This is a genomic window from Aeromonas ichthyocola, from assembly GCF_046087985.1.
Lineage (GTDB): Bacteria > Pseudomonadota > Gammaproteobacteria > Enterobacterales > Aeromonadaceae > Aeromonas > Aeromonas rivipollensis.
Genome location: NZ_JBJSWH010000001.1, coordinates 685,878 through 913,899, shown reverse-complemented (window position 1 = coordinate 913,899; position 228,022 = coordinate 685,878). Strand labels below are relative to the sequence as shown.

The following is a 228,022-nucleotide window of genomic DNA, read 5'->3' as shown; positions in this document are numbered from 1 at the left end:
TCGCGCATCATCATGATGAGACCGGGGTCTGACATGATGAGCGCATCCGGCTTCATGTCCACCACGGGGCGCATGTCGCGGATGAAGGTCTTGAGCTTGGAGTTGTGGGGCTGGATGTTGGCCACCACATAGAACTGCTTGCCCAGGGCATGGGCCTCGTTGATGCCGAGCTGCAGATTCTCGTGATCGAATTCGTTGTTGCGCACCCGCAGGCTGTAGCGCGGCTGGCCCGCATAGACGGCGTCGGCGCCATAGGCATAGGCATAACGCATATTCTTGAGGGTCCCGGCGGGGGAGAGCAATTCTGGTCTGAACATGTTGGACTCTTTCTGTCTGATTGCAAATCAGGACGGCGCCACCTGATGGCGCCGTATAGGGTCATCGGCATGATGCGACCGTACTCGACGCACGGCCACCCGATGAGGTACACCCAGAGCACGAGATGACTCGATACTCCTGATAAAAGGGGTGCGAGATTGTACTCGTGACGGCGCCATCATGCAATTTGGGGCTAGGGTGGCGGGCCGGATGCATGTTCATTTTGCGCTCAGATTGGCGATGTTAGGCTGACAGGCACCCGATACGGTCGATTGTTGAGGGGAGAATGGATCTTTTCCGCGAAAAAGCCCCCTCTTCAAGTTGAAATTTTGTCCGACTCGGGAAAGAATGCGCGCTCGGTATTGGCCTCGGGCGAGCGCTACTCGCGACAAGGGACAGACCGAGGATGAACCGGCTTCAGGCCAACAGGTACAGGAAACCATACAGGAATTTTATGAATCCCCTTCGCATTGCCGCTTCGGCCCTTTTTTGCACTCTGACCCTGGTCAGCCAGCAGGCCGCCGCCGTTGAATACGCGCTGCCAGCCGCCAACAGCCGTCTGATCGGTGAGAACCAGGAATACGTGGTGCCCGCAGACAACCGTCCGCTGGAGCAGATCGCCGCCGACTTCCAGCTGGGCCTGACCAACATCATGGAAGCGAACCCGGGCGTCGACCCCTATCTGCCAACGCCGGGTAGCAAGCTGACCATTCCGCATCAGCTGATCCTGCCGAATGCACCGCGCGAGGGGATCGTCATCAACGTGGCCGAGATGCGTCTCTACTACTACCCGAAAGGCAAGAACGTGGTGCAGGTACTGCCCATCGGCATCGGCCAGCTGGGGGTCAACACCCCGGAGAACTGGATCACCAAGGTGGAGCGCAAGCGCGCCAACCCGACCTGGACCCCGACCGAGAACATCCGTCGCCGCTACGCCGCCCAGGGCAAGACTCTGCCTGCGGTCTGGCCGGCTGGTCCGGACAACCCCATGGGCCTGCACGCCCTCTATATCGGCAACCTCTATGCCATCCACGGCACCAACGCCACCTTCGGCATAGGTCTGCGGGTGAGCAGCGGTTGCGTGCGTCTGCGCGCCGATGACATCAAGTACCTGTTCGACAACGTGCCGGTCGGTACCCGCGTCCAGTTCGTCAACCAGCCGGTCAAGACCACGGTCGAGCCGGATGGCGGTCGTTACATGGAAGTGCACGAGCCGCTGTCGCGCACCGAGGAGGAGTTCAACTCCACCGCCTCTGTGCCGCTCCCCATGACCCCGGCCACCACCCGCTTCATCGCCCACATGGACAGCGACTCCAATGTGGTCAAGCAGGTGCTGGAACAGCGTACCGGCATGCCGACTCGCCTCAATCCTGAAGCCTGATCGCTTCTGATAGGTGTCAGGTAACAATAACGGCGACCCCAGGGTCGCCGTTATTGTTTATGCGGCTCAAGGGGCGGGCGGGGCATAGAGGGCCAGCCAGTTGCCTTCGGTATCCTCTATGATGACCCGGGAGCCGTGACCGCTGCCGATGGAGTGCAGGGGTTCGAGCACCCGCCCGCCGAGCCGGGGAACCAGCTGCTCCGCCTCCTGCAACCTGTCGCCCAGGGAGAGATAGATGAGGGGGCCGGCGCCACCGGGCTGGTGGTATTTGTCCATGGGGCCGAGACAGGCCGCCGCGTTGCTGCCATCGTAGCGCAGCATGGCAAAGCGCATCTCCTCCTCCTGTATGGGGGTGACCTGCACATCGAGCAGGGCCGAGTAGAAGTCCATGGCGCGATCCAGATCCCGTGTCGGAATGTCGGCCCAGACCAGGGTGTTGTCCATCTTCGTATTCTCCAGCAATATCCGGCCGATGCGGTCGGTGGCTCTTTGAGGGTAGGAGTGGCCGAACAGGGGCGCCATCAATGAAAAAACGGCGCCTGATGGCGCCGCTTTTGCTTGGGGAAGATAACCGCTTTTCCCACTAGATACAGTCACTTGCCTGCGACATTCAAGCCACCGAAACGGATCAGGGGGGCATAGAAGCCCTTGCCATCGTTGTGGTGCAGCACATTGCCGACAGCCTCCAGCTCGCCGAGCAGGCGGTAGAAGTTGCCCGCCACCGTGATGCCGCGCACCGGCTGGAGCCGCACCCCATCGCGGCAGAGGAAACCCGAGGCGCCAAAGGAGAAGTCACCGCTCACCGCATCGGCCCCGGAGTGCAGGCCGTCGAGCTTGACCAGCTCCAGATAGTCGCCGCTCTGCACCTCGCCCTCGCTGTGAGGACCTGTGCCGAACACCAGGTGGCGGGCGGTCACATCGAGGGCGCTGCGGGCGCTGCGGGCCGCCGAGCCATTGCTCACCCCCCCAAAATGGCGGGCGGTGGCGCTGTTGTGGAGCAGGGTCTTGAGCTCTCCCTCGCCAATCAGCAACAGATCCGAGGTGGGGGCCCCTTCGCCATCAAACGCCTTGATGTTCATGCCCCCCGGCATATAGGCCCGGCTCTCCAGGGTGAGCCAGCGGGAGGCCACAGACTGACCCACCTTGTCTCGCCAGGGGTTGATCCCCTGCTGGGCCCACTTGCCGGACAGCGCCCCCTGGAAGCAGCCAAACAGGCTGGCGAAGCAGTTGGTGCTGAAGAGGACGCTGTAGCGACCGCTTGGCACCGCTTCCCCCGGCAGCAGGTCATGGGCCACGGCATGGATCTGTTCGATAAGGGTCTGGCTATCCAGCTCATCGAAGCGGCGGCCATACTGCCCTTGCGAGTGCATCGACTGGCGGCCATCCCGCTCCACCAGCGCCGAGGTATAGCAGCCGACGCTGAATTCACTGTGCTGGCAGAGGCTGCCCAGGCTGTTGGCGAGCCAGAGGCGGCTCTCCCCCTCGAAGAAGCTGTTGTAGGGGGCGCCTGTCACATCAGGTTGCGCCAGCATACCCGCCTCGAGGCGCAGGGCCAGGGCTATCTTCTCCTCCACCGCCGTGGTATCGGGCTGGCTTATCTCGGCGCAGTCGGTGCTGATCCGGCTGCCCGCCACCGAGATGCGCTGATCCGGGTCCACCTTGGCAAAGCGGCTGGCATCGAGCGCATCCTGCAGCATGGCATCCAGCGCCAGCTCATCGAGGGACTCCGAGTAGGCGATGCCGACCCGACCCTCCTTGATCAGGCGAATGCCGAGCTGCTGGCTGCTGGTGACCTTGTATTCGCCGAGTTCCCCCTTGTCGGCCTTGAGGGAGAAGGCCTTGTCCTGATTGGCGATGATGTCCGCCTCGGCATCGAGGTCGGCGACCTTCTCCAGCAGGCGGCTGAGCAGTTGATTCATATCGAGTGCGCTCATCAGGCGTTCCCTCCTACCAGGATCTTGTCAACTTTCAAGGCGGGTTGGCCGACAGAGGTGGGCACCGAGCCGGAGACGGAGCCGCACATTCCGGCGGCCAGCGCCAGATTGCGCCCCACCATGGAGATCTCTTTGAGCACTTGCGGGCCTGTGCCGATCAGGGTCGCCGACTTGAGCGGCCGGGTTATCTTGCCGTGCTCGATGAGGTAGGCCTCCTGCACGTTGAAGTTGAACTCGCCTGTGCCCGGCTGCACCGAGCCGCCCCCCATCTTCTTGGCGTAGATGCCGTGCTCGACCGTGGCCAGCATATCGTCCAGACTGTGGCTGCCCGGCTCTATGTAGGTGTTGCGCATGCGGGAGGTGGGGGCGAACTTGTAGGACTCGCGCCTTCCTGAGCCGGTGCGGGCATGGCCGGTCTTGATGGCGCCCATTCTGTCCACCAGGAAGCCGGTCAGCACCCCATCCTTGATGAGCTGGGTGTGCTGGGTCGCCATCCCTTCGTCATCGACGTTGATGGAGCCCCAGGCGTTGCTCTGCAAGCCTTCATCCACGGCGCTGACCGCCGGATTGGCGATGAGCTGGCCCATCTTGTCGTGGAACACCGAGGCCTTCTTGGCCACCGAGGTGGTCTCCAGCAGGTGGCCGCAGGCCTCGTGGAAGATGACGCCGCCAAAGCCGCTCTCCATGATGACCGGCAGGGTGCCGCTCGGGCAGGGGGCGGCGCCCAGCTTCACCAGCGCCTGACGGGTGGCGGTGAGGGCCAGCTCCCGCGGGTCTATGCGCTCGGCATGTTCCCAGCCCATCAGGGCGCCGGGAGCCTCGTAGCCCACGCTCTGCTCGCTCCCTTCCACCGCTATGGTCTGGGCCATGATGCGGTTGTAGTGGCGGCGATCGCTCACCTGCAGCCCTTCGCTGTTGAAGATCTCCACCTCCTGCTCCCAGCCCAGCACGTTGCCGGAGAACTGGCTCACCTTGCCGCTCTCGGCGCGGGCCACCGCATCCATGGCGTGCAGGTAGGCAATCTTCTGCTCCAGCTGCTTGTCGGCCGAGAGCGGCAGAGCCACCGGATTGCGGTCTGTGATGGGGGTGAAATCGAAGGCGGTGGCGGTGACCACGGGGTCACGCCTGTCCTTGGCCGCCAGCAGGCTGACGATGCGCAGCAGCTCGTCGCGGCTGGCCAGGTTGGTGTAGCCGTAGAGCACCTTGTGGCCGTAGCACAGGCGAACGCCTATGCCAAAATCGAGGCCGCCGCTGATGTTTTCTATCTGGCTGGAGAGCAGGCTGAGCTGGCTGCGGCGCTTGCGCTCCACAAACAGCTCGGCGAAATCGGCACCCAGCCGCAGGGCGTGATCGAGCACGTCGCGGGCTATGGTGGGGGCCAACAGGGAGAATGAGGTCATAGAATTTCCTTTTCTGGTCTGTTTCCTGTTTGCTTCCGACACCCGTTCTGATTGTGTTATGGGGTGTCGGTTGCATTGTTGCAGACCAGCAGCAAAAAGTCGCTATAGCGTCAGGCGATGATACCGAACGAGAAAATCGGTGCGATAACTGCGCCCGGCAGCCATAACTGCGCCCGGGCGGCCATAGCACAGGGCAACTGTGGCCGCCTTGAGAGGGCCAACGAGGACGGCCATCGTCAGGATCAGAGCAGGGCGTGGATTTCGTCAGGATCTGCTCGACCCACTGTTCGATGCGCGGATCGGTCTGGTCATATTGATCGGCATCGTCCAGCGCCAGCCCGACAAAGTGATGACCGTCGTCGATCAGCGCCTTGGAGGCATCGAATTCGTACCCTTCGTTGGGCGGAGTTAACCCACCAGCTTGACCCCTTTGGGCACCAGCTGATCGTGCAGCAGGCCGAGGGCATCCTGGAACCATTCGCCATAACCCAGCTGATCACCGAGGCCAAACAGGGCGATGATGCGTCCCTCCAGATGGAGATCTGCGATATCTTCCCAGCGGGACTCCCAGTCCTCCTGCAGCTCGCCGAAATCCCAGGTGGAGATGCCAAGGATCAGGATCTCGTAATCCTCCATGCGGCGCAGGGGACATCCTTGATATTGTGGATATCCACCAGCTCGGGGCCGATGAGGGCGCGGATCTTCTCGGCGGCCATCTCGGTGTAACAGGTGGTGGAACCGTAAAACAGACCAATCTTCATCGCTCTTCTCTCTGTTGGCGCTTTCTCGCTTGCTTTTGGCGCCTTCTCGCATGCTCGTGTGGGCGCGCCATGTGGGCAACACGATGGGTAACGTAAGGGGAGGGCGCCAGTCTAGCAGATTGCCATTCGACCTTCACCGCCCGGCAAGGGGCGTGGCAAAGGCCCTTATCTTTCGCAATGAAAGTGCCTTGTCTTTCCAATGAGTTGGCGCGTTACAATGGGCCATCGATCCCCTGATTGCAGCGCACCATGAGCAAACCCGACCCCCATCCCCTGATCGAACCCTTTCTCGACGCCCTCTGGCTGGAGCGGGGATTGTCCGACAATACGGTCAGCTCCTATCGCACGGATCTGGAAAAGTTTGCCCTCTGGCTCGACGGCCAGGGTGGCTCCCTGCTGCTGGCGGGGATGGACGACATCCAGCACTACCTCGCCTGGCGGGTGGACAACCAGTTTGCGGCGAGCAGCACGGCCCGCTTCCTCTCGGCCCTGCGCCGCTTCTATCAGTATCTCAATCGGGAAAAATTGCGCGGCGACGATCCGACAGTGCTGCTGGAGGGCCCCAAGCTGCCCAAGAAGCTGCCCTCGGATCTCAGCGAGGCCGAGGTGGATGCGCTGCTGACGGCGCCCCTGGTGGACGACCCGCTGGAGCTGAGGGACAAGGCGATGCTCGAGCTGCTCTATGCCACCGGGCTGCGGGTCTCCGAGCTGGTGGGGCTCACCGCCGAGCATGTCAGCCTGCGCCAGGGGTTGGTGCGGGTGGTGGGCAAGGGCAACAAGGAGCGGCTGGTGCCCATGGGGGAGGAGGCTGTCCACTGGCTGGAGCGTTACTACCGGGAGGCCCGCACCTTGCTGCTGGGGGGCACCAGCTCGGATGTGGTCTTCCCCTCCAAGCAGGCCAGGATGATGACCCGTCAGACCTTCTGGCATCGCATCAAGCTCTATGCCCAGCGGGCGGGGATCCGGGGAGAGCTCTCCCCCCACACCCTGCGCCACGCCTTCGCCACCCATCTGCTCAACTACGGCGCCGATCTGCGGGTGGTGCAGATGCTGCTGGGGCACGCGGATCTCTCCACCACCCAGATCTACACCCACGTGGCTAACGAGCGTCTCAAGGCACTCCATGGGGAGCACCATCCCCGGGCCTGACCCGTGCCGCCGTCAATAAAAAACCGCCAAATGGCGGTTTTTTCATCACTGCACGACAGGAGATGGCGTCTATTTCCCCTGCTGGGATTTCAGCAAATCGCGGATTTCGGTCAGCAGCTCCTGATCCTTGGTGGGGCCGGCCGGGGCAGGGGCTTCCTCTGCCTGCTTCTTCTGCAGGGTGTTGACGGCCTTGAGCCCCATGAAGATGGCGAAGGCGATGATCAGAAAATCGATGATGGTCTGGATGAACTTGCCGTAGGCGATGACCACGGCAGGGATGTCACCTTCGGCGGCCTTCAGGGTGACGGCCAGATCGCTGAAGTCCACCCCCCCCAGGATGAGGCCGATGGGCGGCATGATGACGTCGCCCACGAAGGAGGAGACTATCTTGCCGAAGGCGGCACCTATGATGATACCGACCGCCATGTCGATGACGTTGCCTCTGGCCGCAAAGGCCTTGAACTCTTGAATCAGACTCATTTTTCCCCCTAAAAAATGGACAGGATGCGGTGCGACCACATCGCTGTTTGGACGATAAAACATCAATAAAACAGAGGGATGACCATGGTGTCTCCCGTCGTCCTGATTAGCTTGCTGGGCCTTAGCCCAATTGGCAACCTGTCAGATCGGGATTTTTTTGCGATCCACGCTATTAATCAATCGCTAATTAAGAGGTTGGGGCAAGGATGTGCACTGAGTTACCTTATGAATCCATTCAATCATGCCAGGTGAGTCATCAAGTGCGACATTTACTGCTGGGAATGATGCTGCTGTGCACCTTTGCTGCCAGCGCGGGGATGGATCCCCAGCTGTTGAAACAGACCATAGGGCAGCGCCTCGGGGTGCAGGTCTTCCTGGTGGACGAGACCCCGGTGCCCGGGCTCTATCTGCTGGGCACAGCCCAGGGGCTGCTCTATAGCGATGCCAGGGGAAACTATGTGCTGCAGGGCTCCATGCTGGATCTGGCCCACGACATGCAAAACCTCACCCGCCTGAGCCAGCAGCAACAACGTCGGCTGGCGCTGGCGCAGGTAGGCGAGGCGCGACTCTGGCTCAAGGCGCCGAACGAGCGCTACCGGGTTACCCTGTTTACCGATCTCGGCTGTCGCCGCTGTCACGCCGTGCTGGACGATCTGCCCCAGTTGCAGGCCAGGGGGGTGAGCGTGCAGTTGCTGCCCCTGGTGGCCCCCTTCGCCGAGCTGGCCGAAACGCAGGCGCTCTGGTGCGATCCCGCCCTGCTGGGTGAACTCAGTCTCAGTGATCGTTTGCCTGCGGCCGGATGTAATGAGATCCTTGCCCATCATATCGGCCTGAGCCAGTGGCTCGGGATCAAGGCGTCACCGAGCTGGGTCCTGCCAAACGGGGATCTGGTGCGGGGATATCAGAGCCCTGAACAACTGCTCAAGATACTGGATCACATCAATGCCCCTGCAAATCCGTCGTCGTCCGCGAGTTGATGATTCCCATCTGCCCGCCACCCTGCATCCCCTGCTACGTCAAATCTTCGCCAGCCGCGGCGTGGAGGATCCCGCCCTGCTGGAGCGCAGCGCCAGCCAGCTGTTGCCGCCCCAGCGGCTGTTTGGCATGGAGCAGGCGGTGCCCCTGCTGGCGGATGCCCTGACGGCGCAGCAGCGCATCCTCATCGTCGGCGACTTCGACTGCGACGGCGCCACCAGCTCAGCCCTGTGCGTGCTGGCCCTGCGGGCCATGGGGGGCCATCACGTCGATTTTCTGGTGCCCAACCGCTTCGAGTTCGGCTACGGCCTCACCCCCGAAATCGTCGAGCTGGCGGTGGCCCGGGGCGCCGAGTTTCTCATCACTGTGGATAACGGCATCTCCAGCATTGCCGGGGTGGCGGCGGCCAAGGCGGCCGGAATGCGGGTACTGGTTACCGATCACCACTTGCCGGGCCAGGAGCTGCCAGACGCCGATGCGATAGTGAACCCTAACCAGCGTGGCTGCGACTTCCCCTCCAAGTCCCTGGCCGGGGTCGGGGTGGCCTTCTATCTGATGGCGGCCCTCAACACCCATCTGCGCCAGAGCGGCTGGTATGAGCGCCAGGGCATTCGCGCCCCCAATGTGGCGGACTATCTCGATCTGGTGGCCCTCGGCACAGTCGCCGACGTGGTGGCGCTGGATGGCAACAACCGCATCCTGGTCCATCAGGGGCTGCAGCGGATCCGGGCCGGTCGCTGCCGCCCCGGCATCCAGGCGCTGGTGGACGTATCGGGCCGCGATGGCCGCCGCCTGTGCGCCGCCGATCTCGGCTTTGCCCTGGGGCCCCGTCTCAATGCGGTGGGCCGTCTCGATGACATGTCCCTCGGGGTCGCCTGTCTGCTGAGCGATGATCTCAACCTGGCGCGCCAGCTTGCGGCGGAGATGGACAGCCTTAACCAGGAGCGCAAGGAGATAGAGCAGGGGATGCAGCAGGAGGCCCTCGCCACCCTGGAGCAGATCCGGTTTCGCGACGGCGAGGTGCCAAGCGGCATAGTGCTGCACAGGGACGAGTGGCATCAGGGGGTGGTGGGCTTGGTGGCCTCCAAGATCAAGGAGAAGTACTACAGACCGGTGATTGCGTTTGCGCAGAGCAGCGACACCGAGCTCAAGGGCTCAGGGCGCTCCATCCCCGGCGTGCACCTGCGCGATGCCCTCGAACTGCTCGATACTCGTCATCCGGGCCTGATGGGCAAGTTCGGTGGCCATGCCATGGCGGCGGGGCTGACCCTGCCCAAGGCAAACATAGAGGCGTTCGGCCGGGCATTTGAAGCCGTCATCGCCGAGCTGGTGACCCCGGAGCTGCTGACCGGGGTGCTGCTCACCGACGGCGAGCTGCTGCCGGACGAGCTGAGTCTGGAGCTGGCGGAGCTCATCCGTGCCTCCGGCCCCTGGGGTCAGGCCTTCCCCGAGCCGCTGTTCGACGGCGAATTCGTGCTGGTGCAGCAGCGGCTGGTGGGGGAGAAGCACCTCAAGATGATGTTGACCACGGATTCGGGTCATGCGGTGGATGCCATCGCCTTCGGGGTGGATCTCAAGCGCTGGCCTGATGCCTCGGTGAAACGGGTGCGGCTGGTCTATCGGCTCGATGTCAACGAGTGGCGCGGCAACCGCAGCGTCCAGCTGCTGGTGGAGCATCTGGAGGCCGCCGGTCTCTAGTGGGCAGTAGCCATGCTAGGCAATGACAACGGCCACCCTGGGGTGGCCGTTTTTGTTGCAAGAGCGGTTATGCCCTCACTCAATGGGGCTCAAGGGGTGGGGATGGGAGTCGTTCTCCGCTGTTTTCATTGAGGGTGTTAAATGTCCCCTTTGTGGGGAAAACAGGTTGTTTGTATCGAATTTTTCCGGTTACTGGATGCCAAAATTCAATATAAGGAGGGATTGTGATATATTCGGCCCCGTTCAACCCCTTGCCTTTTCAAGGAGCCTGTCCCCTTGCCACCCCTTGGCCGACCATTGTGCTGGCCGATGGCGCTCGCCGTCGCCTGCCTGCTGTGGTTTGCCGCCTCTGTCGCGGCAGGGCTCGGTGCGTCCGCGCTGTCGGCCCAGGGGACATCGACATCCTCGATGCAGTTGCACGAGCCCCCCGCGCCTGGGTTGGCCGACAACCTCAGCCTGCCCCCGGCCTCCCAGTGGCGGCTCAGCTTCGAGCAGGGGCGGCGGCTGGAAGGGGCCAGGGACCCGGATCTCTACCAGATGCTGCTGGCCTGGTTTCAGCACGAGATCCTCGGTCTGCTCTGCGGCCTGCTGTTCTTCCTGCCCCTCATCTACCTCAGGCAGTGGCCAAACTGTCTCGGTCATCTGCACCAGCGGCAACTGCTCTGTCATCACCTGCAATTTCGCTTCTGCCAGGGCGACTAGTGTCGCTCACCTCGCCGGGCACACGCCGACGCCGTCTCTGCCGCTGATCCCTGTCTGTTGATCCGCCGACCCCTGTCGTCTGCGTTCGCGCCCGTGCTGACTGTCATCCCGTTCCTGCCGCTGGCCCCTGGCCAGGGGCGGACCCTCTCTTTGCACAATCAAGTGGTGAGCAGCCTTCATGGACTATTACGTCAATTTGTTTATTCAGTCGATCTTTGTGGAAAACCTGGCCCTGGCCTTCTTTCTCGGCATGTGTACCTTCCTCGCGGTGTCGAAGAACATCAACACCGCCTTCGGCCTTGGCATGACGGTGCTGGTGGTCATGGTGATCGCCATTCCCCTCAACAACCTGATCTACCGCCATATACTGCGCCCGGACAGCACCTTCCTTGGGGAATTTGACCTCAGCTTTCTCGATTTCATCATCTACATAGGCGTGCTGGCGGCCCTGGTGCAGGTGATGGAGATGGTGCTGGACAAGCATTTCCCGGCGCTCCACCAGGCTCTGGGGATCTACCTGCCGCTGTTGACTGTGCACTGCGCCATCTTCGGCGGCGTCATGTTCATGGCCCAGCGGGATTACGACTTCATCGAATCCGTGGTCTATGGGGCGGGCTCAGGACTCGGCTGGCTGCTGGCCATAGTCGCCATCGCCGGTCTGCGCCAGAAGATGAAGTATTCGGACGTGCCGGAAGGGCTGCGAGGCATCGGCATCACCTTCATAGTGGCGGGGCTGATGTCGCTCGGCTTTATGTCCTTCTCCGGCATCTCGCTCTGAGCGTCGGCTCGCCACGGCATGGCGGAAGAGGGTTGATGGCGGGAGCCATCAAGCCAGCGTCTTGGCCATGTTGTAGCCCGTGATGTGAAAGCCGATCTCTTCGTAGAGCGCCCTGGCCCTCGGATTGTCATAGGCGACTCTCAGCTTGATCTGGCTGACGCCAAGGCACTTCAAGTCGGCCTCCAGCACCGCCATGGCGGCCTTGCCATATCCCAGTCCGCGATGGGTCGGGAGTGTGTAGAAGTCATAGATAAAGGTGGTGTGGGCGGCGCTGTCGATGCTGTGCCAGAGATAGCCGGCAATGCCCGCCGTCGGTGCGACTGCGCTCCCGACATTGTCACTCACAGGGATGATGCAGAGCAGGCTCTGGCCCGGAGTGGCGGCTCCTTGAGGCAGGTGTTGCAGCAAGGAAGCCTCGGCTTGTTGGCGGGCATAGGCCAGGGTCAGCCCGTGATTGCCGGCGAGATCCTGGGCGTAGTCGTCGATGAAGTAGTCGCGATAGGCGGGGAAAGCCGCCTCATCCATGGGGATCAGACGAACGATAGGGGTTGGCATCGGAGCTTCACTCAAGGAAAGGGAGTCGCCACCTTAACCCCGGAACCGGGGATTAGCCAAGGGGTTGGCCGGGAGTGTCGAGTCCGACATGTTCAACAAGAAGAGCGCCCTTGGGCGCTCTTCTTTTAGCAGGAGAGGTTATTCGACCCCTCTTTCGGGCGAGGTTATTTGACCTCTTCGCCCTTGGCCTGCAGATCCGCATGGTAGGAGGAGCGCACGAAGGGGCCGCAGGCGGCGTGGGAGAAGCCCAGCCCCATGGCGACGTCTTTCAGCTCGTCAAACTCTGCGGGCGGCACGTAGCGCTTCACCGGCAGGTGGTGACGGCTCGGCTGCAGGTATTGACCCAGGGTCAGCATGTTGACGCCGTGCTCGCGCAGATCGGTGAGCACCTGGACTATCTCTTCGTTGGTCTCGCCAAGGCCCATCATGACGCCGGACTTGGTCGGCACATGGGGGTGCATTTCCTTGATGCGGCGCAGCAGCTCCAGGGACCACTTGTAGTCGGCACCCGGGCGAGCGACCCGGTACATGCGCGGTGCGGTTTCCAGGTTGTGGTTGAACACATCCGGCGGCGTCTCGCGGAACACCTCCAGCGCCTGCTCCATGCGGCCGCGGAAGTCCGGGGTCAGGATCTCGATGCGGGTCTGGGGGCTGTGCTCGCGGATCTGCTTGATGCAGTCGGCGAAGTGCTGGGCACCGCCGTCGCGCAGATCGTCGCGGTCCACCGAGGTGATGACCACGTATTTCAGCCCCATCTCCTTGATGGTGAGCGCCAGCTTCTTCGGCTCTTCGGGATCCAGTGCCAGCGGGCGGCCGTGGGCCACGTCGCAGAAGGGGCAACGGCGGGTGCAGATGGCGCCCATGATCATGAAGGTGGCCGTGCCGTGGTTGAAGCACTCCGCCAGGTTGGGGCAGGAGGCCTCTTCACAGACCGAGTGCAGCTTGTTCTTGCGCAGGGTGCTCTTGATGTGCTCGATCTTCTGGCTCGACGGCGGCAGCTTGATCCGCATCCAGTCCGGCTTGCGCAGCACTTCCTCGTTGGGATCCGGCATGAATTTCACCGGGATCAGGGCCATCTTGTCGCCATCGCGCAGCTTGACGCCCGGCTCCATACGAACGGGTTTGCTCATGATTCACTCTCGGTGTTTGTTATTGTCTGATTGATAGCCATCAGGGTCCTCTCGGGGCCCTCATGGCCACGCGGCATGGGCTTGCTCATGCTGCCTCTTCGGTATTCGTGATCTTTTCATAGCCAATCAGGCTGGCCAGCTCCATCACCAGGATGGATTGCGCCTCGGCCACGCTCTGCGGGCCGCCCAGGGCGCTGGTCTGGGTCATGGCCATGCCCGCATAACCGCACGGATTGATGCGCAGGAAGGGGGTCATGTCCATGTTGATATTGAGGGCGAGTCCGTGGAAGGAGCAGCCCTTGCGGATCCGCAGGCCCAGGGAGGCGAGCTTGGCCTCGATGCCGAGATCGTTCTTCACGTAGACGCCGGGGGCATCGGCCTTGGCATAGGCCTGGATGTCGCTTCTGGCCAGGGTGTTGATGATGGCTGTTTCCAGGCAGGTCACCAGCTCGCGCACCGAGAGCTTGCTGCGGCGCACGTCCACCAGCACATAGAGCACCAGCTGGCCGGGGCCGTGATAGGTCACCTGGCCTCCGCGATCGCTTTGCACCACAGGGATGTCACCGGGGGCGAGCAGATGCTCGGCCTTGCCGGCCTGGCCCTGGGTGTAGACGGGATCGTGCTCCACCACCCAGAACTCGTCAGGCGTCTCGCTGGTGCGGCTGTCGGTGAAGGCCTTCATGGCGTCCCATACCGGCTGGTAGGGGCGACGACCCAGGTGTCTGACGAGCAGTTGTGGCTGGGCGGGGATCTGGGGTGACATCTTTTCCTCACAGGCAGGCGCTTGCGTCGGCAAAACAGAATGGCAAATAATCGCTCGCCCCGATGGCGGGGCGAGAGAGAAATTACAGTACGTATTTCACCAGCTCGATCTTGCCAAGGGCGTGATACATCGCTTCGATGTGCTCTTTGCTCTGGGCAGTCACGGTTACGCGGACCGAGTGGTAGTTGCCCTTGGAGCTGGGCTGAACGGTCGGGCTGTAAGTACCTGGGGCATGTTGCTGCAGCACTTCAACCACTTGATCCGGCAGGGCGGGATCGGCCACCCCAAGCACCTTGAACGGGAACTTGCAGGGGAACTCCAGCAGCTCATCAAACTTGGTATTCATCTCACTCACCTTTAGCGTCGTCACGAAACGACTTCATCTTGCATCTTGTCTGGCCGAAGGACTCGGGCCGCCAGTCGCGTCAACCATGGGCACGGCTCCATCTTATATGGGCATTGCCCGGCACGGGATCAAGGCCCGCCAGGTCGACAGGACGTGGGAATGCTGCTTTTTACCACAAATGGAGCGTCGGCGGAACCTGCAGATTGCAGGGTTATTCACTGCCCCGGCGCGGCAAAGACAGCAGCGGCGCCTGTTGGCGCCGCTGCTTGCTCGGGATTGTGCGGTAGATTACTTGAACCAGCTGGCGACCAGCATCACCAGGTAATCCCACAGACGGCTCATCAGGCCACCTTCCTGCACCTCTTCCAGGGCGACCAGCGGAACCTGCTTGATCTCCTTGTCACCCTGCTTGAGGAACACGGTGCCGACGCGCTGACCCTTGGCCAGCGGGGCCTTCAGCTCGCTCTCGAGCTGGAAGTCCGCCTTCAGGTTGTTGCCCTGGCCACGGGTGACCAGCACGGAGACATCCTGATCGACCCCGAGCTTCACTTCAGACTTGTCGCCCATCCAGATCTTCTGGGTCACCAGCTCGGTACCCGCCTTGTAGGGGGTCAGGCTCTGGAAGAAGCGGAAACCGTAGGTGAGCAGCTTCTTGCTCTCGGCGGCGCGGGAGCCTTCGCTGCTGGCGCCCAGCACCACGGCGATCAGGCGCATGCCCTCGTTGTTGGTGGCGGAGGAGACCAGGTTGTAGCCGACCTGGCTGACGTGGCCTGTCTTGATGCCATCCACTTGCAGGGACTGATCCCACAGCAGGCGGTTGCGGTTGTGCTGGGTGATGCCGTTGAACACGAAGGATTTCTGGGAGTAGATCTTGTACTCCTCAGGCTGGTCGTGGATCAGGGCCTGACCCAGGCGGGCCATGTCGCGGGCGGTACTGTAGTGACCTTCCGCATCCAGACCGTGGGGGTTCTTGAACTGGGAGTCTTTCATGCCGAGCTTGGCGGCCCAGGCGTTCATCAGGCTGGCGAAGGAGTCGGTGCTGCCCGCCAGGTGTTCGGCCATGGCGACGCAGGCGTCGTTGCCGGACTGGATGATGATGCCCTTGTTGAGGTCATCGACGGAGACTTGCTTGCCCACCTCGATGAACATCTTGGAGGAGTCGGAGTAGTTCTTGGACCAGGCGTTCTGGCTGATGGTCACCATGTCGGTGCCCTTGATGTTCCCCTTGAGCAGCTCGTTGCCGACTATGTAGGAGGTCATCATCTTGGTCAGGCTGGCGGGGGGCAGGCGCTCGTCGGCGTTCTGCTCGGCCAGCACCTGACCGGAGAAGTAGTCGATCAGAATATGGGCCTTGGCGGAGATCTCCGGCGCGGCAGGCACCACCATGGGGGCGCTGTTCAGGGTGGGGACCGGCTGGGCAGTCGGCAGAGCCGAATCCGGCGTCGGTACCGGCTGGTTGGCCTGGGCGGTCGCGCTTAGCAGGGAGGCCAGAATAACGGAACGGGCAAATTTGGACATCTTGAAATTCCTGGTGCCTGGATGGGGATTACCCAAGTTGAAAAAAAGCGGGCTCCACTATACCAGATGTGCCGGTCGGTCATAGTCCGGCGTGCCATCTGGTCTGGTTTTTTATCCATCGGTTGTCGGCGTTACGCCGGGAAACGACGTGACGCCGGGGGAGAGTGACGATTCACTCTGTGAGCCCTGCCATCAGGGAACGATGAAGGCCTGCTCCAGCCCCCCCTGCCGGATCTGTTCCAGCAGGCTTGCCTGTTGATCGGCGGCGACCGGTCCCAGCAGCACCCGGAAGATGGCGTCATGGGCCACCACCTGGTAGGGCACGCCGTAGCGCTGGGTCATCACCTTGCCCATGGCCTCGGCCCGGGGTTGGGAGCCGCTGGCCAGCACCTGGATCATCTTGCCCTGGCCGCTGGCGGCCTTGGGGGTGGAGAGGGTGCTGGTCGCCGTGGCAGCCGCCGCGGGAGCGGCCTTGGCCGGGGTGACGGTGGCAGCCGCCGCAGGCTGGGCCTCACCCAGGAAGGTGGCCTCTTGGGCAGCCGGCTGCATGGGCGCCATCGGCGTCATGGGGACCATCTCGACCATCTGATCCGGCTGATCGGTGATGAGCTCAAGCCGCACCCTGGCCTCGCCCCCGTCGACCATCTCCAGCTGTTTGGCCGCGGCATGGGAGAGATCGATCAGGCGCTCGCTGCCGAAGGGGCCGCGATCGTTGATCCGCACTATGGTCTCAAGCCCGTTGTCCAGGTTGGTGACCCGCACATAGCTCGGCAGCGGCAGATTGCGGTGGGCGGCGCTGAACAGGGTGCTGTCCTGCACGTCGCCGTTGGCTGTCTTGTTGCCATCGAGATCCTGGGACAGCCAGCTGGCGGTGCCCTCCTCGCTGTAGTGCTTGATGTCGCGCCACACCTCGTACTTCTGTTTGCCGATCCAGTAGTCCCGGTTGCCGCTCTCGCTCATGGGCTCGGGGCGCGGTATGGCACCGGTCGCCTGCGGGATTTCGATCACCTGGGGTTTTTCCGGCTGCACCGGGACCGGCGGCGGGGGCGCCTGCTCAGGTTGGCTGCTACAGGCGGCCAGCAACAAGGTCAGCGTGAGGGGGAGAAGTTTGTGGCTGTAATGCATAAGCGTCCTGGATTGCTTGACTGAGTTGATGCACCGCCATCGCATAGAGAGGGCTGCGGTTGTAGCGGGTGATCACATAAAAATTGTGGCGCGCGACCCAGTATTCCGGTCCATCGGCCTGCTCCAATGCCAGCAGTTTCACCGGCGTGTCCGGTGCCAGCGGGGTGGCGAGTTCAATCCCGGCGGCGGCCAGTTCGGCCCAGCGCTGCTTGAGCTCGGGCTCGGGCCCCAGCAGGGTACCTACTGGCGCCAATCCGATCAAGGCGGGTTCCACCACAGACTCCCCCCAGCGCCAGCGGTGCTCGGCAAAGTAGTTGGCCACGCTGCCGATGGCGTCCGCCGGGTTGGCAAACAGATCCCGCTTGCCATCCCCGTCAAAATCGACGGCGTAGTGGCGATAGCTGGAGGGCATGAACTGGCCCATGCCCATGGCGCCGGCATAGGAGCCCTTGAGAGAGGTGAGTGGCCACTTCTCCTCCCGGGCAAGCAGCACCAGCTGGGCGAACTCCTTGGCGAAGAACTCCTCACGGGTGGGGTAGTGGAACCCCAGGGTGTAGAGGCTGTCGAGCACCGGATGGCGCCCCATCTGGCGGCCATAGAAGGTCTCTATGCCTATGATGGCGACGATGAGGGCGGCGGGCACCCGGTAGTGCTGCTCGGCTCTGGTCAGGGTGGTGGCGTGGCGTTGCCAGAAGCCGACCCCGTCCCGGATCCGCTCCGGGGTGACGAACAGCGGCCGGTAGCTGTGCCAGGGCTTGGCCTCCCAGGGACGGCTGATGGTGTCGAGCACCTCCTGACGTAGCCGCGCCTGGGCGGCGGCGGCCTGCAACTCGGCCAGCGGCACCGAGTGCTGCAGGGCGAGTTGCGCCAGTTGGGGTGGCTCCGGGGCCGCAACCGCCGTCAGCGACCAGGCAGCCAGCATCCCGCAGGCCAGCCTTTGCAACCCCCATCTCATCAGGCGAGCAGTCGTCTGCGAGTCTGGATGGACATCAGTATTCCGAAGCCTGCCATCAGGGTCACCATGGAGGTACCGCCATAGCTCACCAGCGGCAGGGGCACCCCAGCACCGGCAGAATATATCCACCTCATCATGCCAGCAGCCTTCTGTGGGTCTGAATGGACATCAGGATGCCGAAGCCTGCCATCAGGGTCACCATGGAGGTGCCGCCATAGCTCACCTGCAGCAGGGGTCCTCCACGACAGGCAGAATATATCCACCTCATCAGGCCAGTAGCCTTCTGTGGGTCTGAATGGACATCAGGATGCCGAAGCCCGCCATCAGGGTCACCATGGAGGTGCCGCCATAGCTCACCAGGGGCAGGGGTACCCCCACCACAGGCAATATGCCGCTCACCATGCCCATGTTGACGAACACATAGACGAAGAAGGTGAGGGTCAGGGCGCCGCCGAGCAGGCGCTCGAAGCTGTTCTGGGCCTGCATGGAGATAAACAGGCAGCGGCTGATGATGTAGAGATAGATGACCAGCAGCAGGGCCACGCCCACCAGACCGAACTCCTCGCTGAACACCGCGAAGATGAAGTCGGTGTGGCGCTCCGGCAGGAACTCCAGCTGGGACTGGGTGCCCTGCAGCCAACCCTTGCCAAAGACGCCACCGGAGCCGATGGCTATCTTGGACTGGATGATGTGGTAGCCGCGTCCGAGGGGATCCTTCTCAGGGTCGAGCAGCATCAGCACCCGCTGGCGCTGGTAGTCGTGCATCAGGAAGAACCAGAGCACCGGCATGAAGGCGCAGATCAGCAAGACCGCCAGTCCGATCAGCCACCAGCTGATCCCCGCCAGGAAGATGACGAAGAAGCCGGAGGCCGCCACCAGGATGGAGGTGCCGAGATCGGGCTGGGCGGCGATCAGCAGGGTGGGCAAGAGCACCATCACCAGGGCGATCAGCACATGGCTGAACTTGGGGGGCAGGGAGTGCCGACTGAGCCAGGCGGCCACCATGATGGGCATGGAGAGCTTCATCACCTCGGAGGGCTGGAACTTCATAAAGCCGAGGTCCAGCCAGCGCTGGGCCCCCTTGCCGATATGGCCGAACACGTCCACCGCGATGAGCAGCAGCACCACCAGGGTGAACAGGGGCACGGACCAGCGCGCATAGAGGGAGGGGGGCAGCTGGGCTAGGCCTATCATCAGGCCGAAGGCGAGGCCGCCACGCACCAGCTGGCGTACTATGGAGTCAAAGTCCTGGCCCGAGGCGGAGTAGAGCACCACCATGGAGAGGGTCATCAGCGCCAGCAGGCCGAGCAGCAGCGGCAGGTCGATGTGCAGCTTGTACCAGATACTCTGCTGACGGGCGGAGTTACTCATGAGAGAAGACCTCGTTCTGCATGGATGGCCTCGGGAGGAGAGGCAAGGTGCGCAGCAGGCGTGCGGCGTTATTCATTGGTCACGGCCTCGCGCTGATCCGGGCCTGGGGTGGACGGCTTGTCGGGCGCCGGCGGCAGCTGGGGCTCTGGCGGCAGCAGGTAGGCATCCAGCATGTGGCGGGCGACCGGCGCCCCCATGGCACTGCCGCCACCGGCGTTTTCCAGCACCAGGGCCACCACGGCCTTGGGGGCCTCGAAGGGGGCGAAGGCGACGAAGAGGGCGTTGTCGCGGTGCTCCACCTTGGTGGTGGCCGCATTGTAGACCTGGTTCTCCTTGAGACCCACTACTTGGGCGGTACCTGATTTGCCCGCTGCCTTGTAGGGAGTGCCCGCAAAGGCGCGGCGTCCCGTCCCCTCATGGCCGTTGATGACGCGCCACATGCCGTCCTTGGCCACCTGCCAGTAGGTGTCGCTCTTGGCGGCGATGGCCACGTTCGGGTTGATGGGGGCGTTGACCACGCCGTCCACCGAGGCGGTGCTCTTGAGCAGGTGCGGCGTCACGTCGTGACCGTTCTGGGTTAGTATGCTGATCGCCTTGGCGAGCTGGATGGGGGTGGAGCTCCAGTAGCCCTGGCCGATGCCGATGGAGATGGTGTCCCCCTGATACCAGGGCTGACGCCAGCGCGCCATTTCCAGTCGCGGGACGGCATGACCCCCTTGGTCTCTTCATAGAGATCGACGCCACTGTACTGACCGAAGCCGAACTTGGTCATGTAGGCGTGGATCTTGTCGATGCCGACCCGGTAGGCGAGATCGTAGAAGTAGGTGTCCGCCGACACCTCGATGGCGCGATAGACGTCGAGCCAGCCATGGCCCCAGCGGCGCCAGTCACGAAACTTCTTGGTGGTGCCCGGGATGGAGAAGCTGGGACCGCCGAAGTAGCGATAGTTGGGGGTGATGGCCCCCTCGTTCAGCCCCATCACCGCCATCATGGGCTTGACGGTGGAGGCGGGGGCATAGATGCCCTGGGTGGTGCGGTTCACCAGCGGGCGGGCCGGATCGTTGAGCAGCGCCGAGTAGTTGGTGTTGGAGATGCCGGTCACGAACAGGTTGGGGTCGTAGCTCGGGCTCGACTCCATGGCCAGGATGGCGCCGGTATTGGGATCCATCATGACGATGGCGCCCCGGCGGCCGGCCAGCAGCTCCTGCGCCTTCAACTGCAGGCGGATGTCGATGTTGAGATAGATATCCTTGCCCGGCTCCGGCGGCTGGAACTTGAGGGTGCGCACCACCCGGCCGCGGTTGTTGACCTCGACCTCCTGGTAGCCCGCCACGCCGTGCAGCTGATCCTCGTAGAACTTCTCCACCCCCTGCTTGCCGATGTCCTTGGTGGCGGCATAGTTGGCGAGCTTGTCCTCCTTGTCGAGGCGCTCCACATCACGGGTGTTGATCTTGGCCACATAGCCCAGCGCATGGGTCAGGGTGTCACCAAAGGGATAGTAGCGCTTGAGATAGGCCTCTATGCTGGCGCCCGGGTAGTTGTGCTGGTTGACCGAGAAGAGGGCGACCTGGTACTCGGTCAGCTTCTCGAACAGGGGCACCGGCTTGAAGCGGCGCTGGCGTTTCACCTCGGCCAGGAACCGCTCCTTGGTCCCTTCCGGCAGGGCCAGCAGGGTGATCAGCTCATCGGCGGTCTTCTCCAGATCCTCGGTCTCTTCCGGCACTATCTCCAGGCTGTAGACGGGGCGGTTCTCCGCCAGCAGCACGCCGTTGGCGTCATAGATGAGGCCCCGTGGCGGTGCCACCGGCACGACCCGGATCCGGTTGTCGTTGGAACGGGTCTGATAGGTTTCGTAAGACTCTACCTGCAGATAGTAGAGATTACCCAGCAGCACCAGCATGAGGACGACCATGCCGATGTAGGCTACCAGGGTGCGCCGGAAGAACAGACGTCCCTCGGCACTGTGATCGCGCATTTCGATGCGATTCTTCAGCATGCCGTTACCTTATGGCTGACGGGGAGCAAGGGCGGGTACCACATGGACTATTCCCTGTGGCACTGGGTGTATGAGGGAGTGATGTTCCAAGGGGTCATGGCTCATTCCCTGTGATACGGATGATTGGTGGTAATGCTCCAGGCGCGGTAGAGGCTCTCGGCCACCAGCACCCGCACCAGCGGATGGGGCAGGGTCAGGGGTGACAGGGACCAGCTCTGTTCGGCGGCGGCCTTGCACTCGGGGGACAAGCCTTCAGGCCCGCCCACCAGCAGCGCCACATCCCGGCCATCGAGCTTCCAGGCCTCCAGCGACACGGCGAGTTGCTCCGTGGTCCAGGGCTTGCCGGGAATGTCCAGGGTGACGATGCGCGAGCGGCCGGCGGCGGCCAGCATGGCTTCCCCCTCCTTTTGCAGGATGCGGGGAATGTCGGCATTCTTGCCCCGTTTGCCCGCGCCTATCTCGACGAGTTCGAACGGCATGTCTTTCGGGAAACGGCGACGGTACTCTTCGAAGCCATGCTCTACCCAGGCAGGCATCTTGGTGCCCACCGCAATCAACTGGATCTTCATCGTTCGTTACGCTTGCACCTGGGTGCCACCCCAGAGTTTCTCCAGTTGGTAGAAGTCGCGGTACTCATCCTGCATCACGTGGACGATGACGGAACCCATGTCCACCAGCACCCATTCACCTGTGAGCTGGCCTTCCACGCTGAGCAGGTCGAGCCCCGCATGGCGGGCCTCACTGGCCAGGTTGTGGGCAATGGCGCTGACGTGGCGATTGGAGTTGCCGGAGCAGATGATCATGGTGTCCGTGATGCTGGATTTGCCGCGTACATCCAGGGTGATGATGTCGCGGCCTTTCATGTCATCGATCTTGTCGACGATAAAGGCGAGCAGTTCTTGGCCTTGCAATGTCTTCTCCTATCTTCCGGCGCCAGAGGGCGGCGGATTATATCATGGTCACTCCCGTTTCCCAGTCTGGCAAAGGGGAATGGATCCGGGGCCGCCACCCATGGGCAAGGCAGGCCCCTGTTGATCACTATAGTGCGCAACCGGGCGGGACAATAGTCAAGCCCGTGCCGGGTGCGCCTCAGGGTGTCGGCTGACAAACCCGCGTGGCGCCGCTCACCGGCTTGGCGATGGCTGATAGAGCCGGTGCCGCCGGATGTAGTCGGCGACCGGGGCCGGCAGCAGGTATCTGGGATCCTGCCCCGCCGCCAGCAGGGCCCGCAGCCGGGTGGCCGACAGCTCTATGGGCAGGTTGTCGGCGATCCAGACATGACCCTGACGGTGTCGATGAAGATCCTGCACATCCCGGGTCTGGTGGCGGGCCAGCAGGTTGGCCACCTCGGCAGGGTAATCCGGTTGCCAGCCCGGGCGCTTGCTCACCACCAGGTGGGCATGTTCGAGCAGCTCCTGCCAGCGATGCCAGCCCGGCAGGCCGAGCAGGGAGTCCATGCCCATGAGGAAACAGACAGGGGTATCCGGCAGCTCCTGCTTGAGCTCGATGAGGGTGTCTATGGTCCAGGAGGGGGTGTCCCGTTGCAGCTCCCGCTCATCCACCACGAAGCCCGGGTTCTCCGCCGCCGCCAGCGCGACCATGGCGAGCCGCTGCTCGCTGGAGCAGAAGGGATTGGCGCGATGGGGCGGGATATGGTTCGGGAGCAGGCGCACCTCGGCCAGGCCCAGGGCATCCCGCGCCTCGATGGCGGGCCTCAGATGACCTATGTGGATGGGGTCGAAGGTGCCGCCCAGGATACCGATTGGGGCCTTCAGCATGAGGCTCTTCCTGTCAGATCATGGAGGGGGGCCAAGGGGCCGGCCTGGCATTCGATGGGGGCGCTCAGCATGGATCCGCCTCCAGCAGGGGCAGCGGCGTGCCATCGCGAAAACCCAGGGCTATGGTCTGCAACATCAGCCAGGCCTGCTCGGTGTCGAACCGGCGCTGGGCGTCATCCAGCCGGGCCATCAGCTGCCACAGCTGCTGTATCTTGCCAACGGGCAGCCGGGTCAGGGCCTGCTGGATCAGCTGCTGGCGGCTCTGCCAGATGCGCAACCGGCTGAAGTGTTCCACCAGAGGCTGACCGGCACGGGCGGCCAGGGCCAGCTCGGTGAGCTGCTCCAGCTCCCGGCACAGGGTCCAGGCCAGCATGCCGGGCTCGGTGCCCTCTGCCCGCAGCGCCAGCAGTATGCGCTGGGCCCGGTTCACCTTGCCCTCCAGCAGGGTATCGACGAGCTGGAAGGGGGTGAAGTGGGCGTGGCGTATGATGGTCTCTTGCAGATAGGCGACGCTGATGGGCTGGGGCGGGCCGAGCAGGGTCAGCTTCTCTATCTCCTGGCTCGCGGCCAGCAGGTTGCCCTCGAAGGCGTGACACATGAAGTTGACCGCATCCGGCAGCGCCTTGAGGCCAAAGCGTTGAAACCTCGCACTCATCCAGCGCGGGAAGAAGCGGGGCTCGGGGTGATTGACCGGCACATAGGTGCCGTTCTGGCTCAGCTTGTCGAACCAGGCTGCCTTCATCTGGGTCTGATTGAGACGCCCCCCCGAGAGCACCAGCAACAGGTCGGGATGAAGCTGCTTGCCGATTTCGGTGATGCGGGCGGCCAGATCCTTGTCCACTTTGGCGGGCAGCTCCAGCTCGATGATCTGGCGGGCGGAGAAGAGACTCATGGCCTGGCAGGCGTCATAGACCTGATTCCAGTCCAGCCCCTGCTCCACGACGAAAGTGTGGCGTTCATCGAACCCCTGTTTGCGGGCCACCTGACGCACGGCGTCTATGGCCTCGAGCTTGAGCAGCGGCTCGTCACCAAAAACGAGATAGCAGGGCTTGAGCCCTGCCTTGAGATGGTCCGCAAACTGCTCGGGATAGATCCGCATCAGCACTTGCCCTGGTTGAGTTGGTATTCCGCAGACTGTTTTGGGCAGACTCGCATCAGAACTTGACCTGGCTCAGGTTGATGGATCACCAGGTCGGCGACCTGCTCGGGGTAGATTCTCATCAGGATACCCGCATCAGAACTTGACCTGGCTCAGCTGGCGGATCACCAGGTTTGCGGCCTGCTCCTGCATCTCCTTGCCAAGCTGTTCCTGCTCGCGGGAGGAGGCCAGCGCCGCATCCGGCTTGTTCAGGAAGCTGCGGTTGAAGGTGATGGGGAAGACCTGGGTCGGCTTGCCCGGCATGGAGACGGTGAACTGGGTGCTGTAACCCAGCAGGTACTCGCGGTCCTGGCCGATGGAGTCGACGGAGGCAACCTGGCTGCTGCTGCTCACCCCGGACAGGGTCAGCACCGGAATGCCTTCCTTGTCAGCCAGGGTCACCCCCGAGGCCTTGAGGCGGGTGGTGACCAGACGATAGAAGTCGCTCTTGTTGTCACCGACCACCTTCATGGTCATCAGCTCGGGGGGAATGGCGGTTCCCCGCATCTGAAAACCGCAGGCCTGCAGCAGCAGGCCCGTCAGCATGATGGCAATCCAGCGAGTGAGGGACATGCCCATGTGAATTCCTCTTTGCATCAAGTGAAGAACGGCGGGCGCTTGCCCGCCGTCACATATAGATTCAGACCCTGCCGCCCTCCTCCCCCGACAGGGGGAGGAGGGCGGGAGTGCTGGTCATTCTCAGTTTGCGACTATGTTGAGCAGCTTGCCCGGTACATAGACCACCTTGCGCACTGTCAGGCCTTCGGTGAACTTCTGCACCGAGGCATCGGCCATGGCCAGCTTCTCGACGTCGGCCTGGCTGATCTCGGCCGGCACTGTCAGCTTGCCGCGCATCTTGCCGTTGATCTGTACCACCACCAGCTTCTCGGTCTCGACCATGGCCGCTTCATCCGCCACCGGCCAGGCCGCGACGTCTATGTCCCCTTCCTTGCCCAGCATCTTCCACAGCTCGAAGCCGATGTGCGGGGTGATGGGGTAGAGCATGACGACGACGGCTTCCAGCGCTTCCTGCATCAGGGCGCGGTCCTGCTCGTCAGAGCCCAGCTTGGCCAGGTTGTTCATCAGCTCCATGATGGCGGCGATGGCGGTGTTGAAGGTCTGACGGCGACCCACGTCATCGCTCACCTTGGCGATGGTCTTGTGCAGCTCGCGGCGCACTGCCTTCTGCTCGTTGGAGAGAGCCGCCACATCCAGCGCGGCAACGGCGCCACCGGAGACGTGCTCGAAGGTGGTGCGCCACAGGCGACGCAGGAAGCGCTGGGCGCCCTCCACGCCGGAGTCGGACCACTCCAGGGTCATGTCGGCCGGGGAGGCGAACATCATGAACAGGCGGACGGTATCGGCGCCGTAACGCTCCACCATCAGCTGCGGGTCTATGCCATTGTTCTTGGACTTGGACATCTTGGTCATGCCGGAGTGGATCACCTCGCGGCCCTCAAGATCCACGGCCTTGGTGATGCGACCCTTGTCGTCACGCTCCACCTTGACGTCGGTCGGGCTGACCCAGACGTTGCCGCCCTTCTCGTCCTTGTAGTAGAAGGCGTCGGCCAGCACCATGCCCTGGCAGAGCAGGCGCTTGAACGGCTCGTCGCTGTTGACCAGCCCTGCGTCACGCAGCAGCTTGTGGAAGAAGCGGGCGTAGAGCAGGTGCATACAGGCGTGCTCTATGCCGCCGATGTACTGATCTACCGGCAGCCAGTGGTTGGCAGCAGCCGGGTCCAGCATGCCCTTGTCGTAGTCCGGGGAGCAGTAGCGGGCGTAGTACCAGGAGGACTCCATGAAGGTGTCGAAGGTATCGGTCTCGCGGAAGGCTTCCTGGCCGTTGTAAGTGGTCTTGGCCCACTCGGGGTCGGCCTTGATCGGGCTCTGGATGCCGTCCATCACCACATCTTCCGGCAGCAGCACCGGCAGTTGATCTTCCGGGGTCGGCACCACAGTGCCGTCAGCCAGGGTCAACATGGGGATGGGGGCACCCCAGTAACGCTGACGGGAGACGCCCCAGTCACGCAGACGGAAGTTGACGGTACGCTTGCCGTGGCCGAGGGCTTCCAGCTTGTTGGCGATGGCGTCGAAGGCGCCCTGGAAGTCGAGACCGTCAAACTCGCCGGAGTTGAAGAGTACGCCCTTCTCGGTGTAGGCGGCGGCGCTCACGTCCACTTCACCATCGGCGGGCTTGATCACCGCCTTGATGTCGAGGCCATATTTGGTGGCGAATTCGAAGTCACGCTGATCGTGACCCGGCACCGCCATCACGGCGCCGGTGCCGTAGTTCATCAGCACGAAGTTGGCGACCCAGACCGGTACCTTGCGGCCATTGAGCGGGTGAATGGCGTAGAGGCCGGTGGCCATGCCCTTCTTCTCCATGGTCGCCATGTCAGCCTCGGCGACCTTGGTGTGCTTGCACTCCTCGATAAAGGCAGCCAGTTCCGGATTGCTGGCAGCAGCCTGTGCGGCCAGCGGGTGACCGGCGGCAATGCCCACATAGGTCACGCCCATGAAGGTATCAGGACGGGTGGTGTAGACCTCCAGCTGCTCATCCTGACCGTCGATATTGAAGCTGATGTTGACCCCTTCGGAGCGACCAATCCAGTTGCGCTGCATGGTCTTGACCATCTCCGGCCAGCCTTCCAGATTGTCGATGTCGTTGAGCAGCTCTTCGGCATAGTCGGTGATCTTGATGAACCACTGGGGGATCTCTTTCTGCTCCACCGGGGTGTCACAGCGCCAGCAGCAGTTGTCGATCACCTGCTCGTTGGCCAGCACCGTCATGTCGTTCGGGCACCAGTTGACGGAGGAGGTCTTCTTGTAGACCAGACCCTTCTCGTAGAGCTTGGTGAAGAACCACTGCTCCCAGCGGTAGTAGTCCGGCTTGCAGGTGGCCAGCTCTCTGTCCCAGTCATAACCCAGACCCAGCATCTTGAGCTGGTTCTTCATGTATTCGATGTTTTCGTAGGTCCAGGGCGCCGGTGCAGTGGCGTTCTTGATGGCGGCGTTTTCCGCCGGCAGACCGAAGGCATCCCAGCCGATGGGTTGCAGCACATTCTTGCCATTGAGCCGTTGATAACGGGAGATCACATCACCTATGGTGTAGTTACGCACGTGCCCCATGTGTAGACGACCAGACGGATAAGGGAACATGGAGAGGCAGTAGAACTTTTCCTTGTCTACTTTCTCCACGGCCTTGAAGGTTTTCTTGGCATCCCAGTGCTTTTGCACTGCTGGTTCTATGGATTGGGGAACGTATTGCTCTTGCATTGGTGACATCCGGATCTGTGAAATGAATAGATAAATCAGCTGGGAAATCCCGATAGAATACCCATATCCTGCGGCGGCAACAACCGCCAGCATCCGCCCAGTCTCAGGCCGACCCGGGCAGCATCGAGGTTTCGCGGAGCAGCAAGGGTGACAGAGGGCGGCAACCACCGCCAGCACGGCTCAGTCTCTGGCTCAGGCCGGGCACGATCAGGGTTCAGCAAAGGAGTAATGGCCATGGACAAACGTCGACAAGGGTATGAAGCCTTCATCGCCCAGCTCAAGAAGCAGTGGGAGGAGACCGAAGAGTTTCAGGGGGAGCGCCTCAACCGGATGATCGCCAAGGTACAGGCCTATCTGGAGGCGGCCGGCGATCTGACCCAGGACGAGCTGGCGCTGATCGCAGAATACGTGAAGCGGGATCTCGGCAACTACGACGAGAGCCGTGCCGAGGTGCCCGAGTCCGCCTTTATGCTGGCATTGAAAGACACAGTGTGGTCCTGGCTGGCGGACGTGACAGACCGCGCCCAGGTGGAGTGGAGCGAGCTGGCGGACGAGCTGGAACACAAGGGGGTCTATCGGGCCGGCGACTGGGTGGGGCTGGGGGTGCTGGTGTGCGATCACTGCGAGTGGCGCCACACTGTGCTGCACCCGCAGCAGCTTGGCACCTGCCCGGAGTGCGGGGCCGACGAGTATCACCGGGAGCCGCTCTCCCCTTGAGAACCTGCCCACGATCTTACTGCGAGGCCGTGATCAAGGCTCATGTGCTGCTCAGAATCCTCATGTATTCACATACACTCCGGTTCCTGCGCTGCTCTTTACCTTGCTGACGACCTCTCGTCACAGCTCGTGAACAGATTCGGAGAGAGTGTCAGATCGCTATATTGAGAAGAGGCGCCCCATGGGGCGGCTCTTTTATATGAGCCAGGCTGGCTTAACGCTGGCGAGCCCAGGGATGGGCGCGGGGCCGCAGCACCAGCGCCAGTCCGAGCAGCAGGGCGGCCAGCGCGTACATGGGCCAGCTGCCAAAACGCAGATAGGGGGTCGAGCCGTGGGCAGGGCGCACCTCGGCACGCAATACCCCGGCCTCGAACTGGGGGATCTGGCCTATGATGCTGCCGTCGATCTCTGTGACTATGGTGATGCCGGTGTTGGTGTCACGCAGCAGCGGGCGAGCCAGCTCCAGGGCGCGCATCCGGGCAATTTCCATGTGCTGCCAGGGGCCTATACTGGTGCCGAACCAGGCGTCGTTGGAGACCGTCAGCAGGAAGTCGGTGTCCGGCTGGACGTTGCGGCGCACCTCGTCCGGGAAGATGATCTCGTAGCAGATGGCGGCGGCAAACTTGAGCCCCTTGGCGATCAGATTCGGCTGCACCTCGTCGCCCCGGCTGAAGGAGGACATGGGCAGGTTGAAGAAGGGGGCTATGGGACGCAACAGATCTTCAAAGGGCACGAACTCGCCGATGGGCAGCAGGTGGTACTTGTAGTAGCGGTTCTTGTGCTCGTAGTGATAGGACTCCTTGCCGTCCAGATCCTGCACCCCCATGCCGAGCACTGTGTTGTAGAAGCGCTGCTGCTTCAGATCGTAATGGATGATCCCCGCCAGCAGGCCGGTGTCGTTCACCTTCATCGCCTTGTCCAGGCTCTCCAGATAGGTGCCCATCTCCTTCTCGATGGCCGGGATCGCCGATTCCGGCCAGATGATGATGTCGGCGTCCTGGTTCTCGCGGCTGAGATCCTGATAGGTACGCACCGTGGGGATCAGGGCCTCGGGATCCCACTTGAGGGACTGGGCTATGTTGCCCTGTACCAGGGCCACCTTGACCGGCTCGCCCCGGGTCACCCAGTTGAGCTGCATCAGCCCCTGGGCGGCGCCAACCAGCACGACCGGCAGCAGCAGCCAGGCCGGTTTGCGACTCTGCCAGGTGAGCCAGAGGGCGGAGGTGGTGAGCAGCAGGGCGAGGGTGATGCCCTGCACCCCGAGAATGGGAGCGAAGCCCTTGAGGGGGCCGTCTATCTGGGTGTAGCCAAACCAGAGCCAGGGATAACCGGTCATCACCCAGCCCCGCAGCCAGTCGGCCATCAGCCAGAGCGCCGGGAAGGCGAGCAGCCAGCGGCTCCAGTGGCGGCCGCCAAAGAAGCGGGCGAAGGCCCAGCAGGCCAGGGTCGGATAGAGGGAGAGATAGGCGCAGAGGCCGGCCAGCAGCACGAAGGCGGCGGGCAGCGGAATGCCGCCAAACTCCGTCATGCTGACATGGATCCACCACTGTCCCGGCAAAAACAGCCCCATGGCATAGCCGAAGCCGCGCCAGGCCGCCTGCTTGGGGTTGGCCTTGTCCAGCAGGGCATAGAGGCCGAGCAGGGAAAGGATCACCAGAGGCCAGTAGCCGAAAGGGGAGAAGGCCAGCACGGCGATGGCGCCAGAGGCCAGGGCGAACAGGCTTGTCAGAAGTTTCGATTTCACGGGGGATCGGGGCTCGAATTGGGCTGAATAAAAGTGGAATGGCCGACATCTTAACCGCAAACAGCGCTAACGGCGAGCCTCCCGGCCAGCCGGATGTCGAAGGGGGGCGCAGCAGGGGAATGGGAAGGGGCGGGGGCGGCAGAATGACAAACGCCCCTGAAAGCAGGGGCGTTGATTGACGGCGCGAGGAGCGCGGGATCAGGACTCCGGCTGGGCCGCCGCGTGATTCTCCGGGATCTTCACCTGCAGTTGCTGCAGGCGGCGACGGTCCGCGTGCATCACCTTGAACAGGTAGCCGTCCAGCTCTATCTCCTCGCCCTTCTTGGGCAGGTGGCTGAAGGCATGCATCACCAGGCCGCCCACGGTGTCCACCTCTTCATCGCTGAACTGGGTGCCGAAGAAGTCGTTGAAGTCCTCGATCTCGGTCAGCGCGCTGACGGAGAAGACCCGTTTGCTGATGCGGCGGATCTCTTCCGGCTCATCCTCGATGTCGTCAAACTCGTCGTCTATCTCGCCAACAATCAGTTCGAGTATGTCTTCTATGGTCACCAGACCGGAGACGCCGCCGAACTCGTCCACCACTATGGCCATGTGGTAGCGCTCTTCGCGGAACTCCTTGAGCAGGCGGTCGACCCGTTTGCTCTCCGGCACTATCACTGTGGGGCGCAGGATCTTCTCGAGCTGCAGCGGCTCGCTGGCGTGATGGCCGCCAAAGCCGAACGGCAGCAGATCCTTGGCGAGCAAGATGCCCTCCACGTGATCCTTGTCTTCGTTGATCACCGGGAAGCGGGAGTGTCCGGATTCGATGATGACGGGCAGGAAGTCGTCCACAGGCTGGGACTTCTCTATGGTCACCATCTGGGAGCGGGGGATCATGATGTCACGCACGCGCAGCTCGGCAATTTCGAGCACGCCCTCGATCATGTCCTTGGTGTCCTGATCGATGAGGTCGCGTTCTTCCGCATCGGCGATGACTTCCACCAGATCATTGCGGTCTTTTGGCTCGCCCTGGAAGAGTTGGCTGAGCTTGTCGAGCCAGGTTTTCTTCGGCGAGCCGGTACTAGGGTGATCGTCGGTCATTTTCTCTCTTGGTTACTCGTGTGAACATTCGGGATGTTGTCTTGCCGATATAAGGATGGCGGCTGTCTGTTTCAAGACGGTGACCCCCTTACCGGCCTGTCACTCTTCTACGTCGTCGAGGTAGGGATCCGCAAAGCCGAGCTCCTGCATGATGTCGCGCTCGAGCTGCTCCATCTCCTCGGCCTCCTCGTCATCGATATGGTCATAACCTAGCAGATGCAGACTGCCGTGCACAACCATGTGAGCCCAGTGGGCCTCGAGGGGTTTGTTCTGCTCGAGGGCCTCGGCCTCGACCACCTGGCGACAGATCACCAGATCCCCGAGCAGGGGGAGTTCCATGCCGGGAGGAGCCTCGAACGGGAAGGATAGCACGTTGGTGGGCTTGTCCTTGCCGCGGTAGGTGAGGTTGAGCTCGCGGCTCTCCGCCTCGTCCACCAGGCGTACCGTCACCTCGGCCTCCTCCTGGAAACCCAGAATGGTGCCATCGAGCCAGCCTTGCAGCTGGGCTTCGGTCGGCAGGCCGTCGGTGCTGGCGCAGGCCAGCTGCAGATCCAGGGTCACGCTCATTGGGCACTCTCTTTGCTGGTGTTCTCGTTGCGGGTATTGGGGGCGCTCTTCTCGGCCGCCTGCCGGGCGTCAAACGCCTCGTAGGCCTGCACTATGCGGGCTACCACGGGATGGCGCACCACGTCCTTGGATTCGAAGAAGTTGAACGACAGGCCATCGACCCCCTGCAGCACTTCAAGGGCGTGGCGCAGGCCGGATTTGGTGCTGCGCGGCAAGTCCACCTGGGTGATGTCGCCGGTGACCACCGCCTTGGAGTTGAAGCCGATGCGGGTCAGGAACATCTTCATCTGCTCCGTGGTGGTGTTCTGGGCCTCATCCAGGATGATAAAGGCATCATTCAAGGTTCTTCCGCGCATATAGGCGAGGGGCGCCACCTCGATGATGTTGCGCTCCATCAGCTTCTCGACGCGCTCGAAGCCCAGCATCTCGAACAGGGCGTCGTAGAGGGGGCGCAGGTAGGGATCCACCTTCTGGGAGAGATCCCCGGGCAGGAAGCCGAGCTTCTCACCGGCTTCCACCGCCGGGCGGGTCAGCAGGATGCGGCGGATCTCCTGGCGCTCCAGGGCATCCACGGCGGCGGCCACCGCCAGATAGGTCTTGCCGGTGCCAGCCGGGCCAATGCCGAAGCTGATGTCGTGGCGCACTATGTTGCTGATGTACTGGGCCTGGTTCGGGCTGCGGGGCTTGATGAGACCGCGCTTGGTCTTGACCGTCACCTCCTTGCCATAGGGCTGGCTCGGCGCCTCGTCATCGTCCTGCTCCAACACCCGGGACTCCTGCACCGTCAGGTGCACCATCTCGGGAGTAATGTCGGTCACCTTGCCCCCCTTGAGGGGCTGGGTCTCCACATAGAGGTGCTTGAGGATGACGGCCGCCGCATCTATCTGGGCCTGCTTGCCGAGCAACTGAAAGTGGTTGTCACGGTAGCTGATCTCGATGCCGAGACGGCGCTCCAGCTGCTTGAGGTTGTCGTCAAAGGGGCCGCACAGGCTGGCGAGACGCAGGTTGTCGGCGGGTTCCAGGTGCAGGTTCAGGGTCGAGATGTGTCGGCTCAAGGTGTCCTCGTATCGGCTGTTCCCCCCGCCCTCGGGAGGGGGGAGAAAATTAATGGGGTCTGAAGGCCGCCACCCCGAGATCATCGGGGACGTTGTCCGGACGGCGAGCCAGGATTTCGCTCGGCGCCGTGGCGATGCGCAGATTCATTTCGTCCTCGCCGCGGATGAAGCGACCACGCAGGGAGTAGGGGCGCACGTCGGTGATCTCCACGTCGGCGAAGCCGCCGATGAGGCGGTGCGGGCCTTCGAAGTTGACCACCCGGTTGTTCTCGGTGCGGCCACTGAGCTGCATGGGATCCATCTTGGAGGGCCCCTCCACCAGGATGCGCTGCACCGAGCCCAGCATGGCGCGGCCGATGAGCATGGACTGGTGATTGATCTGGTTCTGCAGGCGGGTGAGGCGGGCCTTCTTCACCTCCATGTCGACGTCGTCCGGCAGATCGGCGGCCGGGGTGCCGGGGCGCGGGCTGTAGATGAAGCTGAAACTCATGTCGAAGTTGATCTCCTCGATGAGCTTCATGGTGGCCTCGAAATCCTCGTCCGTCTCGTTCGGGAAGCCGACGATGAAGTCGGAACTCATGGTGATGTCGGGACGGGCGGCGCGCAGGCGGCGGATCTTGGACTTGTACTCCAGCACTGTGTGGGGGCGCTTCATCATGGTCAGGATGCGATCCGAGCCGCTCTGCACCGGCAGGTGCAGGAAGCTGACCACTTCCGGCGTGTCCTTGTAGACCTCGATGATGTCGTCGGTGAACTCGATGGGATGGCTGGTGGTGTAGCGAATGCGGTCGATGCCGTCGATGGCGGCCACCAGGCGCAGCAGCTCGGCGAAGGTGCAGTCATTGCCATCGAAGGTCGGGCCGCGGTAGGCGTTGACGTTCTGACCGAGCAGGTTCACCTCGCGGACCCCCTGCTGGGCGAGCTGGGCGATTTCGTAGAGCACGTCGTCGAGCGGGCGGCTCACCTCCTCGCCGCGGGTGTAGGGCACCACGCAGAAGGAGCAGTATTTGGAGCAGCCTTCCATGATGGAGACGAAGGCGGTGACCCCCTCGGCACGGGGTTCCGGCAGGTTGTCGAACTTCTCAATCTCGGGGAAGGCAATGTCCACCTGGGCACCGCGCCCCTCCTGGACCTGCTTGATCATGGCGGGTAGGCGGTGCAGGGTCTGGGGGCCGAAGACGATGTCCACATAGGGCGCACGTTGGCGCAGGGCTTCCCCTTCCTGGGAGGCGACGCAGCCACCCACCCCTATCACCAGTCCCGGTTTTTTCAGCTTGAGCTTCTTCCAGCGACCGAGCTGGTGGAACACCTTCTCCTGGGCCTTTTCACGGATGGAGCAGGTATTGAGCAGCAGGACGTCTGCCTCTTCGGGCTCTTCGGTCAGGGTGTAGCCGTTGCTGGCATCCAACAGATCCGCCATCTTGGACGAGTCGTACTCGTTCATCTGGCAGCCCCAGGTCTTGATATGAAGTTTCTTGCTCATCGCTACTCTTGACTATTTTTGCTATCGACAGGGTCAAAGGACCGGCCATTTTACTCTTCAATCCTGGTGCTGACCAGTCTGGGGCCGCGCCGCCGCCAGATGGCCTGGCCCGTCGCGGCAATTGCCCGTCTGACTCACTGTTTATCCGGTCTCCTTGCGTTATCATGCCCCATTCGGTTCGCCCCTCTCTCCTTGTTCGGGGCGACCCCTTGCAGGAATCAAGTTATGGAACAGTGTGATATCGCCATCGTCGGCGCCGGCATGGTGGGCGCCGCCACCGCCTGCCTGCTGGCGGCAGAGGGTCTCAACGTGCGGGTCATCGAGACCCGGTTGCCGGAACATTACGCCCCGGATCAGCCGCTGGATCTGCGGGTCTCCGCCATCAGCCAGGCCTCGGTGGCGCTGCTGGACAAGGCCGGCGCCTGGTCGCACCTGCAGCAGATGCGGCTGTGCCCCTACCGCCGGCTGGAGACCTGGGAGCTGGACGGCTTCGCCACCCGCTTCGACTCGGCGGATCTGGGGCTGCCCCAGCTTGGCTACATCATAGAGAACCGTCTGGTGCAGCTCGCCCTGCTGAGGCGAATGGAAGATTTTCCCAATATCCAGACCCACACCCCGGCGGCTGTGGTCCGGCTGCAGCAAAGTGCCGAGCACGCCAGTCTGCTGCTCGACGATGGTACCGAGCTGCAGGCGCGCTGGGTGCTGGCCTGCGATGGTGCCGAGTCGCTCACCCGCCGCCTCGCCGGGATAGGGGTGTCGCGCTTCGAGTACCGCCAGCACTGCATGCTGATCAACATAGATACCGAGTTCGAGCAGGAAGACATCACCTGGCAGCAGTTCACCCCGAGCGGCCCGCGCGCCTTCCTGCCCCTGCCGGGCCGGCACGGCTCCCTGGTGTGGTATGACAGCCCGGCCCGCATCCGGGCGCTGGCCGCCATGGGCAATGAGGCCCTGGCCGCCGAGGTGCGCCGTCACTTTCCGGCCCGGCTCGGTGGTTTCCAGGTGACCGGCAAGGGGAGCTTCCCCCTGGTGCGCCGCCACGCCAACCATTACCACGCCGGCCGGGTTGTGCTGCTCGGCGATGCCGCCCACACCATCAATCCGCTGGCGGGGCAGGGGGTCAACCTCGGCTTCAAGGACGTGGCCTGCTGGGCTGAGTTGCTCGGCAAGGCGGGGGCTGACTGGCACGACATCAGCCTGGCCAGCCGCTACGAGCGCCGTCGCCGCCCCGACAACCTGCTGATGCAGTCGGGGATGGATCTCTTCTACGGGGTGTTCAGCAACGACATAGGGCCGCTGCGCCTGACCCGCAACCTGGCCCTGACCCTGGCGGACAAGGCGGGCCCGCTCAAGGAGATGGCGCTGCGCTACGCTCTGGGGCTGGTGTAGGCAGCAGGACATTGACGACGAGGAGGCAGAAGCATGAACAAGGCATTGCTGGTGATCGACTTTATCAACGACATCGCCCACCCGGACGGGCGCATCGCCGCCTCGGCGGCCCATGTGCAGGAGCAGGATGCCATCCTCCATGCCAACCAGGCGCTGGCCCATGCCCGTGCCAGGGGCTGGCTGGTGGTGCTCATCAAGGTTGGCTTCGACGGCGGCTATCTGCTGCAACCCAAGGGCTCCCCCATGTTTGGCCGGGCTCACCAGCAGGGCACCCTCTCCCTGGCCGATAGCGGCACCGACTTCCACCCCGAGCTGGATGTGCAGCCCGGGGATCTGGTGCTGACCAAGCCCAGGGTCAGCCCCTTCTACGGCACGGCGCTGGAACCCGCACTGCGGGCCAATCGGATCGATCACCTCTATCTGTGCGGGGTGAGCACCGGCTGGGCCATTCAGGCCGCCGCCCGGGATGGCCACGATCGGGACTACGCCATCACCATACTGGAAGATGCCTGCGCCGCCGCCGATGCCAATGAGCACCATGCCTCCCTGCGCCAGCTCGGTCGCATCGCCGAGGTGATCAAGGTGGCCCAGCTGGCTTGATCCCCGCGGCAGGCGGAGCTTGTTCACTGTTTTGACATTTTGTCTGCAGCCCGCTGTCGGGCCGCAGCTTTATTATCTGCTGACTTAATTGTTAATAGATGGCGGTATGCCACTTTTGCCACAGGATGGCCATCATGGTGGATGATATACAGAGGCCGCGAAGTCACTTCTCCGAGCGGGCTCATTATCTGGCTGCGCTGCTGGATTCGCTGGAAGACCAGATATCGGTGATAGATCGGGGATGGCGTGATCCATTACACCAATCTCGCCGAGCTGTTTGCCGAGCAAAACGGCATGCCAAAGGGATATAACTGGATTGGGGTCAATCCTATATTGGCAGGCTTGTGACGCTGAATCCGAGCCCTCGGGATTGGCTGCCGTAGGGGGATCCTGGCAGGGTTATCCGTCATCAGCAGGAGAAGTTCTATCTGGAATACCCCTGCCACAGCCCCGACACCCAGCGCTGGTTTATGATGCAGCAATTGGCGCGGCAAGCTGATCCCGGGCTGGTGCTGGCCGGGATCTTCATTTCATTGCCCATATCAATATTACCGAGCGCCAAGCTCTTCTTTCAGAGCAGGAGGCGGACAGCCTCTCCCAACATGATCCCTTGACCGGGCTGGCCAATCGGCGGCTGTTCAACAGCTTTTTGCAGATGACCTCCTGGCGAGGACGCGTGAACATACCCCGCTCAGATGGGTGGATAAGTCCCTGCAATGACCATCTTGCAGTCCTGCTAGCTGCCAGCTGGTGGGCCATCTTTATCTTGCAGGCCGGGGGTGGGCCATGGCCGCCGATGCCCCTTCGTCATGGTGGTGACGAGTTTGCCCTGCGGTACGTCGTTGTTGGGTGAGGGCAATACCGATCACTGTTTCAGATGCGGTCCCAGCGGATTGGAGAGGATGGCGTCATCCGCCTGGAATAGGCCATCCCGAACGACTGGCTGGGCGTCACATCGAGGGTGTGCAAATAATATGGCGGCCGAGGGGATCAGCTTAGCGTCACAGCCCGGATACCCAGCGCTGGTTCATGATGCCTCCGCCACCTACACGGCACCGAGCAACTGCAGGAGCTGGACATGGCCTACCTCTCCCTGCACGACCCGCTGACCGGACTGGCCAACCGGCGGCTGTTCAACAGCTTTCTGCACAACGAGTGGCGGCGCAGCATTTATTGCGCCCATCTCCTTCATCATGCTGGATCTGGACAACTTCAAGCTGTGCAACGACCACTTCGGCCATCAGGTCACTGCGCAGGTGGGTCAGCTGCTGACACCTGAGCGGGCCACCGATCTGCCGTGCCGCTTCGGCGGCAGCGAGAAACTTGATCCTCGGCGACACCGCCCCCTTGGGGGAGGCCATTCGCGTCGGCACGAGAGAGCGTGCTTATCCCTTTGGCTGGCCATTTGTTAGTCACCAGCAAGGGTTGGTTTCAGCGTTCAGGCGTGGCCGACACCGGCAGGGGATGGCTATCGCATGCGACCTGCCTCATCGATGAAGTGATCCCGGATGGGATCGGCAAAGTCCGGATTCCATACCATGCTGACTTCCCACTCGGAGCAGGGGCCGGAGAGCGGATAGAGGGTGACATCGGGCCCGCGATAAAGCTGACGCTGCGTGGCAGGATGGCGTTGCCTATGCCCGCCGCGACCAGCGCCACCAGTGTCTGGATATCCTCGGCCTCCTGGATCATGCCGGTCAGCCGGTTGGCGCCGAGAAAGCCGGCGATCTGCTGGCTGAGGCCGGGGCAGCGGTGGCCCACCATCTGCAACAGGGGTTGACTGGTCAGTGCCTGCTGGACGTCGAATGCGGCCGGGTCTGGCCCGGTCATTCGTGGCTCGGCACCGCCAGCACCAGCCGGTCGATCAGCAGTCTGTGCTCCTGCAGCTGCGGCGCCTCTGGGCCTGCGCATAAAGCCAAGCTGCAGCTGGCCCGCCAGCAGCAGATCCTGCTGGATGGCGGAGGTCATATCCTGCAGATGGACCATCACGTCCGTGACCTGCTGCTTGAAGCTGGCCACCAGCGCAGGGGCCAGCGCGAAACTCGACAGGCCGAACCCAATCTTGAGGCGCCCGGCGGCGCCACTCGCCAGCGCCAGGGCGTGGTGCTCGAATCCCTTGCCGTGTTCCACCAGGGCGCGGGCCTGGGGCAGCAACTGGGTGCCGATGGCGGTCAGCTCTGCACCATGGCGGCCCCGGTTGAACAGGGTGCTGCCGAGCGCCAGCTCCAGCCCCTGGATCTGCTTGGTCAGCGCCGGTTGCGTGATGAAGAGCCGACTGGCGGCCTCCCGGTAGTTGGCGGCCTCGGCCAGCATGACGAAGGCCTGCAGTTGCCTTAAGTCGAATTTCATTCCATTTGGTTATCCAATGTGGCGATTTATTGATTATAAATTATCTAACTGCCTTGTTCTAATGGTCTCGAAACGGGCCTTTTGCCCTCTGACCAGCCACAAGGAGTCATGTCATGTCGAGCGAACGCTATCTGTTCTTGATCAAGGGAAGCCTGGTAATGGCCCAGCCACTGGCGGCGCCTGAGACGGGTGAGCTGTTGACCAGCCTGTTGCAGCAGGGATTTGCCGTCGGGCCCCTGTCGGTGTGGGCGAGCAATACCGAGCAGGCGCTCGCCTGCTATGAGCAGTCGGCCCAGCGGCAGGCCTTCGTCGACGTGCTGGCGGGGAGAACCGCATGACCATGCTCACCCTGAGGGCCGAGGCCCTGCTGTTGGACATGGACGGCACCCTGGTGCACTCCACCACCGAGGTGGAGACCGTCTGGCGGCTCTGGTGCCAGGGCCATCGGCTGGATCCCGCGCCTGTGCTGGCCATGTGTCACGGGGTGCGCTCGCGGGAGGTGATCCGCGCGCTGGCGCCACAGCTGGATCTGGCCCGGGAGGTGGCGCTGCTCGACGAGCTGGAGATCCAGCATGCGGAGGTGGCCGAGGCTGTCGCCGGGGCCCGCACCCTGCTGGCGGCCTTGGCGCCGGATCGCTGGGCGCTGGTGACCTCCGCCAGCCAGCGGGTGGCGCGGCACCGCCTGACCAGTGCCGGGTTGCCGTTGCCAAAACTATTGATTGGGGCAGAGGAGGTGGAGCGGGGCAAGCCGGATCCCGAGCCTTATCTGCTCGCCGCGCGCCGGCTGGGTCTTGCTCCCGCCGACTGCCTGGTGTTCGAGGATGCCCCGGCGGGGATACTCAGCGCCCTGCAGGCCGGTTGCCCCGTGGTGCAGATCGGGGGCGACAGGCGGCTCGACCCGGCGGTCGTGGCGGTGATCCCCGATTGGAGTCAGGTGACTGTGGTCGCGAAGGAAGCAGGCCCCTTGTTGGTGACGCTGCCGACCCGAGAGGCGGGCGACAAAAAGCCCCCGGCGAGCGAGGGCTTGAGCGGGCGAGACCCCGGGACTATTTGAAGACCCGGAAGCGGACCTCGTCGTCCATGAAAGTCTTGTCACCGGCCGGTTGCTCTATGCTGCCAAAGGGCATCTGGGCACGCAGCAGCCAGCTGGCGGGCAGATCCCACTCCTTGCGAACCGCTTCGTCGATCAGCGGGTTGTAGTGCTGCAAGGAGGCGCCTATGCCTTCCTGGGCCAGGGTGGTCCAGACCGCAAACTGGGCGATCCCGGTGGCATGTTCGGACCAGATGGGGAAGTTGTCGGCATAGAGGGCGAATTTCTGCTGCAGATCCTTGATGACGGCGGTGTCCTCGAAGAACAGCACAGTCCCGAAACCGGCGCGGAAGCTGCCGTTTACCTTGGCTTCGCTCTGGGGATAGGCCTCTGGCGGCACAATCTTTTTCAATTCAGCTTTGACGATGTCCCACAGCTTGTGGTGCTGCTCGCCAAACAGGATGACGGCACGGGAGCTCTGGGAGTTGAAGGAGGAGGGGCTGTGCTTGATGGCATCCTTGATGAGGGCCGTCAGCTGGGCCTCGGAATGGGTCACCTGGTCACCCAGGGCATAGATGGTACGACGTACTTTGATCTGTTCGATAAACGGACTGCTCATAACATCTCCTTGGTTGATGAATCGTTGCTGCCAGCGTTGCCGACAAAGGTCATCTGGCTCCGATTTCTCGAGTCATGGACTATAACACCTTCTGTGCAAGAAACCGTCAACGCTGGGTGATGACTGTTTCTACTTTTTATGGATATTCAGATGCCGAAACCGGGTATGGCCCCTTGATGTCTTTATTGTCATTAACCTTGGGTGTTAATGACTTCAATCAATATAACGGTGGTGTTTTCCACTATAAAATTCATGTTACGTGACATTTTATAGAGGGTGGCATGCCTGCAACTATCATCAAGGAACGCTACTACATACTGACGCCGCTGTCGTTCCTGCTCGGTGCCCTGGTGCTGATCGCCACCCTGTTGCTGGCGGCGGCCAGCTACCTGCGCAGCATAGACAAGACCCTGGCCGGCTATGACCACATGCTCACCTCCATAGACGCCACCCTGATCCACGAGATGGTGCTGGCCAATCGGCGCCAGCTCGGCGTGCTGGAGGCCTCCCTGGACAAGCAGGCCATCGCGAGGGGCGACTCGGCCATCAACGGGATCTGGGCCATAGCCCACCAGTTCAAGCACGACGCCCACTTCCTCTACTTCTACAACGCCCGCTTCGACCGTCTCGACAGCTATCCCGACTGGCCGGTACCGACCGACTATCAGGCGCAGAGGCGCCCCTGGTATCAGGCCCTGGCCAGCGACAGCGGCGAGCTCATCTGGTTTGGTCCCTACCAGGAGTTCGGCAGCGACGCAGAGGTCCTGACCCTGATCAAGCGGGTCAAGGATGACGAGGGGCAACTGCTGGGCCTGCTGATGGTCGACATGTCGTTCAACTCGCTGCAGGCGGCGCTGCAACGGGCGATGGGCAGCGACCAGGCCGCCCTCTACATCACAGAGCGCAAGGATGGGCGGCTGGTGGTGGGACACAACCTGTCACTGCTGCCGGCGGTCTCCGGTGCCTCTAGCCAGGGAGCCGGGCTGAGCGTGATCCGCAAAGGCTGTCACCTGAGGTTGCCGCTGTCGGATATCGCCTGGGATCTCAACATCTATCTGCCCCCCGCCCACTTTCGCGGCAACCTGCAAGATACCCTGCTGATGGTGGTGCTGCCCGCGCTGGCGCTGCTTGCCATCTGGCTGTGCAGCCTGCTGTTTCTGGTGCGCATCTTTCGCCAGGAGCAGACCCTGGTGCAGCGATCCCTCTGTGGCCTCGTTCAGGATGAGGCGCTGATGGAGATCCAGCTGCGCCAGCGCACCTGGTTCGTGCACGGCAGCCTGGGGGAGATCCATCAGGTGAGAAACAGCCTGCAGCAGGGGCAGGATGCCCTGCTGCACGATCCCCTCACCGGCATCATGAACCGGCGGGCCTTCGAGCAGGACAGGGCCAGGCTGGCGCAGGAGGAGAGGCCCCACTGGCTGGTGCTGTTTGATGTGGATAGCTTCAAGCGCGTCAATGACAGCTGGGGGCACGGGGTGGGGGATGGGGTGCTGTTCCGGGTGGCCACCATAATGGCAAGAACCCTGGGAGAGGCTCAGGTCTACCGCATCGGGGGGGATGAGTTTGCGGCCCTGCTGCCCTGGGAGCAGGAAGAGGTCGAGGATCGCCTGACCCATCTGCTGGCCCGGGTGCGGGCGCTGAAGTGGCGCGAGTTTGAGGAGAGCATCACCCTGAGTGCGGGGGGGGCTCGCTACCCGGATGACGCCGATGCCCTGCTCGATCGGGCGGATGAGTGTCTGTACCAGAGCAAGCGGCAGGGACGGGACTGCTGGCATCTGTCAGCCACTTCGCCTCCCTCCAAAGGGGCTGTAGTGACAGTATCTGTCTGACCGTCATCGGGAGAAAAAGGGCCTGAATGGCCGAGAAAGGGGTCACAGTGGGGATAATTTCCCATGTGACCTTTTTTTTTAATTCATTTTCAGTCGGTTAGCCCATGTGATTGAGCCATGTCGCGAAGCAGAGACAGTCAGCCTGTCGGCGAAGACGCCGTAATCCCGGTAGCGTAGTCCGGGACGCTTTGTATAGTGCAGGGAAAAATAATCAATCAGACATCAGGTTTGACAGGAGTACCCCATGGAGATGAACAAATACGGCATGAGCGCAGTGGCGCTGCTGGGCGCGCTGCTGTTGGGCAATGGTCAGGCGCAGGCGTCCGAGACCCTCAATACCATACTCGGTGGTGGCGTCGGCGGCGTCGCGGGCACCATGATAGGCAAGCAGCTGGGGGGCGACACCGGCGCCCTGGTGGGAGCCGCAGTCGGCGGTGCGGCAGGCGGTGCGGCCACGGCCGACAGGGGCAACAAGAATGAGGCTGCCCTGGGTGGCGCCGTCGGTGCCCTGGGTGGTGCAGCCATCGGCAAGAGCGTGGGTGGCGATACCGGTCGCCTGATCGGCGCCGGCATAGGCGGGGCCGGTGGCTCTGCCATCGGTGCCAGAACCGGCGATAGCCACGAGTCCAACAACGACTACCGGGGGGGGCACCGCTACCGGGGTGACAACGGCTATCACAATGGCCACCACAAGCATCACAAGAAGTACAAGAAGCGCAGATGGCACGACGATGACTGATGTCATCCCGAGCATAATGAAAAAGGGGCCAGGGGCCCCTTTTTCGTCTCCGTCGTTTAGACCAGGCGGTGCTGGCGCCTGCCGAGGGCGAAGGCGTTGATGTTGTCGATAAGCTGATCCGCGAGACGCTGCATCGACTCCTCGCTGGCCCAGGCCACATGGGGCGTCAGGATGAAGTTGGGGTAACGCAGCGCCTGCATCAGGGGGTGGTCGGGGGGCGGTGGCTCGACGCTTGCCACATCGAACCCGGCGCCGCCGAGGCGACCGTTGCCGAGCGCCTCCAGCAGGGCCTGCTCGTCCACCAGGCCGCCGCGGCCCACGTTGATCAGCAGGGCCCCCGGTTTCATCATGGCCAGCTCCCGCTCCCCGATGAGGTGGCGGGTGTAGGGGGTGAGCGGGCAGTGCAGGCTGATCACATCCGAACTCTGCAGCAGGGCCTCCAGGGGCAATCTGTCTTCATCCCCGGGGGCGCCGACCTGGCTCTGGGCATAGAAGACCTCCATGCCGATGGCGCCGGCTCTCTGCCCCAGGGCCTGACCCAGGGTGCCCTTGCCTATGATGCCGAGCCGCTTGCCGTGCAGATCCATGATGGGGTGATCGAAGAAACAGAACTGGCCGCTCTGCTGCCAGCGCCCCTCCTGCAGGGACTGGCGCCAGGCGAACAGGTTGCGTGACAGGGCCAGCATCAGAGCCATGGCGTGTTCGGGAACCGAGGGGCCCGAATAGTTGCGGATGTTGCACACGGCGACATTGGCGGCGCGGCACGCCTCCAGATCCAGGTTGTCGCTGCCGGTGGCCGCCAGGGCGATCAGGCGCAGGTCCGGCAGCCGGGCCAGCTCGGCGGCCCGATGCGTACCTTGTTGATGATGGCGATGCTGGCGTCTTTCAGTCGCTCCACCACCTGCTCGGGGGCCGTGCTCGGGTAGCTCTGCCAGTGATGGGGAAAGTCGGGGTGGCGCAGGGTGATGCCGGTATCCAGGGTATCGCTGTCGAGAAACACAATTTGCTGCATGGAGCCTCCTGCCGTTGAGGCGTTCATGATGCCAAACATCGGCGACCGAGGGCCAGTTTGCTGCGCATCAATGGCTTGGCAATCGCGCCGGATGTGAGGCAGGCGGCATTTTTCGGGTCAGAGCCAGCCCAGATGGGTCAGCCAGCCCTGGATGCGCCCCGGCGTTTCGTCCAGCTCCATCAGGGCGTAGGGGCGGTAGTTGAGCTTGTGGCTGCGGCGGCTCTCGCTCTTGCGCGCCTCGGCGGCCAGCAGGGGCCAGCGCCCCCCGTCTTCCTGATAGAGATCCAGGGTGGGAATGCTGGCCTGGGCCACCTGCTTGGCCAGGGTCTGGTTGCTCAGCTGGTTGGGAAAGAAACCGTCGAGCAGCACCAGGGCATCGGGGGCGGGCAACTGCTCGCTGGTGATGAGGTTGGCGGCCCAGGCCGCGCTGGTGCCTTGCGCCAGCAGCAGCTTGAAGCCGCCCTCCTGCAGCTTGGCGTCACCTAGCTTGACGATGCGCTCGGCAAATTGCTGGCGAAACGTCGATGGCCTGCTGCTTCTTCTCGGCGGCAGGGTCCAGTTCGGTCTGCTGGGGCGAGGGGAGCAGCAGCAAAGTATCGAAGCCGAGCCGGCCAAGGGCCCGGGTCAGCTGCCACAGCTGGCCGCTGCGCTGCCAGTCGGGCAAGAGGATGGCCAGCCCCACATAGCTGTCGCTGTCGTGCTTGGCGAACAGCACTGTCTGCTTGTCGATCTGGGTGCTGTTGGGCAGCCCCTGCCAGTCGTTGTTCTGCCAGTAGATCGAGCGGTGTCAGCGGTGTGCCCTCGCTGGCCTGCAAGGGGTTGCTCGCCAGCAGGGTCAGTAACAGCAGTGATAAGAACAATCTGGCCATATGCGCTCCCCCGGTTATTCGGGTTAGCGGCGGCGGCCGGATTTCTGAAGGGGGAAGTGGCAGCGCTAGGGTGATGGCCGGTCGGTGCTGGGCGAGCCTGGCCAGCTGGCGGTCGTGCAGGGGGGAGAGCAGCAGCAGGGCAGCTGACGGCGCCAATCAGGGCGAAGAACATGTCGGACTGGGTATCCCAGGGGTCGCCCTGGGTGCCGAGAAACTCGATCCGCCCCCTGACCGAGCGCGAGGGCGGCCCCCCACTCGATGAACTCGTAGGTGGCGCTGATGGCGAGCACCACGCAGACCACCAGAAACGCCAGCATGCGCTTGCCCTGCACATAACCTCCGCGCAGCAGTATCTCCCGGCAGGCCAGGGCGGGCACGAAGCCCTGGAAGAAGTGGCCAATCTTGTCATAGGGGTTGCGGCTGAGCTCGAGCCACTGCTGCAGCTCGAAAAACCAGCGGCACCCGGGCATAGGTGTAGGCGCCCCCCAGCATCAGCACCATGGCGTGCAGGGCGATGCACAGATAGAGCAGGCTGGTGAGGGGAAAACGGCGGTGTGTCAGGATAAGCAGCGGCATGGCGATGAGCACGGGGGCGACTTCCAGCAGCCAGGTCGCCCTGTCATAGGGTTGCCAGCCGGAGAGGACCAGCAGTACCAGGGTCAACAGAGCAGCAACAGCAGGAGTTTTTGATGTGCACCCATAAAAAAGGCTATGTCATTACGGGCATGGGGCGCCCCAGCGCCTCATGAGGGAGGAGGAACCTGACTTCATGGTGTAGCCCCCCATCTCCCGGCGCGAGACGCAAAGGGCACAGGACGGCAGGGGAATTCTCCCTCAATGCTCCAACTGGAAATCGGCCCTGCTGTCACTGACCGGGGCTGAATGATCGCAGGGCGGATCCCCATAAAGAAAAAGCGAGCCTGGGGCTCGCTTTTTTCAACACGGGCGTGAAGCCGTCAAATCAGTTGACGCGACGCTTGAACTCGCCGGTGCGGGTGTCGATTTCGATCTTGTCGCCGATCTCTACGAAGGCGGCAACGGCCAGCTCGTAGGTGGTGCCCTTCAGGCGGGCCGGCTTGGTCACTTTACCGGAGGTGTCGCCACGGGCGGCCGGCTCGGTGTACTCGACTTCGCGAACTATGGTGGTCGGCAGTTCTACGGAGATGGCTTTCTCGTTGTAGAAAGTCACTTCGCAGATGTCTTCCATGCCGTCAACCATGTAGTTCAGGGCGTCACCCAGGTTGTCTTTCTCGACGTCGTACTGGTTGTACTCGGTGTCCATGAAGACATACAGGGGGTCGGAGAAGTAAGAGTAGGTGCACTCTTTACGCTCCAGCTGAACGACTTCCAGCTTGTCGTCGGCCTTGAATACGGTCTCGGTGGCGCTGCCGTTCAGCAGGCCTTTCAGCTTCATCTTGACCACGGCGGAGTTACGGCCGGATTTGTTGAATTCGGCTTTCTGGACCACCATCGGCTCGGTACCGATCATGACGACGTTACCAGCGCGGATTTCCTGTGCGGTTTTCATGTAAAAATTCCTGTTCGTATACGGGCAGATAAAAACTGCCAGATTATATACGGCTTTCTAAAAATTTCACCAGCCGAGTGACGAGATCCCCTTCCCGCAGCAACTTCTGTGACCAGCTTCGCGCATGTTGTTGCCAAAGTGTGCCGTGGATCGGCCATTGGGCCCAGAGTTCGCTGCAATCTTCCCCTCTGTTGAGGGCCAGGTTGAGCTCGCGCAGCCACTGGCCGTCCTCGGCGGGCAAGGCCTCCAGATAGTGGTCGAGGAAGTGCGCCAGCTTGACGAGGTGGGCCTCCTCTTCCTGCTGATAGATGTGCCACAGGAAGGGCCTTGCCGCCCATTGGGCTCGCACGAAGGAGTCTTCGCCGCGCACCAGGTTGAGATCGCAGCTCCACAGCAGCCGATCGTAGCCCGCCTGGCTCGTCATCGGCAGCAGTTTGATGGCGAGCTTGCCCGCCTGCAGCAGATCCCCCGCCCGGGCCGTGCCGATGGCACTCTCAAGGCCGGGCGCCGCAGAGCACGTCGGGGAGGGCGCGCCCCATGGGCAGCAGCAGGGTGACCGGGGTGGCGCCCTGGCTCCAGCTCGCGACCAGGCTTTTCAGCGCCTCGCTCTCGTAGGTAAAGAGGCTGACCCGCAGCTCGTCTTGCGCCTTGGGCGGCAGCCCCAGGCTGGCCCAGTAGGCGGCAAGGCCAGCCTCGTCTTGCTGCCAGCGATCCCGCTCTGCCACCAGCCCCTGCTCGCACAGCAGGCCACCGGTTCTGGGGGTGAAGCCCGGGAAGAAGAAGTATTTATTGAGGCTCAGCTTGCCCACCCGCTGGGGGGAGGCGAGGCCGTGACAATCCTCGACCCAGGCTTCGGCCGAGAGGTACTCCAGATTGATCCAGCAGGGGGGGCTGGCTCGCCATCTGCTCGGCCATTCGTTCAATGAAGGGGGCGGGCAGCTGGCGCAGGCAAAGGCCTCGATCACCACGGTAGCCGGGATGGTGTCGGCCGGCAGGGTATCGTGCCAGTGCTGGATATGGATGCCATCGACCCACTGGCTATCCAGCGCGGGGTCGAGCCCCGGACAGATGCGGGCGAAGCTGGCCAGATCGTCCACCCAGAGCCGCACCTGCACCTCGTTGCCGTGGGTCGGGAGCGCGCCTTCCTGTTTCAGCTGGCGGGCCAGCCGCCAGGTGACGCCGATGTCGCCGAAGTTGTCCACTACGCAGCAGAAGATATCCCAGTCAAATTGGGGGAGGGGGCTGGTCATGGCAGGGCATCCAGATGCAAAAAAACCGGTGCGCAGGGTAGCACACCGGTTTCTAACTGGGGGCTGCCAACCCCCTCCCTGCCTCCCCCTTCGAACCGTCAACGCGTGACGGTTAAGGGGAGCGGCAGGTTACTCCTTGCCGTAGACGTTGTTCTCCTGCTCACGACCCGGATAAAGGTGGTGTGCGCTTTGTGCAGTTCTTTAAGCTGGCGGTAAAGCAGATGAACCAGGTTTACCTTGCCGTAGACGTTGTTCTCCTGCTCGCGCACCCGGATAAAGGTGGTGCGCTTGGTGAGCTCCTTGAGCTGGCTGGCGCCGACGTAGGTGCAGGTGGAGCGCACGCCGCCCAGGATGTCGCGCACTGCGTTCTCGACCGGGCCGCGGTAGGGCAGCAGCACCGTCTTGCCCTCGGAGGCACGGTACTCGGCGACACCGCCGGCGTGCTTGTCCATGGCGCTCGACGAGCTCATGCCGTAGAACTTCATGAAGGGGGCGCCATCGATATCCACCACCTCGCCGCCACACTCCTCGTGGGCCGCCAGCATGCCCCCCAGCATCACGAAGTCGGCGCCGCCGCCGAACGCCTTGGCCACGTCGCCCGGGCAGGTGCAGCCGCCGTCACCGACGATCTGGCCGCCGAGGCCGTGGGCCGCATCGGCGCACTCTATGATGGCGGAGAGCTGGGGATAGCCCACCCCTGTCTTGACCCTTGTGGTGCAGACCGAGCCCGGGCCTATGCCCACCTTGACGATGTCGGCGCCGGAGAGGATCAGCTCCTCCACCATCTCGCCAGTGACCACGTTGCCCGCCAGGATGACGTGGTTGGGGCAGGCTTCACGAGTCTTGCGCAGGAACTCGACGAAGTGTTGGGAGTAGCCGTTGGCCACGTCCACGCAGATGAAGCGCAGCGCCTCGGACATGGCGAGGATCTGGCGGGTCTTGATGAAGTCCTCTTCGGAGGTGCCGGTGGAGACCATCACATGGCCGAGCAGGGCCGGATCGGTTTTGCTGACGAAGGTTTGCCACTGGGCCAGGCTGTAGTGCTTGTGTACCGCCGTCATCATCTCGAAGCCCGCCAGGGTACGCGCCATGGCGAAGGTGCCGACGGTGTCCATGTTGGCGGCGATGACGGGCACCCCCTGCCACTGGGTCTGGGTGTGCTTGAAGGTGAACTGACGGGTCAGGCTGACTTGGGAGCGGCTCTTGAGGGTAGAGCGCTTGGGACGAAACAGTACATCCTTGAAACCGAGCTTCAAGTCTTCTTCGATACGCATTGCAAATTCCTTATTGAGCCTTGTGAAAGTCACTGTTGCAGTGGGCAAAATTTTCGGCAGGCACAAAAAAACCGCAGGTTTTCAAGGCCTCCGGTTTACAACAGTCTAGGCAAAAATCCCGCCAGAACAAGACTGATAATTCGCTCATCATTGTGTTAGCCTTTGGCGTCACAACCTGAGGTTGGCCACCAGCTTCATCCAGCACCTTCGCCACGGCCCCTCTCTTCCCTCTTTTTGCCCCTTGCATCACGGTCAACTGCTGTCGGATCCCCCATGCCGTGAACGCCATAGGCCGGGGTTTGGGGCCCCTGCGCCCCTTTTGCCAGTTGACAGTGGCCTGTGTGCTGCCCACTCTGGCGCAGAGGGCCAGCGTGGGCCCGCTTCGACGAGGAGAACACATTGTCCGTATCACACAAAGCAGGCTGGTTGTTGCTGGCCAGCCTCTGCCTCTCATCGGGCGCCTGGGCCGCCCCCACCGTCTATGGCTGGATCGAGAAGGGCGTGCTCATGCCGGGTGGGGTGGCGGTCAAGATGAAGCTGGATACCGGCGCCCTCACGTCCTCGCTCGATGCGCGAGAGCTGCACCACTTCAAGCGTGACGGCAAGCCCTGGGTGCGCTTCACCCTGGTGCTGACCGATGCCAACACCGACAAGGAGGTGCGCCAGACCCTGGAGCGCCCGGTGGAGCGCAGCGTGACGGTGCGCGGCGCCGGTGGCATGGAGGAGCGCCCCACTGTGACCATGTCTGTCTGTGTCGGTGACAAGCTCTACAAGGAGTGGTTCACCCTGCGGGATCGCAGCGACATGATCTATCCCGTGCTGCTCGGCCGTCGCCTGCTGGCGGAGCTGGGGCCGGTGGACTCTTCCCGCACCTTCACTGTGCAGCCGAGCTGTGGCTAGGAAGGCCTCTTTGGGATCACAAATGGTGCGCGGGGGCTTGGGCCCCCGCGCTTTTTTTCCCCTCAGGCTTGCACCGTCTATGCCGGGCGCGGCGGGGCGGGCAGCAGCACGCTCACCTCCAGGCCCCCCTCTGGCCTGTTGTGGATGTCGAGATCCGCGCCGTGCAGCTGCACTATGCGCTGCACTATGGCCATGCCAAGGCCCACCCCGTCCCCTTGCTGGGGATTGACCCGGAAGAAGCGCTCGCACAGGCGCGACAGGGCGGCGGTGGGGATGCCGGGGCCGTTGTCCCGCACATCCACCCTGACCCTGTTGCCCTCCTGGGTGATCACCACGGCGACCTCGCCGCCCACCTGGGTGTAGCGCAGCGCGTTGTCGATGAGGTTGCCAAACATCAGATCCAGCAACATGGCCTGCCCCATCACCTGCAGATGCTCGTCCCCCTCCAGGGAGAGCTGCAGATCCTTCCTCAGGGCTATGGGGGCCAGGGTAGCCAGGGTGCCCTGCAGCAGCAGGCTCAGATCCAGCTTGCCGAGCGCCGGGGCCTGCTGGTTGTCGATGCGGGCCTGGGTCAGCAGCTGGCGGATCAGCCGGTCGCTGCGATCGAGAGCCAGCAGCATCTTGCGCAGGGCCTGCTCGCGGCTGGCGTCATCCTCGGCGGCCAGGGCATTTTCACTGTGGATGCGCAGCACCGCCAGCGGGGTGCGCAGTTCGTGGGCTGCCTCGTTGGTGAACTGCTTCTCCCGCTCTATGGTGTCCGCCAGGGTGTGCATCAGGCGGTTGATCTCCGACACCAGCGGCGTCAGCTCCTCGGCCTTGATGGCCAGGTTGAGCGGGCTCAGGTTGGCGGGATGGCGCTCGCCGATGGCCTGGGTGAGTTGATTCAGTGGAGCCAGCCCCCGGGTGACCAGCCACCACAGCAGGCCGAGCAGGAAGGGCAGGGTGATGAAGAGCGGCAGCATGGTCAGGGTGGCCATCTTGCTGGCCAGCTCCCCCCGCTCGTCATCCCGCTCCGCGACTATGAGCCAGGTCTGCTCATCTTCGTTGTAGAGGGTGAAGGTGCGCCACTCGTGGTGATCCTTGGTCTCGCTGTTGAAGCCGCGCTCCAGGGTGGTCAGGGGCTGCTCCGGCGCATTGGGTGAGCGCAGCAGTATGGTGCCTTGCTCGTTGAGCAGCTGGAAGTAGAGGTTGTGCTCGAACTCGTGGCCATAGGGGGTGAACTCGTTGTCCCGCCCCAGCTGGCTGAAGCTGCGCTTCTCCTGATGGGGGTCGGCGGGCACGGCCTGCTCCCACTCCTGGTAGACGGCCCCGTTGCTGGGCAGTTCGCCGCGCTGCTTCAGATAACGGCTGAGCAGCTGGTTGGTGATGCGGGCGGACTGGGCGAGACGGGCATCGAACAGTTCTTCCATCTCGTGGTTGGCTTCCAGGTAGCCGATGAGGCCGCTGACGGCCAGGCTGAGGCTGACCAGGGCAAGGATGCCGGAGAGCAGGAAGCGGCGAATGGAGCGGACGCGACTCATCGGGCGGGCATCCCTCTGCTGCCCGGGGTATCTGGCTGCGGCACTATGTAGCCGACGCCGCGGATGTTGCGGATGAGCTCGGGGAAGAACTTCTTGCGCAGGTGGTGAATGTGCACCTCCACCGCATTGCTCTCGGCCCCCTCGTCCCAGCCGTAGAGGCTCTGCTGCAGCTGATCGCGGCTCAGCACCCGGCCGCTCTGGCTGATGAGCTCCTGCAGCAGCTTGTACTCGTGGGGGGTCAGCTTGACCGCCTCTCCCTGATAGGTGACCTGCTGGGACTCGGGGTAGATGAGGATGTCGCCATACTCCAGCACCGCCTGGGCCTGGCCCTTGCTGCGGCGCACCAGGGCGCGCAGGCGGGCGTTGAGCTCCTGCAGGGCGAAGGGCTTGACCATGTAGTCATCGGAGCCCGCATCCAGCCCCAGCACCCGATCGTCCAGGGCATCCCGGGCGGTGAGGATGAGCACCGGCAGCGTCTGTCCCTCCCGGCGCAGCTTGCGCAGCAGGCTGATGCCGTCGATGTCCGGCAGATTGAGATCCAGGATGAGGGCGGCGAACTCCTCGCTCTTGAGCGCCGACAGGGCGGGCAACCCCTGCTGCAGCCAGTCCACTGTGTAACCGCTGCTGCGCAGGGCATCCACCATGCCATCCCCCAGCATGATGTCATCTTCTACCAACAGGACTCGCATTGTTCTCTCCCTCAAATGACGCTGCCCACCAGTATGCAAGTTGGTGGGCAGAGTTTAAATAGCGCACTGATCTGCTTGTGTTTATAGCTTGGCGAGACGCTCGCGGATTTCCGTCCTGCGTCCTTCGTCCGCCGCCTCGCGGCCCGGTCTGGCCGGGGCGGCCAGGGCCTTGTCCAGATAGATCTTCGCCTGGGCCTTGTCCCCCTGATCCAGCAGGAAGTCGCCGTAGAAGAAATTGGGATCTATGCCGGTGGGGTTGATGGCGAGCGCCTGCTTGAGCAACTGCTCGGCCTTGTCGTCATCCCCGAAGCCGACCGGCCAGCCTGGCACCTGGTAGTAGAGGGAGCCCAGGCTGGTGTAGGCGGAGCCCTCCAGCGCCTTGGGATCCTGCTTGATGGCGATCTCCAGCTTGGCCTTGGCCTCCTTCACCAGGCTGAGGGCCCCGAGGCCGCCCTTGGCGCCGGCCCAGGTGCTCTTGACGATGGCGGACCAGATCAGCAGATCGGTGCGAAAGGCCTCCTTGGCACTGGCCTGCTCCGCCTGGGCGCTCAGGGTCTCAAGACAGCTCTCCTTGGCCTTGCCAGTCTCTTGATACTGGCAGTGGGCCCACTGCTGCTGAATGGTGGGCAGGGCATCGGCGGCCTGAACCAGGCTGCTTGTCAACGTGCCTCCTAGGGCGAGCAGCAGGAGACTGTGACCAAATCGGGGGCGGAAAGTGGCGTGTTTCATCTCAATGTTCCTTCTCGTGTGTGGCACAGGCGGGGTTGTCCCCGTGATCTGTGGCCAGGGGGACAGGGTGGCGGGCATGGCGTTCTATGATGGGCAGTTGTCTGGCCAGCGCCTTGTCGACCAGGGCGGGCAGCAGGGCATTGAGCCGCACGAACAGCTTCTCCGGCCAGCCGAGCCAGCTGCGGCGCGTCTCGTTGCACAGGGCGATGACGGCCTCCTCTGCCACGTCCTGGGGGCTGTCGGTCCGGGTCCCGAGCTCGGCATTCATGGCGTAGGCCGCCTGGGAGTTGAGGTGAGTGCGGGTGGCGCGGGGGGCAAAGTGCAGCACCTTGATGCCGGTGCCCTCCAGCTCTCGCCCCAGAGACTCGCTAAAGCCCCGCAGGGCGAACTTGCTGGCGCAATAGACGCTGTAACCGGCATAGCCGATGGCCCCGAGGCTGGAGCCTATGTTCATGATGACGGCGGGCTTGCGCAGCCGGGGCAGCAGGGCGCGGGTGAGCTGGATGGGCGCCTCTATGTTGAGCAGCAGCTGGCGCGTCACCTGCTCGCCGCTCTGATCCTCCAGCCAGGCAAACTGGTTGCAGCCCGCGCTGTTGATGAGCACATCCAGCCCCTGCTCCAGCGCCGGGTGCTGCAACAGCCTGGCCCGCTCCTGGGGCGAGCCCAGATCGGCGGTCACCGTCTGATGGCGTTCGGAATGAGGCAGCTCCTTGCGCAGGCGCTCCAGGGCGCTGGCCCGGCGTCCGTGCAGCAGCAGGTGCGCCCCCTGGGCCGCCAGCTCCATGGCCAGGGCTTCCCCTATGCCGCCGCTGGCGCCGGTGAGCAGTATGCGTTTCCCTTCAAGCTTCATTGGCAGGATCCCGTGAGCTGATGGAGCATGTCGCCATAGAGGCGGTAGACCACCTTGGCCGAGTGAACGATGGCGGCCTGATCCGCCGGGTCTTCCACCCGGTTCATCAGGGACTCGAAGAACTTGAGGTGCTCCTGATCCAGGGCGCCGTGGGAGCTCAGGTAGCTCATCGCCTGGGGCGGCAGGCCCAGACCGCTCTTGAGCTGGTCAGCCACCGTCAGGGCGATGGCGACGCTGGTGCCTTCCAGCACCTGCACCATGCCGAAGAAGCCCATGGGGTTGCCGCGCTGGATCTGGTCGTAGAGGAAGGCCACCATCAGCTCTATGGGCAGACCCGGCTGGCCGTGGCGCACCGCCTCGGCGTCACCGCCGCAGGCGCGGATGTCGCTTAAGATCCACTCCTGATGACCGTACTCCTCGTCTATGTACTCCCGGATGGCGCCGCGCACCCACTCATACTCCTGTCCCAGCTTGCCGCCGGTGGCCATCAGCAGCGGCACAGTGTGGCGCACGTGGTAGTAAGCCTCTGCCAGGAAGGCGAGGTAGGTCTCCCGGCTGATGTCGCCGCGGCGGCAGGCCTCGATGATGGGGGCATTGAACAGGTGCTCGCGCTCGGAGGCGGTGGCGTGTTGCAGGGTCTGGTAGAAGCTCATGAGGTCTCTCCTGTGAGGCCTTGGGTGATCTGCCGGGAAAAGTGGTGATAAATCTCGTTGCGACGGGGGCGGCCGTTGGCCGTCAGCAGGCCGGGGTGCTGATCCAGCGCCACCGGCAGCCAGTGATGGAGCCGGGCATAATCGGGCAGACGCTGGTTGAGCCTTCGATCTGCTGGGCAGTTCTGCCTCTGCCCGGCAGGGGCTGGATCAGCGCCACGTTGGCGGGCTGACCATCGCCAAAGACCACTATGCGGGCGATGGCCGGACAAAGCTGGGCCTGAGCTTCCACCCATTCCGGCGAAAAGTTGCGGCCAAAGGCGGTGATCTGGACGTTCTTCTTGCGCCCGGTGATATGCAGGTAGCCCTCATCATCCAGATGACCCAGATCGCCAGTGGCGATCTGTGTCAGAAGGCTCGCCAGTCGCTCTGTTCGGGAGTCTTCGCTGCCGAGATAGCCCAGCATGGCGCTGCCGCTCACCATAATTTCGCCATCGCTGGCGATGGTGACCTGACAGTGGGGCAGGGGGCGGCCCACGCTGCCCATCTTGTCGGCGTCCGGGCCGTTGAGCGCCACCACAGAGCCGCACTCCGAGAGGCCATACCCTTCATACACCGGCAGGCCGAGCTGGCGGGCATGAGCGATAAGGTCAGGAGCCACCTTGCCGCCACCGACGGCAATAAAGCGCAGGCTCTTGAGCTGCTGGGCCAGCGTCGGGGTGCTGGTGCAGAGCGCCAGCAGCAGGCGCAGCAGTTCGGGCACCAGCACCAGACTGTGGGTCGGCCAGCGCAGCAGGGCCTCCCCCAGCATGGCTGGATTGAGCGAGCTGGAGCCGGTGAAGCCGAGCTCGCCGAGGGACGGAATGCGGCTGCAGGCGCCGGTCAGCAGCGGCACATAGAGGCCGGTGATGTTCTCAAGCAGGGTGGCCAGCGGCAGCAGGGTCAGGTGTTTTTCCACCTTGGCTGGCGCGACCCGCTCGGCCAGCGCATGCTCACCGCCATCATCTGGGTCAGTGACAGGCAGACGCCCTTGGGCTGGCCCGTTGTGCCGGAGGTGTAGGTGATCTTGGCGGTGCCCTTGGGCGCGCCGAGATTGGCCGGGCAGGAGTGGCGCCAGAGCGGCAGCTCGCCGGTGATCAGTTGCAGCGGCTCGGCGGCATGCCACCCCTGATGATGGGGCCCGACCAGCGCATCGGCGCCGCTGCTCTCCAGCAACCACTCCTGCTGGGCCTGACTGAAGAAGTGGGGCACCGGGATCACCACGATACCGGCACGGGTGCAGGCGAGATCATAGCAGCGCCCAGGGCAGGCCGTTGTCGAGTTGCAGCGCCAGACGGCTGAATGCCCGCTTGCTGCAGCTTGCCGGCCAGATGCTGGATCTGCTGCCACAGGTTGTGGTAGTCGAGACGCTGCTGGCTGCTCAGCAGCGCAGGGGATTGCGGATTCTCGCGGGCATGTTTGGCGATGGCGTCGAACAGGCTCATAGGGCGCACCTTTTTTGATGGGGTTGGTTGTCACTGCTCTTGCTGGTCTCGTCAAACAGGGGCGGCATGGGGGCCAGCAGGTTGAGCAGCAGGCTGCTCTGGGCCAGCACCTCGCGCCCCTGATTGATGTCCCCGGCCATCACCTTGGGCTGGCAGCGGTAGTATTCCCCCCAGGCACTGGCGTCTTCCCCCACCTGATGGGCCTGGGCAGGGGCCAGCTCCACCGGGTTGAGGCGCAGCCGGGCAAAGCTGTTACGCAGCTTGGCGGTGCCGGTGAACACCACGTAGTCGAGGGCGTTGTCACACAGCAACCGGCACAGGGCGGCAAACATCAGGCGGGCATTGCCCGGCTCGCTGCAGGCGAGGTTGCCCACTTCGATGATGCGGCTGCGGGCCGGACGTACCCCGAGGCGGGTTTCGATGGCGGCCTCGATGGGCTGCTCCAGATACTGTTCCAGATAGAGAGGCCCTCACTGGCATGCTTGAGACCACAGGCTCCGACCAGCACCCCATCGGCTCGGTAGAGCCCGAGCAGGCAGGGCAGAAAATGGGGAATGCGGGCGTTGAATTCGAGGGTGTAGGCGGCCTGGATATAAGCTTGCAGCGCCATGACCTGCTGCGGGGACTGTGCCAGCAGCAATCTGTAGGGGGCTTGGATCTCTATGGTCATGGTTGGCTCCTTCTCTTGGGATGGCTTGAGAGTAAAAGGGCAAACTTAAGAAACCCTTAAGGAGTAAAAAAAGTTGTCAGCAAGGCGGCGGGCAGGCAATCTGCGCCGCTGTTAGCCGGACAGGAGGAGCCGCCAGACGGGCAGGCGAGCTCATGTCATCCACCGCCTGCTGCCCCCTTGCCCGTGCCAGCCGCAGCCTATCCCCTGCCGGTGGCGGGCAAGCGCTATCATCGCTGCCTCGCGTGCGAGCTGGTCTGGCTGGATGCGGCGGATCATCTGGATGAGGTGGCGGAGAAGGCGGTCTATGACGGGCACGACAACCAGGTGAACGATCCCCGCTACCGCGGTTTCCTGATGCGGGCCTTCGGCGAGGTGCTCTCCCGGGTGAGCCCTCCTGCCAGCGGCCTCGATTTTGGCTGCGGCCCCGGGCCTGCACTCATCGCCATGGGACGGGAGGCGGGCTTCGAGATGGCGGGTTACGACAAGTTCTACGCCGACCAGCCCGAGCTGCTCACCCGTCGCTACGATTTCATCACCAGCACCGAGGTGATAGAGCACCTGGTCGCTCCCCGCGCCGTGCTGGACATGCTCTGGGGCTGCCTCAACCCCGGCGGGGTGCTGGTGTTGCAGACCCAGCGGGTGCTGGGAGACGAGCGCTTCAAGACGTGGCGCTACCGCCACGATCCGACCCATATCGTCTTCTTCGCCGAGGCCTCGTTTCGCGCCCTGGCGACCCGCTGGCAGGCGGAGCTCTGCTTCCCCCACGCCGATGTAGCCGTGTTCACCAAACCCTGAACGGGGCGTTTTCATTTGGCGGCGGCTTGGGCATGCTGGTGGCCTGACACCCAGGAACGGATGCCCCTATCTTCATGTCGATCCCCCATTTGTCATTGCAAGACGCCCGCCACCTGCAACTCGCAGCCCAGGGGCTGCTGACCCCGCGCCGCGCCAAGGCTGCTCCCTCCGATCTGCTGGCCTGCATAAGGCGCATGGCGCTGCTGCAGATAGACACCATCTCTGTGGTGGCCCGCAGCCCCTATCTGGTGCTGTTCAGCCGGCTCGGCCACTACGATCCGCGCTGGCTGGAGCAGTTGCTGGCCGAGGGGGATCTCTTCGAATACTGGGCCCACGAGGCCTGCTTCGTCCCTCGCGAGGATTACCGGTTGCTGCGCCATCGGATGCTGGATCCCGCCGCCATGGGCTGGAAGTTCTCCGCCCAGTGGCTCAAGACCCACGGCGGCGAGATAGAGCAGATAGTCGAGCGGATTCGCCGGGATGGCCCGGTGCGGGCCGCCGACTTTGAACGCAAGGAGGGCAAGGGCAACGGCTGGTGGGACTGGAAGCCCGAGAAGCGCCACCTGGAGGTGCTGTTCACCGCAGGGCGCCTGATGGTGCGAGAGCGGCGCAACTTCCAGCGGGTCTACGATCTCGCCGAACGGGTCATGCCCGAGTGGAACGACGAGCGGGATCTGCCGAGCCCTGAGCTCGCCCAACGAGACATGGTGCGGGCCAGCTGCCGGGCGCTGGGGCTGGTCAAGACCGGCTGGGTGGCGGATTACTACCGCCTGCGGCGCGGCAAATACGACGCCCTGCTCCATCAGCTGGCGGACGAGGGGGAGCTGTTGCCGGTGCGGGTGGAGGGCTGGCAGCACGGCGCCTTCGTGCACGCATCGCTCTGCGATGAGCTGGCCCGGGCCCAGGCTGGCAGTCTCAAGGCGACCCACACAGCCGTGCTCTCGCCCTTCGATCCCCTGGTGTGGGATCGCAAGCGGGCCAGCGAGCTCTTTGGCTTTGACTACCGCATCGAGTGCTACACCCCGGCTCCCAAGCGCCAGTACGGCTACTTCGTGCTGCCGTTGCTGCGCCGGGGCCAGCTGGTGGGCAGGATGGACGCCAAGGCTCATCGCAAGGAGGGGGTGTTCGAGGTCAAGAGTCTCTATCTGGAGCAGGGGGTCAGGGTGAGCGCCAGCCTGGCGCAGGATCTGGAGAAGGCGCTGCAAAAACTGGCCGACTGGCACCAGACCCCGCTGCTTCGCCTCGGCGCCATGCCGGCGCCCCTGCGGGCCCTGTGGCCGGAGCCAGCGCTGCGTCCTTAGCCCGCCCGTTGCATATCAGCCAAACAAAAACCGGGCACTGGGCCCGGTTTTATTATCTGTTGCTGGCAACCTAAGAATTACTGGAGTACCAGCACCATCAGCAGACCGACCGTGATGGCGGACACCAGGAAGGCGAAGCCATAGAACACATAGTGGTGCAGCTTGGTGGTGTGGATCCCAAGGTCATGCAGGCCGTGATAGATGCGGTGCATGCCGTGCCAGATCGGCAGGGCTATGATGACCAGCAGTATGCAGGCACCCCACCAGGAGCTGGCGAAGGCGTGCACGCGCTCAAAGCTCATGGTCTCCACGTCCATGATGCCCATGGGCACCAGCAGACCGGTAATGAGGACAATCACCGGCAGCAGCATGGCAACCACCATGCCACCGGCACCAAAGAGTCCCCAGTAAATGGGTTCGTCAGAACGTCTCATCATTAATCTCCTCAAGCCACGATGATCAGGATCAGCAGGGATACCGCCGCCAGCGCCACATATTGAGCGATGACGATCGGCTTCTCCGGCACCAGGTCTTCGCCACGGAAGATGCGCATGGCCTTGGGGGCCAGGGCAAACCAGGTCTTGGCGTGGAACAGGCAGGCTGCCAGCGCGATGACGTGGAACAGGATGGCAACCGGGCTCTGCAGGGATTCCAGCCAGCCGTTGAACGCCTCCTGACCCTGCACCAGACGCAGCAGACCCCACATCAGCACCACGGCATAGATGGAGACGAAGATGCTGGTGCCTTCGCGGATCATGTAACCGGTGTAGAAGGCATTCTTCAGCCACCAGTCTTTCTTCATCTCGCGCACGTAGGGCTTACGTTTGCTTTGGGTGTTGTTCATGGTCTCACTCCTGGTCTCAATCCGGCTTGAACATGGCGATCATGTAGTCCTTGGCGCTCTCGACCTTGCCAAGCTGGATGGCTGCGGCCGGGTCTACGCCTTTCGGGCACACGTCAGAGCAGTAACCCACGAAGGTACAGCCCCAGACGCCTTCGTCCTGGCTGATGATCTTCATCCGCTCCTTGGACGCGCTGTCGCGGTTGTCGGCGTTGTAGCGATAAGCCAGCGCCAGGGCCGCGGGACCGGTGAACTTCTTGTTGATGCCGTACTGCGGGCAGGCGGCGTAGCAGAGGCCACAGTTGATGCACATGGAGAACTGGTGATACTTCGCCATGTCAGCCGGGGTCTGGGTGTACTCGCCGTCGCACAGGTTGCGCGGCTCGGACGGGATGATGTAGGGCTTGATGCTCTCCAGCTTCTCGATGAAATCGGACATGTCGACCACCAGGTCGCGTTCGATCGGGAAGTTGTTGAGGGGCTCTATGGTCATCTTGCCCGGCAGGTAGTCCCGCAGGAAGGTCTTGCAACCCAGCTTCGGAATGCCGTTGACCATCATGCCGCAGGAGCCGCAGATCGCCATCCGGCAGGACCAGCGGAAGCTCAGGGTGGAGTCGAGCTGATCCTTGATGTATTGCAGGGCATCCAGCAGGGACATCTCTTTCAGGTAAGGCACCTGGAAGGTCTGCATCCAGGGCTCGTTATCCTGCTCGGGACGGTAGCGCAGGATTTCAATTTCGATCATCTCAGCCATTCTTCTTAGCCTCGTCTTGTTTCTCACCCTCGGAACCGTACACACGTTTTGCCGGTTGGGATTTAGTGATCTTCACATCGGAGTAATCGATGGTCGGGGCGCCTTCCTGGTTGTAGAAGGAGAGGGAGTGCTTGAGGTAGTTCACGTCATCCCGCTCTTCGTAACCGTCCAGACGCTGGTGGGAACCACGAGACTCTTTGCGGTTGATGGCGGAATGGGCCATGGCTTCGGCCACGTCCAGCATGTAGCCCAGTTCGATGGCGTACAGCAGGTCGGTGTTGAAGACAGAGGACTTGTCGTTGATCTTGACCTTCTTGTAACGGGCCTTCAGCTCGTTGATCTTGTCGATGGTGCCCTGCATCAGCTCTTCGGTACGGTAGATACCGACGCCGGCTTCCATGGACATGCCCAGTTCGTTGCGGATATCCGCCGGGTTTTCGGTCCCGTCGATGTCGAGCAGGGAGAGGTGCTGCTTGATGAGCGCCTCGGCCTTGGCGGCCAGTGCTTCGGTGTTGCCGTGCTGCTGGGTCGCCGCGAATTCGGCTGCCTGCTCACCGGCCACCTTGCCGAAGACCACTATCTCGGACAGGGAGTTGGAACCCAGACGGTTGGCGCCGTGCAGACCGACGGAGGCACACTCGCCAGCGGCGTAGAGGCCTGGCATGCGGGTGGCGCACTTGCCGTCAGTCTCGATGCCGCCCATGGTGTAGTGGGCAGTCGGACGGACCGGGATCGGCTCTTTCACCGGATCCACACCCACGTAGGCCTTGGCCAGTTCGCAGATGAAGGGCAGACGCTCTTTCAGGTACTTCTCGCCGAGGTGACGCAGGTCGAGGTGAACCACGTCGCCCATGGGGCCCTGGATCACGCGGCCTTTCTGCTGCTCTTGCCAGAATGCCTGGGAGAGACGGTCACGGGGACCCAGCTCCATGTGCTTGTTCTTCGGCTGGCCGACCGGGGTTTCCGGGCCCAGACCGTAGTCTTGCAGGTAGCGGTAGCCATCCTTGTTGAGCAGGATGCCACCCTCGCCACGACAACCTTCGGTCATCAGTATGCCGGTGCCCGGCAGACCGGTCGGGTGATACTGGACGAACTCCATGTCACGCAGGGGCACGCCGTGACGGTAGGCCAACGCCATGCCGTCGCCGGTGACTATGCCGCCATTGGTGTTGTAGCGGTAAACGCGACCGGCACCGCCGGTGGCCAGCACCACTGACTTGGCCTGGATGAAACGGGTGATGCCGTTCTGGATGTCGAAGGTCAGTACGCCCTGGACGCGGCCATCTTCCACGATCAGATCCAGACAGAAGTGCTCGTCATAGCGCTTGATGGTCGGGTACTTGATGGAGGTCTGGAACAGGGTGTGCAGAATGTGGAAACCGGACTTGTCTGCGGCGAACCAGGTACGCGGGATCTTCATCCCGCCGAAACGGCGGACGTTGGCCTTGCCATCCGGCTTGCGGCTCCAGGGGCAGCCCCAGTGCTCCAGCTGGATCATCTCGTTGGTGGCGTTGTTGACGAAGTACTCGACTACGTCCTGCTCACACAACCAGTCGCCACCGGAGACGGTGTCGTTGAAGTGGTTTTCGAGGGAGTCGTCATCACGGACGACGCCTGCGGCGCCACCTTCGGCGGCCACTGTGTGGCTGCGCATCGGATAGACCTTGGAAATCAGGGCGATTTCCAGCTCCGGGTGGGCTTCTGCAATGGCGATTGCGGCACGCAGGCCACCGCCACCGGCACCGATGATGGCAACATCGGTCTTGATAATATCCACATCTGCCTCCTTAGGGATAGATTTGCTGGGCACGATTTTGCTCTATGAAAAAAATTCAGGCTTGATGCAAGTCAAACTGCTTTGTTTTAGTGCTTGGCAACGGTGGTTTTTATTACAACCCACCCCATTCCTTGGATGAAAATGCCGTCATTATCGCCATCCATCAGTGATCTGGATCAGCCGTACTCGCTACTCTGGTGATTTTAACCCCAAGATTGTACGTAGTTTTCTTTCAAAAAAATGAGAAATGCCTCTCTTTTTAGGTATTACCCCTAAAGTTTTTAAGTTTTTTATCAGAAATGTTTAGTGATAACTATTATCACCTTGGTGGCTGCTGAAAAAACATCGAAAAAAGTAATGCGAATATAGTCAGGGCAGGCATCAGCTGCGTCAGAAGGATACTCGAATGGAGAGGCAGATCACAGAGTGTCCGGTGTCGAAGGGGAATTATAACCATTGAAACGAAAAGGGTTTATATAAAAAAAGGGGCCTGGACGGCCCCTTTTCATTGAGTCGATCAGATGCGGAACATGCCGACCTGATTGTTGAGCTCACCTGAAATATTTTTAAGTTGAGCCGAGAGATTGCGGGAGCTGTCCGCATCCACCGCCAGCTCGTCCGAGACGTCCTTGACCGCCTGGATATTGCGGCTGACCTCGTCGGTCACCGCCCGCTGCTCCTCGGCGGCACTGGAGATCTGGGTCGCCATGTCGGAGATCTGGTTGATGGAGGTGGTGATCTGCTCCAGGGCCTGGGTGGCATCGTTCGCGTCTTCCACGCTGTTCTGGGCCAGCAGCTGGCCCTCGTGCATGGTGCTGACGGCCCCCTGGGTGTTGCGCTGCAGCGTCTCTATCATGCTGCGGATCTCGACGGTGGAGCTGTGGGTGCGTTGTGACAGCACCCGCACCTCGTCGGCGACCACGGCGAAGCCGCGACCCTGCTCACCGGCCCGGGCGGCCTCGATGGCGGCGTTGAGCGCCAGCAGGTTGGTCTGCTCGGCGATGCCCTGGATGGTGGAGAGTATGGTGTTGATCTCCTGGGCGTTCTTTTCCAGCTCCTGGATGATGCCGGAGGCCTGCTTGACCTGGGTGGCGAGATCCGTGATGGAGCGCTGGTTGCGGGCGATCACCTGCTTGCCGTGCTCGCAACTGCTGGAGGAGCTGCGGGCTGCCTCCGCGGTCTGCTCGGCATTGCTGGCGACCTCGACGGCGGTGGCGGACATCTCGTGCACCGCTGTGGCTATCTGGGAGATCTCGTTCTGCTGGCGCGCCAGACCCTGGTTGGATTTCTCCGCCATGTCGTGGGAGGACCTTGCCTGCTGGTTGAGCTGCCCGGAGGAGTTGGAGATGTCCTGTACCATGACGTGGATGCGTTCGATGAAGGTGTTGACGTGCTTGGCGACTGTGCCGACCTCGTCTTCCCGCTCGATCTTGATGCGGCGGGTCAGGTCACCGTTGCCGCGGGAGAGATCCGCAATCGCCTCGCCGAGGGTCTTCAGCGGGGCCAGGGAGCTGTTGATGGCCACGTAGGAGAAGCCCGCGACTATGAGGATGGTCAGCAGACCTTGCAGCAGGGCTGAGGTGACCATGCGGGAGACGGACTGGTAGGCGACAGCCTTGTCCACCACTATGCCGAAATACCAGTTGGTGTTGGGGATCTCGGTGAGGTCGAACACGCTGGCCTTGCCGCTGATATCCATCTCGGAGATGGTGTTGTCATGGGCCAGTTCGTTGACCTTGGCCGCCGTCAACTCGGGGGAGAGGGCGGTGGCGGGCTTGAGGGTCAGTGCCTTGTCCGGGTGGGCTATGATGGTGCCGTTGCTGTCCACCAGGATGGCGTAGGTGCCTTCCGAGTTGATGGCCAGCACATCGCGCACCAGGCCATCGATGGAGACGTCACCTGCGATGACGCCGTCGGTGTTGCCACGGCTGAAGGGCTCGGCGATGGTGATGATGAGGTTGCCAGACGAGGCATCGGCATAGGGGGCCGTGATGGCGAGCTTGCCGGCCGCCATGGCGTCCTTGTACCAGGGACGCTGGCGCGGATCATAGCCAGCGGGCAGGTTGGTCTGCTTGCTCTGGATCATCCGGCCATCCTTGGTGCCCACATAGACGAGGTCGAAGTTGCCTGCGTTCATGGACTGGGCCAGGTGGCTGAGGGGTTCCTCCTCCTTGGTGAAGGCTTCCTTGGTGGCGGTGACCAGGCCGATGCGCGCATCGAGCCAGCGGGAGATGCCCTTGACGTTGGCGATGGAGCTGTCGTCGATGAAGCTCCAGATCAGCCGCTGGGTTTCGCTGCGCAGCTGGGTGGTGTTGTACCAGACCTGCAGGCTGGAGATGACCAGGATAATGGCCCCGATGGCGAGGACCAGCTTGTTCTTGATGGATAGATTCATGTTTACATCCTTGTGAGCGTCAGTCTGAGATCCGTGTGGTGTTTGTTATTGTTATGAGCCAACTCTGTATCGGCTGAAAGTGGACTTTATGTATCCCGGTGCACAGGAAATTTTCGATCTTTTTTCACCTCCGATGGGCCGCCAGGCCGCGCCGATACTCAGCTGAATCGATCTGGTCGGTTGGTAAAGATGCCATCGACACCCATGGCCGCCAATGCAGCCCCATCACTCAACTCGTCGACCGTGTAGACCAGGATCTTGAGCCCACGGCTATGGGCATCCGCCACCAGCCCGGCATCGACAAAGTCCACATCGCAATTGAGCGACCAGGCACCCAGCTCTTCGGCGAAGCGGGCACCGTGCAGCGGCAGGTTGGCGGTCAGGGCACCGAGCCGGATATCGGCCGCAAGGCGGCAAATCGGGCCAGCTCCGGGTGGTGGAAGGAGGAGACGACCCACTGCCCGGGAGTAAAGCCCAGCTCGGCTCTGCCCGCCGGGTCAGGGCCGCCACCGCTCGGCGGTATGCGCCCCCTTGAGCTCGATATGCAGCTCGCAGCGCCCGGCAATCAGGCTCATCACCTGCCACAGGGTCGGGATCCGCTCTCCCTCACCGGCATCCAGGCTCGCCAGATAGTCCCGGGATTGCTCGGTCAGCACCCCGTGGCCGTCGGTGCAACGCTCCAGCCGCCGGTCGTGGAAGACCCACAACTCGCCATCGGCCGCCTGCACGTCGAGCTCGATGGCGCTGACTCCCAGCTCCAGCGCTTTGGCCATCGCCTTGAGGGTGTTCTCCGGCGCCAGACCGCTGGCGCCGCGATGGGCAATGATCTGCATGTTCTGCTCCTGTTGTCGTCGTCGCGGATCAGCCGCGGCTCAGGTGAATGTCGATCTGTTGATGGGGCAGGGTAAGTCCCTGCTGCTGCATTTCTCCAGCACCAGCGAGTGAACCTCGTGAGTGATGGGCATCCGGTGATCCATGTTGTTCACATAGAGCCGGATCTCGTAGATGAGGGCCGAGTCGGTGAACTCGATCAGGAACACCTCGGGGGTGGGGGTATCCAGCACCAGGGTGGACTCCTGCACACACTGCTCCAGCAGCTGCTGCACCCGCTTGGGCTCCTGAGTCAGGCCGATGCGGATGCGCAGCTTGACCCGGGTGATGGCATCGGACAGGGACCAGTTGATGAACTGCTCGGTGATGAAGGCCTTGTTGGGGACGATGATCTCCTTCCTGTCCCAGTCCACGATAGTGGTGGCACGGGTCTTGATCTTGGTGACTGTGCCGGTCAGATCGCGAATGGTGACGGTATCGCCGAGCCGGATCGGCTTCTCGAACAGGATGATGAGGCCGGAGACGAAGTTCGCGAAGATCTCCTGCAGACCGAAGCCCAGGCCCACCGAGAGCGCCGCCACCAGCCACTGGGTCTTGGACCAGTCGATGCCGAGCATGGAGAAGCCGGTGAGGGCGCCGATGAGGATCACCAGATACTTGCTGACCGTGGTCAGGGCGAAGCCGGTGCCGGGGGAGAGGCTCAGGTGCTGGAGCAGGGTGAGCTCCATCAGCCCCGGCAGGTTGCGGGCTGTGACCACCGTCAGGATGAAGGCGAAGGCGGTCAGCATCAGATCCTGCAAGGTGATGGCGGAGAGCTGCTCTATGCCGGCCACCTTGCTGCTCACCTGCCACACCTCGATGCTGCTGAGGAAGCTGAAGGCCGAGTTGAGATCCGACCATTGCACCACCACCAGCATGGTGAAGCCCAGCATCAGCAGGGTGCGCACCAGGCCCAGCGACTGGGCGCTGATGGTGTCCAGATCCAGCTCGGGCTCCTCCACCACGTCCGGGATCTCGGAGCTGAGATCGTCCTCGTCACGCTCCCGCTGGGCCAGGATCTCGGCCCGTTTGCTCTTGGCGCGATCGAAGGCGAGGCGGCGGCGCTGGATCAGCATCCAGCGATGGGCCAGGTAGTAGACCAGCAGGCAACCGAGCCCCGCTAGCAGGCTCAGCTCCAGCTGGCGCAGCAGGATGCGGGAGGTATAGAAGTAGCCAAACAGGGAACCCAGCACCGCCAGCAGGGGGGCCAGCATCAGGCTGTTCCAGATGAAGTGGTGCAGCAGGTGGGGCTTGGTCATGTCCGCCTGGCCCCAGGTGAGCGGCAGCTTCTCCCGGTTGAGGCGGGCGAAGAACAGCAGTAGCCAGAGGGCGCCGACGATGAAGGCGAGGCGACCCAGGGAGTCGTAGAAGGCGTGCTCCTGATAGCTGTTGGCCATGCCCTGCACGAAGAAGCTGGGGATCAGCACCAGCAGCAGGGTGCGGAACTGGCCCCAGACCCGCTGCACCGGCTCCTTCGGCCAGCGGAAATGGAGGATGAGGATCCCCTTCTCCAGGGTCAGATGGCGGGCGACCAGCAGCGCCAGCAGCAGGAACCAGATCTCGCCAAGGCCCCGGGCCACGGCCACCGCGAAGGGGTATTGCCAGGCGCCGTCCAGCAGGCCGCGCATCATCAGCACCATGGCGGGCAGCGGCAGGGCCGCGAGCAGGGAGCGCACCAGCAGTCGGCTGGTGAGGCTGAACTTGTCCTGGGTCACCTTGCCGATGCGCGGGGCTATGTAGTGGCTGTACTGCACCAGGTGGCGCCCCAGCTTGGCCCAGCACCAGGCCAGCACCAGCAGACCGAGCCCCGCCAGGGTCAGGGTCATGGGGTTGTTCTCCACTATGGCCCTGGGCAGTTGCAGCCAGTTGACGGGATCGAGCAGCAGGCTCAGCGCGGTGGGCACGCCGAGCAGGACGGCCGGGGTGAGCGGGCGAACATCCGGCATCCAGAACAGGTGGCTGGCACTGATCTCGCGGATCTCGTCGATCTTGCTGTTCTGGCGGCTGTAGAGCAGCTTGAGCCGGGTCTGCTCCTGAATGAGGGTATCTGAGGCGTCGTTGAGCCGGGTCAGCAGTTGCCGTCTGGCCTTGAGCAGGTTGTCGAGCACGGCCTGCTGGGCCCTGTCCAGGGTGATCTCATCCCCGCTGAGCAGGTTGTTGCGGATCTGCACTGTATCCTTCAAGGCATCTTGCTCTGTCTCGTACTGGTACTTCGCCATGCGCGCCTTGACGATGTCGGACTCCAGCTTCTCCAGGGGGAAGTAGTTGGGCAGATCGGCCAGCTTGCTGCGCAGGTTTTCGCCGTAGGCGTTGCTTATCTGCAGCCATTCCAGTTGCTCGCGCACCGAGTTGACCAGATCGTTCAGTCCTGACAGGGAGGTGTCGATGCCGCGCTGCTCGTCCTGTACCCGCTCTATCTGATCTTCCAGGGCGCCGAGTTGCAGGGAGAGCGCCTGGTTCTGCTGTTGCTGCTCCTGCAGCAGGGGCAGGTCCGAGGTGAGCTGCCGGCGCAGCCGCTCGCTTTCCGCCAGCGCCTGCTCCGTTTTTTCCCGCCGCAGCTGGTTTTGCTGGTTGAGCAGGCTGTTCTGCCACTCATCTTCGTCTGTGATGGCGAGATTGAGCTCCTGCAGCTTGAGTTTGCCGAGATCGTTGCGCTGCTGGGCGGAGAGCTGCTCCAGCTCCAGCATCTGGATCCGGTCAGAGAGGCTCTGCTCCTTGAGGCGGGTGGCCAGTTGCTGGGCCTCCTGCAGGCGATCCGACTCGTTGCTGAAGCTCAAGCGATCGAGCTGGGAGCGGGTCTGCAGCAACTGCTTGCGCAGCTCATCGACCCGCACATGGTACTCCTGGCCCGTGCTCTCCAGCTGGTTGAGGCTGTCGGTCACCGCCTGGCGCTCCTTGCGCAGGTTGATCTGGCGGTTGCTGCTCAGGCCAATGGCCTGGCGCAGTGCCTCTTCTTTGAGGGAGGAGAGGGGCGGGCGGGACTGGGGTTGATAGTTGTGCAGGCTCTCCTTGAGACGGGCCGACTCCTTGGGGTAGTCGATGAGGATCTGCTGATAGGCCTTGCCCTGCTCCCGATAGCGCTGGGCATCCCTGGCATACTGCAGCGCCTGCTGATAGCTCTCCCGCAGTTGCTGGTTCTCGGGGCTGTCGGTCTTGGGGACGCTTTGCAGCAACTCTTCCACCTGAGTGACGGCATCATCGGCCTGGGCAGCGGAGAAGGGGAGCAGGCTGAGACAGAGCATCAGGCAGAGCAGGCGTTGCAACATGGCGCACGTTTCCGTTCATGAGAAGTCGCCTTAGCCTAAAGCAGGGGCAGGGGTGGGTAAAGCCTTCCACATTAATGATCTGCAACATAAATAACGGGTGATCCGGGTCTTGTTTGGCTATTATTCTGGCCGTTCCCCTCCCTTGAGCAATTTATGTCCACTGTCGATCTGGGCACGGCCCCCCTCTCTCGCCTCTTCCTGCGTTACGTCACCCCGACGGTGGCCGCCATGCTGGTCACCGGCGTCTATGTCACCATAGACGGCATCTTCGTCGGCCATATCCTGGGCCAGGACGGCCTGGCGGGCATGATGCTGGCCTACCCCATCTGCGCCGTGCTCTATGCGGTGGGGGCGCTGATCGGCATGGGCTCCTCGTCGCTCGCTTCGTTTTATCTGGGCAAGGGGGAGCAGGCAAAGGCGCGCCACATAGTCGGCAATGCGCTGGTGATGGTGCTCATCGCCTCCGCCGTGCTCGCCTTCATCGGCATCCGGTACGGCAAGGAGATGCTGACCTGGATGGGAGCCGAGGGGGTCATCTTCGACGCCGGTTTCGCCTACCTGCAGTGGTACGCCTGGCTCGGGGTCTTTGCCGTGCTCTCCATGGCGTTCACCGCCCTGCTGCGCAACGACGGGCGACCCGGCCTCACCACCTGGATCCTGGTGGGGGGCGGCGTGCTCAACGTGCTGCTCGACTACCTGCTGATGGCGGTGATCCCCTGGGGGCTGGCGGGGGCGGCCATCGCCACCATGCTCTCCCAGGCGGTGACCGGGGGCCTGTGCCTGTGGCACTTCTTCACCCCGCGCAGCCAGCTGCGCATCCGCCTGGATACCCTGGTGCCGGACTGGCGGCTGATGCGGGAGACCCTGCGACTCGGGGTGTCGAGCTTCCTGATGTACCTCTATCTGTCTGTGGTGCTGGCGCTGCACAACAAGGCGCTGCTGTCGGTCGGCAGCTCCCTGCACGTGGCCGCCTACGGGGTCATCAGCTACAGCGAGGCCTTCTTCTATCTCATCTTCGAGGGGATCGCCATGGGCATCCAGCCCATCGCCAGCTTCAACGCCGGGGCGGGCAACTGGCAGCGGGTGCTGCGGGTGCGCAACCTGGCGTTGGGGGTGACCCTGGTGGTGGCGCTGTGCGGCATGATACCGCTCTACCTCTGGCCGGAAGGGGTGGTCTATCTGTTCGCCGGTGACAACGCGGCCCTCTTGCCGGTGGCCAGCCTCGGCATCTGGCTCTACTTCTGGGGTCTGCCCATGGAGGGGCTGTTGCTGGTGGGGGCGACCTACTTCCAGGCCATCAACCGGGCCCGCATCGCCTCCCTGCTCACCGGGGGCAAGCTGGTGCTGATAGGCGGCTTCCTGTGGGGCTTCTCCTCCCTGTGGGGGGTGGCCGGGGTCTGGCTGGCGCTGCCTACCTGCAGCACCTTGCTGGTGCTGGTGATGTGGCGGGCCATGGGCAAGGAGGCGGGGCAGCATGCCGCAGCCCCGTGATTGACGCCCTCTCTCCATGAACGACAAAGGCAGCCCAGGCTGCCTTTGTCGTTTCGTGCTGCCCGGTTCAGGGCTTGAAGGCGCCGATGAAGATGGCGGGGTCGACGCGGGCATCGTTGAGGCTGACGTTCCAGTGCATGTGGGGACCTGTGGCGCGGCCGGTGGCGCCGACCCGGCCGACGATGCCGCCCCTTGGCAGGCTCTGGCCCAGGGTCACATCGATTTTCGACATGTGGCAGAACATGCTGATGAGTCCCTGGCCATGATCGACAAACACAGTATTGCCGTTGAAGAAGTAGTTGCCGATCAGGATCACCTTGCCGGCGGCCGGTGCCTTGATGGGGGTGCCGGCACCGACCGCGAAGTCGAGGCCGGAGTGGGGGTTGCGCTCCTCGCCGTTGAAGAAGCGGCGCAGCCCGAAGGGGCTGGAGAGGGGGCCGTTGACCGGCTTGTCGAACAGCAGGTTGCTGGGCTGAATAGGACTGAAGGTCTGGTAGGCCTTGTTTTGTTCGGCCAGCTCACGGTTGATGCGCGCCATGTCCTCGGCCAGCGGATTGACCTGGCGGCTGTTTTTCAACTTGATGTGCTGCTCGCGATAGTGCTTGCTGCCGACGGTGAAATTCAAGGTGCGGCCATCGCTCACCTGCAGCTGATGGGGGCCCGCCTGACTCTTGAGCGGAATGCCGACGATGGCAATCCAGTGCCGTCCCTCTTCGTGCACCACCAGCACAGGTTTGTCCAGATAGCGAGCGGCGGGCGCCTTGGGCCCATCCCCCAGCGGCACCACGGCCACGCCCCCCGGCACCGGGTGGTTGAGCAGGCGGCTGATGAAGCCGGGTTCGGCATGAAGGGAGGCGCTGCCGAGCAGCAGAAGGAGGAAGAACAGGCGGCGCATGGTGGCTCCATCGAATAAGGCGGTGAGATCAAAAGGGGGAAAATGATGCCACATTCTTGCCCGGCTGTCCGTCACCTCGGGCCATGGCGCCGGAAAGGGAGTCGTACGGCGGCGGGATTGAGAATCCTGTGCTATTTACTAATATATCACTAAAGGTGTCTTTGAATGGCACCTATGGCGGCAGGCAGTAAGGCACTGGCAGGAGAAAAGCAGTCGCCAGCGACATCCAGGGACAGGTGGAGGTTGTGATGAAGACGAAGGCTCTCTTGATACTCGGACTCACCATGGGGATGTCGGCACCCGTTGCCGCCTTCAACGGGGTCATTACCATCAATGGTGAGGTGACCGCCGGGACCTGTGCCATCGCGGTCAATGGCGGTACGGCGTCGGCGACCGTGACCCTGCCGACCGTCAGCACCAATGCGCTCGGCAGCATAGGCCAGACCGCGGGGGCGACAGGCTTCAACCTCGCCCTCACCAGCTGCCCGACCACGGGGTCGGTGCGGGCCTACTTCGAAAACATCGGGGTGGAGCAGACCACGGGCAACCTCAGCAACAAGGCCGTCGCCTCGGGCGGTAAGAACCCGGCCCAGAACGTGGAGGTGCAGATCCTCTCGGCCAACAGCACCCCCATCGATCTGAGAACCAACACAGGCAACAACGTGCTGGTCAACTTCAGTGCCACCGGGGGGGCCACCCTCTACTACAGCGCCCAGTACATAGCCACAGGTGCCGTCGGCGCCGGTCTGGTCTCGGCGGATCTCATCTACTCCCTGGACTACCACTGAGCGCTCAGTCATGAAGGCGCTTCGTATCCATAGGCCCCGCAGGGTGGGGCTGAGCCTCATGCTCTGGTGCGCGTTGCTCCTGCCCTGGCTGGCCTGGGGTCATGTCCAGATCTCGGGTACCCGGGTCATCTACCCGGCCAACGCCCGTGAGGTCACCCTGGAGCTGACCAACAAGGGGAGCAGCCCCTCGCTGGTACAGGTGTGGATAGATGCGGGTGATCGCCGCATCCGGCCCGGCGCCGAGGCGCTCCCCTTCCTGGTAACGCCTCCCATCACCCGCATCGAGGCCCAGCGTGGCCAGTCCCTGCGTCTGGCCTACGTGGGGCAGGGGTTGCCCCAGGATCGCGAATCTGTGTTCTGGCTGAACGTGCTGGAGGTGCCGCCGAGCGTGAAGTCGACCCAGGAGGGTCAGAATCTGGTGCAGCTTGCCTTCCGCTCCCGGATCAAGATGTTCTACCGGCCATCCGGGCTGCCTGGCAATGTCGAGCGCTCCGCCCGGCAGTTGAGCTGGCGCCTGATCCGGCTGGGTGACGGTTACGCACTGCGCGCCAGCAACCCCAGCCTCTATCACGTCAGCATCAGCAATCTGGAGCTGCAGGCGACGGCGTCATCGAAGCGCTACAGCAACTCAAGTGGCGGCATGGTGGCGCCGGGGGGCAGCTTCGATTTTCCCCTTGAGCAACTGTCCGGGGCCGTCCATGCCAAGGCCGTGACCTTCTATTGGCTCAATGACTATGGTGCCCGCGAGGTGGGCCAATTCGTCTTCAATTGATTCCGGAAGATGCCGGAGTGGGACCCAGGGTTCGTCGCTCCCGGTGCACAGGCCGGCGCTGAGGGGGAGCTATGCCGTGACAGCCAGAATGCCCCTCTCTTGCTGCCTTCATGCCACCGCCCTCTGGCACGCCGGTTGCTGTCTCTCCCTGTTGCTCTGGTGCCCTCTTGCCATGGGGGACGAGGTGGCCGGACAAGCGGTCAGTCCACCCGCCGACATCGAGTTTGACAGCCGCCTGCTCGACAGCCTGGGGGTCAACATCGACCTGGCCCGCTTCTCCCGTGCCGACTTCATCCCCCCCGGGCGCTACCAGCTCGACATCACCATCAATGGCAAGGAGAGAATAAGCCAGCAGGTGGAGGTGAGAGCGGGGCTGGAGCCCGGGACGCCCCTGTTCTGCTTTCATCCGGATCAGCTGACGCAGTGGGGGCTCTTGGTCGACAAGCTGCCCGATCAAGCGTTGGTGCAGCAGCAACTCCAGGGCGACTGCATAGAGGTGGGAGCCCTGGTGCCGGGGGCCAGCTTCACCTTCGATCTGGCCAGCCTGAGCGGCGCACTCAGCCTGCCCCAGGCTTATCTCGGTCAGATCAGACGTGACTATGTGGGGCCTGAGCAGTGGGTGCAGGGGATCAATGCGGCCTTCGTCGGCTATAACGCCAACCTCTATTACAGCGAACAGGAGAGCATAGGGGAGCCATTGAGCAGCAGCATCAACCTCAACACCGGCATCAACCTAGGTGCCTGGCGCCTGCGCCACAACGGCTCCTGGCAGGGCAACCAGGGGGGCGGCTATCAGCCCCTCAACAGCTATGCGCAGCGAGATGTCACCTCCCGCAAAGCCCAACTGACCCTGGGGGAGTACTTCACCCCGGGCGATAGCTTCGACAGCGTGCCCTTCACCGGCGTGCAGCTCGCCAGCGATGACGCCATGCTGCCGGATTTCGAGCGGGGCTTTGCCCCCGTGGTGCGCGGGGTGGCCCAGAGCAATGCCAGGGTCACCATACGGCAGGGCAGCGCCCTCATCTATGAGACCCAGGTCGCCCCCGGCGCCTTTGCCATCGACGATCTCTATGCCACCAGCTTTGCCGGTGATCTGGATGTGACCATCACGGAGGCGGATGGCAGCGAGCGCAGCTTCACCCTGCCGTTCTCCTCCGTGGTGCAGATGTTGCGAGACGACACTTCCCGCTTCAGCCTGACCCTGGGACGCTATCGCAATGATGCGGGGCCCGATGGCCCGGATTTTCTGCAAGGCACCTACAGGCGTGGCTTCTCGGATGCCCTGACCCTCTATGGTGGAACCATAGCCGCCGAGGATTACGGCGCCCTGCTGGGAGGCGCGGCCATGGGCTCGGACTACGGCGCCCTGGCCCTGGATGTGACCGGCTCCTGGGCGCGGGCGTTGCCCGCCAGTGCGAACGTACCGGATTCCCTCGCCGGCCAGAGTTATCGCCTCACTTACAGCAAGCAGATGGAGAGGACCCAGACCTACTTCACCCTGGCCGCCTATCGCTTCTCCAGCGAAGGCTATCTCGACCTCAACGACGTGGCGGCGATACAGACCCAGGCGCTGGACAGGTTGCAGCGGGAGCGCAATCGCTTCCAGCTCAACATCAATCAGCCGGTGGGGGAGTGGGGGGATCTCTACTTCAACGGCATTCGCCGCGACTTCTGGGGGGGCCAGGGGGAGAGCAGCAGCTTCCAGCTCGGTTACAACCGGGGGTTTGACTGGGGCAGCCTGACCCTGTCGGCCAGCCACTCCCTGGAGGAGGGTGTGGGGGATCAATACGTGCTGAGCCTCAGCATCCCCATAGGGGACAAACTGGGGGCGCCGCGTCTTGGCAGTACCCTCTCCTATCAGGAGGGGCAGGGGGCCAGCGCCAGGCTGGATCTCAACGGGGGCTCCCGGGATGGGCGCTTCTATTACGGCGTCTATGGCAATCAGAGCCGGGGAAGTGGCAACTCGGCCCTGAGCTATGGTGCCAACCTGCAGTATCAGACGGCGGCCACCCAGCTGGGGTTGAGCACCAGCCAGGGGGAGGGTTACGCCCAGTATGTGGCCTCGGCCAAGGGAACCCTGCTGGTCCATGAGGAGGGCTGGGTGCTGGGGCAGACGCAAGGGGAAACGATGGCGCTGGTGGAAGCCAAGGGCGCCCAGGGGGCCAGGGTCAGTCACGGGATCGGCAGCGAGGTGGATGGGGATGGCTATGCCGTGCTGGCCGGGCTCAACCCCTATCGCACCAACATCATAGGCCTGGATCCCGGCGGCTTGCCGCTGGATGTGGAGATAGATGGCAGCGCCCAGATGGTGGCCCCGCGCCGGGGGGCCATCGTCAAGCTGGCGTATGAGACCCACGTCGGCCAGCCCTTGCTGCTCAAGGCCGTGCGTCAGGATGGCAGTGCGCCGCCCTTTGGTGCCGAGGTGGTCGATGGCCGCGGCGACGCCGTGGCCGTGGTCGGCCAGGGGGGGCTCATCTTCGTGCGTGGCGAGCAGGGAACCCTCCATGTCCAGTGGGGCAATGAGGGGGATGAGCGGTGCCGGCTCGATTATCGGGTTCCTCGGCCGGATCCTGCCATGCCCTATCAGCAGGTCGCCGCCCGCTGCCTCACTCCGGGAGCAAGTTCATGAGAGACCCCATTGGTTGGCATGGCTGGTGCCGGGCCCTGGAAGGGTACGCCGTGCTGTCATGGCTGGCGCTGGGCTCCCTGTTGTGGTGCTCAAGCAGCGAGGCCGCCCTGAACCTGATGCGTACCCGGGTGATCTATGAGGGGGGTACCGAGGCCAGGCTGATGGTACGCAACGACGGCAGCGAGCCCAGTCTGCTGCAGGCCTGGGTCGATGGCGGCAATGAGCAGCAGGGACCGGCCGATGTCTCGACCCCCTTTCTGGTGGTGCCGCCCATGATGCGGCTGGGGCCGCAGAGGGGGCAGGTGCTGCGCATCCTGGGCGCGGATCTGAGCCGGCTCCCCCGGGACAGGGAGTCCCTGTTCTGGCTCAATGTCCTTGGACTGCCCCCCAAGACGCAAGCCTCGCAGGCGAGCGTACAACTGGCTTATCGCACCCGCATCAAGCTGTTCTACCGGCCGGCCGGATTGGCGGGTTCCCCGGCCGAGGCGGTTAGCCGGCTTGGCTGGCAGGGGCAGGCGGGGGGCGGACTCAGGGTCAGCAATCCGGGCCCCTTTCACATCAGCCTGAGCGAGGTGTTGCTGAGCGGGCAGCATCTCGCCTGGCGCAAGGGCGGGGTGCTGCCGCCTTACGGTTCCCTCTCTCTTCCCATGGCGGGCGCCGTACCGGCGGGGGCCCGCGGGCGGCTGCGCTGGATAGACGACGATGGCAATTATCATGAGCAGGAATTTGTTCTGGGCAGGCATGGAGGAGAGCGGGATGAGTGACGGCGTCGGAAACCTGGGCCTGTCTTCCTTGCTGTTGGCGGCACTCCTGCTGGTGGCGGCTTCATGGCCAGGCGAGGTGCAGGCCGTCAATGGCCAGTGTACCAGTCCCTTCGTGGCGACCGGCGCCATCACCGCCGATAACGGTCTCTATCAGCCCGGGGGGACCAGCGGTCCCACCCCCTTCTCGACCACGGGCACGGCCACCTGTGATTGCACCGGGATCTCGGTGGGGCTGCTTGTGACCGTCTATTACCAGGGAACCACCAGCCTGCCGACCCTCTCCGATCCTCTGGGGACCCTCATCAAGCTCAACCCCTATTTCGGCCTCAAGGTGGAGTTCAATGCGGCAGGAAATTATCGGACTATCCCCTTCAACGCGACCAGCAGCGGGTTGCTGGCCGTCTGCATCGGTAACCTGTTGAATCTGGCCTTGGGCGGGATTGATGTTAATGGCGGCCGTTATACCCTGAAGCTGCTCAAGGGGGTCACGGGTACCCAGACCTTCAGTGGCACCGTCGCCCACCTCTTCGTGCGCCGAGCCAATGCACCGGACACCAGTCCGGTCAATGCCTTCAGCACCCTGGCGATGAACATCAGCGTCACCTCGACGCCGACCTGCCAGTTCCCCGCCGGCACCAGCATCCCTATCGATCTCGGCGCCGTGGCGCAGAGTGCCTTCGTCGAGGGGGAGATCCCCAGGGGCTATGCCCCGCGCAGCGTCAATGTGAGCGTGACCTGCAGCCAGATCCCGAGTGACTACCTAGTGCCGCTGCAATACAGCTTCGGTGGGGCGCTCAGCAGCCAGAATCGCTTCGTCACCACCAGCCTGGCCGGGGTCGGGGTGGGCATGGTCGAGCAGGATACGCTGACCCCTATTCCATTTGATACTGCCATCGCGGTACCCTACTCGGCGGCCAGCCACAACACCCAATATCAGGTGAGGCTGTATCCGACCCGGTTGCCGGGTCAGGTGGTGCGCCCCGGTGCTTACACGGGCACCATCATGGTCACGGTGAGCGTGCCCTGATGACAGGGTTTTCTGCCCCTATTTTCGACGAGGTCAATGATGAACAGTGACAGCGCCCTGCGCCGCGAACCCAGACGCCACACCATAGGGCAGGGCTGGATCTGGATCCGCACCGGGTTCGACATCTTCAACAAGGGCATGGGCGCCAGCGTGGCCATGATAGTGATCTGGTTCCTGGTGGGCATGTTGCTGGAACAGCTGCCGGCGGGGGGCTTCATCTCCCAGCTGCTCTACATGGTGTGGGGGGCCGGCTGGGTGGCGGTGGCCCGCCGGGGCTATGAGGGTCATCCCCTGCAGTTTGCCGACTTCTTCGCCGGTTTCCGTCACCGGCTGACCCCGCTGATGCTGGGGGGGCTGATGGTGCTCGCCCTGTTCATGGGGATACTGCTCATCTGCGCCTTCATGCTGCATCAGTGGGGCCTGACCGGCCTGCTCTCCCAGGATCCGGAAACCCTGACCCTGACGCCCGAACAGGCGCAGGGGTTCCTGCTCTGCCTGTTGCTTGGGCTGGCCTTGCTGGTGCCCGTGCTGATGGCCATCACCTTCGCCCCCGCCCTCATCTTCTTCCATGGCGTGGGAGCCTGGCAGGCGGCCCGGCTCAGTTTCAAGGGCTGTATGTGCAACATGTGGCCCTTCCTCTGGTGGGGGCTGCTGGGGGCAGTGCTGATTTTCTTTGGTGCGCTTTTGATGCTGGTGGGTCTGCTGGTGGTGCTGCCAGCCATCAACTACTCCATCTACGCCGCCTATCGCGACATCTATGTGGACGAGGAGACTGCCGACGACGGCGAGTCGCCGGTCAAGGCGTTTGGCTTCGAGGCATAAGCCGACACAGGGATGACAGGGGCCGACAGGCCCCTTTTTCATGGGTCTTCAGCGGGCCTGCCACAGGGGATCGCCCGCCATGCGCGCGATCAGGAAGTCGAGGAAGCTGCGCAGCAGGGGGGACATCTGCTTGCGGGTGCCATAGACGGCATAGACGCCGAGCTGCTTGGGCTGCCATTGGGTCAGCAGAGGCACCAGGGCGCCACTCTCCAGGTGGGCCTGCACCGAGTAGGCTGGCTGCAGGCTTATCCCCGCCCCATCCAGGGTCGCCGCCAGCAGCAGGTTGGAGATGTTGGCGCTGAGGTTGCCGCTCACCGGCACGGATTCGGGGCCATCGGGCCCCTGAAATTCCCACAGGCTCTTGCCGAAATAGGTGTAGGTGAGGCAGTTGTGCAGGGCCAGATCCTGCACTTGCTGCAAAGGCGCATGGCGGGCCAGATAGGCGGGGCTGGCACAGACTACGGAGTGACAGGTGCCGAGGCGGCGCGCCACCAGGTTGGGATCCAGATCGTTGGTGATGCGCACCGCGAGATCGATGCGCTCCTCCACCAGGTTGACGGTTCTGTCCAGCAGCAGGATGTCGATGGCCGTACCGGGGTAGCGAGCCAGGTAGTCGTCCGCGGCCTGGACCAGCAGGGCTTCGGAGAGGGAGTAGCTGCTGGTGATGCGCAGTTGCCCCTTGGGGGCCTCGTCACTGCGAATGGCCAGGTGCTCCATCTCTTCTCCCAGCGCCAGCATGGCCCTGGCCCGATTCAGTGCCTCTTCCCCAGGCCCGGTCAGGCTCAGCCGACGGGTGGTGCGGTGCAGCAATCTGGCCCCCATCCAGCGCTCCAGTTCGGCCAGATAGCGCGAAACCATGGCGCGGGACATCTCCAGTTTCTCTCCGGCGCCGCTCAGGCTGCCCTGTTCGACCACGCAGACGAAGACCCGCAATGCGGTCAGTCGATCCATGCTCAGCACCTCTATATGCTCGATTTGTGCAACAGTGATGCGCTTATTATGCGGTATTTGCGCTGAAAAGTTTGCAATAAACTGTGTCCATTCGATGACCACTTACCCACGAGGCATACCCATGAACACAGTACTTCGCACCTTGACCCTGGCCACCACCCTGCTCGGTGGCGCCGCCCTGGCAAGCCCCCTGACAGTGACCGTCTACAACCCCGGCGACAAGGCCATCTTCCCCGTCTCCTCCGAGCTGGTGACCGGCGACAAGGAGGCCATCCTCATCGACGCCCAGTTCGGGGTCAATGACGGCAAGGCGCTGGTGGATCTGATCAAGCAGAGCGGCAAGCGACTGACCACCGTCTACATCAGCGGCGGGGATCCCGACTTCTACTTCGGGCTGGAACCCATCAAGGCGGCCTTCCCCGACGTCAAGATCCTGGCCAGCCAGCATGTGGTCGATCACATCAAGCAGACCAAGGATGCCAAGCTGGCCTACTGGGGCCCCATCCTCGCCGAGCAGGCACCCAAGACCCTGATAGTGCCGCAGGTGATGACGGCCTCCCACCTGACCCTGGATGGCGAGAAGATCGAGATCAAGGAGATGAACACGCCGAGTGCCTATCTCTGGGCTCCTTCCATCAAGACGGCGTTTGGCGGCGTGCCGGTATACAGCGGGGTGCACGTCTGGATGGCGGACAGCCAGACCAAGGCGGCGCGGGCACAGTGGATGCAGGCCCTCGACGGCATGCTGGCCCTCCAGCCTGAGCGGGTCATTCCGGGGCATTTCCTGGGGACCGAGCCCAAGGGCACCCAGGCCGTGACCTTTACCCGTGACTACGTCCAGCGCTTCGAGCAGGAGTTGGCCACCGCCAAGGATGCAGGCCAGCTGATCGACGGCCTTAAGAAGGCCTTCCCGTCCCTGCCGGTGGACGATGGCCTGGCCATAGGTGCCAAGGTCAACATGGGCGAGATGAAGTGGTAATGGCCTGAGTCCTTTTCCCTGTGTTTTTTTGCCGGGCATTCATTGCCCGGTTTTTTGATCAATTGCCGAGGAGCACACAGATGAACGACACCACACTGCACTATGTCTATGACCCCCTCTGTGGCTGGTGCTATGGCGCCGCCCCCCTGCTCGAGGCCGCGGCCGGGATCCCGGGTTTGCAGGTAGCGCTGCATGCGGGCGGCCTCTGGCTGGGTCCACGCCGCCAGCAGATGGGCCAGGCCCTGCGGGACCATGTCCGCCCCCATGACGAGCGGATCCAGGCCCTGACCGGCCAGCCTTTCGGTGAGCGCTACTTCAACGAGCTCTTGCTCAGCGACGGTCTCTTCCTCGACTCCGAGCCCCCCATCCGGGCCATCTTGGCGGTCACCGAACTGGGTGGCGATGGTTTGAGCCTGCTGCATCGCATTCAGCAGTCCCATTACCTTGACGGTCAGTGGGTAGGCGATCAGGCCCGTCTCGCGCTGCTGGCGCAGGAGCAGGGCATCACGGCGGAGGCGTTCGCCAAGACCTGCCAGAAGGTGGATCTCGCCGGGCATCTGGCCCAAAGCCAGGGCTGGCTGCGCCGGCTCGGCGGACAGGGATTCCCGACCCTCGGACTGATGCGGGGGGGGAGCCTCATCCCGCTACCCGTCTCCTCATTCTTGGGGGAGCCGCAAGCATTCGCGAGCCATCTCGCCGCCCTGATGGCGGCCTGACCCTGGCCATGCCCGGGTTTGCCGCATCGGCCCCTGGGGTCAGGGCAGCGGGGCAGACCGGGTTAGCGGGGTGGGGGAGGTCACTCCTCGTTTCGGGCTTCCCTTGTCCCCCGCACCGTTCTTGGGCATGCTAACGGCCTCTTTAGATTGGCAGGATGCAGTACCTATGAACCTTCGCGATCTCGAGTACCTGGTAGCGCTGGAAGAGGAGAAACATTTTCGCAAGGCGGCGGAGCGCTGCTTCGTCAGCCAGCCGACCCTGAGCGGCCAGCTGCGCAAGCTGGAAGATGAGCTGGGGGTGATCCTGATCGAGCGCACCTCCCGCAAGGTGTTGTTTACCCCGGCCGGCGATGCCATGGCCCTGCAGGCCCGCAAGGTGCTCAAAGAGGTGCGCGAGCTCAAGAGCATAGGCCAGCACTTCGCCGAGCCCATGTCCGGCGAGATCCACATCGGCTTCATTCCCACCGTGGGCCCCTATCTCTTGCCCCACATCATTCAGGATCTGCGGGAGCACTTCCCCAAGCTGGAGTTCTATCTCTACGAGGAGCAGACCCAGGTGCTGCTCAAGCGGCTGGAGGAGGGGGAGCTGGATTGCCTGGTGCTCGCCGAGCTGGAGGGCATGGAGGGCTTTGGCTCCATCCCTCTCTATCAGGAGCCTATGTGGCTGGCGGTGCCCCAGCATCATCCGGAAGCCAGTGCCAGGGCGGTGCCGCTTGGCAATCTCAAGGGCAAGAAGTTGCTGATGCTGGCCGATGGTCACTGCCTGCGGGATCAGGCGATGGGCTTCTGTTTTGCCGCCGGCATAGGCGAGGATCAGCGCTTCAAGGGCACCAGTCTCGAGACCCTGCGCAACATGGTGGCGGCCGGCAGCGGCATGACGCTGGTGCCCAGGCTGGCGGTGCCCGCCAACGCCGAGGAGGGGGGCGTCAGCTATCGCCCTGTGGTAGACCCTGTGCCGGGGCGCACCATCTCCCTGCTCTATCGCCACTACTCGGTGCGCCGCCCCTGCTTCAATGAACTGGCCTCCCGCATCCACGCTGATGAGCAAGCAGTTGGCCAATAAAAAAACCGGCAGCCAGGGCTGCCGGTTTTGCTTCTGCCGCGAGAGCAGCTTAGAAGATATCGTCGGTGGAGACGGGCCCTTCCACATCGGGGTTGTCACCGCCGTAGACCTGATTGCCATCCGAGCTCGGCTGCTCGCATAGCGGGTCGGCTCGGTCCCTTCCTTGAAGTATTCCTCGCTGGCGCCACGGCGGTCGCCAGCAGGCCGGTTTCGCGATCGATGCGTACCTGCATGATCCCTTCGGGGACCGGCATCTTGCGCTCGGGCACTTGCTGCAGGGCCGTCTTCATGAAGTCGATCCAGATGGGCTGGGCGGCGCCGCCACCGAATTCGGCCCGGCCGAGACCGCGCTGGTGGTTGTCAAACCCTATCCAGGAGGTGGCCACCAGATTCGGGGTGTAACCGGAGAACCAGGCATCCCTCGATTCGTTGGTGGTCCCCGTCTTGCCCGAGATATCGTGACGCTTGAGGTCACGGGCCGCGCGCCAGCCGGTACCACGCCAGCCATTGCCACCCCAGATGGCGGTGGTCAGGGTGTCGGTGATCAGGAAGGCGCTCTGGGCACTGATGGTCTGCGGCGCCATGTTGTTGGGCACCACAGGGTCAATCGGGCACTGAGCCTTCCAGTCAGGGACGGTATTGGCGTAGGCATCGGCGCTGTCGAGCCTGCTCGGGCACACCTGCTGTTCGCAGGTGGTGCAAGCAATAGCAGGATTGGCCTGATAGAGGGTGTTCTCCAGGCTGTCGGTCACTTTGTCGATGAAGTAAGGGGTCACCAGGAAGCCACCGTTGGCCAGTACCGAGTAACCACGCACCACCTCCAGCGGGGTGAACTCGGCAGCACCCAGCGCCAGCGACTCATGGGGCGAGATGAAAGTCGCGGGGGAAGCCAAAGCGGGTCAGGCCATCGATATAGGTATCCAGACCGATGGCGCGCATCAGTCGTACCGACATCACGTTCTTGGACTTGGCCAGTCCCAGGCGCAGCGGAGTGGGACCATCATAGAACGGCCGGTGAGTTCTTGGGCTGCCACATCGGGGCCCTTTGACGGGTCCCACTGGTTGATGGGCGCATCGTTGATGAGCGACGCCAGGGTATAGCCATGCTCCAGCGCGGTGGCATAGAGGAAAGGGTTGATGTTGGAACCGATCTGGCGACGCGCCTGATCGACCCGGTTGAATTTGGAGAGCTCGAAGCTGAAACCACCGACCAGTGCTTCCAGCGCGCCATTTTTCGGGTTCATGGCAACCAGCGCGGCGTTAACGTCGGGCATTTGGCCAGCAGCAGCTCTTCACCCTCTGCTCCCGCACCCAAATCTGGGCACCGACTTTCAGCACATCGCGCGCCGATTTGGGCGCATAGCTCTGGCGGTCGTCGGTGATAAAGGAGCGGCCCATTTGATGCCGTTCCAGCCGAGTCCGCTTCTTGCCATTCTTCAGCACCAGCGTGGCGCTGCGTCACCGAGTTTGGTGACCACCGCCGCCATCAGCGGATCATAAGTGGGTTGCTTGCCAAGGTGAGCCACGATCTGCTCGTAGTCCCAGGCTGTTTCCCCGCTTTCCACAGCAGGGCAGTCGGGCCGCGATAGCCGTGGCGCATGTCATAGGCAAAGACGCCATCCAGCAGTGCCTGTCTGGCGGCCCGCTGACGCTTGGCACTCACAGTGGTGTAGATGTGCAGCCCCATGGTGTAGGCATCTTCTCCAAACTGCTCCAGCATCTTCTGGCGCACCATCTCGCCAGGATAGGGGCGTGGAGGGTCACTTCAGCGCCGTGGAAACGGGCCTTGATAGGCATTTTTGAGGCTTCGTCAAACTGGGCCTGGGTGATCTTGCCGGTTTCCAGCATCCGGCCCAGCACCACGTTGCGGCGCGCAAAGGCGCGCTCGGGAGAGCGGATCGGGTTGAGCATGGATGGCGCTTTAGGCAGACCGGCGATAATGGCGATCTCATCCAGCCCCAGATCCTTGACCTCTTTACCGAAGTAAACCTGAGCCGCAGCACCGATACCGAAAGGAGCGGTAACCGAGGGGGATTTTGTTGAGGTACAGCTCAAGGATCTCGTTTTTGGTGAGGTTTTGCTCTATGCGCCACGCCAGGAAGACTTCCTTTATCTTGCGCACCAGGGTCTTCTCGTTGCTCAGGAAGAAGTTGCGCGCAACCTGCTGGGTGATGGTACTGGCGCCCTGGCGGGCCTGGCCGGAGACGGCCCAGACGGTGGCGGCCCGGATGATGCCGATGGGGTCTATGCCCGGGTGCTCATAGAAGCGAGCATCTTCGGTGGCAAGCACGGCATCTATCATGGACTGGGGAATTTCATCCAGCCGCAACGGGATACGACGAATTTCGCCAAACTGGGAGATCAACTCCCCATCCCGGCTGTACACCTTCATCGGGGTGGCCAGTTTGACATCGCGCAGGGCGCTCACATCCGGCAACTGGGGCTTGATGTAGAAGTAGATGCCGATGAGGCTGGCAACACCCAGCACTGCACCCAGCATCATGACAATAAACAGGCGAACGAGCCATTTCAGCATGGAAGAACTACCAATCGTCTTAAAATTAGCCAACGGGCGCAGAGTATAGCCTTTTTACCCTCGCGGATTCGAGGTTTTCCTGTCCGGGGACATCGACCTCGAGAAGAGGCGGGAGGTTAGCACTACGGGCCGCAATAACCAAGGATGGCCACCCGGCACCAAGAAAGCGAACCAGGTCACTTTTCGGTATAAACTTTATGACATTGATAGATAGAGCATTTAGGATGAGTGAAGGACTCCTCGTGATTGTGTGTCCTACACTCAGTATGAGTAAAAAAACCCAATAACGCATGGATGTGTATATGTTTGGGCTATTCAATAAGGGTTCTCTTTTGCCGCTGGTGGGAATTGATTTTGGCAGTCAGACCATCAAGGCCGTCACTCTCAGTGGTCGCCCCGGCAAACTACATCTCGAATCGGTTGCCGATATCCCTACACCCAAAGGGACGCTGGTCGATTATCAATTGCAAGATATCGAGCGAGTCAGCCAATCTCTCAAAACCCTCAAACGCTTGATCGCTGGCAACAGTGAATATGCCGCCACTGCGGTGACGGGTTCCAACGTGATCACCAAAGTTATCCAGACCGATGCTCGTCTTGGCGACAAGGAGCTGGAGAATCAGGTGCAGTTGGAGGCAGAACAGCTCATTCCCTTCCCCCTCGATGAGGTCAGCCTCGATTTTGAGGTACTTGGCCCCACGGCCAATAACGATGACCGTCAGGATGTGCTGCTGAGCGCGGCGCGCACCGAGAGCGTCAACGGCGGGTCAGTGCGCTGACGGAGGCGGGCATGAATACCATGGTGGTGGATGTGGGGGCCCATGCGCTGGGTCGTGCCGTGGTCACTTGTTTGCCAGAATTGCAGACCAGTGAGCGGCCTGTCGGGGTGATCGATATCGGCGCCAGCGCCATGACCTTTGCCGCCCTGCTCAAAGGGGAAGGTCGATCTACTCCCGCCTGCAGAATTTTGGTGGCGATCAATATAGTCAGGCGCTCTCCTCCTTTTACGGCATGACCCTGGACGATGCTGAACAGGCTAAGGTTCAAGGGCACCTTGCCGGTCGACCATGAGCTGGATGTGCTGATGCCCCATATCAATTTATTGCTGCAGCAAGTACGCCGTAATATCCAGCTTTTTTGCAGTTCGTCCGGTTATCGCGAACTATCGACACTGGTACTGACCGGTGGTGGCAGTTTGCTGCCCGGCTTGGTGGTGCAGGTCAAGGAAGAGGTGAACTGTGAGGTGCTGCATCCGGATCTGTTCGCGTTATTTGGCAAACCGAAAGGTGAGGCCGAGCTGAGCCATGGCGCCAGGTACATGACGGCATTCGGGTTGGCACTGAGGAGTTTCACACCATGTCAAATATAAACCTATTACCTTGGCGTGAAGCCAGGGCGCAGCGGCAGAAGAAACAGTTTGGTGCCTTGCTGGGGGTGTTTGTTCTGGTGACGGTGGCGTTGGGTTTTTTCGCCGACTGGTTGGTTGAGCGCCAGATCGGGTACCCAGCAACAGCGTAATCAGCGACTGGTGCAGGAGATGGCTATTCTGGATGCCCAACTGGGTGAAATTCGCCTGCTAAAAGAGCGCCGTAAGGAGCTTATTGATAGGATGGAGCTTATCGAGCAGTTGCAGATGCGCCGTAATGTCCCGTCCGCCTCTTTAATCAGCTTCCTGAGCTGGTGCCCAATGGGGTTTATCTCAATACCCTGGCCATGCAGAGCAATACCATTGATGTCAACGGCAAGGCCGAAGCCTATGGCCGGGTGGCCAGCATGATGCGGCGCATCGATGGGTCTGGCTGGTTGGGACAGTCGAAGATCAGCACCATCTTCACGCAGCCGATGTTGCACCCGTGGCCCTTAGCCAGTTCTCCATGATGTTCCAGATCGCTAACAACGCTGCGGCTTCAGCGGATGTGGCCAAGGAGAACCAATGAACCTTCAGCAACTCAACGAGCTGGATTTCAATGACATAACGCAGCTGGCCAAAATGGGCAAAGGGGATCTTCATTCTGTTTTGCTGTGCTGAGCGGAGGGGCCATTTATCACTATGTGATTGCCAATTCGCTGACCAGGCCTTGCTCAGGAAGGACCGCTAAAGAACAGGAGCTGAAGACCCAATTCGAGAGCAAGGCCATGCTGGCCGCCAACCTGGAGGCGTACAGGAAGCAGATGGTGCAGCTTGAACATTTGGTGGATACCCAGCTCAAGCAGTTGCCCAATACCCATGAAGTGGCAGGGCTGCTGGATGACATCAGCTTCATCGCCACCGATAATGGGCTCAAATTGAACAGGATCAACTGGGAGGCAGAGGTCAAACACGAATTCTCGACCGAATTGCCCATGCGCATCGAGGTGGTGGGCACCTATCACGAGCTCGGCAAGTTCACGGCAGACATGGCCGCGTTGCCGCGCATCGTGATCCTGGATTCGTTTCAGCTCAATCAAGGCCGGGGTCAGGACGAGTTGATAGGCATGTCCATGCAGGCCAAGACCTACAAGTACAACGGTAAAACCCTGGAGCAGAAGCCATGAGCATGAGAGTGATCGGAGCTGCTGTTGCCGGTGCTGTTGTTGACGGCCTGTGGTGGCCAGGAGGATATGGATGCGTACGTACAACAAACCAAGGCGAGGAAACCCATCCCGATCGAGCCCTTGCCGGAGATAAAACCATTCTCCCCCATGGCCTATCAGCGCAGTGATCAACGTAGCCCCTTCATTGAACCGCAACCAGAGACCAGCTCCAGGGTGGATGCCAAGACCAAGCCGGACTGTGCCCAGATAGTGGCCAGTCGGGAGAAGGAGGTGCTGGAGCGCTACTCGCTGGCCAGTTTGTCGCATGCAAGGTTCGCTCGGCAAAAAAGGTCAGTTGTGGGCATTGGTCCGTACGCCGGATGGCCAGTCGATGCGGGTTGGGCTTAATCAATACATGGGGCTGGATCAGGGCAGGGTTATCAAGATCACCGACACTGCCGTGGATTTGCTGGAAACCATCCCGGACGGGAAGGGGTGCTGGGTCACAAGAGAAACCCAGTTGGCCATGGCCAATGTGCAAGAAAAACAATAATCAGGGACGAACAGCAATGAGAACAACAATAGAGAGTGTATCCAAAGTGGCTTTGCTGTTTTGCGCCAGCGCCTTCAGTCAGGCGTGGGCAGTGGCAACCCTGCAGGAGATCAAGGTCAATCCGCTTGCTGGCTGATCAGTTGCAGCTGGAGCTCAGTTTCAGTGAGCCAGTCACGGCTTTACCGATCGTCTCTCTTATCAACCCAATCAGCTGTTGTTGCATGTTCCCGGTGCCATAGGGGCGCTGACGGTGAACCCGCTGCCGATCCAGCGCAGGGGGTAGATAATATCAAGGTGGAGGGAAGGGGGGGGTCTGGATATCAAGATAGCCCTCGATCAACTGGCCCCTTATCAGGTTCAGCAACAAGGCAATAAATTGCTGGTGTCATTGGGTGAGAAGGGGCCAGCCGGGCTCATCAACAACGAGAGTCCCCTGCTGCCACCCTCGGCCGTGACTTGTCAGCGATGCCAGTTGTGGCACCCAGTCTGCCTTATTAATACCCAGCGGGTCGTTGCCAAGTCGATGCCTGTCTCCTCTCCCATCGCCCCTGCCGCACTTCCTGCCAGCAAGCCGGTTGTCCGTCTACCAGGCGAGCGGCAGTGGCGCCTATTTCAACTCGGTTACCGGTGTGGATTTTCGTCGTGGCAAGGAGGGGCAGGGGGAGTTTCTGGTGACCCTGGACAACAGTTCGGCGGCGGTGGATGTGAGCAGCCGCGGCCAGAAGGTGCTCGCCAAGTTTCACGGTACCCGGATCCCGGATGATCAGCTGAATCTCATCAATGTGCAGGATTTTGCGACCCCTGTCTCCCAGGTGGAGGTGTTCCGCCAGGGCAATGACACCTTGTTTGAGCTCTCGGTCAATGGCCAGTTTGATTATCGCTACGATCAGGCCGACAAGATGTTCATCATAGAGGTGAAGAAGCGGGTCGCGACCACGACAGCGAAACAATATCAGGGCAAACCAATCTCGTTGAACTTCCAGGATATTCCTGTTCGGACAGTGCTGCAGATCATCGCCGACTTCAATAATCTCAATCTGGTGACCACGGATTCCGTCTCCGGCAATATCACGCTGCGTCTCGATGGTGTGCCCTGGGAGCAGGCGCTCGACATCATCCTCAAGGTCAGAGGGCTCGACAAGCGACTGGACAACAACATCCTGCTGGTGGCCCCGGCGGAGGAGATTGCCGCACGAGAGAAACAGCAGCTGGAGAGCCGCAATCAGGTAGCCGACCTCGCGCCGCTCTATACCGAGTACCTGCAGATCAACTATGCCAAGGCATCCGAAGTGGCGGCCCTGCTCTCCTCCGATAGCACCAAGCTGCTCTCTCCCAGAGGGGCGGTGAGCGTGGATGAACGCACCAACGTGCTGGTGGTCAAGGACACGGCGGATGTCATCAGCAACGTCAAGCGGATGCTGGACATCCTCGATATCCCGGTCAAGCAGGTGGTGATCGAGGCGCGCATGGTGACCATAGACGACGGCTTCGACGAGGCCCTGGGGGTGCGTTGGGGGGTGACCAAGACGGATGGCCATGGCAATGGCACCTCGGGCACCATAGAGGGCAATGATGGTTCGGGAAATGGCAATCTGATCCAGAATCCAGATGGAAGTAGTCGAATCAACACCAACATGACTCGTCCAGATGTGGCAGATCGTCTCAACGTCAACCTGCCTGTGACCAATGCCGCCGGCACCCTGGCCTTCCAGGTAGCTCGTCTGGCCAATGGCACTCTACTGGATCTCGAACTCTCCGCCCTGGAGAAGGAGAGCAAGGCCGAGATCATCGCGAGTCCTCGCGTCACCACGGCGAACCAGAAGCCGGCCCTGATCGAGCAGGGGACAGAGATCCCCTATGTGGAGTCTTCATCCAGCGGGGCGACCTCGGTCACCTTCAAGAAGGCGGTGCTGAGTCTCAAGGTCACGCCACAGATCACCCCGGACAACAGGGTCATCCTGGATTTGACCGTGACCCAGGATACCAAGGGGGAGACCGTCCCGACCGGTACCGGGGATGCGGTCTCCATCAACGCCCAGTCCATCACCACCCAGGTGCTGGTCAACAACGGCGAGACCCTGGTGCTGGGCGGCATCTATCAGCAGACCATCAAGAGCGACGTCAGCAAGGTGCCGCTGCTGGGGGATATTCCCGGTCTGGGTTACCTGTTCAAGAAAACCACCAGCGAGAACAAGAAGCGTGAACTGCTGATCTTCGTGACCCCGAGGATAGTCACCGACGCCCTCTGAAAACTTTACATGTGAGGGTAAAACACATATAACCTTACGCCCCGATGAGGCTGGGGCGTAAGGGCTGCGGTTGCCAGTCCTGGTTTCTATTGAGATAATCCCCCTCCTGATCCATCGCAAGATAAGGTTCATAGGTACCCCGGTCGAGTAGTTACCGGGGCCATACAGTTTGTAATTACTAACGAAAAGACATGGCTGAGAAACGCAATATTTTCCTGATAGGTCCCATGGGTGCGGGCAAGAGCACCATAGGTAGACATCTGGCAGAACAACTGCACATGGAGTTTTTCGACTCAGATCATGAGATTGAGCGCCGCAGTGGTGCCGATATCGGCTGGGTGTTCGATGTTGAAGGCGAAGAGGGTTTCCGGATCCGCGAAGAGAAGGTGATCGGTGAACTCGCCGAGCAGCAGGGTATCGTGCTGGCAACGGGCGGCGGCGCCATCAAGAGCCGTGAAACCCGCAACAAACTCTCTGCGCGCGGCATCGTGGTCTACCTCGAAACCACCATTGAAAAGCAACTGGCGCGTACCCAGAGAGACAAGCGTCGCCCCTTGTTGCAAACCGAAGAGCCGCCCCGCGAAGTGCTGGAGCGTCTGGCCCAAGAGCGCAACGCCCTGTATGAAGAAGTCGCAGACTTTGTCATCCAGACGGATGATCAAAGTGCAAAAGTTGTAGCTAATCAAATCGTTAAGTTGATTGGTATGTAATCAATAGAGGACGTCCATGGAAAGGTTGAAGGTCGAACTGGGTGAGCGCAGCTACCCGATTGAGATAGCTGCTGGTCTGTTGCAACACCCCGAGGTGCTGGCGCAGACGATCAAGGGCAAGCGGGTCATGATAGTGACCAACACAGTCGTCGCCCCCTTGTATCTTGAGCAGATCATTCAGTTGCTGCCCGGTTTTCAGGTTGAACACCTGATACTGCCGGATGGCGAGGCCTACAAAACCCTGGCTACCTTCGAGCGGATCATGTCTGCTCTGCTGGAAACCAGTCATGGTCGTGACACCACCCTCATCGCCCTGGGGGGCGGCGTGATAGGCGACGTTGTAGGCTTTGCTGCGGCAAGCTATCAACGAGGCATTCCGTTCATTCAGGTGCCTACCACACTGCTTTCCCAGGTTGACTCCTCCGTCGGCGGCAAGACCGCCGTCAACCACCCTCTTGGCAAAAACATGGTGGGTGCCTTCTATCAGCCCAAGCATGTGATCATCGACACCGACTGCCTCAAGACCCTGCCTGCGCGGGAATTTGCCGCCGGCATGGCAGAGGTGATCAAGTACGGCATCATCTGGGATGCGGCCTTCTTCTCCTGGCTCGAAGTCAACATGGCACGGCTGCAACGCCTTGACGCCGAAGCCCTTTCTTACGCCATTCGCCGTTGCTGTGAAATCAAGGCCGACGTGGTCGGTCAGGATGAGACCGAGCATGGCGTGCGCGCCCTGCTGAACCTGGGTCACACCTTCGGCCATGCCATCGAGGCCGAGAAGGGCTATGGCAACTGGCTCCATGGGGAAGCGGTGGCGGCAGGCATGATGCTGGCGGCCGAAACGGCCCTGGCCCGTGGTGACATGACGGCGCAAGAGGTTGCACGAGTCCGCGACCTGCTGCTGGCGGCGGACCTGCCGGTGCTGGCGCCGCCCGAGATGGACTTTGCCGCCTTCATTCGCCATATGCGCCGTGACAAGAAGGTGCTGGAAGGCAAGTTGCGGCTGGTGTTGCCAGTCGGGATCGGGCAGGCCCAGGTGGTGGCCGATGTGACGGATGCGCAGCTGATGGCGGTGATCGAGTCTGGTCGTGACCAATAACAAATTGCTGAAATTGCCTTCCCAGCGGCAGCTGGTTGACCGGCTGCTGCACCTGATTGAGTTCAATCACCCCTATATTTTTCTCTCAGGCAAGCCCGGCAGCGGCCGTGGCACCCTGTGTGAATCCCTGCTTGCCCAACTGCCTGACACTGTTCGGGTGGTGAGCCTCATCGGCAGCCCGGCCATGAAGATGGCGGACGTGCGCCAGTTGCTGCTTCAGCAGGTGGTGGCACGCCCCCTGTTCAATGCGCAAGATGCACTGGCCGACAGCTTCTTTCGCATGCTGGAGGGCAAGCCTTCCACCCTGCTGCTCATGATCGAGCGCGCCGACACCCTGCCCGCCGAACTGGTGGGGGAGCTGTGGGCGCTCTGTCGCCACAACGATACCCTGGCCTCTCCCCATAAACTGGCCATCCTGCTCTCGGGCAGTGACATCTGGTGTCGCGATCAGAAGAGTGCCCTCAAGGGGCGGGCCATGCCCGCGCTCGAGCTGGAAGTCGCGCCACTGAGCGCGCCTGAGCAACGCATCTTCCTGTATGAGAAGGCCAAGGAGCTGAAGATCCCGGCGGCCCTCTTGCCCAAGCCGAAAGTGGAAGAGATCCTGAAGGGGGCGGGGGGACACCCGTCCGCCATCATGCAGTCATTGGAGGATGTCATGACCGACAGAAGGCCCAAGAAACGTCAGGCCGAGTTGCCCGTCAAGAAGATTGCGACCGTGCTGGCCCTGGCGGCCGCCGGTTTGCTGGCCCTGAGCTATCTCCCTCTGTTCGAGGAGGCAGGCAAGGAGCAGGCCCCGGCCTCGTCCCAGGGGATGGCATTGCCCGACCCCGTCGCCACCGATCCGCTGAGCGTCGGTGTGGCGAGCGGGGCTCAGGGGAGCCAGGCGAGCAATGGCGCCGATGCCAGCTCTTCAAGCAACCAGGTTGCCCGGGATTGGCAACCCGATGCCAAGACCTTGCCCAAGAAGGTCGAGAGCGAGACGGTCACCACTGAGTCGAGCAACTACGAGGGGCGCCGGGTCGTCATCTCCGATGAAGTGGTTGAGAAACTGATGACACAGCCCAACGTCAGCGGTGCCCTGCCGACGGCTGTGGTGGACGAGCTGGTCGGCGGGAGTTCCCGTGCGGCCCCGACCGGGGCGGCGGCACAGGCACAGAGCACGGCGCCTGTTGCCAAGGCGACGCCCACTCCTGCCGCGACTGCGCCCGCCGCGGCACCGGCACCCAAGGTGGCCCTGACGCCGGTGGCGACCCTCAACAAGAAGGCGAGGAACCACTACAGCATCCAGCTGATGGGGGCGAGCAACACCCAGGCGGTCGACAGCTTCGTGGCCGAGCATGGGCTGGCGGGCAAGGTCTGGGTCTACAAGACCCGCTTCCGTGGCAGCCCCTGGTACGTAGTGGTGCAGGGCGACTATGCCAACAGCACCCAGGCCAAGGCGGCGATCCGCAAGCTCTCCCCCGCCTTGCTCAAGGGACAACCCTGGCCCAAGTCGTTTGCCCAGATACAAAAAGAATTGAAGCAATAGCCAGTCGCCCGGGGAAGGGGGTAGAATCGTCCCCCTTTTTTGGGCATTGCCTTCTTAACACCGGACTTCCATGAAAAAAACACGCGCGTTTTTAAAATGGGCCGGGGGAAAATACTCCCTGGTCGAAGAGATTGCCGAGCGCTTGCCGGCCGGGCGTGTGTTGCTGGAGCCCTTCGTCGGAGCGGGCTCAGTGTTTCTCAACACGGATTACGATGCCTATGTGCTCAACGACATCAATCCGGATCTGATCGGTCTCTACAATCACCTCAAGCGGCAGCCGGACAACTTCATCCACGAGGCGCGCAAGCTGTTTGTGGCCGAGCACAACCACAAGACTGCCTATTACCGGCTGCGCACCCAGTTCAACCAGACCGAGGCTGGCTTTGAGCGGGCCCAGCTGTTCCTGTTCCTGAATCGCCACGGGTTCAACGGTCTGTGCCGCTACAACAAGAAGGGCGGCTTCAACGTGCCGTTCGGTTCGTACAAGAAGCCCTATTTCCCGGAGAAAGAGCTGTGGGCCTTCGCCGAGAAGGCCCAGAAGGCCACCTTCATCTGCGAGAGTTATGTCGATGCCATGGCCCGTGCAGAGGAGGACTGGGTGATCTATTGCGACCCGCCTTATGTCCCCCTCTCCACCACTGCTAGCTTTACCAGTTATGCCGCCAGCGGTTTTACTCTGGACGATCAGGTGGTGCTGTCGCAGCTGGCTCGCCGCACGGCTGCCGAGAAAATGGTTCCTGTGCTTATCAGTAATCACGACATGAAGTTGACCCGTGATCTCTACCGCGGTGCCCGGCTGGACGAGATCCTGGTCAAGCGCACCATCAGTCGCAACGGTGGCAGCCGCAACAAGGTGGCCGAGCTGCTGGCGCTCTACCCGCCTGGCATAGCCCCCGAGCAGGGCCATTACCCTGGCGAGGCCGAGCTGGTCTCTGTCGGTTGAGTCATGAACGGTCCCTGCGGGGACCGTTGTCGTTTCTGCCCGGGCAGGTCACCTGTCTGGTCGGGCAAGCGCAAGGCCCGCGTCTTCTGCAGGTGCGGTTCGTTTTCATCCCGCCTTTGCGGCGAGACTCGCGGCCCGCGTCTTCTGCACCTGCGGTCCGCATTCCCTGTACGTGCGGGTCGTTTTCATCGCCCATTTGCGATAAAATTGCGCCGCTTTTTCTGCCACGCTGCCAATGGATGACGCTGATGAAAGACTTTCTGATTGCCCCCTCTATCCTCTCCGCCGACTTTGCCCGCCTGGGTGAGGATGTCGCCAAGGTGCTGGCCGCCGGGGCCGACGTGGTGCACTTCGACGTGATGGACAACCACTATGTCCCCAACCTGACCATAGGCCCCATGGTCTGTCAGGCTCTGCGCGACTACGGCATCGAGGCGCTCATCGATGTGCACCTGATGGTCAAGCCGGTGGATCGCATCGTCCCCGATTTCGCCAAGGCGGGTGCCAACCTGATCACCTTCCACCCGGAAGCTTCCGATCACGTGGACCGTACCCTGGGTCTCATCAAAAGGAGCAGGGTTGCCAGGCCGGTCTGGTGCTGAACCCGGCCACGCCGCTCACCTGCCTCGAGTACGTGATGGACAAGCTGGACGTGATCCTGCTGATGTCGGTCAACCCGGGCTTTGGTGGTCAGAGCTTCATCCCTGGCACCCTCGACAAGCTGCGTCAGGTGCGTCGTCTGATCGATGAGAGCGGTCGTGACATTCGCCTCGAGATCGACGGTGGCGTCAAGGTGGAGAACATCCGCGAGATCGCCGCCGCCGGGGCTGACATGTTCGTGGCGGGCTCCGCCATCTTCGGCAAGCCGGATTACAAGGCGGTGATCGATCAGATGCGGGCGGAGCTGGCTCATGTCCGTTGAACGTCCCTTCGATCTGGTGCTGTTCGATCTGGATGGCACCCTGATTGACAGCGCCTCCCAACTGGCGCTGGCGGTCAACCGCACCCTGACCGATCTGGGGCTGCCCGAGGCCGACGAGGCCGTGGTACGCACCTGGGTCGGCAATGGCGCCGACAAGCTGATCCAACGCGCGCTGGACTATCGCGAGGCGCCCGAGCTGTTTGCCAAGGCCCGCCCCCTGTTTGACCAGCACTATCAGGCCTGTCTGCTGCAAGGGCTGGCCATGTATGACGGGGTGGAGCAGAGCCTGCGCCGCCTGCAGGCGCTCGGTTACCGGCAGGCCGTGGTGACCAACAAGCCGAGTCACTTCGTGCAGCCCATTCTGGATGCCCTCGGCATCGGCGACTGCTTCGCGCTCTGGCTGGGGGGCAACTGCGTGCCCCTCAAGAAGCCGAGCCCGGATCCGCTGCTGCACGCCTGTCACGAGCTGGGGGTCAGCCCGTCCCGCACCCTGATGGTGGGGGACTCCGAAAATGATGTGCTGGCCGCCCAGGCTGCCGGCATGAAGGTGGTGGGGCTCACCTACGGCTACAACTATGGCCGTCCCATCGCAGATTCCCGCCCTGACTGGGTATGCGAGCAGTTTGCAGAGCTCGATGCCCTCTTGGCTGAATAACAAGGATCAACACATTCATGGCTAAACCAATCGTATTGAGCGGGGCCCAACCCTCGGGCCAGCTGACCATAGGCAACTACATGGGCGCCTTGCGTCAGTGGGTCAACATGCAGGATGACTTCGACTGCCTCTACTGCATCGTCGATCTGCATGCCATCACCACCCGCCAGGAGCCTGCCGCCTTGCGCAAGGCCTGCCTGGATGCCGCCGCCCTCTATCTGGCGGTCGGCATAGATCCGGCCAAGAGCACCGTTTTCATCCAGTCCCACGTACCCCAGCACGCCGAGCTCGGCTGGATCCTGAACTGCTACACCCAGATGGGCGAGCTGTCGCGCATGACCCAGTTCAAGGACAAGTCCGCCCGCTTCGAGAACAACGTCAACGTCGGCCTGTTCGGGTATCCGGTGCTGATGGCGGCGGACATCCTGCTCTATCAGGCCAACCAGGTGCCGGTCGGCAACGACCAGAAGCAGCATCTGGAGCTGACCCGCGACATCTGTACCCGGTTCAACAACCTCTACGGCGAGGTGTTCACCCTGCCTGAGCCCTTCATCCCGACCGACGGTGCCCGGGTGATGAGTCTGCAGGATCCCACCAAGAAGATGTCCAAGTCCGACGACAACGAGGCGAACTTCATCGGCCTGCTGGAAGATCCCAAGCAGATCGTCAAGAAGATCAAGCGGGCGATGACCGACTCCGACGAGCCAGCCGTGGTGCGCTTCGATCCCGAGAACAAGCCGGGGGTCTCCAACCTGCTGACCCTGATGTCCGGTGTGACAGGTCGCTCCATCCCCGAGCTCGAGCAGCACTTCGAGGGCAAGATGTACGGCCACCTCAAGAGCGAGACGGCCGATGCCGTGGTCGCCCTGCTGGAGCCCATCCAGGCCCGCTTCCGCGAGTTGCGTCAGGATGAGACTCATCTGCAGGCAATTTTGGCGGCTGGCGCACAAAAGGCGCGGGAAAGGGCTGAAAAAACCCTGATCAGCGTATATGATGTCGTCGGCTTCGTTCCTCGAGCCTGACATACTGGGAAGGTGTAGTTGTAGAGAGCTGGGTATTTGCCTGGCTTTCTTTGTTTTACCCAACCCCTGGTTCGTCATCTCCTCTTCCAATGTCAAACGCGGGCGCTTGCCCCAAGAGAAAGCATGTCTGTCGAATCAAATACAGTGATTGAAGAACTGAGTGACAAGGGCCACTGGCTGCGCAAGTTCCGCAAGGCCAAGAACCTCAACACCCTACAGCTGATGGTCTCCAATGCCATCGACAAGCACCACAAGACCCCGGCCATTGCCGCCGCCATCTATCTGGCCGAATGCCAGCGCGAGCGCGAGCTGGAGCAGGGGCGTTATCTAGATCGCTGATACCGGCTACCGTGTTGCACTTGTCCGCATACGTCGGTGAGTGTTGTTTGTATCTCCTGCCTGATTGAGCTTGGGTGCGTCTTGTTCATAAGCCGCCCGGCAGCAAGCCCCGCCTGCCCGTTTTCCCTCCCATCGGCGCCGCCATGAAATAACCCCAGGTGTCTGGATCACCCGGGGCTGATTCGTTATCAGTTTTCTGTGCACATTCGCTGTCGCGTTTGGAGGGGCGGGATCAGTTGACCAGGCCCATCGCCTGGGGCAACGCCATCGAGATAGCCGGCACATAGGTGACCAGCAGCAGCACCAGGGCGATGACCGCAAAGAAGGGCAGCAGCGGCTTGATGACCCCCTCAATCTTGATCTCTCCTATCTTGCAGCCGGTGAACAGGATCGGCCCTACCGGCGGTGTGATGGTGCCGAGAGATAGGTTGAAGATCATCATGATGCCGAACTGCACAGGATCCATGCCGAACTGGGTGCAGATAGGCAGGAAGATGGGGGTGAAGATCAGCACCGCCGGGGTGGGATCCATAAAGGTGCCCACTAGCAACAGCACCAAGTTCATGATCAGAAGGATGAGCAGGAAGCTGTCGGTGAAGGAGAGTAGACCCGAGGCGATCAGGGCCGGGATCTTGGTGAACGCCATCACCCAGGACATGATGGAGGAGGCGGCCAGCATCAGGATCACGATGGCGGTCATCTTGGCGGTGGCCAGGAAGATCGCGGGCAGATCGGCAGCCTTGATGTTCCGGTAGCAGACACCGAGGATCAGCGAATAGACCACGGCGATGGCGGAGGCTTCGGTCGCGGTGAAGATACCGCCCAGGATGCCGCCGATGACCACGACGATCATCATCAGGCTGGGAATGGCATCCAGCAGCAGCTTGAGGCGTAGACCCTTGAGAGAGTCGTGCTCGGCCACATAACCACGGCGCTTGGCGATGAAACCGGCCACCAGCATGACCCCCAGCCCCCAAAGGATGCCGGGAACGTAGCCGCCCATGAACAGTGCAGTGATAGAGACGCTGCCCGCTACCGTGGCGTAGACGATCAGGGAATTGCTCGGCGGGATCAGCATTCCGGTCGGGGCCGAGGCGATATTGACCGCGGCGCTGAAGGCGGGATCGTAATTGTCCTTCTTCTGGATGGGGGACATGATGCCGCCGATGGCCGCCGCCGAGGCGACTCCTGAGCCGCTGATGGAGCCAAACAACATGTTGGCCACCACGTTGGTCTGGGCCAGGGGGCCCGGCAGGAAGTTGCTGATGATCTTGGCGCAGTTGATCAGACGGATGGCGATGCCACCATTGTTCATCAGGTTGCCGGCCAGGATGAAGAAGGGAATGGCCAGCAGGGCGAAGGAGTCCAGACCGACAAAGACCCGTTGGGCCGAGGTCAGGATGGCGCCATCAAACGGCAGGATCAGCGCCATGGCCAGGAAGGAGGAGAGCCCGATACTGATACTGATAGGGGTGCCGATAAACAGCAGGAAAAAGGCACCGATGAACATCACCAGTGCGACAACAATCGCAATATCCATGGTTATACCTTTTGCTTGAAGGAGAGTTGTCTGGCCAACCCGTACTGGTTGTACAGGCAATAGAAGACGGTCAGCACGCCACACAGGGGGATGGCGGCATAAATGACCCCGATGGGGATCTGCAGCGCCGAGTCGAGCTGCCCCATCTGACGGCTCATCCCGATGTAACCACCGACGGTCAACACCAGCAGAGCAAAGGTGGTGGTGGCCAGTTCGCCGAGCATCTCCATCATGATGCGCACGTTGTGCGACATGCGATCGCGCATGAAGGTGATCGCCATGTGCTCGCGCAGACCAAAGACATAGGCACTACCGATCAACACCAGCCAGATGAAGAGGTAGCGGGAGAGCACCTCACTCACGGCACTCGGGCTGTTGAGCAGATAGCGGGTCGCCACCTGGTAGGTGACCAACAGCGTCATCAAGGCGACGATGGCAATACATAAAAATGAAACGGCGACATCCACTTTCTGCTTGAACCCTGTCAGGGAAGCATAGAAACCGGCCTGGATCGGGGGCTCGTGCTGAGCGGGGTGAGGCGCCAATTGTTGAACGGATTTCATGACGGATCCTTTTAAGAGGGGCCACCATGGCAGCCCCTGACAACCGCAGACGTTAGTTGGCCAATGCACGGATCTTGGTGAAGATCTCTCTCTGCTCCGGGGTGACCAGCAGCGTCTCTTGCAGCGGCTTGCAGCGCGCCTGGAAGGGGGTTATATCCACTTCGGTGAAGGTGGCTCCCTGGCTGGTGGCCGTCTGCTTGGCGGTTTCCAGCGCCTGGGAGAAGAGATCGAATTCGGTCGCCGTGCTCTCCTTGGCCAGTTTGCGGAAGGTCGCCTGATCGGCGGCATCCATCTTCTCTAGGAAGGACTCGTTGGCCACCAGCAAGTCGGCCACCATCACGTGGCGGGTGTAGGAGAAATGCGGCGCCACTTCATACTGCTTCAGATCTGCGTAGGTGATCTCGTTGTTCTCGGCGCCATCAAGCACCCCTTGCTGGATGGCGGAGTAGACCTCTCCCTGGCCCATGGGCACGCCGGTTCCCCCCATGCAGGTCAGCATCTTGACCATGGTGTCGGACTGCATCACGCGGATCTTCTTCCCTTTGATGTCTTCCGGGGTTTTGATGGGTGCCCCCTTGACGTACATGCTGCGCGCCCCGGCGGTATAGGCGGTCAGCACCTCAAAGCCATTGCCCTTGGTGGAACTAAACAGGGCATCCAGGGTACCGCTGGTGAACACCTTGCGCTGGTGTTCCGGGTTGTCATAGATGTAGGGCATGGCCAGCACGGAGAAATTCTTGTTGAAATTCTCGACCAGGGGATTGGCAACCACGGCCAGCTGGATGGCGCCGGACTGCACCAGCTCCAGCGCCGCGCGCTGATCCCCGAGCAGCTCATTAGGGTGAATTTCCAGCTTGTACTTGCCGCCAGTGGCGGCTTCCAGCTTCTGGCTGAAGTCTTGCAGCGCCTTGAACTGGGGATTGTGCTCGGATTGATTGAACGCCGTCTTCAGGATCACGGGACCAGCAGCCTTGCTGTCTTCACCACATCCAGTCAGAAACAGACCAGCGACGACCACTGTGCCAATCAGAGACAGCTTGGGCAGAGGATTCATTGTACGCATGTGTCACCCCTCTATGGGTTTGGTTATTTTGATGATGCTCATGCTACGCGAATCCGGCGGCTTTTCAGTGATCAAACTCAAGTTAATGAAATGGCGTTCCGTATTTGTGGGAATCAAAAATCAAATTTTATGAAGGCGGTTTGTTGTACTGTGCCGATGGCGATGAAATGGGGCTTGGAACGGGATCTTTCGGGGGGAAAAAAGGGAGCTGAGCTCCCAAATGGCCACGAGAACAGCAGTAAAAAACGGGGGGGCTATGAACGCATGCTCTCTCGCCTCCGGGCGGATGAGGTGAGAGGGAAGCCGAGTGCTGCGAGGGCTCGCGGTGGAAGGGAGCCCTTACTGAGCAGCCAACCAGTTCTTGCAGATCTTGAAGACGACTTTTTTGATCCGGGCGGGGGTGCCGACCTGGCAGGTGGGTCTGTGCACCTCGCCGGGATAGAAGATGGCGAAGTCGCCGGTATTGAGCAACAGCCGGGTGGTGATCGTCGGGTTGTCCAGGAAGAGGAGGTCCGGCTTGCTCTCCTGATGATCATGAGGGGAGGAGATGGCGGCGCTGAGGGCGATCACCTCCTGCCCGCTCAACACTATCTGGATATCCAGGTAGCGGTCGTGAAATTCACTCTTGAGACTCGCTTCCTCTGCCGTGGTGGGACAGGAGACGAGATAGAAGACGGTGTCGTCGATAAGATCATGTCTTCCCTCTGCCTGTTGCTGCAGCCTGTGCAAAGAAAGTTCAGGCTGGCTCAGCAGCCGCATCAGCGGAGCCGGCAGCAGGGCAATGTCGAGTTGCTGCAGATTGCCAACGATCATGGGTAGGTCCTTTGATTGCACCTGTGGTAGCGCTATGGCGCCCCGGTGGTGGTTGGATGAGGGCCCGAGTGACGGGCCCGTACTGACTTAGAGTGCGGCCATGGCCTCTTTGGCAAGGGCGCCGATCTTGTCCCACTCGCGGTTGTCGACGAGATTGGCAGGCACCATCCAGGTGCCGCCGCAGGCGAACACGGAGGGCAGGGCCAGGTAGTCCTTCACATTGCTCGGGCTGATGCCGCCGGTGGGCATGAAGGAGACCGGATAGACGGCGCTCATGGCCTTGAGCATCCCCAGGCCGCCTGACGGTTCGGCCGGGAAGAACTTGAGGGTCTTCAGACCCAGCTCCATGGCCTGCTCGACCAGACTGGGGTTGTTGACGCCGGGGATGATGGGAACCCCGCGAGCCTGGCAGTATTGCACGATGCGAGGGTTGAGCCCGGGACTCACGATGAAGTCCGCACCGGCCTCGATGGCCTGATCGACCTGGGCCGTGGTCAGGACGGTACCGGCGCCAATGATCATCTCGGGGAAGGTGCTCCGCAGTTGGCGGATAGCCTCAGCCGCCGCCGGGGTGCGGAAGGTGATCTCGGCACTGGGCATGCCGTTTTCCATCAGGGTGCGGCCGAGGGCGACGGCATCGTCGGCATCTTTGATGGCGATGACGGGGATGATCTTCAGGACGCAGAGTCGTTCAAGCAATGCTGACATGGGAAGCCTCATTGTATGGGTGGTCAGGGGTGATGGGATCTGGCATGGCCGTCAGGGGGATGATGGCGCCACGGTGTTGAATGACGGTGCTCGCCAGCCGATGGGCATAGCGGGCCGAGTCGATGACGGATTGCCCCGCCAGCCGGGTGGCGAGGTAACCCGCGCTGAAGGAGTCACCCGCCGCCGTGGTGTCGACGATCTGCTCCCTGGCGAGGGTCACGGCCATCACCTCGCAGTGGTCATCGGGCTGCACGACGAGGCAGGGCCCGGCGCCGCGCTTGATGACGATCTCGCTCACGCCGAGGGCGCTGGTTCGGGCCAGGCACTGGGCCTCGTCGGCATCTCCCCAGAGGGCAACCTCGTCATCCAGGGTCAGGAAGGCGAGATCGGTCAGAGCCAGGATGGCTGCATAGGTCTGGCGGGCCGCCTCCTGACTCTCCCACAGGCGGGGGCGGTAGTTGTTGTCAAAGGCTATCCTGGCACCGGCTGCCCGGCATTCGGCCAGCCGTCGCAGCAGGGTCAACCTGTCATCCGCAGACAAGATGGCGAGGCTGATGCCGCTCAAATAGAGGCAGTCAAACTCCCGCAGCCGCTCGCCGATCCGGGCGGCCTCCGGGGTCTGCAACCAGTAACGGGCCGCCGCATCGCTACGCCAGTAGTGGAAGGTGCGCTCCCCCTGATGATCGGTCTCGATGAGGTAGAGGCCGGGCAGTTTGTGGTCGAGGCGTTGCACCAGCTCGGTGTGTACTCCCTCCTGCTGCCACTGCGACAGCATGGCAGCGCTCATGGGGTCCGTGCCCAGGGCGCTCACGTAGTGCACCGAGACGTCCGGGTTGGCCCGCGTCAGGTAGACGGCGGTGTTGAGGGTGTCCCCTCCAAAGTGGCGCACTATGTTGGTCTGGTGCTCTGACAGCTCGATCATGCATTCGCCAATGACGGCGACCTTGATAGACATAACTCCTCCCGCGTCTTCCGCGTTGGTGATGACGCCATTCTATTTAATTAATGAAATAGAAAAAACTATTGAAACATCATTTCATTAAAAGTGTGACAATGGTCTTGTCCTGATAAAGGAGGGTGGGGAGGCATGGGAAGCAGGCAAGTTGCAGAGGGATTATCAGGGCGTGCGTGCTCATTTTTCGGTGGCATTCGAGCCAGTGCCTGCGTGAGCGAGGCCACATATCCATCTATTAGCGGATGATTTGACTGGAAAATCGTCTCCGTCACTATGATGGTCAGTTCATTTCAAATACAATGAAACAATCAATCATTTTTTTTGGAAGTGACGCATGTCGACGATAGACAACTCGCCAGAATCGGTGTCATCGGTACTCAAGGTGTTCGGCATACTGCAGGCGCTGGGGGAGCAGAAAGAGATCGGGGTGACCGAGCTGTCCCAGCGGATCATGATGTCCAAGAGCACAGTCTACCGCTTTCTGCAAACCATGAAGACGCTGGGTTATGTCTCCCAGGAGGGGGAAACCGACAAGTATGCCCTCAGTCTCAAGCTGTTTGAACTGGGCGCCAAGGCGCTGGAGCATCAGGATCTGGTGCAGATCGCCGACGAACAGATGTATCGCCTCGGCAAGCAGACCAAGGAGACCCTGCACCTGGGGATGCTGGATGAAGACAGCATCGTCTACCTGCACAAGATCGATTCCGAATACAACCTGCGGATGTATTCCCGCATCGGTCGCCGCCGCCCGCTCTACAGCACAGGTCTTGGCAAGGTGATGATGGCCTGGCTGCCGGAGACAGAGGTGCGTGCCATGCTGGCCGGGGTGACCTTCGAGCGCTTTACTGAGCACACCCTGGCGGATGTCGATGCCCTGCTGGTGGAGCTGGCCCAGGTGCGCGAGCAAGGTTATGCGGAAGACAGAGAAGAGATGGAGCACGGCCTGCGCTGCTTCGCTGTGCCTATCTACAGCCGCATGGGGCGGATCATCGCAGGGCTCTCCCTGTCGCTGCCCCTGGTGCGCTTCCACGAGGAAGACAAGGCTTCTCTGGTGGCTCAGCTGCACGAGGCGGCGGCCAGGATCTCCGAGGGGCTCGGTTTCCACGACTATCCCTTCGGCAACCACGGATAAGACTGGCGCTATCCACCCAGTATCAAAAAGAGCAGGCCTTGGCCTGCTTTTTGCATTGTGGTACCTGATGAATGGCCTGCCCCGATCTCTGGGCGCTCATTCCCGGATGTCTTGCGGGGCAGCCTTGTAGAGCCTGAAGATGGTGTGGCTGTTGAGAATGAAGAAGATACTCTCCTGCAAGATGCCACCAATGGAGCCTGCCCAGATATTGTGTGTCAGCCAGCAGATGGTACTGCTCAACATGCACAGACGCAGTGCAATGCCGTTGAGGCGAAACAGCGCAAAGGTGCTGAGGGTGGTGCCCAGCAGGGTCAGCAGTTGCACCGGGTGACTTACCTGAGGGATGACCAGCGACCAGGCCAGGACCAGGAACAGCAGCATGGCCCCTAGTCCGCGGTAGTAACCGGATACCCAGTTGCGTACCGCACACAACAGGCAATTGATGGCGGCAACCGAGGATCCCAGCAGCAGGAAGTGCAGCCCCATCAGGGTGCCATTGAGGGTGAGGTGGGCTCTGAGCTTGCTGTCCTCGCGCTGCATGAACGCCGTGGCACCCACGAGGCAGGCCAACAGGCCGATTGACTGGGCAAACCAGAGACTGTCGAGCAACATAGGGCCCTCCTGTCAGGGGCAACGACAAAAGGCGCCTCGCAGCGCCTTCTCTATCAGGACGGGATCAACGGGCCAGCCAGCCGCCATCGACGGCGATGGTGTAGCCATTGATGTAGTCCGAGGCGGGGGAGGCCAGGAACACCACAGGGCCCATCATGTCATCCGGAATCCCCCATCGACCAGCAGGAATACGCTCCAGGATGGCAGCATTACGATCATCATCAGCACGCAGTGCAGCGGTGTTGTTGGTTGCCATATAACCGGGAGCAATAGCATTGACATTGATCCCATGACTGGCCCATTCATTGGCCAGCAAACGGGTGATGCCCATGACGCCGCTTTTTGAAGCCGTATAAGAGGGAACGCGATCCGCCTTGATATGAAAGCATGGATGCGATATTGATGATTTTGCCACCATTTCCCTGTGCCATAAACTGCTTGGCAACCGCTTGCGACATAAAGGTTTCTGATATTGATGTCCATCACCTCATCCCAGTCTTTTTCACTGAAATTGATCGCATCATCACGGCGAATAATACCAGCATTGTTAACCAATATATCAATGTGACCAAAATGCGATACGGCCTGTTCAATCAGCAGTGGTAGCTCGCTAACTTTACTGACATCAGCCTTGAGACTCAAAAACTTTTGGCCAATCATTACAACTTTGATCATTGTGTCCGTTGGCTCAACAATATTGATACCAACAATATCACAACCAGCTTGTGCCAGGCCCAATGCCATTCCTTGTCCAAGGCCAGTATCACAACCGGTTACGACGGCGACTTTACCTTTCAGATCGAATGCGTTAAGAATCATGCTATTTCCTATGGCACGAGATTACGTGCACCAGATTTAAAGTAAGATGCACAGTCGAAACGAATCGACCGGCAATATGGATATACGATGTTTTAGCGCAGATCCTTGATAGCAACATGGTCCATGTCACCAAATACCTGGTTTTCACCGACCATACCCCAGATGAACGTATACGCCTGTGTACCCACACCAGAATGGATGGACCAACTCGGGAGAAATGACGGCTTGCTCATTTTGTACCACAATATGGCGAGTTTCAGCTGGCTTACCCATCATATGGAATACGGCAGCATCTTCTTTCATGTTGAAGTAGAAGTAGACCTCCATGCGGCGCTCGTGGGTGTGGCACGGCATGGTGTTCCACAAACTACCATCCTCAAGTTGGGTCATCCCCATCAGCAACTGGCAGGTTGGCAATACATCAGGAACCAGGTACTTGTAAATAGTACGGCGGTTGCTGGTAGCAGCATCACCCAAGGTAGTCGGAGCAGCTTCATCCTGAGTACGGTGCGGGTCGGGAAAGCAGTATGTGCCGGGGCGCTATTGTAGAAGAATTTTGCAGGTCTATCGCTGCTAACACTGGCAAAACTCAGGGTTCGGTACCCTTGCCAACATATAATGCCTCGGCACTACCAATTTCGTAGGTAGCACCATCAACCACCACAACGCCCGGGCCACCGATATTAATAAGCCCCAGCTCACGACGCTCCAGGAAAAAGGTCACACCAAATGCCTTGCCAGAATCATTGGCAAAACCCAACTCTGATGTAACAGGCATTATTCCGCCAAAAACGATGCGGTCGATGTGGCTGTAAGTCATGGTCAGCCGGTTCGGGCTGAAGATCTCTTCCACCAGAAACTCACGGCGCAGGCCCTGGGTGTCGAGTTGTTTGGCGTGATCGCTGTGGATGCTTTGACGAGTTTGCATTGTGAACCTCAATTCCGGGCCGCAGGCGGCATGGATGGCGATGTGTCGGGAAATCCTGTCGTTGAAGGCACGATAGCAAAATGAAAAACCTTGATCAAATTAAAATGAAACTGCGTTTTGTGTTTTGTGTGTCAGGTTGCATATTTTATCATGGCGTGGCTGGGCAGACGCTGGTGAGGGGGCGATCGCGACGCGTCTGAAGGAGCGCCTTCAACCGTTATGGCCGGGAGATAGGGTCAAAGATGACCTGATTTCGGTGCAATCTGGTGGACATAATAAAGAGGGGAGGGTCAGTCGTGGTCTATGGCGCCGGACTGGCACTCCTGCGGTACTCGGGTGCGGTTTGTGTGGGTGAACGCGCATCTCATCCCTGATTGAGGCATAACCCGCCCACTGGCATTGGGTCGAAGGCGTTTATTAACGGGGGCAGACATGCCAGAATGCGCGGCGTTTGTCCGTGGACGGCCGGCATGGGCAGTCCGATCACCGTCTCTGTTCTATTCCCAGGGCTTTCTCATGCTGCTACTCATCGACAACTACGACTCCTTTACCTGGAACCTGGTGCAATATTTTGGCGCCCTGGGTCAGGAGGTGCAGGTCAGGCGCAACGACGAGCTGAGCCTGGACGAGATAGTCAGGCTTGCCCCCCGCCATCTGGTGATCTCCCCCGGCCCCTGCACGCCCAATGAAGCGGGCATCTCGCTGGCTGCCATCTCCCGTTTTGCCGGCGAGATCCCCATCCTCGGCGTCTGCCTCGGCCATCAGTCCCTGGCCCAGGCGTTTGGTGCCCGTGTGGTCCCTGCCCGTCAGGTGATGCACGGCAAGACCACCCTCATCCGCCATCGGGGGGAGGGGGTGTTCAAGGGGCTCAAGGATCCGCTGCGGGTCACCCGCTACCATTCGCTCATCGTGGAGCGCGAGACCCTGCCCGACTGCTTCGAGATCACCGCCTGGAGCGAGCACGCCGATGGCACCATGGACGAGATCATGGGGCTGCGGCATAAAACACTGGCGCTGGAGGGTGTTCAGTTCCACCCGGAAAGCATCTTGAGCGAGCAGGGGCACCAGTTGCTGGCCAACTTTTTGGCCGTTTCCTGAAAAAATCGTGATCCTCGTCTCATAATCGAAATGAGGCCAAAAAAATTTTCCCTGACACTTTATTCACCCTGCTTCCTGCCCAAATTATCTCTTGCCAACACCCCCTGAGCCGTTATGCAATGCGGTTGCCTAAAATCTCACAGGCAATCGAACATTGTTCCTCATTGGCGGTTAAGTTACAGACTTTTTACTTTTTTTCTGTGATAATTCCGCCACGTTTACACGGATTTAACTTTTGGGCGGTGGATTATTCTGCCGCGATATAGCAGGAGAGCAATATGTCAGAGTTGTTGGCAGTGACACGTGAAGTGTTTGATGAAGTGATGGTTCCCAACTATGCGCCGGCCAAGATCATTCCGGTGCGCGGTGAGGGATCACGTGTCTGGGATCAGGAAGGCCGCGAGTATGTCGACTTCGCGGGCGGGATCGCGGTCAATGGTCTGGGCCATTGCCATCCCAAGCTGGTCGAAGCCCTGAAAACCCAGGGCGAGAAGCTGTGGCACCTCTCCAACGTGATGACCAACGAGCCGGCCCTGCGCCTGGCCAAGAAGCTGGTCGCCGCCACCTTTGCCGAGAAGGTCTATTTCTGCAACTCCGGCGCCGAAGCGAACGAAGCCGCCCTCAAGCTGGCCCGTCGTTACGCCATCGACAAGTTCGGTGCCCACAAGACCCAGATCATCGCCTTCCACCAGGGCTTCCATGGCCGCACCTTCTTCACCGTGAGCGTCGGCGGCCAGGCTGCCTACTCCGATGGTTTCGGTCCCAAGCCCGCCGACATCACTCACGTGACCTACAACGATCTGGCCGAGCTGGCCTCCGTCATCTCCGACAATACCTGCGCCGTGGTGATGGAGCCGTTGCAAGGTGAGGGTGGCATCATCAGCCCCACCGACGAGTTTGCCAAAGGGGTGCGCGAGCTGTGCGACAAGCACAATGCCCTGCTGGTCTATGACGAGGTGCAATCCGGGGTCGGTCGTACCGGCGAGCTGTTCGCCTACATGGGCCTTGGCGTCACGCCGGACATCCTCACCAGCGCCAAGGCGCTCGGCGGCGGCTTCCCCATCGGCGCCATGCTGACCACCACCGAGATAGCTTCTCACCTGAAAGTGGGCACTCACGGCTCCACCTACGGCGGCAACCCGCTGGCGTGCGCCGTGGCCGAAGCCGTGCTTGACGTGGTCAATACCCCGGAAGTGCTGAGCGGTATCAAGCAGCGCGAGCAGCTGTTCCGCGACGGTCTCGCCGCCATCAACGCCAAGTACCACTGCTTCAGCGAAGTGCGTGGTCAGGGCCTGCTGCTCGGCGCCGTGCTGAACGATGACTTCAAGGGACGCTCCCGCGACTTCCTGCTGGCCTCCATCGATCAGGGGCTGATGGCACTGGTGGCAGGCACCAACGTGGTGCGCTTCGCACCCTCGCTGGTTATTCCGGAAGCGGACATCAAGGAAGGGTTGGCACGGTTCGAAAAAGCGGTCGCTCAGGTGGTTAACGCCTGATCCAAGTTGAGGTGGGGAGCCCTCCCGGCAGGAGCCGGGACCCCACCTGTCGTCAATGAAAGGGAGTTGTCATTTATGTTGGTTATCCGTCCTATCGAGCAGCGCGACTTCGCCGGCCTCAAGACCTGTGCCATCGAATCCGGCACCGGCATGACCTCGTTGCCGGTCAACGATGAACTGCTGCAACGCAAGATCGATGCCTCGACCCAGACCTTCCTGGACAAGCCCGCCGGCAAAGGCGATTGCCTCTACTTCTTCGTGGCCGAAGACCTGGAGACCGGCGAGATGGTCGGTACCTGCGCCATAGACGCGGCGGTCGGCCTGTCCCAGCCGTTTTACAACTACCACATCGGCAAGGTGGTGCACTCTTCCCCCAAGCTCGGCATCTACAACGTGGTCGAGACGCTCACGCTCTCCAACGACTACACTGGCAACTCCGAGCTCTGCACCCTGTTTCTGCGCGAATGTGCCCGCGAGGGGCTCAATGGCCGTCTGCTCTCCAAGCACCGCTTCCTGTTCATGGCCGAGCACCCCGAGCTGTTTGACAAGACCGTCTTCGCCGAGATGCGCGGCGTCTCCGATGAGAACGGTCACAGCCCCTTCTACGAGTGGTTGCAAAAGCATTTCTTCTCGATGGACTTTCCCACCGTCGATTACCTCACCGGCATTGGCAAGAAGCGCTTCATCGCCGAGCTGATGCCCAAGTACCCGATTTACGTCAATCTGCTGAGCAACGAGGCGCGGGCCGTCATCGGCCAGACCCACGAGAAGACCCGCCCTGCCATCAAGATGCTGCAGGACGAGGGCTTCGTGAACCGTGGCTATGTCGACATCTTCGATGCCGGCCCCACAGTCGAGTGCGACGTGAAGCACATCCGCAGCGTGCGCCGCAGCCAGAAGCTGGCGGTGCTGGTGGGTGAGCCCATCGGCGGTCACACCTACCTCGTCTGCAACGCCAGGTTCGAGCAATACCGCGCCTGCTACGGCAACATCCGGGTCGATCTGGACAAGCACGAAGCCATCATTCCGCCCAAGATGGCGGCCGCCCTCAAGGTGGAGAGTGGCGACATGGTTCGGGTCGTCGATCTGGAATAACGGGTCCATATCACCGCATTGAAACAGGCTGCCGAGGCGGCCTGTGCACCACAGGGAGTGAATTGATGATGTCTTTAGTCCAGTTTATCGATGGGCAGTGGCTGGCCGGTGAAGGCAAGCCGTTCGAATCAAAAGATCCGGCCAGGAACGAAGTGATCTGGCAGGGGGAGGCGGCGAGCGCAGCCCAGGTGGATGCCGCCGTCAAGGCGGCCCGCGCGGCCTTCTACCATTGGTCCGATCTGGCCCTCGAGGATCGTCTGGCCATAGTGCGCCGCTATGCCGATCTGCTCGGCGAGCACAAGGAGGCGCTGGCCCTGACCATAGCCCGGGAGACCGGCAAGCCGCTGTGGGAGACCCGCACCGAAGTGGCGGCCATGCAGGGCAAGATCGCCATCTCCATCCGCGCCCATGACGAGCGCACCGGCACGGTCGAGAACCCCATGCCGGGCGCCAAGGCGTTCGTGCGCCACAAGCCCCACGGCGTGGTCGCCGTGTTCGGCCCCTACAACTTCCCGGGCCATCTGCCCAACGGTCACATAGTGCCTGCGCTTATCGCGGGTAACGCAGTGGTGTTCAAGCCCTCAGAGCTGACCCCCATGGTGGCCGAGGCCATGCTGAAGATCTGGCAGGAGGCGGGGCTGCCCAAGGGGGTGCTCAACCTGGTTCAAGGCGAAGTGGAGACCGGCAAGGCGCTGGCCGGCAATCCGGACATCGACGGCCTCTTCTTCACCGGATCGTCGCGCACCGGCCACTTCCTGCACCAGCAGTTTGCCGGTCAGCCCGGCAAGATCCTGGCCCTGGAGATGGGTGGCAACAACCCGCTGATCGTGAAAGACGTGAGCGACATCGATGGCGCGGTGCACGCGATAGTGCAATCCGCCTTTATCACCTCCGGCCAGCGCTGCACCTGCTCGCGCCGCCTGTTCGTGGAGCGTGGCGAGCGTGGCGATGCCCTGGTGAAGCGCCTGGTGGAGGTGGTCGGCCAGATCAGGGTCGGCCTCTATGACGCCGCCGAACAGCCGTTCATGGGCGCCATGATCAGCGAGCGTGCGGCGCTTGGCATGGTCGAGGCGCAGGCCAACCTGCAAGGGCTGGGGGGCGAGAGTCTGCTCTCCCTCAAGCATCTGGAAGCCGGCACCGGCTTCGTCTCCCCCGGCATCATAGATGTGACCGCTGTTGCAGCGCTGCCTGATGAAGAGTACTTCGGCCCGCTGCTGCAACTGATCCGTTATGACGACTTCGATGCCGCCATCGATCAGGGCAATGCCACCAGCTTCGGCCTGTCCGCCGGCCTGCTCGGTGACAGCGAGGCGGACTGGCAGCACTTCTTCAAGCGGATCCGCGCCGGCATAGTCAACTGGAACAAGCCCATCACCGGTGCCTCCAGTGCAGCGCCCTTCGGCGGCATAGGTGCCTCCGGCAACCACAGGGCGAGCGCCTACTACGCCGCCGACTACTGTGCGTACCCGGTCGCCTCGGTGGAAGACAGCAAAGCCGCCATGCCGGATCAGCTGTCTCCCGGTCTGACCTTCTGATAACAAGAAAATAAAAGAGGGGCACTCAGAGGTGCCCTTGTCTGTACCCGCAATCAAAGGAAAGAGAGATGCAAAAGGATATCGAGACCCTGTTTGGCCATCTGTGGGACAACTACATTCAGGTCACCCCCAGCGCCCACAAGGTTCACCAACTGCTGGGGGGCGGCGCCCCCATCATCAACGATCACGTGGCGTTTCGGACCTACAACCTGCCCAAGCTCGGTCTCGAGAAACTGGCGGCCCACTTCCGTGCCCTGGGGTACGAGGAGAAGGGCGAGTATGTGTTCAAGGCCAAGAAGCTCTATGCCAAACACTTCGAGCACTCAGACCCGGACGCCCCCAAGGTGTTCATCAGCGAGCTGAAGGTGGAAGAGCTCTCCGCAGGCGCCCAGGCCATTATCCACAAGCTGGTGGATCAGGTGCCCGATCACCTGACCGATACCCCGGCCTTCCTCTACACAGGGGCGCCCTGGCAGGTCTCCTGGAGCGAATACCAGACCCTGCTGGCGGAGAGCGAGTATGCGGCCTGGATGGCGGCCTGGGGCTATCGTGCCAACCACTTCACCGTCAATATCAACCGCCTTGCCGATTTTGAGACCATAGAGCAGGTCAATGCCGCGCTCAAGGCGGCGGGCTTTGTGCTCAATACCGTCGGCGGCGAGGTGAAGGGGGATCCCCTGGTGATGCTGGAGCAGTCCTCCACCATGGCGGACAAGGCCGAGGTTGCCTTCAGCGACGGCGTGCGCGCCATCCCGAGCTGCTTCTACGAGTTCGCCCTGCGCTACCCGCAGCCGGACGGTGTGCTCTACCCGGGCTTCGTCGAGGCGTCGGCGGACAAGATCTTCGAATCCACCAACGCCATGTGATGGCTCCGAACGCCAAAAACGCCCCAGATGGGGCGTTTTTTTTTAAGGGAGCAGGGTGAAGCGTAGTAGGCCCGGCGCCTTGGCCTAGTATCACACCCGCTGCAGTTCGCCCTCGGTGGCGAGCACAGTCGCCATGCCGCCGGCCTTGCCTGCCTCTATGCCGATGGGGGTGTCTTCGAACACCAGGCAGTTGGCCGGGTTGGCGCCGAGCAGCTCGGCCACTTTGAGGAAGGTGTCGGGATGGGGCTTGTGGTTGGTCACGTCGTCGGCGCTCACCAGCACGGGGATGAAGGCATCGAGGCCGGTATTTCTCAGTATGTGCGTCGCATGATCCCGGGTTGAGCCCGTGCCTATGCCCATGGGCACCTTGCCGTGGCAACGCTTGACCAGCTCCCACATGGCGGGGAAGACGCTGACGCTGTCGATCCGCTCCAGATAGAGGGCTATCTTGCGGCGGGCGAAGGCCTCCACATCGATCTCCAGCCCGTGCTGCTCGGCCAGCATGGCCACTATCTTGCGGGTGGGAATGCCGCCGTACTCATTGAGCCGCACCCGATCGAACGGCAGGCCGAATTCGGCGCTGGTGATCTCCCAGGCATCCAGGTGCAGGGGCATGGAGTCCACCAGGGTGCCGTCCATATCGAAGATCAGGGCGTCGTATTGCTCAAACTGGAACTGCTCGGACATGGGGTGCTTCCTCCTCGGCTAAAAGAGCACACTACCAGATCCGCTCCCCCTATGCCGCGACCGCCGTCATGGTAGGGGGCAGGCAGCGGGTTTGACCATGGGCTGCTGATTTATGAGACAATAATGCGCTCTGCGCCTCGGGTGCCGGCATCTCACAGTAGCGAGCCTCTTTATGTCCCCAAAAACCGTTTTCTCAAGCGTGGCCCTGGTGATCGCCCTGGGCTCGTTGGAAAAGAGCATAGTCACCACCCCCTTGCCCATCATAGGGGCCGAGCTGAACGCCGGCGCCGCCCTCACCTGGGTGGTCACCGCCTACCTGCTGGCGGCCACCGCGGCCCTGCCCATCTACGGCAAGCTGAGCGACATGTTCGGCCGGGTGCGGATGCTCAACATCGGCATAGGCCTGTTTCTGGCGGGATCCGTGGCCTGCGCCCTGGCTCAGGATCTGCCCACCCTGCTGGCGGCCCGCGTGTTGCAGGGGCTGGGTGGCGGGGGGCTGATCGCGCTGGCCTTCACCGTCATCGCCGACTGCATTCCCCCGCGGGAGGTGGGCAAGTATCAAGGTTACATCTCCGCCGTCTATGCGGTTTCCAGCATCGCCGGGCCCCTGCTCGGGGGCTACTTCACCGAGCAGCTGAGCTGGCGCTGGATCTTCTGGATCAACCTGCCCCTCGGGGCGCTCGCGCTCTGGCTGGTGAACCGCAACCTGGGCCACCTCAATGTGCGCCGCCACAGTCGCTTCGACTGGAAGGGGGCGGGGCTGCTGATTACCGTCACCACGCTGAGCTTGCTGCTGCTCTCGCCCGAGACAGCCCTGCCTGCCATCTGGCTGGCGGCAGGACTGGCGATTGCCCTGCTGCTGCTCATCCTGGTGGAGCGACGCGCCCAGGATCCCATACTGCCCGCCCATCTGGCCCGCTTGCCCGGTTATCTGGTGAGCGTGCTGCTGGCGCTGGCCTCGCAGTTGCTGATGTTCGCCGTGCTGGTCTACCTGCCGCTGCAGATGCAGTGGCAGAAGGGGATGGGGGCCAGCGAGAGCGGCCTCTACATGGTGATCTTCATGGTCTGCATCACGGCGGGGGCCTTCGTCGGCGGCAAGCTCATTGGTCGCACCGGTCACTACAAGCGCTTCGTGGTGGCGGGCTTCGCTCTGGCGGCGCTGGCCCTGTGGCAAATTCACTTCGATCTCTTTGCCAATCTGGGGCTGGGCTTCGCCGGTCTGGGGTTGGGGCTGGTGCTGCCGGCCCTCTCGGTGGTGGTGCAAAACGCCCTGCCGCGGGAAGATCGCGGCATCGGCATGTCCCTGTTCAACTTCGGTCGCGAGCTGGGGGGCGCGGTCGGGGTGGCTATCTGCGCCGTGTTGTTCCACGGGGCCCTGCCGGCCGGGACCAGCCACAACCTGGCCAGCCTGAGCCCCGCCGAGCTGGCCCCGGGGTTCAGCGCCACCTATGTGGGCATGGCAATGATCGCGAGCGCCTCCTTCCTCATCACGCTGCTGGCATTGAAGCGCCACGAGCTGGCCAGCATCCCGGCTTGATGCGCTTCCTTGACACAAAAAAGGGCTCCCGAGGGAGCCCTTGTTGCGTGTGAGCGTGGGGAGCTGCCCATCAGATCCGGAGGCTGACGGGGCGCAGGGCGGCGATAGCCCCGCCAAAGAGCGCCATGGCCAGCAGCGCCAGGGCCACAGGCCCCGCGCTGTAGGCAAACCCGGCGACAGCGGACCAGAGCGCCACCCCGAGGTGCATCATGGTCATCGCCAGCGACATCAACATGCCCCTGTGGGCCGACGAGAGCCCGGCAATGTGGCCCTGCAGGGCGGGGGATCCTATGCCGCCCGCCAGCGCCCACAGCCCGAGCGGCAGCAGCAGGGCAGGCAGTGAGGCGGGAGAGAGATAGAAGCCGACGCTGGCCGGCACGCAGACCACCAGGGCCAGGCGCATCAGGACGCGCCCGCTCTCGACCCGGCCAGACAAGCGGGGCATCAGCAGGTTGCCGATGACGCTGATGATGCCGAGGGCCCCATAGAGTAGCCCCACAGAGCCCATCGACAGGCCCTGGGTGTCGCGCAGGTGCTGGCCGACCAGGTTGAAGAGGCCAATGCCGCCCCCCAGGCCCAGGCACATGGCCAGCAGGGCGCCGGCCGCACCCGGGATGGCCAGCAGGCGGACACCCTTCTCCTCCTGCTGCGCCGCCGATGTATCTGCCAAAGACCTGCCGGCGGGCAGCAGGGCCAGGGCCGCCGCCACCCCCCAGGCACAGAGGCCGAGCAGGATAAAGGCGGCGCGCCAGGAGAGCCACTGAGCGAGCAGCGCCCCCAGCGCCGGGCTCGCTATCATGCCCAGCGTCAGGCCGGACTGCACCCAGGCAATGCGCTTCATGGCATCTTTCCCCGTGCCGTCTGCCGCCATGGCAAAGGCGATGGGCAGCATGCCGGCACTGGCGAGACCGGTGAGCACCCGGCTTGCCAGCCCCCACTCGAAGCTATCGACCAGGCCGGTGGCGATGGAGGCGGCACCGAACAGCAAGGCGGCGGGCAGCATGATCCTCACCCTGCCGAGGCGATCCGAGAGGCTGCCGAGCAGGGGGGCGATCAGCGCCAGCGCCAGGCTGTAGGCGGTGATAAACAGCGTGACCCGCTCGGGCTGGACCCCTAGCTCCCGGCCTATGGGGGTCAGCAGGGGGCCCAGCATCAGCTCATCGGCACCCACCAGAAACGCAATAAAAAAGAGCAATACTTTCAATAGCATGATGTTCACCTTACGCATGTGATACCGAGCCTGTGGCCGCGAGGGAGTGAATGTCCAGCACCCGATCCGGCCAGTCGGCCACGAAGGACTGCTCGTGGCAGACCACCACCACAGTCCCGGCATAGTCCTGCAAGGCCTGTTGCAGGGCCGCCTTGACGGCGGCATCCAGGTGGGTGGTCGGTTCGTCCAGGATCAGCAGGTTGCTGGGTTGCAGGGCCAGTCGGCACAGTTTCACCTTGGTCTGCTCCCCGCCACTCAGGGCGGCGATCGGTTGCAGTGCCAGCTTGCCCCTGATGCCGATCCGGGCCAGATGCAGCCTGGCGCCCCTGTCATCGAGGGCGGGGCAGGCGGCCTTCACCAGGGCCAGTGGGGTGGCATCCGGATGGGGCCAGTGCAGCGCCTGTTCGAAGTAGCCCGCCTTGACCCCGGGGGAGAGGCTGAGCCGACCGCGCAGGGGGGCCAGCTCGCCCGCCAGTGTCTTGAGCAGGGTGGACTTGCCGACGCCGTTGAAACCGGCGATCACCACCTTCTCCCCCCGGCTCAGGGTCAGGGTCAGGGGTGCCAGCAGCGCGCTATCATGGCCGATGACCAGTTCAGAGGCGGCGAGTACCTGCTGGCCGCCGCCCCCGGCGCTGCGAAACGTGAGGGAGACCCCTTTGTCCCGCTCCGGGTTGGCCAGGCGCTCGATGCGCGCCAGCTGCTTCTTGCGGCCGTTGGCTATGCTGGCGTTGACCCCGGCGCCGTTCTTGGCGATGAACAGCTCCAGCTTGTCGATCTGCCTCTGCTGCGCCTGGTATTGCCGGGCGTGAGCGACATCATTCGCGGCCTTCTGGGCCATGGCATTGTCGAGGTTGCCCTGGTATTTGCGAAGCTGCAGGCGATCGATATCGCAGATGCCGGTGGCGATGCGGTTCACGAAATCCCTGTCGTGGGAGACCACCAGGAAGGCGCCCGCGAAGCCGTCCAGGTAGGCTGCCAGCCAGGCCACGTGGACGCTGTCCAGGTAGTTGGTCGGCTCATCGAGCAGCAGCAGATCCGGCGAGCGCAGCAGCAAGCCAGCCAGCATCACCTTGTGGCGCTGACCGCCGCTCAGATTGGCCAGCCGGGTCTGCATGCCAAGCTGGGTGAGGCCAAGGCCGGCGGCCACCTCGTCGATCCGGCTCTCTATCTGGTAGAACGACTGGCTCTCCAAGGTGGTCTGGAGACTGGCGGCCAGTGCCAGCTGATGGGGCTGGGCACAGCGCGCCGGGCTGGCATAGATGGCCATCATCTCCGCCTCGGCCCGATAGAGGGGGGCAAAGGCCGTTTGCAGATATGTCCGTATCGTCAGTTGCCCGTCCAGCTCGGCATGCTGGTCGAGGTAACCCCGGTCAAGACCGGGCTGCCAGAGGATATCCCCGGCGTCAGGCTGGCGCTCCCCCTGGAGCAGCTTGAGCAGGGTGCTTTTGCCGACGCCGTTCCTGCCGGTGATGCAGATATGTTCGCGGGGAAGCAGGGTGAAGCTGGCGTCCTGGTACAGTGTCTTGTCACCGAGGTGACAGGTCAGATGGTGAATGTTGAGCAGACTCATGGTGCTTTATCCATAAAAAAACGGGGGCGGTACTTGGCGTACCGGCCCCCGTTTCACGCAATATTGAAACTTTGTCCTGAAGATCAGAAACAAAAAGGCCGGCGATGAAGCATCTCGCCGGCCTTTTTTCCTGTTCTCATCAGATGCGGAGTCGCCTCCCTCTATGGAGGGCGCCAGCGCTATCTGATGAAGATTCAGAAGAGATGTGGCTCCGGGCAACACTTCATCGTGTTAGTGCACGGAGCACAGCCTCCTGACAGAACATTTGAACAGGATGTACAACATTGCAGAGCAGTCCAACATGAAATCTGGACGCAAAATACGCAGATTCCGGGGGACAGTCAACCCGCTCGCCCCTGAACTGGCCTGCTCCGGTCGGTTCTATGCGTGTCTGGCGCGAGCGCCATGGCGGGCTCCACAAGAAGCCAGACCGCCGTCTGGTAGGGGGCAAAGCAGGGCTCTGGCTGGTCGGGGTAGTTGCCCATCAGCAAGCTGGCGTCGCTGGCTAGCTTGTCGAAATGGGGCATGGGCAAGGGGGCTGCGGTGAGATTGGCGAGCAGCAGCAGAGTCTGCGTCTGGCCGGTGGCCGGATCCCGCCAGCGGCGGCGGTAGCTGATGCGCAGGGGATCGTTCTCATCCAGCAGTTCGAAGTCGCCATGGCGAATGACGGGGTGGGCCTTGCGCAGGGCGATGAGCTGGCGATAGCAGTGAAACAGGGAGTCGGGGCGGGCCAGCTGCTCGGCGGCGTTGATCTCCATATAGTTGTCATTGAGCGCGATCCAGGGCTCTGCCGTGCTGAAACCGGCCCGGGGGCCCGAGTCCCACTGCATAGGCGTGCGGGCGTTGTCGCGGCCGATGGCATCGAGGCGGCAGGCGAGCTCGGCGGGGTCCAGTCCCGGCTGGCTGGCGCTGTAGTTGATGGCCTCCACATCGCGCAGCTCCTCTGGCTGCCAGCGGCGGTTGGTCATGCCAAGCTCCTCTCCCTGATAGATGAAGGGAGTGCCCTGCATCATGTGCAGCACCAGGGCCCACTGCTTGGCACTCAGCTCGCGCCATTCGGGGCTGTCGTCGCCGAAGCGGGAGACGGCGCGGGGCAGGTCGTGGTTACCCAGAAACAGGCTGTTCCAGCCCTGGCGGTGCAGTCCGCTCTGGTGGCGGGCCATGGCGCCTTTGAAGCTGAGGGGGTCAAAGCGGGAGGTCCATTTATCGCGCCCCAGCCCCAGGTGCTCGAAGTTGAACACCATGCTGAACTCGCTGTCATCCGGGTTCGAATAGTGCCGCATCTGGGCCAGATCTGCCCCCCAGGTCTCACCGACAGTGATGATCCCCTTGCCGCCGAAGCTGGCGCCATTGAGCTCGCGGATATAGTCGTGCAGGCGGGGGCCGTTGCTCATGGCAAGGGGCGACCACTCCTTGCTCACCATGTCGATCACATCGAAGCGAAACCCCTTGATGCCCCTGGCCAGCCAGAAGTTGATCGCCTCCGCCATCTCGGCCCGCACCGCCGGGTTGTCCCAGTCGAGATCGGCCTGACTTGCATCGAAGTTGTGCAGGTAGTAGCGATCAAGCGTCGGCACGTATTCCCAGGCGCTGCCGCCGAAGATGGAGTCCAGCGGGTGGGCATCGACGAAGGCCTGGTCCCGAAAGACGTAATAGGCCTGGTAGCGGGGATCCCCGGCCAGCGCCTGCCTGAACCACGCATGTTCGGTGGAGGTGTGGTTGGCGACTATGTCCATCATGATGCCCATGCCGTGAGCGGCCGCCTCTGCTATCAGCAGGTCCATCTCGGCCAGGGTGCCGAAGGCGGGATCTATGGCGCTGTAGTCCGCCACGTCGTAGCCGTTGTCCCGTCTGGGGGAAGGGTAGACGGGGGTGAGCCAGAGCAGGTCCACTCCGAGGGTCGCCAGGTGGTCCAGGCGCTGGCGGATGCCATTGATGTCCCCCATGCCATCGCCGTCGCTGTCCTGAAAGCTCATGGGGTAGATCTGGTAGATAACGCACTGATCGAGAGTAAGAACGGGGTGAGGATGCATCAGCGTGGCCGGTGGCGAAGTGGTCCTGCCATGTTACGCAGAGGGCGCCAGGGTCGACAGGGTGAGGTGGGCCTTGAAAAGGGTTCCATTGTTGGCTGATAGCCAAAACTGCGGGCAGGGTCACAAAGGCGCTATCCCGAACCAGGGGCGGTCGGGATGGCGGCGTACTCATATGGTCGCCAGCATGGGCCCTTATCGGGTCGTCTCGGGCTGTTCGGCGCCGGGTGCCTGCTGGCGTTCGGCCTGGGCGTCCAGCTCCTTGCCGAGGAAGTAGTTCAGGAAGGTGCGGATCACCGCGATGATGGCGAGGCGGATCAGCTCCTCCTTGCTCGGCGCGACCGTGGTGGCCAGGATATCGGCGGCGAGCTGGAACTCCAGCGCCAGGATGAGCCAGCTGCCGAAGCAGAGGCGAATGCGCGGAAAACCGGGCTCGTGATCCCGCACCCGCGCCGCCAGCCAGAGGGTCTTGCCAAGCCCTATCACCACGCAGGCGATGGAGATGATCTCCAGCAGCAGCTGGAACAGCTCGACCCCGTGCATCATACCCTCTTTCAGGCTCGCTATCTCAAACACTAGGGTCACCTCCCTGATTCAAAAGAGACACTTTTAACACGGCATGGGGGTTGGAGCCAACTCAGAGCCCCTTGATCAGCATGGCGACCTGCACGATGGCATGACGGGCCGCAGGGCTTATGCCCGCAAGCTGGAAGAAGCCGTGGATCACCCCGAGCTGCCGCTGACAGCTGGCGGCAACACCGGCTTGCAGCAGTTTGCCATAGAGGGCCTCTCCCTCGTCACGCAGGGGATCGTACTCGGCCGTGAGGATATGGGTGGGCGGCAGTCCAGCAAGTTCAGGATGGTGCAGCGGGCTCGCCTCGGGATGGCTGGCGGGCAGCCTGCCCAGATAGGCCTGAAACCCGCTGAGCAGCATGTCGCGGGTGATGAGGTAGTCGTCGCCAAGGTCGCCATAGCTCTGGCTCTCTCCCAGGGCATCGAGCATGGGATAGATGAGGATCTGGGCGGCGGGCAGTGCCGCTCCCGCCTCCTTGAGCCGCAAGGTGGTGATCAGGGCAAGGTGGCCACCGGCACTGTCGCCTGCGAGTGCAACCCGTTCGGGATCGCCGCGCCACTGCGGCAGCGCGGCCATGATGGCGAGGGTCGCTGCCAGCGCATCGTCATGGGCGGCAGGATAGATATGCTCGGGGGCGAGGCGGGTGTGCACGGCAAACACCAGGGCATTGGCACTGTTGCACAGCATCCGCATTTGGCGATCGTGGGTCTCGAAATCCCCGCTGACGAAACAGCCGCCGTGGAAATAGATCAGCGCCGGATAAGCGGGATCCGGCATACCCACGGGTTGGTAGCGGCGGATGGCGTAGTGATCGGCCTGCCACTCTTCGATGGCGCCCACCTCTTCCCGTTCCCCGCCCAAGACGGCAGAGGCAAGGTAGCCCTCCCGCCGCGCCTGCCAGCTCATCTCGCTCGCCCTGGGTCTGCCAGCGGCAACAAATTCCGCCACCATGGCGGCGATTGCGGGTTCGAGTCCTGTGTTCATGCTGCACCATTGACTGTATATAAAAACATGCATTGTGCGCTTCTGGCCCGAGAGCGCAACCGGCGTTAGTTGAGGCAGCTCACAAAATCAGGCTTCAATCAGTTTGAATTCAATCACATAGAGCGGCGGCAGCGCGGGGTAGATGTCCCGGATGACGGTCTGGAGCTCGGCCAGGGTCATGTTCTCCTGGCGGGCGTGCTCGTCGGTCAGGTCATCGAAGGCCAGGGGCGTGACCGAGAGCACCTCCATGGCGCCAAAGGGCTGGTGCTCCGGATTGGTGAAGAGCGCGAGCCGCTGGCCGGGCTGCCAGTTGGCCTCGCTCTCGTCGCGTATTGTGATGGTCTTGCGGCCGGACTGGATGTCGGCGACGAAGCGGCCGAAGAAGGTGAATTCCGGGTAGGTTGGGATGTGAACTGACATTTTCTCTCCGAAGGACAAGGGGTGGCAGGGGGCGGATCACGCCGCAGCTGGCCCATTCTAGGAGTGCCGGGGAGGGCGCGCAGCACTTTTCGCCCGGACGTGCGGGTGGAGTGGGTTGGTGCACTTGCTCTGCCCTGCAAAGTGGCCGCAAGTGAACCCGAATGTGCGATGATGTGGGCTCCCCTTTCTTGATATGTAACAAAATGGAGGGGGACTGGTTGTGGTCTGATGGCGTCTGGCGCGGTTCCCCGCCCGGCGGACATGAACGAAAGGAGCGAGTGTGAATTCCGAGTTGATCTGGGTGCTCAGCATGCTGGTGGGCGCCATCTTCCTGTTTATTACCAACAGGGTGCGCATGGATGTGGTGGCCTTGTTGATCATCATCCTGTTCGTGTTGAGCGGCACCCTGACCTTGCCGGAGGCGCTGGCGGGGTTCAGCGATCCCAACGTCATCCTGATCGCCGCCCTGTTCGTGGTGGGGGAGGGGCTGGTGCGCACCGGCATCGCCTATCAGGTGGGGGATGCCCTGGTGAAGGTGGCAGCAGTGAGACCCGGCTGCTGGTGCTGCTGATGGTGGCGGTGGCGACCCTGGGGGCCGTGATGAGCAGCACAGGGGTGGTGGCCATCTTCATCCCTGTGGTGTTGAGCGTGGCGAACCGGATGGGGATACCGGCGGGACGGCTGATGATGCCGCTGGGCTTTGCCGGTCTTATCAGCGGCATGATGACGCTGGTGGCCACTCCGCCCAACATGGTGGTCAACAGCGAGCTGATGCGCCACGGCATCCAGGGCTTCGGCTTCTTCGGTTTCACCCCCATGGGGGTGCTTATCCTCGGGCTGGGAGTGATCTACATGCTGCTGATGCGTCACCGTCTGGTGCGCGAGGGGGAAGAGGGCAAGGGCAAGCAGGCGGGGCGCAGCACAATGCGCGATCTCATCCGCGATTATCGCCTGGCCGGCCGGGCGCGCCGCCTGGCGATCCGTCCCGATTCTCCCCTGATAGGCCAGACCCTGGACGAGCTGCAACTGCGTGCCCGCTTTGGGGCCAACGTCATCGGGCTGGAGCGTTGGCGCAAGTTTCGGCGGGTGATGGTCACCGTCTCCGGCGTCACCGAGTTCCAGGCGAAAGACGTGCTGCTCATCGACATGTCCGACCCCGAGGTGGATGTGCGTGAGTTCTGCAGCGAGGCGCGGCTCGAACCCATGATATTGCGCGGGGAGTACTTCTCGGATCAGGCGCGGGAGGTGGGCATGGCCGAGGTGTCCCTCATTCCAGGATCCCGCCTGCTCGGCAAGAGCATCCGCGAGGTGGCGTTTCGTTCCCGCTACGGCCTGAGCGTGGTCGGGATCCGCCGCAGCGGTGAGGCGCTCACCGGCAAGCTGGTGGATGAGCCGCTGCTGATGGGAGACAGCCTGCTGGTGGTGGGCAACTGGAGCCTCATTCGCCAGTTGCAGACCCACCACAGGGACTTCCTGCTGCTCGGCCTGCCCGCCGAGGTGGACGAGATGGCGCCGGCTCGCAGCCAGGCCATCCACGCCCTGATCGCCCTCGCAGTCATGATAGGGCTGATGGTGACGGAGCCCGTGCCCAACGTCATAGCGGCGCTCATCGCCTGCCTGCTGATGGGCAAGTTCCGCTGCATCGACATGGAGAGCGCCTACAAATCCATCCACTGGCCGACCCTGATCCTGATCGTCGGCATGCTGCCCTTTGCCCTGGCGTTGCAGAAGACCGGCGGGGTGGATCTCATCGTTGGCGGGCTGATCTCGGCGGTGGGGGAGATGGGGCCCCGTGTCATGCTGGCCAGCCTGTTCGTGCTCTGCGCGGCCATCGGACTCTTTATCTCCAACACCGCCACCGCCGTGCTGATGGCGCCCATTGCGCTCGGTACGGCCCAGCAGATGGGGGTCTCTCCCTATCCCTTCGCCATGACCATCGCCATCGCCGCCTCGGCGGCCTTCATGACGCCCGTCTCCTCACCGGTCAACACCCTGGTGCTCGGGCCCGGCAACTACAAGTTCATGGACTTCATCCGCGTGGGGGTGCCTTTTACCCTGCTGGTGATGGTGGTGAGCGTCATCGCCATTCCCTGGTTCTTCCCGTTCTGAGCGCGCTCGAGGGGGACAAGGAGTGCAAGCGGCCTGCGGGCCGCTTTTTATTGGCCATATATCCCGATGCTGTGAGATGAAATATTGGGCCGACAAGCCAGTGAGCAGGGAGAACGGCAGGGAAGGAGAGGGGACAAAGGCTGAAACTCAGGCACAAAAAAACCAGCGTGAGCTGGTCTGTTTGGTACTGCTATTAATGGTGCGGAAGGAGAGACTCGAACTCTCACGCCTAGGGCGCCAGAACCTAAATCTGGTGCGTCTACCAATTTCGCCACTTCCGCAATATTAATGGTGGCTATGACGGGATTCGAACCTGTGACCCCCGCATTATGAGTGCGATGCTCTAACCAACTGAGCTACATAGCCGTCTTGTATCCGACATTGTCGTGTACAAGTAAAATGGCTGGGTACTAGGGTTTGGACCTAGGCACGTTGACGAGATCAAGACCTCTCACGTTTACCACAGCAGATCACCGACAAGGTCGATGAAAGGCAATAATGGCTGGGGTACTAGGATTCGAACCTAGGGATGGCGAGATCAAAACCCGCTGCCTTACCGCTTGGCGATACCCCAACAGCGCTCCTCAACAGTCGTGAGACTGGCAAAGAACCTTTAAAAATGGCTGGGGTACTAGGATTCGAACCTAGGGATGGCGAGATCAAAACCCGCTGCCTTACCGCTTGGCGATACCCCAACTGAACAACTTGTAAATGGTGGCTATGACGGGATTCGAACCTGTGACCCTCGCATTATGAGTGCGATGCTCTAACCAACTGAGCTACATAGCCGTCTTGTGTCCGACATTGTCGTGTACAAGTAAAAATGGCTGGGGTACTAGGATTCGAACCTAGGGATGGCGAGATCAAAACCCGCTGCCTTACCGCTTGGCGATACCCCAACAGTGCTCCTCAACCGTCACGAATGGCGGGCAAAGAACTTTAAAAATGGCTGGGGTACTAGGATTCGAACCTAGGGATGGCGAGATCAAAACCCGCTGCCTTACCGCTTGGCGATACCCCAACTGAATGATTAATGGTGGCTATGACGGGATTCGAACCTGTGACCCTCGCATTATGAGTGCGATGCTCTAACCAACTGAGCTACATAGCCAACCGTGCTTCCAGTGAGTCGTTGCCTCGTCACTGTGCGGCCGGAATTATGCGTATCTGGCTCTGGGGCGTCAACCCTTTTTTTGCCAGAAAAACCGAATTTGGGTGCGTTTGGCGAGTTATTGGACGCTGTCGCGCAAAAGCCCAACAATCTGGTTTTTTTTGCGACATTTGGCAGCAGATCCGCAACCTGTGCCCATAACAAAGAGGCCAGCAAATGCTGGCCTCTCATGGGGTTAGACGTTGAACAGGAAGTTCATGATATCGCCATCCTTGACGATGTAGTCTTTCCCTTCGGCGCGCATCTTGCCCGCTTCCTTGGCGCCTTGCTCACCCTTGTAGGTGATAAAGTCGTCGAAGGCGATGGTCTGGGCGCGAATAAAGCCTTTTTCAAAGTCGGTGTGGATCTTGCCCGCCGCCTGCGGGGCGGTGGCGCCGACCGGAATGGTCCAGGCGCGCACTTCCTTCACCCCGGCGGTGAAGTAGGTCTGCAGGTTCAGCAGCTCGTAACCTGAGCGGATCACCCGGTTCAGACCCGGCTCTTCGATCCCCAGATCGGCCATGAACTCGGCGCGGTCGGCGTCGTCCAGCTCGGCGATGTCCGCCTCGATGGCGCAGCAGACCACGACCACAACGGCGTTCTCGGCGGCGGCGATTTCACGCACCTTGTCGAGGAAGGGGTTGTTGTCGAAGCCATCTTCCGCCACGTTGGCGATGTACATGGTGGGCTTCAAGGTCAGGAAGTTGAGGTGGCTGACGGCCGCCAGCTCTTCCTTGTCCAGCTTCATGCCGCGGATCATCTGGCCGTTTTCCAGGGCAACCCGAATCTTTTCCAGGGTTTCCACTTCCAGCTTGGCATCCTTGTCGCCGCCCTTGGCGCGCTTGGACTGACGGTGGATGGCGCGCTCGCAGGCGTCCAGATCCGACAGGGCCAATTCGGTATTGATCACCTCGATGTCATCGGCCGGGGAGACCTTGCCCGCCACGTGGATGATGTTCTCGTCCTCGAAGCAGCGCACCACGTGACCTATGGCTTCGGTCTCGCGGATGTTGGCCAGGAACTGGTTGCCCAGGCCTTCACCCTTGGAGGCGCCCGCTACCAGGCCTGCGATGTCCACGAACTCCATGGTGGTCGGCACCACGCGCTGGGGGTTGATGATGGCCGCCAGCTGATCGAGGCGGGGATCCGGCATGGGGACCACACCCGTGTTCGGCTCAATGGTGCAGAACGGGAAGTTGGCGGCTTCGATGCCGGCCTTGGTCAGCGCATTGAACAGGGTGGATTTGCCTACATTGGGCAGGCCCACGATACCGCATTTAAAACCCATGAATTGTTACCTTACGTGATGGATGCTGTGAGGGGGCCACGCGGGCAGCCCTGTCATATTGTGCGCGCCTGGCAGTTAGCCAGGCTTCTGTACGCTGTGCAGACGGTACATGGCCTTGGTCATGTCCTGCTTGAACCGGTGTCGGTGGCGTACGTGGGCACTCATCCAGTACGTCATCGATCAAAGCCTGTTCAGACTTTTTCAGCCTTGAAGCTGTGCAGCCGGTTCATGGCCTTGGTCATGTCCTGCTTGAACAGGATGTCGGTGGCGCGCAAGGACTCATCCAGTGCGGCCTCGATCAGGCTCTGTTCACTGCTGGGCGCCTTGGTCAGCACGAAGCCGGCGACCAGCTCCTTGGCACCGGGATGGCCGATCCCGAGGCGCAGCCGGAAGAAGTTATTGTTGTTGCCCATCCTGGCGATGATGTCCTTGAGGCCGTTGTGGCCGCCGTGGCCACCGCCCTGTTTGAACTTGGCGATGCCGGGGGGCAGATCCAGTTCGTCGTGGGCCACCAGTATCTCTTCGGGGACTATCTGGTAGAAGCGGGCCAGTGCCGCCACCGCCTTGCCGGAGAGGTTCATATAGGTGTTCGGGATGAGCAGCCGCACATCCTGCCCCTCCACCAGGATGCGGGCGGTGTGGCCGAAGAACTTGGGCTCTTCGCGCAGGCTGACATTGTGCCAGCGGGCCAGCTGCTCCACATACCAGGCCCCCGCGTTGTGGCGGGTCTTGGCGTATTCGGGGCCGGGATTACCCAGCCCGACAATCAGTTTGATTTGATGCGTCACGCTTGATGTCTTCACTCGCTGCTTGCACTACTGGTTGCCATAAACAGAGGGTCCAGGGCAATGGGACGCAATATTCTAGCCGCCGACTGGCGATCACTCAACCAAAGCTCGGCAAGCCGGGGGGAATAACCCGGGAACCGGGTGCCAACGGCCGCCAAAACGAGCCTGGTCCTGCCCGTTTTGGCGCAGCGGCTCAAGGGGCGTCGGCTTGACCGGCACGCAGCAGGGTCACCGTCTCTTCATCCAGGGCGGTCACCAGGGGGCGGGCATAGCGCACATACTGCACGAAGGAGGCGGCGTCGGTGCCGCAATCCACGCCGCTGCCTTGCAGTCGAGGGCCTGGCCCGGCGGCATAGACGGGCGCTCAGCTGATCGCCGCTTGCTCCACTGCCGCTCGACCGGGAAGGCGGTCAGCTTGCCATCCTGCCAGGCGAGATCCACGCGCTCGGCACTCTGCTGGCCTGCGCCCGTGCCAGGGCCTGCCAGCCGTCGTTGCCGTTGGCACTGTAGGCGTTGGTCACCACCCGGTAGCGCCGCCCATTCGCCAGATCCTGCCACTGACCCTCGGCCGTCCTCCACTGCAGCCGGGTCAGGTGACCCGCCTTGCCTGCTTCGGTCTCCTTGAAGGTGTAACGCAGGTGGCCGCCATAGGGGAACTTGCCCGCATGAGCGCTGGCGGGCAGGGTGGCCGTGATGGTCTCGGTCAGCAGGGCCCGCACCTCGGCGCCGGAGAGGGTCAGTACGCTGAGCGGGTTCTTGAACGGCAGCAGGCTGAGGGATGCCTCCCCCTGTCGCAGTTCACCGGCGGGCAAGTCGGCGCGCACGCCCCCCACCGCCAGCAGGGCGAAGTCGACCGGGCCGCCGGTCAGGGCCTGCACCTGCGGGGTGTTGGCCCAAAAATATTGGCCTTCCGCCACCAGGGGCGCGACGTCGGAGCCGTGGCTGTCGCTGCCGTTGTCGCCTGGGCGGCGGGCATTTTGCAACGGCGCGGGAAGGGTGCCGATGACGGGGCCGTAGGCCTGATCCAGCGCCGGTTTGTAGTGGCTGTCGATGATGCCGCGCAGGCGCGGATCTTCATCCACCGTCACCAGGTTGGGCTGGGCGTCGATGAACTTGCCGGCCTGCTGGCTGCGAGCCTTGTCCAGCGGCTGCTGGCGGGCCGGATCGGCGAAGAAGTCGCGGCTGGCCAGCAGCTGGTTCTGACCCTTGCAGGCGATGACCCGGCCCTGGGCGTCGAAGCTGACCCGGGCAAGACCGATGGCCTGGGCATAGGATCCCGCCTGCACCACGCAGGTCAGACCCACGCCGTCCGGGTTGGTGACCAGCGCTGCGTATTCCCCCGTCTTGCCCCAGCCTACGTTGCTAAAGTCACCGAGCAGGCTGTGGGAGTGGCCGCCGACGATGGCATCGAGGCCGTTCACCTTGGCCGCCAGCGCCAGATCCCGGGCGTTGCCGATGTGGGTGAGCGCGACTATCCGGTTGATCCCTCTGGCCTGCAGCAGGTCGACCGTGGCCTGAGCCGAGGCCACCTCCTTGGCAAAGCGCAGCTTGCCGACGTTGGGGGAGATGTTGGCCATGTCCTCCAGCACCAGCCCGATGACGGCGACCAGCTGCTTGTCTGCGGGCAGGTGGGCGAGATCGGTGACCGGGCTCTTCTGGTTGCCATCGAAGGCATAGACCACGAAGGGCTTGAGGTTGCTGGCCTGGCTCAGATCCGGATCGTCGCGGCTGTCCAGGTTGGCAGCCAGCACCGGGAAGTTCACCCCCTGGATGAAGCGGGCCAGCTTCTGGTTGTCGAGATCGAACTCGTGGTTGCCAAGGGCCATGGCATCGAAGCCGAACTGGCTCAGCAGCTCGGCATTGGCCATCCCCTCGTTGAGCTTGAAGTAGCCGCTGCCCTGCCAGGCGTCGCCCCCGTGCAGCAGCAACAGCGGCTGGTTTTTGGCGAGCGCCTCGGCCTGGTAGGCCTTCGTCATGGTGAGCAGGCGGGGATAGCCGCCGAGGCGGGTGTAGAGGGTATCTGTTTCCCCCTGCTTGCCGAAGAGAGGCCCCTTCAGCTCGGCGTTGACCGGATCGAACTGGGAGTGGGTGTCGTTCATGTGTGCCAGGGTCAGGGTGAAGGGCGGATCCTGCTGGCCGGTCAGGCAGGCAGAGAGCAGGGCGCACAGCGGGAGGAGAGTGAGGAGACGCAAGCACTTCATGGGGACATCCTTAACCTGCGGGGGCAGGGCATTACTTTGGCCAGGCTTGAAAAAACAAAAACCGCCAGTTGGCGGTTTTTGTCACAACGGGGTCAATCAATGCTCAAACATGGCAGAGATGGACTCTTCGTTGCTGATACGACGGATGGCTTCGGCCAGCACGGAGGAGAGCGTCAGCTGCTTGACCTTGCCGATCGCCTTCATCTCCGCGGTGAGCGGGATGGAGTCGGTGATGATCAGCTCGTCGATGACCGAGTTCTTGATGTTTTCCACGGCGGTGCCGGAGAAGACCGGGTGGGTCGCATAGGCGAATACACGCTTGGCGCCACGCTCTTTCAACGCTTCGGCCGCCTTGCACAGGGTGCCACCGGTGTCGATCATGTCGTCGACGATGACGCAGTCACGGCCGGCCACGTCGCCGATCAGGTGCATGACCTGGGAGACGTTCGGGCGGGGACGACGCTTGTCGATGATGGCGATGTCGGTGTCGTCCAGCAGCTTGGCGATGGCACGGGCACGGACCACGCCGCCGATGTCCGGCGATACGACAACAGGAGACTCGAGGTTCTTGGACAGCATGTCTTCCAGCAACACAGGGCTGCCGAACACGTTGTCTACGGGGACATCGAAGAAGCCCTGGATTTGCTCGGCATGCAGGTCAACGGTCAGCACGCGATCCACACCCACGCTGGAGAGGAAGTCGGCGACTACCTTGGCGGTGATGGGCACACGGGCGGAGCGGACGCGGCGGTCCTGACGGGCATAACCAAAGTAGGGAATAACGGCAGTGATACGGCCAGCTGAAGCACGACGCAGTGCATCCACCATGACGATCAATTCCATCAAATTGTCGTTGGTCGGGGCACAGGTGGATTGAATGATGAAGATATCGCCACCGCGTACATTCTCATTGATCTGTACGCTGATCTCGCCGTCGCTAAAGCGACCTACGGCAGCATTGCCGAGTTTGATAAACAGGCGATCTGCGATCTTCTGGGCTAGTTCCGGCGTTGCGTTACCAGCAAACAGCTTCATGTCAGGCACGGTTTGAAACCTCGGGGTTGCATCCAGTATGTGGGGAGTCTGATTCAGACCCATATCGTTTGGGGGCAAACGATTTATCAAGATAACGGACAAGGTCTCTGGAAGTTCATGGTGGCGCCAGATTACCCGGGTGGACAGCAGAACGTCCACCTTAGTGCCATCACGTCAGACTGGCCAGAGTACTCGGATTCGCACCCAGGCACATCGACGAGATCAACCCCTCTCGATGTGGCCCTCAGCAATACACTGTTTGCTGGGGTACCTGGATTCGAACCCAGGCACATCGACGAGATCAAAACCTCCCGATGTGACCCGTAACAATGTCCAGTTGGCTGGGGTACTAGGATTCGAACCTAGGAATGGCGAGATCAAAACCCGCTGCCTTACCGCTTGGCGATACCCCAATCACTGACTTGTTGCAAAGTGGCGAAGAGTGGTGATATGTTCTCGCCCTTGGCGACAAACCCATCCCAGCCTTCCGGCACCCTTGCCAACACCTTCCGAGCAGCCACTTCGTCTTCAAATTGAGCAAAGACGCAGGCGCCAGTGCCCGTCATTCTTGACGGCGCGTATTCTAGCAACCAGCCGAGCGCATTGGCAACCTCGGGGTGGCGCTTTTTCACCAGCAATTCGCAATCGTTTTTCCACGCCCCTTCCAGCAGGGTGTGCAATGTCATCCTGGGGGTGTTGCGAGGCAGCTCGGGATCCTGAAAAACTGCCGCCGTTGCCACATGACAATCGGGTTTGAGCACCAGATACCAGGCGCTCGGCACCTCGACCGGTTGCAGCTTCTCGCCAACCCCTTCCGCAAAGGCGGCACGGCCGCGCACGAACACCGGCACGTCGGCCCCCAGTTGCACCCCGAGTTCCGCCAGCTCGTCTTCACTCAAGCCTGCCTGCCAGAGATGATTCAGCGCCACCAGGGTGGTGGCCGCGTCAGACGAGCCGCCGCCGATGCCGCCCCCCATGGGCAATACCTTCTCCAACCGGATATGGGCCCCCATCGGGCTTGGCAGCCTCCCCTGCAACAGGCGGGCGGCACGGATGATGAGATTCTGTTCATCCGGCACCCCGGGGATGGCAGGACTCAGGGTGAGCAGGCTGGTGCCCGGCAGGGGGTCAAACTCCAGCCAGTCGCCGTGATCCAGGAAGATGAACAGGGTCTGCAACTCGTGATAGCCGTCGGGGCGGCGGCCGTTGACGTGCAGGAAGAGGTTGAGCTTGGCCGGCGCCGGCCAGCGGATCAGCGCCTGCCGGATGGTATCCTGCATCATGGCGCCAGGGTCCATTGGTTGATCTGCAACTTGAGGCGGCTGCCCTGGCCCGTCATGGTCAGCAGGTGCGGCAGCCGGTAGTTGTCCTGATCCCGGTAGTCCCCATAGACGATCTGCCACTGGCCGTCACGCACCGAGGCCAGGCTGGCGTCGGGGTTGAGCTCGAATTCGGCCTCACCTGGCAGCCCCTTGATCCACTCCGGCAGCCCGGTGACAGGAATATTCCAGCCGGTGAGCTGATAGACGAGGGCCTCTGCATCCTGGCTCTGGTGCACCTTGCCTTCGTTGTCGGTCAGGGTGATCTCCCCCTTGCTGCGGGAGAGCTCCAGGATATGGGTGCCGATCAGGCTGGTGAGGTTGAGGCGATAGTCGTCGCCGTTCTGCTGCCAGTTGAGGCGGGCGCTGCCCTTCTGGCGGGCCGTGATGATGGCCATCTTGCCCGACAGCTCCCAGTGGGTCAGCTGTTCGAGACGGGCCCGTTCCTGCTGCCAGTTGACCTGATCCCGCTGGGGTTGAGTGGTGGTACAGCCGGCCAGTACCAGCAGGCAGGCGAGGGAGAAGATACGCAAGAACAAGGTCGTGCTCCGGATAAGAGATTTGCCACAGTATAAGGGGCGGCCGTATCGCTTTTAAAGACTTACCCTTTCTCGTACAATTGTCGGCCTTCATACCCTGTGCACGAAACGATCATCACCCACCCATGAGTCTGCTTGCCCTCGGAATCAACCACAACACCGCCAGTGTCGCCTTGCGGGAACGGGTCGCATTTGGCCCGGACTGCATCGATCGCGCCTTGCGTGAGCTGGTGGAGCAGCCCGGTGTCAGCGAGGCGGTGATCGTCTCCACCTGCAATCGAACCGAGCTGTACTGCAGCCTGGAGCAAGGGCAGGGGGAGCAGGTGCTGAGCTGGCTACAGCGGTTCCACCAGCTGGAGGCGAGCGAGGTGGTCTCCGCCATCTACCGCCACCAGGACGAGGAGGCGGTGCGCCACCTGATGCGGGTCGCCTGCGGGCTCGACTCCCTGGTGCTGGGAGAGCCGCAGATCCTGGGGCAGATCAAGCAGTCCTACGCCCACGCCCAGCAGGCGGAAGCGGTGAAGGGATCCCTGGAGCGGCTGTTCCAGAAATCCTTCTCGGTGGCGAAACGGGTGCGTACCGACACCGAGATCGGCGCCAGCGCCGTGTCGGTGGCCTTCGCCGCCGTGAGCCTGGCCCGCCGCATCTTCTCCGATCTCTCCCAGACCAAGGTGCTGCTGGTCGGCGCTGGCGAGACCATAGAACTGGTGGCCCGCCACCTGCGCGAGCAGAACGTCACCCAGATGATGGTGGCGAACCGCACCCTGCAGCGGGCCCAGCTGCTGGCCGAGGAGTTCGGCGCCCAGGTGATGACCCTCGAAGAGATCCCGGACTACCTGCACGAGGCGGACATCGTCATCAGCTCCACCGCCAGCCCCCTGCCCATCATCGGCAAGGGCATGGTGGAGCGCGCCCTCAAGGCCCGCCGCTTCAGGCCCATGTTCCTGGTGGACATCGCCGTGCCCCGCGACATCGAAGCCGAGGTGGACGAGCTCTCCGACGCCTATCTCTACACTGTGGATGACCTGCAGGGCATCATCGAGCAGAACCTCGAGACCCGAAAGCGGGCGGCCGCCGAGGCCGAGCTCATAGTGCAGGAAGAGCAGGGCGACTTCATGGGCTGGTACCGCAGCCAGCACTCTGTGGATCTCATTCGCGATTATCGCCACCAATCCCAACAGGTGGCGGATGAAGAGTTGCAGCGTGCCCTGCTGGCTCTGCAACAGGGCGAGAATGCCGAGCAGGCCCTCAAGGCCCTGGCTCACCGCCTCACCAACAAGTTGATCCACGCCCCGACCCAGGCCCTGCGCCAGGCCGCAGCCCAGGGGGACACCCACAAGCTGTCCCAACTGCGTCAGGTGCTGGGATTGTCACAAGAGTCATAATTTTCGGGCAACCTGCCGGTTGTTCCGTCCTCCATCGAGAACACAAGATTTATGAACCCGTCATTGATCAGAAAGCTGGAAGGCCTCATCGAGCGCCACGAAGAAGTACAGGCCCTGCTCGGCGAGCCCGGGGTCGCCTCGGATCAGGACAGATACCGTGCCCTGACCCGGGAATATGCCCAGCTCGAAGACATAGTGCACGCCTTCCAGCGCTTCCGTCAGGCCGAGGAGAACCTCGAGACCACCCGGATGATGCTGGAAGAGGACGACGCCGACCTGCGCGAGATGGCGCAGGAGGAGCTGCCGCTCGCCAAGGCGACCTTAGAGGAGCAGGAGCAGGCGTTGCAGGTGATGCTGCTGCCGCGCGACCCCAAGGATGACAACAACTGCTATCTCGAGATCCGTGCCGGTGCCGGTGGCGACGAGGCGGCGATCTTCGCAGGGGATCTGTTCCGCATGTACTCCCGTTATGCCGAGCGCCAGGGCTGGCGCGTCTCCATCGTCAGCTGCAACGACGGCGAGCACGGCGGCTACAAGGAGGTGATCGCCAAGGTGGACGGCGAGCACGTCTACGGCCGCCTCAAGTTTGAGTCCGGCGGCCACAGGGTGCAGCGGGTACCCGAGACCGAATCCCAGGGGCGGGTGCACACCTCCGCCTGTACCGTGGCCGTGCTGCCGGAAGTGCCGGAAGCCGAACAGATCGAGATCAACCCCTCCGAGCTGAAGATCGACACCTTCCGCGCCTCCGGGGCCGGTGGTCAGCACGTCAACAAGACCGACTCCGCCATCCGCATCACCCACCTGCCCACCGGCCTGGTGGTGGAGTGCCAGGATGAGCGTTCTCAGCACAAGAACCGTGCCAAGGCGATGTCGGTGCTCTCCGCCCGGCTGCAGGCGGCCGAGGACGAGCGCCACCGCGCCGCCGAGCAGAGCACTCGCCGCAACCTGGTGGGCTCAGGGGATCGCTCCGAGCGTATCCGTACCTACAACTACCCCCAGGGGCGCCTCTCCGAGCACCGCATCAACCTCACCCTCTATCGTCTGGGGGAGATCCTCGAAGGGGATCTGGATTGCGTCATTACCCCGCTGGTGCAGGAGTATCAGGCGGATCAGCTGGCCTCCCTGGCCGAGAGCAATTAATGCAAATCCAGCAGGCTCGTGCCCACATCATGGCGACCTTAATGGAGTGCGCTTGATGCAGATCCAGCAGGCTCGAACTCATATCATGGCGACGTTGGCCGGGGGGGAGTCCCCCCGCGCCGACGCCGATGCGCTGCTCTGCCATCTGCTGGCTTGCCGGCGCAGCTACCTGATGACCTGGCCGGAGCGCGAGCTCGATGCCGACCAGCAGGCCACCCTGCAAGCCTGGCTTGACCGCCGCCTGGCCGGTGAGCCCATAGCCCACCTCATCGGCGAGCGGGAGTTCTGGTCGCTGCCCCTCAAGGTGAGCCCGGCCACCCTGATCCCGCGCCCCGACACCGAGGTGCTGGTGGAGCAGGCGCTGGCGCGCCTGCCTGCCGGCCCCTGCGCCCTGCTGGATCTGGGGACCGGCACCGGCGCCATCGCGCTGGCGCTCAAGTCCGAGCGACCCGAGCTCGATGTATGGGCGGTGGATAGGATGGCGGACGCGGCCGCACTGGCGCGTGAGAACAGCGCAGCGTTGGGATGCCCATCGAGGTGCGCGATGGCAGCTGGTTCGAGCCCCTTGGCGAGCCGGATTGCTGCAACACGCCACGTTTTGCGGTGATCGTCTCCAATCCGCCTATATTGATGGCGCCGATCCCCATCTCGAGCTGGGTGACGTGCGCTTTGAACCCCGCTCAGCGCTGGTTGCCGATGATGCCGGACTGGCCGATATCCGTCACATCGTGGCCCATGCCCCGCTTATCTGCTGACCGATGGCTGGTTGTTACTGGAGCATGGCTGGGATCAGGGGGAGGTGGTGCGTCAGTTGCTGCGTGATGGCGGCTACCGTGAGGTAGACACCGTGCGCGATTACGGGATAACGACGGGTGACGCTGGGCCTCTGCCCGCTGCGCTGACGTCCCTCCCTCACTGTTACGGGCAGGCCGGGCGCCCCCATGCAAGGATTGAATATGTTTTTGTGCTCAAACATCTGCACCTCACTGCTGATTGGCGGGGCCGTGCTGATGTTTATGCTTCGCTTCTACTGGGTGCAGACCGCCACTGGCCGTGCCTACAGCGCGCCGGTGATGAAGGTCAGCGGCTGGCTCAACGGATTGGTGGTGCTCTCCGGCGTGCTGCTCTGCATGGTGCTGGATCTCAACCCGCTCAATAACGGAACGCCATGGCTTAGCGAGAAGCTGATGGCCATTCTGGTGCTGGTATTTCTGGCGGCGATGGCGCTGCGGCTGGCCAAAAGCAATCTGGTCCGCTGGTTTGCGTTGGGGGCCCTCGGCTGGGTCTTCTTCATTGCCAAGTTGGCAGTGCTCAAACAGGCGAGTGTATTCGGCTAAGGCATGATGACGAATGTTACACATAGACGAATGGACCGATTTCGAAGCCCATGACATTACCGAGCTGGCGTTGTCTGTCAGCGATGAGATTTATGGCTCGCGTCCGAGGGAGGGCGTGAGTTGAATCTGCTGGACGAGTGGCTGGACGAACAGATCGAAGAGGGTTCCTGCGACGAGGTGCGTGAGCAACTGCTGCAAGGCTTCTACCAGCAGCTCGGTTTTCATGGCGACTGGCAGGATTACTTCTCTGCGCCAACTGCGACCTCAATCAGGTTCTGCTGCAGCGCAAGGGGATCCCGGTCAGCCTCGGCATTTTCATCATCCAGCTGGGGCGCAAGCTCGGGCTCGATGTGGAGGGGATCTGCTTCCCGGCCACTTCCTGGTGAGCTTTGCTGGTGGTGAAGGAGAGGTCTATGTGGACCCCTTTACCGGCGACGAGCTGAGCCTGGCCCGTATCGAACTGCTGCTGCGCGGTGCGCTCGGCAATTGGCCACCCTGACCCCGGCTTATCTGCAGCCCTGCGGGCAGTGGGAGATCATCGAACGCCTGCTCAACGTCAGCAAGGGGGCCCTGCTGAGGGAGGAGCGCATGACAGAAGCATTGCGCTGCAGCGAGCTGCTGCTGCGCATGAAGCCCGGAGATCCGCTGGAGACGCGGGATAGGGGCTTCATCTACGAGCAGCTCGACTGCCCCCGTTTCGCCGCCGACGATTTTGAATACTTTATTGAACAATGCCCGGACGATCCTGTGGCCGATGTGCTGAAAACCCAGCTGGCCAGTCTGGATCTTAGCCCCAAGCCCCTCCATTGAGGGGGTCTGGGGAAGCCTCTTCACTTAAGGATGCTGAGATGGAACAGAAGAATATCAAGATCAACGCGATCGACGTCGCCAACGACAAGCCCTTCGTGCTGTTTGGCGGCATGAACGTGCTGGAATCCCGCGACATGGCGATGGCGGTGTGCGAGAAGTACGTGGAAGTGACCAGCAAGCTGGGCATACCATTCGTGTTCAAGGCGAGCTGGGACAAGGCGAACCGCTCCTCCATCCACTCCTACCGCGGCCCGGGCCTGGAAGAGGGGATGAAGATCTTCCAGGAGCTCAAGGCGACCTTCGGCATGCCGGTCATCTCAGATCTGCATGAAGTGCATCAGGCCAAGCCGGTTGCCGAGGTAGTGGATGTCATCCAGCTGCCCGCCTTCCTGGCGCGCCAGACCGATCTGGTGGAGGCCATGGCCCGCACCGGCAACGTCATCAACATCAAGAAGCCGCAGTTCCTGAGCCCGAGCCAGATGAAGAACATCACCGACAAGTTCGAGGAGTGCGGCAACGATCGCCTGATCCTGTGCGAGCGCGGTGCCAACTTCGGTTACGACAACCTGGTGGTGGACATGCTGGGCCTGGGGGTGATGAAGAAGAGCACCGGCGGCTACCCCGTCATCTTCGACGTGACCCATTCATTACAGTGTCGCGATCCCCTGGGGGCCGCCTCCGGTGGTCGTCGGGATCAGGTGACCGAGCTGGCCCGTGCCGGCATGGCGGTCGGCTTGGCGGGTCTGTTTATCGAATCCCACCCGGACCCGAAAGTGGCCCGCTGCGACGGCCCGAGTGCCCTGCCGCTGGACAAGTTGGAAGGCTTCCTCAAGCAGATGAAGGCCATCGACGATCTCATCAAGGGCTTCGAGCCACTGGATACCTCCGCCTGATCCAGCACGCCGCTTTAGTGATGCCAGCTGCCCCGCCATGCGGGGCATTTTTTTATCCAGAGAGTTTTCAATGGGGTCTCAAATGCATCGTCGACCAACTATATCGCAGTTGCCGTGGTGTTAATGATGTTAAATATGTTGTGTGATTAATGTCTCTTAATTGCTTCTTATAACGTGTGAAAGTGGCGCCGTTGCGATGATGAAATAGCATGACGCCAACGAGAGAAGGATATTTTCTCGTGACGGCTCCCTGCATGCCTATTTCTGCCATATGAGATGTCAATTAATTAACAGGACGTTAATCATGCACAAGAAAGTATTCAGCAGCCTTTATTTCCAGGTGCTGCTTGCGATCACCCTGGGGGTATTTCTGGGACATGTCTATCCCGACCTCGGGGCTGATATGAAGCCATTGGGTGATGGCTTCGTGAAATTAATCAAGATGATCATTGCCCCCGTTATTTTCTGCACCGTAGTGACCGGCATCGCCGGCATGGAGAGCATGAAGGCGGTGGGGAAAACCGGTGCCATAGCGCTGCTCTACTTTGAAGTGGTGAGCACCATAGCCCTGGTCATCGGGCTGTGCGTGGTCAACCTGCTGCAACCCGGGGTCGGCATGAACGTGGACCCGACCACCCTGGATGCCAGCTCCATCTCGGCCTATGCCGAGCAAGCCAAGTCGCAGGGCATCATCGCCTTCCTGCTTGACGTGATCCCGGGCAGCGTGATCGGCGCCTTTGCCAGCGGCAACATTCTTCAGGTGTTGCTGTTTGCGGTGCTGTTTGGCTTCTCCCTGCACCATATCGGCGAGAAGGGGAAATTAGTCTTCAATATGATCGACAGCTTCTCCCAGGTTATTTTCGGCATTATCAACATGATCATGAAATTGGCACCGGTTGGCGCATTCGGGGCGATGGCCTTTACCATTGGAAAATACGGTATTGGCTCGCTGGTGCAGCTGGGACAATTAATCGCCTGCTTCTACGTGACCTGTCTGCTGTTTATCTTCATGGTGCTGGGTAGTATTGCCAAGGCAAATGGTTTCAGCATCTTGCGCTTTATTTCCTATATCAAGGAAGAACTGCTGATCGTGCTGGGGACCTCCTCTTCCGAATCCGTATTGCCGCGCATGCTGGTGAAGATGGAGGCGCTCGGCTGCAAGAAGTCGGTGGTGGGCCTGGTGATCCCGACCGGTTACTCCTTCAACCTGGATGGCACCTCCATCTACCTGACCATGGCGGCCGTCTTCATCGCCCAGGCGACCAATACGCCGCTGGATCTGTTCCAGCAGCTCACCCTGCTGGTGGTGTTGCTCATCTCCTCCAAGGGGGCGGCCGGGGTCACCGGTAGCGGCTTCATCGTGCTGGCGGCCACCATCTCGGCTGTGGGGCACCTGCCACTCGCCGGGCTGGCGCTGATCCTGGGGATAGATCGTTTCATGTCGGAGGCGCGGGCCCTGACCAACCTCATCGGCAACGGCGTGGCGACTCTGGTGGTGGCGCGTTATTGCGATCAGCTAGACGAGCAGAAGATGAACGAGGTGCTTGCCAACCCGGTCGCCGTGCAGAAGGTCGACCAGCACGGATAGCCGGCAGGCGCGGTCTGCAAGGAGAGATGGGCAGGCACTGTGGCTTGCCCATAAAAAAACGGCCCGAGTGGGCCGTTTTTCATGGTGCAGATGACCGCAGAGGGAATTACAGGCTCTGGGTGAAGGTGCGGGTGACCACATCACGCTGCTGTTCCGGGGTCAGGGCGTTGAAACGCACTGCGTAGCCAGACACGCGGATGGTCAGCTGCGGGTACTTTTCCGGATTGGCGATGGCGTCTTCCAGGGTCTCGCGGCGCAGCACGTTGACGTTCAGGTGTTGACCACCCTCGACCACGGGTTCGGTCTGGACCGGCAGTTCACGGTATTCGAACTGGCCCAGGTCGGACAGTGCGACTTCCTGATCGGCGACGAAGCTGTCGCCCTTGGCGCAGATGCAGCGAGCTTGCTGCTTCTCTTCATCCAGCAGCCAGAAAGAGTTCAGCAGTGCGGCGTTGGCGGACTGGGTGATTTGGATGCCCTTGATCATGGTATGACTCCTCATAGGAAAGCGGATTCAACGGTAAGCACATTACCCTGATGTTTTTAAACCACCTTGATGACGGGATGATTTAACGGGGCCTTGCCTTACACCTTTACTTCGTTGGGGTCATATATACCACGATGGTAATAATACGAAAATTGATCTAAATCAATAAAAGCGCATTTTGCGCGCGAGGAAAGGGATTAATTTATTGAGATTAATCAAAAATAGATCATTTTTATGATTTTGTAAGATATATGAATTATGCATTTTTTATTGGGTATATCTAGTAATTTAACTACATCTTTAGCCGTTATTCTCTTTATAAGGTCAGGGTCGGGCGTCTTACAAGATCCGGGCAGGACCTCGCTGGGTGGCCAGGTGCGCGGCCGTCAAGGCGCTGGTGGCTGCGGTCATCGACCATCATCTCGATAGGCAGGGTGCCAGGGGTTTTGGCGGGCGCAGGGGTGCAGGGGTGGCCATCCCTCAGAGCCGAGTCGCGGTTGCGTCTTGCTGCCCGGCCCCCTATCCTGAGCCCCTTGCGGCATTCATCGAGGATATCGGGGTGCCAGAGGTAGCGGATTCACAGAGAGAGGAGACTGGCGTGCTGACCTGGAAGGATGTGATCGGTTCTGAGAAAGAGCAGGACTATTTCAAGGCAACCCTGGCGACCGTCAGGGAGGAGCGGGAAGCGGGCAAGGTGATTTACCCCCCGGCCACCGAGGTGTTCAATGCCTTCAAGTTGACCGAGCTGGACAGTGTCAAGGTGGTGATCCTGGGGCAAGACCCCTATCACGGGCCGGATCAGGCCCACGGCCTCTGCTTCTCCGTGCTGCCCGGGGTACGCACGCCTCCCTCCCTGGTCAACATCTACAAGGAGATGCTGCGGGATCTGCCGGGTTTTGTCACACCCGGTCACGGCTTCCTGGAGTCCTGGGCCACCCAGGGGGTGCTGCTGCTCAATACGGTGCTGACGGTGCAGGCGGGCATGGCCCACTCCCATGCCCATCTGGGCTGGGAAACCTTCACCGACAGGGTCATAGAGCGGATCAACTCACACTGCCAGGGGGTGGTCTTCCTGCTGTGGGGAGCCCATGCCCAGAAGAAGGGACGCTTCATCGACCGGGCGCGTCACCATGTGCTGACGGCTCCCCATCCCAGCCCATTGTCCGCTCACCGCGGCTTCATCGGCTGTGGCCACTTCTCGGAGGCAAACCGCCTGCTGGTGCAGCAGGGGATGAACCCCATCACTGGCTCTCGGTCTGCCATCACCAGCCGGTGCCGGCCTGACCCTCTTCCCGCCTCTGGGCAGGCAAGGGCGAGCAGGCTTGCTCGCTTGTCTGCATCGCCGGGGTGGGGATTGTCTGCAACTGACTTGATTGAGTGCAAAGTTCGGGTGATAAATGACCGTATACTCGAGACAGTCTCTTTTTCAATTCAGCGCAAGGAGTGCTCATGTTATCCAGTCTCCATAAGGACCACCTCAACATCGCCAGGCTGCTGACGCTGCTCAAGCACAAGCTGGCAGCCATCCGCAATGAGCAGCCGGTGAGCTATTTCCTGCTCCGGGACGTGGTGGACTACTTGCGGGAGGTCTCCGACAAGTTCCATCACCCCAAGGAAGACATGATCTATGACTACTACCTGAAATACAGGGTGGTGGAGGGGGAGGTCGCCAACCGGCTGCATGAGGAGCACGCCCGCCTGCTGGTGGCCGGCACCGAGCTCAAGGATATGGTGGAGATGATACTGATGGACGCCGTCATTCCGCTTGAGCAGTTCACCGCCAAGCTGGAGCAGTTCATCGAGCAGCAGGAGGCCCACATGAACTACGAGGAGGGGGTGATCTTCCCCCATCTGCGTGACTCCCTGACCGAGGATGACTGGCGTCAGCTCGAGCAGCTCTGGCAGAACAGGGCCATCAATGATCCCCTGTTCGGGGCCGAGGTGAGCCAGCACTTTCAGGCGCTGGCCAAGCAGCTCTCGTTGCCCCCCTCTTCCTGAGGGGTAACACTCTCTTAAAAAACAAGGCCCCGGTTAACCGGGGCCTTGTTTTTACAGTTCCAGTTCGTCCGAACCTTCGTAGGCGATGTCGATGGCTTGCAGCTCCTTTTGCAGGCGGTGCTTGTCTTTAAGCGCCTCTATCTCACGCCATTTACGTTTCTTTCCCGTTGTCCCGCGGCTACGTGAACCCAGCTCAACGACCTCGTCAAAATCGAAGTTGAACATGTCCATGGCTCCCTCCTTGGTTTTATGGTTTTCACCATTCGTATAACACGACGCATTTGAAAATAAAACGTTTTTATGACCAAGTTGTGACAATCGGGAAGGTGGATAAAAAAAACCGGGCTGCCCTTTCGGGAGCCCGGTTTTATCGGCGCAACACCTCCTGTGAAGGGGGCTGGCCGAGATGGCCTCGGCCCGTCTTTTACAGACGGCTGGCCAGCATGGTTTCCAGCTTGCCCTGATCGACGGCGAACATGCGGATGCCTTCGGCCAGCTTCTCGACCGCCATGGCGTCCTGGTTCAGCTCCCAGCGGAACTGTGCTTCTGTCATGGGGGTCGGCTTTGCCTTGCGCTCACCGGTGTAGTTCAGCTTGCGCACCACGGCGCCTTCGGTCTTGCTCAGCTCTTCCAGCAGGGCAGGGCCTATGGTCAGGCGATCGCAACCGGCCAGCTCCAGGATCTCGCCGGTGTTGCGGAAGCTCGCACCCATCACCACTGTCTGGTAGTCGTGCTGCTTGTAGTAGTCGTAGATGGCGGTGACTGAGACCACGCCCGGATCTTCGCTCGCGGTGTAGTCACGGTTGTGCTTGGCCTTGTACCAGTCGAGGATGCGGCCCACGAACGGGGAGATCAGGAAGGCGCCGGCTTCGGCACAGGCACGGGCCTGGGCGAAGGAGAACAGCAGGGTCAGGTTGCACTGGATGCCCTCTTTCTCCAGGACTTCGGCGGCACGGATGCCTTCCCAGGTGGAGGCCAGCTTGATCAGGATGCGATCGTTGGTGATGCCGGCTTCGTTGTAGAGGCGGATCAGCTTGCGGGCCTTGGCGATGCTGGCGTCGGTGTCGAAGGAGAGACGTGCATCCACCTCGGTGGAGATGCGGCCCGGGACGATTTTCAGTACTTCCAGACCTATGTTGACCGCCAGCTTGTCGCCCGCGTCGATGATTTGCTGTGCCTTGTCCTGGCTCTGGGACTTGGCCCAGTTGATGGCGTCTTCGATCAGCGCCGCGTACTCGGGGATCTCGGATGCCTTCAACACCAGGGAGGGGTTGGTGGTGGCATCGATGGGCTGGTAGCGCTTGATGGCTTCGATGTCGCCGGTGTCGGCAACTACCGTGGTCAGGGCTTTCAGCTGGGTTAATTTATCGGCCATAGCAAATATCATCTCTATATGAGGGAGCAATCCCAGGGGTTGCGGGCGTGAGACGGCCGTTCTGAAATAAAATTACAAAATCCCGGCGACTCAGGCTCAGAAAAGCACGATGGGGGTGGCCCATCGCCACTGCCTGCCTAATTAATACGGATGTGGCGCTTCCTGCAATAGGGAGCCTTGTACGTGAATCACCCAGGTGGTGGGAGAGGGGGGCGCGACAGGAGGAAAGTATCTGATAAAAAACGACTTTTACTGATTTTTTGGCAACGCCCTGCGACCGGCACAAAAGCAACTTTTTTAGTTGATTCTTCATTTTGTGCAGTGGGTCACACAAATACTCTTGTCAGCTACTTGAAATTTAATTACGTGTAAAACGTTTGGCGTGACAAGCCCCTGGCTGGGCGACATCAGAGGCAAACGCTTGCCTTACCGCCGCCGGTCAAGGCATCTGTTTTTACCGTCATGGGAATATCGACAAATGAGCCCCCTTCGGGTCTTATTTATCAACTGTAGAATCGCACATCAAGTTTTGTTGATTATTTGCGTGCTAAATGAAGCTTTTTTGCATCAAATCGCTCGTTTTTTGTCTTTCCAGTGAGCCTAATCACTATTCTGAATTCCCTCCCTATGCTAGATTCCGCCCCTTCGGCGCAATGCTAATTCGGAAATTGACAGAGAGCGGTCAGCGCAGACTGACCATGGATGTGATAACAACGAGAGAATTATGGACACCTTGATTGCAATGATTAACGACCTGATGTGGGGAGCCGTGCTCATTTACCTGCTGATCGGGGTCGGACTCTTCTTTACCTTCCGCCTGGGGTTTATCCAGATCCGTCACTTCGGCCACATGTTCTCGGTACTGCGCAATAGCCGCAAATCCGACAGTGCCGGCATCTCCTCCTTCCAGGCCCTGTGTACCAGCCTGGCCGCCCGTGTGGGTACCGGCAACCTGGCCGGCGTGGCCGTCGCCATCTATCTGGGGGGCCCTGGCGCCATCTTCTGGATGTGGCTGATCGCCTTCATCGGCATGGCCACCGCCTTCGTCGAGAGTACCCTGGCCCAGCTCTACAAGGTCAAGGACGAAGACGGCAACTACCGTGGTGGTCCCGCCTACTACATGGAGCGTGGTCTCGGCATGCGCTGGATGGGGGTGGTCTTCTCCCTCTGCCTGCTGCTGGCATTCGGTCTGGTGTTCAATGCGGTGCAGGCAAACTCCATCAGCCTGGCCATGAACGTCGCCTTCGGCATCCCTGACTGGGTCAGCGGTCTGGCCCTTGTGGTGCTGTCCGGTCTCATCATCTTCGGCGGCATCCGCGGCATAGCCCGCTTCGCCGAGCTGGTGGTGCCCTTCATGGCACTGGCCTACATCTTGATGGCGCTGTTCGTGGTAGCCATGAACATCAGCGAGCTGCCCGGGGTCTTTGTTCTCATCATCAAGTCGGCCTTCGGCATCGAGCAGGCGGGTTCCGGTGCCATGGGTTACGCCATCTCCCAGGCGATGATCAACGGCATCAAGCGCGGCCTCTTCTCCAACGAAGCCGGTATGGGCTCTGCCCCGAACGCCGCCGCGACCGCGACCCCCTATCCGCCGCACCCGGCGTCCCAGGGCTATGTGCAGATGCTGGGGGTCTTCCTCGACACCATAGTCATCTGTACCTGTACTGCCGCCATCATACTGATGTCCGGCCAGTTCGAGCCGGGCTCCGGCGTCACCGGGGTCGAGCTGACCCAGCGTGCGCTCTCCTCCCAGGTCGGTGGTGGTGGCAACATCTTCATCGCGGCGGCCATCTTCTTCTTCGCCTTCACCTCCATAGTGGCGAACTACTCCTACGCCGAGACCAACCTGGTGTTCCTCGAGCACAACCACAAGGGCGGCCTGATGCTGTTCCGGATGTTCGTGCTGGGCATGGTGATGTTTGGTTCCGTGGGTGAGCTGCCGACCGTGTGGGCCCTGGCGGATGTCTCCATGGGGATGATGGCCATCGTCAACCTGATCGCCATACTGCTGCTCTCGGGGGTCGCCATCAAGCTGGCCAAGGACTACAACGATCAGCTCAAGCTGGGTCGCGTCCCCACCTTCGATGCCAACAAGTACCCGGAGATCCGCAGCCAGCTGGAAGCGGGGATCTGGGACAACCCGCCCAAGAGCAAGCAGGCCTGAGTCCTGGGTTGATCCGGTTGGGTAATGAAAGAGGGGAGCCATGGGCTCCCCTCTTCTATATGGGCCCATGCCCGCCCGGGGCTGTGGCATGGGATGACTGGACTCCCAGGGGCGGGCTGAAGGCCTCCTTGGCAAAGTGACTATGCTTCACGCCACTTCACATCCAGCACACCTTGGCCCGTTATGCTGGCCCCATAGCTCGTCGCTGGTGCGGCGATCCCAAGCAACCGAGAGGATAGAATGACCATGCAACAACAGGTGCGGATGACATTGCTGACGGCGGGCACCCTGCTGTGGGCCGGCCTGACTCAGGCCACTGCGGACAACCAGGGCGATCCCCTGCGCCCCCTGGTGGATGCCAGCATCCGGCCCGTGCTCAAGGAGTACAGGATCCCGGGCATGGCGGTGGCTGTGCTGAAAGATGGCAAGGCCCACTACTTCAACTACGGGGTGGCAAACCGGGAGAGCGGAGCCCCCGTGAGCGAGCAGACCCTGTTCGAGATTGGCTCGGTCAGCAAGACTCTTACGGCAACGATTGGGGCCTACGCCGTGGTCAAGGGCGGCTTCCAGCCCGATGACAAGGTGAGTCAGCACGCCCCCTGGCTCAAAGGCACCGCCTTCGACGGCATCACCATGGCCGAACTCGCCACCTACAGCGCCGGGGGCCTGCCGCTGCAATTCCCCGACGAGGTGGACTCCACCGACAAGATGCGTGCCTACTATCGCCAGTGGACGCCAGCCTACCCGGCGGGCACCCATCGCCAGTACTCCAACCCCAGTATCGGCCTGTTCGGCCATCTGGCGGCTCATAGCCTGGGGCAACCCTTTGAGCAGCTGATGAGCCAGACCCTGCTGCCCGGGCTCGGCCTGGCCCACACCTATCTCAAAGTGCCCGCGGCTGCCATGGGGAACTACGCCTATGGCTACTCGAAAGAGGACAAACCCATCCGGGTCAACCCGGGTGTCCTGGCGGACGAGGCCTATGGCATCAAGACCAGCTCGGCGGATCTGCTGACCTTCGTCGGCGCCAATATGACTGGCGCTGAGGACAAGGCGATTCAACAGGCGATCGCCATGACCCACACCGGTTTCTACTCGGTGGGAACCATGACCCAGGGGCTCGGCTGGGAGAGCTACCCCTATCCCGTCAGCGAAGCGGCGCTGCTGGCGGGCAACTCCCCGGCGGTGACTTACAATGCCAATCCGGTCAGCCCCGTTGCCGGGTCCCGGGAAACGGGGGCGGCGCGGCTCTACAACAAGACAGGCGCGACCAACGGCTTCGGCGCCTATGTGGCCTTCGTGCCCGCCAAGGGCGTCGGCATCGTCATGCTGGCCAATCGCAACTATCCGAACGAAGCCCGCGTCAAGGCGGCCCACGCCATCCTGAGCAAGCTGGCGGAGTGACAGCTCGGCCCCGTTGATTGACATGAGTACGCCGGGATAGCCCGGCGTACTCTTCGGTGCTGCCCGGCACAGTCAGGCCTCACCTGATGGCCCCAATGGCTTGCCCCCCGCCACCAAATTTCCAAACTGGAATCTACCGTTCGCCATCTCGTCACTAGGTGCGAGCGGGCGCCCCTCCTATAGTGCTGCCCATATTCAACCTGTCCCCCCTGCTCCCGCCACCGACGCTGGTTGGCATGGTCTGCGTGGGCGGACCTTTCGCAATGGAGCATCCATGGGCATTTTCCTGCTGTGCACTTTCCTGATGATCATCCTCTACCCGGTCGGGATCGATCTCTATCTGGTGGCCGTGCCCCAGATTGCCGATGCCCTGCAGGCGAGCGAGGCGCAGATCCACACCGCCTTCTCCATCTACCTGTTCGGCATGGCGGCCACTGTGCTGCTGGGGGGGATGATTGCGGATCGCCATGGCCGGCGTTGGGTGGTGCTGGGGGGCGCCATCATCTTTGTCATCGCCTCCCTGGTGGCGGCCAATGCGGCGGGGATCCGCCAATTCTATCTCGGCCGCTTCTGGCAGGGGGTCGGGGCGGGGGCGCTCTATATCATGACCTTTACCGTGCTGCGGGATGTGCTGAGCCAGGCGCGGCTGGCGATGGCGCTCTCCATGATCAACGGGGTGATCTGCGTCATTCCGGTGCTGGCACCCGTGCTGGGTTATCTCATCCTGTCGCATTTTGATTGGCGCGGGATCTTCGTGGCGATGGCGCTGGTGGCCGCCGTCAGCGGCCTGGTCAACCTGCTGCTGCTCAGGGAGACTCGCCCGGCCCGCCAGCAGAGTGGCGCACCCCGGCCCCTTGCCCTGCTGGGCTCCCCGCGCTTCATGCTGCACTCGCTGCTGACCAGCACCAGCGTGACCGCCATTCTGGTCTATGTCAGCGTCTCGCCGCTGATCCTGATGCAGGGGCTTGGCTTCACCACTGAGCAGTACTCCCTGGTGATGATGGTGATGGCCGGGGTGAGCATGTCCACTTCCTTCCTGACCCCGCTGCTGCTGCGCTGGCTGTGCAAGCAGAGGGTGCTGGCGCTCTCCCATCTGGCCTACCTGCTGGCGGCCTGCCTCCTGCTCGGCAGCTGGCAGCTGGGTGGCGACATCCCCTTGCTGCTGCCGGGCTTTGCCCTGGTCTGCATCGGCTTCTCCTGCGGCTTCGGGGTGGCGATGGGGGAGGCGCTGGCGGAGTGTCAGCACCAGGCGGCATTTGCCAGCGCCCTGCTCTGCATCATGCAGATCAGCCTCTCCGGCTTCTATATCTGGCTGCTGGGCCAGCTTGGCGTGGCCCCATCCTTGATGCTGATCTCTGCCCTGCTGTTGACCCTGCTCAGTTACCTGGCCGTCAAAGGGCTGCTACCATGGCTCGCGCTGCGCGAAGCGCGGTCGCGGGGATAAGGGGAGAGGAAAGATGCGCAACCTGGGTGAACTGGATTTGAACCTGCTGGTGGTCTTCAAGCACCTGATGCAGGAGCGCAGCGTGACAGGGGCGGCCAAGAAGCTCTGCGTCACCCCCTCGGCGGTGAGCAAGGCGCTCGCCAAGCTGCGGGACTGGTTTGACGATCCCCTCCTGGTGCGGGTACGTCAGGGGCTGCAGCCGACCCAGCTCTCCCTGACCCTGGAAGAGGAGCTCAAGGCCTGGTTCCTGCTGACAGACAGCATCACTTCCCTTAACAGCGAGGCGATCCCCGAGGGGGCCCGCTTCAGCCTGGTGATGGAGTCCCCCTTCAGCACCAGCTTCCTGAGCGAGCTGCCCATGACCATCTACCAGAAGTATCCCCACTCTGTGGTCAGGATGCTGGGGTGGGATCACCACTCCCTCAACGACATAGTCAACGGGGATGCGGATCTCGGCTTCTGCGCCCGGGAGACCCACGGTCGCTCCCAGGCCAGGGTCAACCGGCTGCCCTATTACATCGATCACGAGGTGTTGTTCAGCGACAGGCCCGTGGTGTTCCTGCGTAAAGATCACCCCCTGCTCCAGCAAACCTGGTCCCTGGAGAACTTCCTGGCCTGTCCCCAGGTAAGCGTGGTGTGGGAGGCCAGCGACAGCTGGGCGCTGGACGATCTGCTGGAGGACGAGGGGCAGAGGCGGGAGGTGCCCATCATGGTGGCGAGTTTCGAGCAGGCCCTGCACATCGCCTCCCAGTCGAGCCATGAGCTGATCGCGGTGGCGCCGTCCTATTGCGCTGGTTATGCCGCCAGACACCACGACAACCTGATCGCCATGCCTCTGCCGCTCCCCGAATCACTCTACAAGCAACTTGAGATAGCCTTCATCCTGCTGTGGCACAAACGCCATAACCAGGATGCCAAGGTGATGTGGCTGCGCAATGAGATTAATAAAAATAAATCGAAGCGGCTCTATGGCCTGGCGGCGGAGGGGACTGCCCTGTTCCCATGGGGCGGGGCGCTGAGGGCTGGTTCGGCCAATCCGGGCAATCCAAGCGTAATGGGAGATGCCTGATGCGCTGCTTACCTTCTTTGCCTGCCGCAAGGCCAATGGCGGCTGCTGCTGGTTATATTGGGTTCCCATTCTTCTTCTGCCTGGCTGATTGTTGATGGTGCTGATGACGGGCCCATCGGGCTCAACCGTATTGCTCTTCCATCCAGGCTTCGACGATTAGCTGGGCGGAGACCCCATCCACGCTGCCCTTGTCGAGCGCCTTGTAGCCGCCGCGCTCGAACAGGCGGGCGCGGGCATCCGTGGTGGTGAGCCGCTCGTCCTTGAACTCCACCGGCTTGCCGAAGCGGCCATGGAGGCGGTTGCCGAACTTGCGGGCCCGCACAGTGATCTCCTGATCGGTGCCATCCATGTTCAGCGGCAGGCCGACAATAAGCAGATCCGGCTGCCACTCCTTGAGCAACTTTTCAATCTCGTCCCAGTTGGGAATGCCGTCGTTGGCCTTGAGGGAACGAAGGGGTTGGGCCGTGCCCGTGAGCTCCTGGCCGATGGCGACGCCTATGCTCTTGGTGCCGTAGTCAAAGCCCATGATGCTGCGTGATGACATGGATGTCCTCGAAATAGATGAATAAAAAGATGTCGTATCCCCTCACCCTAGCCCTCTCCCGAAGGGAGAGGGAACCTGCCGAGGTTATGCTCGCTCGAATCTGGCTAACTCCGTTTTAGCTGACTGGTTGCCGCAGATATATCCGAAACGTGCCGATTTACCCCCTTCTCCCCTCGCGGGAGAAGGGTGGGGATGAGGGGCACTAAATGGGAACTGCACCAACTAAAGAGCGTGACAAGGGATCTAACTGTGCCCCACCTGGCTGGAGAGATGCAGAGGATTGACGCCTATGCTGATGACGACAATGGCCTGCTGCCAGCGCTGGTGAATCTGCGTGTCAAACATCATCAGCTGTGTCCCACCTGGTTGGCATGCCGATTAGCTGTGGCCGATATCGCTGGAGAGGTGAACCGGGTTCACCCCTATGCTGGCGGCGGCTTGCTGCCAACGTTTGTGAATGGGGGTCTTGAACACCAGAGCCGGATTGGGGGGGATCACCAGCCAGGCGCCATCCACCAGCTCCTGCTCCAGCTGCCCTGCGCTCCAGCCGGCATAGCCAAGGGCCACCAGCCAATGGCAGGAGCCTCGCTTGTACCCAGGGTTTCCAGAATATCCTTGGAGGTGGTCACCATCATCTCGTCCCCCACCTGCAGGGTGGAGTTGAAACCGGGGCGGAAGCTGTGCAGCACGAAGCCGCGATCGGCGTGAACCGGCCCCCCTTGCAGCACCGGCTGCTTCATCTCGGCGGTGGCAGGGGGGCTCAGCTTGAGCTTGGTCAGCATGGCGTCCAGGGACATGTCCACCGGGATGTTGACCACCAGTCCCATGGCTCCCTCGCTGCTGTGCTCGCACAGATAGACCAGGGAGCGTTCGAAGTAGACGTCCGTGAGGCTCGGCATGGCGAGCAGAAAATGGTTTTGCAGTGTTTGCATAGATATCAAAGAGTGCAAAGGTATTTGGGGTGATTATGGCAGTTGACGGCGGCGGGCAAAACCGCTTTTTCGCGCAGAAAACCCGGAAGTCCGGGCGCTGGCTCACATCGTCGCGCAACAGAAAAGAGCAGGGGCCGAGCTGGCCCCTGTGGTGTCACTGCCTGGGTGACGGCCTCGGGGGGCGTCACCTGGGGTTATTTTCCCAGCCGGCGTTCGATGGCATCCATCAGCATGCCGGTGATATGCACCGGGAAGGCCGCCTCGATTTCACGGATGCAGGTCGGGCTGGTGACGTTAATCTCGGTCAGCCGATCGCCTATGATGTCGAGCCCGACGAAGATCAGCCCCTTCTCTTTCAGGGTGGGGCCGACCGCACGGGCGATGGCCCAGTCCGCCTCGCTCAAGGGACGCGCCTCGCCGCGGCCGCCGGCGGCCAGGTTGCCACGGGTCTCTCCCTGGGCCGGAATGCGGGCCAGGCAGTAGGGCACGGGCTCGCCGTCCACCACCAGCACCCGCTTGTCGCCGTCCTTGATGGCGGGCAGGAAGGTCTGGGCCATGCAGTACTGGCTGCCGTGGGCGGTGAGGGTCTCGATGATGACCCCCACGTTGGCGTCATCTTCCTTCATGCGGAAGATGGAGGCACCGCCCATGCCGTCCAGGGGCTTCAGGATCACGTCCTTGTGCTCGGCGTGGAAGGCGCGCAGCTTGTCGGCGCGGCGAGTGACGAGGGTGGTCGGGGTGTGCTCGGCAAACCAGGCTGTGTAGAGCTTCTCGTTGGCGTCGCGCAGGCTCTGGGGCTTGTTGACGATGAGGCAGCCCTCGTCCTCGGCCCGCTCCAGCATATAGGTGGCGTAGATGAACTCGGTGTCGAAGGGGGGATCCTTGCGCATCAGGATCACGTCCAGGCTGGAGAGCGGCTGATCGACCACCTCCCCCAGGCTGAACCAGTGGGCGTAGTCATGCTTGACGGTGAGCGGACGCATGGTGCCAAACGCCCGTCCCGCCTGCATGTAGAGATCCTTCATCTCCAGATAGAAGAGCTCGTAGCCGCGCTTTTGCGCCTCTTCGAGCATGGCGAAGCTGGAGTCCTTCTTGATGTTGATGGCCGAGATGGGGTCCATCACTATGCCGAGTTTGATGGTCATCCGAGATTCCTTCTGGTGGCTCGATTGCGAGTGAGATTCTTAACACTTGTTCAAGGTCTGTCACTAGAGGTCGTCAGCAAGGTAAAGAGCAGCGCATGAGCTTTGATCACGACCTCGCAGTAAGACATTGGACTGGTTTCAAGCGAGATCGCCGAAGCGGCACTGCAGCGCCGTAATGGCGGTCAGGGCGGCGGTTTCGGTGCGCAGCACCCGCGGTCCCAGCAGCATCTCTTTGAAATCTTCCTGCACAGTACGGGCGATCTCGTCGCTGGACAAGCCGCCTTCCGGGCCTATCAGCAGGCGCACGCCATGCTCGGGCACCGGCAGGGTGCTGATGCTGTAGGAGGCGCGCGGGTGCAGGTTGAGCTTGAGCTCCCGGGTCTCTTCCGCCAGCCAGGCATCCAGCTCCATCGGCATACGCACCTCTGGCACCACATTGCGGCCGCACTGCTCGCAGGCGCTGATCACCACCTTTGCCACTGTTCACGCTTCTTCTCCAGCCGATCGGCGGGCAGCTTGACGCCACAGCGTTCGGAAAACAGCGGGGTGATGCAAGTGACGCCGAGCTCCACGGATTTTTGGATGGTGAAGTCCATCTTGTCGCCCCGGCTGATCACCTGGCCCAGGTGGATGGCGAAGGGGGATTCCACCGATTGTGCCTCGCAGCCATCGATGCTGACCTCCACCGACTTCTTGCCGACCTGGACTATGGTGGCGGCGTATTGATTGCCGTCGCCGTTGAACAGCTCGAGCGGCTGGCCCGGCTGCATGCGCAGCACCCGGCCTATATGGTTGGCACCGTCTTCCGACAGGGCGAGGGTCTGGCCTACCTGCAGGGTGGCCGGTTCATAGATACGTGGAATGCGCATGGCTGAGTGTCTGTCTCTTGGCTTGCTCAAGGAGAGGGAAGTTTTCCCTCTCTCCGGTAGATTGGGTTACTGGCACTGCTTTTCAATGAAGGGGTTGGTATTGCCCTGCAGCTTGCCGATGCGGCGGTTGCGCTCGCACTCCCAGCGATCCGCCGGGTACTGCCTGTCCCAGGCTTCGAACAGTTTACGCTGTTGCGCAGCCAGACGCAGCCCATACTGCTGGCCCATGTAGAGGTAGGCGCGGGCGATCTGACCCCGCACCGGCCCCTTGGGCGGCTGCACCTGGCGGGTCTTGAAATCCACCAGCATCTGGCATTTGCCGTACTGATCCGGCTTGCCGTTCCAGTCGGAGAAACGGTAGTTGGCGCGATCGCCGTTCACCTCGCCGATGGCGGGGAAGAGGTTGTGCATGTCCCCCTCCATCTGGTTGAACTCATCGCTCTTGCCGCAGTTCTTGCGCCCCCCCTCTTGCCAGCACTGCAGCTGGTGGCCGAACTCCCAGGCGGGTACCACGTGCTCCCACTCGATGCGGGCGGCGCGAGAGGCCTGCTTGCGCGGCAGGTAGCCGCAGCTCTCCCAGTCGGGGGCCATCTGCTTGCCGCTGAACTTGATGTTGCAGCCGCAATAGAAGGTGGTGGGGTGGCTCTGATAGAGCTTGTTCAGATCCTGCTTGGCGGCGCGAAAGGTCTGGGCCTGCAGGGGCGAGCTGATGAACGGCAGGCTGATGAGCAGGCCGAGGCTGAGAGAGAGCAGAGGGCGAAACATGAAGATCCTTGGCAATGAAACGGTTGGTTGAAGAAGTGCGCACCCTAACACAGGGGCGCGACACAGGCTGGCTCAGTCCGTCACCGGCTCCCTCAGGGGAACCAATGGTTGGCGACAGCGGCGGCAGTGGTAGCGGGCCTCGCCGCGCAGCACCTTGTTGTGGCGGCGGATGGAGAGCCGATGCTGCTGGCAGTCGCAGGCGTAGGCATGGGTGCGCTGGGCCAGCACCGCGAGATCGAAGCTGTGGGTGGTGTTGGGGGCGAGCGCGAACACCTCCCGCATCACCGACTGCCATTGGCGGCCGTGGGGCAGCACCCGGGACTTGCCGCGCCCTTCTCCCCAGAGGGCATAGACCAGCAGGTGCGCCACCTCGTGGGGCACCACCTCGGCCAGAAAGGCCTGCTGGTTGGCCTCATAAAGCGCCGGGTTGAAGCGCAGCTCCCAGGTTTGCAGCCGCGCCGACCCCGCCGCCCGGCCCCGCATGTTGCAGTGGATCTGCGGGCGCGGGAAGGAACGGCCGAGGCGCGCCTCCGCCTGCACGAAGCAGGCGTCGACCCGCTGGTGCAGCAGCTGGAGCAGGGAAGCGTCGAGTTGAGCTCTGGTGGCAGACATCGAGGTCTCGTCGGGTAGCGGATAAGCAAAAGGGGAGCCAGGCTCCCCTTTTATCACAACGGCCAGCCTTACAGACCGGCTGCGTCGCGCAGCAGAGCGGCCTTGTCGGTCTTCTCCCAGGGGAACTCGTCACGGCCGAAGTGGCCGTAGGCGGCGGTCGCCTGGTAGATGGGACGCTTGAGATCCAGCATCTCGATGAGGCCGTAGGGGCGCAGCTCGAAGAACTCGCGCACCAGCTTGACCAGCAGCTCCTCGGCCACCTTGCCGGTGCCGAAGGTCTCGACGCTGATGGAGGTCGGCTCGGCCACGCCGATGGCGTAGGAGACCTGGACTTCACAGCGGGCAGCCAGACCGGCGGCGACTATGTTCTTGGCGACATAGCGGGCGGCGTAGGCGGCGGAACGGTCAACCTTGGACGGATCCTTGCCGGAGAAGGCGCCACCACCGTGACGGGCCATGCCGCCGTAGGTGTCGACGATGATCTTGCGACCGGTCAGACCGCAGTCACCCATGGGGCCGCCGATAACGAAACGGCCGGTCGGGTTGATGAAGTACTTGGTGTCCTTGGTGATCCACTCGGCCGGCAGCACCGGCTTGATGATCTCCTCGCGCACCGCTTCCACCAGATCCTTGTGGCTGATGGAGTCGCAATGCTGGGTAGAGAGCACAACGGCATCCACACCCAGGATCTTGCCTTCGTTGTCGTAGGCGAAGGTGAGCTGGCTCTTGGCATCCGGGCGCAGCCACGGCAGGGTGCCGTTCTTGCGCACTTCGGCTTGACGCTTCACCAGCAGGTGGGAGTAGGTGATGGGGGCGGGCATCAGCACGTCGGTTTCGTTGGTGGCGTAGCCGAACATCAGGCCCTGGTCACCGGCACCCTGCTCCAGCGGATCGGTACGATCGACGCCCTGGTTGATGTCCGGGGACTGCTTGCCGATGGCGTTCAGCACGGCGCAGGAGTCGGCATCGAAGCCCATGTCGGAGTGGGTGTAACCTATCTCGCGCACTGTGTCGCGCACGATCTGCTCGATGTCGACCCAGGCAGAGGTGGTTACTTCACCGGCCACCATCACCATGCCGGTCTTGACCAGGGTCTCGCAGGCGACGCGCGCCTTGGTGTCTTGCACCAGGATGGCGTCCAGCACCGCATCGGAGATCTGGTCGGCGATTTTATCGGGATGGCCTTCGGAGACCGACTCGGAAGTAAACAGCTTTGCCATGATTGGTTCTCGATTCGTATGGGGTTATCGCCTTGGCCATAACCGGAAAATGACGGTATGTCTGTAGAGGTATCTACATCTGGACGTCTATTTTAATTAGGTCACAGGGTGATTGCCAGCACTATTTGGGGTTGGACCCGCCCGGACCAAGGCTGAGGGGGCAACCACCCCGATGGGGGTAAGGGAGGGGGCGGATTGAATCGTTTTCCCGGGCCAGAAAAGCGATTGTGCTCCCAAAGCCACTTTATTCGCCCAGATAATATTTGCACCGCGCCCGCCCTGCTGGGACAATAACGCGCCTTAATCTTGGCCATCAAATGAAGCAATCGCAGGAGATACAGATGCCTTCTCGTAAAGAGCTTGCCAATGCCATTCGCGCATTGAGTATGGATGCCGTTCAAAAAGCCAACTCCGGTCACCCGGGCGCCCCCATGGGAATGGCAGATATCGCCGAAGTGCTGTGGCGTGGTCACCTCAAGCACAACCCGAACAACCCCAAGTGGGCCGACCGTGACCGCTTCGTGCTGTCCAACGGCCACGGCTCCATGCTGCTGTACTCCCTGCTGCATCTCTCCGGTTACGACCTCTCCATCGATGATCTGAAAAACTTCCGCCAACTGCACTCTCGCACCCCGGGTCACCCGGAGTACGGTTATGCCCCTGGCATCGAAACCACCACTGGTCCCCTGGGTCAGGGCATCACCAATGCCGTGGGCATGGCGATCGCCGAGAAGGCCATGGCCGAGCAGTTCAACCAGCCGGGTCACGACATCGTTGACCACTACACCTACGCCTTCATGGGCGACGGCTGCCTGATGGAAGGTATCTCCCACGAGGCTTGCTCCCTGGCAGGTACCCTGCAACTGGGCAAACTGATCGCCTTCTGGGATGACAACGGCATCTCCATCGACGGTCATGTGGAAGGCTGGTTCACCGACGACACCCCCAAGCGTTTCGAAGCCTACGGCTGGCACGTTATCCCGGCTGTTGACGGTCACAACCCGGAAGCCATCAACGCCGCCATCGAAGCCGCCAAGGCCGAGACCGGCAAACCGACCCTGATCTGCTGCCGCACCATCATCGGCTACGGCTCACCGAACAAGTCCGGCTCCCACGATTGCCACGGCTCACCGCTGGGCAACGACGAGATCGCCGCCGCCCGTGCCTTCCTGAAGTGGGATCACGCGCCCTTCGTCATCCCGTCCGAGATCGCCGCCGAGTGGAATGCCCAGGAGAAAGGCACCAAGCTCGAGTCCGACTGGGCTGCCAAGTTCGCCGCCTATGAAGCCGCGCACCCGACCCTGGCTGCCGAATTCAAGCGCCGCACCGTTGGCGAGCTGCCGGCCAACTGGGCCGCTGAATCTGCCAAGATCATTGAGACCCTGCAAGCCAACCCGGCCAAAATCGCGACCCGTAAAGCATCCCAGAACACCCTGGAAGCCTTCGGCAAGCTGCTGCCCGAGTTCATGGGTGGTTCCGCCGATCTGGCCCCGTCCAACCTGACCATGTGGTCCGGCTCCAAGTCTCTGACTCCCGAGAGCGCGGCAGGCAACTACATCCACTACGGCGTGCGCGAGTTCGCCATGTCCGCCATCATGAACGGCATCGCCCTGCACGGTGGTTTCATCCCCTACGGCGCCACCTTCCTGATGTTCATGGAGTACGCCCGCAACGCCCTGCGCATGGCCGCCCTGATGAAGCAGCGCGCCATCTTCGTCTACACCCACGACTCCATCGGTCTGGGTGAAGATGGCCCGACTCACCAGCCGGTCGAGCAGATCGCCTCCCTGCGTCTGACTCCGAACATGAGCACCTGGCGCCCCTGTGACCAGGTAGAGTCCGCCATCGCCTGGAAGCACGCCATCGAGCGTCATGACGGCCCGACCTCCCTGATCTTCTCTCGTCAGAACCTGCCCCAGATGGACCGCACCGCCCAGCAGCTGGCCGATGTGGCCAAGGGTGGCTACGTGCTGAAGGATTGCGCCGGTACCCCGGAGCTGATCCTGATCGCCACCGGTTCCGAAGTGGAGCTGGCCGTTGCCGCCTATGAGCAGCTGACCGCCAAGGGCCGCGCCGTGCGCGTGGTCTCCCTGCCGGCCACCGACGTGTTCGACGCCCAGTCTGCCGAGTACAAAGAGTCCGTCCTGCCGTCCAGCGTCACCAAGCGTGTCGCCATCGAAGCGGGCATCGCCGACTACTGGTACAAGTACGTGGGCTTCGGCGGCAAGATCATCGGCATGACCACCTTCGGTGAGTCTGCACCTGCCGAGCTGCTGTTCAAGGAATTCGGCTTTACCGTGGAAAACGTGGTTGCGACCGCCGAATCCCTGTAATAGCCCCTGTAAGCGCTGAATATTGGGTCGTCTTGGCCCAATAGCCGGAACGATAAAACGCCCTCCATCGCAAGATGGGGGGCGTTTTTTCAATGGCAAATATGCACGCTAGAGGACTCTCTTATTGGTATTTTTGTTATCAACTTGAATAAGTTGATCTATCTCGTCTTTTCTTTTTAATTCACTTCCAAGTTTGGCGCCATATGATACCTTTCTTGGCGGTTGCTACCCCTGTCATGGCATGAAGCACATTCTTGTTCGGTACTTTCCATCGGTCGGGCTGACAACGAGCCTGTTACATGCGTCTGGGTGATGGAGTCAGGAAATAGGGCTGTTCTTGATGGTGACCCGTTTCCGTGCGAATAGTCGTTGATAATAAAAATATCATGTGGCCTATCAGTAAAATGGAGTTTTCCCATGTCTTGTTCCATTGTTATCAACCCTTCGGCAAAAAAGCTGCAGGTCAATAAAGACAGTTATGATCTGGATAAAATATCCAATGTACAAGTCAAGGTTATTTCCTGGAAAGACAAAATACTCAATATGATCATGCTGGGTGCCATTGCCTCCAGCTTATTGTTTATATTTGTCCCAACGGATGAAAATGGTCAGGTCATCACGTGGTTGCTGCCTGCCATTGCATTCGTGGTGGGGGCATGTTTGGCGCTGGTGATGAGCATGAGATATGAATTCAGGTTGGAGTTCAGACATTCTGATGAGGTGGGTGTGCAGTGGTTTACCGCCGCAAAGAGCAGAGCCGCAGGTGACTATCAGATGTTCAAGGAGCGGGAAGCTGAGCTTAAGCGCCACCTTGGATAACGACGTCTCTGTTTAAAATAGAGAGAACTTAAGGCTGTATTTTATTAGCGCTTACAAGACAACGATTTATTCCAGACTAGGTTGAATACAGCAGGGCCCTGAAATACCTATTTCAGGGCCCTGTTTGTTAATCAGTGAATTAGCACTGGGGCGGGGTACTTTCCGCATTGGAGAGTACGGCATCCATCTGGATCAGGGCGCCGGCGGGCAGCTCGCTCACGCCGATAACGGTGCGGGCGGGCAGATAGCTCGGGAAGTATTTGGTGTAGATGGCGTTTACTGCGTCCAGATCCTCGATGTTCTTCACCTGGATATTGACCTTGACGATATCGTCCATCACATGGCCGATGCTCTCCACTATGGTCTTGATATGGCCGAGGCACTGGGCAGTCTGCTCACGGATACAGCCGGTCAGCACCTTGCCGGTGGCCATGTCGATCGGCAGCTGCGCGGTCAGATGGTTGTAGTGGGAGAAGGCGACGCTCTGGCAATGGAGCGGGCTGCGCGGTGCCTCGTCGGTATTGCGGGCGCGGATCACCAGGTTGTGTCTGTCTTCCACCAGCTGGGGCGGGGTGCCGTCACCGTGGGAGATGACCGCATCCATCTGCACCCGGGCACCCAGCGGCAGGGCAGAGGCCACGATCAGGCTGCGGGCAGGCAGATAGGCGGCGGCGCGGGCGATGGCGGAGTCGGGGAAGAAAGTTGTGTAAACCTCGTTGACAGCCTCCAGATCCGTGAGGCTGGTCAGGTAGACGGTCACTTTGACGATGTCGTCAAAGGGCACATCTATGCTCTCCAGCACGTTTTTGATATTGCGCAGGCACTGGGCCGCCTGCTCCTGGATGCCACCGGCAACCAGCTGGCCGGTGGCGGCATCCACCGGCAGCTGGGCGCCGATGTTGTTGTAGTGGGAGAAGGCCACCGTATGGGTCGAGAGGGGATCGGCCGGTGCCCGGCAACTGTTTCGGGCGAGCTTGATAAGGGGGCAGGGGGCTTGCGGGAAGGTGCCCTCCCCGTTGGAAAGCAGGGCGTCCATCTGAATGGCGGCGCCGAGCGGCAGACCGGCCACCGCCAGCACGGTACGGGTCGGCAGGTTGCGGGGGAAGAATTCGCGATAAACGGCGTTGACCGCCTCCAGATCCCCCATGTTCTTGAGGAAGAGGGTCACTTTCACCATGTCGTCCATGACGTGGCCGATGCTCTCGACTATGGCCTGGATATTGGTCAGGCACTGTCTGGCCTGCGCCTGGATATCGCCACTCACCAGCTTGCCTGTCCTGGGATCGACCGGCAGCTGGGCGGCAATATTGTTGTAATGGGAGAAGGCCACGCTCTGGGTGTAGGGGCCCAGATCCTGGGGGGCATGGGGGGTATTTCTTGCAGCCTTGATGATGGTGCCACTCATAGGATATTCCTCTTCTTGCTATTCGTTGTTATCGCAGGGTATGGGCCATCCCATTCGATCGCGCTCCTCCATACCCGACAAGGCAGATCCGGTATGGCAATCGATGGCCCGTTGCCACATATAGAAGGGCGTCGGGTCCTCGATGATCACTGTCAATCCGCGCCCGAGAGGGAGTGGATAAAGGAGGCTGGAACAGGGTGAAATATCTCAGACAGGGGGATTCTATGAGTGGCCAAGGGGGGAGGGCAAACCGGGATCTCGTTTTTATGCGTTGGCTCAACGCACTGAAATATAGTCCCGTTGCGATTCAATTCAGGGAATAAATGCCCTGCTGATGGTGTAATCAGCCCCATTTTTCGGAGGATCAGCCTGATACGGGGGCTCACTCCCGCCAGAGGGGGAGCCAGGCTGTGAACCACAGGTTAATCAGCGGTGACGCCGTGCAGTTAATTCAATTGTTCATGCATGGATATGTATTTTATGCACGGACGATGGGGCTGTTATGGCGATTGAAAATATGCTAGCCATGTTCGGCAAGAATATGAATGGCGATATGGCTGGCATATCATGCAATATATTTGCATGGGAAAGTCATGCGGGCCATGAAATAGCGCCATGGCGCAATCTCTGGGGTGATTTTTTATCTGGCCTCATAGACCCGAAGCATGCCATGGCAGCACCGCCACTGCGCCTCTGGGCTGAGGCGGCAGATCCTGGGGCGAGACGCCCTGATTTGCGATCGGCACCTGGCTGGCGACGGGCCGGCGATGGAGCAAAGGAAGATGAAGATGGAGTACGAAAATATAGCTGCGGCAGAGATCCCCTTCGCCTTGTTGCTGGAGGCGGATCCCTCAGAGAAGCGGATAAGGTCATACCTCCCAGGGGCCTGGTGTTTTGCCGCCCGGGCCCAGGGCATCCTGGTCGGGGTCTGCATCGCCAGAGCCCTGAGCCCGGGGACGGCCGAAATTTTCAATGTCGCCGTGAGGCCGGATCACCAGCGCCGGGGTATAGGCTCCGGTCTGCTGCGCCATGTGCTGACCGAGCTTGCGGCCCGCGGCATCAGGCGGGTGGAGCTGGGTACGGGCACCTTTGGTTATCCGCTCACCTGTTATCAGCGCCTCGGTTTTAGGGTGGATGCCGTGGTGAAGGATCACTTCCTGCACCACTACCCCGACCCCATTTTCGAGAGCGGCATCCAGCACAAGGACATGCTGCGACTCTCTCTCACCCTTGAGGCTGGCGCTTGGGAGTGGGAGAGTGAGCGCTGACCACAGGGCGAGCCGCCCGACGCTAACCACGCCCGCCAGGGCAGGATGGAATCAATGAGAGTTGAAGCAGAGCAGCTGGAAGCCAAGGGGGTCGCAGCGCAGCAGATAGGACAGATAGAGTAGATAGGACAGATAGAGCAAATAGTGCAGACGCAGCTGGATGCCTATAACAGCAAGGATGTGGCGGCCTGGCTGGCCACCTATGCCGATGATGCTGCCCAGTACAGCCTGGAGGGGGAGATCATCGCCCGGGACAAGGCGCAGATGGCGGCGAACATGGTCTCGCGCTTCGCAGAGCCGGATCTGCATGCGACCCTGCTCTCTCGCCACAGTTATGACAATGTGGTCATCGACCATGAGCGCGTCACCCGCAACTTCCCGGAGGGGCCAGGCACCATAGAGATGCTCTGCATCTATCTCATAGAGCAGGGTCTGATCGCCAGAGCCAGCTTCAAGCTGTTCAACAAGCGGCTTACCCCCCGCTGATCTGCCTTTGCCACCCCAATGCACAAATGCCGCCCAGGGGCGGCATTTGTTTGAGCACGTGATTGCTCAGGGGCTAATGGCGCAGGTATTCAGACGCTCAGGCGGGGTAGAGGGCGCCGAGCACGGCGGGGCGGCTGGCGCCGGTCACCGCAGGCAGGTTGCCGGGCTGGCGCGTCATAAACCGCTGTGCCAGCCAGGCAAAGGCCGCTCCTTCCACCCAGTCCGGGGCTAGCCCCAGTGCCGCCGTGCTTTCAAGGCGCCAGCGGGGCAGCAGGGCGGCGAGCTCCGCCAGCAGGGGGCCGTTGTGGGCGCCGCCGCCGCAGACGAAGAGCTCTGGCCTGGTTTGCGTCTCATCCACCGCAGGCAGCTGGCGGGCTATGCTGTGGCAGCTGAGCGCTTGCAGGGTGCGCTGCACATCAACGGGGGCGTATGCCGTGCCTGCCAGCTCGCCGTCGAGCCACTCCAGGGTGAACATCTCCCGCCCCGTGCTCTTAGGATAGGGGGCGACGAAGTAGGGATGAGCCAGCAGTTTTTCGAGCAGCGCGGGCACAAGCTGGCCGCTGGCCGCCCATTGGCCACCGGCGTCGTAGCTGCCGCCCTGGGGGTGATGGCGGCGATACCAGCCATCGAGCAGGGTATTGGCGGGGCCGGTATCGAAGCCATAGACGCCGCTCGCCTTGCCAGGCAGCACAGAGATATTGGCGATGCCGCCGAGGTTCAGCACCACCCGAAGGGCATGGGGTTTGGCAAAAATCGCCTGATGGAAGGCGGGCACCAGGGGCGCCCCTTGACCGCCGAGGGCCATGTCCAGGGTACGAAAGTCACTGATGACGTCGATGCCGGTCAAGGCAGCCAAGAGGGCGCTATTGCCTATTTGCAGGGTAAAGCCGAGCTGGGGGCGGTGGCGCACTGTCTGGCCGTGGGAGCCGATGGCGCGGATATCCTTGGGCTCAAGCCCCGCCTTGGCAAGCAGTGCCAGGGTGGCGGCGGCAAATTCCTGCGCCACTCGATTGTCGGCCACCCCCATGCGGTCTATCTCGTTCTCCCCCAGGGTGCAGAGGGCGTGGAGCTCGCGCGCCGTTGCCTCTGGCCAGGGGTGGCAGAGCGCCGCTTCGACCCTCAGTTCATCCCCCTCGATCATCACCAGCACGGCGTCGATCCCATCCATGCTGGTACCCGACATCAATCCGATATAGCGCTCGCTCATGGCTTCTCCTTGTTCGCTATTCATTACCGCCAATGGGGCGAGCCTTAGCTGCCGTTGCTGTCCCGCTTGTTCTGGGCCAGTTGCAGATCCGTGCTGTCGAGCTTGGCCAGCTGTGGCCTAGCCTGCGCCTTGAAGCTGGCCAGCGCCCGCCCGGTGAGGGTCTCGGCCTGGGGCAGGGTGAGGGTGCGCGGGTTCTTGTGCACGCCGCCCACCACGAATTCATAGTGCAGATGCGGGCCTGTGACGCGGCCCGTGCCCCCCAGCAGGCCTATGGTCTGCCCCTGTTTCACCCGCTGGCCCTTGTTCACTGTGCGCTTGGAGAGGTGCAGGTACTTGGTCACGTAGTTGCCGGCGTGCTTGATGAAGACATAGTTGCCGTTGAACTGGTTGTAACCTGCGGCCACCACGCTGCCTGAGCCCGCCGCCATGATGGGGGTGCCGACGGGGGCCACGTAGTCGATGCCGTTGTGGGGGCGCACCTTGCCGGTGACAGGGTGCAGGCGACGCGGATTGAAGTTGGAACTGATGTATTTGAAGTTGACCGGGGCGCGCAGGAAGCTCTTGCGCATCGCCTTGCCTTCCGGGGTGTAGTAGTTGCCATCCTGGTTCAGCACGGCGCGATAGATGGCCCCCTGGTTGATGAACTCGGCGGCCAGGATGTCGCCGGAGGCCACCCGCTCGTCATCCTGATACTTGTCCTGATAGACCACCCGAAAGCTGTCCCCCGGCTGCAGGTCCTGGGCAAAATCGATGTCCCAGCCGAAGATGGCGGCCAAGTCCATGATCTGATCTTCCGTCATGCCCGCCTCGCTGGCGGCGCCCCAGAAGCTGGATCGGATCTCACCCTTCGCCACCTGCTCGTGGGTGTCGAGCTCGAGGCGCACCGGTCTGGCCACGAAGCTGTCGTCCTTGCGGCTCACCTTGAGCGCCTGCTCCAGGCTGTGGGGGTAATAGAGGCTGTGCAGCTCGCCCTGTTCGGTGAGCTTGAAGGTGAGCTCCTGTCCCGGCTGCAGCATGCGCAGGGGATCACTGCCGTCGAGCTGATCGATGAGGTGCAGATCCGTGGTATTGAGCCCGATGCGCTGGAAGATGACCCCCATGTTGTCGCCACGGCGCACCTTCACCTGCTTGGTGATGTAGCGCGGCTTGGGCGGGGTGAGGGGCTGCGCGGCTTCGAGTTCATCGGTTGCGGCGGCCGCGTCGGCGGGCTGGTGCAGGGCAAGTTCGTTGCCGTTGTCATCGACCCGGGTGGCGACGGCCTGTTCGCTTGGCCAGGCTGCCAGCATCATCACCAGAATGCTCAGAATAAGCACCATCTTGCGGTGCCAGGTAGGAAGAGAGTTGAAGGCGTGCCAAATGACCATGAGAAGCTGACGAAGTTGAACCCAGAAGAAGGTCGGAGTTTACCGCCTTTCCAATTGGCCTGCCATTCCAGTAATATGTCTGGCCCTGTGGAATCGTGATTGGAGAGTCAAAAAATGTCCCAGCTCGAGGTGGCGCTAGCCGAGATCAAGCGCGGAGCGGAAGAAATTCTGGTTGAAGAAGAACTTGTCGCCAAGTTGAAGGAAGGGCGCCCGCTGCGCATCAAGCTGGGGATGGACCCGACGGCTCCGGACATTCACCTGGGTCACACAGTGATCCTCAACAAGCTGAAGACCTTCCAGGATCTGGGCCACGAGATCATCCTGCTGATCGGCGACTTCACCGCCATGGTGGGCGACCCGTCCGGCAAGAACAGCACCCGCCCGCCGCTCTCCGAAGAGGCCATCAAGCACAACGCCCTCACCTATGCGGAGCAGGCGTTCAAGATCCTGGATCCCGCCAAGACCCGCATCGAGTACAACTCCAGCTGGCTGGGTGAGCTGGGCGCCACCGGCATGATCAAGCTGGCGGCCAAGCAGACAGTGGCCCGCATGATGGAGCGTGACGACTTCAAGAAGCGCTATTCCGGCGGCCAGTCCATCGCCATTCACGAATTCCTCTATCCGCTGCTGCAAGGCTATGACTCGGTCGCGCTGAAGGCGGACGTCGAGCTCGGCGGTACCGATCAGAAGTTCAACCTGCTGATGGGCCGCGAGCTGCAAAAAGATGCCGGCATGGCCGCCCAGTGCGTGCTGATGATGCCACTGCTGGTGGGCCTGGACGGCGTCAAGAAGATGTCCAAGTCCGCCGCCAACTACATAGGCGTGCACGATGCCCCGGGGGAGATGTTCGGCAAGATCATGTCCATCACCGACACCCTGATGTGGAACTACTACGAGCTGCTCTCCTCCCGCCCGCTGGCGGACATCGAAGGCTTCAAGGCCGGCATCGAAGCCGGGACCCTGAACCCGCGCGATGTGAAGATCTGGCTGGCCAAGGAGATCATCACCCGCTACCACGATGAAGCGGCGGCGGAAGCGGCCCACGAAGACTTCACCCAGCGCTTCTCCAAGAACGCCATCCCGGACGAGATGCCGGAAGTCGAACTGGCCCTGGAAGGGGACGGCCTGGCCATCGCCAACCTGCTCAAAGACGCCGGTCTGGTGGAGACCACCTCCGAAGCGCTGCGGATGATCAAGCAGGGCGCGGTCAAGGTGGATGGCGACAAGCTGGACGATGGCAAGGCGCTGATCGCTGCCGGCACCGCCGTCTATCAGGTCGGCAAGCGCAAGTTTGCCCGGGTGACCGTCAAGTAAGCGCGACGCCCTGATAGAAAGAAGGCCTCCATCTGGAGGCCTTTTTGTTGCGTCATGTACCGGGTCAGCGGGGATTACCCCTCTTTTTTCAGGAAGTTGCGATAGAGCATATAGAGGTGGGCCGAGCTCCAGCTGAAGTTGCTGGCCCCCTGCATGGCGCCGGTTTCCGGGTTGTAGTTCTCGCGGATGGGGCCAGTGCCCGCCAGCCCCTCGGCATTGGCAAACAGCTTGTTGACCAGCATCTGGGCGTCGTCGCGATAGCCGTAGTTCTCCAGCCCCTTCACCCCGAAGTAGAACTGATCCAGCCAGACCCGGCCACGCCAGTAGATGTCCGGATCGTAGGCCGGGTTGGTCAGCGCCGCCGTGCCGAGCGGCACCTTGGTGTTGAACTCCTGGCTGCTCAGCATCACCTCGCGCACCCTGGCGGCCTTCTCCTTGTCGGCGACCTCGGCCCAGAGCGGGCTCCAGCCTTCCGGGCCACGGCCACGGGCGGTCAGCAACTTGCCGACGCAGCCGTTGGCGTCCGCCACATCGCCCTGGGCAATCTGGCGATCGTAATAGAAGCCGGAGGCCTCATCGAACAGGCAGCTGTTGATGTAGCCGGCGAGCTGGCTTGCCCCCTCGCGGTAGCGGCTTGCCTCGTCCGGCTTGCCGAGCAGATCTGCCATGTCCGCCAGGATGCGCTTCTCTTTCGCGAGGAAGGCGTTGAGCTCCACCGACTCCTGATCGATGGAGAAACCGATCAGCTCACCGCTATCCTGGTGGTTCTCGAAGAAGGCAACGTTCCAGTCCTGACGGGCCTTGTCGATGTCGCCGCCATAGGCCTTGTCGGCGTAACGCTTGAGCTGGTCCTGCTCGATGAAGCCGAAGCGGGCGGCGTTGTCCATGCCGGACTCCCAGCCGGCGCCGTGCTGGGCACCTATGTCCATCTCGTCGTAACCGCCAGTGCTCAGCACCTGCTGGTAGAGCGGCATGCCGGCGCAGCCGTACCAGCCATCCCCCTCGTCAGTGCAGCGCGCGAGATCCAGCACGGCGGGTACGCCGCTTCCATATCGCACCTTGAAGGTGATGTTGCCGAACTCGTCGTTGTGCTCGACGTGGCGGGTGGCGCCGTACTCTATGATGCCGTTGCGGTTGTTGTCCCGCGCCCTGTACCACCAGTCGTGATAGGCCTGGATCTTCGGATACATCTCGGCGATGAAGGCCTTGTCCTGGGTGGCACTGTAGATCTCCCAGATGGCCCAGGCGGAGAGGGGCGGCTTGGTGTCCCGCTCGTTCCAGTTGCCGCCATCGCCGCCCCGATCGGCGAGCTTGTTGTAGAAGACGGCGTCTATCACCATGCCGGCATCTTGCGGGCGCACCGGATCATCGGGCTGGACCTGGTAGTCATACATGGCGCGCACGTTGTTCTTGGCCACCTCTGGGTTGAAGTGAGCCATGGCGTAGGCGTGCTTCCAGCTATCCCAGGCCCAGACGCCGTCGAACCAGCGGGCCGTGTTGGAGGGGGTCACGCCGTCGTGCTTTATGGCGCCTGCCGGCGAGCGCCAGTTGCCGTTGAGGGTCTCCATCGCCTTGACCGCGATGCGGCGCTCCGATTCGGGGATCCCCTGGTTGGAGAGGCCGCGCTCGAGGTAGCCCTCCCAGCGGCGGATGGAGGCATCGAAGGCGTCGGCCGGGTTGGCCAGCAGGGCCTGGCGGCTCTGCTGGTGGCGGCTCGCCTCCTCGGCGGAGTGGACATAGCTCTGCAGGGTGTAGATATCCTGCTGACCCTTGGCGGCCAGGGTGAGGCTGGCCTCGCTCACATAGCCGAGCCCCTTCTCGTCCAGGGTGGTGCGGCTGGGCAGGGTGCGGTCGATGCGGTAGCTGGCGCTGCCGCTTTGCATGATGTTCCAGGTGCTGCGCAGTTCGCCAAACTGGAATTCGATCCCCTGCTCGCTCTGGCGGAGGGTGCGGGTCCAGTCGGGATACTGCTCGGCGACCGTCTTCTTGGCATCCCACTGCTGGAGCAGCTCCCCCTGCCAGTTGAGGGTCAGGGTGAGGGGCGCATCCTGATTGTTCACCAGACGGGTGCGGACAAGGGCGGTGCGGGCATCGCCGTAGCGCAGCTCCAGCTCCAGGGTGAAGGGCTCGAACTCGAAGCGCTGTACCAGGGCGCCGGGGATGGCGTAGATCTCATGCTTGCTGGCGCTGGTGAGGGGGTACTGGCGGCCGCTCTCGTCCCCCAGACTGAGCCGGTCCAGCTCGCTGGCGAAGAAGAGGCTGTACTCTTCGGCGATCACCATGGGACCGGTGAAGCCTCCCCACTCGCTGTCGCTTTTGGGCAGCAGGAAGCCGTGCCAGGCCCCGAGATCGAGCAGGGGGTTGTATTTGAGGTTGGAGTAACTGTCAAAGTCACGGAACTGGAGCGGGGTACCGGTGCGATCTATCACGTTCCTGTACTGGTTCGCCAGGGTGGCGTCGGGCTGGGTCGGTGCGCTTGAGTCATTGCCGTTGCAGGCGGCCAGACCAAACAGGGCGACACCCAGGGCGACGGAAAGTAAATTTTTACGAAACATATCTCGCTCCAATGACGATTTTGTAGGTTAAGGAAGGTGCTTTTTTTGTGTTTATTTTAGTAAAAACGTTTTCAAGGCCATTCTAGGGGAAAGAAAGCGGAAAGGTTGGCGCTACGTCACAGTACGGGCGGGGAGAGGTGTGATCGGGATCACCGGGTTACATGAGGTTACACAGGAGTTGTTTTTAGTAACTATTTACTTGGCGTTGCGGGGTCGTTGAGGGGCAGGTGCGCAGATATTGGTGGGGGGTCAGACCGAACTCCTGCTTGAAGCGGGCGGCGAAGCGACTGGGGGAGTCGTAACCGCAGGCGAGGGCCGTCTCCAGCGGGCTCAGCCCCTGTTGCAGCAGGGTGAGGGCATGGCTCATACGCACCTGGGCCAGCAGCTGGCGAAAGCTGCGCCCCTCGGCGGCCAGCTTGCGCACCAGGGAGGCGCGGCTCATGGAAAAGTGGGGGGCCAGAGTCTCCAGCCTGTGATCGGCGCCGGGCTCCACCCCGAGGTAGCGAGCCAGCCGCTCCCCGAGCGTCATTGTGCTGGCGGGAAACAGCAGGTCGAGGGCATGGGCGGCGTGCAGCTCGGCATAGAAAGCGTGCAGCAGATGGATCTGGGTCGCCTCGCTCAGCGTGCGGTCGGCCATTGAGCAGACCAGCTCGAAGCAGAACGCCAGCGCCGGACTTATCTCAAGGCGCGGCTCCCTCTGCGGGGTGGTCGGGGCGCAGGTCAACCACTCGGCGGGGGGCGGGGCCAGCAGGGTCAGGGCATGGGAGCTGAACTTGCCCTGCTCGGGCTGGTTGACGAAGGTGAGCTGGTGGCCCGCCGGGATCAGCAGCCAGCTCCCCTTGTCAAACGACAGGCGCCTCTCCTGCCACCACAGCTGTTTGTGGCCCTGCTGCACCCAGATGAGGGTCGGCGCATAGATGAGCACCCTGTGCAGGGGCTGCTGGCGGATCCCGAAATAGTGATTCAGTTGCAGCAGGGGAGTGCTCATCCGGCGGGCTCCTAGGGGGTGACGAAGGTGGCGGTCAGGGTGGCTTTGCCCAGCGCCATGGCATTGAGCATGTAGCCTACCATGGCAGGCGGGGTATCTGCCTTCACCTCGAGATCCTGGGGCAGGGCCCAGGCGGTGAACTGGTAACGGTGCATGCCGTGCCCGGCGGGGGGGCAGGGGCCGCCGTAACCCTGGCTGCCGAAATCGGTTCTAAGCTCCAGCCCCTGCTTGAGCTTGCCGGAGGCGTTGCTGGCCAGCTCGCTCTGGTTGGCGGGCAGGTTCACCATTCAGATTGAATAACATTCAGTCGGCCATAAAAAAAACCGGCATCATGAATGCCGGTTTTTTGTTTGACGATGAGAGGGCTGCTTAGCGCAGGATCATCTCGTCACGGCCCGGGCCGACGGAAACCATCGGAACCGGCACACCCAGCAGTGCTTCAATACGCAGCACGTAGTTCTGGGCCGCTTTGGGCAGGCTTTCGAAGGTGCGGCAGCCGGTGATGTCTTCGCTCCAGCTTTCCATCACTTCGTAAACAGGCTTGAGGGCTGCAGTCTGTGGCCAGATCGGGTTCTCGGTGTGAGCACCTTCATAAGCGACGCAGATCTTCAGATCCGGCAGGCCGGTCAGGCAGTCCAGCTTGGTCAGGGCAACTTCGGTCGCCGCTTGCAGCTCAACACCGTTCTTGGTAGCGACGGCATCGAAGTAGCCAACATCACGGGGACGACCGGTGGTGGCACCGAACTCGTTGGTGATCTTGCGGAACTCGTCCTGGTTCTCCATGGCGGTCAGCAGGGTGCCGGTACCGACAGAGGAGCTGAATGCCTTGGCTACGGCGATGATGCGCTCTGGGCGCAGTGCTGGCAGGCCGCCACCGATACCGGCATAGGCACCGGAAACGTGGGAGGAGGTGACCCATGGGTACTCACCATAGATGAGGTCACGGCCAGCGCCCAGCTGCGCTTCGAACAGCAGAGTCTTGCCTTCAGCCTGCAGCGCTTTGAGCGGCTCGCTGACGTTGCAGACGGCGTCGATCCAGGGGGCGGACACTTCCAGCAGCCAGTCGGCCATCTCCTGGGCGGTCTGGCTGAACTCGAAGCTCGGGTAGAGGGCCTTGAGCTGCGGCAGTTTCCAGTCGAGGAAGAACTGGATGCGTTCGACCAGTACTTCCGGCTGTTTCAGCCAGCCGACCAGGATCGCCTTTTTCATGACCCGATCACCGTAAGCCGGGGCAATGCCCTGACGGGTGGAGCCATAGGCGCCATCACCCAGACGGACTTCTTCCAGGGTATCTTCCAGGGCGTGGATCGGCAGACAGAAGGTGGCGCGGTCGGAGATGGCGAGCTTCGGAGTCACGCCGGCGGCTTTCACTTCAGCCAGTTCCTTGGTCAGCGGCTCCGGGCTGATGACCATGCCAGGGCCGAGGACAACCAGGCAATCCGGGTTGAAGACGCCGCTTGGCAGCTGGTGCAGCTTGAAGGTGCCAAGATCGTTGACCACGGTGTGGCCGGCGTTGTTGCCGCCCTGGAAACGGATGCTGGCGGCGGATTGGCCTGCCAGATAATCGACGATGCGGCCTTTGCCTTCATCACCCCAGTTAGCACCTACGACTACGATAGACGACATGACTCTTTCTCCTAAGACGTTAGGCGTCCATCCTAGGAGCCCTCTGCGGATTAGAAAAATTAATTATCTTTATAATTCCGATAAGAAAACCATATAATTGTGACCAATTTATCGGCACACAACGTGCCATGGTTGCCGTGCAGACCGCGTCAATAGCGGGTTGAGGGACTCTTATGCTGGATATTCACTGGTTAAATACCTTCGTCACCCTGGCCCGCTTGCAGCACTTCGGCCAGACCGCCACCGAACTGCACATGACCCAGCCCAACGTCAGCCTGCACCTCAAGAACCTGGAGCAGGCCACCCGGGTCAAGCTCATCGAGCGCAGCCCGTTTCGGCTCACCCAGGCGGGGGAGCGATTGCTGCAAAGCGCCGAGCGCGCCCTCAACGAGCTGCAGCTCTGCCAGTCCGATCTCAACGCCCTCAGCCAGTTGAGCCAGGGGACGCTCGCCATCGCCGCCAGCGACATCATCTCGCGGCTGCTGCTGATCCAGCCGTTCCAGCGCTTCAAGCAGGCCTTTCCCGGCATCGATCTCACCCTGTTCAACACCACCTCGGATCAGGCGGCGGATCTGGTCAGGGCGGGCAAGGCGGATCTCGGCTTCGTGATGGCGCAAAAGCGTAGCGAGCCGCTCTTCTACACAGAATTGCAGCAGGTGACCTGGTGCGCGCTAGGGCAGGGGCTCACCCGCTGGCAGGCCCGTGCCAAGGCCGGGGAGAGCGATCCCCTCGACGAGCCCACTCTCATCTTGCTGGGGCACGACACCCGCACCCGGGCGCTGATCGACCCCTCCTTGCCCCTGCTCGGGCTGCCGAGCTGCCGCATCATGGAGGTGGGCAGCGTGGATGCCCAGCTCGACTGGGCGGAGGCGGGGTTCGGGGTCGCCATAGTGCCGGACTTCTCGCTCCACCCGCGCCTCAAGCTCACGGCTCCCGTGACCCGGCTGACCGATTTTCCCGGCACCAGTCTGGGCTATGTGGTGCGCCAGAATCAGGTGTTGTCGCGGGCCATCAAGCAGTTGCTGCACTGGGTGGAGGAGGAGATCCAGAAGCCCAATCCCTATCTGACCCGGGTGGGGCGCAGTAGCGGGGCAGTCAGGTTGCGCAACCTATCGGGGTTAGCCAATTGCTACCAGCCATCAATTGCCAATAGCGCAAGTGGGCACTCACAATCAGGGCAGCCGAAGCTGCCCTGATGCGTTGCTTGTGCTGCCACTCAGGGTTGCAGCGGTGCGGCTGCGCTGGTGGCGGGTGGAGGGGCCATATCGGCCTTATCCTGTGGTGGGGTTTGGCCAGCAACCGCGCTGCTGGCCGTGGGTTTGTTCCTGCGCTGCTGACACCGTTGCCGCAGAGCGGCGCTCGCCTGCAGTTGGGTCGAAACGGCCGCCGATACAGCAGCCGATACCGCAACGGTTGGCGCGGCGGAGGGCGAGGGGATCAGGCTGGCGTTGGTCGTCACTTCGGCGGCGGCGCAGTCAGCTCAGGGGTGACCTCGAGCGCCTCCTCGGGCAGGGGGTGGCTTCTGTGGCCAGCGCTGCGCTTCTGTGGCAGCGCTGCGCTTCCGGTGGCCAGCACTGCGGTGGTGGTCGCGTGCGCTGCCGGTGGCCAGTGCTGCGCTGCTGGTGGCGGCACTCATCCGATGGAATGTCGGCTGCCGTCCCTTCCGGCACTGGCCTGATGCCGCTCTGCGCCTGAGGTCAACGGCGCCGCTGTCAACTGCTCTGGCGCTAATTGCTCGGGGGTCAGTGATAAGGGCTCGCGGTTGATCCGACATCCCCGAGTGCAAAGGCAGCTCGGTTTGCGCCTGCAACTGCTCGGGGGTCACCTTGCTCAGGGCGGGATGGAGGCGGCTGAACTGCTTGACCCGGGCCAGCAGGGTATCGCGCACGGTACGCACAATGGGGTCCGGCAGGCTGGCCAGCGCCACCAGTTCGGCACTCATCCCGATATTGTTGAGAGAGCTGGTCTGCCCCGGATAGAGGTTGGCGGCGATGCGGCTGCGCTGGTAGTAGGGATGATGTTTGAGCAGCTTGTCGACCTGCTCCCCTTCGATGGGGATGAGGCGAACTTTGCAGCGGCCGATGAGATCGCCAATAGCCTGAGGCTGGGATGACCCTCGACCACAAAGGCGGCATCCAGCGAGCCATCACACAGCCCTTCCAGCGGTTCACTGTTCGACTTGAGCTGATAGGCAGCAAACTGTCCGGGTTGCCACCCCATGGCTGCCATCAGGGCCTGGCTGGTGATCTGTTCACCGGTGCCGGGGTTGCCCGGATAGACCCGCTTCCCTTCGATATCCGCCAGGTGGTGATGCCGCTGTTGGGGGCTGCCAGCAGGGTCAGCGACTCCTGATAGAGGCGAAACAGGCTGCGCAGCTCATGGTTGGCGCCCTGCCCGCTGAAGGGGCCGGTGCCGTGCAGGGCGTGGTGCAACACATCGGACTGCACCAGCGCCAGCTGTACTTCCCCCTTGTTCAGTGCCTTGAGGTTGGCCATTGAGCCACGGGTGCTCTGCACGGTGCAGCTGTCCCCATGCAGGGCATGGTCGGCATTGAGCACCCGGCAGATGGCGCCACCAGTCGGGTAGTAGACGCCATTGAGCGGGCCTGTTCCGATAGTCAGCGCCTGGCTGCCAAGGGGAGCAGCGCAGGTAGCGCACAGAGGGGGAGCAGAAGGTGACGCAAGATCCGTAGAGACATAATTGACCGTTGACTGAGTGGACCGTGGCTGACGACGCCGGGTAAAAGGGATGGGGCTGACCCATCCCGTTGCTGGCTTGACTAGGGCTTGCTGTGGTTGAGGATTGCCCCTTCCATCCGCGCCAGCGCGTCGGTCAGCCGTGCCTTGGTGCAGCCGAAGTTGAGCCGCACAAACTGGCCGTCGCCAAACTGGGCGCCCGGGGAGAGACCGACCCCCGCCTGCTCGAAGAAGGCGACGGGATCATCCAGCCCGAGGGCACTCACATCGATCCAGGCGAGATAGGTCGCCTGATTCCTTGCCAGCTTGACGCCGGGCCAGCGGGCCACCGCCTGCTCGATCAGGGTCAGGTTGACCCTCAGATAGTCGAGCTGTTCCCTGAGCCACTGCTCGCCGCCCTCGTAGGCCGCCTCGGCGGCGACGAAGCCCAGCAGGTTGACGTCGGCGCTGATGCCGCGCATCGCCTGTTGCAGCTTGAGCCGCAGGCGGGCGTTGGGGATCACGGCGAAGGAGCAGCACAGGCCGGCGATGTTGAAGGTCTTGCTCGGCGCCATCATGACGGCAGAGCGCTCGGCGGCCGACGGGCTCAGGGCACCGTAGGGAATGTGGCGGGCATTTTTATCCAGCAGCAGATCGCAGTGGATTTCATCGGAGCAGATCACCAGATTGTGGCGCGCGGCGATGGCATCGATGGCCAGCAGCTCGTCACGGGTGAAGATGGTGCCGCCCGGGTTGTGGGGGTTGCAGAGCAGCAGCAGATCCGCGGCGGGAGCCTGACGCTCCAGCTCTTCAAGATCCAGCACCCAGCGACCAGCCTCTTCAATCATCGGCACGGTCAGCAGGGGACGGTCGTTGAAACCCGGTGCCTGCAGGAAGGGGTAGTAGACCGGCTTGGGAGTGATAATGCCGCGGCCATGCTGGCTCCACGCCTTGCAGGCGAGGTTGAGCCCGGGCACCACGCCGGGCAGGAATACCAGCCATTCGGGCTCGATGGCCCAGCCATAGCGGGTCGCCATCCGTTCGATAATGAGTTCGATCAGGCGCGGCGAGGGGCGTGAATAGCCGAAAATGCCGTGGGCGACCCGTTTGGTCAGCGCCTCGATCACCGCGGGGGGCGAGGCGAAGTCGGTGTCGGCAACCCACATGGGCAGTACATCCTGACCCTTGTACTTGTCCCATTTCAGGCTCATGGTGCCACTGCGGTCTACTTCCGATCAAAATCAAACATGCGAACTCCTTGTGCTGGCAGGATGGGCTTTCACTCTACGGGGTCGCGGCCTCCCTCGCAAGGCGCACACCCGCTTATGCCATCCTTGAGCCCGCTCTTGATAGTGACATAAGATAGGCGCCGAATTTTCATACGGCTGCCGCCCGTTAGGCCCGTTTTTCCTTCCAATCAGTGGTAACCCTATGAGCTTGTCGATAGCGGCGGTCAAACGCCCGGATCCCGTTTCTCTTTCATTTCTTGCCGTGACCTTTATGACCGGCGTCGCGGTGGCTCTGCAGGTGCCTACCTTGAGCCTGTTTCTGGCCGAAGAGGTGCAGGTGCGCCCCTTACTGGTCGGGCTCTTTTATACCATCAATGCGGTGGTGGGCATTCTGGTCAGCCAGTGGCTGGGTCACCGCTCCGACAACAAGGGGGATTGCAAGCGGCTGATCCTGCGCTGCTGCTTTTGCCGGGGTAGCCCTCTCCTTGCTGTTTGCCTGGAACCGCAACTACTGGCTGCTGGCGAGTCTGGGGGTGTTGCTGGCGGCGCTGGCGGCCACCGCCAGCCCCCAGCTGTTTGCGCTGGCGCGCGAATACGCCGACAGCCGCAACAAACGGGCGGACATGTTCAGCTCTGTGCTGCGGGCCCAGTTCTCCCTGGCCTGGGTGATAGGGCCGCCGGCCGCCTTCGCGCTCGCCATCGGCTATGGCTTCGAGCTGATGTACCTGGCTTCGGCACTGGCCTACCTGCTCTGCGCCCTTGTGGTGTGGCGCTGGCTGCCCTCCCTGCCGCTGCCCAAAATGGCCGAAGAGCGGGGGGGAGCGGGTCAGCAGCTGGCGAGATCCCTCGGTACGGGCGCTTTTCATCGCCTCCACCCTGATGTGGACCTGCAACAGCATGTACCTCATCAACATGCCGCTCTACATCACCCGCGAGCTGGGGCTGGAGGAGAAGCTGGCCGGTATCTTGATGGGCACGGCGGCGGCCCTGGAGATCCCCTTCATGCTGCTGGCGGGTTACTACACCCGGCGCTTCGGCAAGCGGCCCATGATGCTGTTGGCGGTGCTGGCCGGGGTTGGGTTCTACGCCGGCCTGGTGACACTGTCGAGCCAGGGGGCCCTCATCGCGCTGCAACTGCTCAACGCCATCTTCATCGGCATTGTCGCCGGCATTGGCATGTCCTATTTCCAGGATCTGATGCCGGGTCGGGCCGGGGTCGCGACCACCCTGTTTGCCAACAGCATCCGCACCGGCTCCATCATGGCGGGCGCCATCGCCGGCACAGTGGCGGAGATCTGGAGTTTTCACGGGGTCTTTATGGTGGCCACCGCATTGGCGCTGGCCGCACTGGCCGCTTGCTGGCGGGTGCCCAACGTCTGACGGGGGATTTGGCGGTTATTTATCGTGCTGGGGCTGGGCGTGCGGGAGCGGCGCTGACTCACTCTGATATTCGTTGCGCAGGCAGCGCAGCAGCAGCTCGGTCGCGGGGCCGAGGGATTCGGGGAGAGGGTCAGCAGATAGGTGTAGAGGTGGCGCTCGTTGCCGCTCTCCAGATCCAGCTGTACCAGCGAGCCTTCCGCCAGCTCCCGCTCCACCAGATGGCGCGGCAGCCAGGCGTAGCCGAGGCCGAGGCGCAGCATGGCGAGCACTTCGTGGTAGTGGGTCGCCTTCCAGCCGGTGTCATCCGCATCGTTCCAGTCCACCGAGCGGTGAATGGGGGGATGCAGGCTTATCTGGTTGTGGCTGGTCAGCACGTCGCTGCGGATCGCCCCCTCCTCCTGTGCCAGCGGATGGCTGGCGGCGCAGAGCGGCAGCAGGGACACCTCGTCCAGCGGCAGGCCGGTGCGATCGCCTGGCAGGTGCTCGGAGAGCATCAGATCACCCGGTTGCAGGGCGTTGAAGTGGCAGTGAATGCGTTCGTGCAGGTTGACCCGGCAACCCCGGCTGCGGGGATAGAAGCTGGCCAGGGCCCGATAGAGGCGATCCCTTGGCTGCAGCGCCGAGACATAGAGGTTGATCTGCGGCTCCCATTGCCGCTCCAGGTTGTTGGCCAGATTCTCCAGCTCCTCCACCTGCTGGCTCAACTGGCGAGCCCGCTTGAGGAAGATCTCGCCCGCTGGCGTCAGCACCGCCTTGCGGCCGCGCACCTCCAGCAAGGGCACGCCCAGACTCTGCTGCAACTTCGCAACCGCATGATTGAGGGAGGACTGGCTCTTGTTCAGCGCCTCGGCCGCCTGGGCGTAGCCGCCGCAGTCGACCACCGCCTGAAAGATCCGCCATTGCTCAAACGTGCTCTTGGGACGAAACATAGTTCAACCTGATTGGAGATAGGATGGTCAGTGGTTGCTACAGGGAGCCGTGCCCCCTATTCAATTTAACCCCTGCCGCACAACACTCTGGGTATTTTATTGATTTATTTGGGCTGGGCCACGCAACTTGTTTATTTTGGCTGAGCTACAAAGGTCTGGCCGGTTTTGCCGCGGCTGTCCGGTCCCATCAGATAGAGATAGAGCGGCATCAGGTCGGCCGGGGTCTTCAGCAACTGGGGGTCTTCCGCCGGGAAGGCGCTGGCCCGCATCCTGGTGCGGGTGCCGCCCGGGTTCAGGCTGTTGACCCGCACCCCGGTATTCTCCAGCTCGTCCGCCAGCACCTCCATCATGCCTTCGACGGCGAACTTGGAGATGGCATAGGTGCCCCAGTAGGCGCGCCCTTTTCGGCCCACGCTGGAGGAGGTGTAGACGATGGAGGCCTCGCCGTGCTCCTTGGCGGTCTGGCGAATGAGGGGCAGCAGGGCCTGGGTCAGCAGGAATTCGGATTTGACGTTGACCTGCATCACCTCGTCCCACTCTTTCTCCTGGATGTGCTCGAAGGGGGAGAGGGTGCCGAGCAGGCCGGCATTGAACAGCACGCCGTCGAGGCGGCCGAACTGCTGGGCGAAGGTCTCTGCCATGCCGCGGTAGTGAGCGGCGGTGGCCCCTTTCAGATCGACAGGGACTATGGCGGGCAGGGGGTGACCGGCCGCCTCTATCTGGTCGTAGACCGCCTCGAGCTTGGCGCTGGTGCGACCGAGCAGCACGACTGTAGCGCCGTGGGCGGCGTAGGTGAGGGCGGCTTCGCGGCCGATCCCGTCGCCGGCACCGGTGACCAGAATGACTTTATCCTTGAGCAGATCGCGGGTGCCTGATAATCGAGCATGACAACTCCTGTTAACAAATTCCGGCCATAAGTGCATGGCAATCGGCGCCAAGTGTACTGATCCGCGCGCCCGTTTGACCAGCCAGCGGCAAGAAAAATGTGAAGAAAATAGAGAGGTTGTGATGCTCGGGTTGGTTTTTCCGGGCTGACTGCGATTTTTTGCGCGCCTCCACCAAACTCCCTAGAATGTGACGAAAACCGATCCATTCTGGAGTCCATCGTGACATTTCTGACCGAATATGGCCTGTTTCTGGCCAAGACAGTGACCTTCCTGCTGGCCATCGGCGCCATCATCCTGATGATGGTCAGCACTCGCCAGCCAAAAGCGCGCAAGGGTGAGCTGGTGGTGACCGATCTCTCGAGCGAGCTGGAGCAGGGGCAGTTCGCGCTCAAGAGCGCGCTGGCCAGCAAGGCCGAGCGCAAGGTGCTGGAAAAGCAGCAGAAAGAGGAGCAGAAGGCGCGCCAAGGCGGGGGATGAGCGCAGCCGGCTCTTTGTGCTCGATTTTCACGGCAGCATGGATGCCAGGGAGGTGGCCTCCCTGCGCGAAGAGGTGAGCGCCGTGATAGGGGTCGCCCGGCCCGGGGACGAGGTGCTGCTGCGCCTCGAGTCCGGCGGCGGCGTGGTGCACGGCTATGGCTTGGCGGCCTCACAGCTGCAGCGCCTGCGTGACAAGGACATCACGCTGACGGTTGCCATCGACAAGGTGGCGGCGAGCGGCGGTTACATGATGGCCTGCGTGGCGGACAAGATACTGGCGGCGCCCTTTGCCATCGTCGGCTCCATCGGCGTCATTGCCCAGTTGCCGAACTTCAACAAACTCCTGAAAAAGCACGACATCGAGTTCGAGATGCACACCGCGGGCCAGTACAAGCGCACCATCACCATGTTCGGCGAGAACGACGATCTGGGGCGGGAGAAGTTTCGCGAGGAGCTGGGGGCCATCCACGAGCGCTTCAAGGGATTCGTGGCCGAGCACAGACCCAACCTCGACATCGACCAGGTCACCACGGGGGAGCATTGGCTGGCGAGCCAGGCCAAGCAGCTCGGTCTGGTGGATGCGCTCTGCACCAGCGATGACTACCTGCTGGCCCAGGCCAGCCAACACAAGGTGGTCGGCATCAGCTACCGCAAGCCCAAGAGCCTGACCCAGCGGCTGGGTCAGCAGGGGGCCCAGGCGCTGGAAGGGGCCCTCGGCCGCCTGTGGCAGCAGAGCCCCTGGCGCTGAGAACCTGTTTCGAGCTTACTGCGAGGTCGTGATCAAGGCTCATGTGCTGCTCGGAATCCTCATGTGTATCTACACACTCCGGTTCCTGCGCTGCTCTTCACCTTGCTGACGATCTCTCGCTACAGCTCGTGAACAGGTTTTATAACTCAGTGCAAAGGACTAAAAAGAGAGCCGGGCATTGCCCGGCTCTCTGTTTATGCTGATGTCGCGGCTTCGCTGCGAGCGTGTGCTCAGCGCTGGAAGGGGTAGACGGATCCGAGTTTGAGGATCTGGGTCAGCTCGTCCAGGGCGGTGCGGGTCTCCAGCACCAGGGAAGGATCGCGCAGATCGTCCAGCGACAGGCTGTCGCGGTAGTGGCGCTCGACCCAGTTGTCCAGACGGGCAAACTGGCTGTCGTTGATGAGGCAGGCCGGGTTGACCGCCGCCAGCTCGGCGTCGTTCATGGCAACCCGCAGTCGCAGGCAGGCGGGGCCGCCGCCGTTGCGCATGCTCTGCTTCACGTCCATGAAGTGCACCCCCTTGATGGGCGTGCCCAGGGTCACCAGCTTGGCCAGATAGGCGGCTACCGCCGGATTGTCACGGCACTCGGTGGGGGCGATGATCGCCATCTCGCCGCTCGGCAGGGTCAGGATCTGGGTGTTGAACAGATAGGATTTCACTGCATCCTGCACCGACACCTCATTGGTCGGCACCTCGATGAAGTGCAGCTCCCCCTCTCCGAACTTGGTGCGCACCTCGGCCAGGGCCGCCTCGGTATGGAGGAAGGCCTGCTGGTGGAAGAAGAGCACGTTCTGGTTGCCCACCGCTATCACGTCGTTATGGAACACCCCCTGATCGATCACGTCCGGGTTCTGCTGGATGAAGACGGCGCTCTCTTCCCCCAGGCCGTGCAGGCGGGCAATGGCCTGGCTCGCCTCCAGGGTCTGGCGGGCCGGGTAGCGCTTGGGGGCGGGCCGGGAGACGTCGAAGGCGCTGCGGCCATAGACGAACAGCTCGACCCCGGCCTCGCCGTAGGCGCGGCACAGACGGGTGTGGTTGGCGGCCCCTTCGTCACCGAAGTGGTCGTTTTCCGGCAGGTGCTGGTGGTGGCTGAAGTGACGATCGTTGTTGAATACGGCGCGCAGGATGCGGCCAGTCACTTCGGGCTCCAGGGAGCGGTGGAACTTGTTGGTCAGGTTGGCGGGGGTGAAATGGATGCGGCCATCCTGGGTGTCGGCGCTCGGCGAGACGGTGGCGGCGTTGGCGGTCCACATGCTGGAGGCGGAGTAACAGGCGGCCAGCACGGCAGGGGCCTGTTTCGCGGCCTGGGCCAGGACGCTGGCATCGTTGCCGGTGAAGCCGAGGCGGCGCAGGGTAGCGAGATCCGGCCGCTCCTGGGGCGCCAGCACCCCTTGCGTCATGCCGAGCTCGGTCAGCGCCTTCATCTTGCGCAGCCCCTGCTTGGCGGCCTCCTTCGGATTGGACGCTTCCTTGGCGTTGCTTTGGGACGCCACATTGCCATAGGAGAGGCCGGCATAGTTGTGGGTGGGGCCGACTAGGCCGTCGAAGTTGACCTCGAAGTGCTTCATGACTACATCCTTTCGATTTTTATATGGGGAGCGGTTCCTTCCGCGCACAAAGCTGCGGCGTGCGGCCATTATAAAGAGATTTCATCCTTTGTAACAAGCTGATAACCAAGGTGGTTTTTTATGTGACGGGGGTGGCTGGATATGTCATTTCCAATCTAAAAAAGGGGGGGATATAGCATAAAAACAAAAAAGCGGTTGCTTCCCGCGCGTCCCCTTCGCATTAATAAATAAAGAAGCAAGGCGGTTCGGGCTGCATGGCAAATTTGTTCACAAGATTGCTTTTTCCCGTCAAATCTCTTATACAGCCCCACAAAACCGCACGCCAACCCCGTCGGGTGCAATGAGGATAATAGTTACAGCATGGGCAAATCACTGGTCATAGTGGAGTCTCCGGCCAAGGCCAAGACCATCAACAAATATTTGGGCAAGGACTACGTGGTGAAATCCAGCGTCGGTCACGTGCGCGATCTGCCGACCAGCGGCAGCGCCAGCACAGAGCCCAAAAAACCTGTCATTCGCGGCATCAAGCTCAGCGAATCCGAGAAGGCGGCCAAGGATCGTAACGCCCTGTTCTCCAGGATGGGGATCAACCCGACCGCAGGCTGGCAGGCCAACTACCAGATTTTGCCCGGCAAGGAGAAAGTGGTCAGCGAGTTGCAGAGTCTGGCCGAGAAGGCCGACACCATCTATCTCGCAACCGACTTGGACAGAGAAGGAGAGGCGATCGCCTGGCACCTGCGGGAGATCATCGGCGGTGATGACAGCCGCTACAAGCGGGTGGTGTTCAACGAGATCACCAAGACCGCGATCCAGGAGGCCTTTGCCCAGCCGTCCGATCTGAACATCCATCGCGTCAACGCCCAGCAGGCTCGTCGCTTCCTCGACCGTGTCGTGGGTTACATGGTCTCTCCGCTCTTGTGGAAGAAGCTGGCTCGCGGTCTCTCCGCCGGCCGGGTGCAGTCCGTCGCGGTGCGCCTCATCGTCGATAAAGAGCGCGAGATCAAGGCCTTCGTGCCGGTGGAGTTCTGGGATCTCAATGCCGATCTGCTGACCGGTGACAAGGCCGATCTGCGGATGGAAGTGGTCAGCCGCAACGGCGTCGACTTCAAGCCGGTGACCCAGGCCGAGACCTTCGCCGCCGTGGCCGCCCTGGAAGGGGTCGACTACAAGGTGGTGAACCGGGAAGACAAGCCGACCGGCTCCAAGCCATCCGCCCCCTTCATCACCTCCACCCTGCAGCAGGCGGCTTCCACCCGACTGAGCTTCGGGGTAAAGAAGACCATGATGATGGCCCAGCGTCTCTACGAAGCGGGTTACATCACCTACATGCGTACCGACTCCACCAACCTCAGCAAAGAGGCGGTCGAGGCGGTGCGCGAATATATCGGCGAGCAGTATGGCGCCGCCTACCTGCCGGCCGAACCGACGCTCTATGGTTCCAAGGCTGGCGCCCAGGAGGCCCACGAGGCGATCCGTCCCTCCAACGTGCTGGTGACTGCCGAGATGCTGGAAGGGATGGAGCCGGACGCCATGCGGCTCTATGACCTCATCTGGCGCCAGTTTGTGGCGTGCCAGATGACCCCGGCCCAGTACGACTCCTCCACCCTGACCGTCAAGGCGGGCGAGTTCGAGCTCAAGGCCCGCGGTCGCACCCTGCGCTTCGCCGGTTGGACCAAGGCCTTGCCGCCCATGGGCCGCAAGGGGGAAGACAGCCAGCTGCCGGCGGTGACCGTCGGCGAGATCCTGAAGCTGGTCAAGCTGGATCCCCGTCAGCACTTCACCAAGCCGCCCGCCCGCTTCACCGAAGCGGCCCTGGTGCGCGAGCTGGAAAAACGCGGCATAGGCCGCCCGTCCACCTACGCCTCCATCATCTCCACCATCGTCGATCGCGGCTATGTGCGGGTCGAGAGTCGCCGCTTCTTCGCCGAGAAGATGGGCGAGATCGTCACCGACCGTCTGGTGGAGAACTTCGTCGAGCTGATGAACTACGAGTTCACCGCCAAGATGGAAGACAAGCTCGATGGCATCGCCGAAGGCAGCCTGGAGTGGAAGAAGGTGCTTGACGCCTTCTACGCCGAGTTTACCCAGGAGCTGGAGCAGGCCGACAAGCCGGCAGAAGAGGGGGGCATGCGTGCCAACCAGATGGTGCTGACCGACATCGATTGCCCGGACTGCGGCCGCAAGATGGGCATTCGTACCGCCACTACCGGGGTCTTCCTCGGCTGCTCCGGTTACGCCCTGCCGCCGAAAGAGCGCTGCAAGAAGACCATCAACCTGGTCAGTGCGGACGAGTTCGTCTCCGCCACCGACGGTGACGAGGCCGAGACCGAGGCGCTGCGCGCCAAGCACCGCTGCGGCGTCTGCGGCACCGCCATGGATGCCTACATCATCGACGACAGCCGCAAGCTGCACGTCTGTGGTCGCAACCCGGACTGCGACGGTTACGAAATCGAGCAGGGTCAGTTCAAGCTCAAGGGCTACGAAGGGCCGAGCATAGAGTGCGATCGCTGCGGCTCCGAGATGCAGCTCAAGAACGGCCGCTTCGGCAAGTACATGGGTTGTACCAACGAGACCTGCAAGAACACCCGCAAGATCCTGAAAAATGGTGACATAGCGCCACCGAAGGAAGATCCGGTGCCGCTGCCCGAGCTCAAGTGCACCCAGTCCGACGCCCACTTCGTGCTGCGTGACGGGGCGGCCGGTCTCTTCCTCGCCGCCAGCAACTTCCCGAAATCCCGTGAGACTCGTGCGCCACTGGTGGAGGAGCTCAAGCGCTTCCGCGACCGGCTGTCGCCCAAGCACAAGTATCTGGCCGGTGCCCCGCTCACCGATCCGGACGGCAACCCCGCCATCGTGCGCTTCAGTCGCAAGACCAAGGAGCAGTACGTGATGACCGAGGTTAACGGCAAGGCGACCGGCTGGACCGCGCACTACGACAACGGCACCTGGCAACAGAGCCTGGCCAAGCCGAAGAAAGCGTGATGAAAAGAGGCCCCGACCAGGGGCCTCTTTGTTTATTGGATGTGCGGTATACTGAGACAGCTGCAAGGAGTGTAGCGTTGTAGACAAGGAGGTTGAGATGGAGATTAACGAGATCCGGCCGGGCATGAGCTGCATGACCCGTGAAGGGGCGGCCTATGTGCTGGAGGTGGACCGGCAGAGCCTGCTGGTGCTGCTGCAGCGCGAGGATGAGACCATACCGGTGCAGGTGCGCAGCGACGAGATCCTGGCCTCCGCTTGAGTGATCCGGCCAACAACATAGTGACCAGGTGAAGAACAACATCAAAACGGCAGTAGAAAATAGCAGCTCGGCCAGGTCGGGCTGCCATTGCCACTCCTTCATTTGACCCGCCCGCCGATCACCGGCACCCCCTCTTCCTGCAGGCGTCCCGTCTGTTGGCAAAGCCTGCGACCCTTTTGGTAGCGAGATGGTGCCCGCTGCGCCCAGCACGCGATGCCACGGCAGCACCTTGTCGGTTTCCCGCAGCACCTTGCCCACCAGTCTTGCCCGTCCGGGCAGCCCCGCCAGATCGGCCACCTGACCATAGCTGACCACCCGGCCTGCCGGGATCAGGGCGAGGATCGCCTCGATACGGGCAACTTTGTTCAGCGGGCAGGGGCTCGATTCCAATGCTCATAGACCCATGACTCGTCAAAAACAACAGAAGCGCCATTGTGGCGCTTCTGTCATGGGGCTGGCAATGATCAACCGAAGGTCTGGCTGAGCCCCTTGAGTTGCTTGGCCCGCTCCAGCAGCTCCTGACTGGAGCTGTCGACATCCTGCATCTTCTGGCTGTTGGCGTGGGAGTATACGGATATCTGGTGGATGCTGCGGCTGATCTCCTCCACGACCGCCTGCTGCTGCTCTGCAGCGGTGGCGATCTGGGTGGAGTGTTCGGTGACCAGTTCAATTTCTGCCAGCACGGTATGCAGGCTGCTGGCGCCCTGGCGGGTCATCTCGGCGCACTCGCGGGTCTGTTGCAGGTTCTCCTGCATCATCCCCTGCCAGCGGCCCAGGGTCTGCTGGATCTGGCGGATGCTGCCCTGGATCTGCTCGGTCGCCTTGTGGGTGCGGGTGGACAGGGTGCGCACCTCGTCCGCCACCACCGCAAAGCCACGTCCCTGCTCGCCGGCCCTGGCCGCCTCGATGGCGGCGTTGAGGGCCAGCAGGTTGGTCTGCTCGGCGATGCCCTGGATCTCGCCCATCACGCTGCCAATCCGCTCTGACTCGCTGGCGAGCTCCACCGCCGAGTTGAATGCCAGTTCAGCTTGTTTGGCGAGCTGTTCGATGCGCTGCTCGGTCTGGTTCAGCTGCTTGTTGGTGTGTTCGCAGCGGCTGCGGGCTTCGTTGACCTGACCGTTGGAGTCCTGAATGTTGCGGGCAATCTCGTGAGCCGTGCTGGCCATCTGGGTCATGGCTGTAGCCATCTGCTGGGTCTGGGCATCTTGCTCGTTGATGTCGAGGCAGGCCTGATGGGATGCCTGTTTCAGATTGGTGGCCAGGGTCTGCAGGGGATGTGTCGCATCGTTGACCCGGCCCAGTACGGTGCGGATCGGGCCTGCAGCATCTTGATATGAAAATCGGCGATGGCGCCGGGGCCATCACCCGGAATAGACCAGCCGGGTCAGGCTGTCATACTCCCGACCAAGCTGCTGCAGATAGAGGGGCAGGGCGAAGAGCTCGCGCCAGTAGGCGCCGCCGATGAGCAGCAGGGGCAGCAGCATCAGCAGGGCTGTCATGGCGCCCTGGCTGGAAAGGCCCAGCCCAACAGGCCGAGCAGCAGCAGCCCAGCAACGGCAGGCGCAAGTGGCTGAGGGAGGGGAGGCCGCTGCTGAGCCACCGCGCTCGCCTTGAGCAGGGCCTGATAGGCCTGGGCGGCGACCTGTTTGAGCTGGGGTTCGGGCTTGCAGCGCACCGACTGGTAGCCGCTTATCTTGCCGTTCTCGTAGATGGGGGTCACATAGGCGTCGACCCAGTAATAGCGGCCATCCTTGCAGCGGTTCTTGACCATGCCGCGCCAGGGGTTGCCCTCCTTGAGGCGATCCCAGAGGTCGGCGAAGGCGGCCTTGGGCATGTCGGGGTGACGCACCAGGTTGTGGTTGTGTCCGACCAGTTCATCGACATGGTAGCCGGCGATGCGGCAGAAGGCGGGGTTGGCGTAGGTGATGACGCCGCGCAGATCCGTGGTGGAGACGAGTTGCACGTCGGCGGGGAACTCAACTTCACTGTCCTGGATCTGGACGTGTTTGCGGGCCATAGGAATACGCTCCGATGTTCTTGTTGATAACTTTGTCGTTGTTATTGTGGCAGAACCGGAGGTGGCCCAGGCTCGCGCCAGCAGGCGCCAGACCGGCCTCATCGGGGGCCTTATTTTGCCAACAAAGGCGGAGTAAAAGTAGGGGCTAGGTTGGATTTTTGTTGTTTGGTGGTAAAAAAATGGCGACCAAAAGGTCGCCAAAAAGAGAAAGATAACACTACCTCTGTGGCACCCGGTAACGCACCTGTAACTGATCGAGGATCTGCAGCTGGCCGGGCAGGCGGGCGGCGAAGTGATCCCAGGCCTTGCGGGCGGGGTCGCTCCAGGCCACCTCGGCCGTGGCGAGCATGCGCGGGAACAACATGTAGTCGAGACGATCGCGAGAGGTGATCAGTTCCGACCACAAGGGGCTCAGCACCCCCAGGATGTTATCGTTGGCATGGAAATCGGCCGGCGCAGGATCGCATAGGTAGACCTGCTCCAGATTGAGGGTCCCCGCCCAGTAGAGGCCGGGTTCATGAACATCCGGGCTCCAGGCGAGATCCAGATAGAGAGACTGGGCCGGGGCCATCACCACGGGGTAGCCCGCGGTGGCGGCATCCAGCCCCGCCTGGAAGCTGGTCCAGGCGAAGATGGTGGCGTCCCGGCTCACCTTGTCCCCGTGCAGTATCTCCTCCCAGCCCAGCATCTGCTTGCCCCTGGCCGCCAGGTATTGCTGGCAGTGGCGCAGCAGGTGGCCCTGCAGCTCCCGGCAATCGGTGTAGCCCTGCTCTGCCATCAACTGCTGACAGGCGGGGCTGTCGGTCCAGACCCCGGTCGGCACCTCGTCCCCCCCCATGTGCACCTGAGTGCCGGGGAAGAGCGCGCACACCTCGTCGATCACCGCCTCCAGGAAGCGATAGGTGCCGGGCAGGGCCGGGTTGAGCACGTTGTCGTCAAAATATTGCACCGAGAGGTAGCGGGAGCTGTCCGCCTCTTCCCGCAGCAGCTCGGGCAGCGCCTTGATGGCCGCGTGGCAATGACCCGGGATGTCTATCTCCGGGATGATGGTGATGCCGAGCCCGGCGGCATAGGCCACCAGCTCGCGCACCTCGCTCTGGGTGTAGTAGCCGCCATAAGGATCGGGGCCGCCGCTGAGCTGGGGGCCGACCGCCAGGCCATGTCCCCGCCAGGCCGCCACTTCGGTCAGCCGGGGGAAGGCCTTGATCTCGAGGCGCCAGCCCTCGTCATCGGTCAGGTGCCAGTGGAAGCGGTTGAACTTGTAGAGGCTCATCTGCTTGAGCAGGCGCTTGAGGGTGGCGATGGAGTGGAAGTGGCGGGCGCAGTCGAGGAAGATGCCGCGAAAACCGAACCTGGGCGCGTCCTCCACCTCGAGGCAGGGCAGGCTCTCCCCGTGTTGCAGGGCCCACTGGGCCAGGGTCACCAGACCGTGGCGCCAGCCCGCCTCGCCGGCAGCCCGGATGCGGATCTCCTCTGTGGTGATGACGAGCTGGTAAGCCTCCTGGGGGAGGGGGGCCTCGACCAGGTGGATCTCGGCGTCGTGATCCTGGGTCAGGGCGAGACCCGTCAGCTCGTTGAAATGGGCCAGCAGGGGGGCCAGGGAGACAGGGCCGCTGACATGGGCCCGCTCGGCCAGGCGGAAGTTGCCCTCCGGCAGCCGCAGCTGAGCCGGCTGGGGCACTATGCCGTTGGCGGGCTCCACCTCGGGTAGATCGGGGGCCGCGGCCGGGCTCGGCGGCAGGCCGAGATCCTGGCCCGCCTGCACCACGGGTTGCAGCTGCGGCTGGGCGCCTTCGTCCGTCAGGCTGAGGAAGAAGCCCTGAGGCAGATCGGAGTAGCGCTTGATGGGGGTGTTGCGGCAGCAAAAACGCAGCTCGCTGACCCCCTCATGGGGCACCAGCACCTTGTAGCTGCCGCTCTGGCGCGCCAGGGAACCCCCTTCCACCGACTGGGGATCTATGTGGCGGGCCAGGCAGAAGTGCAGCTTCCAGGGGCTGGCCGGGAGCTGGCTCAGGGTGAAGCGGAACCAGACGTCTTCACCGTCACGACGGTCGATCTGGGTATGGATCAGGGGTGCAGACATGGGTATTCCTCTGATTGGGCGAACAGTGTGGTGCCCTCTTTGGCGCAGGCTTTCACGCCAGGCAGGGCTCAAGGATGCAGGCATGGGTAGGTCTTTGACTGGGCGAACAGGGCTCAGGAGTACAGACATGGGCACGCCTCCGACTGGGAGAACAGGGCTGTGTCCTCTCCAACGCATCGTTCACGCCGGGCAGGGCTCAGGGGGGCAGAGATAGATAGGCCTCCGACTGGGCAAACAGGATGGCGCCTTCCAGCGCATCGGCTTGCGGGGGCACCAGGTTGAGGTGCCCCAGGCGAGGGGCCAGGCGCATGCCGACGCCTCCCAGCAGGGCGATGCGGTCGGCTCCCAGCAGTCCCATGCCCTCCAGCAGGGTCTGCAACTGGGCGCAGGTTTCGTCCAGCAGCTGGTTGGCGAGCTCATCCCCGTCGCTGGCGGCGTCGAACACCCAGGGGGCGAAGCGGCCATAGTCGGCGGGAATGGCGCGGGCGGCCCAGCGCACCACCTCGGCCTGATCCCGCTTGAAGTGATCGAGCAGGCGCACGGCGAGCAGGCTGGGGGGCAGGATGCCGTCGTGGCAGAGAAGGGATTGCTGGATGGCGCGCAGCCCCAGCCAGGCGCCGCTGCCCAGATCCGAGATGGGGAAGCCGCGCCCTGAGCAGCTATGCAGCTGACCATGGCGGTAGATGAGCCCGGCGGACCCTGTGCCTGCGATGAGGATGGCCCCCTCCCGGCCACCAAAGGCGCCGAGGCAGGCGCCGAAGGCGTCGGAGGTGAGCCGCACGCTCGCGAAGGGGAAGGGCATCTCGAGCAGGGCGTGGTAGCAGTCGGCCAGCTCGGCGGAGGCGAGCGCCAGCCCCACCCCCATTTGCTGCTCGCTCTCCCTGGGGAGCCCTGCCTCAAGGCGTGCCTGCTCGATGGCCGCCAGCACGTTGGCGTGAGCAACCTCTATGCCGAGCTCCAGATTGGAACCTGCGGCGCGCCCCTCTCCCAGCACTCTGCCCCCCTTGTCCCGAATGCGGGCGCGGGTGTGAGTCCCCCCGCCATCGACCCCGACCCAAAACTCAATCATGACGAGCCCCCGGCGCACTCTGCCAGCTGATGGCCAGGGCGAACCAGGCTGAATGATTGGAGGATCCACTGCTCTCTCCTGCGCCAATGATGTCCGAGCCGATCCTTGTGCGTCTCAATCATGACGAGCCTCCGGTACACACTGCCAGCTGATGGCCAGGGCAAACCAGTCGCACTGCATGGAGGATCCACTGCTCTCCCCAGTGCCAGTTATGATCGAGCCGATCCTGGTACGTCTCAATCATGACGGGCCTCCGGCGCACTCTGCCAACTGATGGCCAGGGCAAACCAGGCTGCGTGGGGGATCCACTGCTCCCCCCAGCGCCAGTTCTGATCCAGCCGATCCCTGTACTCCTCGGGAATGAAGGCCACCTCAGCCTCGTCATCGAATCCTGAGGTGATGCCGTTGCAGATGCCGCCGAGGGCATTGGGATAACCGGCGGTATAGCTCGGGTTGTTGATGCCGTGCCCCGCCAGCATGCTGGCGTTGAAGGGGTTTTGCCCGAGGATCCAGTCGAGCTGGCGCTGACCGAACGTCATCAGAAGCGGGCTCTGCTGGGGGAAGTGGCGGGCCGCGGCGAAGGCCATGGCGGCCAGGGAGGCCAGCCGGGCATTCTCCCCCTGCCACCAGTAACCGGATTCATTGTGGTGGGGCATAAAGAAGCTGATGCGGGGGTCTTCGTCGACCCCTTTCACATATTGGCGTGCCAGGGCGAAGGGGTTGCCCGCCCGAGCGGCGAGGGCCAGCTCGGCGGCCAGCGCCTGCTGCACCACGGCATTCACCCGGGCGCGGCGCTCCTGATCCGGCTCGACCCCCAGGTACTCCAGCAGGGCCAGCACCGGCAGACCCGCCTCGGCGGCGTGGTAGTAGGGGCGCGAGCCGTCGTCGTTGGCACTCCAGTAGTGGCCGAGCTCGGGGTGGGGGCGCTGGCGGGCGCAGAGCCTGCCGGCCCTGTCCCTTGCCTCCCCGAGCCAGTCGCGGCCAAGGGTCTGGGTCAGCTCGACCGCCGCCAGCAGGGCGCAATAGTCGTCGATGATGTTCTCGAGGCCGTCGTCCAGGTAGGCGAGGTTGTGCTCGCGCAGGTGCAGGTAGCCGCGCCTGGCCGCCTCGGCATAGTGGCTGGTATCGAAGTCGCCGCCGGACTGCTCGCGGGCGGCCCGGGCCAGGGCGGCAATGGCCATGCCGCCCCCCTGGCGAAAGCCCGCCTGCCAGTTGGCTGACTTGAGCCCCTGCTGGGTGGCGTAGGCGCACAGCTCCCGCTGCTCGGGATCCTTGCTCCACTTGTCGAACAGTGTCATGTAGAAGAAGCCGGCCTCATCCTGCATCCGGCAGAGAAAATCCGCCCCGTGCAGCCCCTCGTCACTGAGCCGCTTGCAGAGGTTCAGCCCGTCGATGTCGCGGCGCGTCGCCAGGAGCGCCCGGCTCTTGAGCAGGCTCCACACCACCAGGGGGGTCTGCTGGGGATTGAGGTAGTTGGCGTAGGAGAGGTGGCTCAGGTATTTGCTCATGTCGCCGCTGGCATCGAACCAGCCGCCGTGCACATCTTTGTGCTGATCGGTGCCAAACAGACGGGCGCAGCGATCGGCCCTGTCGAAGGCGCCGCTGGCGCGCTGTCCCTTGAAGTAGTGAATGACATCGGAGAGGCAGCGGCTGGTCAGCAGATCCTGGCCTATGGCGAAGCGGGTGGAGCGGACTATGCCTTGTGCTGTGATCGCCTCCAGCCGGTAGTGGCCGGGCTCCTTGAAGGCGCTGAAGTCGGCGCGCCAGTAAGTGCGGCCCTGCCAACCGGGCCACCTGGCCTGCGGCCTGCAGCGGAACCTCCAGCAGCAGGCGGTCATCATGAAGGCGGCGCAGTCGCACCAGGCCGCTTATCTCCAGGTCGGCGGCGGTCTGCAGCAGGGCAATCTTGTGTCCGTCACAATCGTAACCCACCTGATTGATCAAGAGTTCCATCCAGCTTTACTCCCTGGTCTGGGGCAATGAAGGGGCCTCGCGAGGAGGCCCGGGTGAAGGTGTCGCGGGCCGGTAAGGCCGCCCCCGGTGTGGGGGCGGGCTTATTCGTGCAGGTAGCAGCGCACGAAGTGGTTGTCGGCAAGCTTGGTCACCGGCGGCAGGCTCTCCTTGCAGCGGGGCATGGCCTGATGGCAGCGACCGGCGAAGGGGCAGCCCCGGGATTCCGGGGTCCAGAGCGGTATTTCCCCCTTGCGGCCCCCCTCCAGCTCGGCATGGATGCTCTTCTCGGGATCGGGCACCGCCGAGATGAGCAACTGGGTATAGGGGTGCTGGGGGTGGTGCAGTATCTCGTCCACCTCGCCCCACTCCACCATGTGGCCCACGTACATCACCGCCAGATCTTCGGCCACGTAGCGGGCGGTGGCGATGTCGTGGGTGATGTAGAGCATGGAGACGCCGAGTTCGTTCTTCATCTGCTCCATCAGGTTGAGGATGCCGATGCGAATGGAGACGTCGAGCATGGAGGTGGGCTCGTCCGCCAGCACCACTTCCGCCTCCACCGCCAGGTTGCGGGCGATATTGACCCGCTGGCGCTGGCCGCCGGAGAGCTGGTGCGGATACTTGGCCGCCGTTGCCTTGGCCGGGGTCAGCCCCACTTTTTCCAGCAGGGCATAGACCATGTCTGGCAGATCTTTCTTGTCGAGCACCTTGCTGTGCAGCAGCAGGGGGCGGGCGATGTGGTGGTAGATGGTGTGGGTCGGATTGAGCGAACCGAACGGGTCTTGCCATACCATCTGCACGCTCTGGCGATAGTCCAGCAGGGCGGTGCCCTTGTTGAACTCCTCCAGATCCCGGCCCCGGTAGAGGATACGGCCGTTGGAGAGCTTGTACATCTTGGCGATGATCTTGGCGATGGTGCTCTTGCCCGAGCCCGACTCCCCCACCACCGCCAGGGCGCGGCCCCGGTGCAGGTTGAAGGTGATGTCGGAGAGGGCCCGCATCTTGCCGCTCTTGATGGCATTGGAGTTGACGGCGAAGTCCTTGTAGAGATGCTGGACCTCGATGATGGGCGCGTCGGTTTGGGCGATTTGCATGACAGACATCCTTAACAGCCAGCGGCCTTGTCCAGATAGATGGGGTGATCCAGTTGTTCCTCGGCCGAGTCATAGAGGTGGCAGGCGGCCTGCTGCCCGGGCCGGATCTCGGCGAGGGCGGTATATTCCTGACGGCAGCGATCGTGCACCTTGCCGCAGCGGGCCTGGAAGCGGCAGCCGACCGGCACCTCCAGCAGGTTGAGCGGGGTGCCGGGGATCCCCTCCAGCACGGTTTTCGGGCCGTGCAGGGGCGGGAAGGAGTTGCCGAGCCCTTTGGTATAGGGGTGCAGGGGCGCGGTCAGTATCGCCTTGGCCGGCGCCACCTCCACCAGTTCCCCCGCATACATGATGCCGATGCGATCGCAGAACTCGACCATGAGCGAGAGGTCGTGGGTGATGAAGAGAATGGAGAAGTTGAACTTCGCCTTGAGGGCGTAGACCTTCTGCAGTATCTCCCGCTGCACCACCACATCCAGCGCCGTGGTGGGCTCATCCATGATCAAGAGCTCGGGGTTGAGGGCCATGGCGATGGCGATCACCAGCCGCTGGCGCATGCCGCCGGAGAACTGGTGCGGGTAGTCCTTGAGCCGGCTCGGGTGGATGTCGACTATCTCCAGCAGCTCCTGGGCGCGCTTGATCGCCTCATAGCGGGTCATGCCGGGGTTGTGGGCCAGCAGCACGTCGCAGAACTGCTCCTCCATGCGCAGCACCGGGTTGAGCGCATTCATGGCGGACTGGAACACCACGCTCGCCTGGCGCCAGCGGTAGCTGCGCAGCCGCTCGTCGTCGAAGCCGAGGATGTTCTCCCCCTTGAACAGGATCTCGCCGCCGCTGATGTAGGCGGGTGGCTTGTGCAGCCGGGCCACCGAGAAGGCGACCGTGGACTTGCCGCAGCCGGACTCGCCGGCGAGGCCGAAGACTTCGCCTGGGGCTATGTCAAAGCTGACCGAGTTGACGGCGCGCACGTCGCCGCTCTCTGTGATGTAGTCGACGCAGAGCTGGCGCACCGACAGCAGGGGTTGTTGCGAGCTCATGCTGTCTTCTCCTGGGCTGCGATGGGGGTGACGGGGGCGGCCAGTTGTTTCCAGCGGCGCAGACCCTTGTGAGAGCGCAGTTGCGGGTTGGCTATTTCGTCGATGGCGAAGTTGAGCATGGCCAGACCCGCCCCCAGGGTGGCGATGGCGAAGCAGGGGGCCAGGATTTCCCACCAGGCGCCTACCAGGATGGCGCTGGAGGTCTGGGCGTTGTAGAGCATGATGCCCCAGCTGACCACGGTGGGGTCGCCGAGTCCCAGGAACTCCAGGGTCGCCTCGGTGACGATGGCGTAGATGATGGAGCCGATGAAGCTCACCCCTATGATGGAGATGAGATTGGGCAGTATCTCCACCAATATGATGCGCCAGGCCGGCTCCCCCAGCACTTCGGCGGCGATGACGAACTCTTTCTCCCGCAGCGCCAGAGTCTGGGCACGGATGACCCGGGCGCCATAGGCCCAGGAGGTAAAACCTATGATGAGCGCAATCACCGTCGGTGACGCCTCCCCGATAAAGCTTGCCAATACCAGCAGCAGAGGGAGGTTGGGGATCACCAGCACCACGTTCATCAGGAAGGTGAGGCACTCATCCACCACGCCGCCGAAGTAACCGGCTGTGATGCCGATGCCGATGGCGAGGGCGCAGACCAGCAGGCCTGCCCCGAAGCCCACCATGAGGGAGATGCGAGCGCCGCTGGTGAACTGGGCCCAGAGATCGTGGCCCATGCGGTTGGAGCCCATCACCAGCTCCACGCTGGGGGGCTGGTGCGGGCGGGCGACCCGCTTGGTGGGCTCGTTGCTGGCGAGCAGCGGGGCAAACAGGGCCATCAGCACGAAGGTGACAACGATGGCGAGGCCGAAGGCGGCCTTCTTGTTGCCCAGCAGGATTTTTAAAATAGTCGGCATACGCATCTTATTTGCCTCCTGTACGCAGACGGGGATCCAGGAAGACATAGAGCACGTCCGCCAGGAAGTTGAAGCTGAGCATGGTGATGGTCATGATGAGCAGTTGCCCCTGAATGAGCGGGTAGTCGCGGGCCAGTATGCCCTGGTAGAGAGTGAGCCCGAGGCCCGGGTAGTTGAAGATCACCTCGGTGATGAGGGAGCCGCCGATGACGAAGCCGAGCGCCATGGAGAGGGCGGTGACGCTGGGCAGCACGGCGTTGCGGGCGCCGTAGTTGAAGATGACCCTGTTGCTGGAGAGCCCCTTGGCCTTGGCCATGGTGATGTAGTCCTCCCCCAGGAGGTTGATCATGTTGTTGCGCATGGTGATGAGGAAACCCCCCACCTGCACCATGGCCAGGGTGCCCACCGGCATGATGGCGTGCAGCATGATGCTCTTGATGTGTTCCCAACCGAAATCGGCGGTGATCTCCGGGCTGTAGGCGTAGCCGATGGGCAGCCAGCCGAGACTGACTCCGAACAGGAACAGGGCGAGCAGGGAGACCACCACCGGCGGAATGGCCTGCATCACCAGGGTGAGCGGGGAGAGGATGCTGTCCATGCGTCCCCCCCGGTACCAGGCGGCGAAGATGCCGACGATGGAGCCGATGGAGAAGCTCAGTATGGTGGAGGTGCCCACCAGGAACAGGGTCCAGCCGATGGCGCGGCCGAGCACATCGGCGACCGGTTGGGGGTAGTAGCGCACCGAGGTGCCGAGATCCCAGGTGAAGACACTCTTCACATAGGCGAGAAACTGGGTGGTGATGGGACCGTCAACGAACCCGAAGGTGGCCTTGAGGGCTTCGAGGGCGGCAGGTTCCATCATGGCGCCGGCCCGGGCGAACATGACGGAGACGGGATCTCCGGGCATGGCTCTGGGCAGCAGGAAGTTGATGGTGGCGGCCACCAGGAAGGCGACCAGATAGAAGGAGAAGCGTCTTAGTATAAATCCCATGGTGATACCTTTTACTGCAAGCCTGCCCCGCGCCGGGCAAAGCTCCCCCAACCCCGGCAAAGACGGGGGATGGAAGACATGGGCGGGGAAAAAGGCCCCCCGCAGGGGGCCGAGGTGGTTAGCTGTTTGGCTTGAGTGACAACACGTGCAGCAGACGTTCCGGGGTGTCCGGGTGTACCTGCGGCTTGGCGACCGGGTTGTCGGCACTGAACCAGCCATTGAAGCGCTTGGTGCTGTATTCGTACCAGGTCGGGTTGTTGAACACAGGGATTATGGTCTGGTTGGCACCGACGCGTTCCTGGATGGCAAACATGATCTCCTTCTGCTTGGCCGCATCGGCGGTCTGGGTGAAGTCATCGATCAGCTTGTCGAGCTCGGGATCCTTGTAACGGGGCGCCGCGAAGCGGTTGCCGCGCTCACCCATGTTGCGGGAGTGGAAGGCGGTCTCGAAGTACTTGTGCGGGTTGGCACCGGCAAAGTAACCCTGCAGGGCGACGTCGAAGTCACCTGTGATCAGGTTCTCGGTCCAGACGGTGGCTTCCGGGGTGGAGGTCTTGGCGTTCAGGCCCAGGGCCTGCAGCCCTTCCACACCGATCTGGACTGTGTTGACCCAGTCGGTCCAGCCGTTCGGTACCAGCACCTTGAACTCGATCTTCTTGCAGCTCGGGGTGTCGAGGAACTTGTCGCCGTCACAGTCCTTGTAGCCCGCTTCCTTCAGCAGAGCCTTGGCACCTTCCAGGTCGAACTTGTTGTATTTGCCGTATTTCTTCTCGACGTCCGGGTTGTCCCAGGAGGCGAATGCCTTGCCAAGGCCAGACGGGTATTCGTTAACGGTCGGGTAGCCGTAGCCTGCGATGTCCACCATGGACTGGCGGTCCATCGCCATGGAGAAGGCGCGGCGGAAGTTGATGTCGTTGAAGGCTTCGTTATTGCCCGGGTTCTTGCTCTGGAAGTTGACGTTGAACGCCACTGTGCCGGAGGCGGGGAACCAGTACTTGTTGTTCTTGGGATCGTTGCCGACGTAGAGGCGCTCGATGTCCGGCACGAAGGAGCCGAACCAGTCCACGTCACCCTTCATCACAGCAGCCAGTACCTGGTCGTTGGTGGCCATCTGCGGCATGCGCAGGCAGTCGATGGCGAGGTTGGCGTTGTCCCAGTAGTGCGGGTTGCGGCACTGGGTATAGAGCTGAGCGGAGAAGTTGTCCACTTCGGTGAAGGGACCTGTGCCGACCGGCTTGTCGTTGGTGAAGGCAACCGGGTCTTTTACCGACTTCCACTGATGCTCGGGGACTATGGGCACCAGCACCAGGTCGTTCACCACGTTGGTGTTGACCTCGGCTAGGTCGAATTTGACCTTGTGCTCACCCAGCTTCTCGACACCCTTGATCTGAGTCCAGATGGAGCGCTCGTCCAGCGCCTTGTTGGCCTTGACCAGGTTGAAGGAGAAGAGGATGTCGTCGGCGGTGAAGGCTTCACCATCGGACCACTTGACCCCTTCGCGCAGGTCAAAGGTGACCGACTTCAGGTCATCGCTGAAGGCGTAGTTGGTGGCCAGACGATAGACGGGTTTGCCACCCTGCATATCGTTGAAGATCACCAGCGGCTCGTAGATGAAGTGACGGGTGGTGTGCAGCAGACCGGCCTGCAGGAAGGGGTTGAAGTTCTTGACCCATGCGGTCTCCTGTTGCGCGACCAGGGTCAGCACCGTCTTGTTCTCGGCGGCCATGGCGGTGCCGGCGGCACCTAGCATCAGGGTTCCCAGCATGACTGAGGTAGCGATTTTGGATACTTTGGCAAGCATATGTTTTCCTTTCTTATTTTTTGGTCTTCCATGGTTTTGGAACCCTTCGCCAACTTCGCCAACCCAGATAATTCCTCAGATAGTGCGTCGCTACCCCATGGAACCGCTCCATCCACTCTTTCAAACGCCTGTGGTACCCGTTCACATGCTGGATGTGGTACGCGCCAACCACGCGCTCGCCTTGACGATTACGCACGACTTGATGGGTCACTCCCTGCGCTTTGCTGAAACTGGCATACACCCCGGCGCCATCGCTACACAACACCGCATCTGACGAGACAAGGGGTGTCAAAACCGCTATCACCGTCTCGGCATTCATTTTCTCCAACTGAAAATCCGCATGGTGACCAGCCCGGTCCTGAACCACCATCACCGGGATGTAATCCGACCCTGTGCCTCGGGTACGGCCTTTGCCCCCACGATGGCGGGCCGGACGGAGCAAACCACGTTGCCCTTTAAACGACTCCAGGAAGAAGGTCTCATCGACCTCGACGATACCCCCTTCCCGTGCCGCCTGGTGGCTCGCCATGGCTTTCAGGAAGCGGTGACGCCACAAAAAGGCGGTGTTTTTACAGACCCCGCAGCGGACGGCAGCCTGTCGCACGGTCAGCCCGTCGATGAGGGCCTGGGCATAGTCTTCCCAGCACTGTGCCTTACGAAGTCGGGCCAGTGGCGTCTTGGTGAGAACGGAGCTGGTACGCAGACACTGCTTGCAGCGATAGCGACGCAGCCCTCGACTCCAGCCCCAGGGAGCCAACTGCGCGGCCTCGGCCTGGCAGTGAGGGCAACATTGGCAAGGGGGGAGTTGGGTGGCTAAGGAGGTGATGGGGTGAGGGGCGGTGAGTTCATGTTGCGCGAGGCGACGCTGGCGCAAGGTGAGCAGTGGGAAGAGAGAGAGTAGATGTTGAAAGGCTTGGGTATCCATGATGGAGGCCCTCAAGGTGATGACCTACTTCAAGGTTAGCCTTTCAACATGTAATTGGGACAGCGCCATAAAAAGCCGCCGCTCGCGGGTGCGACCCTGGGTTTCGCCTCGCCGTGTTCATCCTTCCCCAGCCGGTCAGGGGTTATACGAAAAAGAGGCTTTATGGAGTTGTTGTTACTGGCGGATGCGCCATCTGCCGCAGTCGTGGTTGCCTCATGGTATTTTGACGAATGGTGCCGCGACAGTGGTCGCTTTACTCAAGATCAGGTGCTGGCCAAGGTCATGGCGGCCACCCAGGTTGACCGGGCTCCGCTGATCGTACTGGCCCGCCAGGCCGGTGAATGGGTGGGGGCTGCCGAGCTCAAGATCCGTGAAATGGCGATATTTCCCGAGTACGAATATTGGTTAGGTGGGGTATATGTCGTTGAAAAAGCGCGGGGGCAGGGGGTCGCCTCCTTGCTGGTAACAGAGATCCTCAGCCGCGCTCGCAGGGCGGGGATCAGCAAGCTGTACTTGCAAACCGAAAACCTGACCGGTGGCGTTTATTGCCGTCATGGTTTCAAGGCCGTTGAGGAGGTCAATGATAAAGGCGTTCAGGGTCACTGACTGGCTTTTTTGTTGGCGCTTGTCGGGATCAATTAGCTGATCAGGCTGGCCCACAGGTCGTACTCGTCCGCCTCGTCGATGCGGACCTTGACCAGATCGCCGGGCTTCAGATCGGTTTCGCCGTTCAGGTAGACCAGGCCGTCGATCTCGGGGGCGTCGGCGAAGGATCGGCCAGTGGCGCCCTCTTCGTCCACTTCGTCGATCAGCACTGTCATCTCCTGGCCGACCTTGCGGGCCAGCTTGCGAACGGAGACCTGCTGCTGCAGCTCCATGAAGCGCTGGAAGCGCTCTTCCTGGACGTCTTCCGGCACAGGATCCGGCAGCTCGTTGGCCTTGGCGCCTTCGACCGGGCTGTATTTGAAGCAGCCAACCCTGTCCAGTTCAGCCTTGTCGATGAAGTCCAGCAGCATCTGGAACTCTTCTTCGGTCTCGCCGGGGAAGCCGACGATGAAGGTGGAGCGCAGGGTGATCTCGGGGCAGATCTCGCGCCACTTCTGGATGCGCTCCAGGGTGCGCTCGACGGTACCCGGGCGCTTCATCAGCTTCAGGATGCGCGGGCTGGCGTGTTGCAGCGGTATGTCCAGGTAGGGCAGTACCTTGCCATCGCGCATCAGCGGGATGACGTCATCCACGTGGGGATAGGGGTAGACGTAGTGCAGGCGCACCCAGATGTCGAGCTTGGCCAGCTCCTCGCACAGGGCGACCATGCTGGTCTTGACCGGCATGCCGTCGTAGAAACCGGTGCGGTGCTTCACATCGACGCCATAGGCGGAGGTGTCCTGGGAGATCACCAGGATTTCCTTCACACCGGCTTCTTTCAGACGCTTGGCCTCGGCCAGCACTTCGCCGATGGGGCGGCTCACCAGATCCCCGCGCATGGAGGGGATGATGCAGAAGGTGCAGCGGTGGTTGCAGCCCTCGGAGATCTTCAGATAGGCGTAGTGGCGCGGGGTCAGCTTGACGCCGTGGGCCGGCACCAGGCTGGTGAAGGGGTTGTGGGTCGGCTTTGCCACGTATTTGTGGACGTGGCCCAGCACCTCTTCATAGGCGTGGGGACCGGTGATCTCGAGCACCTTGGGGTGGATCTCGCGGATCTGGTTCTCTTTGGCGCCGAGACAGCCGGTGACGATCACCTTGCCGTTTTCAGCCAGGGCCTCACCGATCGCTTCCAGGGATTCCTGTACCGCGCTGTCGATGAAGCCGCAGGTGTTGACCACCACCAGCTCCGCATCGTCATAGCTGGGCACCACATCGTACCCTTCGGTACGCAGCTGGGTCAGGATACGCTCGGAATCGACCAGATTTTTGGGGCAACCCAAGGAGACGAATCCTACTTTGGGGGCCTGTTTTGTGTTGGACATCGCTCAATCACTCTTAGGTGGCTCTTATTCAAGGGCGCGGATTTTACCGGAATGGCTAACCAAAAACTATACAACCGAGGTTGTCAGGCCGAACAATATTTACGGTCAGCTTCTGTCCCTTGTCGTCAGGGAGGCTGTGCCCGCTCATGAGGGTGGCCACCGCCGTCCCCTCGCCGCCGGGGAAGCCTGGCCCTGGTTGACCCGGGTGGAGGGGACAAGCACACAGGACTTCTTTGAGTTGGCTTAAATCTGATAGGGTGGCATGTCCGCTGATGGGATATTCAAGGAGCACACAATGAAGAGCCGATCCTGGTTGATTGCCGCCGTCCTGGCACTTGCATCTGGCCCCAGCCATGCCGACTGGGCGAAATTGAAGGAGGCGGCCTCCGAGCTTGGCACCGCGGTGAGCGACACCAGCAAGGAAGCCTGGCAGGGGATCACCGACTTCTCCAAGGCGACCTGGGAGTCAGTCTCCAGCTGGGGAGCCGATGCCTACAACAAGGCGGGCGCCTGGTCGGAAGAGAGCGCCGCCACCGGCAAGGAGTGGCTGACGGCCGCCGACAAGAAGCTCGACACCATGCTCGAACCCAAGACCCCCGCTGAGGCCAGAACCGCCCTGGATACCATGGCCGATACCGCCCTGGTGCGGCTGTTCAACGAGCAACCCTCCGCCAAGCTGCTGTTTGACCAGGCCTACGGCTATGCGGTGTTCGACTCGCGCAAGTTCTCCCTGATGGTGCACACCAACCAGGGATCCGGGGTTGCCATCAATCGCAAGACGGGCAAGCACACCTATATGAAGATGTTTGGTGCCGGGCTGGCCGCCGGCATGGGGGGTAAGTTCTACCAGCAGGTGGTGCTGTTTGAAGACAAGGCCAGGTTCGATGCCTTCGTCAACAAGGGCTGGGAGGCCACCTCCGAAGTGGGGGCCGTGGCCGGCAAGGAGAGCGCCGAGCTGACCGCCAAGTACAATGGCGGCATGGCCATCTACCAGATAGGGGAGAAGGGACTGCTGCTCGATGCCAATATCTCGGGTTCCAAATACTGGCTGGATGACGATCTGAACAAGTGACGGTGGTCGCTGGCAGCGATCCGGTATTTTTCTTTTATCATGTTGAAATACTGCCTGTTTAAATGACGTGACTTGCAGTAAAAAGGGGGCCTTCGGCCCTCTTTTTCATGGGCGAAAGCAAGACACAGTCGTTAAACAAGGAGAGTGGTATGACCCAGGCATCTGAATCTGCCGTGGACTGGCGCCGGGAGTGGGAGCGGCAGAGCATCTATCTGCGGTTGCAGGAGGGCAGCCCCATGGTCCTCTGGGTCAATGGTGATGAGGTCGAGCCCCTGACGGAAGGGGCGGCAAAGGGGATCACCTTCGGCTGGGGACGGGCGGACGAGGGGACAATGGCGCTGGCGCTCGCCATCGTCGCCAGGCTGGTGGCGGTGGGCCTGGTGGCCCCTGAGCAGGCCACCGAGAAGGCGCACTTCCTGCACGACGAGGTGCTGGTCAAGCTGCCAGCGGACGAGCACCGAGATCTGCATCTCGGTTATCTGAAGCTGGTGCTGGGGTGACATGAGCCGGGACTAGGGCGCCCGCTTGTGGCTGCCCCTTAGCGCCGGCGGCCAGCCCCTTCTTCCCGGTTGGCACTCTAATTGCTTAAGGCTTGCCAGTGTCAATGATTTGTCTGGGAAGGGAAGATGGAAATAAGCGCAAGCAGCCTGATGCAAGAGATGCAGGCACTCAAGGTAGAAGCCGGTGCCACGCCGCTGACCCAGCCCGGTCGTCCGGTCAACTCGGATTTCGGTCAGATGCTGCAGCAGGCCCTCGACAACGTCAACGAATTGCAGGGCAGCGCCAACGATCTGCGCACCCGGTTCGATATGGGCGACAAGTCGGTGGACCTGTCCGAGGTGATGATCGCCGGGCAGAAATCCTCCATCGCCTTCGAGGCGACGGTGCAGGTGCGTAACAAGATGGTCGATGCCTACAAGACCATCATGAACATGCCGGTATAAGCGATCTCAATCAATCACGGCGACTGAACATCGTGAAGATGTCGGCAATAAGAGATCTCAATAAATTTTGACGACAGATCATCATGAAGATGTCAGCAATGATGAGCATGTCAGCAATAAGGACCTGAAGAGTGGCTAACGATCCAAACGGCGATCTGCTGATGAACAACGAGGGGGCTGCCGCCCTCGATGAGCACGAGCAGAAGAGCTCGGCCCTGGGCTTCTTGTCCAACACCGATGTGTTGCGGCAGATCACCCTGATCCTGGGGTTGACCATCTGTCTGGCCATCGCCGTCTTCATCCTGCTGTGGGGCAAGGAGCCGGAGATGCGTCCCCTCGGCACCTTCAACACCCAGGAGCTGGTCTCCACCCTGGATTACCTGGATCAGCAGAAGATCCCCTATCAGGTCGATGGCAAGAGCGTGCTGGTCAGCGCCGAGAATTATGCGGACATCCGGCTGCGCCTGACCCGCGCCGGCCTCGCCAGCAGCAGCGAGGCCAGCAACGATGGCGAAGCCATACTGCTCAAGGACTCCAGCTTCGGGGTCAGCCAGCGCATGGAGAGCGAGCGTCTGAAACTGAGCCGCGAGCGCCAGCTGGCGAGCGCCATCGAGCAGTTCCAGAACGTCGCCAAGGCCCAGGTTCTGTTGGCCATTCCCAAGGACAACGTATTCGCCCGCAACGAACGCAAGCCGAGCGCCACAGTCGTGCTGAGCCTGAAAGGGGCAGCGCTGGGCCAGGGGGAGGTGGACTCCATCGTCGACATGGTCGCCTCCGCCGTGCACGGCCTGGAGCCGACCCGCGTCACTGTGACCGATCAGAACGGTCGCCTGCTCAACTCCGGCTCCCAAGACCCGCTCTCTGCCCAGACTCGCAAGGAGTTTGCGATGCAGCAGAAGCAGGAGCTCGAATACAAACAAAAAATTGACGCCATCCTGATCCCCGTCCTTGGGGCTGACAACTATACGGCAGAGGTGGATCTCTCCCTCGACTTCTCCCAGCAGGAGCAGACCCGCAAGACCTACAATCCGGACCTGCCTGCGGTGCGCTCCGAGATGACGGTGGAAGAGAACAGCGCCAATGGCAGCAATGGCGGCGTGCCTGGCGCGCTCACCAATCAGCCGCCCGCCGCCTCCAGCATTCCCGAGCAGGCCGCCGGCGCTGAAGGGGGAACCGGCTCTTCCGGGCGCTCCCGCAAGGAGGCGACCCGCAACTTCGAACTGGACACCACTGTCAGCCACATCCGGCGCCAGCAGGGCGGCATCCGCCGCATGACGGTGTCGGTGGCGGTGGATTACAAGGCCGCTCCCGGCGCCGACGGTGCCGTCACCCGGGAAGCCCGCAGCCAGGCCGAGCTCGATACCCTGCGCCGTCTGCTCAGCGGCGGCCTCGGCTTTGACGTGACCAGAGGGGACACCCTGGAGGTGGTCGCCATTCCGTTCAACCGCCCCGAGCTGGAAGCCGTGGCCGACATGCCTATCTACGAGCAGCCCTGGTTCTGGCGCGCGGTGCGTATCGCCGCCTCGGTGCTGGTCATCATAGTGCTCATCGTCACAGTGGTGCGGCCCATGCTCAAGCGCCTGCTCTACCCGGATGCCAAGCCGGAAGGGGAGCTGGACTTCGACAACCACACAGTGCTGGGTGGGGATGACGAGCTGAGCCTGCTGGCGGCCCAGGCCGAGGCAGAGCCGGTGTTCGGCCTGCGGGATGGCCAGCTCAAGCTGCCTGACTTGCACCGTGACGAGGACCTGCTCAAGGCCGTGCGTGCCTTGGTAGCGAATGAACCAGACCTGGCCGCTCAGGTCATCAAAGAATGGGTAACGAACCGAGATGCCTGAAGAGAAGAAAAACCAAGTCACCGGTAACGAGATTACCGACAACCAGCGCCAGATCCTCGACCAGATGGCCGGGATGGAGATGGCGGCGGTGCTGATGCTGAGCCTCAACGAGGAGGATGCCGCCCAGATCTTCCGTCATCTCGAGCCCAAGCAGGTGCAGCGGCTCGGCATGTCCATGGCCTCCATGTCGGATTTCAGTCACGACCGTGTGGCGGCGGTGCATCGTCAATTTATCGACGACATCCAGAAATACACCAACATCGGCATCGGCAGCGAAGACTTCGTGCGCAAGGCCCTGGTGGCGGCGCTCGGGGAGGACAAGGCCAGCAACCTGGTGGATCAGATCATCCTGGGGTCCGGCGCCCGCGGCCTCGACTCCCTCAAGTGGATGGATGCCCGCCAGGTGGCCAGCATCATCCAGAACGAGCACCCGCAGATCCAGACCATAGTCCTCTCCTATCTGGAGCCGGAGCAGTCCGCCGAGATACTGAGCCAGTTCCCGGAGCAGGTGCGCCTGGATCTGGTGATGCGTATCGCCAACCTCGAAGAGGTGCAACCGGCGGCGCTGCAAGAGCTCAACGACATCATGGAAAAGCAGTTCGCCGGTGCGGCCGGGGCCCAGGCGGCCAAGATGGGTGGCCTCAAGGCTGCCGCCAACATCATGAACTACCTGGACACCAACATCGAAGGCCAGCTGATGGACTCCATCCGCGAGTCGGACGAGGAGATGAGCCAGCAGATCCAGGACTTGATGTTCGTGTTCGAGAACCTCATCGACGTGGACGATCGGGGCATCCAGACCCTGCTGCGGGAAGTGCCGGGGGATCTGCTGCAACGGGCCCTCAAGGGCTCGGACGACCAGATGCGCGAGAAGGTCTTCAAGAACATGTCCAAGCGGGCCGCCGAGATGCTGGCGGACGATCTCGAGGCCATGGGGCCGATCCGGGTCTCAGAGGTGGAAGCCGCCCAGAAGGAGATCCTCTCCACCGCACGCCGTCTGGCGGACGCGGGCGAGATCATGCTGGGGGCTGGCGGTGGCGAAGAGTTCCTCTAAGCCATGGGCAATGGAATGTGCGATGATGTCGCCCCCTTCGTCCGGCACCCTAGGAGTGTCTTTCGCACATGAATAACAAGAACAGCAAGCTGCGGGGCTATGTCAGACCCGAGGCGGACGAGACCCGGGTGGAAGCCTGGGGTTGGCCCGAGATGGAGGTCGAATCCGAGATCCAGAGCAATGCCCTGGGGCTCGGCCCTGACTGGTATCGCCAGGAGCAGGCGGACGAGATGCCGCCCGAGGAGCAGCCCGAGGAGCCCACCCCCAGCATCACCGCCGAAGAGGTGGAGGCAATCCGCCAGGCCGCCTGGGAAGAGGGGCTGGCCGAGGGGCGAGAGGCCGGCTTTGCCAAGGGGCTGGAGGAGGGCAAGCTGGAAGGCTTGCAGCAGGGTCATCAGGCGGGTCTGGAGCAGGGCCGCGAAGAGGGGCTGGCCCTGGGCCGCGACCAGGTGGAGCAGGAGATTGCCCACTGGCAGGGGCTCGTCTCCCGCCTCGCCAATCCCCTGAGCGAGCAGGACAGCGCCGTGGAGCAGCAGCTCATCGCCCTGGTCCAGCAGCTCGCCCGCGCCCTCATTCGCCACGAGGCCGAGACCTCCCCAAGACTGTTGCTTGAGGCCCTCAAGCAGGGTCTTGCCCTGCTGCCCGCCGCCGAGCAAGGGGTCACCCTGATGCTGCACCCGGACGACATGGCCCGGGTCGAGCAGGCCTTCGGCGCCGAGGAGTGTGCCCGGCGTCACTGGCGGCTGCAAAGCGATCCCACCCTATCCCCGGGGGATCTGCAGCTGGCCACCGAACTCTCCAGCATCGATCTGACCCTCTCGGGGCGCATCGATCAACTGCTGCGCAACTTCCTTCGTGACAATGCCGACTGACACCCTGTTCCGCTCTGGCACAGGGAAGCCAGGCTGCTGCGCACTGTCTCCCGGCCTGGTGACAATGGCGGCAGGCTCCCTGTCTCTGCCTCTTTCCCCTTTCTCACTGGAGGCGCGATGACAGCATCCCTGCTCAGTCGACTGCAAGGCTACCGGGTCCGCGATCTCGCCCCCATACCGCCGGTGGCGGGCAAACTCACCCGGGTGGTTGGGCTGACCCTGGAGGCTATCGGCTGCCGCGCCGCCATCGGGGCCTTGTGCCGCATCGACACCCAGGATGGCATGCTGGAGGCCGAAGTGGTGGGCTTCTCCGGCGATCGGCTGTTTCTGATGCCGAGCGAGCAGCTCAAGGGGATCATTCCCGGTGCCCGTGTGGTGCCCATCACCGAGGATCACGGCATCCCGGTGGGCATGAACCTGCTCGGCCGGGTCATAGACGGCATAGGCCAGCCCCTGGACGGGCTGGGCCCCATCATCTCCTCCCAGACGGTGCAGTTCGCCCAGCATCGCATCAACCCGCTGGCCCGTCGTCCCATCCATGAGCCCATGGATGTAGGGGTGCGCGCCATCAACGCCGTGCTCACCGTGGGGCGGGGCCAGCGGATGGGGCTGTTCGCCGGCTCCGGGGTCGGCAAGTCGGTGCTGCTCGGCATGATGACCCGCGGCTCTGTGGCGGATGTGGTAGTGGTGGGCCTCATCGGTGAGCGGGGCCGGGAGGTGAAGGAGTTCATCGAGGAGATCCTCGGTGCCGAGGGGCGCGAACGTGCCGTGGTGGTGGCGGCACCGGCCGATGCCTCGCCGCTGATGCGCCTCAAGGGGTGCGAGACGGCGCTCGCCATCGCCGAGTATTTCCGCGAGCAGGGGCTCAACGTGCTGCTGCTGATGGACTCCCTCACCCGCTACGCCCAGGCCCAGCGCGAGATCGCCCTGGCAGTGGGTGAGCCGCCGGCCACCAAGGGCTATCCGCCCTCGGTGTTTGCCAAATTGCCGGCACTGGTGGAGCGGGCCGGCAACGGCAGCGACGGTCAGGGCTCCATCACGGCCTTTTTCACCGTGCTGACGGAGGGGGACGATCTGCAGGATCCCATCGCCGACGCGGCGCGGGCCATCCTGGATGGCCACATAGTGCTGGCGCGGGAGCTGGCGGATGCGGGCCATTACCCGGCCATCGACATCGAAAAATCCATCAGCCGGGTCATGCCCATGGTGACCTCCCCGGAGCACATGGAGCTGGCGCGCGCCTTCAAGCAGTTCTACTCCCTCTATCAGCAGAACCGGGATCTCATCACCATAGGCGCTTACAGCCAGGGATCGGATCCGCGCATCGACAGGGCCATCATCCAGAAACCCTATCTGGATCAGTTCTTGCAGCAGAAAATGCGCGAGGTGGTTCCCTACGACGAGGGTCTGCAATCCCTGCACATGGTGGCCATGCCGCTGATGCGTTAACCGGTGGAGTGTCGTGATGAGTAAAGGATTAACGTTGCTGGCGGGCCGACTGCTGGAGGCCGAGCAGCAGGCCGCCATGGCGCTGGCCAAGGCCCAGCAGGATCTCAAGCTGTTCATGGATCAGCAAAACGCCCTCAACCAGTACCGCCAGATCTATCACCAGCAGTGGACAGACCGCGGCCTGCAGGGGATCACGCCCCAGCAGAACAGCCAGTATCACGCCTTCATCAACAAGCTGGAAAATGCGGCGACCCAGCAGTATGAAGGGGTGTTGCAGGTGCGCGAGGCGCTGGCCCAATGTCGTACCCAGTGGCTCGAAGCCCAGCAGCGGCGCAAGGCCGTCGAGCTGCTGCTCGAGAAGCAGGCGGGACGAGCCCAGCTGAAGGCCCAGCGTCAGGAGCAGAAGATGCTGGACGATTACGCCATACTGCGACGCTATCACCATTCTGGCCTGTAACTTGCTTTCTATTGCCAACACAGGCTAAGACGCCGCCTCCGCCCCCCGGATGTGCGGTCATCACCGGATTGTCGTCAGGGATCCCAGCATGATACAGACCAAGTTGAACCTAGCGCCCAGCCAGGCAATCCCTGCCGACGGCGCCCTGTCGCCCTCGCTCCTCGCCGGGGGGGAAGGAAAGGATCTGTCGCTGGCGGACGGCAAGGCCGCATTTGCCGATGCCATGGCCAGAGCCCAGCTGCTGGGCCAGGAGCCATCGGCCAGTCAAGGGGGTGACGAGGCCCAGGCTGCGGCCACTTTGGATGCCAAATCTTTGGCGTCTGCCGAGGCAACTGGCGATCAGGAGCTGCCCACCAAGACGCCATCTGATGAGGTCGAGCTTCCCCCCGAGGATTTTCTGCAGCAGCTGCAGGCCTCCCTCAGGCAGGATGTCAGCCTGGTGGTGCCCCCTGCCTTGCCCCCCCAGGAGGTGACGGCGACCGTCGACGGCAATGACTTGCCGCCCGAGTCGCATCCTGTGTCACAGGCTGCGGGGCCTGTGACGGCGGGAACGGTACCAGCCTCACCGGTGGTCGCCGATGGGCTGGGCGCAGAGGCGATCCCCCTTGAAAATGAAGAGAACGGGCTCGCCGCTGGCAAGGTGCCCGTCGCCGCAGGCAAGGGTCAGCCCTCGGAGCCGCAGCAGAGCGAGCAGGCCACTGCCGAAGACAAGCCAGCGGCGCCCAAGGCCGGCCAGCCGGCAGATGCGGTGGCGACTGAACCCTTGTCTGGCGAGGCGCGGGCGGCCCTGCTTGCCAAGGTGGTGGCCGGTGAGGCCGCCCCTGCGCCGGCGAGCCAGGGGCCTGTGGCGGGCACGAAGCCGTCCGATCCAGTTTTCCATGATGAACAGATCAGCGCGGCCTCTGCGACCACAGCCAGGGCCTTCGACGCTGGCGTGGTCAGGGTCGAGCCGCAGGGTGGGGCGCAGGCCACACCAGAACCTGGCTCTGCCGGTGGCGAGGGCGACAAGGCGAGCCCGGCAGGCGACGCCCGGGAGGCCAAGCCAAGCGCGGCCCCTACCCCCAGAGCCGAGACGACGGCCAGTGGCACCACTCCCCAGCCCGCCCCATCCAGCCCGGATCCCGTGCTGACGGCGCCCCAGCAGACGCTGGCGCGTCACGAGTCCCAGGGGCCGCAAGCCTCGCTGACGGCGCTCTCGGCCGGCATCCAGCAGATGGAGGCCGAACCCGCGGTGGCCGTCGGAGCCGCCGTTGAACTCAAGCCGGCGGCGCAGAAATCCAGACTCGATGAGCTGGGCAAGCAGCTCGGGATCGAGGCCAAGGGCAACGAGCCGAGCGAGGGAAGCCAGCCGCTACAGCATGCCCAGAGCAGCGATGGCAAACCGGCTGCCGAGGTGAGTGCGCGGCGGGAGCCCCAGAGCCTGCCGCATCTCAAGCTGGCCACCCCGGAGGCGCCGGCCCAGTTGCACCAGAAGGTGAACCTGATGCTGGCGGACAAGCTGCAGCAGGCGGAGATCCAGCTAGACCCCCTGGGCCTTGGCAAGATGAAGATCCAGATCCAGCTAGACAGTGCCAGCCAGGCCAACGTCCACTTCGTGGTGCAGCATGGTCAGACCCGGGAGATGCTGGAGCAGGCCATGCCCAGGCTGCGGGACATGCTGGCGGGGCAGGGGATCCAGCTCGGTCAGACAGTGGTGCAACAACAGGCACAGCAGCAGGGGCAACAGCAGCAGGGACAGCCGCCATCGCAGGGCCAGTCTGGCTTCGGCGGTCAGGGTCAGCAAGGGGGAGGCTTTGCCGGTGGCGACCAGTCGGAGGGGGGAGGGCAGGGCCCGCACCCTGAGTCTGCTGGTGGAATCGACAAACGATGCCGGAATTGATTTCTATGCTTGATGCCTGCCCGAGTAAGTTTATGATACCGAACAAGTTTGAGACTAGGGTGGACAAGGGATGGCAGACGATAACGAACTGACGCTGAAGGACCCGGCGGCGGCCAAGAAAAAGAAGCTGATCATGATAGTCGCCCTGGTCGTCATCCTTCTGGGTGGCGGCGGGGCCGGTGCCTGGTTCATGTTTGCCGGTTCGGACGAACCGGCGGCCGACACGGCCGAGACCAAGCCCGAAGCCAGTGCGCCCCAGCCCTCCCTCTATGTGGGCATGCCGCGTCCCTTCGTGTTCAATGTGGCGGGCGGGCAGCGGGATCGGCTGGTGCAGATCAAGATCCAGCTGATGGTGCGCGGGGCCGCTGACGAGACCCTGGCCAAACAGAATATTCCCCTGATCGAAGGGACCCTGCTGCGGGTCTTCAGTGCGGCCACCGCCGAGCAGCTGATGACCTTCGAGGGCAAGGAGAAGCTGCGTCAGGATTCATTGGAAGAGTGTCGCCGGGTCCTCAAGGATCTGGTCTCTTCCCCCGTAATAGAACAAGTGCTGTTTACCGGCTTTGTCATGCAATGAAAGGTGAAGCGTGAGCGATCTGTTAAGTCAGGACGAAATTGATGCCCTGCTGCACGGTGTCGATGATGTCGAAGAGGAAGAGCTAGGGGCGGCCGGGGATCCCGGTATAGCCCAGTTTGACTTCTCCTCCCAGGACCGCATCGTCCGTGGCCGCATGCCGACCCTGGAGCTGGTGAACGAGCGGTTCGCCCGTCACATGCGCATCAGCCTGTTCAACATGATGCGGCGCACCGCCGAGGTGTCGATCAACGGCGTGCAGATGCTCAAGTTCGGCGAATACGTGCACACCCTGTTCGTGCCGACCAGCCTGAACATGGTGCGCTTCCGCCCCCTCAAGGGGACGGCGCTCATCACCATGGAGGCGCGTCTCGTCTTCATCCTGGTGGAGAACTTCTTCGGCGGCGATGGTCGCTATCACGCCAAGATCGAGGGGCGCGAGTTCACCCCCACCGAGCGGCGCATCATCCAGATGCTGCTCAAGCTGGTGTTCGAGGACTACAAGGATGCCTGGGCGCCCGTGATGGACGTCGGCTTCGAATACCTCGACTCGGAAGTGAACCCGGCCATGGCGAACATCGTCAGCCCCACCGAGGTGATCGTCGTGAGCTCCTTCCACATCGAGCTGGATGGCGGCGGCGGCGACTTCCACGTGGCCATGCCCTACTCCATGCTCGAACCCATCCGCGAGCTGCTGGATGCCGGGGTGCAGAGTGACAAGGGCGACACAGACGTACGCTGGAGCAAGGCCCTGCGCGACGAGATCATGGACGTCAAGGTGGAGCTCAAGGCCAAGCTGCTGGAGACAGAGCTCTCCCTGCGCGAGCTGATGGAGCTGCAACCCGGCGACATCATACCGGTGGAGATGCCGGAGAACCTGCTGGTCTTCGTGGAGGACCTGCCTACCTTCCACGCCAAGATGGGGCGCACCAAGGAGAACGTGGCGCTCAAGATAGTGGACAAAATCAAGCGCCCTGACGGAGTCAAGACAGAGATGCATCTGGTGACCCGTGGGGGCGTGCGCATCGATGGCGAGGCCGAGCTGGAAGAGCTCGAACGCAGCATCGCCGATAAACAGCCCTAACAGACCCGTCGCCTGCGACCTGGGTCACGAAGCAGCATGAGGAATTGAAGATGAGCGGAACCGATGACGAGCAGGATCTGATGGCTGACGCCTGGGCTGCCGCGCTGGAAGAGCAGGTAACGGCCGAGGCCAAGCCCGCCCCCCTGGAGGAGCTGAGAGACGACGCCCCCATCAGTGCCGAGGAGCGGCGCAAGCTGGACACCATTCTGGATATTCCGGTGACCATCGCCATGGAAGTGGGACGCAGCCAGATCAGCATTCGCAACCTGCTGCAGCTGAATCAGGGCTCTGTCGTGGAGCTGGATCGGGTGGCGGGCGAGCCCCTGGATGTGCTGGTCAACGGCACCCTGATCGCCCACGGCGAGGTGGTGGTGGTGAACGACAAGTTCGGCATCCGTTTGACCGATGTCATCAGCCAGATAGAACGGATCAAGAAGCTCAAATGATCCGTGCCATCGCCCTGTTGTTGTTCGCTGTCCCCGCACTGGCCAACCCGGGGGCTGGCACCACTCCCCCCAGCATCACCTCCTGGCTGCTCTCCAGCCTGATGGTGATCGGCCTCATCCTGGTGCTGGGCTTCCTGCTCAAGAAGAGCAAGCTCACCCAGGTGATGGGGGGCGGCCAGATGAAGGTCATCGCCACCCTGCCGCTCGGGTACAAGGAGAAGCTGATGGTGGTCAAGGTGGGCGAGCAACAGCTGCTCATCGGGGTGACGCCGCAGCAGGTCAACTTCCTCTATCGCCTGGAAGAGCCCCTGGACGAGCGTCAGCCCCAGGCCTTCTCCCAGCAGCTCGGCAAATTGATGGGCAAGCATGAAAAAAGTTAACTGGATCGGGTTGCTGGGCATGCTGTCCGTGCTGCTGTCGCCCCTGGCGATGGCCCAGGACGGCATGTCGGCGCTGACCGTCAAGACCATGGCGGATGGCAGCCAGGAGTACAGCCTGACCCTGCAGGTGCTGGCGCTGATGACCGCGCTCTCCTTCCTGCCGGCCATTGTCATCATGATGACCTCCTTCACCCGGATCATAGTTGTGCTCGGGATCCTCAGACAGGCCATAGGCCTGCAGCAGAGTCCGTCCAACCAGGTGCTGATCGGCATCGCCCTCTTCATGTCCTTCTTCATCATGTCCCCTGTGCTGGATCGCATCAACGAAGAGGCATTGCAGCCCTATCTGGCGGAGACCATAGGGCCCAAGGAGGCGCTGGAGAAGGCCGAGCTGCCCATCCACCAGTTCATGCTGGCCCAGACCCGGATCAAGGATCTCAACACCTTCATGGAGATAGCGAACGTGCAGGTGGCCGAGCCGGCGGATGTGCCGCTGCGGGTGCTGATCCCGGCCTTCGTCACCAGCGAGCTCAAGACCGCCTTCCAGATAGGCTTCATGCTGTTTCTGCCCTTCCTGGTCATAGATCTGGTGGTGGCGAGCATACTGATGGCCATGGGGATGATGATGTTGTCTCCCATGCTGGTCTCCCTGCCGTTCAAGCTGATGCTGTTCGTCATGGTGGACGGCTGGAACCTGATCCTGGGCTCTCTGGCGACCAGCTTCGGGCTGGGGGCGGGGTGATGCTGTCCCTCAAGCTCATCCCGGTGTCCCTGGCCAGGCTGGCCGGGACGGGCGGTTAAGCAGCGCAAGGAGCACGAACATGAGTCCTGAAACCTTTGTCGACGTATTCCGTGAGGCGCTCTGGCTGGTGACCATAATGGTGTGCGCCGTTATCCTGCCGAGCCTGATGGTGGGGCTGGTCGTCGCCATCTTCCAGGCCGCCACCTCCATCAACGAACAGACCCTGAGCTTCCTGCCCCGTCTCGTGGTCACCCTGCTGGCCCTGGGGGCAGGAGCCCACTGGGGCTTGCAGAGCCTGATGGACTTCTTCCAGCTGATGGTGAGCCAGATCCCCGAGGTGGTCGGCTGATGCCCGTGTCGGCATTAGCGACCATCAGGCTGCCGATGACAGCCAGTCCCACGGCTTCGGTAGCGGCGGCATGAGCTATACCACTGCGGTGATCATGGAGTGGCTGGCGTCCGTGCTCTGGCCCCTTGCCCGGGTGAGCAGCCTGCTGATGGTGATGGCGGTGTTCGGCAGCCGGCTGGCTCCTGCGAACGTTCGCATGGGGCTGGCGCTCGCCATCACCTTCATCATCGCCCCCCTGCTGCCCCCCATGCCCAAGGTGGAGCTGTTCTCCGTCGGCAGCTTCCTGGTGCTGGGGCAGCAACTGCTCATCGGCATAGCGCTCGGCCTCATGACCCAGTTTCTGCTGGAAAGCTTCGTGATGGCGGGCCAGATCATCGCCATGCAGACCAGCCTGGGCTTCGCCACCCTGGTGGATCCCATGAACGGCCAGTCGGCCCCCGTGGTGGGTCAGTTCTACCTGATGCTGGCGACCCTGGTGTTTCTGGCGGTGGACGGCCACCTCCTGATGATCAGGATGGTGGTGCTGAGCTTCGAGACCCTGCCGGTCTCGGACAGCGGGCTCAGTCTGCCCGCCATCCGCAGCCTGGTGAGTTTCCTCGGGGTCATGTACCAGGCCTCCCTGGTGATGGCGCTGTCGGCCATCATAGCCCTGCTGCTCATCAACTTCGCGTTCGGGGTCATGACCCGGGCGGCCCCCCAGCTCAACATCTTCAGCATCGGCTTTGCGGTCAGCATGATGTCGGGCCTGTTCATCCTCTGGCTCACCATAGGCGGCTTCATGGGGCACTTCGACTCCCTCTGGGAGCGGGTGCAGGAGACCAGCTGCGAGCTTATCCAGGTCCAGTGCCTGGGGGGGCAAAATGGTTGATACCGGTCTGAAACATCGCCTTGTCTGCTGTGCGTGGGGGTTAGCTCGACATGGCGACTTGATGTGCCTGAGAGGCCAGCATGGCTGATACCGATCAGGAACGCACAGAACAACCCACGGGCAAACGACTGCAACAGGCCCGGGAAAAAGGGCAGATTGCACGTTCCAAGGAGCTGGGTACCGCCAGCGTCCTGCTGGCGACCGTGTTTGGCTTGCTGATGATCAAGGAGAGCCTGGCTGGCGCCATGGTCAAGGTGCTCACCATGGGCTTTACCCTGGACCGGGATCAGGCTTTCGATCCCAACGCCATGGGGGTCATGCTGCCCACCCTGCTGTGGGAGTTGCTGCAACCCCTCGGCCTGCTGTTCCTGCTGGTGACCATAGCCGCCTTCGTGGGCAACACCCTGCTGGGGGGGATGAACTTCTCCTCCGAGGCCATGCTGCCCAAGTGGAGCAAGCTGAGCCCCTTGAGTGGTTTGAAGAGGATGTTCGGGGTGCAGTCCCTGGTGGAGCTCGTCAAGTCCATCGCCAAGGTGGTGTTCATCAGCCTGTTCGCCTGGTGGATGCTGTCGAGCCAGTTCAATCACCTGCTCAATCTCTCCCTCGAGGGCTTCCCCGGCGGCATCATAGACGCCCTGGATCTGCTGCTGTGGATGCTGATCATCCTCTGCTGCGCCCTGATCCCCATAGTCGCCATAGACGTGCCCTTCCAGACCTGGAACCACAATCGCCAGCTCAAGATGACCAAGCAGGAGATCAAGGACGAGTTCAGGGACAGTGAGGGCAAGCCCGAGGTAAAGGGCAAGATCCGCCAGTTGCAGATGCAGATGGCGATGCGCCGCATGATGGGGGATGTGCCCAAGGCGGACGTCATCATCACCAACCCGACCCACTACTCCGTGGCCCTGAAGTACGACGCGGGCAAGCCAGGCGCCGCTCCCAAGGTGCTGGCCAAGGGGGTGGACGAGGTGGCGATGAAGATCAGGGAGATAGCGCGGGAATACGACATCCCGGTGATGTCCTCGCCGCCCCTGACCCGGGCCATCTACCACGCCACCGAGATTGGCCAGGAGATCCCCGAGGGACTCTTTGCCGCCGTGGCCCAGGTGCTGGCCTATGTCTATCAGCTCAAGAAGTTCCGCCGTGGCCGTGGCCGCCGCCCGACCCCGGTCGCCAGGGATCTGCCCATTCCACCGGAATATCGCAAGTAGCCCGGTGTTTTGGGAGGCGTTGGCCGTCTCCGCCGCCAAGGTCTGTCCACTATGCCGCCGGACTATTGCAAGCAGTCTGTGCTCTGAGGCGTTGGCTGTCTCCACCGCCAGAGAGCTGTCCGCCATGTTCCGCCGGAATATCCTAAGTACCCCCGCACTCCGCCCTGTTTGCCATCAAGCTACCCGAACGTGTCCTCCGACGGACTTCTGACAGCATCAAAATAAAATCCCAATAGATCAATGTGTTGAGTAATTGGCTTGATATTTGCTTTCATTCGGCATCGGCAGTTGTAAATCGAGAAGAACGATGGGATTCAAGGCTGGAGTGAGCCGTTTCAAAGAGTACAGATGGTTGCTCAGCAAGGGGATAGGGACCCCGCTGCTGGTGCTCGCCTCTCTCGGGATGGTGGTACTCCCCATACCGCCCCTGATGCTGGATATCCTCTTCTCCTTCAACATCGCACTCTCCATAGTGGTGCTGCTGGTGGCCGTCTATACCCGCCGGCCGCTGGAGTTTGCCGCCTTCCCCACGGTCCTGCTGATAGCGACCCTGCTGCGGCTGGCGCTCAACGTCGCCTCCACCCGGGTGGTGCTGCTGGAAGGCCACAACGGCAGCGCGGCGGCGGGCCATGTGATCGAGGCCTTCGGCAACGTGGTGATCGGTGGCAACTATGCGGTGGGCATCATCGTCTTCATGATCCTGGTGATCATCAACTTCGTGGTGGTCACCAAGGGTGCGGGCCGGATCTCGGAGGTGAGCGCCCGCTTCACCCTGGATGCCATGCCCGGCAAGCAGATGGCCATAGATGCGGACCTTAACGCCGGTCTCATCAACCAGGAAGAGGCCAAGAAGCGCCGTCAGGACGTGACCCAGGAAGCTGACTTCTACGGCTCCATGGACGGTGCCTCCAAATTCGTGAAGGGGGATGCCGTCGCCGGCATCATGATTCTCTTCATCAACATCATCGGTGGCTTCATCATCGGCATGATGCAGCACCAGCTCAGCTTCGGTGAAGCGGCCGAGATCTACACCCTGCTCGCCATAGGTGACGGCCTGGTGGCCCAGATACCCTCACTGCTGCTCTCCATCGCCGCCGCCATCATAGTCACCCGTCAAAATACCGATCAGGACATGGGCACGGCCGTGCTCGGCCAGCTGTTCGAGAACCCCAAGGCGCTGGTGATCTCCGCCGGCATACTGCTGATGATGGGCAGCGTGCCCGGCATGCCACACCTGGCCTTCCTGAGTCTGGGGGCCGTGGCGGCGGTGGGGGCCTGGTGGCTGCTGCGCCGGGAGAAACTGAACAAGGCCAGGGTGGCGAGCGGTGAACTCTTGCCGGCCCAGGGCGATGCCCCGGTGGAGCAGAAGGACCTGAGCTGGGACGACGTCATGCCGGTAGACATCATAGGTCTGGAGGTGGGCTATCAGCTCATCCCGCTGGTGGACAAGAACCAGGGTGGCGAGCTGCTCAACCGGATCAAGGGGGTGCGCAAGAAGCTCTCTCAGGAGTTCGGCTTCCTGGTGCCTGCGGTGCACATCCGCGACAACCTGGATCTCGCCCCCAATCAGTACCGCATCACCCTGATGGGGGTGAGCACCGGCGAGGCCACCGTCTATCACGACAAGGAGATGGCCATCAACCCGGGCCAGGTGTTCGGCCAGATCCAGGGCATAGCGACCCAGGACCCCGCGTTCGGACTGGAAGCTGTCTGGGTCGCCAAGGAGCAGGTCTCCCAGGCCCAGACCCTGGGTTATACCGTGGTGGACGCGGCCACCGTCGTGGCCACCCACCTGAGCCAGATCCTCTCCAACCATGCCGCCCTGCTGCTGGGTCACGACGAGGTGCAGCAACTGCTGGACATGATAGGGAAGCATCAGAGCAAGCTGGTGGAAGGGCTGGTTCCCGAGGTGATCAGCATGGGCAACCTGGTCAAGGTATTGCAAAATCTCCTCAATGAAGGCGTGCCAATTCGCGATATGCGCACTATCCTGCAGACCCTCGTGGAATATGCGCCACGCAGCCCGGACCCGGAAGTGCTGACCGCCGCCTGCCGTATCGCCCTGCGCAGGCTGATAGTGCAGGAGATTGCCGGCCCCGAGCCCGAGCTGCCGGTGATCACCCTTTCACCAGAACTGGAACGCATATTGCATCAATCCCTGCAAGCAGGTGGGGGAGATGGCGCCGGTATAGAACCGGGACTGGCGGAGCGGATGCAGCGCTCCCTGGTGGAAGCCACTCAACGACAAGAACTGGAAGGCCAGCCGGCCGTGCTTCTGACATCGGGGATATTGCGCAATACCCTGGCGAAATTTGTCAAGAATGCCATTCCTGGATTACGCGTCCTGTCTTATCAGGAAGTGCCTGATGACAAGCAGATCCGCATCGTCAGTGCGGTGGGACAGGGCTAGTTAGCGGAGATGACGGGTGAAGATTAAGCGGTTTTTTGCCAAAGACATGCGAACGGCGCTGGCCGAGGTCAAGGAGACGCTCGGGCCGGATGCCGTCATCATGTCCAACAAAAAGGTCACCGGTGGGGTGGAGATAGTCGCGGCCGTCGATTATCAGTCCCAGGTGCCTGGACCTAAAGATGCGCCGGTTCGCCGTCAGTTGAACGATGAAAGCGTCAATATCTCGTCTGCAGGCAAGCAGATGACGCGCTCGGCTCCCCCCAAGGAGCAGAACGAATACTATGCCGATACCCTGGCGGCCCTGCTGGCGCGCCAGCAGAAGCTCAACCCTGCCAATCCGGCGGGCGGCAACGCCGCTCAGGGTTCATGGCCTGCGAATGGGGCGGGCAACGGCACCCCATCTCCGGCACCTTGGTCCGGGAATGGGGCCGCTGGCGGCAATCAGTCCGCGGGACTGGCGTCCGCCAACGGCGCACCCAGGACGCTGGCCGAACAGGGCCAGTGGGGCGCGGCCCCCGAGCCTGCCAAGCCGAAGGCACGTCCTGCCCCCGGCCCCCGTGCTGCCCAACCCGCCCCGCGGGATCAGGAGATGGAGGGGATGCGCAAGGAGATGGCCAGCATCCGCAAGCTGCTGGAGCACCAGATCTCCGGTCTGATGTGGCAGGAGGTGGAGCGCCGCGAGCCGATGCGGGCGCTGCTCATCAAGGAACTCAAGAAGATGGGGTTCGATGATGCCTTCGCCGATCAGCTCGCCGGGCTTATCCCGGAAGACATGCCCATCCATCAGGCCATGGCCCAGCTGGCCGAGGTACTGACGGCCCAGCTCAAGATCAGCGAAGACGACATCTTGCGCCAGGGCGGTGCCGTGGCGCTGCTCGGCCCGACCGGGGTGGGCAAGACCACCACCATCGCCAAGCTGGCGGCCCGTTTTGCCATGAAGTATGGCGCCGAGCAGGTGGCCCTCATCACCACGGACAACTACAGGATCGGGGCCCACGAACAGCTGCAGACCTATGGTCGCATCATGGGTTGCCCGGTACGTCAGGTACGGGATGCCGAGGAGCTGGCCAACGCGCTCTATCAGTTCCGTCACCGCCGGCTGGTACTCATCGATACCGCCGGGGTAGGGCAGAGGGATATCCGTCTGACCGAGCAGCTCGACACCCTGGTCAAGAATGCCAAGGTGCGCATTCGCAGCTACCTAGTCATGTCAGCCACCTCCCAGCGACGGGTGATGCAGGAGGCGGTGGATCACTTCCGGCGCATTCCGCTCTCCGGCTGCATCCTGACCAAGCTGGACGAGAGCCTGAATCTGGGTGAGGTGATTAACGTATGCATTCAGAACGCCCTGCCCATCAGCTACATCACAGATGGACAGCGGGTGCCGGAAGATATTCAAGTTGCCAATGCGGCGCTGCTGGTCGGCGCGGCCATGGGCTCGCTGGAGCGAGAAACAGAAGACCCTTACTTCTGGGGTTCAGGCTTTGGCGAGGCCGAAGATTCGGAGTTTTATGAGTAACATGTATATGGATCAGGCGAGTGGTCTGCGCAAAATGCGTCAAAACAATCGAGTAAAAGTGATCGCCGTGTCCGGAGGCAAGGGGGGCGTTGGCAAGACCAACGTGACCCTGAACGTGGCGGGAGCCATGGCCGCCCAGGGCAAGCGGGTGTTGGTGCTGGATGCTGACCTTGGTCTGGCCAACGTCGACGTCATGCTGGGGCTGCGGGTGCACCGCAACCTCTCCCATGTGCTGGCGGGGGAGTGCACCATAGACGACATCATAGTCGAGGGGCCCTACGGCATGATGATAGTGCCGGCCACCTCGGGCACCCAGTCCATGGTCGAGCTGTCGCCGGTGCAACATGCCGAGCTCATCCGCGCCTTCAGCGAGATGAAGACCCAGGTGGACGTGCTGCTGGTGGACACGGCGGCGGGGATCTCCGACATGGTGCTGAGCTTCACCCGCGCGGCCCAGGACATCATGGTGGTGGTGTGCGACGAGCCCACCTCCATCACCGATGCCTATGCCCTGATCAAGATCCTCTCCAAGGATCACGGGGTGTTCCGCTTCAAGGTGGTGGCCAACATGGTTCGCTCCCTGCGCGAGGGGCAGGAGCTCTTCGCCAAGCTGACCCGGGTCACCGACCGTTTCCTCGACACCTCCCTGGAGCTGGTGGCCTGCGTGCCTTACGACACCAACCTGCGGGCCGCGGTGCGCAAGCAGAAGCTGATCGTCGAGGCGTTTCCCAAGTCACCCGCCTCCCTGGCATTCCGTGCCCTGGCGAACAAGGCGGCGAGCTGGCCCATCCCGAACCAGCCGGGGGGACACCTCGAATTTTTCCTGGAAAATTTATTGCAAAAGCCGGTCATAGCACAGGAAGACTCCCGTGAATAAAGCCCAAGCATACTTGCGTCATCAGGATTCCTACGTGCTGGTCGAGCGTCATGCTCCGCTGGTCAAGCGGATTGCCCAGCATTTATTGGCTCGCCTGCCAAGCAGTGTCTTGCTGGATGACCTGATCCAGGCAGGTATGATTGGGCTGCTCGAAGCCTCCCGCAACTTTGACGGCAGCAAGGGCGCCAGCTTTGAAACCTATGCCGGCATCCGCATCCGCGGCGCCATGCTCGACGAGATCCGCCGCGGGGACTGGGTGCCCCGTTCGGTGCACCGCAACAGCCGTGCCATCGCAGAGGCGATCGAGAACGTGGAGCAGGCCCATGGCCGGGATGCCAGAGACACCGAGGTAGCCGCCAACATGGGGGTCTCCCTTGGCGAATACCATGCCATGCTGCAGGATGTCTCCTGCGGCAAGATCATCGGCATCGAGGATCTCGGGGTCAGCGAGGATGTGATAGGGCATCCCGATGACGCCAGCGGTCACGGCGGCTTTGACGATCTGGCGGCCGAGCGCTTTCAGGGCGCCCTGGCCGAACACATCGCCCGCCTGCCCGAACGGGAAGCCCTGGTGCTGTCGCTGTATTACGACGAAGAGCTGAACTTGCGTGAAATCGGGGAAGTCCTGAGCGTGAGCGAGTCTCGGGTGAGCCAGATCCACAGCCAGGCCATGCACAGGCTGCGGGCCCGTTTGAGAGATTGGAATTTATAAGTGGTTGTACTGGCTACACTGGAACGCAACTCTAAGGCATAATCCGCACCATAAAACCTGCGATCTGCATCATGTAAGTGAGCCGTTTTGGCGGCTATTTAGGAGGGAATTTTGGACAAGAACATGAAAATCCTCATCGTCGACGATTTTTCAACGATGCGCCGGATTATCAAGAACTTGCTGCGTGACCTGGGATATAACAATACCCATGAAGCAGACGATGGCAACACGGCCCTGCCGATGTTGAAAAACGGCGATTATCAGTTCGTGGTCACCGACTGGAACATGCCCGGCATGCAGGGCATAGACCTGCTCAAGGCGATCCGTCTCGATGACAAACTCAAGCACCTGCCGGTACTGATGGTGACTGCGGAAGCCAAGCGCGAGCAGATCATCGAAGCCGCCCAGGCCGGGGTCAATGGCTATATCGTCAAGCCGTTCACTGCCGCCACCCTCAAAGAGAAGCTCGACAAAATCTTTGAACGAATCGGCTAAGGAGCGGCAGGGATGAAGGCCAAAACGAGTGCCATGATCTCGCTTGAACAGGCAAGGATGCTGGTTGCCCACCTGGAGCGAGAAGAGTTTGAACAGGCCGATACCATCCTCGCCGATGTGTGCGCCCCCAATGCGGCGGCCCTGTTTGACAAGGTGGGGCAGTTGACCCGCCAGTTGCACAACTCACTGCAAGATTTTCGCCTGGATCCCAGGATCCCCGACCTGGCCACCCATGAGATCCCGGATGCCCGGGAGCGGCTCAGCTATGTCATCGACATGACTGACAAGGCGGCCAATCGCACCATGGATGCGGTCGAGGCCAGTCTTCCCATCGCCGATCGGCTCAATGACAACATTCAGCTGGTGATGCCCAATTGGAATGCCCTGATGAGCCGGGATCTTGAACTGGGTCAGTTCAAGGCACTCTGCCATCAACTGAATGATTTTATTAAGGCTTCGGAGACGGATGCCGATAAGTTACGACAACTGCTGACTGAAATCCTGATGGCTCAGGATTTCCAGGACTTGACCGGTCAGATGATCCGCAAGGTGATCAAGCTGGTGCAGGAAGTTGAAACAAAGTTGATAGAGATGCTGACCATGTTTGGTGAGGCCGTCATCGAGAATTCGGCGCGCAGCCTGCCGGCGAGCGGCATCGAGGCAGAAGGCCCCATCATGAACCCGCAGACAAGGTCCGATGTGGTCAATGGTCAAGATGATGTGGACGATCTGCTGTCTAGCCTGGGATTCTAATGGAGTGACGCATGGCCTTCGAAGTTGATGAAGACATACTGCAAGACTTTTTGGTCGAAGCATCAGAAATATTGGAACAGTTGTCTGAACAACTGGTCGACTTGGAAAAGCGGCCCGATGACAAGAATCTGTTGAATGCCATCTTTCGCGGCTTCCATACCGTCAAGGGGGGAGCGGGTTTCCTCTCCCTGACCGAACTGGTAGACGTCTGCCACGGTGCCGAGAACCTGTTCGACATGCTGCGCAACGGCAAGCGAACCCTCAGTGCCGAGCTGATGGATGTCATCTTGCAGGCCCTTGATGCCATCAACGTCATGTTTGCCCAGGTACAGAACCGGGAGCCGACCAGCCCGGCCTCTGCCGATCTGCTGCACGATTTGCACGAACTGTGCAAACCCGAAGGGCAGGAGCAGTTGCGTACCGCCAGTGTCGCCGCCCCGCAGCAGCCCGAGCCTGAACCCGAACCCGTCATCGTCGCCCAGAGCGCGCCTGTGGCCGTCAACGGTGGCGGCTCCATCGACGAGATCTCTGCCGACGAATTCGAGCGCCTGCTGGATGAACTGCACGGTGCCGGCAAGGCGCCGACGGTCTCTGCCGCCCCCGTGTTGAGCGGTTCGGGCGATATCACGGACGACGAGTTCGAGGCCTTGCTCGATCAGCTGCACGGCCAGGGCCAGCATGGCGGCGCTCCGGATCTCTCCCCACTGCAATCGGTACAAAAAGAGGTGGACGAGCTCATCGACGACGACGAGTTCGAACGCCTGCTGGATGAATTGCATGGCCGTGGCCAGGCGCCGCAGCACAGCATGGCGGCTGCTCCGGCTCCCGAGCCCAAGGCTCCCGCCGCGCCCGTGACCCCGCCCAAGGCGCCGGTCGCGGCTAGCGCCGCCCCCGCCAAACCCGCTTCTGCACCGGCCAAGCCGGCCCCGGCACCAGCCCCTGCCAAGCAGGCGGCCCCCGCCGAGAGCAGTGCGGTGCAAAATGACACCACAGTGCGGGTGGATACCAAGACCCTGGACGTCATCATGAACATGGTGGGGGAACTGGTGCTGGTGCGAAACCGCCTGGTGAGCCTCGGCATCGCCAGCAACGACGAAGAGATGTCAAAGGCGGTGGCCAACCTGGATGTGGTGACCGCCGATCTGCAGGGCGCGGTCATGAAGACCCGCATGCAACCTATCAAGAAAGTCTTCGGCCGCTTCCCGCGCGTTGTGCGCGATCTCGCCCGCACCCTCAAGAAAGATATTGAGCTGGTGATGGTGGGTGAAGAGACGGATCTCGACAAGAACCTGGTGGAGGCCCTGGCCGATCCCCTGGTTCACCTGGTGCGCAACTCCTGCGACCACGGCGTCGAGATGCCGGACGTGCGGGAGAAGGCGGGCAAACCCCGTCAGGGCACCATCACCCTGAGCGCCTCCCAGCAGGGTGACCATATCCTGCTCTGCATCGAGGATGACGGCGCCGGCATGGATCCGGAGAAGCTCAAAGCCATCGCCATCAGTCGTGGCGTGCTCGATGCCGACAGCGCGGCGCGCATGAGCGACAACGATGCCTACAACCTGATCTTTGCCCCCGGTTTCTCGACCAAGTCCGAGATCTCCGACATCTCGGGCCGTGGCGTCGGCATGGATGTGGTGAAGACCAGCATCGTCAGCCTCAATGGCTCTGTGCACATAGATTCGACCTGGGGCAAGGGCACCCGCCTTGAGATCAAGGTTCCCCTGACCCTGGCCATACTGCCGACCCTGATGGTGGAAGTGGGTGAACAGACCTTCGCCCTGCCGCTTGGCTGCGTGAACGAAATATTCCATCTGGATCTGAAGAAGGCCAACGTGGTGGACGGCCAGCTCACCATCATAGTCCGCGACAAGGCGATCCCGCTGTTCTACCTGCACAAGTGGCTGGTCCGCGGGGCCGGCAGGACGGCACGCCAGGACACAGGCCACGTGGTCATAGTCCAGATCGGCACCCAGCAGGTGGGCTTCGTCGTGGACAACCTCATCGGTCAGGAAGAGGTGGTGATCAAACCTCTGGACAATCTGCTGCAAGGGACCCCCGGCATGGCCGGCGCCACCATCACCAGCGATGGCGGCATCGCCCTCATCCTGGATGTGCCCAGCCTGCTCAAGGCCTATGCCCGCCGCCACTGAGCGTCTGGCTCAAGGAGTTAAAAGAATAACAATGGCAGTCAAGGTATTAGTGGTCGACGATTCGAGTTTCTTCCGTCGCCGGGTCAGCGAGATCATCAATCAGGATCCCCTGATGACGGTGATCGATACGGCTCAGAACGGTCGGGAGGCGGTAGACAAGGCGCTGCAGTTGCGGCCTGACGTCATCACCATGGACATCGAAATGCCGGTGCTCGATGGCATCAGCGCCGTACGCGAGATCATGGCCAAGTGTCCGACCCCCATACTGATGTTCTCCTCGCTGACCCACGAGGGGGCTAAGGCGACCCTGGATGCACTGGATGCCGGTGCCCTGGATTTCCTGCCCAAGAAGTTCGAAGACATAGCCCGCGACAAGGATGAGGCCGTCAAGCTGCTGCAACAACGCGTCAGGGAGATCGCCCGCAAGCGCTTCCTGATGGCGGCCGCCAGACCCCGGGCGCCGGAGCCCCTGGTGCGCCCCGCCCTCGGAGCTGCCTTGGCGCGTCCTCTTGATCGCCAGCCCGAGCCGGTCCGCGCCGCGGCGCCCGCCAGCTTCAAGCGCAGCGGCAAGAGCTATCAGCTTGTGGCCATCGGCACCTCCACCGGTGGCCCGGTGGCGCTGCAGAACGTGCTGACCAAGCTGCCCGGTGACTTCCCTCACCCCATATTGCTGATCCAGCATATGCCCGCCACCTTCACCGCCGCCTTTGCCGCCCGTCTCAACGGTCTGTGCCAGATCGGGGTCAAGGAGGCGGAGGACGGTGACGTGCTCAAGCCGGGTCACGCCTACCTGGCCCCCGGTGGCAAGCAGATGCTGCTGGAAGGGCGCGGGCCCGGGGCTCGCCTTCGCATCATAGAGGGCAATGACAAGGTCAACTACAAGCCCTGCGTCGACATCACCTTCGCCTCGGCCGCCAAGATCTACGGCGACAAGGTGCTGGCCATAGTGCTGACCGGCATGGGAGCCGATGGCCGGGACGGGGCGCGTCTGCTCAAGGAGCAGGGCGCCACCATCTGGGCCCAGGATGAAGCCTCCTGCGTGGTCTACGGCATGCCCCAGGCGGTTGCCAAGGCGGGCATAGCAAGTGAATCCCTGCCGCTGGACAGGGTTGCCCAGCGCATCCTGGTCGAGTTGGGCCGCTAACGATGGGCATGCTTCGGCTGCTCCTGGCGCTGGGGGCTATTGCCATTGCCCAACTGTGGCATGGCGGCAACCTGTGGACGCTGCTAGACGGCCCCGCTTTCGTCATCGTGCTGGGTGGTACCTGGGGTGCAGTCATTTTGCAGACGCCAGCAAGTACATCCTGCTGGCGCGATAAGACAGCCCGCTGTTATGCTTTTTACCCCTCCCCACTGGATCTGGTCGCACGCAGGCCGAACGATTGCAGTCCTGGGCCGTCTTTGCGCGCCAGCAAGGGCTGCTGGCCCTTGAAAATCAGGCCGAGCAGGAGGAGCGACAACTTTACCCGTCAGGGGCTCACCATGATAGTGGATGGGGTCTCCACAGAGGATATCCGTATGCTGCTGGAAGCGGATATCGATATCGAGCAGGAGCGCAATGAACATGCCGCCAGGGTATTTGAAGCCATGGGGGGTTACAGTCCGACCATCGGGATCATCGGTGCCGTGCTGGGCCTGATCCAGGCCATGTTTCATCTCGAAGACCCGTCAGCGCTGGGGGCCGGTATCGCCGTGGCATTTGTCGCAACCATCTATGGGGTGGGCTTTGCCAACCTCATCTACCTGCCGATCGCCAACCGGCTGCGGGCATTTCACTATCATTACGCACTCTTTCAGGAGATGACGCTGGAAGGGCTGCTGGCCATCGCCCATGGTGAAAATGGCTGTGCAGGTTGAACGGCGGCTCAAGGCTTATCTGAAAGGAGAGTAGCCATGCGCAAGCGCTATCGGTTGCACTTGCAGGGTCGCGAGCATCTTGACCGCTGGCTGGTCTCCTATGCCGATTATATGACGCTGATCTTCGCCCTGTTCGTGGTGCTCTACTCCGTTGCGCTGGTCAACAAGGACAAGTATCGCGCGGTGATCGATGGCATGACCCAGGCGTTCAACGTCATGCAGTCCACGCAGCGATGGCTTGCTGGAAGGGCAGGGTAATTCCCTGCTGGATAAACGCGGTATCTGCCTCTCCATCGTTGCTGGAAAGCCCAGCATCCCCCTCTCCTTCACTTGCTCCTATTTCTGGTGTGCCAGTGCTGCAAGATGGCGCGACACTTGCAAAACTCGATATGCAGTTGCAACAGAGCATGGGCTCGCTGGTGGATGCCGGGGTCGTCAAACTGACGCAAGATGACAACTGGCTGACGGTTGAACTGAGTTCCGGCTTGTTGTTTGGCAGCGGCAGTGCCTTTTTGAGTACCAATGCCGCACCGGTCATTAATACTCTTTCAAGTATTCTCAAACCGGTCGATAACTATGTAAGGGTTCGGGGTTATACCGATAACCAACAGATAAATAATGAAATTTATCGTTCTAACTGGGCGCTTTCTGCTGCTCGGGCCGAAGCGGTACTCAATGGTTTGATCGCCAATGGGATAGCCCCGCAGCGGTCTGGCGTTCGAGGCATATGGCGAGTTCTCCCCCTTCGCTGACAACGGCAGCGAGCAGGGCAGACTGCAGAATCGCAAGGTTGTGGTCGCTATCTCCAAGTTTCGCCTGGGTGCCGCCAGCACCTGTGTTGCAACTCCCCCGGTAGTTGCCGAACCGGCCTGCTGTACAACAGGCGGTGGATGCAGGAGAGATAAAGGTGATCACCTTGCCCGGTGGTGGCATACGCATAACAACAAGGCAGGATTGATACAGTGATTGTTTGGACGGTTGCCAACCAGAAAGGTGGTGTCGGTAAAACCACCACAGTGGTCTCGCTGGCGGGTATCCTGGCCCAGCGTGGCCAGCGGGTGCTGTTGATTGATACCGACCCCATGCCTCGCTGACTGCATATCTTGATTTTGATTCAGATCGGCTGGATGGAACCCTCTATGAGCTGTTTCAGGCTGTCAAACCGACAGCCGAGCTTGTCAATAAACTGACGCTGCAAGACCAAGTTTGAAAATATCAATTTGCTGCCCGCATCTATTACCTGGCGACCCTTGATCGGGTCATGGGCAACCGGGAGGGCATGGGGCTGGTACTCAAGCGTGCCCTGTTGCGGGTGCAGGATCAGTATGACTATGTGCTCATCGACTGCCCGCCCGTGCTGGGGGTGATGATGGTCAATGCGCTGGCGGCCTGCGATCGCATCCTGGTGCCGGTGCAGACCGAATTTTTGGCCTTGAAGGGGCTGGAGCGGATGATGAAGACCTTCGAGATCATGCAGCGATCCAAGCGGGACAAGTTCCGCTATACGGTGATCCCGACCATGTTCGACAAGCGTACCCGGGCCTCCCTGATGACGCTGCAGTCCATCAAGGAGCAGTATGGGGAGGCGGTGTGGAATGCGGTCATTCCCATCGACACCAAATTCCGGGATGCCAGCCTGCTGCACATACCCCCGTCCATCTATGCACCGGGCAGCCGTGGCACCTATGCCTACGAGACACTGCTCAACTTTATTGATGCGCTGGAGCGTCAACGAACCCAGGATGTGAAGCCATGAGAGAGACCACCCAGGTTCGGGCCATGGATGACTATTTCCACTCCCTGCTGCTCGATGAGCCACTGCTGCTGGATGAAGTGGAAGAGGTTCAATCTGCCCCTGTTTTACAGTTGCAACGTCAGCCCCAGCGTCCCTAAGGTGGTCGCAACACCTACCTCGAAGCGATCACGGCTGGCCCAACTTGAGTGAGCTGCTGGCTCAGGTGGGACAGGTCCAGTTCGAAATGATGCCTTCATGAAGAGGTCGTCAGCGAGCCGCTCCGCTGGAGATTGTGGCCGAGGATGCACTGCTGCCGGTGGAGCCTGAATGGCCTGACGCCCGAGGTGATCCCGAGGTTGCAGAGCCCCATACGCTGGTCCTGACCGAAACCGCGCTGGAGGTTGCTCCGGTAGAGGCCAGCACCCTGTTACCTGGGAAAATATCGATACCGGCAAAGAGTTTCAGGCCCTTTTCTTTGAAGTCGCCGGGTGTGACCTTTGCGGTGCCGTTGACCGAGCTGGGCGGTATTCATCAGCTGGGCGAGATGACCTCCCTGTTCGGCCAGCCGGGCTGGTACAAGGGGATCATGACCTCCCGGGAGCAGAAGATGAACGTGGTCGACACGGCCCAGTGGGTCATGCCGGGCCAGCATCTGGAGATAGACGAGTACAAATATCTGATTATGCTGGGGGAATCACCCTGGGGACTTGCCTGCCATCATCTGAAAGGGACTGAGTTATTACACCGTGACCAGGTGAAATGGCGCCATCAGGAGGGCAAGCGCCCCTGGCTGGCGGGCATGGTCAAAGAAATGTGTGCCCTGCTGCACGTCCGCGAATTGCTCCTGTTGCTGGAGCGCGGGGTGAACATAGAAGGTCGCTGATAACTTCTGCACTCGAGCTGTTTTATTGCTAATTTTACCCGTTGACGGGTTCATACAAGGATCAAGAAGATGACAGAGAAGCGCAATATTGCACAAAATCTGGCCGAGGACGAAGTGCTGCAGTGGGTGACCTTCCAGTTGGAAAACGAGACCTATGGCATCAACGTGATGCAGGTCCAGGAGGTGTTGCGCTACACCGAGATAGCCCCGGTACCGGGTGCGCCCGACTATGTGCTGGGCATCATCAACCTGCGTGGCAACGTGGTGACCGTCATCGACACCCGCTCCCGTTTCGGCCTGCCTGCCGGTGATGTGAGCGAGAATTCCCGCATCGTCATCATAGAGGCGGAGAAGCAGGTGATCGGCATCATGGTGGACAGCGTGGCCGAGGTGGTCTATCTGCGCTCCTCCGAGATCGACGCCGCCCCGGCGGTGGGCACCGAGGAGAGCGCCAAGTTCATCCAGGGTGTCAGCAACCGCGACGGTCAGCTGCTGATCCTGGTGGATCTCAACAAGCTGCTCTCCGACGAAGAGTGGGACGATATTGGCTCCCTGTAACGGCGGGTCAAAAAGTGATACAACAGCGGTCCCGGATCTGCCCGCGGCACCTTGATGCCGAGCGGGACCCTGTGATAGGAAGGTGATGTTTGATGATTGAATTGCCGCCTTGGGGTTGTCCTTGCTGGCCTTGGTGCTTGCCCTGTATCTGGTCTGATTGGCACCGCCGCAGTCAAGCAGAGTCCGAGGCCAGTGTGGCAACCTGCAAGGTCAGTTGGAAAGCTTGCGCAAGCAGATGATGGAGCTGCATACCGGTGCCATTGGCATGGGCCAGCGTCTGCAGTCGGTCGAAGGGGCGATGCAGCAGGTCAATGAGCGCCAGCAAGAACTGACCCTGCAGGATCCGGAACGCAGGCTTTACAGCCGCGCGGCCAAGATGGTGGAACTGGGCGCCGACCTCGATGAGGTCATGAGTGAGTGCGAGTTGCCAAAGGCCGAGGCCGAGCTGTTGATATCATTGCGAAAAGGTCGCTCATGAATGTTCAGGAAGGCAATTGCCTTCCTGAATTTTATGGCGTCCGCCTTCCTGCGTTGAGCAGGCCTCTACTTCAA

At 62.0% G+C, this 228,022-nt stretch carries 182 protein-coding genes, 9 tRNA genes and 43 pseudogenes (1 of these 234 running past the window's edge); 103 read left to right on the top strand and 131 right to left on the bottom strand.

Features of this window, described 5'->3' with window-relative positions; translation table 11 throughout:
* A protein-coding gene (trhP, locus tag ACF2JD_RS04375) for a prephenate-dependent tRNA uridine(34) hydroxylase TrhP (protein WP_033130937.1) crosses the window boundary here: on the bottom strand, positions 1-317 show its beginning. 1,045 nt of this gene lie to the left of the window's left edge; 317 of the gene's 1,362 nt are visible here — the first part of the coding sequence; it begins with the start codon at positions 315-317; its stop codon lies off the left edge, out of view.
* A 455-nt stretch (positions 318-772) separates the two neighbouring features.
* On the opposite strand from trhP, the gene ACF2JD_RS04370 reads away from it, so the two are divergent.
* Positions 773-1,699: a L,D-transpeptidase family protein gene (locus tag ACF2JD_RS04370; RefSeq protein WP_005326662.1), complete on the top strand. Its 927-nt coding sequence runs from the start codon at positions 773-775 to the stop codon at positions 1,697-1,699.
* A gap of 66 nt (positions 1,700-1,765) precedes the next feature.
* Here ACF2JD_RS04370 and ACF2JD_RS04365 read toward each other — a convergent pair whose 3' ends face one another.
* The 4 genes and pseudogenes from ACF2JD_RS04365 to fldB all read right to left on the bottom strand — a co-directional run bounded on the left by ACF2JD_RS04365 (position 1,766) and on the right by fldB (position 5,794).
* Positions 1,766-2,161: a VOC family protein gene (locus tag ACF2JD_RS04365; RefSeq protein ID WP_162519240.1), complete on the bottom strand. Its 396-nt coding sequence runs from the start codon at positions 2,159-2,161 to the stop codon at positions 1,766-1,768.
* A gap of 131 nt (positions 2,162-2,292) precedes the next feature.
* The gene (locus ACF2JD_RS04360) at positions 2,293-3,633 is read right to left on the bottom strand and encodes a metallopeptidase TldD-related protein (protein WP_440986829.1); all 1,341 of its coding nucleotides are present in this window, start codon (positions 3,631-3,633) and stop codon (positions 2,293-2,295) included.
* Positions 3,633-5,033, bottom strand: a complete 1,401-nt coding sequence (locus tag ACF2JD_RS04355) for a TldD/PmbA family protein (RefSeq protein WP_168234532.1) — start codon at positions 5,031-5,033, stop codon at positions 3,633-3,635. Before ACF2JD_RS04355 ends, ACF2JD_RS04360 begins: the two co-directional genes overlap by 1 nt.
* 242 nt (positions 5,034-5,275) lie before the next feature.
* Positions 5,276-5,794: pseudogene (fldB, locus tag ACF2JD_RS04350) on the bottom strand (flavodoxin FldB).
* Positions 5,795-6,043: 249 nt separating this feature from the next.
* Here fldB and xerD point away from each other — a divergent pair.
* Positions 6,044-6,943 (top strand): site-specific tyrosine recombinase XerD, encoded by a 900-nt coding sequence (gene xerD / locus ACF2JD_RS04345; protein WP_440986828.1) that lies wholly within the window; start codon positions 6,044-6,046, stop codon positions 6,941-6,943.
* 69 nt (positions 6,944-7,012) lie between these two features.
* Here xerD and mscL read toward each other — a convergent pair whose 3' ends face one another.
* Complete coding sequence (mscL, locus tag ACF2JD_RS04340) at positions 7,013-7,423, bottom strand: large-conductance mechanosensitive channel protein MscL (RefSeq protein ID WP_111910374.1); 411 nt, start codon at positions 7,421-7,423, stop codon at positions 7,013-7,015.
* Between the two features lie 260 nt (positions 7,424-7,683).
* Between mscL and ACF2JD_RS04335 the strand changes: the two genes are divergently transcribed.
* From ACF2JD_RS04335 to nqrE, 4 genes are all read left to right on the top strand, one after another.
* Positions 7,684-8,400, top strand: coding sequence for a disulfide isomerase DsbC N-terminal domain-containing protein (locus tag ACF2JD_RS04335; protein ID WP_163147846.1), 717 nt, complete (start codon positions 7,684-7,686; stop codon positions 8,398-8,400).
* Entirely contained in the window at positions 8,366-10,096 is a 1,731-nt protein-coding gene (recJ, locus tag ACF2JD_RS04330; RefSeq protein WP_303809927.1) for a single-stranded-DNA-specific exonuclease RecJ, read from the top strand. The genes ACF2JD_RS04335 and recJ overlap by 35 nt, the downstream gene beginning before the upstream one ends.
* 309 nt (positions 10,097-10,405) lie before the next feature.
* Positions 10,406-10,798, top strand: a complete 393-nt coding sequence (locus ACF2JD_RS04325) for a hypothetical protein (protein WP_392418344.1) — start codon at positions 10,406-10,408, stop codon at positions 10,796-10,798.
* 178 nt (positions 10,799-10,976) lie between these two features.
* Positions 10,977-11,576, top strand: a complete 600-nt coding sequence (nqrE, locus tag ACF2JD_RS04320; RefSeq protein ID WP_042649628.1) for an NADH:ubiquinone reductase (Na(+)-transporting) subunit E — start codon at positions 10,977-10,979, stop codon at positions 11,574-11,576.
* Positions 11,577-11,624: 48 nt separating this feature from the next.
* On the opposite strand, the gene ACF2JD_RS04315 is transcribed toward nqrE, so the two are convergent.
* The 17 genes and pseudogenes from ACF2JD_RS04315 to leuS all read right to left on the bottom strand — a co-directional run bounded on the left by ACF2JD_RS04315 (position 11,625) and on the right by leuS (position 27,527).
* Complete coding sequence (locus ACF2JD_RS04315; protein ID WP_408752429.1) at positions 11,625-12,131, bottom strand: GNAT family N-acetyltransferase; 507 nt, start codon at positions 12,129-12,131, stop codon at positions 11,625-11,627.
* Positions 12,132-12,295: 164 nt separating this feature from the next.
* The gene (gene lipA / locus ACF2JD_RS04310) at positions 12,296-13,261 is read right to left on the bottom strand and encodes a lipoyl synthase (protein WP_106887600.1); all 966 of its coding nucleotides are present in this window, start codon (positions 13,259-13,261) and stop codon (positions 12,296-12,298) included.
* 85 nt (positions 13,262-13,346) lie between these two features.
* Positions 13,347-14,024 (bottom strand): lipoyl(octanoyl) transferase LipB, encoded by a 678-nt coding sequence (gene lipB / locus ACF2JD_RS04305; protein ID WP_163147841.1) that lies wholly within the window; start codon positions 14,022-14,024, stop codon positions 13,347-13,349.
* 82 nt (positions 14,025-14,106) lie between these two features.
* Positions 14,107-14,370 (bottom strand): DUF493 family protein YbeD, encoded by a 264-nt coding sequence (gene ybeD / locus ACF2JD_RS04300; protein ID WP_025326087.1) that lies wholly within the window; start codon positions 14,368-14,370, stop codon positions 14,107-14,109.
* A 288-nt stretch (positions 14,371-14,658) separates the two neighbouring features.
* A complete protein-coding gene (locus ACF2JD_RS04295; protein WP_106887597.1) occupies positions 14,659-15,888 on the bottom strand; it encodes a D-alanyl-D-alanine carboxypeptidase family protein in 1,230 nt (409 codons plus the stop codon).
* Positions 15,889-16,080: 192 nt separating this feature from the next.
* A complete protein-coding gene (locus ACF2JD_RS04290; RefSeq protein ID WP_440986827.1) occupies positions 16,081-17,013 on the bottom strand; it encodes a septal ring lytic transglycosylase RlpA family protein in 933 nt (310 codons plus the stop codon).
* The gene (gene mltB, locus ACF2JD_RS04285) at positions 16,955-17,935 is read right to left on the bottom strand and encodes a lytic murein transglycosylase B (RefSeq protein WP_440986886.1); all 981 of its coding nucleotides are present in this window, start codon (positions 17,933-17,935) and stop codon (positions 16,955-16,957) included. Before mltB ends, ACF2JD_RS04290 begins: the two co-directional genes overlap by 59 nt.
* A gap of 32 nt (positions 17,936-17,967) precedes the next feature.
* Positions 17,968-18,075, bottom strand: a pseudogene (locus ACF2JD_RS04280) (FtsW/RodA/SpoVE family cell cycle protein); the annotation flags it as partial.
* 26 nt (positions 18,076-18,101) lie between these two features.
* Positions 18,102-18,236 (bottom strand): FtsW/RodA/SpoVE family cell cycle protein, encoded by a 135-nt coding sequence (locus ACF2JD_RS04275; protein ID WP_440986826.1) that lies wholly within the window; start codon positions 18,234-18,236, stop codon positions 18,102-18,104.
* Positions 18,236-19,339: a rod shape-determining protein RodA gene (gene rodA, locus ACF2JD_RS04270; protein ID WP_025326091.1), complete on the bottom strand. Its 1,104-nt coding sequence runs from the start codon at positions 19,337-19,339 to the stop codon at positions 18,236-18,238. Before rodA ends, ACF2JD_RS04275 begins: the two co-directional genes overlap by 1 nt.
* Before the next feature lie 68 nt (positions 19,340-19,407).
* Positions 19,408-21,335, bottom strand: a pseudogene (gene mrdA / locus ACF2JD_RS04265) (penicillin-binding protein 2).
* Between the two features lie 101 nt (positions 21,336-21,436).
* The gene (gene rlmH / locus ACF2JD_RS04260; RefSeq protein ID WP_005329815.1) at positions 21,437-21,904 is read right to left on the bottom strand and encodes a 23S rRNA (pseudouridine(1915)-N(3))-methyltransferase RlmH; all 468 of its coding nucleotides are present in this window, start codon (positions 21,902-21,904) and stop codon (positions 21,437-21,439) included.
* Between the two features lie 6 nt (positions 21,905-21,910).
* Positions 21,911-22,246 carry a ribosome silencing factor gene (rsfS, locus tag ACF2JD_RS04255; RefSeq protein WP_025326094.1) on the bottom strand — a complete coding sequence of 112 codons (336 nt, stop codon included), beginning with the start codon at positions 22,244-22,246 and terminating at the stop codon, positions 21,911-21,913.
* 213 nt (positions 22,247-22,459) lie between these two features.
* On the bottom strand, positions 22,460-23,113 hold the full coding sequence (gene nadD, locus ACF2JD_RS04250; RefSeq protein WP_427255049.1) for a nicotinate-nucleotide adenylyltransferase: 654 nt from the start codon (positions 23,111-23,113) through the stop codon (positions 22,460-22,462).
* Positions 23,114-23,177: 64 nt separating this feature from the next.
* Entirely contained in the window at positions 23,178-24,212 is a 1,035-nt protein-coding gene (gene holA / locus ACF2JD_RS04245) for a DNA polymerase III subunit delta (protein ID WP_440986825.1), read from the bottom strand.
* A gap of 135 nt (positions 24,213-24,347) precedes the next feature.
* Positions 24,348-24,830 (bottom strand): LPS-assembly lipoprotein LptE, encoded by a 483-nt coding sequence (locus ACF2JD_RS04240; protein ID WP_106887591.1) that lies wholly within the window; start codon positions 24,828-24,830, stop codon positions 24,348-24,350.
* 120 nt (positions 24,831-24,950) lie between these two features.
* Positions 24,951-27,527, bottom strand: a complete 2,577-nt coding sequence (gene leuS, locus ACF2JD_RS04235) for a leucine--tRNA ligase (protein WP_440986824.1) — start codon at positions 27,525-27,527, stop codon at positions 24,951-24,953.
* Positions 27,528-27,761: 234 nt separating this feature from the next.
* Between leuS and ACF2JD_RS04230 the strand changes: the two genes are divergently transcribed.
* On the top strand, positions 27,762-28,244 hold the full coding sequence (locus ACF2JD_RS04230; RefSeq protein ID WP_043129079.1) for a zinc ribbon-containing protein: 483 nt from the start codon (positions 27,762-27,764) through the stop codon (positions 28,242-28,244).
* A gap of 214 nt (positions 28,245-28,458) precedes the next feature.
* Here the strand turns inward: ACF2JD_RS04230 and lnt are convergent, their stop codons facing one another.
* The 5 genes from lnt to miaB form a co-directional block, all read right to left on the bottom strand.
* The gene (lnt, locus tag ACF2JD_RS04225; protein WP_168234541.1) at positions 28,459-29,988 is read right to left on the bottom strand and encodes an apolipoprotein N-acyltransferase; all 1,530 of its coding nucleotides are present in this window, start codon (positions 29,986-29,988) and stop codon (positions 28,459-28,461) included.
* Between the two features lie 198 nt (positions 29,989-30,186).
* Positions 30,187-31,068 carry a CNNM family magnesium/cobalt transport protein CorC gene (gene corC / locus ACF2JD_RS04220; RefSeq protein ID WP_005329827.1) on the bottom strand — a complete coding sequence of 294 codons (882 nt, stop codon included), beginning with the start codon at positions 31,066-31,068 and terminating at the stop codon, positions 30,187-30,189.
* A gap of 99 nt (positions 31,069-31,167) precedes the next feature.
* Entirely contained in the window at positions 31,168-31,635 is a 468-nt protein-coding gene (ybeY, locus tag ACF2JD_RS04215; protein WP_440986823.1) for an rRNA maturation RNase YbeY, read from the bottom strand.
* Positions 31,632-32,690, bottom strand: coding sequence for a PhoH family protein (locus ACF2JD_RS04210; protein ID WP_440986822.1), 1,059 nt, complete (start codon positions 32,688-32,690; stop codon positions 31,632-31,634). Before ACF2JD_RS04210 ends, ybeY begins: the two co-directional genes overlap by 4 nt.
* A gap of 49 nt (positions 32,691-32,739) precedes the next feature.
* A complete protein-coding gene (miaB, locus tag ACF2JD_RS04205) occupies positions 32,740-34,173 on the bottom strand; it encodes a tRNA (N6-isopentenyl adenosine(37)-C2)-methylthiotransferase MiaB (RefSeq protein ID WP_106887585.1) in 1,434 nt (477 codons plus the stop codon).
* 225 nt (positions 34,174-34,398) lie between these two features.
* Between miaB and ACF2JD_RS04200 the strand changes: the two genes are divergently transcribed.
* The 3 genes and pseudogenes from ACF2JD_RS04200 to ACF2JD_RS04190 form a co-directional block, all read left to right on the top strand.
* The gene (locus ACF2JD_RS04200) at positions 34,399-35,562 is read left to right on the top strand and encodes an FAD-dependent monooxygenase (RefSeq protein ID WP_440986821.1); all 1,164 of its coding nucleotides are present in this window, start codon (positions 34,399-34,401) and stop codon (positions 35,560-35,562) included.
* Positions 35,563-35,595: 33 nt separating this feature from the next.
* Positions 35,596-36,162 (top strand): isochorismatase family protein, encoded by a 567-nt coding sequence (locus tag ACF2JD_RS04195; RefSeq protein ID WP_440986820.1) that lies wholly within the window; start codon positions 35,596-35,598, stop codon positions 36,160-36,162.
* A gap of 1,002 nt (positions 36,163-37,164) precedes the next feature.
* Positions 37,165-37,542, top strand: a pseudogene (locus ACF2JD_RS04190) (diguanylate cyclase); the annotation flags it as partial.
* Between the two features lie 51 nt (positions 37,543-37,593).
* Here the strand turns inward: ACF2JD_RS04190 and ACF2JD_RS04185 are convergent.
* Positions 37,594-38,511, bottom strand: a pseudogene (locus ACF2JD_RS04185) (LysR family transcriptional regulator).
* Between the two features lie 113 nt (positions 38,512-38,624).
* Here ACF2JD_RS04185 and ACF2JD_RS04180 point away from each other — a divergent pair.
* Together ACF2JD_RS04180 and ACF2JD_RS04175 are read left to right on the top strand one after the other, a co-directional pair.
* A complete protein-coding gene (locus tag ACF2JD_RS04180) occupies positions 38,625-38,849 on the top strand; it encodes a hypothetical protein (protein ID WP_139435796.1) in 225 nt (74 codons plus the stop codon).
* The gene (locus tag ACF2JD_RS04175; protein ID WP_440986819.1) at positions 38,846-39,565 is read left to right on the top strand and encodes an HAD-IA family hydrolase; all 720 of its coding nucleotides are present in this window, start codon (positions 38,846-38,848) and stop codon (positions 39,563-39,565) included. The genes ACF2JD_RS04180 and ACF2JD_RS04175 overlap by 4 nt, the downstream gene beginning before the upstream one ends.
* Here ACF2JD_RS04175 and ACF2JD_RS04170 read toward each other — a convergent pair.
* A complete protein-coding gene (locus tag ACF2JD_RS04170) occupies positions 39,558-40,160 on the bottom strand; it encodes a nitroreductase family protein (protein WP_111910358.1) in 603 nt (200 codons plus the stop codon). The two genes, ACF2JD_RS04175 and ACF2JD_RS04170, sit on opposite strands and share 8 nt — an antisense overlap.
* Before the next feature lie 281 nt (positions 40,161-40,441).
* Here ACF2JD_RS04170 and ACF2JD_RS04165 point away from each other — a divergent pair, with 281 nt between their 5' ends.
* Both ACF2JD_RS04165 and ACF2JD_RS04160 read left to right on the top strand, forming a co-directional pair.
* Entirely contained in the window at positions 40,442-41,989 is a 1,548-nt protein-coding gene (locus tag ACF2JD_RS04165) for a diguanylate cyclase domain-containing protein (protein WP_440986818.1), read from the top strand.
* Between the two features lie 244 nt (positions 41,990-42,233).
* Positions 42,234-42,728 carry a glycine zipper domain-containing protein gene (locus tag ACF2JD_RS04160; protein ID WP_111910356.1) on the top strand — a complete coding sequence of 165 codons (495 nt, stop codon included), beginning with the start codon at positions 42,234-42,236 and terminating at the stop codon, positions 42,726-42,728.
* 56 nt (positions 42,729-42,784) lie between these two features.
* Here the strand turns inward: ACF2JD_RS04160 and ACF2JD_RS04155 are convergent.
* The 7 genes and pseudogenes from ACF2JD_RS04155 to ACF2JD_RS04125 form a co-directional block, all read right to left on the bottom strand.
* Positions 42,785-43,740: pseudogene (locus ACF2JD_RS04155) on the bottom strand (D-2-hydroxyacid dehydrogenase).
* A 117-nt stretch (positions 43,741-43,857) separates the two neighbouring features.
* Positions 43,858-44,609 (bottom strand): annotated as a pseudogene (locus ACF2JD_RS04150) (DUF3530 family protein).
* A 65-nt stretch (positions 44,610-44,674) separates the two neighbouring features.
* Positions 44,675-45,275: pseudogene (locus ACF2JD_RS04145) on the bottom strand (DUF2238 domain-containing protein).
* 295 nt (positions 45,276-45,570) lie between these two features.
* Entirely contained in the window at positions 45,571-46,137 is a 567-nt protein-coding gene (gene efp, locus ACF2JD_RS04140) for an elongation factor P (protein ID WP_011707002.1), read from the bottom strand.
* Between the two features lie 43 nt (positions 46,138-46,180).
* On the bottom strand, positions 46,181-46,567 hold the full coding sequence (earP, locus tag ACF2JD_RS04135) for an elongation factor P maturation arginine rhamnosyltransferase EarP (protein ID WP_440986885.1): 387 nt from the start codon (positions 46,565-46,567) through the stop codon (positions 46,181-46,183).
* Between the two features lie 64 nt (positions 46,568-46,631).
* On the bottom strand, positions 46,632-47,387 hold the full coding sequence (earP, locus tag ACF2JD_RS04130) for an elongation factor P maturation arginine rhamnosyltransferase EarP (protein ID WP_440986817.1): 756 nt from the start codon (positions 47,385-47,387) through the stop codon (positions 46,632-46,634).
* 236 nt (positions 47,388-47,623) lie between these two features.
* Positions 47,624-48,661 (bottom strand): annotated as a pseudogene (locus tag ACF2JD_RS04125) (GMP reductase); the annotation flags it as partial.
* Positions 48,662-49,060: 399 nt separating this feature from the next.
* On the opposite strand from ACF2JD_RS04125, the gene rloA3 reads away from it, so the two are divergent.
* On the top strand, positions 49,061-49,561 hold the full coding sequence (gene rloA3 / locus ACF2JD_RS04120; RefSeq protein ID WP_106887571.1) for a retropepsin-like aspartic peptidase RloA3: 501 nt from the start codon (positions 49,061-49,063) through the stop codon (positions 49,559-49,561).
* Between the two features lie 77 nt (positions 49,562-49,638).
* Here rloA3 and ACF2JD_RS04115 read toward each other — a convergent pair whose 3' ends face one another.
* From ACF2JD_RS04115 to ACF2JD_RS04085, 7 genes and pseudogenes are all read right to left on the bottom strand, one after another.
* On the bottom strand, positions 49,639-51,081 hold the full coding sequence (locus ACF2JD_RS04115) for an ATP-binding protein (protein ID WP_111910351.1): 1,443 nt from the start codon (positions 51,079-51,081) through the stop codon (positions 49,639-49,641).
* Positions 51,078-51,770, bottom strand: coding sequence for a response regulator (locus tag ACF2JD_RS04110; protein ID WP_106887569.1), 693 nt, complete (start codon positions 51,768-51,770; stop codon positions 51,078-51,080). Before ACF2JD_RS04110 ends, ACF2JD_RS04115 begins: the two co-directional genes overlap by 4 nt.
* An 81-nt stretch (positions 51,771-51,851) precedes the next feature.
* Complete coding sequence (locus ACF2JD_RS04105; protein ID WP_106887568.1) at positions 51,852-52,499, bottom strand: tetratricopeptide repeat protein; 648 nt, start codon at positions 52,497-52,499, stop codon at positions 51,852-51,854.
* Between the two features lies 1 nt (position 52,500).
* Complete coding sequence (locus tag ACF2JD_RS04100) at positions 52,501-53,349, bottom strand: SDR family oxidoreductase (protein WP_106887567.1); 849 nt, start codon at positions 53,347-53,349, stop codon at positions 52,501-52,503.
* Complete coding sequence (locus ACF2JD_RS04095) at positions 53,346-54,002, bottom strand: TenA family transcriptional regulator (protein ID WP_427253821.1); 657 nt, start codon at positions 54,000-54,002, stop codon at positions 53,346-53,348. Before ACF2JD_RS04095 ends, ACF2JD_RS04100 begins: the two co-directional genes overlap by 4 nt.
* Positions 53,999-55,483: pseudogene (locus tag ACF2JD_RS04090) on the bottom strand (AMP-dependent synthetase/ligase). Before ACF2JD_RS04090 ends, ACF2JD_RS04095 begins: the two are co-directional and overlap by 4 nt.
* Positions 55,480-56,153, bottom strand: a pseudogene (locus ACF2JD_RS04085) (thermostable hemolysin). The pseudogenes ACF2JD_RS04090 and ACF2JD_RS04085 overlap by 4 nt, the downstream one beginning before the upstream one ends.
* 177 nt (positions 56,154-56,330) lie before the next feature.
* Here ACF2JD_RS04085 and ACF2JD_RS04080 point away from each other — a divergent pair.
* On the top strand, positions 56,331-56,948 hold the full coding sequence (locus tag ACF2JD_RS04080; protein ID WP_440986816.1) for a methyltransferase domain-containing protein: 618 nt from the start codon (positions 56,331-56,333) through the stop codon (positions 56,946-56,948).
* Between the two features lie 74 nt (positions 56,949-57,022).
* Positions 57,023-58,249, top strand: a complete 1,227-nt coding sequence (locus ACF2JD_RS04075; RefSeq protein WP_440986815.1) for a DNA glycosylase AlkZ-like family protein — start codon at positions 57,023-57,025, stop codon at positions 58,247-58,249.
* Between the two features lie 77 nt (positions 58,250-58,326).
* Here ACF2JD_RS04075 and frdD read toward each other — a convergent pair whose 3' ends face one another.
* The 7 genes and pseudogenes from frdD to mscM all read right to left on the bottom strand — a co-directional run bounded on the left by frdD (position 58,327) and on the right by mscM (position 68,152).
* The gene (gene frdD / locus ACF2JD_RS04070) at positions 58,327-58,683 is read right to left on the bottom strand and encodes a fumarate reductase subunit FrdD (protein WP_033130989.1); all 357 of its coding nucleotides are present in this window, start codon (positions 58,681-58,683) and stop codon (positions 58,327-58,329) included.
* Between the two features lie 11 nt (positions 58,684-58,694).
* Positions 58,695-59,093 (bottom strand): fumarate reductase subunit C, encoded by a 399-nt coding sequence (locus ACF2JD_RS04065; protein WP_106887562.1) that lies wholly within the window; start codon positions 59,091-59,093, stop codon positions 58,695-58,697.
* 16 nt (positions 59,094-59,109) lie between these two features.
* The gene (locus tag ACF2JD_RS04060; protein WP_025326130.1) at positions 59,110-59,844 is read right to left on the bottom strand and encodes a succinate dehydrogenase/fumarate reductase iron-sulfur subunit; all 735 of its coding nucleotides are present in this window, start codon (positions 59,842-59,844) and stop codon (positions 59,110-59,112) included.
* On the bottom strand, positions 59,837-61,621 hold the full coding sequence (gene frdA / locus ACF2JD_RS04055; RefSeq protein WP_025326131.1) for a fumarate reductase (quinol) flavoprotein subunit: 1,785 nt from the start codon (positions 61,619-61,621) through the stop codon (positions 59,837-59,839). Before frdA ends, ACF2JD_RS04060 begins: the two co-directional genes overlap by 8 nt.
* A 517-nt stretch (positions 61,622-62,138) precedes the next feature.
* Entirely contained in the window at positions 62,139-64,016 is a 1,878-nt protein-coding gene (locus tag ACF2JD_RS04050) for a methyl-accepting chemotaxis protein (protein WP_392417960.1), read from the bottom strand.
* Between the two features lie 158 nt (positions 64,017-64,174).
* A pseudogene (locus ACF2JD_RS04045) lies at positions 64,175-64,849 on the bottom strand (glycerophosphodiester phosphodiesterase).
* Between the two features lie 28 nt (positions 64,850-64,877).
* Positions 64,878-68,152 (bottom strand): annotated as a pseudogene (gene mscM, locus ACF2JD_RS04040) (miniconductance mechanosensitive channel MscM).
* A gap of 153 nt (positions 68,153-68,305) precedes the next feature.
* Here mscM and ACF2JD_RS04035 point away from each other — a divergent pair.
* Entirely contained in the window at positions 68,306-69,643 is a 1,338-nt protein-coding gene (locus ACF2JD_RS04035) for an MATE family efflux transporter (protein WP_168234560.1), read from the top strand.
* Positions 69,644-69,710: 67 nt separating this feature from the next.
* Here the strand turns inward: ACF2JD_RS04035 and ACF2JD_RS04030 are convergent, their stop codons facing one another.
* Positions 69,711-70,538: a peptidoglycan DD-metalloendopeptidase family protein gene (locus ACF2JD_RS04030; protein WP_395948830.1), complete on the bottom strand. Its 828-nt coding sequence runs from the start codon at positions 70,536-70,538 to the stop codon at positions 69,711-69,713.
* A 248-nt stretch (positions 70,539-70,786) separates the two neighbouring features.
* On the opposite strand from ACF2JD_RS04030, the gene ACF2JD_RS04025 reads away from it, so the two are divergent.
* The 6 genes from ACF2JD_RS04025 to ACF2JD_RS04000 all read left to right on the top strand — a co-directional run bounded on the left by ACF2JD_RS04025 (position 70,787) and on the right by ACF2JD_RS04000 (position 77,340).
* Positions 70,787-71,326, top strand: a complete 540-nt coding sequence (locus ACF2JD_RS04025) for a fimbrial protein (protein WP_025326137.1) — start codon at positions 70,787-70,789, stop codon at positions 71,324-71,326.
* A gap of 10 nt (positions 71,327-71,336) precedes the next feature.
* Positions 71,337-72,098 (top strand): fimbria/pilus periplasmic chaperone, encoded by a 762-nt coding sequence (locus ACF2JD_RS04020; protein ID WP_440986814.1) that lies wholly within the window; start codon positions 71,337-71,339, stop codon positions 72,096-72,098.
* Between the two features lie 76 nt (positions 72,099-72,174).
* Positions 72,175-74,727 carry a fimbria/pilus outer membrane usher protein gene (locus tag ACF2JD_RS04015; RefSeq protein ID WP_440986813.1) on the top strand — a complete coding sequence of 851 codons (2,553 nt, stop codon included), beginning with the start codon at positions 72,175-72,177 and terminating at the stop codon, positions 74,725-74,727.
* Complete coding sequence (locus ACF2JD_RS04010; RefSeq protein WP_440986812.1) at positions 74,724-75,491, top strand: fimbria/pilus periplasmic chaperone; 768 nt, start codon at positions 74,724-74,726, stop codon at positions 75,489-75,491. The genes ACF2JD_RS04015 and ACF2JD_RS04010 overlap by 4 nt, the downstream gene beginning before the upstream one ends.
* Positions 75,484-76,518: a fimbrial protein gene (locus ACF2JD_RS04005; RefSeq protein WP_411166146.1), complete on the top strand. Its 1,035-nt coding sequence runs from the start codon at positions 75,484-75,486 to the stop codon at positions 76,516-76,518. Before ACF2JD_RS04010 ends, ACF2JD_RS04005 begins: the two co-directional genes overlap by 8 nt.
* A 39-nt stretch (positions 76,519-76,557) precedes the next feature.
* Positions 76,558-77,340 (top strand): BPSS1780 family membrane protein, encoded by a 783-nt coding sequence (locus ACF2JD_RS04000; protein WP_440986884.1) that lies wholly within the window; start codon positions 76,558-76,560, stop codon positions 77,338-77,340.
* 48 nt (positions 77,341-77,388) lie between these two features.
* Here ACF2JD_RS04000 and ACF2JD_RS03995 read toward each other — a convergent pair whose 3' ends face one another.
* Positions 77,389-78,291 (bottom strand): LysR family transcriptional regulator, encoded by a 903-nt coding sequence (locus tag ACF2JD_RS03995; RefSeq protein ID WP_394294128.1) that lies wholly within the window; start codon positions 78,289-78,291, stop codon positions 77,389-77,391.
* 121 nt (positions 78,292-78,412) lie between these two features.
* Between ACF2JD_RS03995 and ACF2JD_RS03990 the strand changes: the two genes are divergently transcribed.
* The 3 genes from ACF2JD_RS03990 (at position 78,413) to oxyR (ending at position 81,049) form a co-directional block, all read left to right on the top strand.
* Complete coding sequence (locus tag ACF2JD_RS03990) at positions 78,413-79,270, top strand: Vmh family MBL fold metallo-hydrolase (RefSeq protein ID WP_440986811.1); 858 nt, start codon at positions 78,413-78,415, stop codon at positions 79,268-79,270.
* 80 nt (positions 79,271-79,350) lie between these two features.
* On the top strand, positions 79,351-79,986 hold the full coding sequence (locus tag ACF2JD_RS03985; protein ID WP_289984810.1) for a DsbA family protein: 636 nt from the start codon (positions 79,351-79,353) through the stop codon (positions 79,984-79,986).
* Positions 79,987-80,152: 166 nt separating this feature from the next.
* The gene (oxyR, locus tag ACF2JD_RS03980; RefSeq protein ID WP_440986810.1) at positions 80,153-81,049 is read left to right on the top strand and encodes a DNA-binding transcriptional regulator OxyR; all 897 of its coding nucleotides are present in this window, start codon (positions 80,153-80,155) and stop codon (positions 81,047-81,049) included.
* 95 nt (positions 81,050-81,144) lie between these two features.
* Here the strand turns inward: oxyR and ACF2JD_RS03975 are convergent, their stop codons facing one another.
* The 6 genes from ACF2JD_RS03975 to ACF2JD_RS03950 all read right to left on the bottom strand — a co-directional run bounded on the left by ACF2JD_RS03975 (position 81,145) and on the right by ACF2JD_RS03950 (position 83,585).
* On the bottom strand, positions 81,145-81,942 hold the full coding sequence (locus tag ACF2JD_RS03975) for a penicillin-binding transpeptidase domain-containing protein (protein ID WP_440986809.1): 798 nt from the start codon (positions 81,940-81,942) through the stop codon (positions 81,145-81,147).
* 60 nt (positions 81,943-82,002) lie between these two features.
* A complete protein-coding gene (locus tag ACF2JD_RS03970) occupies positions 82,003-82,323 on the bottom strand; it encodes a hypothetical protein (RefSeq protein WP_440986808.1) in 321 nt (106 codons plus the stop codon).
* The gene (locus ACF2JD_RS03965) at positions 82,310-82,447 is read right to left on the bottom strand and encodes a hypothetical protein (protein WP_440986883.1); all 138 of its coding nucleotides are present in this window, start codon (positions 82,445-82,447) and stop codon (positions 82,310-82,312) included. The genes ACF2JD_RS03970 and ACF2JD_RS03965 overlap by 14 nt, the downstream gene beginning before the upstream one ends.
* A gap of 88 nt (positions 82,448-82,535) precedes the next feature.
* Positions 82,536-82,769: a hypothetical protein gene (locus tag ACF2JD_RS03960; protein ID WP_440986807.1), complete on the bottom strand. Its 234-nt coding sequence runs from the start codon at positions 82,767-82,769 to the stop codon at positions 82,536-82,538.
* Positions 82,709-83,104 carry a transglycosylase domain-containing protein gene (locus ACF2JD_RS03955; protein ID WP_440986806.1) on the bottom strand — a complete coding sequence of 132 codons (396 nt, stop codon included), beginning with the start codon at positions 83,102-83,104 and terminating at the stop codon, positions 82,709-82,711. Before ACF2JD_RS03955 ends, ACF2JD_RS03960 begins: the two co-directional genes overlap by 61 nt.
* Complete coding sequence (locus tag ACF2JD_RS03950; RefSeq protein ID WP_440986805.1) at positions 83,025-83,585, bottom strand: transglycosylase domain-containing protein; 561 nt, start codon at positions 83,583-83,585, stop codon at positions 83,025-83,027. Before ACF2JD_RS03950 ends, ACF2JD_RS03955 begins: the two co-directional genes overlap by 80 nt.
* 302 nt (positions 83,586-83,887) lie before the next feature.
* Between ACF2JD_RS03950 and tapM the strand changes: the two are divergent.
* The 13 genes and pseudogenes from tapM (at position 83,888) to ACF2JD_RS03885 (ending at position 96,119) form a co-directional block, all read left to right on the top strand.
* Positions 83,888-84,954, top strand: a pseudogene (gene tapM, locus ACF2JD_RS03945) (PilM family type IVa pilus assembly protein TapM).
* A pseudogene (tapN, locus tag ACF2JD_RS03940) lies at positions 84,942-85,522 on the top strand (PilN family type IV pilus biogenesis protein TapN). Before tapM ends, tapN begins: the two co-directional pseudogenes overlap by 13 nt.
* A pseudogene (gene tapO, locus ACF2JD_RS03935) lies at positions 85,519-86,120 on the top strand (PilO family type IV pilus biogenesis protein TapO). The pseudogenes tapN and tapO overlap by 4 nt, the downstream one beginning before the upstream one ends.
* A gap of 66 nt (positions 86,121-86,186) precedes the next feature.
* Positions 86,187-86,652 (top strand): annotated as a pseudogene (locus ACF2JD_RS03930) (pilus assembly protein PilP).
* A gap of 16 nt (positions 86,653-86,668) precedes the next feature.
* Positions 86,669-88,901 (top strand): annotated as a pseudogene (locus ACF2JD_RS03925) (type IV pilus secretin PilQ).
* A 191-nt stretch (positions 88,902-89,092) separates the two neighbouring features.
* Positions 89,093-89,611, top strand: coding sequence for a shikimate kinase AroK (gene aroK / locus ACF2JD_RS03920; protein ID WP_010673824.1), 519 nt, complete (start codon positions 89,093-89,095; stop codon positions 89,609-89,611).
* 16 nt (positions 89,612-89,627) lie between these two features.
* Positions 89,628-90,710, top strand: a complete 1,083-nt coding sequence (gene aroB / locus ACF2JD_RS03915) for a 3-dehydroquinate synthase (protein WP_408866037.1) — start codon at positions 89,628-89,630, stop codon at positions 90,708-90,710.
* Complete coding sequence (locus tag ACF2JD_RS03910) at positions 90,700-92,238, top strand: SPOR domain-containing protein (protein ID WP_440986804.1); 1,539 nt, start codon at positions 90,700-90,702, stop codon at positions 92,236-92,238. The genes aroB and ACF2JD_RS03910 overlap by 11 nt, the downstream gene beginning before the upstream one ends.
* A 70-nt stretch (positions 92,239-92,308) precedes the next feature.
* On the top strand, positions 92,309-93,181 hold the full coding sequence (locus tag ACF2JD_RS03905; protein WP_440986803.1) for a Dam family site-specific DNA-(adenine-N6)-methyltransferase: 873 nt from the start codon (positions 92,309-92,311) through the stop codon (positions 93,179-93,181).
* A gap of 248 nt (positions 93,182-93,429) precedes the next feature.
* A pseudogene (rpe, locus tag ACF2JD_RS03900) lies at positions 93,430-94,103 on the top strand (ribulose-phosphate 3-epimerase).
* Positions 94,093-94,758, top strand: a complete 666-nt coding sequence (locus ACF2JD_RS03895; RefSeq protein WP_440986802.1) for a phosphoglycolate phosphatase — start codon at positions 94,093-94,095, stop codon at positions 94,756-94,758. Before rpe ends, ACF2JD_RS03895 begins: the two are co-directional and overlap by 11 nt.
* A gap of 17 nt (positions 94,759-94,775) precedes the next feature.
* Positions 94,776-95,780: a tryptophan--tRNA ligase gene (trpS, locus tag ACF2JD_RS03890; protein ID WP_025326158.1), complete on the top strand. Its 1,005-nt coding sequence runs from the start codon at positions 94,776-94,778 to the stop codon at positions 95,778-95,780.
* Positions 95,781-95,903: 123 nt separating this feature from the next.
* On the top strand, positions 95,904-96,119 hold the full coding sequence (locus tag ACF2JD_RS03885; protein ID WP_106887541.1) for a hypothetical protein: 216 nt from the start codon (positions 95,904-95,906) through the stop codon (positions 96,117-96,119).
* A 232-nt stretch (positions 96,120-96,351) separates the two neighbouring features.
* On the opposite strand, the gene ACF2JD_RS03880 is transcribed toward ACF2JD_RS03885, so the two are convergent.
* From ACF2JD_RS03880 to kdgK, 6 genes are all read right to left on the bottom strand, one after another.
* Positions 96,352-97,659, bottom strand: coding sequence for a TRAP transporter large permease (locus ACF2JD_RS03880; RefSeq protein WP_408752382.1), 1,308 nt, complete (start codon positions 97,657-97,659; stop codon positions 96,352-96,354).
* A 2-nt stretch (positions 97,660-97,661) separates the two neighbouring features.
* Positions 97,662-98,222, bottom strand: coding sequence for a TRAP transporter small permease subunit (locus tag ACF2JD_RS03875; protein ID WP_440986801.1), 561 nt, complete (start codon positions 98,220-98,222; stop codon positions 97,662-97,664).
* 52 nt (positions 98,223-98,274) lie between these two features.
* A complete protein-coding gene (locus ACF2JD_RS03870) occupies positions 98,275-99,285 on the bottom strand; it encodes a TRAP transporter substrate-binding protein (RefSeq protein WP_440986800.1) in 1,011 nt (336 codons plus the stop codon).
* Between the two features lie 339 nt (positions 99,286-99,624).
* Complete coding sequence (locus ACF2JD_RS03865; protein WP_429172565.1) at positions 99,625-100,098, bottom strand: YhcH/YjgK/YiaL family protein; 474 nt, start codon at positions 100,096-100,098, stop codon at positions 99,625-99,627.
* Positions 100,099-100,185: 87 nt separating this feature from the next.
* Entirely contained in the window at positions 100,186-100,806 is a 621-nt protein-coding gene (locus ACF2JD_RS03860) for a bifunctional 4-hydroxy-2-oxoglutarate aldolase/2-dehydro-3-deoxy-phosphogluconate aldolase (protein ID WP_440986799.1), read from the bottom strand.
* Positions 100,790-101,761, bottom strand: a complete 972-nt coding sequence (gene kdgK / locus ACF2JD_RS03855) for a 2-dehydro-3-deoxygluconokinase (RefSeq protein ID WP_440986798.1) — start codon at positions 101,759-101,761, stop codon at positions 100,790-100,792. The genes ACF2JD_RS03860 and kdgK overlap by 17 nt, the downstream gene beginning before the upstream one ends.
* 334 nt (positions 101,762-102,095) lie before the next feature.
* Here kdgK and kdgR point away from each other — a divergent pair, with 334 nt between their 5' ends.
* On the top strand, positions 102,096-102,893 hold the full coding sequence (gene kdgR, locus ACF2JD_RS03850; protein ID WP_289976031.1) for a DNA-binding transcriptional regulator KdgR: 798 nt from the start codon (positions 102,096-102,098) through the stop codon (positions 102,891-102,893).
* Between the two features lie 96 nt (positions 102,894-102,989).
* On the opposite strand, the gene ACF2JD_RS03845 is transcribed toward kdgR, so the two are convergent.
* The 5 genes and pseudogenes from ACF2JD_RS03845 to ACF2JD_RS22580 all read right to left on the bottom strand — a co-directional run bounded on the left by ACF2JD_RS03845 (position 102,990) and on the right by ACF2JD_RS22580 (position 105,252).
* Positions 102,990-103,505, bottom strand: a complete 516-nt coding sequence (locus ACF2JD_RS03845; RefSeq protein WP_440986797.1) for a YgjV family protein — start codon at positions 103,503-103,505, stop codon at positions 102,990-102,992.
* Positions 103,506-103,569: 64 nt separating this feature from the next.
* Positions 103,570-103,836 (bottom strand): SDR family oxidoreductase, encoded by a 267-nt coding sequence (locus ACF2JD_RS03840; protein ID WP_440986796.1) that lies wholly within the window; start codon positions 103,834-103,836, stop codon positions 103,570-103,572.
* A gap of 185 nt (positions 103,837-104,021) precedes the next feature.
* A pseudogene (locus tag ACF2JD_RS03835) lies at positions 104,022-104,249 on the bottom strand (SDR family NAD(P)-dependent oxidoreductase); the annotation flags it as partial.
* 219 nt (positions 104,250-104,468) lie between these two features.
* Positions 104,469-104,801: a 5-deoxy-glucuronate isomerase gene (locus ACF2JD_RS22585; protein WP_456305321.1), complete on the bottom strand. Its 333-nt coding sequence runs from the start codon at positions 104,799-104,801 to the stop codon at positions 104,469-104,471.
* Between the two features lie 112 nt (positions 104,802-104,913).
* A complete protein-coding gene (locus ACF2JD_RS22580; protein ID WP_456305320.1) occupies positions 104,914-105,252 on the bottom strand; it encodes a hypothetical protein in 339 nt (112 codons plus the stop codon).
* A gap of 516 nt (positions 105,253-105,768) precedes the next feature.
* Between ACF2JD_RS22580 and ACF2JD_RS03825 the strand changes: the two genes are divergently transcribed.
* The 5 genes from ACF2JD_RS03825 to ACF2JD_RS03805 all read left to right on the top strand — a co-directional run bounded on the left by ACF2JD_RS03825 (position 105,769) and on the right by ACF2JD_RS03805 (position 111,342).
* A complete protein-coding gene (locus ACF2JD_RS03825; RefSeq protein WP_440986795.1) occupies positions 105,769-106,350 on the top strand; it encodes an aminodeoxychorismate synthase component II in 582 nt (193 codons plus the stop codon).
* Between the two features lie 278 nt (positions 106,351-106,628).
* Entirely contained in the window at positions 106,629-107,846 is a 1,218-nt protein-coding gene (locus ACF2JD_RS03820) for an acetylornithine/succinyldiaminopimelate transaminase (protein ID WP_440986794.1), read from the top strand.
* Between the two features lie 75 nt (positions 107,847-107,921).
* Positions 107,922-108,941, top strand: a complete 1,020-nt coding sequence (astA, locus tag ACF2JD_RS03815; protein WP_025326162.1) for an arginine N-succinyltransferase — start codon at positions 107,922-107,924, stop codon at positions 108,939-108,941.
* 65 nt (positions 108,942-109,006) lie between these two features.
* On the top strand, positions 109,007-110,476 hold the full coding sequence (gene astD / locus ACF2JD_RS03810) for a succinylglutamate-semialdehyde dehydrogenase (RefSeq protein WP_440986793.1): 1,470 nt from the start codon (positions 109,007-109,009) through the stop codon (positions 110,474-110,476).
* Between the two features lie 68 nt (positions 110,477-110,544).
* A complete protein-coding gene (locus ACF2JD_RS03805) occupies positions 110,545-111,342 on the top strand; it encodes a DUF1338 domain-containing protein (protein ID WP_440986792.1) in 798 nt (265 codons plus the stop codon).
* 90 nt (positions 111,343-111,432) lie between these two features.
* Here ACF2JD_RS03805 and ACF2JD_RS03800 read toward each other — a convergent pair whose 3' ends face one another.
* Positions 111,433-112,029, bottom strand: coding sequence for an HAD family hydrolase (locus ACF2JD_RS03800; protein WP_106887536.1), 597 nt, complete (start codon positions 112,027-112,029; stop codon positions 111,433-111,435).
* Between the two features lie 172 nt (positions 112,030-112,201).
* On the opposite strand from ACF2JD_RS03800, the gene ACF2JD_RS03795 reads away from it, so the two are divergent.
* Positions 112,202-113,566, top strand: a complete 1,365-nt coding sequence (locus tag ACF2JD_RS03795; RefSeq protein WP_440986791.1) for an MFS transporter — start codon at positions 112,202-112,204, stop codon at positions 113,564-113,566.
* Between the two features lie 70 nt (positions 113,567-113,636).
* Here ACF2JD_RS03795 and ACF2JD_RS03790 read toward each other — a convergent pair whose 3' ends face one another.
* From ACF2JD_RS03790 to yqfB, 6 genes are all read right to left on the bottom strand, one after another.
* Positions 113,637-114,776: an MFS transporter gene (locus ACF2JD_RS03790; protein WP_440986790.1), complete on the bottom strand. Its 1,140-nt coding sequence runs from the start codon at positions 114,774-114,776 to the stop codon at positions 113,637-113,639.
* A 10-nt stretch (positions 114,777-114,786) separates the two neighbouring features.
* A complete protein-coding gene (locus ACF2JD_RS03785) occupies positions 114,787-116,346 on the bottom strand; it encodes an ATP-binding cassette domain-containing protein (protein WP_440986789.1) in 1,560 nt (519 codons plus the stop codon).
* Positions 116,347-116,687: 341 nt separating this feature from the next.
* Positions 116,688-118,322: an alpha-amylase family glycosyl hydrolase gene (locus ACF2JD_RS03780; protein ID WP_440986788.1), complete on the bottom strand. Its 1,635-nt coding sequence runs from the start codon at positions 118,320-118,322 to the stop codon at positions 116,688-116,690.
* 249 nt (positions 118,323-118,571) lie between these two features.
* The gene (locus tag ACF2JD_RS03775; protein WP_163136270.1) at positions 118,572-118,952 is read right to left on the bottom strand and encodes a DUF1622 domain-containing protein; all 381 of its coding nucleotides are present in this window, start codon (positions 118,950-118,952) and stop codon (positions 118,572-118,574) included.
* Positions 118,953-119,013: 61 nt separating this feature from the next.
* Positions 119,014-119,934, bottom strand: coding sequence for an alpha/beta hydrolase fold domain-containing protein (locus ACF2JD_RS03770; RefSeq protein ID WP_440986787.1), 921 nt, complete (start codon positions 119,932-119,934; stop codon positions 119,014-119,016).
* Positions 119,935-120,021: 87 nt separating this feature from the next.
* Positions 120,022-120,354 carry a N(4)-acetylcytidine aminohydrolase gene (yqfB, locus tag ACF2JD_RS03765; protein ID WP_163157980.1) on the bottom strand — a complete coding sequence of 111 codons (333 nt, stop codon included), beginning with the start codon at positions 120,352-120,354 and terminating at the stop codon, positions 120,022-120,024.
* Positions 120,355-120,634: 280 nt separating this feature from the next.
* Between yqfB and ACF2JD_RS03760 the strand changes: the two are divergent.
* A pseudogene (locus ACF2JD_RS03760) lies at positions 120,635-122,463 on the top strand (SLC13 family permease).
* 197 nt (positions 122,464-122,660) lie between these two features.
* Here the strand turns inward: ACF2JD_RS03760 and ACF2JD_RS03755 are convergent.
* From ACF2JD_RS03755 to lolB, 16 genes are all read right to left on the bottom strand, one after another.
* A tRNA-Leu gene (locus ACF2JD_RS03755) sits at positions 122,661-122,744 on the bottom strand.
* An 8-nt stretch (positions 122,745-122,752) separates the two neighbouring features.
* Positions 122,753-122,829: transfer RNA gene (locus tag ACF2JD_RS03750), tRNA-Met, on the bottom strand.
* Between the two features lie 133 nt (positions 122,830-122,962).
* Positions 122,963-123,037: transfer RNA gene (locus ACF2JD_RS03745), tRNA-Gln, on the bottom strand.
* A gap of 46 nt (positions 123,038-123,083) precedes the next feature.
* Positions 123,084-123,158, bottom strand: a tRNA-Gln gene (locus tag ACF2JD_RS03740).
* Between the two features lie 17 nt (positions 123,159-123,175).
* Positions 123,176-123,252: transfer RNA gene (locus ACF2JD_RS03735), tRNA-Met, on the bottom strand.
* 35 nt (positions 123,253-123,287) lie between these two features.
* Positions 123,288-123,362 (bottom strand) — tRNA-Gln (locus ACF2JD_RS03730).
* 47 nt (positions 123,363-123,409) lie between these two features.
* Positions 123,410-123,484: transfer RNA gene (locus ACF2JD_RS03725), tRNA-Gln, on the bottom strand.
* 13 nt (positions 123,485-123,497) lie between these two features.
* Positions 123,498-123,574: transfer RNA gene (locus ACF2JD_RS03720), tRNA-Met, on the bottom strand.
* A 235-nt stretch (positions 123,575-123,809) separates the two neighbouring features.
* Entirely contained in the window at positions 123,810-124,901 is a 1,092-nt protein-coding gene (ychF, locus tag ACF2JD_RS03715) for a redox-regulated ATPase YchF (RefSeq protein WP_025326174.1), read from the bottom strand.
* Between the two features lie 191 nt (positions 124,902-125,092).
* The gene (pth, locus tag ACF2JD_RS03710) at positions 125,093-125,689 is read right to left on the bottom strand and encodes an aminoacyl-tRNA hydrolase (protein WP_025326175.1); all 597 of its coding nucleotides are present in this window, start codon (positions 125,687-125,689) and stop codon (positions 125,093-125,095) included.
* 193 nt (positions 125,690-125,882) lie between these two features.
* On the bottom strand, positions 125,883-126,005 hold the full coding sequence (locus ACF2JD_RS03705) for a hypothetical protein (protein ID WP_440986786.1): 123 nt from the start codon (positions 126,003-126,005) through the stop codon (positions 125,883-125,885).
* A 94-nt stretch (positions 126,006-126,099) separates the two neighbouring features.
* Positions 126,100-127,890, bottom strand: coding sequence for a 5'-nucleotidase C-terminal domain-containing protein (locus tag ACF2JD_RS03700; RefSeq protein WP_440986785.1), 1,791 nt, complete (start codon positions 127,888-127,890; stop codon positions 126,100-126,102).
* A gap of 96 nt (positions 127,891-127,986) precedes the next feature.
* Complete coding sequence (locus ACF2JD_RS03695; RefSeq protein ID WP_025326177.1) at positions 127,987-128,934, bottom strand: ribose-phosphate pyrophosphokinase; 948 nt, start codon at positions 128,932-128,934, stop codon at positions 127,987-127,989.
* Positions 128,935-129,263: 329 nt separating this feature from the next.
* Positions 129,264-129,338 (bottom strand) — tRNA-Gln (locus ACF2JD_RS03690).
* A complete protein-coding gene (gene ispE, locus ACF2JD_RS03685; RefSeq protein ID WP_440986784.1) occupies positions 129,318-130,208 on the bottom strand; it encodes a 4-(cytidine 5'-diphospho)-2-C-methyl-D-erythritol kinase in 891 nt (296 codons plus the stop codon). Before ispE ends, ACF2JD_RS03690 begins: the two co-directional genes overlap by 21 nt.
* Positions 130,205-130,783, bottom strand: a complete 579-nt coding sequence (lolB, locus tag ACF2JD_RS03680; RefSeq protein WP_162520188.1) for a lipoprotein insertase outer membrane protein LolB — start codon at positions 130,781-130,783, stop codon at positions 130,205-130,207. The genes ispE and lolB overlap by 4 nt, the downstream gene beginning before the upstream one ends.
* 125 nt (positions 130,784-130,908) lie before the next feature.
* On the opposite strand from lolB, the gene hemA reads away from it, so the two are divergent.
* From hemA to ACF2JD_RS03645, 7 genes and pseudogenes are all read left to right on the top strand, one after another.
* Complete coding sequence (hemA, locus tag ACF2JD_RS03675) at positions 130,909-132,168, top strand: glutamyl-tRNA reductase (RefSeq protein WP_106887525.1); 1,260 nt, start codon at positions 130,909-130,911, stop codon at positions 132,166-132,168.
* A 51-nt stretch (positions 132,169-132,219) separates the two neighbouring features.
* On the top strand, positions 132,220-133,308 hold the full coding sequence (prfA, locus tag ACF2JD_RS03670) for a peptide chain release factor 1 (protein ID WP_106887524.1): 1,089 nt from the start codon (positions 132,220-132,222) through the stop codon (positions 133,306-133,308).
* Between the two features lie 55 nt (positions 133,309-133,363).
* Positions 133,364-134,210 (top strand): annotated as a pseudogene (gene prmC, locus ACF2JD_RS03665) (peptide chain release factor N(5)-glutamine methyltransferase).
* Positions 134,211-134,257: 47 nt separating this feature from the next.
* Positions 134,258-134,645 (top strand): annotated as a pseudogene (locus tag ACF2JD_RS03660) (SirB2 family protein).
* A 13-nt stretch (positions 134,646-134,658) separates the two neighbouring features.
* Positions 134,659-135,455 (top strand): annotated as a pseudogene (locus ACF2JD_RS03655) (SirB1 family protein).
* Positions 135,456-135,493: 38 nt separating this feature from the next.
* Positions 135,494-136,348 (top strand): 3-deoxy-8-phosphooctulonate synthase, encoded by an 855-nt coding sequence (gene kdsA / locus ACF2JD_RS03650; RefSeq protein WP_106887521.1) that lies wholly within the window; start codon positions 135,494-135,496, stop codon positions 136,346-136,348.
* Between the two features lie 304 nt (positions 136,349-136,652).
* Entirely contained in the window at positions 136,653-137,936 is a 1,284-nt protein-coding gene (locus ACF2JD_RS03645) for a C4-dicarboxylate transporter DctA (protein ID WP_440986783.1), read from the top strand.
* 106 nt (positions 137,937-138,042) lie between these two features.
* Here ACF2JD_RS03645 and grcA read toward each other — a convergent pair whose 3' ends face one another.
* Positions 138,043-138,423: an autonomous glycyl radical cofactor GrcA gene (gene grcA, locus ACF2JD_RS03640; RefSeq protein ID WP_025326187.1), complete on the bottom strand. Its 381-nt coding sequence runs from the start codon at positions 138,421-138,423 to the stop codon at positions 138,043-138,045.
* Positions 138,424-139,021: 598 nt separating this feature from the next.
* Here grcA and ung point away from each other — a divergent pair.
* Both ung and ACF2JD_RS03630 read left to right on the top strand, forming a co-directional pair.
* Positions 139,022-139,707, top strand: a pseudogene (gene ung / locus ACF2JD_RS03635) (uracil-DNA glycosylase).
* 165 nt (positions 139,708-139,872) lie between these two features.
* Entirely contained in the window at positions 139,873-140,421 is a 549-nt protein-coding gene (locus ACF2JD_RS03630) for a hemerythrin domain-containing protein (protein ID WP_440986782.1), read from the top strand.
* 51 nt (positions 140,422-140,472) lie between these two features.
* Here ACF2JD_RS03630 and ACF2JD_RS03625 read toward each other — a convergent pair whose 3' ends face one another.
* Complete coding sequence (locus ACF2JD_RS03625; RefSeq protein ID WP_043762059.1) at positions 140,473-140,652, bottom strand: DUF3545 family protein; 180 nt, start codon at positions 140,650-140,652, stop codon at positions 140,473-140,475.
* Positions 140,653-140,845: 193 nt separating this feature from the next.
* On the bottom strand, positions 140,846-141,796 hold the full coding sequence (gene tal / locus ACF2JD_RS03620) for a transaldolase (RefSeq protein ID WP_139745836.1): 951 nt from the start codon (positions 141,794-141,796) through the stop codon (positions 140,846-140,848).
* A 724-nt stretch (positions 141,797-142,520) separates the two neighbouring features.
* Here tal and ACF2JD_RS03615 point away from each other — a divergent pair.
* From ACF2JD_RS03615 to yidZ, 4 genes are all read left to right on the top strand, one after another.
* Entirely contained in the window at positions 142,521-143,960 is a 1,440-nt protein-coding gene (locus ACF2JD_RS03615) for an alanine/glycine:cation symporter family protein (RefSeq protein WP_106887516.1), read from the top strand.
* A 246-nt stretch (positions 143,961-144,206) separates the two neighbouring features.
* Positions 144,207-145,364: an FOX/MOX family class C beta-lactamase gene (gene ampC / locus ACF2JD_RS03610; protein ID WP_440986882.1), complete on the top strand. Its 1,158-nt coding sequence runs from the start codon at positions 144,207-144,209 to the stop codon at positions 145,362-145,364.
* Positions 145,365-145,638: 274 nt separating this feature from the next.
* On the top strand, positions 145,639-146,808 hold the full coding sequence (locus ACF2JD_RS03605; protein ID WP_440986781.1) for an MdtL family multidrug efflux MFS transporter: 1,170 nt from the start codon (positions 145,639-145,641) through the stop codon (positions 146,806-146,808).
* A 13-nt stretch (positions 146,809-146,821) separates the two neighbouring features.
* Positions 146,822-147,877, top strand: a complete 1,056-nt coding sequence (gene yidZ / locus ACF2JD_RS03600) for an HTH-type transcriptional regulator YidZ (RefSeq protein ID WP_440986780.1) — start codon at positions 146,822-146,824, stop codon at positions 147,875-147,877.
* A gap of 121 nt (positions 147,878-147,998) precedes the next feature.
* Here the strand turns inward: yidZ and ruvX are convergent, their stop codons facing one another.
* From ruvX to metK, 8 genes and pseudogenes are all read right to left on the bottom strand, one after another.
* Positions 147,999-148,421 (bottom strand): Holliday junction resolvase RuvX, encoded by a 423-nt coding sequence (gene ruvX / locus ACF2JD_RS03595; RefSeq protein ID WP_025326196.1) that lies wholly within the window; start codon positions 148,419-148,421, stop codon positions 147,999-148,001.
* A gap of 243 nt (positions 148,422-148,664) precedes the next feature.
* Positions 148,665-148,769: pseudogene (locus ACF2JD_RS22575) on the bottom strand (YqgE/AlgH family protein); the annotation flags it as partial.
* 30 nt (positions 148,770-148,799) lie between these two features.
* A pseudogene (locus tag ACF2JD_RS03590) lies at positions 148,800-149,353 on the bottom strand (YqgE/AlgH family protein).
* Positions 149,354-149,547: 194 nt separating this feature from the next.
* Positions 149,548-150,498, bottom strand: coding sequence for a glutathione synthase (gene gshB / locus ACF2JD_RS03585; protein ID WP_025326198.1), 951 nt, complete (start codon positions 150,496-150,498; stop codon positions 149,548-149,550).
* A 138-nt stretch (positions 150,499-150,636) separates the two neighbouring features.
* A pseudogene (gene rsmE, locus ACF2JD_RS03580) lies at positions 150,637-151,367 on the bottom strand (16S rRNA (uracil(1498)-N(3))-methyltransferase).
* A gap of 66 nt (positions 151,368-151,433) precedes the next feature.
* On the bottom strand, positions 151,434-152,132 hold the full coding sequence (locus ACF2JD_RS03575) for an endonuclease (RefSeq protein WP_440986779.1): 699 nt from the start codon (positions 152,130-152,132) through the stop codon (positions 151,434-151,436).
* A 72-nt stretch (positions 152,133-152,204) separates the two neighbouring features.
* Positions 152,205-152,744 (bottom strand): SprT family zinc-dependent metalloprotease, encoded by a 540-nt coding sequence (locus ACF2JD_RS03570; RefSeq protein ID WP_440986778.1) that lies wholly within the window; start codon positions 152,742-152,744, stop codon positions 152,205-152,207.
* 68 nt (positions 152,745-152,812) lie between these two features.
* Positions 152,813-153,964 (bottom strand): methionine adenosyltransferase, encoded by a 1,152-nt coding sequence (gene metK, locus ACF2JD_RS03565; RefSeq protein WP_025326202.1) that lies wholly within the window; start codon positions 153,962-153,964, stop codon positions 152,813-152,815.
* Positions 153,965-154,305: 341 nt separating this feature from the next.
* Here metK and tkt point away from each other — a divergent pair, with 341 nt between their 5' ends.
* Together tkt and ACF2JD_RS03555 are read left to right on the top strand one after the other, a co-directional pair.
* Complete coding sequence (gene tkt, locus ACF2JD_RS03560) at positions 154,306-156,297, top strand: transketolase (protein WP_440986777.1); 1,992 nt, start codon at positions 154,306-154,308, stop codon at positions 156,295-156,297.
* 417 nt (positions 156,298-156,714) lie between these two features.
* Positions 156,715-157,116 (top strand): hypothetical protein, encoded by a 402-nt coding sequence (locus ACF2JD_RS03555; protein WP_440986776.1) that lies wholly within the window; start codon positions 156,715-156,717, stop codon positions 157,114-157,116.
* A 139-nt stretch (positions 157,117-157,255) separates the two neighbouring features.
* On the opposite strand, the gene ACF2JD_RS03550 is transcribed toward ACF2JD_RS03555, so the two are convergent.
* Entirely contained in the window at positions 157,256-158,521 is a 1,266-nt protein-coding gene (locus tag ACF2JD_RS03550; protein WP_440986775.1) for a Rid family detoxifying hydrolase, read from the bottom strand.
* A gap of 788 nt (positions 158,522-159,309) precedes the next feature.
* Here ACF2JD_RS03550 and ACF2JD_RS03545 point away from each other — a divergent pair.
* Together ACF2JD_RS03545 and ACF2JD_RS03540 are read left to right on the top strand one after the other, a co-directional pair.
* Positions 159,310-159,789 (top strand): GNAT family N-acetyltransferase, encoded by a 480-nt coding sequence (locus tag ACF2JD_RS03545; protein WP_440986774.1) that lies wholly within the window; start codon positions 159,310-159,312, stop codon positions 159,787-159,789.
* Between the two features lie 144 nt (positions 159,790-159,933).
* The gene (locus tag ACF2JD_RS03540) at positions 159,934-160,275 is read left to right on the top strand and encodes a nuclear transport factor 2 family protein (RefSeq protein ID WP_440986773.1); all 342 of its coding nucleotides are present in this window, start codon (positions 159,934-159,936) and stop codon (positions 160,273-160,275) included.
* Between the two features lie 97 nt (positions 160,276-160,372).
* On the opposite strand, the gene ACF2JD_RS03535 is transcribed toward ACF2JD_RS03540, so the two are convergent.
* Positions 160,373-161,482 carry an anhydro-N-acetylmuramic acid kinase gene (locus ACF2JD_RS03535; protein WP_440986772.1) on the bottom strand — a complete coding sequence of 370 codons (1,110 nt, stop codon included), beginning with the start codon at positions 161,480-161,482 and terminating at the stop codon, positions 160,373-160,375.
* A 44-nt stretch (positions 161,483-161,526) separates the two neighbouring features.
* Positions 161,527-162,846 (bottom strand): peptidoglycan DD-metalloendopeptidase family protein, encoded by a 1,320-nt coding sequence (locus ACF2JD_RS03530; protein ID WP_440986771.1) that lies wholly within the window; start codon positions 162,844-162,846, stop codon positions 161,527-161,529.
* Positions 162,847-162,960: 114 nt separating this feature from the next.
* Here ACF2JD_RS03530 and tyrS point away from each other — a divergent pair, with 114 nt between their 5' ends.
* Positions 162,961-164,160, top strand: coding sequence for a tyrosine--tRNA ligase (gene tyrS, locus ACF2JD_RS03525; RefSeq protein WP_139744202.1), 1,200 nt, complete (start codon positions 162,961-162,963; stop codon positions 164,158-164,160).
* A gap of 74 nt (positions 164,161-164,234) precedes the next feature.
* Here the strand turns inward: tyrS and ygjK are convergent, their stop codons facing one another.
* The 4 genes and pseudogenes from ygjK to ACF2JD_RS03505 all read right to left on the bottom strand — a co-directional run bounded on the left by ygjK (position 164,235) and on the right by ACF2JD_RS03505 (position 169,329).
* A complete protein-coding gene (gene ygjK, locus ACF2JD_RS03520) occupies positions 164,235-166,715 on the bottom strand; it encodes an alpha-glucosidase (protein WP_440986770.1) in 2,481 nt (826 codons plus the stop codon).
* A gap of 184 nt (positions 166,716-166,899) precedes the next feature.
* A complete protein-coding gene (locus ACF2JD_RS03515) occupies positions 166,900-167,703 on the bottom strand; it encodes a helix-turn-helix domain-containing protein (protein ID WP_440986769.1) in 804 nt (267 codons plus the stop codon).
* A gap of 11 nt (positions 167,704-167,714) precedes the next feature.
* Positions 167,715-167,990 (bottom strand): annotated as a pseudogene (locus tag ACF2JD_RS03510) (YbhB/YbcL family Raf kinase inhibitor-like protein); the annotation flags it as partial.
* An 82-nt stretch (positions 167,991-168,072) separates the two neighbouring features.
* Complete coding sequence (locus ACF2JD_RS03505) at positions 168,073-169,329, bottom strand: adenylosuccinate synthetase (protein WP_440986768.1); 1,257 nt, start codon at positions 169,327-169,329, stop codon at positions 168,073-168,075.
* Between the two features lie 173 nt (positions 169,330-169,502).
* Here ACF2JD_RS03505 and ACF2JD_RS03500 point away from each other — a divergent pair, with 173 nt between their 5' ends.
* Positions 169,503-170,525: a LysR substrate-binding domain-containing protein gene (locus ACF2JD_RS03500; protein ID WP_440986767.1), complete on the top strand. Its 1,023-nt coding sequence runs from the start codon at positions 169,503-169,505 to the stop codon at positions 170,523-170,525.
* A 284-nt stretch (positions 170,526-170,809) separates the two neighbouring features.
* Here the strand turns inward: ACF2JD_RS03500 and ACF2JD_RS03495 are convergent, their stop codons facing one another.
* From ACF2JD_RS03495 to ACF2JD_RS03485, 3 genes and pseudogenes are all read right to left on the bottom strand, one after another.
* Entirely contained in the window at positions 170,810-171,382 is a 573-nt protein-coding gene (locus tag ACF2JD_RS03495) for a TAXI family TRAP transporter solute-binding subunit (protein ID WP_440986881.1), read from the bottom strand.
* Positions 171,268-171,944: pseudogene (locus ACF2JD_RS03490) on the bottom strand (TAXI family TRAP transporter solute-binding subunit). Before ACF2JD_RS03490 ends, ACF2JD_RS03495 begins: the two are co-directional and overlap by 115 nt.
* A gap of 164 nt (positions 171,945-172,108) precedes the next feature.
* A pseudogene (locus ACF2JD_RS03485) lies at positions 172,109-173,253 on the bottom strand (MalY/PatB family protein).
* Between the two features lie 182 nt (positions 173,254-173,435).
* Here ACF2JD_RS03485 and ACF2JD_RS03480 point away from each other — a divergent pair.
* A pseudogene (locus ACF2JD_RS03480) lies at positions 173,436-174,613 on the top strand (MFS transporter).
* Between the two features lie 15 nt (positions 174,614-174,628).
* Here ACF2JD_RS03480 and ACF2JD_RS03475 read toward each other — a convergent pair.
* Together ACF2JD_RS03475 and ACF2JD_RS03470 are read right to left on the bottom strand one after the other, a co-directional pair.
* Positions 174,629-175,542, bottom strand: a pseudogene (locus ACF2JD_RS03475) (LysR family transcriptional regulator).
* A 131-nt stretch (positions 175,543-175,673) separates the two neighbouring features.
* A pseudogene (locus ACF2JD_RS03470) lies at positions 175,674-176,428 on the bottom strand (YciK family oxidoreductase).
* Positions 176,429-176,648: 220 nt separating this feature from the next.
* Between ACF2JD_RS03470 and sohB the strand changes: the two are divergent.
* Positions 176,649-177,654: pseudogene (gene sohB, locus ACF2JD_RS03465) on the top strand (protease SohB).
* A gap of 230 nt (positions 177,655-177,884) precedes the next feature.
* Here sohB and astB read toward each other — a convergent pair.
* Complete coding sequence (gene astB, locus ACF2JD_RS03460) at positions 177,885-179,222, bottom strand: N-succinylarginine dihydrolase (RefSeq protein ID WP_440986766.1); 1,338 nt, start codon at positions 179,220-179,222, stop codon at positions 177,885-177,887.
* Between the two features lie 360 nt (positions 179,223-179,582).
* Between astB and topA the strand changes: the two genes are divergently transcribed.
* Both topA and ACF2JD_RS03450 read left to right on the top strand, forming a co-directional pair.
* Positions 179,583-182,204: a type I DNA topoisomerase gene (topA, locus tag ACF2JD_RS03455; protein WP_440986765.1), complete on the top strand. Its 2,622-nt coding sequence runs from the start codon at positions 179,583-179,585 to the stop codon at positions 182,202-182,204.
* A gap of 97 nt (positions 182,205-182,301) precedes the next feature.
* Positions 182,302-182,463, top strand: coding sequence for a hypothetical protein (locus ACF2JD_RS03450; RefSeq protein ID WP_440986764.1), 162 nt, complete (start codon positions 182,302-182,304; stop codon positions 182,461-182,463).
* 41 nt (positions 182,464-182,504) lie between these two features.
* Here the strand turns inward: ACF2JD_RS03450 and ACF2JD_RS03445 are convergent.
* The 13 genes and pseudogenes from ACF2JD_RS03445 to ACF2JD_RS03385 all read right to left on the bottom strand — a co-directional run.
* Positions 182,505-182,853, bottom strand: a pseudogene (locus ACF2JD_RS03445) (MGMT family protein).
* Positions 182,854-182,927: 74 nt separating this feature from the next.
* Positions 182,928-183,629, bottom strand: coding sequence for a methyl-accepting chemotaxis protein (locus tag ACF2JD_RS03440; RefSeq protein ID WP_440986880.1), 702 nt, complete (start codon positions 183,627-183,629; stop codon positions 182,928-182,930).
* 195 nt (positions 183,630-183,824) lie between these two features.
* Complete coding sequence (locus tag ACF2JD_RS03435; protein ID WP_440986763.1) at positions 183,825-183,962, bottom strand: hypothetical protein; 138 nt, start codon at positions 183,960-183,962, stop codon at positions 183,825-183,827.
* Positions 183,959-184,480: a PAS domain-containing protein gene (locus ACF2JD_RS03430; RefSeq protein WP_440986762.1), complete on the bottom strand. Its 522-nt coding sequence runs from the start codon at positions 184,478-184,480 to the stop codon at positions 183,959-183,961. The genes ACF2JD_RS03435 and ACF2JD_RS03430 overlap by 4 nt, the downstream gene beginning before the upstream one ends.
* 217 nt (positions 184,481-184,697) lie before the next feature.
* Positions 184,698-186,563 (bottom strand): family 20 glycosylhydrolase, encoded by a 1,866-nt coding sequence (locus tag ACF2JD_RS03425; RefSeq protein ID WP_440986761.1) that lies wholly within the window; start codon positions 186,561-186,563, stop codon positions 184,698-184,700.
* 196 nt (positions 186,564-186,759) lie between these two features.
* Positions 186,760-187,632: a BadF/BadG/BcrA/BcrD ATPase family protein gene (locus ACF2JD_RS03420; RefSeq protein ID WP_440986760.1), complete on the bottom strand. Its 873-nt coding sequence runs from the start codon at positions 187,630-187,632 to the stop codon at positions 186,760-186,762.
* Positions 187,633-187,868: 236 nt separating this feature from the next.
* Positions 187,869-189,585 (bottom strand): annotated as a pseudogene (locus tag ACF2JD_RS03415) (glycoside hydrolase family 9 protein).
* 101 nt (positions 189,586-189,686) lie between these two features.
* Positions 189,687-190,679, bottom strand: a complete 993-nt coding sequence (locus tag ACF2JD_RS03410; RefSeq protein ID WP_106887486.1) for an ABC transporter ATP-binding protein — start codon at positions 190,677-190,679, stop codon at positions 189,687-189,689.
* 11 nt (positions 190,680-190,690) lie between these two features.
* Positions 190,691-191,713: an ABC transporter ATP-binding protein gene (locus tag ACF2JD_RS03405; protein WP_005331243.1), complete on the bottom strand. Its 1,023-nt coding sequence runs from the start codon at positions 191,711-191,713 to the stop codon at positions 190,691-190,693.
* Entirely contained in the window at positions 191,710-192,624 is a 915-nt protein-coding gene (locus ACF2JD_RS03400; RefSeq protein WP_111910280.1) for an ABC transporter permease, read from the bottom strand. The genes ACF2JD_RS03405 and ACF2JD_RS03400 overlap by 4 nt, the downstream gene beginning before the upstream one ends.
* A 1-nt stretch (position 192,625) precedes the next feature.
* Positions 192,626-193,609 carry an ABC transporter permease gene (locus ACF2JD_RS03395; RefSeq protein ID WP_005331240.1) on the bottom strand — a complete coding sequence of 328 codons (984 nt, stop codon included), beginning with the start codon at positions 193,607-193,609 and terminating at the stop codon, positions 192,626-192,628.
* A 118-nt stretch (positions 193,610-193,727) separates the two neighbouring features.
* On the bottom strand, positions 193,728-195,410 hold the full coding sequence (locus ACF2JD_RS03390; protein ID WP_106887484.1) for an ABC transporter substrate-binding protein: 1,683 nt from the start codon (positions 195,408-195,410) through the stop codon (positions 193,728-193,730).
* 55 nt (positions 195,411-195,465) lie between these two features.
* Positions 195,466-196,335: pseudogene (locus tag ACF2JD_RS03385) on the bottom strand (IS1595 family transposase); the annotation flags it as partial.
* A gap of 162 nt (positions 196,336-196,497) precedes the next feature.
* Between ACF2JD_RS03385 and ACF2JD_RS03380 the strand changes: the two are divergent.
* On the top strand, positions 196,498-196,941 hold the full coding sequence (locus ACF2JD_RS03380; RefSeq protein WP_440986759.1) for a GNAT family N-acetyltransferase: 444 nt from the start codon (positions 196,498-196,500) through the stop codon (positions 196,939-196,941).
* Positions 196,942-196,973: 32 nt separating this feature from the next.
* Here ACF2JD_RS03380 and rimO read toward each other — a convergent pair whose 3' ends face one another.
* Entirely contained in the window at positions 196,974-198,302 is a 1,329-nt protein-coding gene (rimO, locus tag ACF2JD_RS03375) for a 30S ribosomal protein S12 methylthiotransferase RimO (protein WP_440986758.1), read from the bottom strand.
* A gap of 295 nt (positions 198,303-198,597) precedes the next feature.
* Here rimO and befA point away from each other — a divergent pair, with 295 nt between their 5' ends.
* The 31 genes and pseudogenes from befA to ACF2JD_RS03220 all read left to right on the top strand — a co-directional run bounded on the left by befA (position 198,598) and on the right by ACF2JD_RS03220 (position 227,948).
* The gene (gene befA / locus ACF2JD_RS03370) at positions 198,598-199,374 is read left to right on the top strand and encodes a beta cell expansion factor BefA (protein ID WP_163136083.1); all 777 of its coding nucleotides are present in this window, start codon (positions 198,598-198,600) and stop codon (positions 199,372-199,374) included.
* A gap of 149 nt (positions 199,375-199,523) precedes the next feature.
* Entirely contained in the window at positions 199,524-199,874 is a 351-nt protein-coding gene (locus ACF2JD_RS03365; RefSeq protein WP_440986757.1) for a hypothetical protein, read from the top strand.
* Between the two features lie 126 nt (positions 199,875-200,000).
* Positions 200,001-200,318, top strand: coding sequence for a flagellar hook-basal body complex protein FliE (fliE, locus tag ACF2JD_RS03360; protein WP_106887480.1), 318 nt, complete (start codon positions 200,001-200,003; stop codon positions 200,316-200,318).
* Between the two features lie 131 nt (positions 200,319-200,449).
* The gene (fliF, locus tag ACF2JD_RS03355; protein WP_440986756.1) at positions 200,450-202,156 is read left to right on the top strand and encodes a flagellar basal-body MS-ring/collar protein FliF; all 1,707 of its coding nucleotides are present in this window, start codon (positions 200,450-200,452) and stop codon (positions 202,154-202,156) included.
* Entirely contained in the window at positions 202,149-203,210 is a 1,062-nt protein-coding gene (gene fliG / locus ACF2JD_RS03350; protein WP_025326240.1) for a flagellar motor switch protein FliG, read from the top strand. Before fliF ends, fliG begins: the two co-directional genes overlap by 8 nt.
* A gap of 68 nt (positions 203,211-203,278) precedes the next feature.
* A complete protein-coding gene (gene fliH / locus ACF2JD_RS03345) occupies positions 203,279-204,082 on the top strand; it encodes a flagellar assembly protein FliH (protein ID WP_440986755.1) in 804 nt (267 codons plus the stop codon).
* A gap of 117 nt (positions 204,083-204,199) precedes the next feature.
* The gene (gene fliI, locus ACF2JD_RS03340; protein WP_025326242.1) at positions 204,200-205,531 is read left to right on the top strand and encodes a flagellar protein export ATPase FliI; all 1,332 of its coding nucleotides are present in this window, start codon (positions 204,200-204,202) and stop codon (positions 205,529-205,531) included.
* A gap of 16 nt (positions 205,532-205,547) precedes the next feature.
* A complete protein-coding gene (gene fliJ / locus ACF2JD_RS03335; RefSeq protein ID WP_106887478.1) occupies positions 205,548-205,988 on the top strand; it encodes a flagellar export protein FliJ in 441 nt (146 codons plus the stop codon).
* Positions 205,989-206,076: 88 nt separating this feature from the next.
* Positions 206,077-207,867: a flagellar hook-length control protein FliK gene (locus ACF2JD_RS03330; RefSeq protein WP_440986754.1), complete on the top strand. Its 1,791-nt coding sequence runs from the start codon at positions 206,077-206,079 to the stop codon at positions 207,865-207,867.
* Positions 207,868-207,937: 70 nt separating this feature from the next.
* Positions 207,938-208,444: a flagellar basal body-associated protein FliL gene (gene fliL / locus ACF2JD_RS03325; protein WP_139744867.1), complete on the top strand. Its 507-nt coding sequence runs from the start codon at positions 207,938-207,940 to the stop codon at positions 208,442-208,444.
* 10 nt (positions 208,445-208,454) lie between these two features.
* The gene (fliM, locus tag ACF2JD_RS03320; protein ID WP_106887475.1) at positions 208,455-209,525 is read left to right on the top strand and encodes a flagellar motor switch protein FliM; all 1,071 of its coding nucleotides are present in this window, start codon (positions 208,455-208,457) and stop codon (positions 209,523-209,525) included.
* A 50-nt stretch (positions 209,526-209,575) separates the two neighbouring features.
* Positions 209,576-209,971 (top strand): flagellar motor switch protein FliN, encoded by a 396-nt coding sequence (fliN, locus tag ACF2JD_RS03315; RefSeq protein WP_042650085.1) that lies wholly within the window; start codon positions 209,576-209,578, stop codon positions 209,969-209,971.
* Positions 209,968-210,351, top strand: coding sequence for a flagellar biosynthetic protein FliO (fliO, locus tag ACF2JD_RS03310; RefSeq protein ID WP_303806381.1), 384 nt, complete (start codon positions 209,968-209,970; stop codon positions 210,349-210,351). The genes fliN and fliO overlap by 4 nt, the downstream gene beginning before the upstream one ends.
* The gene (fliP, locus tag ACF2JD_RS03305) at positions 210,338-211,093 is read left to right on the top strand and encodes a flagellar type III secretion system pore protein FliP (protein WP_440986753.1); all 756 of its coding nucleotides are present in this window, start codon (positions 210,338-210,340) and stop codon (positions 211,091-211,093) included. Before fliO ends, fliP begins: the two co-directional genes overlap by 14 nt.
* A 79-nt stretch (positions 211,094-211,172) precedes the next feature.
* Positions 211,173-211,442, top strand: coding sequence for a flagellar biosynthesis protein FliQ (gene fliQ, locus ACF2JD_RS03300; RefSeq protein ID WP_010673927.1), 270 nt, complete (start codon positions 211,173-211,175; stop codon positions 211,440-211,442).
* A gap of 70 nt (positions 211,443-211,512) precedes the next feature.
* The gene (gene fliR, locus ACF2JD_RS03295) at positions 211,513-212,310 is read left to right on the top strand and encodes a flagellar biosynthetic protein FliR (RefSeq protein WP_106887472.1); all 798 of its coding nucleotides are present in this window, start codon (positions 211,513-211,515) and stop codon (positions 212,308-212,310) included.
* 80 nt (positions 212,311-212,390) lie between these two features.
* On the top strand, positions 212,391-213,521 hold the full coding sequence (gene flhB, locus ACF2JD_RS03290; protein WP_106887471.1) for a flagellar biosynthesis protein FlhB: 1,131 nt from the start codon (positions 212,391-212,393) through the stop codon (positions 213,519-213,521).
* Positions 213,522-213,828: 307 nt separating this feature from the next.
* A complete protein-coding gene (gene flhA / locus ACF2JD_RS03285; RefSeq protein ID WP_106887470.1) occupies positions 213,829-215,931 on the top strand; it encodes a flagellar biosynthesis protein FlhA in 2,103 nt (700 codons plus the stop codon).
* Positions 215,932-215,947: 16 nt separating this feature from the next.
* Complete coding sequence (gene flhF / locus ACF2JD_RS03280) at positions 215,948-217,450, top strand: flagellar biosynthesis protein FlhF (RefSeq protein WP_111912513.1); 1,503 nt, start codon at positions 215,948-215,950, stop codon at positions 217,448-217,450.
* A gap of 1 nt (position 217,451) precedes the next feature.
* On the top strand, positions 217,452-218,327 hold the full coding sequence (locus tag ACF2JD_RS03275; RefSeq protein ID WP_025326254.1) for a MinD/ParA family protein: 876 nt from the start codon (positions 217,452-217,454) through the stop codon (positions 218,325-218,327).
* Complete coding sequence (locus ACF2JD_RS03270) at positions 218,320-219,039, top strand: RNA polymerase sigma factor FliA (RefSeq protein WP_025326255.1); 720 nt, start codon at positions 218,320-218,322, stop codon at positions 219,037-219,039. Before ACF2JD_RS03275 ends, ACF2JD_RS03270 begins: the two co-directional genes overlap by 8 nt.
* Positions 219,040-219,162: 123 nt before the next feature.
* Positions 219,163-219,534, top strand: coding sequence for a chemotaxis response regulator CheY (gene cheY, locus ACF2JD_RS03265; RefSeq protein ID WP_425266319.1), 372 nt, complete (start codon positions 219,163-219,165; stop codon positions 219,532-219,534).
* Between the two features lie 12 nt (positions 219,535-219,546).
* Positions 219,547-220,287: a protein phosphatase CheZ gene (locus ACF2JD_RS03260; protein WP_025326257.1), complete on the top strand. Its 741-nt coding sequence runs from the start codon at positions 219,547-219,549 to the stop codon at positions 220,285-220,287.
* A gap of 11 nt (positions 220,288-220,298) precedes the next feature.
* Positions 220,299-222,437, top strand: coding sequence for a chemotaxis protein CheW (locus ACF2JD_RS03255; protein ID WP_440986752.1), 2,139 nt, complete (start codon positions 220,299-220,301; stop codon positions 222,435-222,437).
* A 31-nt stretch (positions 222,438-222,468) separates the two neighbouring features.
* Positions 222,469-223,581, top strand: a complete 1,113-nt coding sequence (locus ACF2JD_RS03250; protein ID WP_106887467.1) for a protein-glutamate methylesterase/protein-glutamine glutaminase — start codon at positions 222,469-222,471, stop codon at positions 223,579-223,581.
* Between the two features lie 2 nt (positions 223,582-223,583).
* Positions 223,584-224,328, top strand: a pseudogene (locus ACF2JD_RS03245) (flagellar motor protein).
* A 2-nt stretch (positions 224,329-224,330) separates the two neighbouring features.
* Positions 224,331-225,252, top strand: a pseudogene (locus ACF2JD_RS03240) (flagellar motor protein MotB).
* Between the two features lie 4 nt (positions 225,253-225,256).
* A pseudogene (locus ACF2JD_RS03235) lies at positions 225,257-226,050 on the top strand (ParA family protein).
* A pseudogene (locus ACF2JD_RS03230) lies at positions 226,047-226,912 on the top strand (chemotaxis protein CheW). The pseudogenes ACF2JD_RS03235 and ACF2JD_RS03230 overlap by 4 nt, the downstream one beginning before the upstream one ends.
* Before the next feature lie 69 nt (positions 226,913-226,981).
* Positions 226,982-227,470, top strand: coding sequence for a chemotaxis protein CheW (locus ACF2JD_RS03225; protein WP_005333026.1), 489 nt, complete (start codon positions 226,982-226,984; stop codon positions 227,468-227,470).
* A 100-nt stretch (positions 227,471-227,570) separates the two neighbouring features.
* Positions 227,571-227,948 (top strand): annotated as a pseudogene (locus tag ACF2JD_RS03220) (DUF2802 domain-containing protein).
* Positions 227,949-228,022: the final 74 nt, after the last annotated feature.

What these genes read in the sequence shown, in the direction of transcription:
- ACF2JD_RS04370 (WP_005326662.1), top strand. Translation starts at nt 773, where the DNA reads ATGAATCCCCTTCGCATTGCCGCTTCGGCCCTTTTTTGCACTCTGACC.
- ACF2JD_RS04360 (WP_440986829.1), bottom strand. Translation starts at nt 3,633, where the DNA reads ATGAGCGCACTCGATATGAATCAACTGCTCAGCCGCCTGCTGGAGAAG.
- ACF2JD_RS04355 (WP_168234532.1), bottom strand. Translation starts at nt 5,033, where the DNA reads ATGACCTCATTCTCCCTGTTGGCCCCCACCATAGCCCGCGACGTGCTC.
- xerD (WP_440986828.1), top strand. Translation starts at nt 6,044, where the DNA reads ATGAGCAAACCCGACCCCCATCCCCTGATCGAACCCTTTCTCGACGCC.
- mscL (WP_111910374.1), bottom strand. Translation starts at nt 7,423, where the DNA reads ATGAGTCTGATTCAAGAGTTCAAGGCCTTTGCGGCCAGAGGCAACGTC.
- recJ (WP_303809927.1), top strand. Translation starts at nt 8,366, where the DNA reads ATGCCCCTGCAAATCCGTCGTCGTCCGCGAGTTGATGATTCCCATCTG.
- ACF2JD_RS04325 (WP_392418344.1), top strand. Translation starts at nt 10,406, where the DNA reads ATGGCGCTCGCCGTCGCCTGCCTGCTGTGGTTTGCCGCCTCTGTCGCG.
- nqrE (WP_042649628.1), top strand. Translation starts at nt 10,977, where the DNA reads ATGGACTATTACGTCAATTTGTTTATTCAGTCGATCTTTGTGGAAAAC.
- ACF2JD_RS04315 (WP_408752429.1), bottom strand. Translation starts at nt 12,131, where the DNA reads ATGCCAACCCCTATCGTTCGTCTGATCCCCATGGATGAGGCGGCTTTC.
- lipA (WP_106887600.1), bottom strand. Translation starts at nt 13,261, where the DNA reads ATGAGCAAACCCGTTCGTATGGAGCCGGGCGTCAAGCTGCGCGATGGC.
- lipB (WP_163147841.1), bottom strand. Translation starts at nt 14,024, where the DNA reads ATGTCACCCCAGATCCCCGCCCAGCCACAACTGCTCGTCAGACACCTG.
- ybeD (WP_025326087.1), bottom strand. Translation starts at nt 14,370, where the DNA reads ATGAATACCAAGTTTGATGAGCTGCTGGAGTTCCCCTGCAAGTTCCCG.
- ACF2JD_RS04295 (WP_106887597.1), bottom strand. Translation starts at nt 15,888, where the DNA reads ATGTCCAAATTTGCCCGTTCCGTTATTCTGGCCTCCCTGCTAAGCGCG.
- ACF2JD_RS04290 (WP_440986827.1), bottom strand. Translation starts at nt 17,013, where the DNA reads ATGCATTACAGCCACAAACTTCTCCCCCTCACGCTGACCTTGTTGCTG.
- mltB (WP_440986886.1), bottom strand. Translation starts at nt 17,935, where the DNA reads ATGCTGGCTGCCTGGTCGCTGACGGCGGTTGCGGCCCCGGAGCCACCC.
- ACF2JD_RS04275 (WP_440986826.1), bottom strand. Translation starts at nt 18,236, where the DNA reads ATGAGGTGGATATATTCTGCCTGTCGTGGAGGACCCCTGCTGCAGGTG.
- rodA (WP_025326091.1), bottom strand. Translation starts at nt 19,339, where the DNA reads ATGAGTAACTCCGCCCGTCAGCAGAGTATCTGGTACAAGCTGCACATC.
- rlmH (WP_005329815.1), bottom strand. Translation starts at nt 21,904, where the DNA reads ATGAAGATCCAGTTGATTGCGGTGGGCACCAAGATGCCTGCCTGGGTA.
- nadD (WP_427255049.1), bottom strand. Translation starts at nt 23,113, where the DNA reads ATGCTGAAGGCCCCAATCGGTATCCTGGGCGGCACCTTCGACCCCATC.
- holA (WP_440986825.1), bottom strand. Translation starts at nt 24,212, where the DNA reads ATGCGGATCTATCCCGAGCAGTTTGCGGACCATCTCAAGGCAGGGCTC.
- ACF2JD_RS04240 (WP_106887591.1), bottom strand. Translation starts at nt 24,830, where the DNA reads ATGGGCATGTCCCTCACTCGCTGGATTGCCATCATGCTGACGGGCCTG.
- leuS (WP_440986824.1), bottom strand. Translation starts at nt 27,527, where the DNA reads ATGCAAGAGCAATACGTTCCCCAATCCATAGAACCAGCAGTGCAAAAG.
- ACF2JD_RS04230 (WP_043129079.1), top strand. Translation starts at nt 27,762, where the DNA reads ATGGACAAACGTCGACAAGGGTATGAAGCCTTCATCGCCCAGCTCAAG.
- corC (WP_005329827.1), bottom strand. Translation starts at nt 31,068, where the DNA reads ATGACCGACGATCACCCTAGTACCGGCTCGCCGAAGAAAACCTGGCTC.
- ybeY (WP_440986823.1), bottom strand. Translation starts at nt 31,635, where the DNA reads ATGAGCGTGACCCTGGATCTGCAGCTGGCCTGCGCCAGCACCGACGGC.
- miaB (WP_106887585.1), bottom strand. Translation starts at nt 34,173, where the DNA reads ATGAGCAAGAAACTTCATATCAAGACCTGGGGCTGCCAGATGAACGAG.
- ACF2JD_RS04200 (WP_440986821.1), top strand. Translation starts at nt 34,399, where the DNA reads ATGGAACAGTGTGATATCGCCATCGTCGGCGCCGGCATGGTGGGCGCC.
- ACF2JD_RS04195 (WP_440986820.1), top strand. Translation starts at nt 35,596, where the DNA reads ATGAACAAGGCATTGCTGGTGATCGACTTTATCAACGACATCGCCCAC.
- ACF2JD_RS04180 (WP_139435796.1), top strand. Translation starts at nt 38,625, where the DNA reads ATGTCGAGCGAACGCTATCTGTTCTTGATCAAGGGAAGCCTGGTAATG.
- ACF2JD_RS04175 (WP_440986819.1), top strand. Translation starts at nt 38,846, where the DNA reads ATGACCATGCTCACCCTGAGGGCCGAGGCCCTGCTGTTGGACATGGAC.
- ACF2JD_RS04170 (WP_111910358.1), bottom strand. Translation starts at nt 40,160, where the DNA reads ATGAGCAGTCCGTTTATCGAACAGATCAAAGTACGTCGTACCATCTAT.
- ACF2JD_RS04165 (WP_440986818.1), top strand. Translation starts at nt 40,442, where the DNA reads ATGCCTGCAACTATCATCAAGGAACGCTACTACATACTGACGCCGCTG.
- ACF2JD_RS04160 (WP_111910356.1), top strand. Translation starts at nt 42,234, where the DNA reads ATGGAGATGAACAAATACGGCATGAGCGCAGTGGCGCTGCTGGGCGCG.
- efp (WP_011707002.1), bottom strand. Translation starts at nt 46,137, where the DNA reads ATGAAAACCGCACAGGAAATCCGCGCTGGTAACGTCGTCATGATCGGT.
- earP (WP_440986817.1), bottom strand. Translation starts at nt 47,387, where the DNA reads ATGACCAGCCCCCTCCCCCAATTTGACTGGGATATCTTCTGCTGCGTA.
- ACF2JD_RS04115 (WP_111910351.1), bottom strand. Translation starts at nt 51,081, where the DNA reads ATGAGTCGCGTCCGCTCCATTCGCCGCTTCCTGCTCTCCGGCATCCTT.
- ACF2JD_RS04110 (WP_106887569.1), bottom strand. Translation starts at nt 51,770, where the DNA reads ATGCGAGTCCTGTTGGTAGAAGATGACATCATGCTGGGGGATGGCATG.
- ACF2JD_RS04105 (WP_106887568.1), bottom strand. Translation starts at nt 52,499, where the DNA reads ATGAAACACGCCACTTTCCGCCCCCGATTTGGTCACAGTCTCCTGCTG.
- ACF2JD_RS04100 (WP_106887567.1), bottom strand. Translation starts at nt 53,349, where the DNA reads ATGAAGCTTGAAGGGAAACGCATACTGCTCACCGGCGCCAGCGGCGGC.
- ACF2JD_RS04095 (WP_427253821.1), bottom strand. Translation starts at nt 54,002, where the DNA reads ATGAGCTTCTACCAGACCCTGCAACACGCCACCGCCTCCGAGCGCGAG.
- ACF2JD_RS04075 (WP_440986815.1), top strand. Translation starts at nt 57,023, where the DNA reads ATGTCGATCCCCCATTTGTCATTGCAAGACGCCCGCCACCTGCAACTC.
- frdD (WP_033130989.1), bottom strand. Translation starts at nt 58,683, where the DNA reads ATGAGACGTTCTGACGAACCCATTTACTGGGGACTCTTTGGTGCCGGT.
- ACF2JD_RS04065 (WP_106887562.1), bottom strand. Translation starts at nt 59,093, where the DNA reads ATGAACAACACCCAAAGCAAACGTAAGCCCTACGTGCGCGAGATGAAG.
- ACF2JD_RS04060 (WP_025326130.1), bottom strand. Translation starts at nt 59,844, where the DNA reads ATGGCTGAGATGATCGAAATTGAAATCCTGCGCTACCGTCCCGAGCAG.
- ACF2JD_RS04050 (WP_392417960.1), bottom strand. Translation starts at nt 64,016, where the DNA reads ATGAATCTATCCATCAAGAACAAGCTGGTCCTCGCCATCGGGGCCATT.
- ACF2JD_RS04035 (WP_168234560.1), top strand. Translation starts at nt 68,306, where the DNA reads ATGTCCACTGTCGATCTGGGCACGGCCCCCCTCTCTCGCCTCTTCCTG.
- ACF2JD_RS04030 (WP_395948830.1), bottom strand. Translation starts at nt 70,538, where the DNA reads ATGCGCCGCCTGTTCTTCCTCCTTCTGCTGCTCGGCAGCGCCTCCCTT.
- ACF2JD_RS04025 (WP_025326137.1), top strand. Translation starts at nt 70,787, where the DNA reads ATGAAGACGAAGGCTCTCTTGATACTCGGACTCACCATGGGGATGTCG.
- ACF2JD_RS04020 (WP_440986814.1), top strand. Translation starts at nt 71,337, where the DNA reads ATGAAGGCGCTTCGTATCCATAGGCCCCGCAGGGTGGGGCTGAGCCTC.
- ACF2JD_RS04010 (WP_440986812.1), top strand. Translation starts at nt 74,724, where the DNA reads ATGAGAGACCCCATTGGTTGGCATGGCTGGTGCCGGGCCCTGGAAGGG.
- ACF2JD_RS04005 (WP_411166146.1), top strand. Translation starts at nt 75,484, where the DNA reads ATGAGTGACGGCGTCGGAAACCTGGGCCTGTCTTCCTTGCTGTTGGCG.
- ACF2JD_RS04000 (WP_440986884.1), top strand. Translation starts at nt 76,558, where the DNA reads ATGAACAGTGACAGCGCCCTGCGCCGCGAACCCAGACGCCACACCATA.
- ACF2JD_RS03995 (WP_394294128.1), bottom strand. Translation starts at nt 78,291, where the DNA reads ATGGATCGACTGACCGCATTGCGGGTCTTCGTCTGCGTGGTCGAACAG.
- ACF2JD_RS03990 (WP_440986811.1), top strand. Translation starts at nt 78,413, where the DNA reads ATGAACACAGTACTTCGCACCTTGACCCTGGCCACCACCCTGCTCGGT.
- ACF2JD_RS03985 (WP_289984810.1), top strand. Translation starts at nt 79,351, where the DNA reads ATGAACGACACCACACTGCACTATGTCTATGACCCCCTCTGTGGCTGG.
- oxyR (WP_440986810.1), top strand. Translation starts at nt 80,153, where the DNA reads ATGAACCTTCGCGATCTCGAGTACCTGGTAGCGCTGGAAGAGGAGAAA.
- ACF2JD_RS03970 (WP_440986808.1), bottom strand. Translation starts at nt 82,323, where the DNA reads ATGCCCGACGTTAACGCCGCGCTGGTTGCCATGAACCCGAAAAATGGC.
- ACF2JD_RS03965 (WP_440986883.1), bottom strand. Translation starts at nt 82,447, where the DNA reads ATGGGCCGCTCCTTTATCACCGACGACCGCCAGAGCTATGCGCCCAAA.
- ACF2JD_RS03960 (WP_440986807.1), bottom strand. Translation starts at nt 82,769, where the DNA reads ATGCTGGAGCAGTTTGGAGAAGATGCCTACACCATGGGGCTGCACATC.
- ACF2JD_RS03950 (WP_440986805.1), bottom strand. Translation starts at nt 83,585, where the DNA reads ATGCTGAAATGGCTCGTTCGCCTGTTTATTGTCATGATGCTGGGTGCA.
- aroK (WP_010673824.1), top strand. Translation starts at nt 89,093, where the DNA reads ATGGCTGAGAAACGCAATATTTTCCTGATAGGTCCCATGGGTGCGGGC.
- aroB (WP_408866037.1), top strand. Translation starts at nt 89,628, where the DNA reads ATGGAAAGGTTGAAGGTCGAACTGGGTGAGCGCAGCTACCCGATTGAG.
- ACF2JD_RS03905 (WP_440986803.1), top strand. Translation starts at nt 92,309, where the DNA reads ATGAAAAAAACACGCGCGTTTTTAAAATGGGCCGGGGGAAAATACTCC.
- ACF2JD_RS03895 (WP_440986802.1), top strand. Translation starts at nt 94,093, where the DNA reads ATGTCCGTTGAACGTCCCTTCGATCTGGTGCTGTTCGATCTGGATGGC.
- trpS (WP_025326158.1), top strand. Translation starts at nt 94,776, where the DNA reads ATGGCTAAACCAATCGTATTGAGCGGGGCCCAACCCTCGGGCCAGCTG.
- ACF2JD_RS03885 (WP_106887541.1), top strand. Translation starts at nt 95,904, where the DNA reads ATGTCTGTCGAATCAAATACAGTGATTGAAGAACTGAGTGACAAGGGC.
- ACF2JD_RS03880 (WP_408752382.1), bottom strand. Translation starts at nt 97,659, where the DNA reads ATGGATATTGCGATTGTTGTCGCACTGGTGATGTTCATCGGTGCCTTT.
- ACF2JD_RS03875 (WP_440986801.1), bottom strand. Translation starts at nt 98,222, where the DNA reads ATGAAATCCGTTCAACAATTGGCGCCTCACCCCGCTCAGCACGAGCCC.
- ACF2JD_RS03870 (WP_440986800.1), bottom strand. Translation starts at nt 99,285, where the DNA reads ATGCGTACAATGAATCCTCTGCCCAAGCTGTCTCTGATTGGCACAGTG.
- ACF2JD_RS03865 (WP_429172565.1), bottom strand. Translation starts at nt 100,098, where the DNA reads ATGATCGTTGGCAATCTGCAGCAACTCGACATTGCCCTGCTGCCGGCT.
- ACF2JD_RS03860 (WP_440986799.1), bottom strand. Translation starts at nt 100,806, where the DNA reads ATGTCAGCATTGCTTGAACGACTCTGCGTCCTGAAGATCATCCCCGTC.
- kdgK (WP_440986798.1), bottom strand. Translation starts at nt 101,761, where the DNA reads ATGTCTATCAAGGTCGCCGTCATTGGCGAATGCATGATCGAGCTGTCA.
- kdgR (WP_289976031.1), top strand. Translation starts at nt 102,096, where the DNA reads ATGTCGACGATAGACAACTCGCCAGAATCGGTGTCATCGGTACTCAAG.
- ACF2JD_RS03845 (WP_440986797.1), bottom strand. Translation starts at nt 103,505, where the DNA reads ATGTTGCTCGACAGTCTCTGGTTTGCCCAGTCAATCGGCCTGTTGGCC.
- ACF2JD_RS03840 (WP_440986796.1), bottom strand. Translation starts at nt 103,836, where the DNA reads ATGGGCATCACCCGTTTGCTGGCCAATGAATGGGCCAGTCATGGGATC.
- ACF2JD_RS22580 (WP_456305320.1), bottom strand. Translation starts at nt 105,252, where the DNA reads ATGCAAACTCGTCAAAGCATCCACAGCGATCACGCCAAACAACTCGAC.
- ACF2JD_RS03825 (WP_440986795.1), top strand. Translation starts at nt 105,769, where the DNA reads ATGCTGCTACTCATCGACAACTACGACTCCTTTACCTGGAACCTGGTG.
- ACF2JD_RS03820 (WP_440986794.1), top strand. Translation starts at nt 106,629, where the DNA reads ATGTCAGAGTTGTTGGCAGTGACACGTGAAGTGTTTGATGAAGTGATG.
- astA (WP_025326162.1), top strand. Translation starts at nt 107,922, where the DNA reads ATGTTGGTTATCCGTCCTATCGAGCAGCGCGACTTCGCCGGCCTCAAG.
- astD (WP_440986793.1), top strand. Translation starts at nt 109,007, where the DNA reads ATGATGTCTTTAGTCCAGTTTATCGATGGGCAGTGGCTGGCCGGTGAA.
- ACF2JD_RS03805 (WP_440986792.1), top strand. Translation starts at nt 110,545, where the DNA reads ATGCAAAAGGATATCGAGACCCTGTTTGGCCATCTGTGGGACAACTAC.
- ACF2JD_RS03800 (WP_106887536.1), bottom strand. Translation starts at nt 112,029, where the DNA reads ATGTCCGAGCAGTTCCAGTTTGAGCAATACGACGCCCTGATCTTCGAT.
- ACF2JD_RS03795 (WP_440986791.1), top strand. Translation starts at nt 112,202, where the DNA reads ATGTCCCCAAAAACCGTTTTCTCAAGCGTGGCCCTGGTGATCGCCCTG.
- ACF2JD_RS03790 (WP_440986790.1), bottom strand. Translation starts at nt 114,776, where the DNA reads ATGCTATTGAAAGTATTGCTCTTTTTTATTGCGTTTCTGGTGGGTGCC.
- ACF2JD_RS03785 (WP_440986789.1), bottom strand. Translation starts at nt 116,346, where the DNA reads ATGAGTCTGCTCAACATTCACCATCTGACCTGTCACCTCGGTGACAAG.
- ACF2JD_RS03780 (WP_440986788.1), bottom strand. Translation starts at nt 118,322, where the DNA reads ATGAGCTTTCAGGACAGCGACGGCGATGGCATGGGGGACATCAATGGC.
- ACF2JD_RS03770 (WP_440986787.1), bottom strand. Translation starts at nt 119,934, where the DNA reads ATGAACACAGGACTCGAACCCGCAATCGCCGCCATGGTGGCGGAATTT.
- yqfB (WP_163157980.1), bottom strand. Translation starts at nt 120,354, where the DNA reads ATGTCAGTTCACATCCCAACCTACCCGGAATTCACCTTCTTCGGCCGC.
- ychF (WP_025326174.1), bottom strand. Translation starts at nt 124,901, where the DNA reads ATGGGTTTTAAATGCGGTATCGTGGGCCTGCCCAATGTAGGCAAATCC.
- ACF2JD_RS03700 (WP_440986785.1), bottom strand. Translation starts at nt 127,890, where the DNA reads ATGAAGTGCTTGCGTCTCCTCACTCTCCTCCCGCTGTGCGCCCTGCTC.
- ispE (WP_440986784.1), bottom strand. Translation starts at nt 130,208, where the DNA reads ATGATGCAGGATACCATCCGGCAGGCGCTGATCCGCTGGCCGGCGCCG.
- hemA (WP_106887525.1), top strand. Translation starts at nt 130,909, where the DNA reads ATGAGTCTGCTTGCCCTCGGAATCAACCACAACACCGCCAGTGTCGCC.
- prfA (WP_106887524.1), top strand. Translation starts at nt 132,220, where the DNA reads ATGAACCCGTCATTGATCAGAAAGCTGGAAGGCCTCATCGAGCGCCAC.
- kdsA (WP_106887521.1), top strand. Translation starts at nt 135,494, where the DNA reads ATGGAACAGAAGAATATCAAGATCAACGCGATCGACGTCGCCAACGAC.
- ACF2JD_RS03645 (WP_440986783.1), top strand. Translation starts at nt 136,653, where the DNA reads ATGCACAAGAAAGTATTCAGCAGCCTTTATTTCCAGGTGCTGCTTGCG.
- grcA (WP_025326187.1), bottom strand. Translation starts at nt 138,423, where the DNA reads ATGATCAAGGGCATCCAAATCACCCAGTCCGCCAACGCCGCACTGCTG.
- ACF2JD_RS03630 (WP_440986782.1), top strand. Translation starts at nt 139,873, where the DNA reads ATGTTATCCAGTCTCCATAAGGACCACCTCAACATCGCCAGGCTGCTG.
- ACF2JD_RS03625 (WP_043762059.1), bottom strand. Translation starts at nt 140,652, where the DNA reads ATGGACATGTTCAACTTCGATTTTGACGAGGTCGTTGAGCTGGGTTCA.
- tal (WP_139745836.1), bottom strand. Translation starts at nt 141,796, where the DNA reads ATGGCCGATAAATTAACCCAGCTGAAAGCCCTGACCACGGTAGTTGCC.
- ACF2JD_RS03615 (WP_106887516.1), top strand. Translation starts at nt 142,521, where the DNA reads ATGGACACCTTGATTGCAATGATTAACGACCTGATGTGGGGAGCCGTG.
- ampC (WP_440986882.1), top strand. Translation starts at nt 144,207, where the DNA reads ATGCAACAACAGGTGCGGATGACATTGCTGACGGCGGGCACCCTGCTG.
- ACF2JD_RS03605 (WP_440986781.1), top strand. Translation starts at nt 145,639, where the DNA reads ATGGGCATTTTCCTGCTGTGCACTTTCCTGATGATCATCCTCTACCCG.
- yidZ (WP_440986780.1), top strand. Translation starts at nt 146,822, where the DNA reads ATGCGCAACCTGGGTGAACTGGATTTGAACCTGCTGGTGGTCTTCAAG.
- ruvX (WP_025326196.1), bottom strand. Translation starts at nt 148,421, where the DNA reads ATGTCATCACGCAGCATCATGGGCTTTGACTACGGCACCAAGAGCATA.
- gshB (WP_025326198.1), bottom strand. Translation starts at nt 150,498, where the DNA reads ATGACCATCAAACTCGGCATAGTGATGGACCCCATCTCGGCCATCAAC.
- ACF2JD_RS03575 (WP_440986779.1), bottom strand. Translation starts at nt 152,132, where the DNA reads ATGTTTCGCCCTCTGCTCTCTCTCAGCCTCGGCCTGCTCATCAGCCTG.
- ACF2JD_RS03570 (WP_440986778.1), bottom strand. Translation starts at nt 152,744, where the DNA reads ATGTCTGCCACCAGAGCTCAACTCGACGCTTCCCTGCTCCAGCTGCTG.
- metK (WP_025326202.1), bottom strand. Translation starts at nt 153,964, where the DNA reads ATGGCAAAGCTGTTTACTTCCGAGTCGGTCTCCGAAGGCCATCCCGAT.
- tkt (WP_440986777.1), top strand. Translation starts at nt 154,306, where the DNA reads ATGCCTTCTCGTAAAGAGCTTGCCAATGCCATTCGCGCATTGAGTATG.
- ACF2JD_RS03555 (WP_440986776.1), top strand. Translation starts at nt 156,715, where the DNA reads ATGTCTTGTTCCATTGTTATCAACCCTTCGGCAAAAAAGCTGCAGGTC.
- ACF2JD_RS03550 (WP_440986775.1), bottom strand. Translation starts at nt 158,521, where the DNA reads ATGAGTGGCACCATCATCAAGGCTGCAAGAAATACCCCCCATGCCCCC.
- ACF2JD_RS03545 (WP_440986774.1), top strand. Translation starts at nt 159,310, where the DNA reads ATGGAGTACGAAAATATAGCTGCGGCAGAGATCCCCTTCGCCTTGTTG.
- ACF2JD_RS03535 (WP_440986772.1), bottom strand. Translation starts at nt 161,482, where the DNA reads ATGAGCGAGCGCTATATCGGATTGATGTCGGGTACCAGCATGGATGGG.
- ACF2JD_RS03530 (WP_440986771.1), bottom strand. Translation starts at nt 162,846, where the DNA reads ATGGTCATTTGGCACGCCTTCAACTCTCTTCCTACCTGGCACCGCAAG.
- tyrS (WP_139744202.1), top strand. Translation starts at nt 162,961, where the DNA reads ATGTCCCAGCTCGAGGTGGCGCTAGCCGAGATCAAGCGCGGAGCGGAA.
- ygjK (WP_440986770.1), bottom strand. Translation starts at nt 166,715, where the DNA reads ATGTTTCGTAAAAATTTACTTTCCGTCGCCCTGGGTGTCGCCCTGTTT.
- ACF2JD_RS03515 (WP_440986769.1), bottom strand. Translation starts at nt 167,703, where the DNA reads ATGAGCACTCCCCTGCTGCAACTGAATCACTATTTCGGGATCCGCCAG.
- ACF2JD_RS03505 (WP_440986768.1), bottom strand. Translation starts at nt 169,329, where the DNA reads ATGTCGTCTATCGTAGTCGTAGGTGCTAACTGGGGTGATGAAGGCAAA.
- ACF2JD_RS03500 (WP_440986767.1), top strand. Translation starts at nt 169,503, where the DNA reads ATGCTGGATATTCACTGGTTAAATACCTTCGTCACCCTGGCCCGCTTG.
- astB (WP_440986766.1), bottom strand. Translation starts at nt 179,222, where the DNA reads ATGAAGCACTTCGAGGTCAACTTCGACGGCCTAGTCGGCCCCACCCAC.
- topA (WP_440986765.1), top strand. Translation starts at nt 179,583, where the DNA reads ATGGGCAAATCACTGGTCATAGTGGAGTCTCCGGCCAAGGCCAAGACC.
- ACF2JD_RS03450 (WP_440986764.1), top strand. Translation starts at nt 182,302, where the DNA reads ATGGAGATTAACGAGATCCGGCCGGGCATGAGCTGCATGACCCGTGAA.
- ACF2JD_RS03440 (WP_440986880.1), bottom strand. Translation starts at nt 183,629, where the DNA reads ATGGCCAGCACGGCTCACGAGATTGCCCGCAACATTCAGGACTCCAAC.
- ACF2JD_RS03435 (WP_440986763.1), bottom strand. Translation starts at nt 183,962, where the DNA reads ATGACAGCCCTGCTGATGCTGCTGCCCCTGCTGCTCATCGGCGGCGCC.
- ACF2JD_RS03430 (WP_440986762.1), bottom strand. Translation starts at nt 184,480, where the DNA reads ATGGCCCGCAAACACGTCCAGATCCAGGACAGTGAAGTTGAGTTCCCC.
- ACF2JD_RS03425 (WP_440986761.1), bottom strand. Translation starts at nt 186,563, where the DNA reads ATGTCTGCACCCCTGATCCATACCCAGATCGACCGTCGTGACGGTGAA.
- ACF2JD_RS03420 (WP_440986760.1), bottom strand. Translation starts at nt 187,632, where the DNA reads ATGATTGAGTTTTGGGTCGGGGTCGATGGCGGGGGGACTCACACCCGC.
- ACF2JD_RS03410 (WP_106887486.1), bottom strand. Translation starts at nt 190,679, where the DNA reads ATGCAAATCGCCCAAACCGACGCGCCCATCATCGAGGTCCAGCATCTC.
- ACF2JD_RS03405 (WP_005331243.1), bottom strand. Translation starts at nt 191,713, where the DNA reads ATGAGCTCGCAACAACCCCTGCTGTCGGTGCGCCAGCTCTGCGTCGAC.
- ACF2JD_RS03400 (WP_111910280.1), bottom strand. Translation starts at nt 192,624, where the DNA reads ATGCGTATGCCGACTATTTTAAAAATCCTGCTGGGCAACAAGAAGGCC.
- ACF2JD_RS03395 (WP_005331240.1), bottom strand. Translation starts at nt 193,609, where the DNA reads ATGGGATTTATACTAAGACGCTTCTCCTTCTATCTGGTCGCCTTCCTG.
- ACF2JD_RS03390 (WP_106887484.1), bottom strand. Translation starts at nt 195,410, where the DNA reads ATGCTTGCCAAAGTATCCAAAATCGCTACCTCAGTCATGCTGGGAACC.
- ACF2JD_RS03380 (WP_440986759.1), top strand. Translation starts at nt 196,498, where the DNA reads ATGGAGTTGTTGTTACTGGCGGATGCGCCATCTGCCGCAGTCGTGGTT.
- rimO (WP_440986758.1), bottom strand. Translation starts at nt 198,302, where the DNA reads ATGTCCAACACAAAACAGGCCCCCAAAGTAGGATTCGTCTCCTTGGGT.
- befA (WP_163136083.1), top strand. Translation starts at nt 198,598, where the DNA reads ATGAAGAGCCGATCCTGGTTGATTGCCGCCGTCCTGGCACTTGCATCT.
- ACF2JD_RS03365 (WP_440986757.1), top strand. Translation starts at nt 199,524, where the DNA reads ATGACCCAGGCATCTGAATCTGCCGTGGACTGGCGCCGGGAGTGGGAG.
- fliE (WP_106887480.1), top strand. Translation starts at nt 200,001, where the DNA reads ATGGAAATAAGCGCAAGCAGCCTGATGCAAGAGATGCAGGCACTCAAG.
- fliG (WP_025326240.1), top strand. Translation starts at nt 202,149, where the DNA reads ATGCCTGAAGAGAAGAAAAACCAAGTCACCGGTAACGAGATTACCGAC.
- fliH (WP_440986755.1), top strand. Translation starts at nt 203,279, where the DNA reads ATGAATAACAAGAACAGCAAGCTGCGGGGCTATGTCAGACCCGAGGCG.
- fliI (WP_025326242.1), top strand. Translation starts at nt 204,200, where the DNA reads ATGACAGCATCCCTGCTCAGTCGACTGCAAGGCTACCGGGTCCGCGAT.
- fliJ (WP_106887478.1), top strand. Translation starts at nt 205,548, where the DNA reads ATGAGTAAAGGATTAACGTTGCTGGCGGGCCGACTGCTGGAGGCCGAG.
- ACF2JD_RS03330 (WP_440986754.1), top strand. Translation starts at nt 206,077, where the DNA reads ATGATACAGACCAAGTTGAACCTAGCGCCCAGCCAGGCAATCCCTGCC.
- fliL (WP_139744867.1), top strand. Translation starts at nt 207,938, where the DNA reads ATGGCAGACGATAACGAACTGACGCTGAAGGACCCGGCGGCGGCCAAG.
- fliN (WP_042650085.1), top strand. Translation starts at nt 209,576, where the DNA reads ATGAGCGGAACCGATGACGAGCAGGATCTGATGGCTGACGCCTGGGCT.
- fliO (WP_303806381.1), top strand. Translation starts at nt 209,968, where the DNA reads ATGATCCGTGCCATCGCCCTGTTGTTGTTCGCTGTCCCCGCACTGGCC.
- fliP (WP_440986753.1), top strand. Translation starts at nt 210,338, where the DNA reads ATGAAAAAAGTTAACTGGATCGGGTTGCTGGGCATGCTGTCCGTGCTG.
- fliQ (WP_010673927.1), top strand. Translation starts at nt 211,173, where the DNA reads ATGAGTCCTGAAACCTTTGTCGACGTATTCCGTGAGGCGCTCTGGCTG.
- fliR (WP_106887472.1), top strand. Translation starts at nt 211,513, where the DNA reads ATGAGCTATACCACTGCGGTGATCATGGAGTGGCTGGCGTCCGTGCTC.
- flhB (WP_106887471.1), top strand. Translation starts at nt 212,391, where the DNA reads ATGGCTGATACCGATCAGGAACGCACAGAACAACCCACGGGCAAACGA.
- flhA (WP_106887470.1), top strand. Translation starts at nt 213,829, where the DNA reads ATGGGATTCAAGGCTGGAGTGAGCCGTTTCAAAGAGTACAGATGGTTG.
- ACF2JD_RS03275 (WP_025326254.1), top strand. Translation starts at nt 217,452, where the DNA reads ATGTATATGGATCAGGCGAGTGGTCTGCGCAAAATGCGTCAAAACAAT.
- cheY (WP_425266319.1), top strand. Translation starts at nt 219,163, where the DNA reads ATGAAAATCCTCATCGTCGACGATTTTTCAACGATGCGCCGGATTATC.
- ACF2JD_RS03260 (WP_025326257.1), top strand. Translation starts at nt 219,547, where the DNA reads ATGAAGGCCAAAACGAGTGCCATGATCTCGCTTGAACAGGCAAGGATG.
- ACF2JD_RS03255 (WP_440986752.1), top strand. Translation starts at nt 220,299, where the DNA reads ATGGCCTTCGAAGTTGATGAAGACATACTGCAAGACTTTTTGGTCGAA.
- ACF2JD_RS03250 (WP_106887467.1), top strand. Translation starts at nt 222,469, where the DNA reads ATGGCAGTCAAGGTATTAGTGGTCGACGATTCGAGTTTCTTCCGTCGC.
- ACF2JD_RS03225 (WP_005333026.1), top strand. Translation starts at nt 226,982, where the DNA reads ATGACAGAGAAGCGCAATATTGCACAAAATCTGGCCGAGGACGAAGTG.